The following is a 228,705-nucleotide window of genomic DNA, read 5'->3' on the forward strand; positions in this document are numbered from 1 at the left end:
TCTGCAGGTGCGGGATGCCACAGGCAAACTCGACCACGTCGATGCCGCGCTGCACGTCGCCGCGCGAATCCGCGACCACTTTTCCATGCTCGGAGGAGAGCAGCTCGGCCAGCTCGTCGATATTGGCTTCCAGCAGGCGCTTGAACTCGAACATCACGCGCGCCCGGCGCTGAGGGTTCGTCATCGACCAGGCCGGGAAAGCCGCCGCGGCATTCGCCACCGCATCGCCGAGTTCCGCATCGGTCGCCAGGGAAACACGCGCCTGCACCTCTCCGGTGTTCGGATTATAGATGTCGCCGAACCGGCCGGATGTCCCTGAAAAAGACTGTCCGCCAATGAAGTGATGCACTTCGCGCATAGATCGCTCCCTGTGATTTTAACGAAAGCCTACAGCGCGCGTAAATTCAGGTAAATGGACAATATCGCAGACAATGACTGCGAATTTGCTGGTAAAATACAATCTCCCGGGATGGCCTTCGCCTCTTGCCGGATGTCACCGAAATGGGCTGACAGGCTGGCTCTATTCGCCCTGCCCCGGCGCATTCGGGAAAGAGAGGCTCTTGTAATACTCCAGGTCATGTGGCGGCGGGGCCTCGCCCTCCGGCAGGGGCAAATCGTTGATGCTCTGCCAGTAGGCGATGGAGGCATCCCGCCACCATTGCGCCTCTTCATGCTGGATCTTCAGATAGTCCGTCACCTGGTTGAAGCGCTCGGGGTCGATCTGCCCTTTGAGGCTCGCCCATTCAGCCTGCATTTCTTCCACGGTCGCGATGCCTCTTGAGTAATGCGCCACAAGGGACTGCCAGAGTGTGCTTCCATCCCGCATCTCATAATCCCACGGCACATGGTGGAACCAGAGCAACAAATTGTCTGGCACCGTGTCCAGGCTCGCCCATTCCTGCGCAATCGGACCGGCATATTGGTCCACGGCGTCAGAGCCGTTTTCCGTGCGATCAAAGCCGATGCCGTCCCTCGTCGCCTTGTGATAATAATAGGGTGTCCAGTCGGCGCGCCCGAGATCATCCACCCACGGGGCGGGCCCATAATGGTGGCCGGTCCCCATCAAATGGGTCAGCCCCAGCGGGGTCATATAGTCGACCACCGCCTCGCGGGACTTCATCATTATGGCGGTGATCTCATTCACAATCTCCGGCTTGCGGCTGAACGTCTGCTTTACCCATTCGCGCGCAATGTCTTCTGCAGACGCGTCCGGGTTCCAGGCAAGGCGGCCAAAGGCATACCAGTTGGCCTGGTCAAAGATGGAGCCTGCCCAGTTGCGATCCGTCCCGATATTCGAAACGCCGGCCATGCCGGTATAGGCATAGTCATGCGCCTCGCCATCAACCACAGAGGCGACCGTCGTGCCCTCACCTTCGGCATGGGTATCCGCAGAGAGGACCTCCTCCCACAGCGTACCGAGATAGGCGAGATGCGTGGAAAAGCCGAGATATTCCTTGGTAATTTGCAACTCGATCATCAGCGGCGTTTCCGGCATGGCGCCGAACAGCGGATGGAAAGGCTCGCGTGGCTGAAAATCCAGCGGGCCATTCTTCACCTGCACCAGCACATTGTCAGCAAACTGACCATCCAGTGGTACGAATTCCGTATAGGCCTGCTTCACCCGGTCTTCCGGCTCCTCCGCAGAATAGACAAAGGCGCGCCACATGACGACACCCCCATGCGGAGCAACGGCCCTGGCAAGCATGTTGGCGCCTTCAGCATGGCTGCGGCCATAGTCCTGAGGGCCAGGCTGGCCTTCGGAATTAGCCTTGACGAGAAAGCCGCCAAAGTCCGGCACATAGTCATAGATCTCATCTGTCTTGGCCTGCCACCAGGCCTGAACTGCCGGATCCAGCGGGTCGGCTGTGGGGAGCCCACCCAGTTCCATCGGCGCAGAAAAGCGCGCCGTCAGATACACCTTGATACCGTAGGGCCTCAGCACATTGGCAATCGCGGCGACCTTCTCAAGATATGGAGGTGTCAGCACGGTGGCATCAGAGTTCACATTGGTCAGCGAGGTGCCATTGATACCGATAGACGCATTGGCGCGGGCATAGTCCGTATAGCGCGGATCGACATAGCCCGGCAGGCGATGCCAGTCCCAGATCGACTGACCTGAATAGCCGCGCTCGACATGGCGGTCGAGATTGTCCCAGTGATTGAGCAAGCGCAGCTTTGTCTTCGGCCGGGAAGTGACGTCTAGATCCGCGACTGCATCCCCAGACGACATCCGGCGCAGATAATCGAACACGCCATACAGGACGCCAGCATCAGACTGCGCCGCAATCAGCGTCACCGGCTTTCCATTGATGCGCGTGGACTGAAGCACATAACCTTCCGGCCCCACCTGATCTACTGTGGGCAGTGCGCCATCGGGAAGGCTTGTGCCACATGCACCACTGGCCAGGACCAGCGCGTTGCGGCTGATCTTGCCACTCTGCTTCAGCGGCTGACCAAGCATGGACGCGCTGGCACGGGAGATTTCGGAAAGCGCCGCATCCAGAGTGGGCGAGACATCAGAACAGGCAGCAACGACGCTGTGCGGCGCCGCCTTGGGAACCTGATCCAGTCTCTCATACCGGAGCCAGAGCTCATATCCGTCTTCTGCGACAGCGTGCTGGAAAAGACCGGAGACGAGCAGGCAGAATGCTGCTGCGACGCGCTTTATAAAATTTTTCAACCCGATGACCTGATAGCTAAAAGGGGGAGGATTCTGTGTCCTCCACCCTAAATGTTTGCGTTATCATTATGTAACGCCTTAGCTATCGCCTGTCACGGCCTCCGATCGAAAACGGAGATCCGATCTATTGGTTTTCGGCCATATGGGTCGACATCTCGTCAAACCGGCCTGCCACTTTCGGCTTCACATCGCGGCCAAACTTGCTGACCAGATAGGCTGCCAGACCAGACAGGAAGAAGCCCGGGATCATTGCGTAAACAATGGATTCGAGGGGCTGCGCGCCCTCTTCACCCGGAATGATCGGCACGTAGAGCCAGATCAGAACCGTTACCGCACCAACGATCATGCCGGCCAACGCGCCATCCCGCGTCAGGTGACGCCAGAACAGGCTGAGCAGAATGATCGGGCCAAAGGCAGAACCGAAGCCGGCCCACGCATTGGAGACCAGATCCAGAATGTTGCTGTTCGGGTTGAAGGCGAGTGCAATCGCCACAAGGCTGACCACAACGGTCGCAATCCGGCCAATCGTCACGAGTTCCGTCTGCGAGGCTTCGCGGCGGAAGAAGGTCTTGTACACGTCTTCGGTGATGGAGCTGGAAGAGACCAGCAGCTGAGACGAAATCGTACTCATGATTGCCGCCAGGATCGCCGCCAGAAGGAAGCCGGAAACCAGCGGATGGAAGACGACCTGCGACAGCAGAATGAAGATTGCCTCGGAATCCGTCAGGTCTGCGCCGAGATCATGCTGATTGACATAGGCCACGCCCACCGCGCCGACAAACACGGCACCGATCACGGTCACCAGCATCCAGCTCATCCCGATGATACGGGCTGTCTTGATGTCCTTCAGCGAGCGGATCGCCATGAAACGCACGATGATGTGAGGCTGGCCAAAATAGCCAAGCCCCCAGGCTAGCAGGGAGATGAGCCCCAGGAAGGTCATGCCTTCCGGCCACATATTGAAGAAGTGGTCTCGGGTTGGCCCCGCTATCTCGGTAACAGGGTCTACATAGGGCGGCGATTGCAGGATCGCCTCCTGCATGCCGCTCCAGCCACCAACCACGACGAACGCAATGACCGGCACGACAATAAGCGCCAGGAACATGATGCAGCCCTGAACGAAGTCCGTCAGGCTGACCGCGAGGAAGCCGCCGACCACGGTATAAGCAAGTACAACGCCAGCCGTCACGAACAGGCCGAGCTGATAGTTGAGCCCGAAGGCCGATTCAAACAGCTTGCCGCCCGCCACAATGCCGGAGGAGGTATAGACTGTGAAGAAAATGATGATGACCAGCGCGGAGATGGTGCGGAGTGCGTGCGACGCATCATGGAAGCGTTTCTCGAAGAAATCCGGAATGGTGATCGAGTCATCGGCCATTTCGGTATAGACCCTGAGGCGCGGCGCCACGAACCGGTAGTTCAGATAAGCGCCGATGGTCAGGCCGACAGCGATCCATGCTGCTGAGAAGCCGCTGACATAAACGGCCCCTGGAAGCCCCATCAGCATCCAGCCACTCATGTCAGAGGCACCTGCAGACAATGCCCCCACAGCCGGGTGCAGGTTACGCCCACCCAGCATGTATTCAGACACATCGCTCGTAGACTCTTTGTACGCATAGAGCCCGATGAGCATCATCAGGACAAAATACGCGCCAAGGGAAACCATTTCCGGAAGGCTGATCGTCATAGTGTTCTCGCTATCCTCGTAAATTTTATGAACGGCGCCGCTGTTACACGGCGCCTGTACCAAATTTCTCTACGGTCGCGTTTGCCCCGCCCCGTGCACTAGATATTTAAAACTCGTCAACTGCTCCAAGCCAACTGGGCCTCGGGCGTGCATTTTGCCCGTGGCGATACCAATTTCTGCCCCCATTCCGAACTCTCCGCCATCCGAAAATTGTGTGGAGGCGTTGTGCATGACCACAGCGCTATCGATGCTGGTCATGAATCGGCGTGCGGCATCCACGTCTTCGGTCAGGATCGCATCGGTGTGGCCAGAAGAGTTCTTGCTGACAAAAGCGATCGCCTCGTCCAGCCCGTCAACCAGCTTCACGGATGCGATGGCGTCGAGATACTCGGTTGACCAATCGTCATCAGAGGCCTCAGCGAGGCGCGGTTCAATCGCGCGCGCATCTGCATCCCCGCGCAGTTCGCATCCATGCATGGCGTCGACCAGTCTTGGCAACACCTCCTCGGCAATGGCGCGATCAACCACGATACTCTCGGTTGCGCCGCAAACACCAGTACGGCGCAGCTTCGCGTTCCGCACCACCTCAAGCGCCTTGTCGATGTCGGCATCGGCGTGAATGTAGGAATGGCAATTGCCGTCCAGGTGAAGCAGGGTCGGCACCTTGGCCTCGTCCCGTACCAGCTCGACCAGGCCGCGTCCGCCGCGCGGAATAACCAGGTCGACATAATCAACAGCATGGAGCAGCGCTTTCACGGCGCCGCGGTCTGTCGTCTCTACAGTCTGCACTGCTTTCTCGGGAAGGCCAGCAGCTTGCAGGCCTTTCTGCATGCATTCGACGATGACGCGGGTGGAATTGCCGCTTTCCGATCCACCACGCAGGATCACTGCGTTCCCGGATTTGAGACATAGCGCGCTGGCATCCGCGCCAACATTCGGACGGGACTCGTAAATCATACCGATCACACCAATCGGCACAGCCACGCGTTCAATCTTCAGGCCGTTGGGCCTGTCTGTCGTATGAAGCAGTCGGCCCACAGGGTCAGGCAGATCTGCAATCTGTTCAATCGCAGAGGCAATGCCCTCAATACGCTCATCGGTCAGCTTGAGACGGTCAATGAAGGAGTCCGGCCGGGAATCCCCGACGCTGGCAACATCTTCGGCATTGGCCTGCAGCAGTTCTGACTTGGCCTGTCTCAAGGCCGCCGCCGCAGCGCGCAATGCTTCATTCTTTTGATCTGTTGTGGCCGTCATCAGGGCCTTGGCAGCAGATTGTGCATCCGAGCCAAGCCCGGCGATATAGGCGGTTAAACGGGAGTCCAATGTGGTCACGTTTCTTCCTTTACTTGATTGTAGGGGCGCTCAGCGCAGCTCCACAGCGCGCTTGTAAGCAGCCTCCGTCGTTGATTTCAGGAGCTTGGTCAGAGAGCCGTCACCATTCAGCGCGTTCAGGCCCGCTTCGGTCGTGCCGTTCTTGCTGGTGACAGAGTTGCGCAGGTTTTCCGGATCGTCACCGGTTTCCAGAACCATCTGGATAGAGCCATTCAATGTGCCCATGACGAGATCGCGTGCTTGCTCGGCCGAGAAGCCAAGCTCCTGCGCAGCTTCGATATAGGCGCGCGCGATTTCAAACACATAGCCCGGGCCACTGCCTGCGACAGCCGTTACGCGGTCCAGCATGTCCTCTTCGCCAACCCAAACGGCGGTGCCAGCAGCTTCCATAAGCTCTTGAACGCCATCCTTATGCGTCTTGCCAGCGTCTTCACTGGCATAAAGACCTGCCACCCCGGCTCCGATGGCAGAAGGCAGGTTCGGCATGATGCGGACAACAGGAAAACCTGGCAGCGCTTTCTTCAGGCGCTGTACCGAACATCCTGCAGCGATAGAGGCAATCGCCCCATCTGAAGCCAAGACATTCTTGTAGGCTGGCAGGATTTCATCGATCATTTGCGGCTTGATCGCCACGATCAGCAGATCAAACTGCTCATCTCCGAGATCCTCTACTTTCTTCAGGAGGCGCGCCCCCTCAGGCTGCTGATCCAGAAACGGATCCAAAATGGTGAAGTCGGCCTCTACCGCCTTTACCCATTGCGTCAGAAGGGCACCGCCCATTTTTCCACAACCCAGAAGAAGTATCTTCATGCTCAGCCTTTCTTTGTTTTCCTGAGTCGGCACATAATAATATTTGTTTAGAATTCAAATTATATACTGCAGGCAGAGACCTGGGCGGTTAGCAAAAAGCTACCATATGTCCCGTTAATTCGGGGTATTCGTGTATATGAGCAACACCCGCGGGTATTTTGTAAGCTAACCATTTGCATCCCGTGGGAAATCTACCTATGTCCGCCCCTAAGCTACTACGGGAGCATATTTTGCCTGCTAAAAAACGCATAGTCGTGAAAATCGGATCCAGCCTTCTCGCCAATCCTGACCTTCTCACGCCTCGCTGGGCATTCATACAACGACTTCTCGAAGACATCACGAAACTTCGTAATGATGGATATGAAGTCGTTCTTTGCTCATCTGGCGCCGTGGCCCTCGGCCTGAACATGCTGGGTGAAAAACCTGAAACCGCCGGACTTCGGGATAAGCAGGCCGCTGCAGCCTGCGGCATGCCGCTTCTCCTGAACGCCTACAAGCAAGTCGCTCATGAGTTTGGCTTCGATATCGCCCAGGTTCTGGTGACCCTGCAGGACATGGAAGAGCGCAAGCGCTTCCTGAACACAAAGAACACGGTCCACCGACTGCTCCAGGGCGACATCCTGCCCATCGTGAATGAGAACGACTCCATCACGACCGAGGAAATCCGCGTTGGCGACAATGACCGCCTCGCCGCAAAAGTTGCCCAGATGATCCAGGCGGATCATCTCGTGATCCTCACCTGCATTGACGGTCTGTATGATCGCAATCCCGAAGAGGAAGGTGCGCAACTGGTTGAGGAAGTCTCAGATGTCAGCGAGTACATAGCCGTGACGGATGGCACGAGCAGTCTCGGTAGCGGCGGTATGCTCACCAAGATGCAGGCCGCAAACATGGCCCAGAATGCTGGCTGCACCACGCTGATCGCCAATGGCGAACATGAAGAGCCGGTATCATCTGTCCTCTACGGCCAGCGCAAGCACACCAAGTGCATCGCGCATACGAAACCGGCCTCTGCCTGGGCAGCCTGGCTGACAGACCGCCTGCAAGTTGCCGGCAGCCTCGTGATCCGTGACGATGTCGCTAAGAAGCTCTCAAAAGAGATCGACCACATTCGCCACGAAGACATCAAGTCCATTCAGGGCCCATATGTTAAGGGCGACGTGATCCACGTCTATGATGAGCATGGTGAAGAGATCGCCCGCGGCATGACCAATTTCTCTTCCGAGGAAACAATGGTTCTGGCACGGCACCCGGAAATGCCGCCCAAGGACCTTCTGGGTTACCAGACGGGCGGCACAGTCATCAGCCGGGAAAACCTGATCATTCTGGAAGATCGCCACCTTCTCTGGGACAGCCCCAAAGAAGAGACATTCGTGGAAGTTTCCGACACCTGATCAATCAGGCTGGGAGAGATCTCCCACCTCAAGGATCGGCGCCGCATCCAGGCTCTCCGCGTTCATCATGGCAGCAAGTCTCTGCACAGATGAAACGAGGAGAGTCTTTTCCCACATCTCCAACGCATCGAACCGCTTCAGGAAACCTTCCTGGAGCGGCTCTGGTGCGTCCGCAAGATTCTTCCGGCCACGCTCGGTAATCACCACATCGATCACACGCCGGTCATCCTGATTGCGCTTGCGCTCCACCAGCCCAGCCGCTTCCAGCCGGTCGACAATCGACGTGACAGTTGCCTGCGACAGATGAATTTGCCGCGCAATCTCGGACGGCTTGTCCCAACCGGAGCGCGCCAGGGTCTGCAGCACCAGCAATTGCGGCGCCGTCAGCCCGGATGTTTTGGCAAGGCGTTTGGAGTTAAGGTCAATGGCCCGCGTTATCTGGCGCAGGGCAATAAGCAGATCTTGATGGTCAGACATACAGGCTAATAGAAAGACAAAACCGAAAGCGTCAAATATTTTGAGCGCTGAGCCGAATACGGCGGCCCACTGACAGATGGTTCGCCGCGTTTACGATGGCGTCTGCATCAATCATGAAGTGGCGGTAGAGATCAGAGATTGTGCCGGTCTGGCCAAAATGTTCCACGCCCAACGGCACCGTGCGATGCCCCGTGACAGACCCGATCCAGGCGAGGGTGGCTGGATGCCCATCCGTGACCGTGATCAGGGTCGCTTCGCGCGGAACGTCTGCCATCAGGCGTTCGATCTGGCTCATGGCGGAGGTGTGCCCTCGGGCGCGGGCGCGGCGCGCAGCCGTCCAGCCCGAATTCAGCCTGTCCGCAGACGTGATCGCGAGAACGCCGATATCGCGGCGATCATTGCCGATCCGGCCTGCCGCCTCGACCGCCTCGGGCGCAACACAGCCCTGATAAGCAATGATGATCTCGCAATTCGGGCCCGGCTCTCTCAGCCAGTATCCGCCATCGACCACGCCGCGGCGGAACTCTTCATCATCGCGCGCCTTCACGCCCGGCTGCTCAAGAGGACGCGTCGTCAGACGCAGATAGACCGAGCCGCCAGTCTCGTCGCGCAGCCAGGTGCGCTCGTCCGGATCGCCCTCGCCGCTGCGCTGCAGATAGTCGAATGACCAGTCCATGATGATGGACAATTCGTCCAGAAAAGCCGGCTCGAATGAGACAAGCCCGTCCTGGCTCATGCCGATCAGCTGCGCTCCGATGGATTGGTGCGCGCCGCCTTCCGGGGCCAGCGTGACGCCGGACGGCGTGCCCACGATCATGAAGCGCGCATCCTGATAGCAGGCATAATTCATCGCATCCAGACCGCGCGCCACGAAGGGGTCATACACGGTTCCGATTGGAATGATCCGTTCACCGAACAGGCTGTGCGAAAGGCCCGCCGCGCCCAGCATCAGGAACAGATTCATCTCTGCAATGCCCAGCTCAATATGCTGGCCTTCCGGAGAGAACTGCCATTTCTGCGTCGAGGGGATGCGTTCTTCCCGAAACCGGTCCTCGCGCGTATCCCGCGCAAATAGGCTGCGCCGGTTTACCCAAGGGCCGAGATTGGTCGAGGCCGTTACATCGGGGGATGTGGTCAGGATACGGTCGGCCAGCTCGCTGTCGGTCTTCGCCAGCGCATCGAGGATCTTGCCAAACCCCGCCTGTGTGGAAAGTTCGCGGTCATCCAGAAAGACAGGCCCCGGGCTTTTGACGATGGGCGCCTCATAGCGGCGTGCGCCTTTTGAGAAGAACTCCGCCTTTTCCATGAAAGCCTGAAGGCTTCCAGCATCATCCACTGCGGCAAACGGCTCCCACTCCTGGCCTTCGGGAATGCCCATCCGTTTCTGGAAGTCGGCCATCTGCGCCGGGTTCATCAGGCCGGCATGATTGTCCTTGTGCCCCGCAAGCGGTGTGCCCCAGCCCTTGATCGTATAGGCCAGGAACACAGTCGGCTGGTCATCATGAATGCTGTCGAACGCCTCCATCAGCGTCTCGACGCACTGACCGCCCAGATTGTTCATCAGCGCTGCCAGCTCATCATCGGAGCGTGTCTCCAACAGCTCTGTGACATCGCCCTGATCGCCAATGTCATCCATCAGGCGTTTGCGCCATGCCTTGCCGCCCTGATAGGTCAGCGCGGAATAATCTGCATTCGGACAGGACTGGATCCACTGCTTCAGCGCCTCGCCGCCCGGCTCCTCAAAGGCCGCGCGTTGCAGCACGCCATGGCGCAACACGACGGTACGCCAGCCAAATGCCTTGAAGATCGCGTCGATCTTTTCCCACAGCCCTTCGCGGACAACCCCGTCCAGGCTTTGGCGGTTATAGTCGATGATCCACCATGTATTGCGCAGGCCATGCTTCCAGCCTTCCTGAAGGCACTCATAGACATTGCCCTCATCCAGCTCTGCATCACCAACCAGCGCGATCATCCGGCCGAGCGGCGTGTCGCCCGCCCATGTCTTGGCCTCCAGATAGTCTTGCATCAGGGAGGCAAAAGCCGTGATCGCCACGCCAAGGCCGACAGAGCCGGTGGAGAAATCTACATCATCCACATCCTTGGTGCGGCTGGGATAGGATTGCGCGCCGCCGAGGCCGCGAAAATTCTCCAGCTTCTCGCGCGTCTGATTGCCCATCATGTACTGCATCGCGTGAAAGACAGGCGAGGCGTGCGGCTTCACAGCGACACGGTCTTCCGGTTTCAGCTCATGGAAATACAGCGCCGTCATGATCGAGACCATCGAGGCGCAGGAGGCCTGGTGGCCGCCAACTTTGACGTCGCCATCGGATTTGGCACGCAAATGGTTGGCGTTATGAACAATCCAGGCAGACAGCCAAAGCAGGCGCTGCTCAATCGATTTGAGATGCTGTGTCGTATCTTGTGTCATGGCTTCCCGGTAGCAGGTTTCATGGTGAAACTACCATGAAAACCGGGTAGCGCAGACTTACCGCTTTGTCAGGCTTATTCGGGGTAAAAATGTCGCCGGAGGGAAAATACAGGGTATTTTATTTCGGTTTCTTGGGGTTATCATCCCAACAATCTCCCAGAATGCTTTCCAGGACAGGCTTCATGGTCTCCAGGAATGTGGCCCGCTCCTGCTCAGGATGTCGCAAGGCCCGCGCAGGAAGCCCGGAGAACATAGTGAAGAGAAGCTCGGTGCGCAGCTGGATGGAATCGAGTCCGGCTCGTGCCAGAATGGCGCTAAATTCCTGACGCATCACGGCGTCATGGTTCTGTAGAATGTCAGCAACAGAGGGATTTCGCTGCGCTTCGGCGAGAATTTCGAAGTTCAGAACGGTTCGGAAAGGGTCTTCCTTACGCATGATGATGTCAGAAATCGTGCTTACGATCCCTTCCTGAACCATCTGCGGCGTATCATTCTCAAACTCCCGCATGCGCTCAAGCTGGCGGGTAAGTTCGCGTTTAGTTACGGCCTCGACCAGTGACTCCTTTGAAGGAAAATAGTGATACAGATGGCCAACGCTGATGCCACAATCGCGTGCAATTCCGGAGATTCCGGCCCCATGGAACCCCTTCTCAACAAAGTTCTTTTCAGCGCAATCGAGTATGGATGCGATGCGCGTTTCGCGTTTTGCGCTCATCCTTGTTCCCAAAATCTGACCCATTAACGTTTCCCACCCATAATTTCGTGCACCTGATCCTTGACTTGCTGCGACGCACCATTAGATAGAGCGCTCATTCTATAATTTGCATAGCCTGCGGGCTGGTCAGCCGTCAAGGAACTTTCATGCGCATACCAACACAAACCCTTTCGGCGCTGGTTGTGGCCACCTCACTGCTGCTTGCGGCGTGTGGAAATGACGCCCCAGCAACCGACATGAGTCAGCAACAGGCTGCCCCTCGCGTTGAGACGATGACAGCTGAGCTGACGAGCGTGCCCAACACGATCGAGCTGTCGGGCCGCGCACGCGCCTATACTGAAGCCGAAATTCGTCCTCAGGTGACCGGCCTCATCAAGGAACGCCTTTTCAAGGAAGGCGACGTTGTTCAGAAAGGACAAGCGCTCTACCAGATCGATGCGGCCGAATACGCCGCTGCGGCACGCAGCGCAGAAGCCTCGCTGGAACGTGCCCAGGCAACCGCAGATGTGGCGCGGGAAACCGCCAATCGCTACAAGCGCCTTGCAGAGATCAACGCAGTCAGCCAGCAGGAATATGACCAGGCGGTCGCATCCGCACGTCAGGCTGAAGCTGACATTTCCATGCAAAAAGCCGCCCTTGATCGCACGCGGATTGATCTGGCTCGCACCAAGATCACCTCACCAATCACCGGCACAATCGGCCGCTCTTCTGTCACGCAGGGCGCGCTGGTCACACAGAACCAGGCCGAGCCTCTGGCGCGTGTGCTGCAACTCGATCCGGTCTATGTCGACCTGACAGTTTCAAGCTCCCGCATCCTGAACTGGCGCCAGCAGATGGCATCCGGAGAGATTGCGACCACTGAGAAACGCACCATTCCGGTCAATATCCTGCTGAGTGACAATGACACAAACGGCCTCGTGGGCGACCTCGAGTTCAGCGAAGTGAACGTTGATGAGAGCGCTGGCACCGTCGCCGTTCGCGTCGTGGTACCCAACCCTGACGGCATCATTCTGCCGGGCATGTTCGTGAGAGCCAACTTCTCCGCTGGCAACTATGAGGGCGTATTCCTTCTGCCGCAGTCTGTTGTCTCAAGATCCGCCACCGGTCAGGCAACCGTGATGATCGTGAAAGACGATGGCACGCTGGAACAGCGCGTGATCGAGATTGCCGAACAGATGGACAATTCCTGGATCGTCACATCCGGCCTGAAGCCAGGTGAGAAGATCGCTGTATCCAATCTGCAGTCCATCCGTCCCGGCATGAAAGTCACGCCTATCTCCGAAGCCAGCAAGCTGTCCGCATCCCAGGATGCCCGCGGCGGCTCGAAATAAGACCTACGGAAGTTTCAAATGGCAAAGTTCTTCATTGATCGCCCGGTATTTGCCTGGGTGATTGCAATCCTCATTATGCTTGCAGGCGGCCTGGCCCTGCGAACGCTTCCGGTTTCGCAGTATCCGGATGTTGCCCCGACGACGATCAGCATCATGGGCAACTACCCGGGGGCATCTGCCAAGGCAGTTGAAAACTCCGTCACGCAGGTTATCGAGCAACAGCTGACCGGTCTTGATGGACTCGATTACATCACGTCGACCAGCAGCTCGAACGGCTCTGCCACAATCAACCTCTCTTTCAAGCCAGGTACAGACCCGGACATTGCACAGGTACAGGTTCAGAACAAACTGTCCCTCGCGACGCCTTTCCTTCCTGAACAGGTGCAGCGGCAAGGCGTGACCGTCAGCAAGGCCAGCAATGGCTTTCTGCTGATCACCGCGCTCTATTCTCCGAACGGAACATATGACCAGACCGATCTGGGGGATTATGTCCGCTCCAATATTTACGATACCGTCAGCCGCCTAAATGGTGTCGGCCGGGTTGAGGCATTCGGCTCACGTTATGCCATGCGGGTCTGGCTGGAGCCTGAAAAGCTGGTCGAGTACAAATTGATGCCTTCTGACATCGTGAATGCGATCAAGGCACAGAACGCACAGATTTCCTCAGGCTCCCTCGGTGGTGCGCCCTCTGTGGAAGGTCAGGAAATCAACGTCACGATCACGCTGCAATCCCTTCTCTCAACGCCGGAAGAATTCCGTAACCTGTTGATCCGCACGACACCCGAAGGCGGCTCTGTCCGTCTTGAAGATGTTGCAAAGGTTGAGATGGGCGCTGAGAATTACGAGTTCATCTCGAAATATAACGGCATGCCGGCTACTGGTTTTGCTGTCTCCCTTGCGACCGGGGCTAACGCCCTGGACACAGCCGAATTGGTGAAACACACTGTCGAAGAGATGTCGAAGGACTTCCCGGAAGACATCGAGTATGCCTTCCCGGTAGACTCCACCCCCTTTATCGAGACGTCCATTCACGAAGTACAGAAGACCCTGTTTGAAGCCATCATTCTGGTCTTCCTCGTGATCCTGGTCTTCCTGCAAAGCTTCCGCGCATCCTTCATTCCGTTGATTGCTGTTCCGGTCGTGCTGCTCGGTACATTTGCCGTGCTGCTGATCATGGGGATGTCGATCAATACGCTGACCATGTTCGCCATGGTGCTCGCCATCGGCCTGCTGGTGGATGACGCGATCGTTGTTGTGGAGAACGTTGAGCGTGTGATGCATGACGAGAATCTACCACCCCGCGAGGCGACGATCCGCTCGATGGAACAGATCATTGGTGCCCTTGTCGGTATCGCCGTGGTTCTGTCTGCTGTGTTTGTCCCCATGGCCTTCTTCCCGGGCTCGGCTGGCATCATCTATCGCCAATTCTCGGTAACCATCGTCTCCGCCATGGCGCTGTCAGTGTTTATCGCAGTCGTCCTGTCCCCAGCGCTCTGCGCAAGCATCCTGAAGCCCAAGAGCGATACGAAAAGCTCTTGGCTGGGCAAGCCGGCGGAAATGTTCAATTCCGGCTTTGACAAGCTGACCATTGGCTATGAAGCGGTCGTGAACCGCATCCTCAGACGGCGCCTCATAATGCTTGGCGTCTTCGCTATCATTGTCGCCCTGACGGGCCTGGCGTTTGCGCGTATCCCCAGTTCCTTCCTTCCCGATGAGGATCAGGGCAACTACTTCACCCTTGCTCAATTGCCGGCAAACGCCAGCCTTGAGCGCACCATGTCCGTCATGGATGAAGTCGTCGACTATTATCAGACGGAAGAAGGTGACAACGTCCAAGGCATCTTCTCGCTCGCTGGCTTCAGCTTCGCAGGTCAGGGCCAGAATAACGGCATCGCCTTCGCATCTCTGAAAGACTGGTCCGAACGCCCCGGCAAGGAAAACTCTGTACAAGCCATTGTCGGCCGCGCCATGGGCGAACTCTCCAAGATTGACAAGGCCCAGGTTTTTGCAATTTCCCCGCCCGCCATTCGCGAACTGGGTAATGCCAGCGGCTTTGACCTTTTCATTCAGAACACCGGCAGCCTGTCTCATGATGAGTTTGTTGGTGCCCGTAACCAGCTGCTCGGCATGGCCTCACAGGATCCGCGCCTGGTGGGTGTGCGCCCGAATGGCGTGGAAGACGGCCCTCAGTTCAATCTGAGCCTTGATTACCAGAAGGCTCAGGCCCTGGGCGCGTCTGTCTCTGATGCAACCAGCCTGCTGTCCACAATGTTCGGCGGCCTCTACGTCAATGACTTTATTGACCGTGGTCGGATCAAGCGCGTCTATATTCAGGGCGACGCAAAAGACCGTATGCAGCCGGAAGACATCTCCAACTGGTATGTAAGAACCACTTCCGGTGAGATGGCGCCGCTTGACGAGATGGTTACCAGTGACTGGGTCATCGGCTCACCTCAGCTGCAACGCTTCAACGGCATTTCCGCCTTGAACATTCAGGGATCCGCCGCACCGGGCCAAAGCTCCGGCGGCGCCATGGATGCCATGGAAGAACTGATCGGTCAGCTGCCGCCCGGCATCTCTTATGAGTGGAGCGGCCTCAGCCGTCAGGAACGCGAGTCAGGCAACCAGGCGACGACGCTGTACATCATCTCCATCCTGTTCGTGTTCCTCTGCCTCGCTGCCCTGTATGAAAGCTGGACCATTCCGGTTTCGGTGCTGCTGGTTGCCCCTCTGGGGGTGGCAGGTGCCGTGGCAGGCGCAACGCTTGGCGGACTGGCTAATGACGTCTTCTTCCAGGTGGGCCTTCTCACCACGGTGGGCCTCGCCTCCAAGAACGCCATCCTGATCGTCGAGTTTGCCCGCAACCTTGAGAATGAAGGTAAGGAACTGGTGGAAGCAACGATCGAAGCCGTTCGTATGCGTATCAGACCGGTTCTGATGACATCCTTCGCCTTTGCCTTTGGTGTCTTGCCTCTTGCACTCAGCAGTGGCGCAGGCGCGGCAGGCCGGAATGCCATCGGCATTATCGTTCTCGGCGGCGTCATCGCAGCGATGACCTTCAGCCTGCTTTTCGCCCCGCTCTTCTATGTTCTGGTGCGTAAGCTGACATCCCGTACTCCCAAAAATGGCGACACAGCCGGAGATCCAGCATGAGTCACAAACTGAACCTTCTAGCGGCGGCCAGCCTGGTCACCCTGACGGGCTGCATGAACATGGCCCCGGAATATGAGCGCGTTGACATGCCTGTGCCGGCTGAGTTCGACTCGGCCACAGTAGACCAAGGCTATGAAGCCCCGCTCTACTGGGAAGGTGTGATCACCTCCCCGGCCCTGAGCAACCTGGTAGAACAGGCCCTGGAGAGCAATCGGGACCTGCAGGCCGCTGCGGCAAATGTCCGTGCGGCGCAGGCCAACCTCGTGACGTCTCGCTCGCAGTTGTGGCCCTATATCAGTGCGAGTGCGGCAAGCCAGGTGGGCGACACATTCGACAATGGGTCTGGCCCCAACACCCGCTTTGTCGACAGCAATTATGCCCAGGTTGGCGTCTCGGCATGGGAACTGGATTTCTTCGGACGCATCAGCAACCTGAACGCGGCCGCCTTGCAAACCTATCTCGCAACGGCGGAAGGCGAACGCGCCACAAAGATTGCGCTTGTGGCGACGGTTGCCGAAACATGGCTACAGCTCGCATCCGATCAGGAATTACTGCGTCTGGCGAACCAGACTGTGGAAAGTCAGTCTGAAAGTCTTTCTCTGACGGATGAACTATTCGAAGCTGGCACCGCAAGTGAGCTGGACGTCCGCCGGGCGTCTGCATCCGTCTCTCAAGCTCAGGCACAAGCGGCTCAATATGAAGCCGCCGTGCGCCGCGACCTGAATGCCCTGCGTTACCTGACGGGCACGGACCTTCCTGCAAACCTGGCCAGCCAGGCTTCCCTCTTCCCGGCTCCGGTCAGAGTGGACATTCCTGTCGGCCAGTCTTCTGCTGCGCTGCTGATGCGCCCCGATGTGATCTCGGCTGAGCGTCAGCTTCTGGCCGCCAATGCCAATATCGGCGCGGCCCGTGCAGCCTTCTTCCCGTCAATCTCCCTGACCGGAAATGTTGGCGTGGCCAGCAGCGACCTTGATGATCTCTTCAGTGGCGATGCGACCAGTGGCTGGACGTTTGCGCCAAGCATCAGCGTACCTATCTTTGACTTTGGCAGCCGCAAAGGCCGGCTCGATGCGGCCCGCGCCAATGCAGACGCTGCGCTCGCCAATTATGAAAGCACCATCCAGCAGGCTTTCCGCGATGTCTCTGACACTCTGGCTGTCTCGGAAACCATCGACAAACGTCTGGACGCGCTTGAACAGCTGGCAGACGATACGACCGTCACGCTCTCCCTGTCATCAGAACGCTTCAAGTCCGGCCTGGATGGCTACCTGACGGTGCTTGATGCCCAAAGGGAAGACTACAGCGCCAAGCAGCAGCTGATCATTGCCAACCTGGACCGCAGCCTGAATGCGCTCGCGCTCTACCGCGCACTCGGCACATGGGAACAGGAAGCGCCAGACGCTGGCGAAACCAACTAAGCGGCGGAAGAGCCTGTCGGCTGCAGTGTCAGACTGCCGGGCTCTTCCCGCTCTTTCCCCGGATAGACCTTTTCCAGCCAGGTACGGACTTCCTCCATGTCGGCCTTTTCGACAACCCCGACCTTCACGATCAGGTCCTCTTCGACCCCGTAGATAAGCACATAGGATGGCCTCGCTTCTCTGACGGCCACCCGATCTTCGCTTCCGGACTGTTCCAGCATCACATTTGTGGCTGACGCCGTACCCGCATCCAATGCCGTGTAAACGACTTCGCCAGCATACCAGCCGCTTACATTAGCTCCGTCCACCTGCCAGGCCGGGGATGGCTTGCGCCAGACCCAAACGCTTCCCGTTTCACTGAAGCCCAGCGCGGTTTTGCCATAGGCGTGGATGAACTGGATCGGCACCGGCACATTGGCTTCGAACTCCTCTTCCGCCTCCTGTCTCAGCGTGTCGCTGGACGTCTTGACGAAGGCTTTCAGCAAACCGATGACAGCGGACACAAAGACCAGTGCCGCAATGAAGATGATGATAGTGGTAATGCCCATGATGCCCCAGCTCGTCTCTTATGGAGACATGAATCTAGAAGCATTGGCCGCAAAGAACTACACCCCTGGGGGGTATAGAGGGCTCGCGCAGCCAGTCTCTATGTGACGGCAACCCCGTTCCTTTAGTCGCTGAACAGGTCCAGCTGCTCGTCCTCTGAGCCACGCGGGTCCACCTCAGCAAGGGCATAGCTGGTAGCGCTGACGACGCCGAAAGGCTCCTTGTCTTCCTCTGGGGTATTCTCATAGCGCACAGCCCGCGTCACCATCAGCACAGCCAATGTGGCCAGAGACACACCGGAGAACACGAACAAGCCTGGCGCACCGAGCGACCGCGTCATGACCAGACCTGCCAGCACAGGCCCCATCGCTGAACCAATGGCCCAGATGGTCAGCATTCCCGCCATCATGGACGTTACCTGCTCCGGGTTGGCCCGGTCAGCCGCATGGGCCACCGCGATGGCATAGCAGCTAAGCGAGCCCGCCCCGAAGGCCAGCGCAAAGCCGAGAATGATCACGGCAGACCCGGATCCGGCAAACATCACCATACCCGCCGACGCAGCTGCGCCGATGGTCGCCAGTACGCACAGCACAAGGCGCCTGTCCACACGGTCAGAGATCGTGCCCGCCGGCCACAGCGCCAGCATGGTGCCAATGGTCAGCGCGGCATTGAACTGCGCGGCAAACACCGTGCTGGTTTCCGGCATCACCTGAGACGCATAGACCGGATACAACTGAGCAACCGCATTGTTCACGATCCCCACGGTGAAGGCCGTATAGACCGCACCCGGCGCTTTCCGGAGAATTTGCCTCGGCCCGAACGGTGCCGCGCCAGAGAATGATGGTTGCGCCCGGTTCGTCGCTGTCACCGGCAACAGCGATGCGGCAAACAGGGCTGCCAGCACCATGAAGCCTGTCGTCAGATTGCTGATACCCGCAATCACGAACGGCCCCGCCACAGCGCCTACTTTGGAAACAAAGTAATAGAAGCCCAGCACTGCGCCGCGCTTGTCAGACGGCGCGGCATCCGCGATCCAGCTCTCGCCGGAGGTCAGCAGCCCTGCGCAGCAGATGCCCAGAAACACCTGCAACCCGGTCCAGACCAAAATGCTGATGCTGAGCGTATAGGCCAGTGCCACAATCGCCGCGATCGCGGCAAAAAAGGCGAAGGAACGGATATGCCCGATCCGTTTGATCTCGAACGGGGACAGATTGGTCCCGATCAGGAAGCCTACGGAAAAGGCCGATGCGACAAGGCCCAGCGCCGCATTGGAAATGCCCGCATTTCGCAAATTCAGTGCGATCAGAACTGACAGCGCCGACATCGCGGCTTGCAGCACGGTCAGCGCGCCGACAATCGCGAGAATGTTGCGGTAACCCGACACGACGGGCTCTGGCAGTTGGGGGGTATCTGTTTCCATCATCGCCAGACCCATAACCAGTAAATGCGCGTATTTGCACCCCAAAATGATGCTGCGCGAACTGAAAGTTTTCTAAGTTTTTGGAAGCGGACTAGATGTCGCCAAATCCCAGCGAGGCGTTCAGCGTAATGATCGCGGCGGCCAGATCGGCCTGCGTATCAATCACGGTCTCACGGCTGGCGATCAGCTGACGCTGGGAATCCAGCACGTCCAGGAAGCTCGACAGGCCTTCCCGATAGAGCGCTTCCAGCTGTCGATAGGCCGACTCGCTGGCTTCGACGGCGCGGTTCAGCTCGTCCAGACGCTGTTGCAGCGCCTCAATGCGCACCAACGCTGTCTCGACTTCCTGAAGCCCGTCCAGCACGCTTGCGCGGTAAGTTGTCAGCGCAATATCAGCCTGCGCCTTCTGGGCCTCCAGCCGTGCCTTGCGCGCGCCTGCATCAAACAGCGGCACATCCAGTATGGCGGACAGGCCAAGGGTCACCTGTTCAGCCACCGAATTGCTGGAGCCTCCACGGGCCTGGATGGTGCCCGGCAAACGCAGAGACGGATAGAGATCCGCCTTGCGCGCGCCAACAGAGGCCAGCTCTGCCACCAATTGCGCCTCAGCCGAGCGAATGTCTGGGCGTCTGCGCAGCAAGTCAGCCGGCACTCCGGCGGTCAGCGATCCCTGATAGGTCGGCAGCTCTTCCTGACGCTCACTTTTAAGCACCAGATCTTCCGGGCTGCGGCCAGCGAGAACAGACAGTGCATAATCGGCGCTTTTGCGCGTTGCTTCCAATACGCCCTTCTGCGCGCGGGTCCGGGCCAGATCAGCGGCCACACGGTCAACGTCCAGCGCCGGGGAGAGGCCTGCATTATAACGCGACTGCACAATCTCCAGCGTCTGCGTCTGCAAATCGAGAGAGGATTGCAGCAAGACAAGCCGGGCCTCTGCGCGGCGCAGTTCGATATATTGGAGAGCGGCCTGACGGGTTACCAGCCGCCGCACATCATTGACTGTGATACGCGCTGCTTCCAGGCGCGCCATCGCGGCTTGCACATCGCGTTTGTTACCGCCCGCAATGTCCACATCATAGCCAAGCGTGCCGCCCGCGGCAGCGCTGACATCGCCGTCCACGCCGCCCGTCAGCACTGAGTTCAGCTGCGTCTGCATGAAGCCATCAAAAGACGGCAGCAAGGCCGCGCCGGCAATCGTGACATCCGCCTCCCGCACACGCACATTCGAAAGCGCGATATCAATATCGAGGTTCTGTTCCAGCACGACATTCATGACCCGGGAAAACTCCGCATCATCGAAATTCTCCCACCAGTCCGCATCCATGGCCTGATCGGCTTCCGGATTGATCTCAGTGAGGTATGTGTCCGCTACGGGAATGACTGGCGGCTCGGTCGACGGGCCAACCATACAGCCCTGCAGCACAGCCAGACAGGCGATTGCCGAAATCGAATACTTCATTCTGCAGGCCCCATATGCGTCTCGGGCTTTTCGCCGTGAGCGCTCTTGAGTTCATGGTCCAGTGCCTTGCCACTGGAGGTCCGCGTGCTCGCAAATCGTGCAATGCCGAGATACAGAACCGGCGTCAGGAACAGGGTGAATACGGCGGCCAGCCCCAGCCCCCCGAACACGACCCAACCAATTGCCTGGCGTGCCTCAGCCCCTGCCCCGCTGGACAGGATGAGTGGCACAGCGCCCAGCGCCGTGGAGATCACGGTGATCAGAATAGGCCGGACACGGATGGAAGCCGCTTGCTGAACCGCTTCGCGCACAGACTTGCCCTCTCCCCTCAACTGGTCGGCAAATTCGACCAGCAGAATTCCGTTCTTCGCCATCAGGCCGATCAACAGGATCAGGCCGATTTGCGAGAAGATGTTCAGCGACGTTCCCGTCAGAACCATCGCATAGATGGCCGCCGCCAAGCCGAACGGCACGATCAGCATGATGACCAACGGGCTGGTAATGCTTTCGAACTGCGCGACAAGCGCCAGGAACACAATGATGAGGGCAAAGCCAAAGGTCAGCAGCAATTCGTGAGAGGACTCTTCAAGTGTGGCCGCCTCTCCCTGCAGAACCAAATTCATACCGCTTGGAAGCAGCTCAGCCGCAATGCCTTCAATCTCTTGAACGGCATCGGCCATGGGAACGCCTGTTGCGACATCCATTTCAAACTGGATGGCCCGGCGTTGCTCCACACGGTCAAGCTGGGCCGCAACGCCTTCTTCCACGATCTTCGTAAGGCTGGACAGCGGGATCAGCGCGCCTGTGGAGGAGCGGACATAGAGGTTGCTCAAATCCGTTGGCGACACGATGGCAGTGGCCTGGGATTCCAGGAAGATCGGAATAGTCTCATCATTCACGTTCAAATCGACCAGGTCTTCGCCTCCGACCATGGCTCTGAGGGTCAGGGAAATCTCTTCCAGCGGCACATTCAGATCCGCCGCGCGGCGACGGTCGATCTCGACGCGCAGCTGGGGCTGGGTCGGCTGATAGGAAATTTCCGGATTGAACAGGTTAGTGGATTGCGTCTCGATGCGGTTCGCCATCTCCCGCGCGACCTCATAGATCTCCTGATAGTCCGCGCCGGTGATCGCAACCTGCAGACCCGACCGGTTGCCCCAGCCAACGGCCAGGCTGCTGCGACCAAACGCAGAGACGCGCGCGCCGGGAATGTTGGACAAGGGCTGACGCAGGCTGGCGATAATATCCTGCTGGCTTTTCTCACGGTCATCCCATGGCGCCAGCTCCGCCGTTACCATCACGCGGTTCGGGTCCCACTGGCCAACAACTGTAAAGACAGACCTTATCTCGCCGCTATCGACCAGCGGCTGCAGGATTTCCTCAATCTGGTCTGCCTGGCGTTCCATATAGGAAATGCCAACGCCATCCGGCCCGGTCGCAAAGACCTGGATGCGACCCCGGTCTTCCGGTGGCACAAGCTCGCTGTTCAGATTCTTGAAGGCGAAATAGGCGCCGCCTGCCAGCGCGACGGAAATGAGTACGGTGATGATCGGGTGCGTCAGGCTGGTATTCAGCGCGCGGTCATAGCCGCCCTGCATCACGCTGCCCACAGAGGAGATGAAACCGGATTTGTGGTCTGTCTCTTCCTTGAACTTGAACTGCGCCGCAATCGCCGGTGCGATCGTCAGCGCCACAAAGGACGAGATAATCACGGCGATGGCGAGCACGAAGCCAAACTCCCGGAACAAGCGCCCGGTCATGGAAGGCAGGAAGGAGATCGGCACAAACACGGCAACCAGTACAGCGGTCGTCGCGATGACGGCGAAGAAAACCTGCTCGGTGCCCAGCACAGCTGCAGCACGGCGCTTCAGCCCTTCGGACTGACGGCGCTGAACATTCTCCAGAACGACAATCGCGTCATCCACGATCAGGCCGGTCGCGAGAACCAGGGCCAGCAGGGTCAGCAGATTGATCGAAAAGCCAAAGGCCCAGATGCCGGCCAGCGTGCCGATCAGAGCCACAGGGATCGTCACCGCCGGAATGATCGTCGCCTTGAGAGAGCCGAGTGACAGCCAGATCGTCGCGATCACGATCAGGATCGTGAACAGCAGACTGGTCACCACTTCGCTGACGGAGGTTTCGATGAAGACGGCCTCATCGGAGGTGATCAGAACCTCCACATCCGGCAGGCGCTTGTTCAGCAGCTCCACCTTCTTCTTGATATTGCTGGAAATCGCAATCGTGTTGGACTGCGCCTGTCGGACAACACCCAAGCCGATCACCGGCGCACCATTCAGACGCAACATGTTCTCTGCATCCGCCGGGGCCAGCACCACATCCGCCACATCGCCAATCCGGATCGGGTCGCGAATGATGACATCCTTCACCAATTCCGGCGTTGCGGCCGTCGCTTCGGCGCGCACCAGCAATTCCTGGTCATCCGAGCGGAAGCTGCCAACCGGCACATCAAAGGGCGCCGCCCTCAGAGCCGTTGCAACATCACTGATCGTAAAGCCAAAGCGGTTGAGGCGAAGCGGATCGATCACCACGCGCATCTGGCGCTTACGCGTGCCAAATTCCTGCAGGGTGGCGACACCTTCGACAGCCAGCAATTCCGGCGAAATATCCTTTTCGATGATCCGGGTCAGTTCATCTTCCGGTACCGTGTCGCTTACGACGGCAATCGTCATGATCGCAGACGCATCCTCATCCGCCTTGGTGACGAAGATGTTCTCGACCCGGTCCGGCAATTGGCGGTTCACGCGGCTGACAGCCTCGCGCACATCCGAAGCGGCCACGTCCAGATCCACACCGGGATTGAACTCGACACGGATACGCGCGCTGTTCTCTTCACTGGAAGAGACAATTTCCCGGATGCCGGAGACGCGTGCAACGGCGCCTTCCAGAACACTCGTCACTTCTGCATCAATGGTTTCCGGCGCCCCGCCCGGCAAGGTTGCCCGCACCATGACGATGGGCTGGTCAACATCCGGCAGCTCGCGTACTTCCGTGCCAAACAGCGCGGCGAGGCCCGCAATAATGATCAGCAGGTTCAGGACTGTTACAAAAAGGGGACGACGGACAGCAAGTTCCGCAATCCCGCCAGAGCGGCGAAAATGCATTATTCCAGGGCCCCTTGAGCCGACACCGCACCCGAGGGCACGCCCCGGCTGATTTCCTTGCGCGACTCCACAATGTTCATCACCGGCGTGCCATCACGCACCTTCTGAACCCCTTCGGCAATGATCAGATCACCTTCCTGAAGATCGGCGCGCACCAGGACGCGGCCTTCCTTGCGGGTAATGATCGTCACCGGCATGCGCTTGGCCTTGCCATCTTCGACCGCCCAGAGGTACGGGCCATCGCCGCCCCAGACGATGGAAGCTTCCGGCACTTCCGGATAGGCGTCGCCGGCCACATCAAAGCTGACGCGGAAGCTCATGCCCGGGCGCAGCACATCATCGGAATTGTCGATGGCCGCACGCACGGTGAAGGATCTCTCTTCCACATTGATACGGCTGCCGACGACCGTGACTTCTGCTTCGACCTTGGCATTGACGCTGGCGAATGGATCGACATGCAGAATGCTGCCAGCCTCTATCTGGCCGAACAGCTGTTCCGGAAGCGAGAAGTCAACAAACAGGACGTCGCGGTCATCAATGCGGGTTATCTCAGTGGACTGAGTGACGCGCGCCCCGGGATCAATATCCGTGAAACCAACATAGCCAGAGAATGGCGCCCGCACCGCGCGGTCGTCCAGCAGCTCTTTAGACACGTCCAAATCCACTTTGGCCGCCTCGACGGCCGTCTTGGCAGCATCAATCTGGCTGGTAGAGACAGCGCCGGGCACATCAATGCGCTCATAACGCTCCAACAATTGCTGGGCATCCTTCAAGGCGATCTCAGCCTTCGCCACGGCTAGGCGCTGTTGGACATTATCCAGCTGGGCCAGGACGGTGCCCTTCTTCACATATTGCCCGGAGACAAAGTTCACGGATGTCACTAGGCCCGACGTTTCCGGGAATATCGTTGCGGCGCGCTCTGCGCGGGCCGTACCGACTGCCTCCACTTTCGAGGCCTCATGTGTCAGGCGGACTGGCTGAGCGATGATGCGCACACTGCGCTCGGCATCGCGCGCAGCCGGCTGCTGCGCCTCGTTTGACCCGCCGCACGCCGTGACGAGCAGAACACCCGGCACCAAAGCAGAAACTAAAACCTTGTTAAATAACACTTTTATCACCAAACCCGATCGGCCGCCTGAAATATCTCTCGTTAAACGGCCGATACGCCAAAATCCGTCGCAGAAATCTCGTATTTTTCGCTGCCATAGACACAGGGGTTTGCGCCCACGCAACGACCAGTCAGTATCTATAACAACAGATAAATTGATATTGCTCTAAGACCAGTCATTCCGGCGCTTTTGCAAGATTAATGTACACGGCCGCTTCGTTCATATCTTTGGTTACGTTCGGCGCGGCGGAACAGATCCTCCCTCGCCGGGCTACGCCGAAAAGCCCGACGCGGACCCCATCTGAGTCGGTAGCCACCCCTGCCTGCCCCCATCCCTGCCCGGCTTTGAACCAGCCCTGCTATTTTTCCCTGACAAGGTGACGCGGAACTGTAAGTCGCGCCCCCTCAAAACGTCACACAAAATTCATCTGTACTCCAAGTTTTCATGCTCTTTGCAGACTTTTGACGACACGGTTCCACCTCAAAGCGACAAAGCGGGCTTGTGTAGTGGAATTGCCGCATATCTGTTGCAAAACCTTGATTTGAGACACCCAACGGCAGTGACTAACCAGCGCCCCGGGGCGGCCATGTTGCGCCGCACACAAAGACGGGTTGAACAATGAAACGTTACTATCTCTCCGCGACGGCGATCGCGGCAATCGGCATTTCCAGCCAAATATCTGCATACGCACAAACTGCACCAGCAGATGACTCCCGCCGCCTGGAAGTTGTCACTGTGACAACACAGAAGCAGGAACAGTCCCTCATCGATGTGCCGATCAACGTGTCGGTCACCAGCCAGGACCTGATCGACAAACTGGCCGCCGATGACCTCGAAGATCTAGGCAATTTCATCCCGGGCCTGTCTGTTCAGGCGCAAAGCCTCAACGCGCCCAGCTATTCCCTCCGCGGTGTGGTGTCCGATAGCGGCACCCCGCGCGTCGCCATGTTCCAGAACGGCGTAGCCATCGGTAATCCGGGCTTCGCCTCGAACCTCGCCATCTATGACATGGAACGCGTCGAGGTCGTCAAAGGCCCGCAGGCCACCCTGTTCGGCCAAGGCGCGCTCGTCGGCGGCATCAACTTCATCCAGAACCACGCATCCCTGAATGGCAATTCCGGATCCGTGACGCTGGAAGGCGGCGATTACAGCTTCCTGCGCGGCGAAGGCCACTATAATTATGTCGTCAGCGACACTCTTGCGGTTCGCGTTGCTGCCCAGATCAAGAATATGGATGGGTATGTTCCGAACACGGCCAACTCACCGGACCTGATGGGCCAGGACACGACAGCCCTGCGCACCGCCATCCGCTGGGCCCCGACGCCGAAACTGACTGCTGACCTCTATGTGAATTATCAGGAAGATGATTCCACCGGCACGCAGTTCACCTCCGGCTTCTTCCCGGTCAATGGCAAGGTTGACCCGTATGGCGCCACCGCCATGAACGTCAATGATGACCAGGTTCGCGGCAAACTCGGCAATGATCGTGAGCTTTTCTATGTCACCTCGAACATCGAATATGATCTGAACGATGCCTGGTCCCTCACCTCTCTGACAGACTATCGCAATCTGTTCTCGAACGAAGCCTGGGACTCTGACGGCGTAGCCCTCAACCTGCTTCAATTCTATCAGGCCCGTCAGGCCAACACGTTCAGCCAGGAACTGCGCCTCAACTATGATGCCGGTGGCAAGCTGACCGCCTTCTTCGGCGGCAACTATTTTACAATCGAGGGCAAAGACGTCCTGCGCTTCTCGACAGACGAAGCCTACGCCCAGTCCCTGTTCGCACCACGCCTCGTCAGCGCTGTTGCCCCGGCCGGCACAACCGTAGATCAGTTCGGCGCCTATCTGGCATCCCAGGGCCTGCCCGGCGGGCAAAATCTCGGCAGCTTCGATACGCCTCTGCAATACTCCATGCTGGCCTTCCTTACGGGCGGCGGCGCCCTTGCTCCACTCTATGACGAACATCTTGAGGAACAGGTTGCCACCTATGGCCGTGACACCTACGACCTCTTCGGCGATGTGACCTATGCCCTGACGGACCGCCTCGAACTGACCGCAGGTCTGCGCTACACCAAGGAAGAATTGTCGGCGAGCACCATTGCCCACGTCCTTAAATCCAACCCATATCTGGGTGGTCGCAACGGCGTGACCCTGGCCCCGACCGTCGTTTTCAGCAGTGCAACGGTGGACAATCTCGCCTCGGGCTCTGCGGACACAGATGGTGCCTTCACCTGGCGTCTGAACGCATCCTACCGCGTCTCTGATGACATCAACACCTGGATCGCTTATGGCCGCGGCCGTCGTCCGGAAGTTCTGTCCGCCTCCGGAGCGACCTATGATGTCATCGATGCCGAGACGCTGGACAATGTGGAAGTCGGCATGTTTGGCCGCTTCTTCGATGAGCGCCTCCAGATGACCAGCTCCATCTATTATGGCGAGTACAACGACTTCCAGACAACGAAGTTTGACCCGCTTCAGGGTATCTTCATTACGGAGAATTCCGGTACCGCCACCCAGTATGGCTTTGAGTTTGACGGTCAGGCGCTGGTGTCTGACAATGTCCGTCTGCTGGCGACCTATGCCTATACACACTCCAAATATGATGATGAAGATGCTGACGGCAATCCGCTTCAGTTTGCCGGTAACAGCTTCCGCATCAGCCCGGAGCACAGCTTCTCTGTGGCCGCAGACATCACCATCCCGGCGGGTGAATACGGCCAGTTCTCCATCGTCCCGACCTATATCTGGAAAGACGACCACTTCTTCGAAGACGACAATGGCTTTGACTATGTCGCCGATGGCAATGGTGGCTTCACCCGGGTTCGCGAGACATATCCGGATGGCACACCAGTCGACGAGTTCCAGGATGCCTATGGCATTGCCAATCTCCGCGTAGGCTTTGACAGTGCCAGCGAGCGTTGGGGCGCCTATGTACTCGGTGAGAACATCTTCGATGAGGAATACCTGATCGACGTGGGTAATACCGGCGGCGCCTTTGGTCTGCACACGATCATCCGCGGCAAGCCGCAAATGCTGAAAGCGGGCGTCTACTTCAAGTTCTGATCCCCCTGACCTGGCCGGAGCAAATTGATTGCTCCGGCCTTTTTCTTTCAAAGACAGGCACACACCATGAAATACCTTATCGCTGCCGCTCCTGCCGTATTGCTCGCGGCCTGCAGCCAGGCAGAAGAAGCCAAGACAGCCCCTGCTGTCGAAACTTCACAGGTTGAAACATCCACTCCGGAAGCAGTGGAAGAAACCGTAACCTTCAAGACGCTGACCGGTGAAGCTCCGATCATCATCGCCCATCGCGGCGCAAGCGGCCTCTACCCGGAACACACGATCAAGGCATATGAAACGGCCATCGAACAAGGCGCAGACTTCATTGAGCCGGACCTCGTCATGAGCTCCGATGGCGTTCTCTTCGCCAATCATGATGGCTATCTGTCCGACACGACGGACGTCGCCGATCACCCGGAATTTGCAGACCGCAAGAAAGTCCGCCAGACACCTTTTGGCGACCGCGAGGATTGGTGGTCTGATGATTTCACCTGGGAAGAACTGAAGACCCTGAAAGCGCGCCAGCGCGTCGAGGGCCGTGCCCAGGAATATAATGACCAGTTCGATCTCGTCTCGTTTGACGAAATCCTGGATCTGGTCATGGATCAGGCCAAGAAAGGCCATAAGGTCGGTCTGCACATTGAGGCCAAATGGCCCAGCCACTTCTCCGCCGTCGGCATGGACATGGTTGCCCCCATTCTGGATGCCATGGACGCCAAGGGCCTGAAGGCTGCCGGTATTCCGGTCTATATCCAGTGCTTTGAACCGCAATTCCTGGCCGATGTTGCCGAGAAAAGCGACATTCCGCTGATCCAGAATCTGATCGGCCCGCCCTATGACAAGATGCTGGGCATGGAAATCAGCCTGGATGACGTCACCACGGCGGGCGTTGGCGCGAACAAGACCATGATCCTGAATGAAGACGGCACGACCACTGACTATATTGATCGTGCCCATGACAAGGGCGTTCTGGTCCACGTCTTCACTGTGCGGGATGATGAGCCCGCCCCCGGTTTTGCAGACTCCCGCGCAGAACTGCGCGCCCTGCTCGACGCTGGCGCTGATGGCATCTGGACAGACTATCCCGGCACCGCCGTGGAAGTTCTGGAAGACTACGAAACATCAGATCAATAGGCTCAGCTGAGCCGCACCAAACCTGATGCGATCCGAAACAAAAAGGCCGCACCTTCTGACAGGTGCGGCCTTTCTTGTATGGAAGGTTCGGCCCATTCACATCGGCCTGACAGATCACAGATCTTTCGTGGTGACATCCAGATCCGTCGTCACCGGAGAATCTGCACGCCCGGAATCTTCCACAACCCGGAACTCCCCGCGGCAGGTGTCGCCAGTAAAGCTAGCGCGCAGATAGCCACGCTTCTTGCCATTCAGATAAGACACATGCGGATTGGCATCGCGTACAATTTCCATATCGCGTGCCCATGGGCAGAAAGAGGCAATCGAGCTGCCCACCAGTTCATGGCCAATCCGGCGAGATGAGGGATCGAACTGGTTTTCTCGCAGCGTTGACGCCATCGCCGTATGCCAATCGCCTGTAAGGAAGACTGGATTGGACACATCATGACGGGCCAGCACGGACGACAGGCGATCCCGCGCGGCCGGATAACCATCCCAGCTGTCCATATTCGTCACCGGCTCTTCCGGCGCCTCGGTATAGCGGTAGGATGTAAACCAGATCTGCGTCGCGATCACATTGAAATTCGCCTCGGACCGCTTCAGCTCGCGCGTTAGCCAGGCCTCCTGCTCATGCCCCAGCATGGTGCGGTTCGGGTCAAGCGCGTCTTCGCAATAGGGCTTGCGACCATCACCACACGCCTGGTCGGAGCGGAATTGGCGGGTATCCAGCAAATGCACCTGAGCCGGGCCAAAACGGTATTTATTGTAGAGCTGCAAAGCCGGCTTCATATTCTTCAGCACTGGCGGCTGCTCTATTGGCATATGCTCATAATAGGCCTTGAAAGCGGCGTACTTCCGAACCTGGAATTCCAGCGGCGTCTGTTTCTCCGGGTCCTGAGGAATGTCAGCCGCCCAATTATTGTCCACTTCATGATCATCCATCGCAACGATCCATGGCGCAGCGGCATGGGCCGCCTGCAAGTGCGGATCAGACCGATAGAGCGCATAGCGATTGCGATAGTCCCACAGCGATGTGATCTCGCCGCTATTATGCTGGCGCACGATCTCGAAAAGACGGCGCTCGCCACCGCCAACATCCATCATGCGCGCCCCCAGCGGGCTGATCCCACCCTCATAGATATAGTCACCGACATGAACCACACAGTCCGGAGACCAGTCAGCCATGTCGCGATAGGCCGCATAATTACCCGTTTCATAATGCTGGCATGAGGCAAGCGCGATCTTCGCAGACGCATCTGCCGGATTGGAAGTGCGGGTCCGCCCGACAGGGCTCTCCTCATCGCCAAAATAGAACTGGTAGAAATACTCGCGGCCTGGCTGCAACCCCTTCACCTTGACGTGTACGGAGTGCGCCTTGTCACCTGATGTTTCTACAACACCATCCTGCAGCGTCTTGCGCATGGCGGCGTCACTGCAGACCCGATATCGTACCTGGGCGATGCCTTCTGGCATACCGCCGCCCTTCAGCGGCTCCGGCGCCAAACGTGTCCAGAGAATAACGCTATCGGGATGGGGAGACCCTGAGGCCACACCCAGCGTGAAGTGCGGTTTGGTGCTTTGGGCGAGGGCCAGCTTGGGCACCCAGAGGGCAGCACCTGATGAAGCAAGAAACAGACGACGGGAAAACATGGGGCAAGACCTTTGATAAAGGGGTGAAAGGGGAAGGCCACCGGCGGGGGATATCGCCGGTGGCCAGCCGTCCAATGCGGGCGAACACCTGACCGGGCTTGCACCCGGTCAGGTCATTGGACGGTTAGAAGGAGTACTCGTACTGGATCCAGAACGAGCGCGGCTTACCGTTCCAGCCATACTGGCGATAATAGGCCGCATCGTTTGGCCCGATCTCGCCTCGAACAGCCGCCCGATCGCGCGTATAGCTTGATCCGCCTGAGGCTCGTTCAAAATAATCTTCACCCAGAAGGTTCACCCCACGGATCAGGAAGCGGTGCTGTTTCTCATCTCCCAGGAAGTACTGAACAGACCCGTTGAGTACGAAATAGTTACCGAAGTTCAGACGCTCAAAGACGCGCTCGCCCTGCGGATTGACCAGTCGGGCCACAGACGTGCCGGAATTTGCAAACTCGTCGCCCTGCCAACGCGGGTTGAGGGAGAAGACCCAGCGATCTGTCGGCTTGTAGGTAATCAGACCGGACAGCGTCCAGTCAGGGCGCTCGGAGGACTGGATCTTGCGGTCACTGCCGCGAACACCGGGAATGATATAGCCATCCGGTGACAACAGCGCGGCAGACGCTCCTCTGGCGGTCAGCGTGCCTAGCTCTGCGGCCGTATAGTTTCCGTCCAGCGTGATGGCTGTGCCCTCAAGCCGGGCGAACTGGCCAAAGGTCGCGTTCTCCTCAAGGGATTCCATCTTGGTGAAGGAGAAGTCAGCCGCCCATTTGTCGAGGTCGAAGGCCACATCGATGGTGAAGCCCTGGATTTCCTGGGTGTTCAGCGCGTTGACGGAAACCCCCTGGCTGGCGTCAAGATTGTTTGAGGCCGCATAGGAACAGAAACTGTCCGGCGGGATGATCGATTTACGATTGTTCTGGATCGCAGATGTATCATTATCCAGATCCGGATAGAGCGGATTTGCAACATCGTTTGCATACTGCAGACAGACTTGGCCAATGCTGCGGGACGAGAAGAGATTTTCAATGTCGGTATCGAAGTAACCAATCTCGATATTGTAGGTACCGCCGAAGATATCCCCGTCGATCCCCGCACCAACATTGAGGGCATCAACCTTTTGTGGCTCAAGCCCTGGATTGATGTTGGTGGTAGGACCAAAGGCACCAATTTCATCAATCTTGGGCAGGCTGTAGGATGTCCCACCTGATCCACGCGCATAGAGTCCGTAGCCGAGATTCTGACGCATGCCGACTTTCCAGACTGACTGGTCATCGAATTTGTCATTGAAATCCTGGCGGGCGGCGAAAGATCCGCTGAAACCATCCAGAACAGGCAGGCTCAGGCGCAGGTCACCATAGATGCCCGTGCTGCTGAGGGTCACATCACGGACACCGAAATCATCGTCGGAATTATCGCGGTAGCTCGTATTCTGAACCCCGGCGACCACTTCCACCATGTCGTTGATCGTATATGTCGCGCGGGCGTTGAGGCCGAAATCGGTGTAACCGGACTCTCTTTGGTCAACCGTTCCGAAGCCTTTGGTCGGGCCACCATCCCCGAAGCTGGCCGTTGACTGGATGACATAGCCAATCGGGTTGCCAATCGGGAACGGGTTGTCGAATGTTCCAAAGGGCTGGCCATAATACGGGCTGTCCGGATCATTGTTCAGCCAGAACGACCGGTCGATTCCGTCCGGCGTGTTTGCCTTATCGTCATACGCGCCACCCGCGCCGCCATAAGGGTTTGTGACACAGCCAGCGGCAAGGCCCGGAATGTCTGCGGCAAATGCCTCGAACTGCGAAGCCGTACTGAAGCTGGTGATACCCTGATCGGCCGCGAGGGCCTGAATGTCTTGCGGCAAATCCTGAACGCGCGGAATCTGACAGATGCGGGCGTCGATCTCATTGTTTTTCAGTTGCGGGTTCTGGTAATGCCCTTCGACTTCCAGCTTCAGCTTGTCATTGAAGCGGTGCTCGAAAGCGGCATTATAGATCGGGAATTCCGTGAAGTTCGGCTGGAAGACTGTCGACTGCGGGAAGGAGTCGCGAAAATCGATCGTGGAATAGGAGGCGCCCAGACGCAGGTCTGTTTCGGGGGCAATCTGCCAGAGATATTTAAAGCCCAAACTGTTATAACTGTAAGGGAACTCGTGGCGGCCACCCAGGGCCAGCACATTGTCGCCATAGGCATCTTCGGAAAACAGCTCGTGCGCGTCCGTCTCATAGGAGCGGCCATAGACCAGGAAAGAGTGCTTGCCTTCCTTGTCGAGCGGCACGGATATGTTGCCGTAGATTTCGCGTGTTTTGAAAGCGCCGGCATAGACCCCGAACTGGCCGTTTAGCGTTCCATCCGGCTCCTTTGTCTTCACACTGACGACACCCAAGCCGCCATTGGACCCGAAATACAGGCTGTTGCCACCACGATAAACTTCAACAGAGCTGATCATACGCGGATCAATCGCTGTGGCCGGCCAGAGGTCCTCCAAAGGTGAGGACCGGTCAAAATATGGTACGCCATCCACCAGCAACAGCGTGTCACGGTCTGTGCCGCCATCGATGCGGATCGTGAATTCGCCTTCGTCAGGAGAATAACCGATATTGGCGCCGCGGATCAGGCCGGAAGCCAGTTCACCGAAATTGGTGAAGCCGCCTGTTGCAATCTCCTCATCTGTGATCAGCTGCACCTGGGTGCCGTATTCAGCGAAATCTATCGCCAGGTCGCTGACCGACGCATCCACTGTCTGCCCCTCAACGCGAATTGTCTCAAGGCGCTTTGTGTCTTCCCCACCGGCGTCCGGCTCCGCCAAGGCAGCGGGAATGGCAGCTGTCGCCAGAAGGGCGCTCAAGCTGAACTTCAACATTCTGTTCATTGGAAATCTCCGTATAACCCCATCACCCACCGGCCATCGGCGGGCCGCGGCAAGGCACAGGAAATGCTGCATTGCCACACCGCCGCTCTAGAGGCCGAACGCAACACTTCGATGAAGATTAAGCAAAACTTAGATGAACTGTATTTACTTCAAATGCGATTTATAATTGAGGAATACTCAACATAGGGATTGATGATAGCTGGAGTTGAAAATGGCCCATGGCTTAGCCCCCTCCGGGGCACATGATGTTGCCGCGATTGCGCGGACCACACGCGGATACCTCATGGACTGGGATGGATGCTGCGCTATCGAGAATACAGTGTCGCCTGCTGCGGCACGCTTTCTGAAGGCCAATCAGGACTGTGTTGCAATCGTCTCGAACAATTCCACACAGACCCCTCAGGACTTTCTGAACATTCTCTCTGCTGCCGGAATTGATATACAGGCGGAGCAGATCATTCTGGCCGGTATGGAAGCCATAGATGCGGCCCGCAAATATACTGACAGCCAGGTCATGGTGATGGGAGACCCGCACATGCGGGGCATCGCCCGGAATGCCGGCTTGCAGCTGACGCAGGAAGAGGCAGACGTGATCGTCCTGTTGCGTGACACGCGCTTCACCTATCGCCGTCTGGAGCGGGCCGTGAACAGTTTGCGACAGGGGGCCAGACTGATCGTGGCCAATCCGGATCTCACGCATCCCGGCAAGAATGGCCGCATCAAACCGGAGACGGGCGCCCTGCTGGCCGCCCTGAAGGCTTGTATCGATCCGGCGTCAACCGACATTGAGATCATCGGCAAACCGGGCCCGCATCTTTTTCTTAAGGGATGCAAGGCATTGGGCCTGTCACCCGCACAAGTGGTGATGCTGGGTGATAATCCGGCAACGGACCTGGCAGGCGCCAAAGCGCTCGGCATGAAGGCCATATTGACCTCTACTGACACGCCGGAAATCTTTGAAACCCTGCTGGGTCTACGCTAAAGTCTAGAACCGCTTCAGGGACAAAACATCGAATGTTTTCTTGAGAGTATCGGTCGCCCGGTCATAGTCCGCCAGCGCCAGTGCGGCGATCAGCGCGTCCAGCACACATAGCTGTGCAATACGGCTGGTCATGGCTTCGGTGCGGAACTTTGTTTCGCGTGCCATGGTGAAGAGTTTCACATCCGCATAGGCCTGCAGGGGGCTGCTGGAAAAATTGGTCACGATGATCGTTTTCGCCCCGGCATCCTTGGCAAGTCTTGTCGCAGCAAGTGTTTCATGTGTCGCACCAGAGTGCGAAATGGTCAGCACAGCAACGTCCGGTCCGGTTCGCGAGGCGCTGATCGCCTGCACATGGCTGTCCACCACAACCCGCGCATCCAGGCCAATGCGAAGCATGCGATACTGCGCGTCTTCGGCGATCGGGGCAGACGATCCGATGCCATAAATCTCAACCCGCTTGGCCTGGCGGATGATGTCGACGGCGGCGGCCACGGCATCGGCATCCAGAATCGAGAGCGTATCCTTCAGGGCCTGAATGCCGGCATGGAATGTCTTGCGGCAAACTGTGGCTGTATCATCCTTGGGCTGCAAATCCTCATGGATGAACTGAACCGGCTGGACAACTTCCTGAGCCAGGCTCAATTTCAATTGCTGAAAGCCTGACAGGTCCAGCTGCCGGCACAGATTGATAACACTACCATCGCTGGCGCCGGTCGCTTCGGCCAGTTCGGTGACAGACATGCCGACCACCTGCCGGGGATTATCCAATATGTAGTCCGCAATGGACCGCGTGCTGGGCCCGAGGGAATCATGACGCACACGAATGCGGGTCATGACATTGTCCACAATGGGCACATCACTGCGCCGACGCGCCGGAGATTTCCGTTTGCTCTTACTCTCAGTCATGCCGCCCTCTGTATAGATATATTGAGTTATATTCAAATTATCTCAACGGTATATGAATTCCGTAACACCAATGTCACAAGCAGGTGTTATTCGCTGACCCAGTGATATCGCGGCGCACAAAAGGCGTCCGGACGATTTGCCAACAGGGGAACACGCATGCGAATTCTCTCATTTCTCATCATGGTCACCCTGTCCCTCATGCCCGTTTCGGTGGCCGCGGCGCAGGCCATTGGCAGCGCCGAAAAGCCATTACGGGTGATGCTGATCCCGGCGGATGGCGGCACCGAAGACGGCACCAAGGCAGACTTCCTGCCCCTGTTCAATGCCATCACGCGGTCCAGCGGCCTGCATTTCGAGGTCAAGACGGGCCAGAGCTATTCCTCTGTCATTGAAGGCATGTGCGCGGGCCTGGCAGACATCGCCTGGTTCGGGCCGGCCTCCTATATCGAGGCGCGCGACCGGAACTGTGCGCAGCTTCTCGCAGTGGAAGAGCGCGATGGCAGCTCCACCTATTATGCCGGCCTGTTTGTCGGCGCCAATTCGGATGTGGACTCATTAGACGACATGAAGGGCGCCTCTCTGGCGCTCGGCTCCAGCCATTCGGCCAGCAGTTTTGCCTATCCGCTGGCCATGCTCGTCAATGCCGGGATTGATCCGCTTAAGGATCTCTCGGCCATCCGCATTACCGGCAGTCACACAAACAGCCTGCTGGCCCTGCGCAATGATCTGGTCGATGCGGCGGGTGCCTCCTTCATCTCCTTTGAGCGCGCCGTCAATCAGGGCGATCTCAACGCTGCCGATTTCCGCCTTGTGGCCAAATCAGACCCGATCCCCAATCCGCCCATCGCCATGCGGCCGGGCCTGCCGGATAACATCAAGACCAGTCTGAAAGTGGCCATGTCCACCGTGCATGAAGACCCGAATGTCCGGCCGGAATCCATTCGCGGCTATGGCGGCAAGCAAGTTGACCGTTACAATACGACTGCGCCTGAAGCCCTGTTCGACAAGGTCGTCAGCACGACCGCCTTCCTGACAGATGACTATCAGGCCGCCATCCTCAGAAAGGCTGACGACTCTCAGCGCTTCTAGGCCAGAGGGAGCCCGCTTCTGTTTATGACTGATCGCCTTCCCCCCGCCCCTGCCAGCCCGGCCCTTGAGCTGACGGCCCTGACCAAATCCTATCGCAATGGGCCAACGGCGCTGGATGATATATCGCTGAAAATCGAGCAAGGCAGCTTTTGTGTCGTGCTCGGATCATCGGGCTCCGGCAAGTCCACCCTGTTGAAATGCATCACCGGTCTCGTGACGCCCTGCCGCGGAGAGATCCGCGTAAAGGGCCGCCCGATGACGCGCCGCAATCTGCGCACCATCGGCATGGTCCATCAGGATTTCGGCCTGTCCGAGCGGCTGACGTCCGCTCAGAATGTCATGGCGGGCGCAGCGGCCATAACGCCCTTGTGGCGCATCCTGCTGCAGGCCTATCCCCTGCCCGTTCAGCGCAAGGCCTGCCAGCTGCTGGCCCGTGTCGGCCTGACAGAGGCCCATGCCAATCGCCGCGTCAAGGCGCTGTCCGGCGGGCAGAAGCAGCGCGTCGGCATTGCCCGCGCCCTGATCACTGACCCCAGCCTGATCCTGGCCGACGAACCCGTGGCCAGCCTGGACCCGCGCACCTCCGCCGAGATCATGCAGCTGCTGAAAGATGCCGCGCGGGAGCGGGGCGCCGCAGTCTTGTGCTCTCTGCACCAGATTGATCTGGCGCGCGCCTATGCCGACCGGATCATCGGCCTTCAGGGCGGCCACATCATCTTTGATGGCCCGCCGGCTCAGCTGGACCGCGCGGCCCTCAGCGCGATTTTCAAGGCGGAGGACTCCGGCCCTCATCTGAAATTCGCGGTGGCCTGAGATGACTGATATGCCCGCCTCCTCCGCCGCGCAGGCATGGAAACTGAAACAGCCCTATGGCTGGCGCACGCTTCTTGTTCTGGCGGCCTTGTTTGTCTTCTCGGCCATCTCTGCCGAGCGGATGCAATTCGACCGTATGCTGAGCCAGATAGGAGATTTTGCCCTGGCTAGCGTCGGCCTGAAGCAGGAATCCCAGATCGGCAAGGGCATGGGCCGCGTGGTTCAGGACATGTTTCCCATTGCCATTGCCGAACGCCGTCCGGTTGAGCTGATCGAGCCATTCGACGAAGCGAAGCTGCCGCTCTTTTCCCATATCGAAACCGTGAGCGTCGAACAGTCCAGCCTGAACCCCGAGACGCTGCAGATGGATACGGTGAGCCTTGAGAAGGCCTATCTGGTCGAACCGGTCGGGTATCTTGTCTATGTGCTGGGAAAGATGGTCGAGACCATCGAGATCGCAGCCTGGGCCAGCCTGGTCGCCATTCTGTTCAGCCTGCCGCTGGCCTGGCTGTGCGCAGGAAATTACTCCCCTCATCCGCTGGTCTACGGTGCGGCGCGGTCTTTGGTCTCTTTCTTTCGGGCCATTCCGGAATTGATCAGTGCCCTGTTTCTGGTTCTGGCATTCGGCTTTGGCCCGGTTGCCGGCATTCTGGCGCTGACCTTCCACAGTATCGGCTTCCTGGCCAAATTCTATGCCGAGGATATTGAGGGCGCCGAGACAGCCCCACAGCAGGCCCTGAAGGCGGCGGGCGCCAGTAATTTCACCATATTGCGGCTGGCCGTTCTGCCGCAGGTTCTGCCCAGCTATACGGGCCTCTCTTTCTATATTCTTGATCGCAACATTCGCATGGCGACCGTGATTGGACTGGTCGGCGCGGGCGGGATTGGCCAGGAGCTGAAAGGCCGCTTTGACATGTTCCAGTATGACCGCGTTGGCACGATCCTGCTGGTGATCTTCCTGACGGTCATGGCCCTGGATCTGATCTCCGCGCGCTTCCGCCGGGACATTGTATGACGCGGCCAGCAGTTTTACCCGGCATGGCGGGGGCCATCCGGTAAGGGGAGCTGAGTTCGGGTTGTAAGTTCCGTGTCAGGACGTGTCTGGGGCGGGGGCGCGATAGGCTGCGCGCAGGTCTGCGATTGCAGATTCCATGAAATTGCACAGCGCGCTCAAGATGAACGGCTGGGCGTCCTCTGCAAACTCGACCGGCATATCGCTGCCCAGCGCCGGGCGTTCCCAGGCGGGCACGGCAGGCGCTTCATATTTGTAGAGATTCTTTGGTTTTGGCTTCGGGCGGTCGGACGCATATTTTAAACGGACGGAGCCATAGCGTGTGATGCGCAACAGGAAGTGCTGCCCGGTCTCTTTCTGATATTTCGCAATGGCCCAAAGTTGCAGCCACAACCACGGCCAGAAGACCGGGTGGACATAGGCAAAAGCCGGGGCAAAGCGCGGATCCGTCATGTTCCCAATATACACCGGGAACGGAGGGTGTCGGACAAGTTTATTTTTACCCCAGTGTTTGCTGCAGGTTGGGGGTGATTTTTTGTGGGATAAGCCCTGTGATGCGTCATCCCGCCCAAAGAAAAACGGCGAATGCCGGGATCAGCATTCGCCGTTTTGTCTGGTCCGGTACGCCTGATCAGGCGGCAGCGTCGATTTTCACCAGTTCGATGTCGAAGGTGAGATCCTTGCCAGCCAGCGGATGGTTTGCATCCAGCGTCACGGCATTGTCATCCACAGCGACCACGGTGACCGGAACAACTTGTCCCGTCTGGGTCTGCATCTGCAGGCGCGTACCAACTTCGGTCGGGATGTCTGCGGGGATCTGGCCGCGCGGCACTTCCTGGCGCATGTCCGGATTGACCGGGCCGTAGGCTTCGTCTGCAGGCACGTTCACGGTTTTCTTGTCGCCAATCGCCATGCCCGGAATGGCAGAGTCGAGGCCCGGAATGATCTGGCCGGAACCGACCTGGAAGGTCAGCGGCTCACGGCCTTCAGAGCTGTCAAACGTCGTGCCGTCATTCAGCGTGCCAGTGTAATGAATGTGTACCGTATCGCCGGATTTCACTTGCGTCATAAATTATCCAATCTGTCTGGAGGTGAGTTTCAAAGGCCGCGTCACGCTCGCGGGTGCTTTGCTGGGGTTCACCGCTCAAGGTAGGAATTCTGACGCAGATGTAAACCCGCCGACAGTCAAGTTACCTCACCTGCAGCAAAAGCGCTTTGCGGGAAAGATTTCAAGACTGTAGCGGGTTCAACACTATCGGAAACACAGATCAGTAGACGAACACGGCTTTCGTATTCACGAATTCCTTCATTCCGTAGCCGCCATGTTCGCGGCCATAGCCGGAATCCTTCACGCCGCCAAAGGGCATGTTGGGCGTTGCGATGCCGTAGCCATTGATCATCACCATGCCCGTATCGAAATGCTTCTGGGCCAGCTCAATCGCGCGGTCTTCATTCTTCGAGAAGATGCCGCCGCCCAGACCATACCGGCTGTCATTGGCGATGCGCATGGCGTCTTCATCATCCTTGGCGCGGATGACAGAGGCGACCGGGCCGAACAGCTCGTCATCATAGGCCGGCTGGCCCGGCGTGACGTCGGTAAGAACCGTAGACGGATAATAATAGCCCTGTCGGTCTGGCACTTCACCACCGCAGCTGATCGTGGCGCCTTTCTCGACGCTTTTCTTGACCTGATCGGCTAGCGTGTCGCGCAGGTCTTCACGGGCAATCGGGCCGAGTTGGGTGTCTTCATCAAACGGGTCGCCCAGTTTGATATCGCTCATCGCCTTGACGAAATTCTCGGTGAAGGCGTCGTAGACCTTGTCTGTCACGATAAAGCGCTTGGCGTTCACGCATGTCTCGCCATTGTTGAATAAGCGGCCCTGGACACAGGTCTTCACGGCGAGTTCCACGTCTGCGTCTTCCAGCACGAGATAGGCATCATTGGAGCCGAGTTCGAGCACGGTTTTCTTCAGCGCCTTACCGGCCTTTTCGGCAACGATGCGGCCCGCCCCATCACTGCCCGTCAGCGTGACACCGCGCACGAGTTCATGTTCGATCACAGCGTCAGACTGATCATGCGAGATCAGCAGGACGGTAAAGAGGTTTTTCGGCAGGCCCGCGGCTTCATAGATGTCACGCAGCATCAGCCCGCTGCCGGTGCAGCTTTCGGCGTGCTTCAGCAGAATGCCATTGCCGGCCATCAGGTTTGAAATGGAATAGCGGATCGCCTGATAGAGCGGGAAGTTCCAGGGCTGAATGCCGTAGACAATGCCGATCGGTGAATAGCTGACAATGCCCTTGCGGCCGGTCTGGATTTCGCGCTCTTCATCGGCGAGTTCCTTGGGACCATGCTCAGCCGTATAATCGCAGATCTGGGCACAGAGTTCGACTTCCTGCTTGCCATCCTTGTAGAGTTTGCCGACTTCCTTGGTCATCAGTTCGGCATAGTCATCGACATGCTTACGCAGCTCTTCGCCGATGGCCTTGATGACCTTGGCGCGCTCCTCAAGGCTCTGCATACGCCAGTCGAGATAGGCCTCATGACATTTGGCGATGGCGGCGTTCATGTCTGCGTCGCTCATGACCGGATAGGTCTTCAGCGTTTCACCGGTGGCGGGATTGATTGTGGTGAGTTGGTCGCTCATTCGGGAATCTCCAATTTGATATTCCCAGAAACAACGGGTGCGCCCCGGCAGGGTTCCGATAACAAAGCTGTTACCGGGGCGCGCCATGCATTTAATCCGTCTACGTTGTTATTCGTGACATCCGTCTAGCCAACAGACACTTTCGAGCCGAGGTCCAGCCAGAGGATCAGGGCCGTTGCCGCCGCCAACATCAGGACGGAGAGGGCCGCATTGATCCAGACTGCGCGGTTCGCGTTCTTCTGGTCGATCCAGGCGCGGGGCCGAATTTTCCGCAAGCGGAAAACGATGAGCGCGGCCAGCACCAGGGCCACGACATTGAGTGCCAGCAACAGGCCTGCGCGCAGGGCAAGCGTCCAGTGCCCCGACCCGGCGAACAAGCCAACAGCGGCGCCCGGCGGCAGCAAGGCCGCGGCGACCATCACGCCCACCAGGGCCGAGGCCTGTCCGCGTGTCAGCGACAAAGCCGCCGCGCCGCCCGCCGCCATGGCGAGGGCGAGGCCATCGAGGCGCACTTCTGCGCGGGACATCAATTGCTGGCTCTGAAGGTCAATCGCGAGGAAGAAGGACAGAATCCAGGAGCAGGCAAGCGCGATGCCGATACCTGCGCCGAGCGTCATGGAGGCCCGCTTCAGCAGCACGAAATCTCCAAGCGCAGCGCCCATGGAGAAGCCGAGCACAGGGCCCAGCAAGGGCGCGATCACCATGGCGCCGATCACGGCAGCCACACCATCCGAGTTCAGGCCGATGGCGGCCACCACAGTAGACAGCACGACCATGATGATGAAATCCCGATCCAGCCGCGCGCCAGTGGAGACATCGGAATAGATTTCCTCCCGCGTCGCCTGGATCTTGCGTTCGGCCTTCTGGTCTGTCGCTTCCTTCAGCTTTGGCGCGGTGGCCTCAACAGGGAAGACCGTTATGCGGTAATCATCGCAGCCTTCCAGAACCGTCTGGATATTGTCCATGAGGGCCTGACCAGTGCCTTCGCGCAGGAAGACAGAGATCAGACGGCGGTCAACCTGCTGCGTATCCTGAACATAGTAATCAATCGGCTCAGCATGCTTGACGGCCCGCATAACCGTGTCGAACCGGTCGTCGGCGGGCATATGAAGTTCCAGAAGGCGCATCGGCCGCTAGTCCCGCTTCAGGCGGGCAATAAGGCTGGATGTATCCCAACGCCGGCCGCCCATGGCCTGCACGTCAGCATAATACTGGTCGACCGTCGCAGTCAGCGGCAGGCTGGCGCCATTCTCACGCGCGGCCTCCAGCGTGATGCGCAGATCCTTGCGCATCCAGTCGACGGCAAAGCCATGATCGAACTTGCCCGCGACCATGGTTTTCCAGCGGTTCTCCATCTGCCAGCTCTGCGCGGCGCCGCCGCTGATCGCCTCGATCACCTTGGCGGCGTCCAGTCCGGCCTGTTCGGCAAAGTGCAGGCCTTCCGACAGGCCCTGAACGATGCCGGCAATGCAAATCTGGTTGACGGATTTGGCGAGCTGGCCTGCGCCGCTCTCACCGATAAGGGTCATCTTCTTGCCGAAGGCAGCCATCACGGGTTCGGCCTTGGCGAAGGCTTTCTCGTCGCCGCCGCACATGATGGTCAGCTGGCCATTGATGGCCCCGGCCTCACCACCGCTGATCGGCGCATCCAGAAAGCGCGCGCCTTTTACGCGGCAGCGCTCGTCCAGTTCGCGCGCCAGGCCTGCTGAGGCGGTTGTGTGGTCCACCACGATCATGCCCGCGCCAAGGCTCGGCTCCAGCTGGGCGAAGACTTCGCTCACATCCGGATCATCGCCGAGGCAGAGGAATACGAATTCCGCACCGAAGGCCGCGTCGCCGGGGGTCTTGGCAATATCGCCCTTGTGCTGGGCGGCCCAGCCCTTGCTCTTTGCTTCCGTGCGGTTCCAAACGGTCACCTCATGGCCCTTTGCCGCCAGATGCCCCGCCATGTGAAAGCCCATCACTCCAAGGCCTAGAAAAGCCGTCCGCGCCATAAACTATCTCTCCTGAATTGAATCCGCTTTCCATCACGCCGCTAGACGTCTCGGATTCTTGACCCCATTAGTACTAGAAGGGTGAGGGGGGAAAACAAGGATGCTGGAATTTATTACGCAGGGACCGGGTGGTTTTTGCAGCTGGCTGTCAAATCAGGGCGCGCAGTGTTCGACACCGGTATTCGCCCTGAATATCTGGAATCTTCTGTCCGGCTTTGTGCTGTTTCTGATTGGCTGGATGGTTGCTGCGTTCATCATCAGATACCGCAGCCTGCACACATTTCAGATCACCCACGGCATAACCCTGCCTCACAGATCCATGGATGATGTGAACATCATCAAGATGCATCCTTATCGTATGCGGGATCTGCTGGAAGAAAAACGGCTGGCCAAGCTGGGGCCAAAAGAGCTGACTGCCAAGCTGAACGAGAAGTACGAGAACCGCTATTTTGTGGTCATATTCCGCGAGAACAGCAAAACCGTCCTCAAGCGCGAACTCAAAATCCTGCCGGTTTGGGTAAAAACCAAGGAAAATGAAGTCCGCGCCGATGGGGAAACAGCACGCCTGCTGAAGAAGGGCAGCGCCAGCCTTAGAGATGATGATACCGATTCATCACACGGCGTGGATGGCGTTTTTGACCTGTTTGTCCGGCCCATCAGATGGTGGGATGTTCGCCATTGGCTATTCCACCCGAACCGTGAAGTAAAAGTAGGGGTTCGTGTGGCGTTTTTCATAACTGCGCTGGAATACTCCTCAGACATATGGAGAGTCATAAGGGCCGTGCTGACCGCGCCTTTTTGAGCCCGCCCTCCTGATACGGTTTCCATTGAATTTCATGGAAATCGGCACGTTTGTTTCCAACGGAGATTCACCAAGACCTGATACACAATCCCTTCCATTCAGAAGGATTGGGACGGATTATGGCGCATGCCACCACCACTATGCAGCACCATCGGGCAGGCAGAAGGCCTGCCTTGCCTGCACGGCGCCTGGGCACCTGGAAGCTGGCCTATGCCGACTTCCTGACGGCCCTTATGGCGTTCTTTCTTCTGCTCTGGCTGGTCAGTGGCGTCTCGCCAAATGCACGCGGCGAAATCGCTGATTTCTTCAATAATGGCAAAACTGCCAGCGCCAGCACCCTGGTGAACATTCGCCCGAGCGAAACCCAGCGCCTCTACAGTCTTCTGTCTTCCGATGCCGCCCTTCAGAGCGCCGGAGACAATATCGTGCTGACCCGCAAGGCCAATGGCGTGCGAATCGATCTGATCGATTCAGAGGCCCGCCCTTTGTTTGCAATGAACGAGTCCGGCTTCACCCCGGCTGGCGCACAGCTGATGGACACCGTCGGACAGCGCCTTTCCACCCTTGATATGCCCCTCACCATTGAAGGCCATACCGACGCCTTTCCGAGCACGGATTCGGGGCGTAGCAATTGGGATATCTCTTCCGAACGCGCAAATGCCGCCCGCCGCGCCCTGACTGCTGCAGGCATTACAGACAGCCGCATCCGAGCTGTCACGGGCCTGGCCGCCACACGCCCCCTTTATGCGGGGCAGCCCCACTTGCCAGCAAACCGCCGCGTGAGCATACTGTTGCAAGTTGACGGCTGACCTGACTGGTAAGCCGGGGCGCGCTGATGAACCGGAGCCACAATGTTGAGTGAACTGGCCGCAACCTGGCCCATGTGGGCGAGTCTCGCTGTCGTGTGCGCGGCAATCGCCTTTTACATGCTCGACAAATGGTCGATGGAGCTGGTCTCCGTCTGCGTGATGGCTGCGCTGCTGGTGCTGTTTACCTTCCCTGGCGCACATGGCGCGGATGGCGCACCAATCAGCGCGGCAGACTTGCTGTCCGGCTTTGGCAACCCCGCCCTGATCACGATCATGGCGCTGCTTGTGGTCGGCCAGGGCCTGTTCCAGACCGGCGCGCTCGAGGGGCCGACTAAGGCCCTGCTGGCAGGTTATGACAAGCGGCCCACCATAACGCTGGTGCTGGCCTTTCTGGCGGTCTTCGTGACCAGCGCCTTCGTGAACAATACGCCTATCGTCATCATGTTCCTGCCCGTGATGACGGCCATCGCGATGCGCATGAACACGCCGCAATCAAAGCTGATGATGCCGCTCAGCTATGCCTCTATCTTTGCCGGCATGACGACGCTGATCGGCACGTCGACCAACCTGCTGGCGGCGGAATCCTATCTGCGGATCACCGGCCAGCAACTCGGCTTTTTTGACCAGACGCCGCTGGGCCTGATCCTGGCGGGGGCCGGTTTCCTCTACCTTATCGTCTTCTCTCGCTTCCTGCTGCCGAACCGGCGCGGCATGTCGGATGACATCGTGCAGCCTTCCGGCAAGCAATTCGTGGCGCAGATTGAAGTGACCAATGGCCACTTCCTGCAAGGCAAGAAACCGATCGCCGGCATGTTCACGGACCTGCCGGACATGACGGTGCGGATGATCCAGCGCGGCGAACGCGCGATCCTGCCGCCCTATGAAGACATTGCGCTACAGGCCGGGGATCTCGTGATTATCGCGGCCACACGCTCGGCGCTGCAAAACGTGCTCGCCCGCCAGCCGGACTTCCTGCAGCAGGTCTGGCAGGCCTCCGGCGTGGATCTGGAAGAAAATGGCAAGCCGAGCACGCTGGCGCTGACCGAAGCGGTGATCGCGCCAGGCTCCCGCATGGTCGGACGCACGGTGGAGATGCTGGGCTTTCGCCGCCTGACGCGCGCGGTGACGCTGGGCATTCAGCGCCGCAGCCGCATGATCCGCACCAAGCTGGGCGAGATCCGGCTGGAATCCGGGGACACGCTGCTGCTGTGCGGCCCCGTGGAAGCCTTCCGCGAGCTGCGTTCCAGCCGCGACCTGATCATGCTGGAATGGTCCCAGACCGAAATTCCGCTGACAACGAAAGCGCTGGCGGCGCGGATAATTTCAGTCTGTCTGGTGCTTGGCGCGGCGAGTGGGATCGTCTCCATCCTGCACGCATCTGTCCTGGCGGCCGTGGCGATGCTGATCGCGGGCTGTCTCAATACGCGGCAGGCGGCGCGCTCTCTGGACCTGCGCATCTTCCTGGTGATCGGCGCAGCGCTGGCCATGGGCATGGCGCTGGAGAAAACCGGCGCGGCGGCGATGATCGCACATGCCGTTGTGAACCTGGCCTCTCCGTTCGGAACGCTGGCGGTTCTGTCTGCCATTTTCCTGGCCGTGGCCATCCTGACCAATCTGCTGTCCAATGCCGCGACGGCCATTCTGTTCTCGCCGATTGCCCTGTCAGCTGCGGCGGAATTGAACATCGACAACCCGCTGCCATTCCTTCTAGCGGTCATTTATGGGGCAAACTGCAGTTTTGCGACGCCAATTGCCTATCAGACAAACATGCTGGTGATGGGCCCTGGACACTATAAATTCAGGGACTTCATGACATTTGGCGCGCCTCTGGTATTCATATTATGGTTCGTGTTTACGCTATTCGCCCCTTGGCGGTTTGATCTGTAAGTGTATCGTCGCAATTATGAGGTTTACGGACTCCCAGATATTGCCCCCGGGGCTTGAACGGTCACTCCGCTTTTACGTGACCAGCCCGAGCCCGTGCCCCTATCTGCCGGGTCTGAAGGAACGCAAGGCCTTCACCAATCTGGCTATCGGCAGCGAAGCCGACAGCGTGCACAACTCACTCAGCCATGCAGGCTTTCGCCGCAGCCAGACGATTGCCTATCGCCCGGCCTGCCCGCGCTGCAATGCCTGCCGCAGTGTGCGCGTGAACTCACGGGAATTCGAACTCTCCCGCAATGACCGCCGGGCGCTAAAGCGGAACGAGTCTCTTGTGCGCCGCCCCGTCGAGTCAGCCCCAACACGCGAGCAATACCGCCTGCTGAAAGCCTATGTGAAGCATCGCCACGACAAGGGCGGCATGTCGGACATGAGCTATCGGGACTATAGCGCCATGGTGGGCGCCAGCCCGGTGAAAAGCCTGATCTTCGAATATCGCGAAGGCCCGGAAGACGACGCGCCGCTGGTGGCCGCGTCGATCACTGATGTCCTGCGCGACGGCCTTTCCATGGTCTACACCTTCTTTGACCCGGAGCATGAAGGCCGTGGCCTGGGCCATTACATGATCCTGGACCACATTCTTCATGCGCATGACCTGGGCCTGCCGCATGTCTATCTGGGCTATTGGGTCAAAGGCAGCCCGAAAATGGATTACAAGCGGCGCTATAAGCCGTTGGAGGTTCTCGATGGCGACACATGGCGGTTGCTGAGAGACGATGAATAAAACGTTGCGACCGCGACACGGCTGAGCGCCGGCGCAGACGCACGGGGGAGAGGATATGATCCACAGACGTAACCTGCTGGGCGCAGGGGCACTGGGCCTTGCCGGCGCGGCAGCCGCCTTTGCCAATCCGGAGAAAGCCGCTGACCTGGCCGCCCCGGCGATTGCGCGCAACCGGCGCCGCTTCAACATGGTCACCACCTGGCCAAAAGGCTTGCCGGGCCTTGGCGAAGCGGCCGAACGCGTGGCGCAGCGCATTCAGACAATGTCTGACGGCCTGATGGAAGTGAAAGTCTATGCGGCGGGCGAACTGGTGCCGCCATTTGAATGTTTCGATGCCGTCTCGAATGGCTCGGCCGACATGTATCATGGCGCGGAATATTACTGGACGGCGAAGTCCACCGGCTTTCCCTTCTTCACCGCCGTGCCCTTCGGCATGACGGCGCAGGAGATCATGGGCTGGATCGACTTTGGCGGTGGCCAGGAATTGTGGGATGAATTGTCGGGCCAGTTCGGCATCAAATCCTTTCAGGCAGCTAATACCGGCCACCAGATGGGCGGCTGGTTCCGCAAGGAGATCAACAGCCTGGATGATCTGGTCGGCCTGAAGATGCGCATTCCGGGACAGGGCGGCGACGTGCTGCGCGCGCTTGGCGGATCGGCCATCGCGCTGCCCGGCGGCGAGATTTATCAGGCCCTTCAGACCGGCTCAATCGACGCAACCGAATGGGTCGGCCCGTGGAATGACTATTATCTCGGCTTCTATCGGGAGGCGCCCTACTATTACGGCCCCGGCTTCCATGAGCCCGGCGCGAGCCTGGCCGTGGGCATGAACCGCCGCGTCTGGGATGATCTGACGCCCGGAGAGCAAGCGATCATTCAGGCCGCCTGTGAAAGCGTGAACCATACATCGCTGGGCGAGTTCACCTATCAGAACTCGGTTCATCTCGACCTGCTGGTCAACGATCATGGCGTGCAGATGCGCAGCTTTCCGGATGAGGTTGTTTCCCGCATGGCAGAGGCGGCCTGGGATATCCGCGCCGCCTCTGGCCGCGATGGCATTGAAAAGCGCATTTATGAGAGCTTTGAGAAGTCGCTGAAGCTGATGCGCGGATGGGCGGATGTGTCTGACGGCCCGTATTATGCCGCCCGCGCGGCGAACAAGTAGACGGACGCGGGGTGGGCATGTCTGCGGATGTTTTTCTGACACTGGGCGGATGGCTGAACTGGCTGGGCCTTGCCCTTTCACCCTTGCTGCTGCTGCCCCTCATCGTAACGATCTGGCCGGACCCGGTTGAAGGCCCTGCCAAATGGCTGAGCCGCAGGATCGACGCGATCTCCGGCTGGGCGTTGGGCGGGGCGATTGCCAGCGCGATCATCCTGGTGATGGCGCAGCTGATGGTGGTTTTGTTGCGCTATGCGTTCGGCATGTCCTTCACTTGGCTGAACGAGATCGTGATCTATGCCTTTGCGGCAATGTTCATGCTGGGCGCGGCCTCAGCCCTGCGTGATGATGCGCATGTCCGTGTGGACATTCTGCGCCCGCGCTTCGGGCCGAGCGGACGCAACTGGGTTGAACTGGCTGGCATCTATCTGTTCCTGTTTCCGATCTGCATCCGCCTGCTGGCGATGACGGAACAGGGGCTCGCACGCAGCTGGGCCTTGTTTGAGGGCTCACGCGAATCCGATGGGCTGCCGCTGCTGTTCCTGTTCAAGACATTGCTGCCGGTCTTTGCCGTGTTGATGCTGGTGCAGGGCCTGTCGGAAGCGCTGAAAGCGGCGCTACGCCTGACCGGCAAGCTGGAAGACACGCCGGAAGAAGACCCCCATGGAGGCATCCATGGAGCTTGAGGTGATCCTGGCGCTTTCGATGTTTGCCTGCGCCATTGCGGCGCTGCTGGCCGGCTATCAGGTGGCGCTGACCCTGGGCGGCGTGGCGTTGCTGTTCGCGCTGGCCGGGATTGGCATGGGCGTGTTCGACGAGGCCTTTCTGCGCAATCTGCCGAGCCGCATTCTTGGCGGATCGATCATGCAGAATACGACGCTGATCGCCGTGCCGCTATTCGTGCTGATGGGCGTGATCCTGGAGCGATCACGTGTAGCGGAAGACCTGTTGCACATTGCCAGCCGCCTGCTGGGCAAGGTACGCGGCGGGCTAGGCTATGCCGTGGTTCTGGTCGGCGCGTTGTTGGCGGCCTCCACCGGGATTGTTGGCGCGACGGTGATTACGATGACGCTGATCGCCCTGCCGACCATGCTGCGCCAGGGTTATGATCCGCGGCTTGCGACCGGCACCATCGCGGCCTCTGGCACGCTGGGGCAGATCATTCCGCCGTCCATCGTGCTGATCCTGCTGGCGGACGCGATTTCCAATGCGGCGAGCCAGGCCAGTCAGGCGACCGGCGCGGCGGGGTCTTTCGTGGTTTCTGTGGGCGATCTGTTTGCGGGCGCGCTGATCCCCGGCCTCTTGCTGGTGGGATTGTACCTCGCATGGATCGCCATCACAGCCATCTGGAAACCCGAACGCTGTCCGCCGGTTGAGCAGGATGACAGCCCGCCGCTGACGGCCAAGGAAATCGCCTTCGGCCTGGGCGCACCTCTGGTGCTGATCTTTGCTGTGCTTGGCGCGATCCTGGGCGGCGTCGCCCCGCCAACAGAGGCCGCCGTGATTGGCGTGGCCGGCGCGATCCTTCTGGCCGGACTGAGGCTGGCGGATGAAGATCGTGAGCGACGTGTCAGCTGGCTGTTGATGGCCGGACTGCTCAGCGTGGTGGCGATTGTGTGCCTGCGCAATCTGTTCGATCTGCGCACCGGAGTCGCCTCGATTGGCAGGGCCAATGAAGTCGGCATCCTGCTGACCGGTCTGGCCTGTCTTGTTTTCTTCGCTGCCGTGGCGGCGGGCCTGATCGTGCTGCGCCGGATGCGGCAGCTGCTGCCCGCGCTGAAGAGTGCGACGCAGATTACCAGCATGGTGTTCCTGATCCTGATCGGCGCGTCTCTGTTCAGCCTCGTCTTCCGCGGCTATGGCGGCGACGACATCATCGCAGATGTGCTGCACGCCATGCCGGGTGGCAAATGGGGCGCCCTGGCCATGACCATGATCGTGATGTTCGTGCTGGGCTTCTTCCTGGACTTTATCGAGATCGTGTTCGTCGTGGTGCCTCTGGTGGCACCGCCCCTGATCATTCTGGGGTTTGACCCGGTCTGGCTGGCCATTCTGATGGCGCTGAACCTGCAGACCAGTTTCCTGACGCCGCCCTTTGGCTTCGCCCTGTTCTATCTGCGCGGCGCGGCCCCGGCGAGCGTCAAGACGATGGATATCTGGCGCGGGGCAATGCCGTTCATTGTGTTGCAGGTGTTGCTGATCACGCTGGTTGCGGCAATTCCGGCCTTGGCAACCTGGCTGCCGGGCATTACTGCCCGGTAGTATGGGACAAGACATCGATCCATTCCGTGCGATCTCCGTCAGCAAACGGGCGCATGATCTGAAAGCCGAAGGCCGGCGTATCCTGCACATGGAATTCGGCCAGCCCTCCACACCCGCGCCGAAAGCCGCCATCGCCAAGGCGCATGACGTGCTGGACACAGACCCGATGGGGTATTGGGAAAGCCGTCCGCTCAAGGAGCGTATTGCCCAATACTACAAGCAGCATCATGGCGTGGATGTACGGCCCGGCCGCATCACGCTGACCTGTGGCGCATCGCCTGCCCTCGTGCTGGCGCTGTCGACGGCGTTCAATCCGGGCGACCGTGTGGCGCTGGCGCGGCCGGGCTATGTTGCCTATCGCAACACGCTGCGCGCGCTGAATCTGGAGCCTGTCGAAATCGCCTGTGGAGAGGAAGCGCGCTATCAGCTGTCCGCCGCTGCACTGGACGCGATCGATCCGGTCCCGGCAGGCGTGATCATTGCCAGCCCCGCCAATCCGACAGGAACGATCATTCCGGCAGATGATCTGGCCGCGCTGGCCGATGTCGCCAAGAGAAAGAACATTCGCATTATTTCGGATGAGATCTATCACGGTCTCAGCTATGGCCCGGAAATCCGCTCCATGCTGGAGTTTGATCCGGATGCGTACATTGTGAACAGCTTCTCGAAATATTTCTCGATGCCCGCCTGGCGACTTGGCTGGCTGGTGTCGCCGGAAGATGGCGCTGAGCGGACGAGCGCCTATGTCGGGAATTTGTTCCTGACGCCGCCCTCGCTGTCCCAGCACGCAGGCCTCGCCGCCATGGACTCCACTGAGGAACTGGACGGGCATGTCGACGTGTACCGCCGCAATCGCGAACTGATGCTGGAAGCGCTGCCCCGGCTGGGCCTGGAAAAGATCGCTCCGCCCGATGGCGCGTTCTATATCTATGCAGATATTTCAAAGTATACGGACGATAGCTTGTCCTTCTGCCTGAAACTGCTGGAAGAGACCGGCATCGCCACCGCGCCGGGCGTGGACTTTGACCCTGTCCTAGGGCACAAATTCATGCGCTTTTCCTTCGCGCTTTCCACCCCGCAGATCGAGGAAGCCATCAGTCTGCTGGAACCCTGGTTCGCGGCGCAGCCTCAGTCGCACGCATAATCCGCAACGGCGCCGCCGTCTGGTGTGCGTTCAAGGGTGGCGAGTGTGCAGCCCTCTGGCGCGGCAGCGCTGGCGGCTTCCAGCAACGCGTCTTCGGTGGGCGCGCTGGCGACTCCGAAGCTGCCATCCGTCTTGACCGAGAATTTCAGCTTGAACCCCTGCCCTTCAACCGGCGCGGCGAAGAAGCTGTAATTGCCGCCGGCAACCGTGCGGTCCGGTAAGCCATTCCAGGCGGCTGCGCTCCACCCGGATGAAGATGCGGCGCAAGCCGAAAGAGCAAGCGCCGCACTGAGAACGAAATATTTCATGGTCCCACCTCCTGATAGTCAGGAGATAGCTTACCCTAGAATTTGACTTCCGGCACCTGGGACAGCGCCTCGCGGCCTTCGACGCCAACATCGAAGAAGTCGCGTTCCTCGAAATTGAACATGCCGGCAATGATGGAGCCCGGGAATTGTTCGCGGGAGGTGTTGTAGTCCTGAACCGCGGAATTGTAGAAGCGGCGCGCGGCGGCCAGCTTGTCTTCAATCGTGGACAATTCTGCCTGCAGCTGCAGGAAGTTCGTATTGGCTTTCAGGTCCGGATAGGCCTCTGCCAGGGCGAACAGCTTGCCAAGGGAGGCCGTCAGCATGCCTTCAGCCTGGGACATTTCTGCCGGCGTGCTGGCGCTCTGCGCGGCGCTGCGGGCCGCGATGACGGCGTTCAGGGTTTCCTTCTCGTGAGAGGCATAGCCCTTGACCGTCTCGACAAGGTTCGGGATCAAATTCTGGCGTTGTTTCAGCTGGACATCGACATCGGCAAAGGCCTGATTGACGCGCTGCCGCTTCATCACGAGGCCGTTATAGATCAGGATGACAAAGCCGACGATCGCGACGATGGCGGCCAGAATGATGATAATGGGGCTCATAAGGCGTCCCTCCAAAAGAACCGGAATGTCAAAGGGGTATCCGGGCCCGCCGCCCAGCGCAAGAGTGCGGCGCGATTATCTGCGGCAACCAAGTGACTTGACCAGACGTGATGGATACCGCCTCCTCTCTCAGCATGCAGGAGGCCAGCCATGTCATCAAAGTACCCCTTGGGCGAACACCATTATATCCACCGGATTGGCTGGCTGCGTGCCACTGTGCTGGGCGCAAATGACGGCATCCTCTCCACGGCCAGCCTGATGATCGGGGTTGCCTCTGCCAATGCCACACCAGGCGCCATCATGACGGCAGGCCTGGCAGGCCTGGTCGCGGGGGCGATGTCGATGGCGGCGGGGGAGTATGTCTCCGTCTCCTCTCAAGCTGATACGGAAAAGGCCGATATCGAGATCGAAAAGGCCGCCCTGAGAGACCGTCCTGAAGCAGAATTGGTGGAACTGGCCAACATCTATATGAACCGCGGCGTGCACAAGGACACGGCCTATGAGGTCGCGCGGCAGCTGATGGACAAGGACGCGCTGGATGCCCATGTGCGCGACGAACTGGGCATGTCGGAGTTCGGCACGGCGCGGCCTGTGCAGGCTGCGATCAGCTCGGCGCTGAGTTTCTCTGCCGGCGCTTTGCTGCCGCTGCTGGCGGCTGTGGTGTCTCCAGAGGCGCTGGTGACGCCGGCCGTGGCGGGTGTGTCTCTGCTGGCGCTGGTGATCCTGGGTTTCCTGTCGGCCAAGGCTGGCGGGGCCAAGCGCACGAAGGCCGTCGTGCGGATCGTGTTCTGGGGCGCGGCTGCCATGCTCGTCACCGGGGCGATCGGCGCCGCGTTCGGGACGGTGGTCTGACACTTTTCCGCTGTTTCAGACCACGGCACAGCTTTACAAATCCTCTCAATTCTTTAGCTCGTTGAAGAAGGACATAGCAGACAGGATTTTGTAAAACGCGCTTATGACGGATGCAGGCCGCCTCGCGAGACATATCTCAGATGCCCGCCGGGTGATGGTTTTCACCGGCGCAGGCATCTCCACGGAAAGCGGCATCCCGGACTTTCGAAGCCCAGGCGGCGTGTGGAGCAAGATGTCTCCCATCTATTTTCAGGACTTTGTCGCCTCCCGCGATGCGCGCCGGGAATCGTGGCGCCGCGTGTTCAACCGCACCGAAGGCTGGACAGGCGCAGAGCCGAATGTCGGCCATTATGCGGTGTCGGATCTGGTAAAGCGCGGCAAGGTATCATCCGTCGTCACACAGAATGTCGACAATCTTCACCAGGCCTCCGGCGTGCCCGATGAGAAGGTGATCGAGATTCACGGCAATGCCAGCTATGCCAAATGCCTGCAGTGCGGCAAACGCTATGAGTTTGAAAGCCTGCGTGAGCGCTGGGAAAATGATGAAGACCTGACCTGCATATTCTGCACGGGCCTGTTGAAGAATGCCACCGTCTCCTTCGGCCAGGCCATGCCGGAAATTGAAATGCAGCGCGCCGGGGAAGAAGCCCTGCTGTGCGATCTGTGTCTCGTGCTCGGCTCATCCCTCGTCGTGTATCCGGCGGCGGCCATTCCCATTGAGGCCAAGCGAAATGGCGCGCGCCTGATCATCGTGAACCGAGAGCCGACAGATCAGGACCCGTTTGCAGATCTTGTCCTTCACAAGGAAATCGGCTCTCTGCTGACCGATACGATGGCCATTCTGGACAAGTAACAGGTGCATATCAGCCTGACTGATCCCTCGACACTTCTGGTGCTTCTGGCGACAGTTGTGGGGCTGGGCGTGCTTTTCCTGCCGCGCCTGAGGCAGTGGAGAGCCTGGCAGGCCACGGTGACACCGCTCGCCTCCATCATTGGTAGCGGCTTTCTGGTGCTAGGGCCGATCCTGGACGACTCCTATGGCAAATATGCGCCGCTGGTGATGGCGGGCTTGTGCCTGCTGGCCTTTGCCTTCGGCTATGCCATCCGCTTCAACATTGCACGAAGGGCAAAGGTGGGCGAGCGCAGCCGTGCCGAGGAATGGCTGGAGGAGGCCGCCTCCTGGGCGCTGGCCTTCGCCTATTGCATCTCGGTTGCCTATTATCTGAACCTGTTCGGGGCGTTCGGACTGTCGCTGTTCAATCTGGACAATCCCGCCTATCCGAAACTGCTGACCAGCGCGGTGCTCTTCTTTGTGGTCGCGTCGGGCCTGCTGGGCGGGTTCTCGGCCATGGAGAAGATGGAGCAGTTTGCCGTCAGCCTGAAGCTGGCGATCATTGCCGGCCTGCTGGTGGGGCTGGCGCTGTATTTCGGCGGCAAGGCGACGAGCCATCAGCTGGTCTTCAATGATCTGCAGCTGCACGGCTGGCCCGCTATCACGCTGGCTTTCGGCCTGATCGTGACGGTGCAGGGCTTTGAGACATCGCGTTACCTGTCAGACGAGTACACGCCGGAAATGCGCATCAGGTCCATGCGGTGGGCGCAGATCATCTCGGCGGCCATCTACATGGTCTATGTCAGCCTGCTGTCCTACCTGTTCCATCCCAGTGAGCTGGCCCTGGACGAGACGGCCATTGTGGACATGATGCAGATCGTGGCGCCCGTGCTGCCGCCGCTTCTGGTGGCCGCCGCCCTCAGCGCGCAGTTCAGCGCAGCCGTGGCGGACGCAAGCGGCGCTGGCGGGCTGGCCGAGGAAGTTTCGCGCGGGAAGATCACGCCGAAGCGTGCCTATCTGATCCTTGGCATTGTTGGCGCGCTGCTGACCTGGGGCGCGAATGTGTTCGACATTATCGCCTATGCTTCAAAGGCCTTTGCGCTCTACTATGCCATCCAGTCTGCCATCGCGATGGTCGGAGACTGGAAGACAGCCGGCGGCTTCAACTGGCGCACGCCGATCTATGCGGGCCTCAGCCTGCTCGGCATACTGATTGTCCTGTTCGGAGTGGCAGCCGAAAGCTCTTCGCACTAGCCGACGCTGACAGGCACCGTGAACTTGCCCGCGCGATAGTCTGCATAGGCGTCATAAATTTCCTGCTCGGTATTCATCACGAACGGACCATGGGAGACGATGGGCTCATTGATCGGCTCGGCATGGCCGTAGAGGATCACGGCGTCCGTGCTGGCGGCCATCTCTATGCCATCGCCCGCGCCAAGCTCTGCCAGATTGAATCCGGATACCTGCGTACCATTGATCGTGACCTCGCCTTTGGCGACATAGACGAACACATCGCGCCCCGTCAGCCCATCAAAGGCGATGCGGCTGCCGGAGGTCATGTCGAGCCAGCTCATGAAAATGCCGGTCAGGGAGTCGAAGGCGCCTGCCTGGCCGTCATGCTCACCCGATACGAGGTGCAGGGTCACGCCGTCTTTCTGGATGGCGGGGATCTTGTCGGCCTGAAGACCGGTATAGCGCGGCTGGGTCATTTTCAGCCGCGAGGGCAGATTGATCCACAATTGCAACAGCTCCATCGGTCCGCCTTCCTTCTTGAAGGCTTCCGGGGAGACTTCCTCATGGACGAGGCCACTGCCAGCCGTCATCCACTGGACACCGCCCTCATGGATGATGCTCTCATGACCTGCACTGTCGCGGTGGGCGAGTTCACCTTCCAGAATGAACGTAACCGTCTCAAAGCCGCGATGCGGGTGAGGGCCGAATGGCAGGCCGCGATTGTGCGGCGGATAGATCTGCGGGCCGTGATGGTTCAGGAACAGGAACGCCCCGATATGGCTGACGCCGCGCCCCGGCACAGGGCGGCGGGTAACAAGATCGCCAATATCATCCCGCATGGCGGGGTGGATGGCGATGACGGGTTTGAGCTGTGGCATACCGCGCTCCTCATGATCGGTTCTATACTCATGTAGGAACGCGGCACGCCGGAAAAAGTGTCAGCCGCAGTGCAGGCCTGATGCGCTAGCCGCTGAATGTGCCGCTTCTCGGGAAGCCTTTGGGCACGGCCTTGCCGGCCTGGGCGCGCTTGCCAATCCATTCTTCCCATTCCGGGAAGGCGCGGTGGCGGCCACCTGTCATGACGATCAGGCCATCTTCGGCATCGAACGTCATCAGATCTGCCAGCGTGTGCTTGCCGCTATAGGATTGCAGCTTGTTGCCCTTGCCGCGTGCCATTTCGGGCAGCTCTTCCAGCGGGAAGATCAGCAGCTTGCGGTTTGTTCCGACCACGGCCAGCATATCGCCTTCGACTTCCGGACAGACGAGCAGTTCGCCCTTGCCGGTATTGACGGCCTGCTTGCCAGCCTTGCGGTTGGATTCCAGTTCCTTTTCCTCGACCACGAAGCCATAGCCTTCGCTAGAGGCAACAACCCGTTTGCGCTCGGGCTCAAACCGGAACATGGCGATGATGTCGACGCTGTCTTCCAGGTCAATGGACAGGCGGATCGGCTCACCATGGCCACGCCCGCCGGGCAGCTTGTCTGCCAGTAGCGTGAAGGCCCGGCCATCGGACGCCATGAGGATGATCTTGTCCGTACTCATCACTTCTTCAGTGAGGTACAGCTCGTCACCTTCCTTGAACTTGGCGGATTCCGGATCGAGGCCATGGCCCTTCATGCCGCGGATCCAGCCCTGTTTGGAGAGCACGACTGTAACCGGCTCTTTCGGGCGGGTCGCTTCCAGAGCAGCCGCGAGATCCACCTCGGCCACTTCGCCAAAGGTCGCACGGCGGCGGCCAAGCTCAGAGTCCGGATCGAATGCCTCGCGGGCCTCTTTCAGCTCCTTGGAAACCTTGCTCCACTGGCGACGCTCTGAACCGATCAGCTTTTGAAGCTGTTCGCGCTCTTCGGTCAGCTTCGTGTGCTCACCGCGAATTTCCATCTCTTCCAGCTTGCGCAACGCACGCAGGCGAAGGTTGAGGATGGCTTCGGCCTGAATATCCGTCAGGCCGAATGTTTTCATCAGCACGGGCTTGGGCTCGTCCTCGTACCGAATGATGCGGATCACCTCATCAATGTTGAGATAGGCAATCAGATAGCCATCCAGCAGGTGCAGGCGCTTCTCAATCTTGTCGAGGCGGAATTCCGCCCGGCGCACAACCACTTCACGGCGATGGTCCAGATAGGCCTTCAGCACATCCTTCAGGCCCATGACCTGTGGCGCACCCTTGTGCAGCACGTTCATGTTCAGGCTGAAGCGCGTTTCAAGATCGCAGACCTTGTAGAGGCTCTCCATCAGCACTTCCGGCTCCACCGTCTTGGAGCGTGGCACCAGAACAAGGCGGACGTCTTCCGCGCTCTCATCGCGCACATCGTCCAACAGCGGCAGCTTCTTCGCCTCGATCAGTTCGCCCAGCTTCTCAAGCAGCCTGGACTTCTGAACCTGATAGGGAATCTCGGTGACGATGATCTGATAGGTGCCACGACCTGTATCCTCGACTTCCCAGCGGGCCCGCATGCGGAAGCTGCCCCGGCCCGTCTCATAGGCGTCCAGCATGGCTTCGCGGGATTCGACGATGATGCCGCCGGTCGGGAAATCCGGACCTTTGACAAAATCCATCAGCTCCTCAGTGGTCGCCTTTGGCTTTTCGATCAGCAGGCGGGCCGCATCAATCAGTTCGGCAGCATTATGTGGAGGAATGGAGGTCGCCATGCCAACCGCGATGCCGCTGGCGCCATTGGCGAGCAGATTCGGAAAGCCTGCCGGCAGTACGACCGGTTCTTCGTCATTCTCGGCATAGTTTGCGCGGAAATCGACGGCGTTCTCATTGAGACCCTCCAGCAGCAACTCGGCTGCGACGGTCATCCGCGCTTCGGTGTAACGATAGGCAGCAGCGCTGTCGCCGTCGATGTTGCCAAAGTTCCCCTGGCCATCCACCAGCGGATAGCGAACGGTGAAATCCTGCGCCAGACGCACCAGCGTGTCATAGATCGAGCTGTCGCCGTGCGGGTGGAAGTTACCCATAACGTCGCCAACAATCTTGGCGCATTTGCGAAAGCCGCCTTCAGGATCCAGCTTCAGTACGCGCATTCCATACAGGATGCGCCGCTGAACCGGCTTCAAGCCATCGCGGACATCCGGCAGGGCGCGGGACGTGATCGTCGAAAGGGCGTAAGCAAGATAGCGCTTGGACAGCGCCTCACTCATCGGCTCATTGATGATCCGGTCTTCCGGCGTGCCATCAATCGTATCGGACATTCTGGCCTCTTTGCAGTTTCGTGCCACATTCTGGTGCAGGCCCCAGCGTAGAATCATCGACTCATCAGGGCTACGTGACGTTAACACAAACGGGTTTTTGGTTAAGGAAAGGAAAAGGGCACAGCTGCCAATGCACGCACTCAAAGCATGGATTCTGTTGATAAGCGTGCCGATTTTGGTCGTCGCCGCCCTGATCTGGCTGGCGCCGCCCCGTCACAACCCCTTCGCGCCGATCGACCTGACCGAGAGGCTGGGCCTCGGCACGCACCACAAGCTGATACGGGCCCGCGACAGCCGCGAGCTGTGCTTTACCGCGCTGGATGAGGCGGGCGTGCTGTATACACCGCTGGAAGACGAGAAAATGGAAGGCCGCTGCGGCCTGTATGACGCGCTGACGCTGGACCGGACGATGACGCCCTATTCCGCCACGCTGCGGATGACCTGCGCCGAGGCCGCTGCGCTCTACACCTGGGAGCGGCATGTCGCGCGCCCGGCGGCAGTGGACATTCTCGGCTCTCCGATTGCGCGGATAGAGACCTATGGCAGCTTTTCCTGCCGTAACATCGCCGGGACAGGGCGCATGTCCCAGCACGGCCTGGGCAATGCTGTGGATATTTCAGGTTTCCGGCTGGAGGATGGCCGTCTGATCGACGTGAAGACGTATTGGAATGCGGGCGGCAAGGAAGCCAAATTCCTGCGCGCGGTGCACAAAGGCGCGTGCGAGGTATTCTCCGTCACGCTGGGCCCTGAATACAATGCCGCCCATGCCGATCATTTTCATCTCGACATGGGCGGCGGAAGAGTGTGTCGGTAAGCTTAGTTATCCAGGCACTCGAAGCCGTCTTCGGTGACTTCTTTCACGCGGCCTTCACCGCCGCACACGCGCAGCGCGGCTTCAGTGTTTTCATAGATCGCATCGCGGCCGTGTTCATCGGCATCGACGTGAATGCAGCCAGCCAGTGACAGCATGGCAATGGCGGTGACAGCAAATACAGTTTTCTTCATGGCATCAGCCCTTGGGTTTGCACGGAACGCCCCAGTCCCTCAAAAATCGAGTTATCACCGCCGGGTCTGAATGTCTCCTGAATGGATGAGACCTTGCTGCAGATTTCACAGCACGTAAGACTGCACGCAACAAAAGAGGAGAGAGCGCTTTGAAACTGTACAATTCGGTCGGACCAAACCCGCATGTCGTGCGGATGTTCATGGCAGAACGCGGCATCGACATGCCGATGGAAGACATCGACATCATGGCCGGGGAAAACCGCAAAGCCGCGTATCTGGAAAAGAACCCGGGCGGTCAGCTGCCGGCGCTGGAACTGGATGACTGCACGCTGGTGACAGAGATCACCGCGATCTGCGAATATCTGGACGAGACCCAGCCGGGCGACCGCCTGATGGGCGATACCGCTGTGGCGCGTGCGCAGAACCGCCGCTGGACCCGCTGGGTGGACCTGCAGATCATTGAACCGCTGACCACGGCCTTTCGGGGCGCAGAAGGCCTGCCCATGTTCAAGGACCGGATGCGCTGTCTGCCGGAGGCCGCCGATGGCCTGAAGGCCTGCGCGCAGGACGGCATGACCTTTCTGGACCAGCAGATGGCCGATGGCCGGGACTATATTGCCGGTGACACATTCGGCCTGGCGGACATCATGCTGTTCTGTTTTGTCGCGTTCGGCAATCAGGTGGGCCAGCCGCTCAATCCGGATCTGAAGCATGTCGGCGCCTGGTATGCCCGCATCAGCGAGCGGCCAAGCGTCAGCGCCTAGATCCGCTTCAGGATGCGGCCGGCCAGCCGCATCCGCTCTGGCGGCATGCCCCGGTTGAGGCCGCCAAACAGACGCTCTTCCATGAAATAGCCGGTCAGCTTCAACCCGTCGGCAATGTCGGCAGGCCCGACCGGCGCGGTGCTGGACACCAAAAATTGCGGCAGGCGCAACAGACGGTCGATATATTCTTCCGCCTCTGAGCCGCGCACGGCCCGGCCGGTTTTCGGCGACACATGGGTGAGGCCGTCATTCGCGCCGGACAGCGCGCACTCTTCCAGATCCAGCCCGAAGCCGAGCGCCGACAGCAGGCCAAGTTCCCAGCGCACATAGAGCGCGGGCCAGATCTCCTGCGCCTCGATCTGGTCCAGCAGCAACTCGGTGGCTTCAAACAGGGCCGAGCCTCCGGCGTCGCCTTCGTCCAGCCCGCCGCGCAAAATGGCAGTAATGGAGGAAATGGCGGCGAGGGAAGCGGCATCGTCCAGCACATGGGCGGCGCGTTCGCGGCTTGCCTCTGCCACATCGAAGCGACCGAGAGCATCTTCCAGACGCCCGGTCCAGCTGAGATGCACAGAGTTGCCCGCTTCATATTGCGCGCGGCGCTTGCGGGAGGAGCCGCCATAGACAAGGCCTGAGCGGCGGCCACGGGTACGGGTCAGAACGTCCAGGATGAGGCCACCTTCTCCAAAGCGGCGACCGCCAAGGATTATGCCGTCATCGGACCAGTTCAAACATCAAACTCCAGGCCCAGCCCCTGATAGCTTTCCCGGCGCTCCTGCCACTTTTCATCCACCTTCACAAACAGGAAGAGATGAACCTTGCGGCCCAGCATTTCAGACAGCTCCTCACGGGCCTTGCGGCCAATATCCTTAATCGCAGAACCGCCCTTGCCCAGCACCATGGATTTGTGATTGTCGCGACCGACGATTACAACCTGCTGCACACGGACAGAACCGTCCTTGCGCTCTTCCCAGCTTTCGGTTTCGACCATCAGCTGGTAAGGCAGCTCCTGGTGCAGACGCAGCATCAGCTTCTCACGTGTCACTTCAGCGGCCAGCAGGCGCATCGGCAAATCGGCCACCTGGTCCTGCGGATAGAGCGCATGCCCTTCCGGCATCTTGGCGGCAAGGGCCGCTTCCAGCACATCCACGCCATCGCCGTTTTCTGCGGAGATCATGAAGACCTCTTCATAGACGCCAGTGTCATTCAGCTCAGCGATGATTGGCAGAACCTGGTCGTGCGGGAACAGGTCAATCTTGTTCAGGGCAAGGAAGGCCTTGCTGCCGGATTGTTTCAGCTGTTCGATAACGCGGCGATCATCCTCGATCGAATTCTTCTGCGCGCCAGTCAGGGCGTTCTCGCGCTCGGCCACCCAGGCAGACGCATCGATCAGGTGCACGATGGCATCGGCATCTTCCGCGCCGCTCCAGGCTGCCTTGACCATGGCGCGGTCCAGGCGGCGCTTGGCCGCGAAGATACCGGGCGTATCGACCAGCACGATCTGGGCACCATCCCGCTGCGCCACGCCGCGCACGGGAAAGCGCGTCGTCTGCACCTTATGGGTCACAATGGCCACCTTCGCGCCAACCAGGCGGTTCGTCAGCGTCGACTTGCCGGCATTCGGCGCGCCGATGATGGCGGCAAATCCTGCATGGGTGATGGGCGTATCTGTCATGTGTCTCCGGTGAGGCTTTTCAGTAGAAGCGCGGCAGCATTACGCTCAGCATCGCGCTTTGACGAGCCCGCGGCAACAGCAGAGCCTCGATCCGTCACGCTGGCTTCGACTTCATAAGTGGGTTGGTGATCCGGTCCAGAGCGGCTGAGAACGGTGTAATCCGGCAGGGGAAGGCCCTGCCCTTGCGCCCATTCCTGTAGCAGCGTCTTGGGATCCTTGGTTTCTGACGGGGCCGCGCTGAATTGCGGGGCCCAGCCCTTTTCGATGAATTTGCGGGCCTGGCTGAGGCCTGCGTCCTGATAGATCGCGCCGATAATAGCTTCGCAGGCATCGCCCAAAGTAGACTCCCGCTCGCGGCCACCGGAAGAAATCTCGCCATCCGACAGGATGATGAAGCGTTGCAATTCGAGGTGCCGCATGGCTGTGGCGCAGGCACCTTTCTTGACCAGACTGTTCAGGCGCGGGGCAAGATCGCCCTCACTTTCCATCTTGCGCCGGTCAATCAGGCGCTCGGCGATGACAAGGTTCAGCACCCGGTCGCCCAGAAATTCCAGCCGCTGATTGGACAGGCGCACAGAGTCCGCAGATGACACGGCGCTGGGGTGCGTCACCGCGCGGATCAGCATGTCAGGCGACTTGAATCGATGCCCGATAATCTCCTGCAGCGCCTTCAGCTCATTCTCGGTGAGCGACGGCATTTCGGGCTTCGCCTTGCTGCGCAGACGGGTGCGTTTTGGACGGGCCGGCTTCATTTGCCTGCCACCGGCAGGGCTTCAATAATCACCTGGGCTTCCGCCCACGGATGGTCATCGGTGATGGTGAGATGCACGACAGCCTCATAGCCTTCGGGCACCATCTTGGCCAGACGCTCGGCCGCGCCGCCGGTCAGCTCAACCGTCGGCTTTCCGGTCGGCAGGTTCACAACGCCCATATGTTTCCAGTGCACGCCCCGGCGCGGAACACCGGTGCCCAGCGCCTTGGCGCAAGCCTCCTTGGCCGCAAACCTTTTGGCGTAGGTCTCTGCCGTGCGACGGCGCCGGCGCGCCAGTGCGATCTCGGTTTCGGTGAAGACACGATTTTCAAAACGCTCGCCAAAGCGCTCCAGCGTCTTTTCCACGCGTTCGATATTGCACAGATCATTCCCGATACCGATGATCATGCGCCCGCCCCGTCCCGGGCCTCATCCATCAGGCGGCGCATTTCCTTGATCGCGGCATCAAGGCCGATGAAGATCGCCTCGCCAATCAGGAAGTGACCGATATTGAGCTCGGCAATTTCGGGGATGGCGGCGACAGGGCCGACATTCTCGAATGTCAGGCCATGGCCGGCATGTGGCTCGATCCCGCGTTTGCGGGCCTCCTGGGCTGCGCGCTTCAGGCGCTCCAGCTCATCGGCTGCAGCCTCCTGCCCGCCTTCGATCCATAGTTCGGCATAGCGACCCGTGTGCAGTTCCACGACCGGCGCCTGCAGCACTTCCGCAACCGCAATCTGCACCGGGTCTGGCTCAATAAACAGGGAAACGCGCGCGCCCACTTCGCTGAGGCGTCGCACGACGGGCGCGATCTGATTGTGCAGACCCGCAACATCCAGGCCGCCTTCGGTCGTGCGCTCTTCACGCTTTTCCGGCACGATACAGGCCGCATGCGGACGAAACCGGCTGGCGATCACGGTCATCTCTTCGGTCGCAGCCATTTCCAGATTGATCGGCAGGCTGGACGCCGCACGTATGGCATCCAGATCCCCGTCACGGATGTGGCGGCGGTCTTCGCGCAGATGAATGGTAATGCCGTCTGCCCCGGCAGTTGCCGCAATCGCCGCTGCGCGCATGGGATCCGGATGATCCCCGCCCCGAGCATTCCGGATCGTGGCAACATGATCAATGTTCACGCCCAGGCGCAGACGGTCAGTCATCAGGCGAGACCTCGCGATCCCGGCTTGACCGCATCCATTGCGGCAAGCTCTGGCGGCAGATCATTTGCGTCATAGTCCGGGAAGTCCACCGCCGCGAGAGAGACAAGCTCACAGCCGACATCAGCGCGGCCATTGGAGCGGTCGATGATGCAGGCCCCGCCAACCACTTCGCCCGGCAGGCTCTCAAGCGCCTCAACGGTTTCGCGGAACGACAGGCCCGTCGTCACGATATCTTCGGCGATCAGGACACGCTCGCCCTCAGCGATGGAAAAGCCGCGGCGGAATTGCAGCTGGCCATCCACGCGCTCGGCAAAGATGGACCGCGCGCCCAACTGGCGCGCCAGTTCATAGCCCGGAATGATGCCGCCCACAGCCGGGCCGGCAACCACATCAATCTGGCCGAACTTCGCTTTCAGCTTCTCCGCCAGCGCTTTGCACAGCTTTTCCGAAAGGTCCGGCTGGGAGAAGACCAAGGCCTTCTGCAGGAAGACGGGGCTGCGGCGGCCGGATGACAGGATGAAGTGCCCCTCCAGCAAAGCCCCGGCTTCGCGGAACACATTCAACACATCATCATTCGTCATTTTCACTCTCCTGGTCACGCACGGCCCGGTCGACCACAGCGAGCGACCGGAGTGCGGCCAGTATCTGCGTCAAGCGCTTCAGGTCTTCAACCTCAATATCCATCAGGATTTCGGTAAAATCCTCATGCCGGTCCACGGTGTGGATGCTTGTAATGTTGCCATTGGCCTGCGCCACGGCGGCGCATAGTTTCGCCAGCACGCCGCGCTCATTGGAAGCGTTGATGCGGATACGCCCGATGGCGACGGCGCCCGTGCGGGCCAGTTCCGTCCAGCGCAGATCAATCCACAGTTCCGGCCGGTCATCAAACTCGGCCAGTTTTGCGCAGCTGGCGACGTGCACCACGATGCCCTTGCCCGGCTCATGCACACCCATGATGCGGTCACCCGGCAGCGGGCGACAGCACTCACCTAGATGCAGGGTCACGCCCGGTGACATATCCGTGCCCGACACCATCAGCGGGGCATGCTCGCCATCCACACGCATCTTGGAAGGGTCGCCAGCCAGATCCGGACGATATCCGGGGAAAGCCGCCTGGATCACATCATTGGAGCTGATCTTGCCGCGCCCAAGGGCCTCGTCCATCTCTTCGCGATCCGCAAAGCCCGCCAGGCGCGCCGTGTGGTTCATCTTCACATCGACAGGATCAATCCCCGCCCGGCGCAGCGCCATGTTGATGAGGCCTTCGCCCAGCCGGCGGAATTCCGTCGCCTCGCGGTCACGCACCAGCTTGCGCATGGCTGAGCGGGCCCGGCCGGTAATGGCCAGCGCTTCCCAACCATGGATCGCCTGGGGCACCTTGCCCCGAATGATCTCAACAACGTCGCCATTCTTCAGCGGGCGGCGCAGCGGTTTGACCTCACCATTGATCTTGGCGCCAACGCAGGTATCGCCGACAGCCGAGTGCACGGCATAGGCAAAGTCCAGCGGCATGGCCCCGGCCGGCAGGATGATCAGCTTGCCTTTGGGCGTGAACGCGAAGACGTGCTCGCGATACATTTCCAGCTTGGCGTGTTCCATGAACTCGCTGGGGTCTGCGCCGTCCTGCAACAGCTCAGCAAAGGCTTCGAGGTTCGCAGCCGGGTCGAGCCCCACCGCGCGTGCGGATTCCACGTCAAAGCCATAGGAGCGGTTCTTGTATTTCCAGTGCGCCGCCACGCCGAACTCGGCGGTGCGGTCCATCTCCTCTGTGCGGATCTGCAGTTCCACGCGGCGATTGCCGCTGGCGCGCACCGTCGTGTGCAGGCTGGCATAGCCATTCGGCTTCGGCACAGAGATGTAATCACGGAACCTGTCCGGAATGCAGGCCCACAGAGTGTGCAGTTCACCCAGCACTCGGTAGCAGTCTTCGACAGATCGCACGATGATACGGAAGGCAAACAAATCGGCCACGTCGCGGAAGGAGATCGATTTCTTCTCCAGTTTCCGCCAGACCGAGTAGGGCTGTTTGCGGCGGCCCTTGATGCGATGTTCGATGCCGGACATTTCCAGAAGCTGGATAATGTCGCCGCGAATGCGTTCCAGATCGTCGGCATTCTCCTTGGCCAGTTCTTCCTGGCGGTAGAGGATGGCGCGGCGGGCCTCCGGGTTCAGTTCCTGGAAGGCCAGATCCTCCATCTCGGCAGCAATCTGGTAGAGGCCAACCCGGCGCGCGAGCGGACCGTAAATATCCATCGTCTCCCGCGCGGTGCGCTCACGGCTGGCCGCCTTCTTGCGGAAGTGCAGCGTGCGCATATTGTGCAGGCGGTCAGCCAGCTTCACGAGCAGGACACGAATGTCGCTTGTCGTCGCCAGGATGAATTTCTGGAAGTTCTCGGCCTGGGCCTCTTCCTTGGAGCTGTACTCAATCTTGTCGAGCTTGGTGACGCCATCGACCAGCTCAGCGACATCCGCGCCGAAGCGGACTTCGATCTCTCCAATGTCGATATGGGTGTCTTCTACAACATCGTGCAGCAGGCCCGCCACGATGGTGATCTCGTCGAGATGCACGTCTGCCAGCAGGCTGGCGACCTCTACGGGGTGGGAATAGTAGGCTTCGCCGGAGTCGCGCTTCTGCTCGCCATGATGCGTCTTGGCAAAATCATAGGCCGAGCCGAGCAGCTCTGACTTCACCCGAGGGTGATAGGCGCGAACCTTGGATATGAGCTGCTCACGCGTGATGACAGCGCGTTCAGATGACTTGTCGTCAGCCGGAAGCGGTGCGCCAGCCTCGTCGCCAGCCCCTTTGTCCTTGGCGGAAAGGGCGCTGCCGTCCATCAGGCCTCCTACAGCCGGTCGTCCCGTCCGGACTCCAGCTCAGCCTGGTAAGCACGCATAACGTCTTCTTCTGTAGCGGTCGGGGCCGCTTCAAGAGCCTGACGGTCAGCTTCGCGCTCATTCTCTTCACCTGGGCGGATATCCTGCAGGTTGGAGATCAGGGCTTCCTTGACGACTTTGAGATCGACAGACTCATCAGCAATCTCGCGCAGGGAGACGACCGGGTCCTTGTCGTTGTCACGATCCACAGTGATCGGCGAACCTTCGCGAATCATGCGGGAACGGTGAGCAGCAAGCAGGACAAGCTCGAAGCGGTTTGGGACCTTTTCGATGCAGTCTTCAACGGTAACGCGGGCCATGGGCAGCAAATCTCCTTTGAACCGCCCCTTATATGCAGCGCAGCACTCTGGCGCAACCCAGCGATTACCGCTGATTGCAGGTGATTTTTACGCCCCTTGGCATAGGGCAAAACCCCGCTACGGTACAGAGGACATCAGACCCGGAGGCTGACCCCCATGCTACGCAATGCTGCCCTGACTTCTCTCGCCCTTGTTCTTGCCGCCTATGGCGCCGGATACACGCAACCAGCATCGGCCGAGGCCGCACCGTCAGAAAGCAGCACTTCCAGCAGCAGCCTGCCCCATGCGGACCCGGCACTGATCGAGATCTACAAGCAGCTTCACGCCAATCCGGAACTTTCCTTCAAGGAAGCCAAATCCTCAGCGCTGATGGCTTCGGAGCTGAAGAAACTGGGCTTTGAAGTGACCACCGGCATGGGCCAGGAATGGGTTGTCGAGAAAGCCAAGAAAGATGTTGGCGAGGTCAAGGAAGGCGTTGGCGGCTATGGCGTCGTTGGCGTTCTGCGCAATGGCGACGGCCCGACCGTTCTGATTCGCGCCGACATGGACGCCCTGCCCGTGCCGGACAATACCGGCTTCCCGTTTGCCTCGAAGGTCCAGTCCACCACCTGGACAGGCGTCGAAAGCCCGGTCATGCATGCCTGCGGGCATGACATTCACATGACCAGCTGGATCGGCACAGCCCGCGAACTGGTAGCCCACAAGGATGAATGGAGCGGCACGCTGGTCATGATCGCGCAGCCAGCCGAAGAGATAGGCCTGGGTGCGCAAGCCATGCTGGCGGACGGACTGTTCAGCCGCTTCCCCGAACCTGACTACAATCTGGCGCTTCATGTCTCCGCCGCAGCCCCGGCCGGCACCGTCGTCTACACCAAGGGCTATGCCATGGCGAATGTGGACAGCGTCGACATCAAGGTGAAAGGCGTTGGCGGCCACGGCGCCTATCCGCACACTACGCGGGACCCGATCCTGATTGGCTCTCAGATTGTTGTCGCACTGCAAAGCCTTGTCTCACGCAACACCAATCCGCAGGATTCCGCCGTCGTGACGGTGGGCTCGTTCAAGGCGGGCGCCAAGCACAACATCATTTCCGACGAGGCGACGCTGCTGCTGACCGTGCGCTCCTATGATGATGCCACGCGCAAGATGCTGCTGGACGGTATCGAGCGGATCGCAAAGGCCGAGGCGATGGCGTTTGATGCGCCGGAGCCGGAAATCACGGTAGAGAAAGACTACACCCCGTCCCTGTTCAATGATGCGGACCTGACCGACAAGGCCACCGCAGCGATTGCCAAGGCAATCGGGCCGGAGAATGTGAAAGAAGTGGCGGCCGTCATGGGCGGTGAGGATTTCAGCCAGTATGGCCGCACCGGTGAAAACATTCCGGGCCTGCTGTTCTGGGTCGGCGCGGTCGATCCGGCGAAGTATGAGGCGTCAAAAACCGGCAAACTGCCCCTGCCTTCCCTGCACTCGCCTTACTTCGCACCGGATTATGACCCGACGATTGCGACGGGCGTAGAGGCCATGACAGCCGCAGCTATCGGCCTGTTTAACGAAGGTTAAGCCAGAATTTAACGGTTTTGACTTGCCCGGAGCGGTTCCGGGCGTTAAATCCGTTTTGCTCAGAGTGCGCAAAAGCATAAAATTTTTGTCGCAACTCTACCCTGCTTCCGGACGTTTGAAGGCCGACACCCTTGAAGCGCGAAGTTTCAGGATTATATTATACTCAGATCGAGCAAAAGGTCGATCTGCTACGAAGGAGGACGACAATGGCACGTCTTATTGATTCCGGCCCTGGCTGCCCCACCCCAACTCCGCTACGCGGCGCATCTGCTGCAGAAGCGCGCGGTCTGGCCTATGACGATGCCGTCAAGGCCGAAACGGATGACCTGTACCCGCTGGTTCAGGACTTCATTACGCCTATGGAATGGCCAGCGATTGCGCCGCTTGTGGCCGCGATCAACCGCCTGAAGAAACAGAAAAATGCCGTCATCCTGGCGCACAACTACATGACGCCGGACATTTTTCGCCTGGTGGGTGACTTCCGGGGTGACAGCCTGCAGCTGGCACGCGAAGCCTCCAAGGTGGACGCCGACATCATTGTGCAGGCAGGTGTGCACTTCATGGCCGAGACCTCCAAGATCCTTGCGCCTGAGAAGACTGTCCTGATCCCGGATACGCGCGCAGGCTGTTCGCTGGCGGCCTCTATAACGGGCGCTGATGTGCGCCTGATCAAGGAGAAGTATCCGGACTATCCGGTCGTCACCTATGTGAACACGACGGCTGACGTGAAGGCCGAATGCGACATCACCTGTACCAGCTCCAATGCGGCGCAGGTCGTCGAGGCCGTCGCCAAGGAATGGAACACGGATACCGTCATTATGGTGCCGGATCAGTATCTGGCGAAAAATGTCGCCGCGCAGACCAATATCCGCATCATGACCTGGCCGGGCGCCTGTGAGGTGCACGAAATGTTCAGCGCCGACGACGTGAACCAGCTGCGCGAAGCCCATCCGGGCGTCGTGATCCTGGCTCACCCGGAATGCCCGCCGGACGTTCTGGAAGCGGCCGACTATGCCGGCTCCACGGCTGCGCTGGCCAATTATGTGTCCGAGAAGAGCCCCAACAAGGTGGTTCTGCTGACGGAGTGCTCCATGAGCGACAATGTCGCCGCTGAGAACCCAGGCGTGAACTTCATCCGTCCGTGCAATCTTTGCCCGCACATGAAGCGCATCACGCTGGAAAACATCTATGACTGTCTCGTCAATGGCGAGTACGAAGTCACGATCCCGGAAGATGTGCGCGTGCGCGCCAAAAAAGCTCTGGATGCCATGATGGCTCTACCAAAAATGGACAAGCCTCTCGACTTTGTGACCGGTCTTGAGCCTCTCGAACTCGAAATGGTCGGCTAGCAGCCAAACAGTTGTACACAACATGGGGACGGGCTTAATGTATCTTCGGGCGCAAGGAGAGGTAGGATGTTCGGAGGCATTACCCGTCTCGCTGCATTGGCAATGGCTGTCCTCATGGTCAGCACACCTGCCTATGCCGGGACCAATGGAGATGAAGACCCTGCCGATGTACTCGGCACGTGGAGCTTCCAGACAAAGCCCTATCGCAATGGGCAATGCATGATGTCTGGCACCATGTATCTGTCTCCCCACCCCAATGAGGGCGAGTATGAGTGCGAGCTAACCGCTGTTGAGGTTTGCTCCATGTGGGGACGGTCCGTCGTGCGCCAATCCTGCAAGGCCCGCCGATTTGGTAACCAGATTTCCATCCGTTCCCAGGTGGAAGAAATGCTGGAAGCCAAGATTGAGGGCCTGATTTACGTACCGGACAATTTCACCCTGACCATTCAGTCTGCGGATCGCATGTTCGGCGCACTGGTTTCAGCCGTGACGGCACCGGCGGAATTTCGCCGCGCCAATGAAGGCATTTCCTGACCCGTGACCGGCCCCATACCCCAAACACTGACAGCCCGCGGGCCAGTCCAGGATGATGTATTGATCGTAGGGGCAGGCCTCGCAGGCCTGTTCCTGGCTTTGCAGCTGGCCCCGCGCCCCTGCACAGTCATCTCCCCCGCCCCACTGGGACAGGCCGCCTCATCTGCCTGGGCACAGGGCGGACTTGCCGCAGCCCTCCACCCCAAGGACAGCCCGGCGCAGCATGCTGCAGATACCGTGGCCGCAGGCGCAGGCCTGGTTGATCCGATCATTGCCCGCCTGATTGCCGAGGAAGGCCCGGCCCGCGTGCGAGACCTGATCGCCCTTGGCGTGCCCTTTGACCGCACACCCGATGGTGCGCTTGCCCTGTCGCTCGAAGCAGCACACTCTCACCCACGTGTCGCACGCGTGGCTGGAGACCTGGCGGGCAAGGCCATCATGGACGCGCTGGTCGCAGCCGTGCACGCCGCGCCGCACATCCAGATCATTGAAGGCGTGCGCGCCACAGGTCTGCTGCAGGATGAAACCCGCCGTGTGGCCGGGGTTATCCTGCGCGACCATGACGGCACGCTCAGCACACGCACAGCCCGTGAAACCGTTCTCTGCACAGGCGGCTCTGGCGGCCTGTTCCAGGTGACGACGAACCCGCCCGAAGCGCGCGGGGATGCCGTCGCCATGGCCTGGGAGGCAGGCGCCCTGATTGCGGATCTGGAATTTGTCCAGTTCCACCCGACCGCCATTGATATTGGACGCGATCCGGCGCCGCTGGCCACCGAAGCCCTGCGCGGCGAAGGCGCAACCCTGCACAATCGTGACGGCACGGCTTTCATGGCGAGCTATCATGAGCTGGCCGAACTGGCGCCACGGGACGAAGTCGCCCGCGCGGTCCACACAGAACGCATGTCTGGTCGTGGCGCATTCCTGGATTGCCGCAAAGCCGTTGGTGCCCACTTCCCAGAACACTTCCCGACCGTCTTTGCCGCGTGCAAATCCGCAGGCATCGATCCGCGAACGGACATGATCCCGATTGCCCCGGCCGCGCATTACCATATGGGCGGCATTGTTCCGGATTTCTGGGGCCTCTCAACGCTGGACGGTCTTTCCGTCTGCGGAGAATGCACCTCAACCGGCGTACATGGCGCCAACCGCCTGGCCTCAAACTCTCTGCTGGAAGCGGTTGTTTTCTCTCACAGAATTGCCGAAAGGCTACGCGACGCGAAACTGTCCGATCCGGGCAGCGCCGAAGGCCATGTGCCCGCCGCCCTGCCCCATGCCGCGTTGCAGACATTGCGCAAGGCCATGTCCGAGAAGTGCGGCGTGGTGCGCAATGAGGCTGGCATGACAGAGGTTCTGAATCTGATCCTGGAGCTGCGCGACCAATATGGCCCGGCACGTGCGATCACCACATCACGTCTGATCGTCACCTCTGCGCTGAACCGCAAGGAAAGCCGGGGCGGCCATTACCGGTCAGATTACCCGGATACAGGCGAACCGCACAGGCAGTTCATCCTGAAAGATACCCATACTGAGGAGCCCATACCCGCATGAGCCCTGTTCCCCCGCCACTCCCAAGCATCATTCTGGACCCGATCGTGCGCCTGGCGCTCGCTGAAGACTTGGGCCGCGCCGGAGATCTGACTACAGACGCCACGATTGCGCCGGACACTCAGTTGAACGTCGTCATCGCCGCGCGCAAGCCGGGCGTGATTGCGGGCCTGGATGCGGCTGCGCATGCGCTGACCCTGGTGGACCCGTCCGTCTCGCTTGAGATTGTCCTGCAGGATGGCTCCGCCATTATGCCCGGCGATGTCGTGGCCAGACTGTCCGGCAGCGCCCGCTCCATCCTGACGGCGGAGCGCACCATGCTGAACTTCATCGGGCGTCTGTCCGCCGTTGCCACCATGACGCGCGCTTATGTCGAAAAAGTCTCCCACACGAACGCCCGGATTGTTTGCACACGCAAGACCACACCTGGCCATCGCGCGTTGGAAAAGCGCGCCGTACGCTGCGGCGGCGGCACGGCCCACCGCTATGGCCTGGATGACGCGATCCTGATCAAGGACAATCATATCGCCGCATGCGGTGGTTCCGTCGCGGTCGCCATGCAGCGCGCCAAGGCCTATGCAGGCCATCTGCGCATGATCGAAATCGAAGTCGACACGCTGGAACAATTTGAGGAGGCGCTGAAACATGCCCCTCATGCCGTGCTGCTGGATAATATGGATACAGCGACGTTGCGGCGCGCCGTTGCGATGAATGAAGGCCGGGTCACACTGGAGGCGTCCGGCGGCGTTACGCTGGAAACTGTGGCCGCAATCGCCGAGACGGGGGTCGATTTCATCTCAGTTGGCGCACTGACCCATTCCGCCCCCAATCTTGACGTGGGCATGGATGTGGCCTGACACTGACTGAAAGGGCATGAGTCCCTGACAGCAGGAAGGAATCGCCCATGTCACATTCAGGTGGCCGAAAAAGTATTTTCATTACAGGTGCCGCCTCAGGCATTGGCGCAGAAACGGCCCGGCTTTTCGCCAAGCGCGGCTGGTTTTGCGGCCTCTACGACGTCAACATGGACGCATTGAACGCCGTTCAGGAAGAGATTGGCGAAAACAACTGCATCATGGCCGGACTCAATGTCTGCTCTCGCAATGACTGGCGCGCCGCCGTGAAGGATTTTGGTGAGGCCACCGAAGGCGCCATGAACGTGCTGTTCAATAATGCCGGCATCGGGCGTCATGGCTGGTTCGAGGATGTTTCCGGCGAAGACAATGATGCCATCATCGATGTGAATGTGAAGGGCGTGATCAATGGCGTTCAGGCCAGCCTGCCGCTGCTGAAGGCCACCTCTGGTGCGCGCATCGTCAATACGGCCTCCACCGCTGGCATTGTCGGTTCGCCACAGCTGGCCGTTTACTCGGCATCGAAATTTGCCGTGCGGGGCCTGACAGAAGCGCTTGATGCAGAATTCCGCGACCTGGATATCCGCGTGACAAGCCTGATGCCCTGGTTTGTCGAGACCCCTATTTTGGAAATGGGCGACCGGGAAGGCTCCAACCACAAAATGTCTGACCAGCTGCGCGAGGCTGGCATGAATGTCTATCCGGTCTCCATGGCCGCCGAACGCGCCTGGGATGCCGCGCATGGCAAGGACATCCACTATATGGTCGGCAAGGATGCAGAGCGGGCAAAATTCATGACCCGCTGGCTGCCCGGGGGCATCCGCAAGCGGGTGCGGGATGGTGTGCCACCGCGCGACTAGATTTCCCATTCCGGGACGGGAAAACAAAAAGGCCGCCGATGACAGTCATCGGCGGCCTTTTTTGAGGCTCGCGGCGCGGCGCGAAGCTAGTTCATGCCGCCATAAGCACTAGAGCCCGGAGACAGGGCAGCCTTCTCGGCCTGGGCAGCAGTATAGGCCGCAACAGAATCCTTAGGCGGCAGCTTTTCAGACACCGGCACATCAGACGTAGCATTCGCGGACGCGCGAACAGTCGTCAGGCGCGGCGCACCATTGGTGATGGTGCGGGTCGAGGTCGTGACCGTCGCCGGGGCAATTGTCGCGGCATCTACGCCGGCAATCTTGGTGTCTTGCTTGTCTGCAGAGACCGTGCGGATGACAGACGTAGCCGCCGCATTCTTGTCTTCTGCGGCCATGATGACCTGTTCGCGTTTGTTATTGTAGTTGCGGCGCACTTTCGCCCACTCAGATCCCCGTGGGAAGCGATAGAAGACGTGCAGGCCGATCTTGTCGGTCTTGATCAGGCCAGCGCTCCAGATCGGGTCCACATAAGTCGCGTGATAGTGGGTGGCCCCACCTGTACGCTGCTCATTGAGGTTCATCATGACGTGCGCGGCAACCTTCTGGGCGCTTTCCCAGTTGCGGCCACGTGGCTGACGATTCAGCGCGCCATCGCAGGTAAAAGTGAACTGACAGCCGGTTGTGCGCGTTGCCCCCTGGAAGACAACATCACAGACGCTGTCAGGATAGCGATGATCACGCACACGATTCTTGATGACTTCGGCAACCGCCAGCTGGCCTTCGAGAGATTCGGTGCCAGCCTCATAATAAACGGCCTTGGCCAGGCAATCGGCCTCGGTATTGATCTTTTCGGCGCGCTTGATGTGCTCCGGACGGAAAGACACCAGAGAAGACAGCGCGGCGCCATCACGGTCGCGCATGGCGTAACGGCTCATGGAGGAGTCCGTGTCGCGCTTCAGCGTGTATTCCACCGTGCGGATCCACGGGGAATCAAGCAGGCGCGGGGTGTGCGGGTCCGTACGGACCGTGACACCGCCGTCTTCGATTGAGGCAAGACGCATCGCTTCGGCCCGGAAATCCGCCTCAGCCCGCTTTTCGAGCTGAACGTCGCCCAGAACCGGCAAGGTTACAGTCGCGGCGACGGCGCAGACCGCAATGGTCGCACCCCGCACGATTATATCTCGCTGCTCTTCGTTCGTCATAGCCATCCACCAACGCTTGAGCTGCCCTTGGAGCCCACGCATTGACGACAGCGTCGCCCTTCGTGGTTGAAGAACCCTTAACATCACCGCTCCCCAATCCCCCGGCAGACGATATATTCCGTCACTTTGACCCGGGTGTTTTTGGTTTGACTTGTTAATTTATGGGATGATTTTTTCATCCCGTTCTGACTGGGGATATGCACCCCATTCGCTAAGTAGCAAGAAGCTCGCCAGTTCGGGGAGTGACATTTCTGTCAGAATGGCATTACGCGAATTTCATAAATAAAGGCGCCATCTCATGAGATGGCGCCCAAACTATTGTATTTTAGAGGAATATTTCCTCAATTTTCACGAATTTTGACGCGGTGCAAAAACACCCCTGTGGTCAAAATACAACACCCAAATGATGCCGATTCGAGCGCCAAGCTACCTATTTGTGCGACTCCTTGAGGGCCGCATGTGCCGCTGCGAGACGCGCAATCGGCACCCGGTACGGCGAACAGGACACATAATCGAGGCCTGTGAGGTGGCAAAAATTAATGGATGCCGGATCGCCGCCATGCTCCCCGCAAATGCCCAGCTTGATGCCCGGACGGGTGCTGCGGCCGCGCTCAGCAGCGGTGCGAACCAGCTCACCCACGCCCACCTGATCCAGCGTGACGAAGGGGTCTTTTTCGTAGATTCCCTTGTCCTCATAGACCTTCAGGAAGCGCCCGGCATCATCGCGGGAGATGCCCAGCGTGGTCTGGGTGAGGTCGTTTGTCCCGAAGGAGAAGAACTCGGCTGACTTTGCAATCTCACCAGCCTGCAGTGCGGCGCGGGGCAGCTCGATCATCGTGCCGACCATATAGTCCAGCGTCACGCCCGTCTCTTCGAAGACAGACTTGGCCACATCATCTACCACAGCCTTCAGAATGGCGAGTTCCTTATGGGTCGCCACCAGCGGGATCATAACTTCCGGGATCGGCTTGCGGCCTGTCTCTCCGGCCACCTTCACAGCGGCTTCAAAGATGGCACGGGCCTGCATCTCGTAGATTTCAGGATAGGTGATGCCCAGGCGGCAGCCACGGTGGCCAAGCATCGGGTTGCTCTCGTGAAGCTCCCCGGCGCGCTGGCGCAGCACGTCAACGCTGACACCGGAGGCCTTGGCCACGTCTTCCATGTCCTCATCGGTGTGAGGCAGGAATTCGTGAAGCGGCGGATCCAGAAGGCGGATCGTGGCCGGGCGGTCTTCCAGAATGCGGAAGATCTCCTCAAAGTCGCTGCGCTGCATCGGCAGCAACTTGTTCAGCGCGGCGCGGCGACCAGATTCGTTCTCCGCCAGGATCATGGCGCGCACTTCCGGGATGCGCTCTGCATCGAAGAACATATGCTCCGTGCGGCAGAGGCCGACGCCTTCAGCGCCGAATTCAACCGCGGTGCGGGTGTCGAGCGGGGTTTCCGCGTTGGCACGAACTTTCAGCTTCCGGGCCTTGTCAGCCCATTCCATCAGCAGGCCGAAATCGCCGGAGAGGTCTGGCTGAACCATCTCTACAGCGCCGAGCATGACCTGGCCGGTCGCGCCGTCCACGGTGATGATCTCACCCTTTTTCACTTCACGGCCCATGACGCGGAACACGCCATTCTTGCTGTCGATCTGAAGGCCACCGGCACCACAGACGCAAGGACGGCCCATGCCGCGCGCAACAACGGCGGCGTGGCTGGTCATGCCGCCGCGCGCCGTAACGATGGCGCGGGAAGCGTGCATGCCCTTGATGTCTTCCGGGCTGGTCTCGATCCGCACGAGAATGACGTCTTCGCCTTTCTCGGCCAGATCCCAGGCCTCATCGGATTCGAATACAACCTTGCCGACGGCTGCGCCGGGGCTGGCTGGCAGACCGGTGATGATCACATCACGAGCAGCCTCTTCGGAAATGGTCGGGTGCAGCAGCTGGTCCAGCTGAGACGGCTCCAGGCGCAGCACGGCCTCCTCTTCCGTCACCAGGCCTTCGCGGGCCATGTCGACGGCGATCTTGAGCGCGGCAGCCGCCGTCCGTTTGCCGTTACGGGTCTGCAGCATGTAGAGGCGGCCATCTTCGACCGTGAACTCCAGATCCTGCATATCCTTGTAGTGTTGCTCCAGCGTGTTCGCGACATCGCGCAGCTGGGTGTAGACTTCCGGCATCGCCTCTTCGAGCGGCGCATCTTCAGAGCCGAGCTTGTCAGCCCGTTCACGGGAGATCGGCGCTGGCGTGCGGATACCCGCCACAACGTCTTCGCCCTGCGCATTGATCAGATATTCGCCATAGAAGACCGGGTCGCCATTGGACGGGTCACGTGTAAAGGCCACGCCGGTAGCGGAGGTTTCGCCCAGATTGCCGAACACCATGGCCTGAACGTTCACAGCCGTGCCCCATTCCTCCGGAATGTCGTTCAGCTTGCGATAAGTGATCGCGCGGTCATTCATCCATGAGCCGAAGACGGCGGTGATGGCGCCCCACAGCTGTTCCTTCGGATCATCCGGGAACGGGCGGCCAAGATTGTGCTGAACCGCGGATTTGTAGAGCGTGATGATCTTCTTCCAGTCATCGGCTGTCATCTCGGTGTCGAGATCATAGCCCTGACGGTCTTTATAATCGTCCAGAATGTGCTCGAACTCGTCATGGCTGATGTTCAGCACGACGTTTGAGTACATCTGGATGAAGCGGCGATAGGAATCATAGGCGAACCGATCGCCGGCCTTTTTGGCAAGGCCTGCGGCGGCCGTCTCATTCAGGCCGAGGTTCAGGACCGTATCCATCATGCCCGGCATGGAGGCGCGGGCGCCAGAACGCACGGAGACGAGCAGCGGGTTTTCCGGATCGCCAAAGCCCTTGCCGGTTTCTTTCTCGATAGCTTCCAGCGCGATATCCACCTGCGCTTCCAGCGTGTCCGGATACTTCCGGTCAAGCTCGTAATATGCCGTGCACACAGCCGTGGTGATCGTGAACCCGGGTGGAACCGGCAGGCCAAGCTTCGCCATTTCCGCGAGGTTTGCGCCCTTGCCACCCAGCAAGTTCTTCATTGAAGCGTCGCCATCTGCGCTGCCGCCACCAAAAGCATACACCCAGGTTTCGTCTGCGGTCTTAAGTGCTGCTTCACCCATGAATTCTGCCTTCCGATACATGTCAGTGTCCCCTGAGATTACCCCGGGGTGATTTGCAATTCCTATGCTGCATTGCAGCGCCATTGGCCAGTGTCCGAAAGGGCACTGGTGGTGTGACAACGTTGTTTGTGACACATTGGCGCTATTGCGGGCAAAAGCGCCGTTCCACAGTGGGACAGCACCGACACGGGCTTAACCCAGATCAGCCGTCAATCCTGGAGAAATCCGCCACGCGGTGCAGCGTGTCGCGGATCTGTGTGAGCAGAGCCAGACGATTCGCCCGCACGGCGGCATCGTCATCATTCACCATCACGGCCTCAAAGAAGGCATCGACCGGACCGCGCAGTCTGGCCAGCTCGGCCATGGCGCCGGTGAAGTCTTCTGCTTCAAGCGGGCCTTCGATGGCGGCCTGAACCTCGGTCAGCGCTTTGGCGAGGGCCTGCTCCTCAGCCGGGCCCTTGGCGATCAGGCCCGCATTGACGGAGAGGTCTTCAGGCAGCTCGCCCTTCTTCTCTTCCGCGCGCAGGATGTTCGCCGCGCGCTTGTAGCCTGCGAGCAGGTTTGCGCCGTCTTCGGTATCAAGGAACGCGCCCAATGCTTCGACGCGGCGGGTGATCAGCACCAGATCATCCTCACCGAGCGCGAACACGGCATCGATCAGATCATGCCGCTGCCCCTGGTCGCGGAGGTATTGCTTCAGGCGGTCAGCGAAGAAGGAGAGGAGGTCTTCGTGAACGAATTCAACTTGCGAAAACCAGTCATTTTCGGCCACCGGGTACTTCACCGCCAATGGGCCTGATACCTCATAAAATGTCCGCTCGGATATCTGGCCATCGCGATAGAGCGATAGCAACTCCCGATGGGCTTCGATATAAGCTTTGCGCTCGGTTTCACGTGACAAAAGATAATTCGTAATAGAGGCAGCCCTAAGAAAGTCTGATCGGAGTGGCAACCTCACCGCATTTTCCAAAAGGATTCGTACCACACCAAGCGCCGCGCGGCGCAAGGCGAACGGGTCTTTCGAACCGGTCGGTTTCTCATCAATCGCCCAGAAGCCGACCAGCGTGTCTAGCTTATCGGCGAGGGCGACAGCGATGCCCACCGAATTGGTCGGCACGGAGTCGCTTGGGCCCTGCGGCTTGTAGTGGTCACGGATCGCGTCAGCGACGGCAGCCGGTTCACCCGCTTCCAGCGCATAATAGCGGCCCATCATGCCCTGCAGTTCCGGAAACTCGCCAACCATTTCTGACACGAGGTCTGCCTTGGCAAGGCGCGCAGCGCGTTCGGCCAAGTCCGGATCAGCACCGACTTTCGGGGCGAGTTCGCGGGCCAGCGCCGCGACCCGTTCCACCTTGTCGCGCACACTGCCGAGGTTCTTGAAGGCAATCGTGGACAGCTTTTCGGCCATCTCTTCCAGCGGCTTCGCCTTGTCGAGATCCCAGAAGAAACGCGCATCATCGAGACGGGCGGAGAGGACGCGGGAGTTCCCCTCGGCCAGCTTCTTGCCGCCATCGGCCGCGTCAATGTTCGCCACGACGATGAAGTTCGGTGCAAGCTTGCCGGTCTTCTTGTCGTTCACGGCGAAGTATTTCTGGTGCGTGCGCATGGACAGCTGGATCACTTCCGGTGGCAGGGCCAGGAAATCCGGGTCCATATTGCCGAGCACAACGACCGGCCATTCGGCGAGGCCGACGACCTCTTCCAGAAGGCCCTTGTCTTCGATCCATTCGAGGCCTGCCTCAGCACAGACTTTTTCGATGCCCTCCAGGATCACCTGACGGCGCTCATCGCGCGTCAGCTTCACATGGCCTGCACCGCCCAGCTGGGCTTCATAATCCTTGCGACTGGTAACCGTGTAGGGCCCACGGCCATGCACGCGATGGCCTTCCGTCTCATTACCGCTGGCAAGGCCATCGACATCGAACGGCACGATCTGCCCGTCCAGAACGCAGGTGATGCGCTGTAACGGACGCACCCAGCGTAGCTCTCCCTTGCCCCAGCGCATGGATTTCGGCCAATGGAAACCGCGAATGATGGCCGGCACAGCCTCTGCGATGATGTCTTTCGCGTCGCGGCCCGGCGTCTCGATCACGGCGACATAGAAATCGCCTTTCTTGGGATCGGAGCGCACTTCGGCCTGGCTGATGTCGCTAAGGCCTGCGCTGCGCAGGAAGCCTTCAATCGCCTTGTCCGGTGCGCCGACCTTTGGGCCCTTGCGCTCTTCCTTTACATCGGCGGAGCGTTCCGTCAGGCCGTCAACGAACACGGTCAGGCGGCGCGGCCCGGAGGCCGTCTCCAGCGCAGACCAGCTGAGGCCCGCCTCGCCCAGCGCCTTTTCCAGCGCTGCGCCGAGATCACTCTCGGCCTTCGCCTGCATGCGCGCGGGGATTTCCTCGGAGAAGATTTCAAGAAGCAGCTCAGCCATTATGGGGTCCAGCCTGAGAATTCGGTGTTCGGATCATGGGGTGAAGTATGAGGGTCAAGCGCCCGCCCGGGCCTCTTCCTGTTCGGCCCATTGGGCGGCAGCGCCACGGGCCAGGTCTCGCACGCGGGCGATATAGGCCTGACGCTCGGTCGGGCTGATGGCGCCGCGCGCGTCGATCAGGTTGAAGGTGTGGGAGGCTTTGAGGGCGTAGTCATAGGCTGGCAGCGGCTTGCCGGCTTCGCGCAGCGCGTTGGACTGGTTTTCGCAATCGGCAAACCAGCGCTTCAGCATCTCGACATCGGAATGTTCGAAATTGAAGGCCGATTGCTGTTTCTCGTTTTCAAGGAACACATCGCCATAGGTCAGCGGCACGTCGCTGCCCGGATCGTTGAATGGCAAATCGTAGACATTGTCGACGCCGAACACATACATGGCGAGGCGTTCGAGACCATAGGTCAGCTCGCCGGACACCGGGAATACATCCAGGCCGCCAACTTGCTGGAAATAAGTGTACTGGCTGACTTCCATCCCGTCGCACCAGACTTCCCAGCCAAGGCCCCATGCGCCAACGGTAGGGTTCTCCCAATCGTCTTCCACGAAGCGAATGTCGTGAACGGTCGGGTCGATGCCGATCTCATAGAGGCTCTCAAGGTAGAGGTCCTGCAAATTGGCCGGGTTCGGTTTCAGGATCACCTGATACTGATAATAGTGGCCAAGACGGTTCGGGTTTTCGCCATAGCGCGCATCTTTCGGGCGGCGGGACGGCTGCACATAGGCGGCGCGCCATTCCTTTGGGCCAAGCGCGCGAAGCACGGTAGCCGGGTGAAGCGTGCCGGCGCCGACTTCCATGTCATAGGGCTGAAGGATCGCGCAGCCCTGCTTGGCCCAGTAATTCTGCAGCCTCAGAATGATGTCCTGAAAGGATTTTGGTTTGGATTTCGCTTCGGGTGCGGTCATGGCTCTGATCCGGAAAGATGGTTCCGTGCGGGGTTACAGCTGGCCGCGGAGTGACGCAAGCGCGGCAATGCGATCAGAACATACCGCAGGATTCCTGATGATCATTTGATCCGGTGTCGCGCCCGGTCACAGCCTTGTAAAAACCGGCATGGCCCAGGGCGGCAACAATGACGCCACAGATCAGAAAGGCCCAGAACAAGAGACCGAACATGGCCACCTCCTTTACAAGCGCCCTACCCTCAGAGGCTTAAGGATACGCGCAAACGGCCATGGGCCCAAGACAATTCGCTACCAGGCGATTGGCAGACCGCGCCGAATATCGTCCAACGCCTTACTTGCAGTGCCATCTTCCTGGTGCGTGACCAGCGGTGCAAGCAGCCTGACCGGTCCGCGCTTGAGGCCCTTTCGGCCCCGCACAAGCACGCGCCTTGCCTCCTCACCGTGCTTGGATGCAACGGGCAGAACCGTAATGTCGCCGGTCTGACGCTCAAAAACCGACAGGATGCGCGCCAGCTCAGCCGCGCGGTGGATCATGACCAGAGGTGCACGCGGCTTCGCGGCAAAGGCCATCGCCTTGATCCAGCTCTCCAGGCTGAGCGATTCCAGATAGGCGGCCTGTTTGCCCTCGCCCGGCGCGGTGATGCGTCCCGGCTGGAAATAGGGAGGATTGGAGAAGACAAGCTCAAAACGGTTTTCCTTGCCCCGCACCCAGAGGCCGGCATCGCCCGTTTCGACGCTTACGCGGTTTGTAAAACTGTTGGCCTCAGCCGCCAGTCTGGCGAGAGAGGCCATGCCGTCATCAATATCTATTCCGGTGAAGCTTACCCCCGGCATACGGAAAGCGGCCGTCATCAGCGCGCCGCCACAGCCACAGCCAATCTCCAGGGCGTGCCCTTTCGGCTTTTCCGGCAAGGCCGCGGCCAGCATCAGCGAATCGGTCCCCGCGCGGAACCCTTTCTCTGGCTGGAACAGCTTCACCCGCCCTTGATAGACTGTGTCTTGGGTAATGCCGCTCACTAGCCGCGCTCAACCTCTGCCAACGCGGCCTCGGCCTGAAGCTTCAGTTCTTCCGGCACCATCACCCGGCGCGGAAACGCCCCGATATTGCCTTCGATTGCCGAAATATGCTGGTCCGCGATGAAATATCGAATGCCGGCTTCCTGAAGCAGATGTTCAATATAGCTCAGCTTGACCAGGTCATTGGTCCGGAAAACCTCTTCCATTATTGCATCGCACTTCGAAGATTGATCTCGACCGAGCGGGCATCATAGGCATTCGGGCTATCCGGCTTTTCGCCAACGCCCGTTACAATTTCCAGCACTTCAGTAACTGTGCCGCCTGAACTGCCGCCGAGCGGAAGGCCGATCCCGACGCCTACGCCGACGCTGCTGCTACGGCCATAGGACCCTGTGCCGCCACCAATGGAGACAGAAGACCGGCTGCGCGGCTCCTGCGCCATATCAGTATAGCCGCTAACAATCTCGAACCAGTCACCGCCTTCAAGCAGGGTCAGCTCGGCAGCCCGCAGCAATGCATAGTCCCGCGCGCGCTGCGGATCGCTGTCAGTATAGGCGATCTGGAAGCGATTTTTCTCAATCTGTTGCGTTGTGTATCCATCCGCGCCCGTCTTGGCTGCAGGGCCATAAGGCGTGGTCGTCGTACATGCTGCCAATAGCAGGGCGGCGGACAGGCCAATCAGAATTCTCATACGTTTCACTCCCAAGGCTCATTTGCTTTAACTGTCGCACAGGCGAGGCTGTCCTGCCATAACAGATATAGGTCACCTGCGGCCCGCTGCCACGTCGAGCTTGAAGCCTGGCGCGCCTAAGTATATTTCCGGAAACACGGCATTCAGGACAGGAGCCTTCAAACGTGACCCTTTCGCCCAAGCCAAAAGGCAAAGCGGCCATCGGCTCCATCGTCGAGCGGATGCAAACGCTCGTGTCCGAAGACCTTACGGCTGTCGAGACGCTGCTGGCCCAACGGGCAGCAAGCCCGGTGGCCATCATTCCTGACCTGTCCGGTTATATCGTCTCTGCAGGCGGCAAGCGGTTGCGCCCGCTGATTACGCTGATCGCCGCCCATGCGGTGGGCAAGGCAAACCCGGCGACACATGCCCTGGCCGCTGCGGTGGAGTTCATCCACACAGCCACCCTTCTGCATGACGATGTCGTCGACGAAAGCGATCTGCGCCGCGGCAAGCCGGCCGCAAAAGCCATTTGGGGCAACAAGGCCTCCATTCTGGTGGGGGACTTCCTGTTCGCCCGCGCCTTCAATTTGCTGGTCGAGGCCAACAGCCTGGACATCCTGAACCGGCTGGCCACAGCCTCTACCATCATCGCCGAGGGTGAAGTCCGCCAGCTTGCCGCCATGCAGGCAGGCGACCTGCCCACCGAGGATTATCTGGCCATTGTCGAAGCCAAGACTGGCGCCCTGTTTGAAGCAGCGGCCGAAACCGGCGCGATGTCAGCGGGTGGCGACAAGTACGCGAATGCGTTGGCGACCTATGGCAAGAATCTCGGTCTCGCCTTCCAGATCATTGATGACGTGCTGGACTATGGCGGCACGACATCCGTTATCGGCAAGTCCGTCGGTGATGACTTCCGCGAATGCAAGATCACCCTGCCGGTGATCATCGCCAAGCGCCGGGGCTCTGATGAGGACCGGGAGTTCTGGGACAAGGCCATGAAACCGGAGACGCAGGAAGAATCAGATCTGGCGCATGCTGTTCATCTGATCCGCGCAACCGGTGCAGCCGAAGCCACGGTTCAGGAAGCCGAAGCCTATGCAGGCTTGGCAAAAAGCGCGCTGCGCACCCTGCCGGAAACCCCGTATCGCGAAGCACTGGTCGACCTTGCAGATTTCTGCGTCAGCCGCGCTTACTGATCCGCCGGGACCGCTCCCACAGCCAAAGCCCAGCCCCCAGCACGGCAAGCCCTGCCAGAGCGACACCCTGCATTACGGGTAGCTTGCCTGCGGGTTTGATGTCGAAGAAAAGTGCGGCGGTTGCCGCCACGATGCACAGCGCCGTCATGCCCCACCAGACCAGAGCCGCCGTGACATGTCCCCAGCCTCTGGCCTTCAGGCGCTGATAGGCATGGTCGGTATGGGCCACCAGCAGATTGCGGCCTTTCATTGTCCGCCATACCAGGGTCAGCAGCACATCGATCAGGAATGGCAGGCAGAGCGTCAGGGCAAACAAGACTGCACGCAGCCCATCCAGAGTGGCTGAAACGTAATACAGCGTCATCAGTCCGATCAGGCCGCCAGACCCGAGCGACCCGGTATCCCCGGCATAAAGTACGCCGCGCATGTTCCAGAACAGAAACCCGGTGACGGATCCGAAGAAAGCAAACTGCGCCAGCAAGCCCAGTCCGCCGACGGGGTCTGGTCCGCAGCCATTGTCGCACATCATCATGACCGCATAGAGCGGAAACAGGCCAATCACGATAAGGCCGGCAGAGCCGATTGCCAGACCATTTGAGCCATCCATGAAGTTCACGGCATTGGTAATCACCACCAGCCAGCCAATCGCAAAAAGTCCGATGACAAATCCCGCCAGCGTGCCGGACAGCAAAAACGGGCTCGCCCCCGCAATGGCCCAAGCCAGCAGAAGACAGAGCTTGGTCAGGGCGCGAAGACCAAGCCAGTCATCCGCAAATCCGATCAGAAAGGGCGTGATGACCAGGGCGAACACGCCCACGACCTTCCAGGGAGCCACGCTTGTCCCGTCAAACAGGCCAAGAGACACAGCGCCAATCGCCACGACGATAGAGAGACTCAAAAATATGCCGAGCCCGCCGGTCCGTGGAACTGGCGCAGCCTGCTGCTTGCGTCCGCCATCCGGCGCGTCGAGCAAGGGCAGATACTTCGCCAACCCGCACAGTAGAAAGGAGAGGACGGTGGCACCTGCGAATAGAGACAGCGCATTGTTCATCGCCCGTCCCCCAGCATGGTCGCCCGCACCCACCAGTCCGGCTGGCTCTGCTGCAGCCAGGTTTCCGCCCGCCGGGCGACATCCTCTGTCTCGAACAGGGCAAAGCATGTCGCGCCCGATCCGCTCATGCGCACGAGACGCGCGCCTTCAAGGCCGGAAAGCGTTTCCAGAACGTCCGCTATGGCGGGCACATTTGAAATGGCTGACGCCTGAAGGTCATTTCTTTGATGCTGAAGCCAGTCGATAAGGCCTGGCGCATCCGCAAACTCTGGCAGGCTTGAGATTTCCTGAAAGCCGGCACCACCGCCCGCCTCATCATAGGCCCTGAAAATCGGCCCGGTGGGGCAGTCCAGCCCCGGGTTTACCAGGATGGCGGGCAATTTCGGCAAACCGCTGACAGGTCTGACCCGTTCACCTTCGCCTTGCATCAGCGCGGTGCACCCAATCAGCGCGACCGGTACATCCCCGCCCAGACGCGGTGCAATTTCCTGCACCAGAGCGGCATCGACTTGCCACAGCTCCGTCAGCAGGCGCAGCGCAGCGCCAGCGTCTGCTGACCCGCCGCCAATTCCTGCAGCGACAGGCAGATGTTTTTCCAGATTAAGGCGCGCACCATGTTGCGTTCCGCCTGCTGCATTCAGCGCTTCGGCGGCCCGAAGAACCAGATTTCTGGCGTCAGCCTCAAGCTCCTCGCCGCGCGGACCGGATACGATAAGAGACAGGTCTTCAGCCGCCTCCGCCGTCACAAGATCAGCCGCTTCCGAGCCTGCAAAGACAACCAGAGAATCCAAAGGGTGCCGCCCATTCGGTTGAACGGGACCAACATGCAAATAGAGGTTCACCTTGGCGGGCGCGCGCGATGTCAGCATGCCGTGATGACCGCCTCTATGGCTGTTGTGGGATCGGCAAGCCATTGCTGCCGGATTCTGCACGCTGGATGGCGGGCATTTCAGGCCCGCTGACCAGCTTCACTTCGATCCGCTCTCGATCCGAAACGGACGGATCAAGACTCAGCGAGCGTTGCCACTGGAAACGCGCCTCCAGCTTGCGGCCCGTCTGCCAATAGGCGTCCCCCAAATGATCGTTCAGCACGGCATCACCGGGTTCCAACTCAACAGCACGCTCAAGATAGCGCACCGCCATCTCATAGCGGCCCAAACGATAGTGCGCCCAGCCGAGGCTATCCAGGATGAATCCGGAATCAGGTTCAATCTCGGCAGCCTTGCGGATCATGTCGATCGCCGCGTCAAGATTCCTGCCACGGTCGACATAGGCATAGCCCAATGAATTCAGCAGGGAGGCATCGTTCGGGTTGATCGCCAGCGCCTCGGTCATGTCCATCTCGGCTTCCGGCCAGCGGCCCATTTCCTCTCTCGCCAAGCCTCTTGCAAACAGCAAACGCCAGTCCTGCCGGCCAGCCTTGGCATCTTCTTCAATGATCTGAGTGAGGATGCTGTCTGCCTCGCCATAGCGGTCCAGCGAGCGGTAAAGATCTGCCAGTTGCACCTTCAGGGCGCGGTCTGGCTCATGCTGCAGGGCTTCAGCCGCCACAGACAGTGCTGCCTGATTGCGTCCGCTATGGCGCAGGGCCCAGGCGATCTGGCCACGCGATGTTGCATAGAAAGCCGACTTTTCAGGCACCCTGGCCAAGACGGCAATCGCCTCTTCATGGCGGCCGGCATTGTCCAGCGTCTGTCCCCAGAGAGAGCGGGCGACATGCAAATCGGGGTCGAGCGCCAGGGCCAGTACGAAATAGACCGCCGAGACATCATCCTCGGTCTGCGTCATCAGCGCTGCCGCCGGGATGTAGATGGCCAGCGCGGCCCCCTGCGACGGCTTCAAGCGTCTGATCTTGATTGTATCGCCCACCTCAATGGCAGTTTGCAGCCGGTCGAGCGAAGCATTCGTGCCCACTTCAGAGCGAAAAGTGCTGAGCAGACCGAGCGCCTCGGCCCTACGCCCCCGATTGGCCAGCAAGCGGGCATGCGCCTCCACCCCAACCGCCAGTCGGGCGCCGGATTGCCAAAGCGTGTCAAAGGTTGCGAGTGCGGCGTCATCCTGCCCGGCAGACAATTGCACCAGCCCCATCATGTAAAGCGTTGCGCTATCCAGCCTCGGATCACCGGTCAGACCGTCATTGAGATAGCGGACTGCCGCGGCAGGCCCCTTCGTATCCACGACACGCCAGGCAGAGAGCCCCCGCGCAACAACGCGGTTGAAGGGCCCGAAGCGGGTTTCATCCAGCATTTCCTGTGCGGTCGAATCCTTGCCTCTGCGCATGGCATCAACACCAAGGGTCAGCCGGACAAGCGCGGCGTCACTGCCAAGTTCATCGGCGCGTCGGGCCAGCTTTACGCCTTCATCATAATTGCCTGACAGCAGCGACGCGAACAGCGCCCGGTCCGCAATGCCGGACTTTTCCGGTGCGCTATCAATGGCGGCGGCATAGTGCGCCGCAGCAATCTGTGGATCATTCGTCATGGCCGCATAGCGGGCAATCAGGAAGTCACTATAGGCTTTGGCATTATCCGGCCTGCCGGACTGGATCAGATGGCGATCCAGTACGCTTAAGCCCTCAGGCGCGCTCGCACAGGAACTCGCCAGCGCCAGGCAGACCGGAAAAATCAGGAAACGTAATGACATCATCAGGTCCAGCTTCTCAGCAACCGGCTGCTACGGCAAGGGAATTCAAAGGGCTCACCCCTGCCCTGCCAGCAGGACATCCTGCTTGTCAAAGAACCGGTCTATGCCCCGCTTGACCGCCGTCATGCTCTTGTCCATCGCCTTGTCAGACTGCAGCCGTTTGACATCTTCGCGATTGGTAACAAACCCCATTTCCAGCAGAACGGCTGGCACATCCGGCGCGAGCAGGACATAGAAACCGGCATTGCGGTGTGTATTGCGCAGAACGGGACCGGACTTCTCCAACTCCGGCAACAGCATCTCGGCAAACTCGGCTGAGCGCGTCTTGGTTTCCCGCTTCACGAGATCTTTCAGAATTCCACTCAACTGCTCGGGAGCACCATCCTCAATCGGGATGCGCCAATTGTTCTTGTTGGCTTCCTTGTCGATGCGGCGCTCTCCATTGGCCGAGATCGTATAGACAGAAGCCCCAGATGTTTTGGGGGACATGGCTGCGTCAGCATGAAGAGAAATGAACAGGTCAGCGCCCCAGTCGCGCGCCATGGTCACACGGTCTTCATGCTCGATATAGATATCTGTGTCGCGTGTCAGTCGTACGGAGTAGCGCGGATCATTCTCCAGACGCTTCTTGAGCGCCAGTGCCGCTCGAAGGGTGATGTCTTTCTCCTTGCCGCCTGTGATAGCAAGGGCCCCCGGATCTTTCCCGCCATGGCCCGCATCAATCACGACGACATATTTCTGGCCTGAGGCACGCTTGGACCGAACAACCGGCGCATCCGGACGCAGAGAGGCCATTTCGAGGTTCATGGCCGCCTTCTGCTCCTCAGCACGCAGCGCGCCGAGCTTGCGCATGTCACGCTTGGCGACACTGCTGAAGCGCGCGGCCGAAACGGTCTGCAAATCGATGATCACCCGGTAAAGCGGCTCATTTCCCGCAGGGGGCAGGCTGAGCACACGCGCCACCATCAGCGGCTTGTCGAGGGCAAAGCTGAGCGTGTCATCGGACAGTGCCCAAGTCTCCACACCGCCCATACCATCGCCAGACCGGGGGGCAATCACGCCAGTCAGAGGCAGGATCAAGCTGCGCGCACCATCAGATTCCGCAAGAAATGCCCGGGCATCCTGGGCTGTATCGCTCCATATGGTTATCCGTGTGGGCTCTCCATTGCCCACAACCTGCACACGGCGCACCTCTGCAGAGGCGGCCAATCCCGTGCAGAGACAGGCGATCCAAAGGAAAATCAAACGCAAACAGGGCATCAGGCGATCACTCAAACCGGATTGAAGTGACTTCCTAACAGACCGAATATTAACCCAGCATTGACTACAGGAAACGTAATACAGCTGTCACTGCTCCCATTTTGGTCTTTTCTTGAGAGACAAAATTGGGCAGTATCAGACGGTAGCCGACAGATTGGCCTACCAAACAAGTTTCCCATAGTCGCGACAGCGATCCTGGCTTCACCGAAAAGGCAAGCGGGCGCCGCGCTCCGGAAAGCAAAGAAGATGTATACGGGTGCCGTAGTCAAAACCAACGAACCTGAGCTGCCATTGCTGCAGTCGGGCCGGTATGACGCCACCCTCCCCTTAAATTTACAGACCGGCCCTGAGGCTGGCTTGAGGTGCTCAAAGGCACCCTATGCCGCCCTGCCGGCTCAAAAGGTTCTCATACATGAGCAAACTCATGCTAATCGACGCCGCCCACCCGGAAGAGACCCGTGTGGCGATCGTCAACAATGGTCAGGTCGACGACTTCGACTTCGAAACAACTGGTAACGAACAACTCCGCGGAAACATCTACCTGGCAAAGGTGACGCGCGTTGAGCCGTCCCTTCAGGCGGCCTTCGTTGAGTATGGCGGCAATCGCCATGGCTTCCTTGCCTTCAGCGAAATCCACCCGGATTATTACCAGCTTCCCGCCGAAGACCGCGAAGCCCTGCTCCGCGAGGCCGCAGAGGAAGCCGCCGCTGCCATCGAAGACGATGACGAAGATGATGATGACGACACCGCCGAGAATGGGGATGACGAGGCAGACGACGCCTCTGCATCAGATGATTCCGACAGCGATGATGACAGCGACGAGGCGGATGAAAACGGCGAAGCCAAGCCTGAAAAGGCGCGCAAGCCCAAGAAATCCAGCCGCACCTCTATCTCCAAGCGCTACAAGATCCAGGAAGTCATCCGCCGCCGTCAGGTGATGCTGGTGCAGGTCGTGAAGGAAGAGCGCGGCAACAAGGGCGCCGCCCTGACCACCTATCTCTCTCTGGCTGGACGGTACTCCGTGCTGATGCCGAACACGCCGCGCGGCGGAGGCATCTCCCGCAAGATCGTGAATGGCGCAGACCGTCGCCGGCTCAAATCCATCGTTTCCGAACTGGACGTGCCGGACGGCATGGGTCTTATCGTGCGGACGGCTGGCGCAAAGCGCACCAAGGCCGAGATCAAGCGCGACTATGATTACCTCTCAAAACTCTGGGAAACCATTGTCGAGAAGACGCTGTCTTCCGAAGCCCCGATGTTGATTAATGCCGAAGGCGGGCTGGTCCATCGTGCGATGCGGGACATGTTCGACAAGGAGATCGAGGAAGTCCTTGTCCAGGGCGAGGACGCCTATCGCGAGGCAAAGGATCTGGCCAAGCTGATCATGCCGAGCCAGGCCAAGAAGGTTCAGCACTGGAAGGATGAAGACCCGCTCTTCGTTGCCGAAGCAGTCGAGCAGCAGCTTGATTCCATCTACTCTCCGGTCGTTCAGTTGAAATCCGGTGGCTATCTGGTGATCAACCAGACCGAAGCGCTGGTCGCAATTGACGTGAACTCCGGTAAATCCACGCGCGAACGCAACATTGAGCAGACCGCCGTGCGCACCAATCTGGAAGCGGCCGAAGAGGCCTGCCGCCAGATGCGTCTACGGGATCTGGCCGGCCTCATCGTGATCGACTTCATCGACATGGATGAGAACAAGAACAACCGCGCCGTCGAGAAGAAGCTGAAAGAGCACCTCAAGGTCGATCGCGCGCGCGTTCAGCATGGCCGCATTTCCCAGTTCGGCCTGATGGAAATCTCGCGCCAGCGCCGCCGCCAGGGCGTGCTGCAGGCAACATCTGATCCGTGCGAGGCCTGTAACGGCACCGGGCGCCGCCGCTCCATCCCGTCTGCTGCGCTGCAGCTGATCCGGGCGATTGAGGCGCGCGCCTCCATGGGCGGCCTCAAGGCGATCTCTGTGAAGGCGCCGACAGATGTCGCGCTGTACCTGTTGAATAACAAGCGGGAAGCGCTGGTGGAAGTTGAGCGCATGGCCGGCTTTGCCGTCTCCATCCATTCTTCCGAAGACATGCTGCCGGGCGATTTTGTGATCGACGCAGAGCGCGACCCGAACGGCAAGCCGAAAAAACGCAAACCCCCGCGCTCTCTCGCCAAGCCTTCCAAGCAGGAAGTGATTGAAGACGAGGCAGACGAGGACGAAGACGACACCACTGCCGACTCCTCCGAACAGGAAGAGGAAAACACGGGCGGCCGCCGCAAGCGCCGTCGCCGGCGTGGCGGACGTGGCCGCAAATCCGAAACGGCCGAGACAAATGACGACCAGTCCTCAGACGACAATGAGGACGATGACAGCGATGACGACGAGGCGGAAAACTCTTCGGAAAGCGACACAAACGAGGATGGTTCGCCTCGCAAGCGCCGCCGCCGAGGCCGTCGCGGAGGCCGTCGGCGGCGCAAGTCCAACGAAAACCGCATCGACACAGGCGACGAAGCCCCCACAGATGGCGGCGCCTATCTGGACGGCCTGTCTGCGAGTGCTGCGGAAATGCTCGACGCTGTTCCGGCGAGCGAAGTAAAAGCCGCTGAAGAGGCTGAAGCCGCCAAGACCGCTGAAGCTGAACGGGCCGCCGCCAAAGCAGAGGCAGACGCTGCCAAGGCTGAGGCGAAAGCCGCTGAGAACAGCGACACCAAGACCGAGACGGCGGACGAAACCAAGTCTGACGAAAAATCGCCAGAGGAAAAACCGAAGCGCGCGCGCCGCTCTCGCAAAAAGCCCGCCAAGGCTGAGGCAGACGAGGCCCCGGCCGCTGCAGAGGAAACGCCTGCCAAGGAAGAAAAGGCCCAAGAGCAGATTTCTGAAAAGACGGAACCTGCGGCTGAGCCGGTTGAAGCGCCTGTTGCGGAGAAGTCAGAACCTGCTCCCGCGCCGGAAGCTGAAGCCAAACCTGAGCCAGAGCCTGTAGCAACGACCGAAAAGGTCGACGCAGAGCCCGCCCTGGCCGAGGCCGCTGAAACCAAACCCGCGGAGAGCGCCGAACCTGCGAAAAAGGATACGCGTCCCAAACGCACCGGCTGGTGGGCCCGCGCCAAGCGCGACTAGGGCCTCCCGGCACACCAGAAACAAAAAGGCCGGAGCAATTTTGCTCCGGCCTTTTTCATCTTATATAAAAGGCACCTATCACTCCGATGCCTCACCTGCAGGAAACTGTTGAAGGTCCATCTGGTAAACGTCTGGAAGATAGGGGCCTGCAGGAATGCCCTGCCCAGCCGTTCCAGCTGCGAGCGCGTTCGCCTGCCGTGCCAGTGGCATGTAATTCGGCGCTCCTTTTTCGATGGCAGCTATGATCGCTTGGGCGATCAGATCTGCCAAAGGATTTCCAGAACTACTTGCTTGCGGAGAATAAGATAATTGCTGGGTATGAGCCCACAGGCTCTCTCCTGACTTGCAGCTTCGAAGCTCATATTTAAAAGTAACATTGGTAGACGTGGCAATCACAACATACTGAGATTCCCAACGCTCAATGGTCAGATACAGAGCCGTGTCGCACCCAAAAATAGGAGCCAGGCGCCTAGTATCTGCCGAGTAAAGAAGTGCCGGGTCAGACATCCCCTCGTCTTCAAGAAGAGACTTCACCATATTTGCAGGAAAGACGTAATATCCACGCTGAGCGAAGGGCTGTGAGACTGTAGACAGGAAAAATTCTGGGGCTTCTACAGCGCCAGAATTGTTGAGGACAGGTAAAACAAGAATCGACTTCGGGTTTTCAGCACGAAAATCAGAGTAGTCCTTGGGCTGAGGACCAGCTGCCACACAACCTGCCAAAACAGTAGAGAGCGCGACAAGCGATGCCACACACTTAAGCGAACCGATTTTATATAGAAAACTCATCAGACATCAGCCCCTTCTGCTGAACGCATCCCATCTATTGCATTCTCCGAAACCTTGACATCGTTCGATTCAGTCTCTTCTTCCTCTATAACGCCTTCACTTTCCTGACGAGTTAAGCGAGTTACAACTCCTGACATGAACACTTCAGATTCAGGGAAGGCTTGTGCTTCCTTGCGAAACAAATCAACTGCCCCTGCTTGGTCACCTTGACTCAACTTCAGATATCCTAGTTCGGCATACATACCCGGTGCCAAACGGTCTGTTTCTTCACCTTTTTCAATAGCCTTCTGCAGAGCCGCTTCGAATTTATCCGCCATTTCCGGCTTCTTGTAGTACGCATATAGAGCAGGCTCGTAACTCCCGTACTCAAAGCGCGGTGCTGCCACACATCCAGCAAGCACAGCCGAAGTCGCGCACAATAACAAAATATTTTTCTTAATCATTTTCCTGCCTTAGCGAATAATCTTCAGTGCACTGTCACGATCAACATAGATTTTCTTGTCATAAAGAAGCATCGATCCATCAGTAATTTGAACGGTATGGCTACCGGGGCTTACACTCAACGTTCGCTCTTTTCCGTCGAAATCCGCAACAGCTCCCATTGGCACTCCATCAAGGATAATTTGCGCGTTTTCAGGGAACGCTTCAAAATACACGGCGCCTGAACTTCCTCCTTGTACGATATTTTTTGTAGGATAAGCACACCCAGAAAAGGTCGTCAGACAAATCAGAGCGCCGCCAGACACAATTATATATTTCAATGACATTACTTCGCCTCCCGCACAACGAGTGGCTCAGATGCATCTTGCAGGTTTCCAGAAACAATTTTCGCAATCGCTCCTTCAGAATATTCAGTTTCACCAAAGAAAGAGACAACTTCAATTTCGGCAACGGTTTCGCCTGGCAGTGTAATTGGTAGTCCGGACTGTCCGCTCGTAAGCGTTTCGCCCAAGGTTTCGACCCTGAATCTATCGCCTTTGTTCAAACCTTGCCGCTCGCCACCGCTGATGAAAACACGATCACCTTCGATCTTCAGAATATCTGTGCTCCAGGGGCGATCTTCCAGATTGCCGATAATTTCTGACACCAGATTGGAAACGGCTGCAGAGATTGCCTCATCGTTTAAAGAAGCATCGTAAGCAGCCCGCGAGCCAAATCCCGCAACCTCTCCCGACTCTGTAGATACTTCCCCGCGGCCTGCCGCGCTGAAGAATGCCAATGCCGTTCTTGGATCAACCAGCCGCGCCTCAACTGCAGCCTCGACGGTCTGCTTTTTTGTTGAACTTAAAAAGCCTACTTGCCCTTCCGTCTTCCGACCGAACTCGGTGACAGAGCCGACTATAACTGCATCAACGCCGACAAGGTCGATACCTCTGCTGTCCCCGACCAGAGACTTCTCAAATGCAAGACCATCAAGATTATCCCTCTCGAAAACTAAGAAGCCTTCAGTTTCGACCAAACGCTTGACAAGCATATCCCGCGCTTGATCCGCGAGTGGATCATTCTCCCCGTCGTAGAGAAGGCCTTTACCGTAGCGCGTGCTATTCGAAAAACGAACAACCGCAATTTTGCGCTTCAGCGTAGGTTTCGAGACAACCGGAACGGATTGGAGCGCGACAGATTCTGTCGCAGGTCCAGAAACACGCTCCGGCGGGTTCTGAACCGTAGCGCAAGCCGTTAGTGCCACGCCCCCCACGACCGCAAGCAATAAGTTTCTCAATGTGTTTCTCCCCGATAGCCCCTATGGATACTAAGATCAGATAGCACAGCATTCCCGCTTTGATTGCCATGGTCAAGAATTAAAAAGGCCGATCGCGAAATAGTCGCAATCGGCCACAAGTATTCCACTAAGCACCTGAAATACAGAAATACGTATTCTTACGCAGCCACTTTCTCTGCTTTTCCGGCAGGGGGGAAGCGGTCATAGAAGCCTTCGCCTTTCTCTGCCATTTCGCGGAGAAGCGCTGGCGGCTCGAAGCGTTCGCCATACTTCTTGGCGAGACGGTCTGCTTCGGCGACAAACTCCTTGATGCCCCAGATGAGGTCCACATAGGAACAGCAGCCGCCCGTGTACGGGGCAAAGCCCCAGGCAAGGATAGAGCCGATGTCTGCGTCGCGTGCATCGGTGATGACGCCCTCGTCAAAGCAGCGAGCCACTTCGATGGCCTGACGTACCAGGAAGCGGTTCTTCAGCTCCTGCTTCAGTTCCGGCGGACATTCATCCACTTTTACTTCAAGCTGGGTGTTCAGGTCAGGCCAGAGCTGGTCCGGACGGCCCTTCTCATTGTAATCGTAGAAGCCTTTGCCAGCCTTGCGGCCAACGCGGCCCTGGTCTTCGACCAGCCAGGCCAGGAACTGAGTGCGGTCATCCGTCTGCAGATCGACACCTGCCGCTTCAGCGGTCGCCCGCGTGACTTTCAGAGCCGTATCAAGACCGACCGAGTCAGACACTTCGAGCGGGCCCATCGGCATGCCGGACTGACGGCCAACATTCTCGATGATGGCCGGCTTGATGCCTTCCGCCAGCATTTCCATGCCTTCACGAGTATAGGTGCCGAAGCAGCGGGAGGTATAGAAGCCACGGCTGTCATTGACAGCAATCGGCGTCTTGCGAATGGCCAGCACATAGTCGACCGCCTTGGCGAGCGTCTCTTCGCTGGTCTTCTCACCACTGATGATTTCCACCAACCCCATCCGCTCAACCGGGGAGAAGAAGTGAATGCCAATGAAATTCTCAGGGCGCTTGGAGGCTTTCGCCAGCCCCGTGATCGGCAGCGTGGAGGTGTTGGAACCGAACACCCCTGTCTCGTCCAGAACGGCCTCGGCCATCCCGGTGATCTTGGCCTTCAGCTCTTCATTCTCGAACACAGCCTCGATGACCAGGTCAGCACCTTTGACATCATCATAATTGTCCGTGGTCGTGATCAGATCGAGCAGCTTGTTGCCCTTCTCCTGAGTGGACTTGCCACGGGAGACATCCTTTTCGACGAGACGGCGGGAGTAATCCTTACCCTTCTCTGCATTCTCCTTGGAGACATCAACCAGCACGGTCGGGATACCGGCCTTTGCCTGAACATAGGCAATGCCTGCGCCCATGAGACCTGCACCGATGACGGCGATCTTTTTGAACTCCGTCTTCGGATAACCTGCCGGGCGGTTGCCGCCTTTGGAGAGTTCCTGCATCGACAGGAAGAGAGAGCGGATCATGGCTTTCGCTTCAGGGCGCTGCTGTGTGTTGATGAAGTAACGTGTCTCGATCCGCAGGGCGGCATCGATCGGCACCTGGATACCCTCATAGACACAGGACAGAATATTCTTTTGGGCCGGATAATTGCCATAGGTCTTGGCAGCCAGCATGGCATTCGCCATGGTCTGGACCTGACCGGCGCCAGGGCTTCTGTGGGGTACGCCGCCAGGAACCTTGAAGCCTTTGACATCCCAAGGCGCCTTCGCCGTCGGGTTTGCTTTGACCCAGGCCTTGGCCTTGTCGACCGTCTCGGAAGACGGTGCGAGTTCTTGCACCACTCCCATGGAGAGTGCTTTCTCGGCATTGAAGCTTTGGCCCTGAAGGATCAGGGGCAGAGCGGCCTGCACGCCGACGAGACGCGGCAGACGCTGTGTGCCACCGGCACCCGGCAGGAGACCGATCTTGGCTTCCGGCAGCCCGAATTGCAGCTTCGGATTGTCGTTCGCGGCAACGCGGTAATGGCACGCAAGCGCCACTTCCAGACCACCGCCAAGCGCAAGGCCGTTCAGTGCAATCGCCACTGGCTTTCCGCAGGTTTCCAGCTTGCGCAGGGTACCGTTCAGAGCAAAGCCCTGATCGAATTGCTGCTTCTTGAGCTCCGCTTCGGAGAGGTCTTTCTTCTCACCGCTGCCAGCGCGGTCGCCCATTTCGCCCAAGTCCGCCCCGGCGCAGAAGCCGCTCGGCTTGCCGGATGAGATGACCAGGCCCTTGATGGCATCATTGGAGGCGACTTCCTGGGAGATCGCGATGATGTCTGCGATAGCTTTCGCTGTCAGCGTGTTCATGCTGCGGCCGGGCACGTCAAAGACTGCGTGCGCAATGCCGTCACCATCGACGTCCCAACCGAATGTTTCGAGTTCCATATCGTGTATTCCGTTCGTCTGTATCTTGATTAAACGCGTTCGATGATCGTGGCGGTGCCCATACCGGCGCCGACGCACAGCGTGATCAGAGCGGTTTCCTTGCCCGAGCGCTCAAGCTCGTCGACCATCGTGCCGAGGATCATGCCGCCGGTTGCGCCGAGCGGGTGACCCATGGCGATCGCGCCGCCATTCACATTCATCTTGTCATGCGGGATGTTGAGGTTCTGCATCATCAGAAGTACGACCGAAGCGAAGGCTTCGTTCAGTTCATAAAGATCGATGTCTTCCGGGTTCATGCCAGCTTTCTTCAGAACCTTTTGCGACACATAGGTCGGGCCGGTCAGCATGATGCCCGGCTCGGAGCCGATGGATGCCATAGCCTTGATGCGTGCGCGCGGTTTGAGGCCAAACTTCTCGCCCATCTCCTTGGACCCGAAGAGGACAGCAGACGCGCCATCCACGATGCCGGACGAGTTGCCCGCATGGTGGACGTGATTGATCTTCTCGACTTCCGGATAGCGCTGCTTGATGACTTCATCAAAGCCCATTGCGCCCATGCCGGCAAAAGACGGGTTGAGGCCAGCAAGAGACTGCATGTCAGCGTCGGGGCGCATATGTTCGTCATGATCGAGACGGATGCCGCCCATCTGATCCTTGACCGGAACAATGGATTTGGCAAAGCGGCCTTCTTTCCATGCCGCCGCGGCGCGCTTCTGGCTTTCAACCGCGAAGGCGTCAACATCATCGCGGGAGAAGCCGTATTTGGTGGCAATCGTGTCAGCACCGATCCCCTGCGGCGCAAAATAGGTCTTCAGGGCAACCTGCGGATCCGTAGACCAGGCACCCCCGGAAGCGCCCATCGGCACGCGGCTCATACTTTCGACACCGCCGCCGATGGCCATATCGGCTTCGCCGGTCATGACCTTGGAAGCGGCCATGTTGCAGGCTTCCAGGCCAGAGGCGCAGAAGCGATCCACCTGCACACCAGCCGTGGTTTCTGCGTACTCCGCATTGAGAACGGCGACGCGGGCAATGTCTGCGCCCTGCTCGCCCACCGGGCTGACACATCCAAGTACGACATCGTCCACATTGGAGGTGTCGATCTCGTTCCGGTCACGGATCGCTTGCAGAACCTGGGTTGCCAGGCTGAGCGATGTGATTTCGTGAAGCGCGCCGGAGGATTTGCCCTTGCCGCGGGGCGTGCGCACCGCGTCATAGATATATGCTTCAGTCATTGGAGAGGCTCCTTCTAGAACTGGTAATCATTTGGCCGGTTTCAGCACCGGATTTAGGGTCAAACTCGCGGAAGAGCGGGCAGCTTCCTTGCCGCGGGAATCATAAAGCTCTGCTTCAGCAAACAGCATGGCGCGGCCCACATTTCGAAGGCGCGCAACAACTTCAATAGCGCCCTTGCGAACCGGGCGCAGGAAGTGCGTGTGCAGATCTACCGTCGAGGGCAGCTTGGACTTGCCAGCTTTCATGCCGGCCAACATGCCGATTGTATCATCCATCATGGCGACAAGATAGCCGCCCTGGATCACACCTGCGGGATTGCAGAATTCCGGCCTGCCTTCAAACCGCACCCGCGTTGTCAACTCCTTCATGTCCAGGGCCAACAACTCAAAGCCAAGAGACGTCGAGCTGGGGCTTGGCGTGGGAAAGACATCACGGATAAGATCTTTGTCAGGCATCGGAACTTAAAGCGTCCTCGCGATCAGCATTTTCATCACTTCATTCGCACCGCCATAGATGCGCTGGACGCGGGCGTCGGCATACATCTGGGCAATAGGATATTCGTCCATATAGCCGAAGCCGCCATGAAGTTGCAGGCATTCGTCGATGATCTTGCACTGCAGATCAGAGATCCAGTATTTGGACATGGACGCAGTTGCCGCATCCAGTTCCTCCTTCAGGAGGCGCTCCGTGCAATGATCAGCAAAAACTTTAGCGACGGTTGCTTCCGTCTTGCATTCGGCCAGTGTGAACTGGGTGTTTTGGAAGTCGAAGATCGTACCGCCGAAGGCCTTGCGGCCCTTCACATATTCCACGGTCTCGTGGATGGCGCGCTCGATCATGCCGACGCCCTGCAGGCCGATGATGTGGCGCTCCTGAGGTAGTTTCTGCATCAGCTGGATAAAGCCTTTGCCTTCCACTTCGCCCAGCAGGTTGGAGGCGGGCACCCGCACATCGTCAAAGAACAGCTCGGACGTATCGGCAGCATGCTGGCCAACTTTTTCCAGATTACGGCCGCGGCGGAAACCTTCCACCTTGTCGGTTTCAACGCCGATAATGGAAATGCCCTTGGCGCCTTGAGTCGGGTCGGTCTTCACGCAGAGCAGGATCAGATTGGCGGACTGGCCATTAGAAATGAAGGTCTTGGAGCCATTGATGACGTACTCATCGCCGTCGCGCTTGGCCGTCGTCTTCATCCCCTGAAGGTCAGAGCCTGCGCCCGGCTCGGTCATCGCAATGGCGGTGACAATCTCGCCAGTGCATATGCCGGGCAGCCAGAGGCGCTTCTGCTCTTCGGTACCATAGGCTGTGATGTAGGGTGCGATGATAGCGTTGTGCAGCGTGATGCCGAAGCCGTCGACGCCTTTCCATTGCTGCTGCTCGATGATGATCGCCTCATGGCGGAAATCACCGCCTGCGCCGCCATATTCTTCCGGCACGGACGCACCGAGCAGGCCCATCTCGCCAGCCTTTTTCCAAATTTCCAGCGGGACGACACCGTCCTTGCGCCATTGCTGGACATGCGGCACACATTCTTTCTCAAAGAACTGGCCCACTGCATCGGAGAATATGTCGAGTTCCTCTTCCTGACGCCAGGCTGGCTTCGGGACATCCAATGGGCTCTCGTGCATATTTTCCTCCAGTATTTATTCGGCTCAAGCTTGCCGCTTACGTTCACGTAAAGATGTAGCGACTGGTCAGGCCTTTTCCAGCCCTCCCCTTGCGTCAAAACGGCTGGAATTACATGAAATTTTTGTGTGGTGGCGAACCCGGCACATGCCAGGTCCGCCGCCATGACTGGAAGTCTATCAGAAAACGTCTGCCGGTAGCGCCATCATGGAGCTCGCGCCCGTTTTCACCTTAGCCAGGTGAGCGGCCGCGTCTGGCAGCATCCGGTCGAGGAAGTAGCGTCCGGTCGCCAGCTTCTCTTCATAATACGGATCGCCAGATCCCTTATTCTCAACCGCGACCTGAGCCATGCGGGCCCACATATAGGCCAGCGCCGTAATACCGAAGAGGTGCAGATAGTCGTGGCTGGACGCGCCGGCATTGTTGAAGTCCGTCATGCCATTCTGCATCAGCCAGGTTGTGGCTTCCTGCAGCTGGTCTTTCGCCTGTGACAGACCTTCGGCAAACGGCTTCAGCTCTTCATTGCCCTCTATGTCGCTGGCAAAGTCGTCCAGCTCGGCAAAGAAGCTGAATACTGCGCGGCCACCATTCGCAGCCAGTTTACGCCCCACCAGATCCAGCGCCTGAATGCCATTCGTGCCTTCATAGATCAGCGTGATGCGGCAATCGCGGACGATCTGCTCCAGGCCCCATTCGCGGGTAAAGCCGGAGCCGCCATGCAGCTGCAGCCCCTGATTGGCGGTCTCAAACCCCTTATGGGTGAGGTAGGCTTTCACGACTGGTGTCAGCAGCGCCATATAGTCGCCTGCCTTCTCCCGCACTTTCTCGTCCGGAGACTTGTGCTGCAGGTCGCCCTGGAATGCCGTCCAGTAGGTGAAGGCACGGGCGCCTTCGATAAAGGCTTTCTGGTCCATCAACATACGACGCACATCAGGGTGCACGATGATCGGGTCTGCAGGCTTTTCCGGATCTTTCGCGCCGGTCAGGGAGCGACCCTGAAGACGGTCTTTCGCGAAGTCCACAGCGTTCTGATACGCGATCGAAGCTTGGGCCAGGCCCTGCAGGCCAACACCGAGGCGCGCCTCGTTCATCATGACGAACATGGTGCGCATGCCTTTATGTTCTTCACCGACGAGCCAGCCCGTCGCACCATCATAGTTCATGACGCAGGTGGCATTGCCGTGAATGCCCATTTTCTCTTCCAGGCCACCACAGGAGCAGGCATTGCGCTCGCCCAGTGAGCCATCTTCGCCCACCATGTATTTCGGAACGAGGAACAGGGAGATACCCTTGATGCCTTCCGGGGCGCCTTCAATACGCGCCAGCACAAGGTGGATGATATTCTCCGTCAAATCCTGCTCACCGCCGGAAATCCAGATCTTCTGACCGGTCAGCTTGTAGGTGCCGTCAGACTGCGGGATGGCTTTGGTCTTGATCAGGCCGAGGTCAGTACCGCATTGCGGCTCGGTCAAATTCATTGTGCCGGCCCATTCGGCAGATGCCATTTTAGGCCCATATTTCTGCTTCAGCTCGTCAGAGCCGCCAGCCATCAGCGCCTGAAACGCGCCATGGGTGAGGCCCGGATACATGCCGAAGGCCATGTTCGAAGAGGACACCATCTCGGTCCACGCAATGTTCACGACATGCGGCAGCCCCTGCCCGCCCATTTCGGGATCAGTGGACAGCAGCGGCCAACCACCTTCAACCAATTGGCGGTAAGCGTCCGGAAAGCCGTCAGGTGTCTTCACGCTGGCATCATCACTACGCTTGCAGCCCTGATGGTCTCCCACAGCGTTCAGCGGGAACAGAACCTCTTTGGCAAACTTGCCACCCTCTTCCAGAATGGCATTGACCAAATCCGGCGTTGCTTCTTCAAAGCCCGGCAGATTTGAGTAGTTCTGGATCTGCAGCATCTCCTGCAGGATGAACTTCATATCGCGGACGGGAGCATCATAACGGGGCATGAAAATTTTCCTGTTAAGTATGGAATGAATGGCTACGCTGAATAGCGCGCCATTCTGGAAAAGTCGTTCTAGAGACCACTGCTTCCCGCTAACGGAAAGCAGTCAAGGCCCTAAACCTCGTCAAGCTGCCTGCGGGCAATCTCGTCATAAGCGGCCAACTGCCGCTTGTTCTCATCCGACGGGCCGGTATTCGCAATTTGTGTTTCCAGCCAGGCGATACCCTTGCGCAGCTCGGTAAGAGCGGTGTCGATATCGCTGCGCTGGATTTCCAGTTCCTTGGCCTGCTTGCGGAATTTCTCCAGCGACATGCGCATCTGCGCCCGCTGGCCGTCATCCAGTACATAAAGGTCAAGGATTTCGCGGATATCCGCGAGCGGCAGGCCGAGCCGTTTCAGCCTGACGATGATGGTGAGCCGGGCCCGGTCCCTGTTCGAATAGACGCGTGTCATGCCATCCCGCGCCGGGTGGAGCATGTCCTTGTCTTCGTAGAACCGTAGCGCCCTGGGCGTTACGCCGAACTCGCGAGCAAGCTCGGAAATTGTGTAGGTGCGAGAATCCGCTGCGGAGATTTTGGAGAGCTTGTTGGTCATGGCGCAAATCTAGATCAGCCCTTACGCGAACGTCAACGTAAACTTTTATTTGCTCTGAACTGGCCGCCTCATATCCGCACCAATATTACCAATTTCTCTGATTTTCTTTACGTTTAACCCAGTTTTAACACGGCGCCTGTCATCAAGAGTTAAATGTGAACGAATCTGCCCGATCGGTTAATCCCGATGGGCGATTCAGCCTGTTTAGGAGATGGGGATGAGCCAGACAGGGCCCTGGAGCGTTAAAGGGATCGACCAGCGCGCAAGAGATGCCGCGCGGGAGGCCGCCAGTGCGGAAGGCCTGACGCTGGGAGAATATCTAAATCGCCTTCTGATGTCTGCGGAAGCGCCCCGACCGAACGAAGTGTCCGCGCCGTATGAGAGCCGCCGCCTGAGACCTGACGCGGCCTCCAGCACCATCGACAAGCTGACCAAGCGTATTGAAGCGACAGAGGCGCGTTCGACCCTTGCCATCACCGGCATGGATCACACGATCCTTGGGCTCGTCGCCCGGCTTGAGGACTCCGAGCACAATACGGCCTCCATGACAGGCCATGTCGAAAGCCTGCTGGACGAGCTGCGCGAAACGCATGAGGCGCTGCAGGCCAAGGTCCGCCGAATGGAGCAGGACAATTCTGCCCGTGAGAATCTTGAAGCGCTGAAATCTCTGGAAGAGGCCCTCGGCAAACTCGCCAGCCATGTCTTCGAGGAAAACGAACTCGCCCAGAACGAAGCCCAAGCCATCAAGGGCCGGGTGGAGGCGGGCTTCTCCAACCTGAACGAACGTGTGGAAGGCGTGGAGACGCGCGTTGAGGACACACTTTCCAAAGCTGCCGCCCGAGTGGAAAAGGCCGTCGAGCAGGCTGAGCTACGCGCCGAAGGGACTGCGCGTCAGCTTTCCGAACGCCTCACCGCTCTGGAAGGCCAGGTCAATGAGAGCATGTCGACCTCCGGGACGGAAGCGCCAGATCTGGAGGCTATGAACGCCAGGATCAGTGAGGCGGTCAACTCCATGGATTCCAAGATGGAAGGCATCCAGAACCGTCTCAACCGCGCCGAAGCCGCCACAGACACCGCCCTGCAGAGCCTGGAATCGACCTACAGTCAGCTGGACGAGAAAATCGGCACTCTGTCTGAGAGCGTCGATCCGGACATCGCCCAAAAGCTGCGCGAAGAATTCAATGCGCGCTTTGAGGATATCACGCGCTCCGTACGCGAAACGGTCGACAAGGCACGCCAGGACCTGGTGGAAGAGATTTCACGCGCAGCGTCTGCGGATTCCTCCGAAGCCGTTGACGAGCTCCGCTCTCAACTCGGCACGGTGGAAGAGCGCATCAGTTCCAGCGAAGAGCGTCAGAACCGCGCCATTGAAGATGTCTCCGGCAAGGTCGGCGACCTGTCGTCCAGCTTGGACCAGCGCCTGCAGGACATTGAAAGCCGCGATGATGCCCTGACGAGCGATACCATACGCCAAGAGATCAGCCAGTTTGGCGATATGGTCAGTGAGCGTATGGATGATATGGCAGGCCATGTCGATAAACGCGTCAAGGAAAGCGAACAACGCAGCGCTGATGCCATATCCCAGATTGGTGATCAGGTGGCCAAGGTCGCCACGCGCCTGCAAGTGCGCCAAGACAAGGCCTTGCAGACACTCGCCACACAAATCGATGAAAATCGCAAGGATTCAGACAACCGGCTGTCGGATGCCCTGTCAAATGTGTCTGAACGCCTAGAGCAAATTCAGACACAGACAACAAATTCCCTCTCGCCGCTTCAGAAGGCTATCACCTCTCTGGCGACACGCCTTGAAAGCCTGGAAGACGTGACCGCCCCGGCCTATGGCACACCCTTGATGGACACCCCTTCGGCAGGTGCCGATTTGACAGGTGGCGCATCCAGTTTCGACGAACCCCGTACCGAAGAAATTGAAACATCCGAATTTGAAGCTGATTTCGAACCTGGAATTCCGGACACGGACTTCCCTGAACCGGAACAGCCTGCGCAAAACGACGAATGGGGCCTGACCGATCATCTTGCTCAAAAGCGCTCCCCTTATGAGGAGGATATAGAGGAAGACGGCGCCCCCTTCATGGAGCTTGAGGACGAGAACGAGGACGATGATGAACTCGGCCTGTTCTTCGAAACGGCATCCGACTTTGACACGACTGGAAACATACAAGCTACGGAAGGACATGACAGCGAAGGCGACCCTCTTTTTGCATTGATTGATCCCGACGACAGCCATACCGAAGCCCGCGATTCAGACATCTTCGACTCAGAAGCCTTTGAAGATGGTATCGACACGCAGGACTTCATGGACGAAGCCGAAGAGCACGAAACGACAGAAGCAGAGACAGAAGCCCCGTCTGAAGCTCACCCTGAAGAGGCCGAGAATTATATCGCAATGGCGCGCCGCGCAGCGATTGCCGCCTCGACCGGCGCGCCCTCTGCACGTAGGGACAAGACGGTCCCCGCCAAGGCAAACCGCTCCAACAGCAAGATGCCGCTTTATGCGGCCGCGTCTGCCGTTGTGATCACCGGCGCCGCTGTTGGGGGATATTTGTACCTGCGGGGCACTCAGGACGCGCCACAAGTATCAACTGCCGCAACACCCCAGGACACGCCTTCTGCAATCCCCGCTTCTGAAGATATTGCTCCGGAGACGGAAGATGTGTCTTTCGGAGCAGACTTGCCCCAGGCTGCAGAAACAGAGGCTGAGACGCCATCTCCTGCGACTGGCGACATGGATGACATACTCTTTGACCGTGAAGCAGAGGCCGCGCCTGTTACAGAAACCAGCCCGGAAACGGCTATTAGCCCTGACGCCGCTGCAAACCCGTCAATCATGTCCGCCACGATTGTTCAGAAGGCTCCCACCTATGAGCCGATCCCGGAGACGGATACGCTGGAAGGCGCCGCCTCAGCAGGCAACCCCGTCGCGCGCTTTACGCTCGCGCAACAATACCTCTCTGAAGGACAGCTTCAGGAAGGCGCGGACCTCATGCAGGAGGCGGCGGCCAGCGGCCTAGCTATAGCGCAATACAGGCTTTCGAAACTGCATGAAAAAGGCACGGGCGTTCCGAAGGATCTCGCCCTTGCACGCCAATGGACCGAGCGCGCTGCCGTTAATGGTAACGTCAATGCGATGCATGACCTTGCCGTCTTCATGGCGCAAGGCGATGGCGGACCGCAAAGCTATGCCGGCGCGGTCGAATGGTTTCGTCAGGCTGCGGAATATGGCATCGTGGATAGCCAGTACAATCTCGGTATCCTCTATGAGGAAGGCCTGGGCATCAGCCCGAACCTGAGCGAGGCACTCTACTGGTTCAGCGTGGCCGCCCAAAATGGAGATGCCGCCGCCCCGGCGAAAGTACGTGAACTAAGCGCCAAGCTTTCACCGCAAGCCGCAGCGACTGTCCAGAACCGTGCTGAATTGTGGAATGCCGCCCCGTCCAACAATATGGTGAATGGCCATTTTGCCCTTCAGTCCTGGCAACTCGGCAACCCTCAACAAGTCAGAGCCATTCAAACCGCCCTGAACACACTGGGTTATAATGCGGGCACGCCGGATGGCATTCTTGGGGCATCCACCGCCACAGCGATCCGCGAGTATCAGTCCGACAGCGGATTGAAAACAAGCGGCCGCGTGACAGAAGAACTGATTGAGCAGCTCAACGCAGGTGCCTGACGCGACCCGCGTTGAGCCATTGATCATCAGGGCTTGTGATACGCCATCGGGCGCTCACTTTCATCAAGATTGAGATACCGGTCCCGCAGGCGCGTCTGACGGGATTCGAGAGACTGCGTTTCCCCATCAATGATGACGGCGACCGGGCCGGAAGTAACTTCCAGCGGGTCCCCATCCCAGGCGACAACATCTGCGTGCGCGCCTGGTGCAAGCGTTCCGTATCCGGTCATGTTGAATATCTCGGCCGGTGTGACGGTCAGTGCGGCCAGCGCATCATCAAAGTCCAGCCCATTGGCCACCGCATTGCCGGCAATCTGGCTCGCCAGACGTGCCTGCTCGACAGAATCCCCGACATTTGCAATCGCAAAAGTGACGCCTGCATCGGCCAGTCGGCTGGCATTCTCTGACGTCGCCGCCAGATGCTCGAAGCTGGAGGGCAGATTGGAGAACGCGTCCACGATAACCGGAATATCAAGCTGGGCCAGGCGCGGCGCAACACGCCAGGCCTCATCTGCGCCCACAATCACAAATTTCAGATTAGGTTGTTCTTCCGCCAGATCCATCACCGCGTTCAGGTCGCTCGCGCGGTTAGCCCGCACCATAATCAGCTGCTGACCCCGTGCGGCCGGGCTGAAGGCCTGGGCATCCAAACGCTTGAGTGCGTCGCCTTCGCTATTGGCTATGTAACGCGTCGGATAGGACCGGCCATCGTCCAGAGCGGCCTTGAGTGTTGCCATGGCAGACGCGCGCGAACCACCTGTCAGGCCTGCGCCGGCCTCGCCAAGTGCGATGACGGTGAACGCTTTCTCCTCAAGCGGCGTGTCGAGATCGCCGCTCGTATCCGCGATGAAGCCCTGTCCGCCGAACATTGTATTGCCTGTCTGCGGCGCAACGACCAGACGCGTAAAGCCTTCGATACGGGTCACATCAATCGCCGTCGCGTCAGGATTGAACCCGTCTGCGGCATTGAGTGAGATGGAATATACGGATGCCCCCGCCCGGGCGTCATTGGTCGGGTCTTCGGCCCCGACCTCAACCAGTCCTGTCTGCGAATAGGCAGAGATCAGTCCGGGGGTTACCCATTTCGCGGATATCTCGGAGGCCCCATCCGGCACAGATGTGCTGGCGCCGCCAACGGCCGTAATACGGTCATCTTCGATCACCACAACGCCGTTCTTGATGGTGCCCTGGCTTGTGCCAGTCCATACATTCTCTCCACGGATGACATATGTGTCTGCCAGTGCGGGCGCGGTCAGGCAGGTAAAGGCCGCGAGGGCTGTTGCAAGACTCTTCCTCATTTGCGGTCTCCTTCACCAGGTTGGCCAATTTCAAAATCCATCACCGGATCAGCGTCTGGATTGTCACGGTCATACATCAAGGCCCCGTCGATGAAGACCTGGTCTGCCTTTGTGTAGACGCTGAACGGATCGCCCGACCAGATCACCACATCGGCCATCTTGCCTGGTTTCAGGCTGCCGGTGCGGTCGTCAATGCCGAGAGACTTTGCAGGGTTGAGGGACAGCCATGTCCAGGCCTCTTCCTCCGGAATATCGATGCCGATCTTGCGGCCATCCGACCACGCCTTGGCGGCCTCCTGGTTCAGGCGCTGGATGCCGACATCGCTATCGGAGTGCACGATAGCACACGCACCTGCCTTGTGGACCAGCGGAATATTCTCGCGAATGCCGTCATAGGCTTCCATCTTGAAGCCCCACCAGTCCGCCCACATGGAAGAACACGCGCCATACTCGGCCAGCTTGTCGGCAATCTTGTAGCTCTCGACCGCGTGGTGGAAGGAAGAGACCTTGTAGCCAAACTCCTTCGACATATCCATGATCTGGGCCATCTCGTCGGCGCGGTAGCAGTGCATATGCACCAGAATGTCGCCATTCAGTACGCCCGCCAGCGTATCCAGCTCCAGGTCGCGGGCCGGCGGCTCGCCGCCCTCTTTCTCATACTTGTCCCATTTGCGCTTGTATTCCGTCGCGCGGATCCAGGCCGTGCGATAGCCAGCCATATTACCCATGCGGGAATAGGGTGCGCCGCCGGGAAAGGATCCATTACCATAGCCGTAGACGCGCTTCGGGTTTTCGCCGCAGGCCATTTTCAGCGTGTAGGGCGCATCCGGAAATTTCATGCCTTGTACGGTACGGCTTGGCACGTTCTTGACGATCACGCCGCGCCCACCGATCAGGTTCGCACTGCCTGGCAATATCTGCAGGGAGGTAATGCCCCCGGCCAGCGCGCGGGTGAAGCCCGGGTCCTGCGGCCAGACGCCATGCTCGGACCAGACCTCAGCCGTTACAGGCCCGGAAATCTCATTACCATCGCCATGGGCGCTGACGCCGGGCGAGGGATACACGCCCAGATGGCTGTGATTGTCGATAATGCCTGGCGTCACCCAACGACCTGACGCATCAATCGTCGTGGCGCCTTCCGGCGCTTCCAGGTCACTGCCAATGGCGGAAATCTTGCCATCTTCCAGCAAGAGGCTGCCATTCTCGATCAGCGCGCCTTCGCCATCCATGATGGTGGCGTTGGTGATCAGAACCGGCGCATTTGGATAGGGTGAATATGTGGAGGGATATGGGTTTTTGTCGAACGCTACCTCCGCTTCCTTCTTGTCGGCAGGTTTGTCCTCACCGCCACCGCAAGCCGACAGCACAAAAGCTGCCGCCACGCCGGCGACCAGTCGGTGTGATATTCTCATTTCATCTGAGCCCCATATTACCGCAATCTTGTGGCTATAGTGCTTACATTTGGAACTATCGCAAGTGTCACAGCGGCCTGGCTCTGCATCAGGCGGCAGAATGGACGCGCCGGTGAGAAATCAGACACTATTTGCCGTCGGGGCGGACATCTCTCTTCTCACGACCGAAGACCAGCCGCATCAGCCAGTTTGGGGCGAAGCGCTCCACGCGCGGATGGCGGCTGAGCACACCTTCCATCCAGCGGCGTCCCCACATGGCATTCCGCCCCAGCAGAACAACGCCAAGGATCGCGATGGGCAGGCCAACCGGAATCACCGGTGTCAGAAAGGCAATAGGTATGGCCACGGCAATCATGATCAGGCCCAGCAGAGCCAATAGCTGGCGAAAGGCTATATGCACCCCGTTGCGCAGGGGGCTGACCGGTTTGACTGCGGCTGTAGTCTGCTGATTATCCAAGGAAGTCTCGTCGTCCACCATTCTGGAAATATGATACTCGTAACAGGCCGCGCCACATAAAACAGCAGGTTGCCTTCAAACTCTGGCGTGGACGTTACCTGATTGCTACACCAGAGCGAACTCCCAAGTGGAGAGGTAGTTGCGTGAGGCCCCTGATGAAGCTGCAGTCCATACAGGTATTGAGAGGTCTGGCTGCCCTTCTCGTCGTTCTCTACCATATTCGGTCTCTGGAAAGCCTCAGTATCCAAGCCAATGGCCTGACCGAACATGGCATTATCAGCGGCATGTTCTCCAATGGCTATGCCGGCGTGGACCTGTTCTTCGTCATCTCCGGTTTCATCATGGTCTATGTGACCGATGACCTGAAAGCAGGTGTAAAAAGTGCCGCCGACTTCCTGTTTGCGCGGATTACCCGCATCTATCCGGTCTGGTGGCTGTTTGCCGGTATGATGACCGTGTACATGGTGTGGATGCATGGCCTCTCTGGCCATGGCCAGGGCTGGCAGGCCATCTCTCGCAGTGAGCCGCTGATCCCATACCTGCTGAAGTCCTTCGCACTGGTGCCACAACAGGAACACCCGATCCTAGGTGTCGGCTGGACCTTGGTGCATGAAGTCTACTTCTACTTCGTCTTCGCCCTGATGCTGCTGCTGCCGCGGCGATGGCTGCCTGCTCTGCTGCTGATCTGGGGTGGCTGGGTGATAGGCGGTTCACTGTTGGGGCTGTCGGGCCCGCTGGCTGTCGATCTGCCTGCCCTGTTCTTCTACCCGATGACGATGGAGTTCATCCTTGGCGCAGCTGTTGGCCTGATCATCATGTCCGGCCTGCATTGGCGTGCGGGTGCGGTGACGTTGCTGGCCACGCTGTGGCTGATGGCGGCGCTGTGTTACCAGGGTCTGGAAACGACGCATACGCTCGAATGGGGCCGGGTCATGTGGTTTGGCCTGCCCAGCGCAGCGCTGATCTACGGCCTGGCCATGCTGGACCTGCAGCAGCGTCTTGCCTGGCTCGTACCCGCCGCAGTCGGCATTATCGCCTGCACGGTGATTTACCAACTCTACGGCCTGGATGACAAAAGCGCTGACGGCCTGCGGCAGAGCGCAACCCTATTGGCTATCCTTGTCGGCGCGGTGGCCATGATGGTGACGATCTGGATCGGCTGGCTCGGCGGGCAATCCATGCCGGAACGGATGCTGGCCCTGAGGGCACCGCTCAACAAGGCATTAGGCGCCTTTGTGCGTCTCGGCGACTGGTCCTTCTCGCTCTATCTCTGCCACATGATCGTGCTCAGCCTGCTTCGCCATGTGTTTGAAATACTCGGCAAGACCGGGCCTCTGGCACCGATGTTCCAGCTGGGGCATCCAGGCCCGCTGGACAATATCACCTTCGCGGTGATTGGCCTTGCCATCAGCATTGCCTCAGCCGGTCTCGTCTACAAATTCTATGAGAAACCGTGCATCATTCTGTTCGGACGGCTTCGCAAGAAGATGTTTGGCCGTGACAAGCGCGAACTCGCTGAGCCTGCCACGGCCTGATATCTATTCCGCTGCTACGCTGTCCGCGTTCGGCTCCACCCATTTCAGAACGGGTTTCCGGGCGGCTTTGGTCTCGTCCAGACGCCGCATCGGGGCCAGATATGGCGCGCCTTTCAGCGTTTCGTCGCCTTGGGCTGCACGACGGGCGATAGACTCCAGCGAGTCGCAGAAGCGATCCAACTCGGCCTTCGATTCCGATTCCGTCGGCTCGATCAGCATCGCGCCATGTACCACCAGCGGGAAGTACATCGTCATCGGGTGATAGCCCTCATCAATCAGGGATTTCGCGATGTCGATGGTTTCGATGCCCTCAGCCGTGAACGCGTCAGAGAACAGCGCCTCGTGCATGCAATAGCCATCAAAGGCGGGCGTCATGACCGATTTCAGGCGCGACTGGATGTAGTTGGCATTCAGCACAGCATCTTCTGACGCCTGCTTCAGACCATCTGCACCATGGCTGAGAATGTAGGTCAGCGCGCGCACGAACATGCCCATCTGGCCATGGAAGGCCACCATGCGGCCAAAGCTTTCGCTCGCATCGCCTTCCATATCCTCGACCAGACGGAAGACGCCGTCTTCATCCTTCACCACGAACGGTACCGGCGCATAAGGCGCCAGCGCTTCAGACAGCACTGTCGGGCCAGAGCCCGGGCCGCCGCCGCCATGCGGGGTGGAGAAGGTCTTGTGCAGATTGATGTGCATCGCATCAACGCCAAGATCCCCCGGGCGCACCCGGCCGACAATCGCGTTGAAGTTTGCGCCGTCGCAATAGAAATAGCCGCCTGCCTCGTGGATCAGGTCGGCAATCTCGCGGATGTCACTTTCGAACAGGCCGCACGTGTTCGGATTGGTCAGCATGATGCCGGCAATGTCGTCGGAGGTCTGCAGCTTCTCGCGCAGCTGCTCCATGTTCACACGGCCGATTTCATTGGCCTTGATCTCATCCACGACAAAGCCGCACTGCACAGCCGTCGCCGGGTTTGTTCCGTGGGCGGAGGCCGGCACCAGGACACGCTTGCGGGTTTCGCCCTCACCGCGCGCGATAAGCGCTTGGCGGATCGCCATCATGCCGCAGAACTCGCCATGCGCGCCAGCCTTCGGGCTCATCGCCACAGCGGGCATGCCGGTCAGCGTTTTCAGCCAGGCGGCCAGTTCGTCGATCAGCTCCAGCGCGCCCTGCACCGTGGCTTGCGGCTGCAGCGGGTGAATGTCGGCAAAGCCCGGCAGGCGAGCCAGCTTCTCATTAAGGCGCGGATTGTGCTTCATCGTGCAGCTGCCCAGCGGGAACAGGCCAAGATCGATGGCATAATTCTTCTGGCTGAGGCGCATGTAGTGACGTACCGCCTGCGGCTCCGACAGGCCCGGCAGGCCGGTGCCTTTCTTACGCGCAACACCGCCTAGGCGCCCGGTACGGTTCTTTGGCTTGGGCAGGTCCACGCCGGTCGTGTCAGGCGTGCCGACCTCGAAGATCAGGCCTTCGGCCTGAAGCAATCCGCGAGAGCCGGAAACAGTGTCGAGGTTCCGGTCAGACGGAACATGATCAGGAGATGTTGGGCGGCCGTGATTGTTCATGGTCATCAGATGATCTCCTTCAGCGCTGCGGCATAAGCGGCGATGTCTTCGGGCGTTGTACATTCGGTGGCGGCGCAGAGGATCACGTCGCCCATATGGCCGTCCGGGAACAGACGGCTGGCGCGGACCCCGCCGACCACGCCGGCTTCGTCCAGCATGGCGAGCACGGCTTCCGCGTCCATCGGGGTGCGGAAGGCAAACTCGTTGAAGAAACGCGGCGTCAGGATCTCGACCCCGTCAATCGCGTCCAGCGCATCGGCCAGGTCACAGGCGGCTTCATGGTTCAGCAGAGCCATCTGCTCCAGGCCCTTGCCGCCCAGCAGTGTCATGTGCGCCGTAAAGGCCAGCGCACACAGGCCGGAATTGGTACAGATATTGGACGTCGCCTTGTCGCGGCGGATATGCTGTTCCCGCGTCGACAGCGTCAGCACAAAGCCACGCTTGCCGTCGGCATCTTCCGTCTCGCCACACAGGCGGCCCGGCATCTGGCGGACCAGTTTCTGCGTGCAGGCAAACAGGCCGACATAGGGCCCGCCAAAGTTCAGGCCGTTGCCAATGGACTGGCCTTCGCCAACCGCAATGTCTGCGCCCATTTCGCCCGGAGGCGTCACGAGGCCCAGCGAGACCGCTTCGGTGAAGACGGACACCAGCAGAGCGCCTTTGTCATGCGCGGCTTCGGCAGACTTGGAAAGATCCGTCACCGTGCCGAACACGTTCGGACTCTGACCAATCACACAGGCCGTCGCATCATCGACCGCATCGGCCAGCGCGTTTTCATCATCTATGGCTGCCGGCAGCTGAACCACTTCAAAGCCCTGTGCCTCGCACACCATCTTGGTGGCGGCGGCATAGTGCGGGTGCAGGCCGCCAGACAGGATCACTTTTTTACGGCGCGTCACGCGGGTCGCCATGATGGCGGCCTCGGCGCAGGCGGTGGAGCCGTCATACATGGAGGCGTTGGCCACATCCATCGCCGTCATGGCCGCAACTTGCGTCTGGAACTCGAACAGGGTCTGCAATGTGCCCTGCGCGATTTCCGGCTGGTAAGGTGTATAGGTCGTCAGGAATTCCGAACGCTGAATGATCATGTCGACCGTTGCCGGCACGTGGTGCTGATACGCACCAGCGCCGACGAAGAACGGGCCGGAAGAGGCAGAGCGGTTCTTCGCCGCCAGCTTCGACAGATGACGCTCAACGGCCAGCTCCCCCTGATAGTTCGGCAGGCCTTCGATGGTGCCTTTCAGGCGGGCGGCCTCCGGCACATCAGCGTAGAACTCATCAACGGATTTCGCGCCGATGACGTCCAGCATCTCGGCACGGTCTTCCGGGCTCAGGGGGAGGTATCTCATAATCGTTACTCCGTCAGAGTGACAGGGGCCTTACAGGCCTTCGCAGAATGCCTTGTAGGCTTCTTCATCCATCAGTTTGGCGATTTCTGCGCCATCCTTGATTTCCAGGACACAGAACCAGCCTTTTTCGCGAGGGGATTCATTCACCGTCTCCGGCTTGTCAGCCAGCACCGGGTTCACTTCGACCACTTTGCCAGCGATCGGTGCGTACACGTCAGATGCGGCCTTCACGCTCTCGACGACGGCCATGTCATCACCGGTCGAGAATTCAGCGCCAACGTCCGGCAGTTCGACAAATACAATGTCACCCAGTTGGTTCTCGGCGTAATGGGTGATGCCGACCGTTGCGAGGTCGTTATGAACGGTCACCCATTCATGTTCCTTGGTGTAGAAAGTGGTGGGCTGAGTATAGCGGGTCATGAGGGACGCTCCTATCGCTTGTAATTATGTGGAACAAATGGAAGCGAAACCACTTCCGCCGGGCGGGCCTTGCCCCGCACCATGAGATCAATCTTCGTGCCGGGCTCAGCCAGATCGCTGCGCACATAGCCCATGGCGACCGGGTGATCGACGCTAGGGCCAAAGCCGCCGGAGGTGACGATACCAACTGGCTCGCCGCCAACTTCGATCATCGTGCCTTCGCGGGCCGGGGCGCGCTCCAGTGGGCGAATGCCCACGCGCTTCTCGGCCGGGCCTTCAGCGCGGGCCTTCAGAATACGATCCGCCCCCGGAAAGTCTGCGCGTTCACGGCGCACTTTCTGGATAACCCAAGCAAGGTCAGCTTCGACCGGGTCGCGAGTTGGGTCCATGTCATGACCGTACAGGCACAATCCAGCCTCCAGACGCAGGGAGTCCCGCGCGCCCAGACCAATCGGCTGCACGCGCTCATCGGTCAGCATTTCCTTCACCAGAGGCAGCCCTGCTTCCGGCTTCACAAGCACTTCAAACCCGTCTTCGCCAGTATAGCCACAGCGGGACACGATGCAGCTGGTGCCGTTCAGTTCGAACGGCATGTGGTGCATGAATTTCAGATCTTCACAGCCGGGGAAGAAGTCGCTCATCACGTCGACAGCCTTCGGCCCCTGCAGGGCGAACAGGATGCGGTCATCGGCGCGCGTCAGCACGGCCTTGCCCTGAAAGCTCCGCTCAAAGAGCGCCCAGTCGGCATCCTTCACGGCACCATTCACGACAATGTAGAGAGAGCCCTGGGCCGCTTCGCCAATCGGACGGGTGATAATCAGATCATCCAGAATGCCGCCATCCTCGTTCAGCAGAACGGTCAGGCGGGCCTGACCTTCCTTCAGGCCGGCAATGTCAGACGGCACCAGCGTTTCGACCAGCGCTGCGATCTTCGCATGCGCCTCGTCTCCGCCGCCAATCCCGTCCTCCAGAGACAGGAAACACGGGCCCATGTGAGACACATCAAACAGACCGGCTTTTTCGCGGGTCCACAGATGCTCGTCCTTCACGCCCATCGGGTATTGCACAGGCATCTCATAGCCTGCGAACGGCACGAGCTTTGCGCCATGTTCCACATGCACATCGTATAGCGGTGTGCGCTTCAGATTCTCTGTCGTCTGGTCAGACATGACGCCCTTTCATAGGTGACGGAGCAGCCCCGTGGCTGCGCTTCGTCGCCCCCGCTGTCTTGGGCGCCTGAGAGATTCCGCCCGGCATGCGGGCTTGCTCCTTCGGCGAGACGGCACAATCAGCCCGTCTCTTTCCAGCGTGTTTCCTTCTCTCCCGGCCCTTTTGCCTGAGCGTTTCCGGGGCGGTTGCGCCTTCGGCGGCGGGACTTGATACCCGCTCTCTCCCGGGAGGAAGCTTGTTCTGCGCTCCGGTTAGCGCGGATTCCTGACATCAGCAAGCGCGTCTTGATCAAATACCTGTCGTAAAATGCCGCCTGCCAACCCAATGGGCATTATTGCGTGCTGACGGGCGCTGCGGCCTCCTCGCGGTGGCGCAATTTGAGGATCACGGGCTGGTGGTCTGTGTATTCAAACCCAAGATCCAGCCCCTCTGCCGACACGATCTCCACATTCGGGGAAACAACCAGCCCGTCGATATTGGTCGTGTAGTTCACGCCGGGCGTATAGGGCTGCTCATTGGTGCGTACGCTCGGCACACGCGTGTCGACCGCAATCTGCCAGCCTTCATCCAGTTCATCTCGCGGGAAGTCATGAATCCAGAACTGCGCGGAATCATCTGCGGTATAGGCATAATCTGTCGGCGCCAGGCGCATGTTCCAGTCGCCGCCCACAGCCACCGCCTTGCCCGCCGCGTAATAGGACCGCGCCAGATTGAGCACCGCCGTCAGCTGCTGCATCCGCGTATTCGCCCCCTCGTCGAAGGCAGAGAGGTGCACATTGATCAGCGCCCAGTCCTGACCGTCAGCGGTCAGCTCCGTCACCTGCACATGATAGCGGCGGCGGATGATGCCCATCATCGCTTCGGGCTCTTCCGGAATGCGCTCGATTTGGGTGCCATCATTGGCGACTTTCAGGAACGTTCCCAGCCCATGCTTCAGCGACAGCGGCCCTGGAAACAGGCGCGTGCGAATGTCTGAGGAGAAGAACATGGAATAGTCCGGCAGCGCCTTCTCGACACCGCCGACCACATTCACGCCGCGCGTCAGGAAACCAGGCCCGGCCAGTTCCTGCATCAGAACGACATCCGGCTGCTGCTCGCGCAGGACGCCTTGGATGCCCTCCAGATTCTTGCGGACAATCGCCTTGCTCGGCGGGCGCAGCATGGAGCCGCCATCGGCCTTGAAGTCAGATTCCTTGCCGAGGCCTGAATAGCCGATATTCCACGTCATGATCGTCAGCGGCTCGCTGGCAGGCTTCAGCGCTGCCGCAGGGCTCGCCTGCTCAACGGGAATGGATTTGTCGGTCAAGGTCACACACCCCGCTAGCGCCAGATAAACAATGGCTAAGCCAATCACGATGATCGGTATATAAAGTTTCCGCATCATGCTTCCGCCGGCTCATGGGCATGTGCCGGGCTCTCCTCCTGCTCGGGACGATTGAACTGTTCCACAATCCACTGTGTCACACCCAGGACGGCGGCAACACCACCCCATTCATTGCTGATCCGAGTCACAAAGCCCAACAAGGCCTTCTGATCGATCATCTCGACATAGATATCGGAATACCTCTCCAGGGCGTCTGGATTGGCCGTCACGATAAAGGGGCGAAACTCCGCCAGCGCAGCCAGATAGTCATTTATGAAGGAGGAGTAATAGCCGATATAGGTCCACGCCCCGACCACCAGTACGGCAATCACGCCAATGATAGTCGTCACGATGGTCAACAGCACGGCATTGTTGATGAACAGGCTGCGCAGTGGGGTCAGGCGGATCGCCAGATTGATCGTGAAGATGCCCGCCATGAACACGAAGACCGGCGACATGCTGTCCTCGGCTTTGGACAACAGCAATTGCGTATCGAGATAAGACAGCTCCAGCCCGCGCTGCAGCGCATCGGTGTCCGCTGCGCCGGACATGGGCAGCTCCGCAATGGCCGCCTCAGACAGTTGGGAAAAATTGCTCGCATCGGCCAGCGCCTGCGTCACGACCAACGCGATCAGGGCAAGACCGCCCGCAAAGAAGACCGTGCTGAACACGCCATAGATCGAATAGGTAAAGCCAAGGCGTCCGCGCTCCCCCACGTCGGCGGCCATGGCCGTGCGGATGCCATGCACATACACCACCAGCCCCACAAGGATCAGCGCGCCAAGCGAGACCATAGGCCAGGCCATGACCAACTCGTCCACCGTCGTGCTCGGGCTCGACTGATCGATCAGGTAGACCAGCATCGCGCCGAATGTGACCAGCGCGATCTCGCCATACATGCCGCTACACCGGCGTAGCGTATGGCCCACACGGAAGCGCAGCGAATGCCGCTTCACCCAGATCGGCCCGGCGATGACATATCCGATCGCCACGGTAATCACCGCAATTGCCCAGCCTACAAGCAGGATCATCCCGCGCCCCTCCTCTACAGGTCCACCAATCCCATCTGACTTTTTGCCAAGGAAAACAGCATCAGGCAATCCGAATACGAACAGGGCGTTCGCCTGTCGTCAGGCGCTCGATGGCTTGCGCCCGAACCAGCTCTGCACCAGTGACCAGGCATTGCGAGAGCCGGACATCGTTCGTTCCGCCGCCCAGGCTGCGCGAGAGGTCAGCCCGCCGCAGGCCTTCAGCAGATCGGTCGCGACCGAACCGGATTCGCGTTTCACCCGCTCCAGCGCCTCAGCAGAGATCGACCGCGCCTGACGCGCAGACCAGCCCTTGAAGGCCCGGCAGCGGCGCTTGGCCAGATAGCCGAGCTTCAGTGTCAGCATGGCGTTCACGGCGCCGTCCATCACCGGGCCCGCGATCAGCCCGCCCATGCGGCCCAGCAATCCACCGATCACGTCCCCTGTCATGTCAGTCACGTCTTCCAGCGCGCGGCTGATCACGACGATGGCCATCACATCGCGCAGGATCAGCAAGGTGCCGCCCAGATGCGGCCGTCCGAAATAGATCTGCGAGATCTTCGCCACGAGATTCACATTGCGCCATAGCACGATGAACGCATCCACCGTACCATTCATGGAGAATGCCGTGGCGACGCCCACACCCACGGCTTCGGAATGGATCAGCTTGTCGACGCGCGCATCCAGCTTGCGCAGATGCCCCTCGATATGCGCCTGCTGGAAAGCTTCCAGCGCCATGGCCAGTTCTGCCGCCTCGCTCAGCTGCGCCTTGCCCATGCGCGCCAACAGGGCTCGCCCCTCGATCAGGCCAGCCTGCATGGCCGGCAATTCTTCCTTCAGCAGCGGATTGCGCTTCAGCATGTTCAGATATTTGAGGTCATATTTCAGACGGTCCGACAGGACCAGAATGTCCGGATCCTCAATATCGAACAGAGTGTGCGGCGGCTTGGCCGCAACCGGCATCGACAAAAAAGAGGCAATCGGCCGGCCCACCAGCATGATCAGCAACCCGGCCAACAGCAGGATGAAGCCATAGCCCAGCAAAGGGTGCACGTCGTCGAACATGCGGTAGAACAGAAAGCCCTGTCCGATCACGGTCAGGAAGGCCAGCGCCAGCAGGGCAAAGCCGGACCATTTGATCACGCGCCAGGCCTTCGCCCATTGCGAGGCAAACTCCCAGTCCGGTGCGGGGCGCGCGGCTGCGTCTGGAACCTTGGGGACCTGCGTGGCCATGTCTGAACTCCTCCATGGGCTGTTTCAGATAACAGCTTAGAGGGATCAGGCGGGATCGAACATCCCGCCGCTGACAGGCCTTCGCATTACAGTCTACATGCGTTCCGGAATCTTGATGCCCAGAATGCCGAGGCCCGCTTCCAGCTGGTTTAGCACGGCGGCCGACAGGGACAGGCGGCTTGCGCGCAGGGCGGGGTCGGTTTCAGACGCAATCGGCACCGCCGCATAGAATGCGCTGAAGGCCTGCGCCAGATTGTAGACATGCTCGCACAGGATATGCGGCATCCGCTTCTCGCGGGCCTGCAGCAGCGCCAGCGCGAAGCCGTCCAGCTGCAGCACCAGCGCGCGCTCGGCGTCATGGCCGATCACGATCTCGCCCTGCTCCAGCCCTTCTTCCTGCGCCCGGCGCAGCAGGGATTTCACCCGCACAGCCGCGTAAAGCAGGTAAGGCCCGGTCTTGCCTTCAAAGCTGGTGAAGCGATCCAGATCGAACACGTAATTGCCGGTCCGCGTATTCTGCAAGTCAGAGAAGCGCAGCGCCGCCAGTGCCACTTTCTTCGCCACATCCAGGCGCTCGTCTTCCGGCATGTCGTCCGGCAGTTTGCCTGCCTCGGTGATCTTCCTCTGTGCTTCTTCCAGCGCCATCGCGTTCAGATCAGCCAGTCGCAGCATGCCGCCTTCGCGCGTCTTGAAGGGCTTGCCGTCCGGTCCGTTCACCGTGCCGAAGCCGATATGTTCAAGGTGGCCTTCATCAATCAGGCCCAGCTTTTCAGCCGCGCGGAAGACCTGCGTGAAGTGCAGCGCCTGACGCTGGTCAACGACATACAGCATCAGTTCCGGCGTCGGCTCCAGATTTTCCATCCGGTCTTCAATCGTCGCCAGATCGGTCGTGTGATAGCCCGTCCCGCCGCGGCTGTTGACCAGCATGATTGGCGGCATCGGGTTCTTGAGATTGACCTTGCCATCCTTCTCGACCGGCACATTCTCGCCCTCGCGGGCAATATCCACGATCCATGCGCCATCATCTTCACGCGCCAGGTCTGCCGCCTTGAACTTCTCGATCAGGCCGGGGATCAGATGGTCGACATCGCTTTCGCCCTTCCACAGGTCGAAATGCACGTTCAGGAATTCATAATCGACCTTCAGCGCAGCGACCGACACGTCGATGAAATGCTTCAGCAGCGCGCGGTAGCCCGGGCGTCCGGCCTGCAGCTCTGCGACAGCTTTCTGGCTGCGTTCCAGCCGTGCGGGGTCTTCCTTCGCTTTTGCGCTGGCGGCAGGATACATCCGGGCCAGATCTTCAATCGTGACCGGCGGCTCTTCGGGATACGGGCCTTCATAGCTCGCATCGAAATAGATCAGATCCGGCTGCTCGTCATACAGCTCCGTTACGAGGTGGCCCATCTGCAGGCCCCAATCGCCCAGATGCGTATCGCCGGTGACATGATCGCCCAGAAAGCGCAGCAGGCGCACTAGCGTATCGCCGATCACGGCAGAGCGCAGATGGCCGACATGCATCGGCTTGGCCACGTTCGGGCCGCCAAAGTCGATCACCGTCACCTTCGGGTCTGCCGCAGGCTCGCCGCCCGCCAGCTCGCTGGTCAGCACATTGATCGCGCGCTCTGCCAGGGCCTCGTCAGACACGCGGATATTGATAAAGCCCGGCCCGGCCACTTCCGCAGACAGGACGAACGGATAGGCCTTCAGCGTAGCGGCCACGTCGCCCGCAACTTCGCGCGGGTTCTTGCCGGCGGATTTCGCCGCGCCCATCGCGCCATTGCACTGGAAGTCCGCAAATTCGGGCTTGTCGGACCGGCGAACATCACCCCACCGCGCTTCAAAGCCCAATGCTTCAAAGGCGGCACTTGCGGCCGCCGTCAGGTCTTTCGTCAGGCTGGCCATGATTACTTACCGGCATCCAGGCGGAAGCGGTTGCCCGCGCGGTTGAACTCCAGCTGCTCCGGCGTCAGGTCAAACCCGACGATGACTTCGAAGTTCGATCCGGAGATTGATTCGTCGACCCGCGGGATCTTGATCTTGTTGACCACCTCGGTCTTGCCATCCAGCTTGCCGCCATTGAAATCCGCAGTGACGCTGAAATACTTCTTCGCCAGAACTTTGCCGTTCCGGCGGGTCACAGCCACATAATACGGATAAACATGGCCATCAGAGGTCGCTGTCGGGCCCTTGCCGAAGGCGAAATCCACCTCGACTTCGGCTTCCAGCGGGTTATCGCCGACATAGCGGCAATACAGGCGTGCGCCGATGATTTCCCCTGTATATTCAATGTCGCTGTAAAGTTTTGAGTCGCCATCAAACTCGACATAACGTGCAGAATCATACAGCGCAGCGACCGAAGGGCACGGGCCTGCATTCTGGCGTGTATCAAGGCTGTCAGCGATTTTGCTGGTACAACCTGTCGTAAGAATGGCCGCGGCGAGAAGTGGGGCATATTTGATCATGCGTCGGCGAGTCCTTCTTGGCCTTGTGCAATGGCGTGTCCATGTGTTGGTGGAGATGTGTTAAAGGCCCAATCGCCTCGGCGCAACGCCTGCAGGCAGGAGACTGGATGAAATGACCGACCGCCGCCCTCTTACCATACGCCTGGCCGCCCCGCGGGGATTCTGCGCAGGCGTCGACCGCGCGATCCAGATTGTCGAGGAAGCGCTCGGCAAATGGGGCGCGCCCGTCTATGTGCGCCACGAGATTGTCCACAATGCCCATGTCGTCTCCCGGCTGGAGGAAATGGGCGCCGTATTTGTCGAAGAGCTGGATGAATGCCCGGAAGACCGCCCGGTCATCTTTTCTGCCCATGGCGTGCCGAAATCCGTTCCGGCCGAGGCCCAGCGCCGCAACATGATCTTTGTCGACGCCACCTGCCCGCTGGTCTCCAAGGTACATGTCGAGGCAGAGCGCCATCATCGTGAGGGCCGCGAGATCGTCCTGATCGGCCATGCCGGACACCCTGAAGTCATCGGCACGATGGGCCAGCTGCCGAATGACACGATCACCCTTATCGAAACCGTGGAAGATGTCGCAAAGTTTGAGCCGAAAGACGCGGCCAATGTCGCCTTCGTCACACAGACCACGCTGTCTGTAGACGATACAGCAGACATCGTCGCCGCCCTTCAGGCGCGCTTCCCCGGCATTGCCAGCCCTCACAAGGAAGACATCTGCTACGCCACCACCAATCGCCAGGATGCGGTCAAAGTGATCGGCCAGGGCGCAGACCTCGTTCTGGTGATCGGCGCAGAGACCAGCTCCAATTCCAAGCGCCTGGTCGAGGTGGCCGTACGCGCCGGGGCCAAGCGCTCCGAACTGATCGCCAGCGCCGAAAATATCGACTGGGATTGGTTTGACGGCGTGAACCTACTGGGCCTGACCGCCGGGGCCAGCGCGCCGGAAGATCTGGTTCAGGGCGTCATCAATGCCTGCCGCGAGCGCTTCGACGTCACCCTGGACAGCGTCGAGACCGCCCGCGAAACCGTCACCTTCAAGCTGCCGCGCGTCCTGTCAGAGCCTGAACAGGCCTGATCCGAGCCAGAATGCGAGTGCCTGCCAGAAGGCGCGCCCTGCACCCCTCATGTTCAAATTCGCCCTATAATCTGCCATAAGTACCGCCATGACCTACACGATTGCCGCCTTCTACAAATTCTTTTCCTTTCCGGACTTTGAGTCCCATCGCGCCCGGCTGGCGGACACGCTGGACGCGGCCGGCGTCAAGGGCACGGTCCTGATTGCAGCTGAGGGCGTGAACGGCACGATCGCCGGCACCGCCGAGGGCATCGAGACCGCGCTGGCAACGCTGCGCGCCCTGCCCGGCGCGGAGACACTGGAAGCGAAATTCTCCGAGGCTGACGAGATGCCTTTCCTGCGCCTGAAAGTGCGCCTGAAGAAAGAGATCGTCACCATGGGCATCCCGGGCACAGACCCGAACGCCCTGGTCGGCACCTATCTGGACCCCAACGCCTGGAACGAGCTGATCGCCGATCCCGACACCGTTCTGATCGATACCCGCAACGACTATGAATACGCCATCGGCACATTCGAAGGCGCGATCGACCCACGCACCAAAACCTTCCGGGAATTTCCGGACTGGTTCCGTGACTTCCGCGAAAAACTGGAAGCCGAAGGCCGCAAGCCGAAGATCGCCATGTTCTGCACCGGCGGCATCCGCTGTGAGAAGGCGACCAGCTTTGTGAAGGCCGAAGGCATTGATGATGTCTATCACCTCAATGGCGGCATCCTGAAATACCTCGAAACCGTCCCGGAAGAGAAAAGCCTGTGGCGCGGCGAATGCTTCGTCTTCGACGAGCGCGTCTCGGTAAAGCATGACCTGACCCCTGGCAGCTATGACATGTGCCATGCCTGCAAGCGCCCGATCACCGAGGAAGACAAACAGGCCGCATCCTATGTGCCCGGCGTCTCTTGCCCGCACTGTATCGACGAAATGACCGCCGAACAGAAACGCCGCTTTGCCGAGCGCCAGAAGCAGATCGACCTCTCCCGCAAGCGCGGCGAAGCGCATATGGGCCCGGACGCGGCCGCCATTGCCGCCCAGCGCAGAGAAGAGGCGCTTGCGGCCAAGGAAGCCGCTGGAGCTGAAGATGCTTGAGGGCAGCTGCCTGTGCGGCGTCGTCCGCTATGAAGTGAACACCGCCGCAGGCCCGATTGTACATTGTCATTGCCAGACCTGCCGCAAGGCACATGGCGCGGCATTTTCTTCCGTCATGCCTGTGCCGCGGGATGCCTTCCGCTGGACCGCCGGCGAGGAAGCGCTGAACCGGTTTGAATCCAGCGCAGGCAAGTTCCGGAACTTCTGCGGCAAATGCGGATCGCACATCATGGCGGATCGCCCCAATCAGCCTGTTATTCTGTTGCGGCTCGGCTGTCTCGACACCGAAATCGAAGGCAATTCGCTGGGCCATATCTGGCGGTCGGATTGCGCCAGCTGGTATGATCCGAAACAGCAGCTTCCGGAATTTCCGGAAGGCTTCCCCGCGAAATGATGCCGGACGCCGCCGCCGCTCATACCCTCTACAGTTTCCGCCGCTGTCCCTATGCCATGCGCGCCCGGATGGGCCTGTCCATGGCCGGAATTGCCGTGCGTGTCCGCGAAATTGTCCTGAGGGACAAGCCCGCCGAGATGCTGGAAGCCAGCCCGAAAGGCACGGTGCCGGTTCTCGTCACCCTGTCCGGAACGGTTGTCGATGAAAGCCTGGACGTGATGCGCTGGGCCCTCGCCCAGAACGACCCCGAAGGCTGGATGACCGCAGACCCGCAGGCGACCGCGGAACTGATCAGCCGCAATGATGGCCGCTTCAAGCAGGCGCTGGACCGCTACAAATATCCGAACCGCTATGAGGCGGAGAGCCTTGTGCCGGGCGCCGCGCGCTCGGAAGGGCTGGAAGTGCTCGCCGATCTCGACTCGCGCATCGCCGCGAATGGCGGGCAGCTCGTCCGCAAGGAGCGCAGCCTCGCCGATATCGCGATCTTCCCCTTCGTGCGCCAGTTCGCCCATACCGATATGGACTGGTTCAATGACCAGCCCCTGCCCTATGTCCAGTCCTGGCTGGAAGGCCACAAGCAGAGCCATCTCTTCAAGGGCGTCATGACAAAGTATGAGCCCTGGAGCCCCGGCGCAGACGAGCCGCTGCTGCCTGTTGTCGGCTGAGGCAACGAAACTCAGATTGCCCCCTTGCAAAATCTGCCGCGCGGCGTAAACAGCCCGTTCTTCGGCACGGAGTGTAGCTCAGCCTGGTAGAGCACTGTCTTCGGGAGGCAGGGGCCGGAGGTTCGAATCCTCTCACTCCGACCATTCTCAAATGGTGACGCGCAGCGACAGAAATCGATCCAATGGATCGATTTCAGTTTGAGAATGCCTGAAGCGCAAGCGAGAGCTTACCCATCCCCAATTGACAGCCCCCTCGCCCTGGCCTATTGGCCCTGCGCAAGGTTCTGAACACCTGCCGCCTGCAGACATATGTCCCGGTGAAGTTCAGTCACAAGACGATCTCCCCTCCCTCACCCTCGAAGCATTTCGGCGGTGGGCAATGCAGGCCCCCATCATGGTCGGAATGCGCTCTTGAGGAGTGAGTGATGTCTTTGCGACCATCGCCCGAAAATAAATTTCTGTATCAATCGCCGCTGCGTGTCTTTCTGGCGAACGCCCTGCCCATGATGCTGATCATGCTGATGAACGGTCTGCTCAATATTATTGATGCAGCCTTTCTGGGCCACTTCGTCGGCGCAGACGCGATGACGGCCATTGGCCTCGCCTTTCCGGTCATCATGGTTCTGATTGCCATCTCCACACTTGTCAGCGGCGGCATGTCCAGCCTTCTGGCTCGGCAGCTGGGCGCGGGGGATATGGACGCGGCATGCGCGACGTTCGCGCGGGCGCACGGGCTGGCCCTCGTCCTGTCAGCCATCACCATACTGATATTCGCCTGCTTCAGCCCCATTTTGATGGAACAGCTTGCGGCCTCAGACGACCGGATCGCGCAGATGGCGCTCGTCTATCTCGGCATCAGTGTCGCCGGCACGCCGCTTCAGTTTGCCCTCGGCCTGCATGCGGACACATGGCGCAATGAAGGCCGCGCTGGACTGGTGGCTATGCTCTCTGTCGGGGTGACATTTGCCAACATCATCCTGAACTACGTTCTGATCAGACAGCTGAACATGGGCGTTGCGGGTTCAGCCTGGGGCACAGTTCTGGCGCAGGGCGCAGGTCTCGGACTGCTTCTGTTACTTCGCGCGCGCGGGCTTGGCACACTTCCCTTGAGCAGCCTGCTTCGCAACCGCTGGCGAGGCGACTGGCCCCGCATCCTTGCGCTGGGGGCGCCGCTCAGCCTCAGCTTCATCGGCATGGCGCTCGTCTCCTTTTGTGTCATCCTTGCCCTGCGGCTGACTGCGGCCGAAGCCTATGCCGAGACGATTGCCGCCTATGGCATCGTCACCCGCGTGATGGGCTTTGCCTTCCTGCCCAACATGGCCTTTGCCCTGGCCTTGCAAAGTGTCGCTGGAAATAATTGGGGCGCGGGTTACATCAATCGTGCACAGAGCGCTTTGAAAGCGGCCATGCTGACAGGGTTTGTCTATTGCATAGGCATGGAATTGCTGTTCCAGTTTGCCGGGCATTCCATAGCGCAACTGTTCATACAGGATGCCCAGGTTACGGCTCAGGTCGCCACCATTCTCCGATACATGGCGGCATTCTATTTCCTGACCGGCCCCATTCTGGTGATCGCCCTTTATTGTCAGGCCATTGGGCGCCCCATAAAGGCGGCGCTGCTAACCCTGACCAAAGCCTTCCTGCTATTGCCCGCGCTGATCGCAACCCTGGCAGTCGCCGCAGGGGCGCCGGCTGTCTGGTATGCCTTCCCGGTGTCAGACCTGATCATAGCCTGTCTGGCGATCCCGGTGTTGCTCTCCCTGCTCAGGGTCACACCCGGAAAGGCGGGCAAGCTCATCTAAAGCGGCGCGCCAGTAGCAGAGTCTGCTGAGGAAAAGACCGGCTTGGTTTCCCCTCAGCAGACGGCTACACCCGGCCCATGGAACATCGCGCCCTCTGGTATAGAAAGTTCGGCCCACCGGAAGACTGCCTGTCTCTGGAAAGCGCGCCGCTTGGCCCGCGCCCAGAGGGGGCGTTGCGGGTGGAGATGCGGCTGGCGCCCGTCAATCCGTCAGACCTGATCCCGATGACCGGCGCCTATCGCCACCGGGTGCAACCGCCACTGGTGGCTGGCTATGAAGGCGTTGGCCAGGTGGTCGAGGCACCGGCGGCGTATCAGCATCTGATCGGCCAGCGCGTTCTGCCTCTGCGCGGGGATGGCACCTGGCAAACACATATCGATGCTGACCCGACGCTTGCCATTCCGGTGCCGGAGGATATCCCGGATGCACTGGCCGCGCGCGCCTATATTAATCCGATGGCGGCGCATCTGATGCTGAAGACGTGGCCCGTCAAAGATCGCCATGTCTTACTGACCGGGGCTGGCTCCACCTGCGCCAGCCTGCTGGCTCAATGGGCCTGGCAGCAAGGCGCGCGCAGCGTCACCGGCATCTACAGATCCGAAAGCCGCAAGGCAGAGCTGGCGGCCATGGGCGTTGAGTCAGTTTCGCTCGCCGATGCCGCTCGGATTAGAGAGGCCGCAAAAAATGCGGGGATCACCTTAGACGCTCTCGGCGGTGAGGTCGGCTCGCTGATCCTCAACACCATGCCCCTTGGCGGCGCCTTTGTCAGCTATGGTCTCCTGTCTGGCAGGCCGGTCATGGCTGAGGCCCATGCGCGCGAAACGCACACACGTTTCCACATGCGCGAAAGCCTGGGCCCCATGACACATCAAGCCTGGCAGTCTCTGTTTCAGGAAGTGTGGCCAAAGCTGCGCGCAGCTGATATGCTGGATACGGACCTCTACAACCTGGAAGACTGGCAAGCTGCACTTGCCGCCTACGCCAAACCTGGCAGCCGCAAACCCTTGTTAAACCTGCAGGCATAACCCCCTAGCGCGACTGGCGCACCTTGCTGTCGCCTGATTCTTCCGTACCGATATCTTCCAGATTGTACGGCGTCGTCTGGTACATCTGATTAATCCAGTTCCCGAACAGCAGGAAGGCATGAGACCGCCAGCGATTCTTCGGGGTTCGCGTCGGATCATCATCCTGAAAGTAATTCGCCGGCACGGAAATTTCTTTGCCCGCCGCAACATCGCGCCGATACTCCGCCTCAAGAGACGTAGAATCATATTCAATATGATTGAAGATATAGAGCCGGTTGCCCTGATTCTCCTGCAACAGGCATAGCCCCGTCTCGTCACTCTCCATCAGCACATCCAGCGTGCCATCCTTTGGCAGATCCTCGCGACGCACTTCCGTCCAGCGCGAGACGGAGATGGAGAAATCATCCGAGAACCCCATAAGAAACGGAGATTCCGGTTTGCGATTATGGTGCCGGTAAACGCCAAAAGCCTTCTGCTCTAACAGATGCTTCGGTACACCGTGGAAATAACTGACGGCCGCCATAGCGCCCCAGCAAATAAAAAAGCTGGAATGCACATGCGTCTTCGTCCACTCGAAAATCTCCGTCAGCTCATCCCAATAGGAAACCTCTTCGTAGGGAAGTTTCTCAATCGGCGCGCCGGTAATGATGAAGCCGTCAAACTTGCGATCCTTCACCTCTTCCCAGGTGTGATAGAATGAGATCAGATGCTCCTCAGACGTATTGCGCGCCACATGGCTGCCGATGCGGACCAGCGTCAGCTCCACCTGCAGCGGTGTCGCCCCAACCAGCCGCGCAATCTGCGTTTCCGTCTCGATCTTGTTCGGCATCAAATTCAGCAGGCCGATCTGCATGGGCCGGATATCCTGACGCGTCGCGATGGATTCATCCAGCACCTGAACCCCTTCACGCACGAGCGCATCACGTGCAGGTAAACCGTCAGGAATTCGAATGGGCATAAGCGAGACTCCACGAACATTTCGGGCCGACATTCAGCTTGCCAACAGGGTGTTCGGAGTAACCGCGCAGCCTTTTAGCAAGTTATTTAACGTGGCTGCAAGCCGACCGACCAAATCACCACGGGGCCCTTACATAAGCGCCCCGTGGCTCAAGTCAATCGCCAGCGTCTACCAAGCCAATACCTGGCACACAGACCCGCATGCCTTAGAAGCGCGCCTTTTCCAGCTCACACCGCAGCGTGATCACCTCAAACGGCATGCCCTGCTCATCTGCTTCACTGCACCCCACTTCTTCAAAACCGATGGCTTTGTAGAAGCGCCTTGCCTGACCATTCAGCGCATAGACCCCCAGTGTCAGGAATGCACGCGTCTCAAAGGCATGTGCCAGCAAGCGCCTGCCAATACCCTGCCCCTGCCACTCCGGATCCACGAAAAATCCGCCGACATAGGTATCGCGCAGGCCAATGAAGCCCACGGGTTTGCCATCCTGCACAGCAACATGGGTTTCCCCATCAGGCAGATACATACTAGCCACCAGCGCCTGCTGCGCCAACAGATGTTCATCCGGTAAAAAGTCATGCGCAAGGCGGGAAGCCCGCAGCCATATGTCGCTCAAAATATCGTTATCTTCTGCCCTGTAAGGACGAATCTCTATTTGGGTGGTCTTCACCGAACCCTCCAATTGAATAAAAAAAATGTACACGCATGAAAAAGCACACCCCATGACGGGCGTGTCGTTCCGCCTGGGCGGCCCTCATCTTTCCCTGCGCATAAACCTCCTTCGTTCAATCGCAGCGCGGTTGACGCGCCTTACCCCTTGATCAGGGCCCGAACAGCATCTAGAGCCTCATCGGCCTTGTCCGTATCCGGACCGCCAGCCTGAGCCATATCTGGACGGCCGCCGCCGCCCTTGCCGCCCAGCGCTTCGCTGGCCGCTTTCACCAGATCCACGGCGGAGAATCTGTCGGTCAGGTCTTTTGTAACCCCTACGGCCGCGCCCGCCTTGCCATCTGCAACGCCGACAAAGGCCACGATACCGGAGCCGATCTGCGCCTTGGCCTCATCGACCAGCGTGCGCAGCTCCTTGCCACCAACACCTTCGGCCACACGGGCCAACAGCTTGATGCCGTTGATCTCTTCCGGGCCGGCAGGCGCAGATCCGCCGCCACCCATGGCCAGCTTGCGCTTGGCCTCGGCGAGTTCCTTCTCTAGGCTACGGCGCTCATCCCCCAACGCGGCAACGCGGCGCGGAACATCCTTCAGCGGAACTTTCAGCTGGTCGGCAAGGTCAGCCGCGATTTGCGCGCGTCCTTTCAGATACGCCAGTGCCTCTGCGCCTGTAGCTGCCTCGATACGCCGAACGCCAGCGGAGACACCGCTCTCGGACGTGATCACAAATACCGCGATATCGCCGGAACGCTCGACATGCGTGCCACCGCAGAGCTCAACCGAGTAACGCCTGTCACCGCCCGTCCCCATGGACAGCACACGAACTTCATCGCCATATTTCTCGCCAAACAGCGCCAGCGCACCCGCCTCAATGGCTTTTTCCGGTGTTGTCACCTGAATACTTGTTTCAAGGTTCGCGCGGATCTGGGCATTGACCTCATCCTCCACGGCCTCGATCTCGGCTGCGGTGAGCGGGCCATTGTGGGAGAAGTCAAAACGGAAACGATCGGCTTCCACGAGAGAGCCTTTCTGCGTGACATGATCGCCCAGAACCTTGCGAAGTGCAGCGTGCATCAAGTGCGTGGCGGAGTGATTGGCCATAATCGCTTTGCGCCGCACGGCATCAACATGAAGGGAGGCTGTCTCGCCAACCTTCACGTCACCGGAGACCAGTTCACCGATATGAACATTCAGATCACCCGCACGCTTCTGGACATCACGCACGATAAACCGCGCGCCGCCCTCAAACACAATCTCACCATGGTCAGCAGACTGACCACCGGATTCCGCATAGAAGGGCGTTTCATTAAAGACGAGTTCTGCGGCGCCGGTCTGAAGTGTGTCCGTCAGCTGGCCACCCACCGCGATGGCAAGCAGTTTGCCCTTGCCTTCCGTTCCGGAATAGCCTCCGAACGTCGTCTTGCCCGCCTCATCCCGCACGCGGAACCAGATTTCTTCCGTCGCCTGATCACCAGAAGAGAAGCCGCCGACACGGCTGCCGGCGCGCTGCTCCTCCAGCGCGGCCTCAAAGCCTTCGACGTCAACCGTCATGTCGCGGCTGCGCAGAATGTCCTGCGTCAGGTCCAGTGGGAAGCCATACGTATCTGACAGCTTGAATGCGACCTGGCCCGGCAGGGAATCCCCTGCGGACATATTCTCCGTTTCCTTTTCCAGAAGGGACAAGCCATTGCCCAGCGTGCGCTGAAAACGGGCCTCTTCCTGTTCAAGGGCGGATTCGATAGCGGCCTTAGCGCGGCCAAGCTCCGGATAGGCCTTGCCCATTTCGCCTATCAGGGCGGGGGTCAGTTTGTACATCAGCGGCTCACGCGCACCGAGCAGATGGCCGTGACGCATGGCGCGGCGCATGATCCGGCGCAGCACATAGCCTCGGCCCTCATTGGACGGCAGCACGCCATCGGAAATCAGGAAAGCCGCTGTGCGGAGGTGGTCCGCAATCACACGGAAGGAGGCGAGCTTGTCGCCGTCGGCCTTCTCGCCATAAAGGTCTTCTTCCGCAGCGATCAGTGAGCGGAACAGGTCAATATCGTAATTGTTGTGCACGCCCTGCAGAACGGCCGCAATCCGCTCCAGGCCCATACCCGTATCGATGGAGGGCTTGGGCAGGTTCTCGCGGGTGCCGTTTGCCTGCTGGTTGAACTGCATGAAGACCAGGTTCCAGATCTCGATGAACCGGTCGCCATCCTCATCCGGGCTGCCCGGAGGGCCGCCGGCAATGTCTTCGCCATGGTCGAAGAAAATTTCCGAACAGGGGCCGCACGGGCCAGTGTCGCCCATGGACCAGAAATTGTCAGACGTGCTGATCCGGATGATTTTGGAATCATTGAAGCCCGCCACTTTCTTCCAGATATTGGCCGCCTCATCATCTTCGGCATAGACCGTCGCCAGAAGGCGCGACGGATCCAGGCCGAATTCCTTTGTGCACAGCTCCCACGCAAAGGCGATGGCTTCATCCTTGAAATAGTCCCCGAAGGAAAAATTGCCGAGCATTTCGAAGAAGGTGTGGTGGCGCGCAGTGTAGCCGACATTGTCGAGGTCATTGTGCTTGCCACCGGCGCGGACACATTTCTGGGAAGTCGTGGCGCGCGGGGCTGGCGGGGTTTCGGCGCCGGTGAAGATATTCTTGAAGGGTACCATGCCCGCATTCACGAACAACAGGGTCGGATCATTCTGCGGAATGAGGGGGGCAGAGGGTCGGCGCGCATGCCCCTTTTTCTCAAAAAAGGAGAGATAGCCTTCGCGAATATCGTTAACGCTCGTCATGTGCAGCTCTCAAATCCTTACAATCCAGTGTGCTGATACCGAGTCACCCGGCACCTATATTACAATGGCGATATAAAGGCCCCTTTGCGACACGCCAAGGAGGCGGGACCACAAAGGGGCAGTTTGCAGGTGAGAGAGTGGGTATGACGCCGGGCAAAACCATGCCGCCCGGCGCAAAATAAAGGTCTTGCCGAGATCAGGCTTCCGCAGCGTCCGGCGTATCGCCTTCCTCGGCTTCCATACCGGCATTCAACAGTTCATCTGCCAGAAGGCCCGCATTGCGGCGCACGGCATCTTCGATCTCATCGGCGATCGCCGGATTTTCCTTCAGGAAGTTTCGCGTTTTTTCACGCCCCTGGCCGATCCGCTCACCATTATAGGAGTACCAGGAACCGGATTTCTCGATGACGTCCGCCTTAACGCCTAGGTCGATCAGCTCGCCCGTCTTGGAAATGCCCTCACCATAGAGGATATCGAACTCGACCTGCCGGAAAGGCGGGGCAACCTTGTTCTTCACCACTTTCACGCGCGTCTGGTTGCCAATCACTTCGTCACGATCCTTGATCGCGCCGATACGGCGGATGTCCAAACGGACAGACGCGTAGAATTTCAAGGCATTCCCACCGGTCGTCGTCTCCGGGCTGCCAAACATGACCCCGATTTTCATCCGGATCTGGTTGATGAAGATCACCATGCATTTGGACTTGGAAATCGAGCCTGTCAGCTTGCGCAAAGCCTGGCTCATCAGACGTGCCTGCAGGCCGGGCAGTGAATCGCCCATCTCGCCTTCAAGTTCCGCGCGCGGCGTCAGTGCCGCCACGGAGTCGATAACCAGAAGATCCACCGCGCCGGAACGCACAAGCGTGTCAGCAATCTCCAGCGCCTGCTCACCTGTATCAGGCTGCGATATCAAGAGGTCGTCCAGATCAACGCCCAGCTTGCCCGCATAGACCGGGTCCAGCGCGTGCTCGGCATCGATGAAGGCACATACACCGCCATTCTTCTGGGCCTCTGCCACACTGTGCAGCGAGAGCGTTGTCTTGCCGGAGCTTTCCGGGCCGTAGATCTCAATGATCCGCCCCTTGGGAAGACCGCCAATGCCGAGGGCGATATCGAGCCCCAGTGATCCGGTTGAGACAGCCTCAACATCCATCACCTTCTTGTCGCCAAGGCGCATGACTGAGCCCTTGCCGAAAGAACGTTCGATGTTGCCCAGCGCTGTCTCGAGAGCTTTCTGCTTATCCACGCCTGAATCCTTGTCCACGAGTTGTAGCGCCGCTTTGGCCATGAGTCGTCTCCTTAGGTCTACCATGAGGGCTGGGTTGGCAAAGCCCCTGATTGCCATTACTGAGTCGTATGTACCATATTTGTTCCTGAGAACAAAGCGGAAACTTTCTGTTCGCGGCATCTTTTCATCATGTGCGCAATCAGGCATGATGGAGAGATGCTGACACGTTCCTCCTCCCCAAGCGGCGAAGCGCGCCTTCGCTATCTCGATGCCGACGTCGAAGTTATCACGCCGGGCGATTATGTCGTTTGCGCGGTGACCGGCCGGAAAATTCCGATCCGCGCGCTGCGCTATTGGAGCGTTGACCTTCAGGAAGCCTATTGGGATGCGGAAGCTGCAAATTCCCGCATGGTGAAGGCGAAGGATTGATGCGTCGCGCGCTCCTGTTCGCGCTGGCGGCCATGGGTGCAGCCTGCGCCACGGCAGAAACGCCAGCCGAAAACCAAACTGCCCAGATGCCCGCGCCCGATTGTGGCGGCGCGCTGACCCAGGGCGGACTGGTCATCTGCCACGGCCCGGCGGGCACCGCGTTCACCGTGGCGGGCGTGGAACTTACCACCGACGATAGCGGTACGGCCCAGTTCGGCCTCTCGACGAATGCGCCGGCTGTGATCGGCTGGTCGCATGAGAGCGGCGCCTATGGCGACCTCAAGATTGCCGAGCGCCACGATGAGTATCGCGAGATCAGCGGCTTTGACTGTGACAAGGTGGACGCCCGCTCGGAAGAGCAGAAGGCCCATGCCGGTCGCAGCTGGGTGAAAAAGCAGGACGCCTTTGCCAGCTTCAATTCCGGCCCGGGCGCGATGACCGGATTCATCAAACCCTCTGACGCCCCGACCTCATCTCCGTTCGGGCCGACGCGGAAATATATAGGCGTCTCCAAAGTAACCGGAAAAGCCTGCGAGAAAGTCTCCGTCCATCGCGGCTATGACATGGCCGCGCCGGTGGGCACGGAGGTGGTCGCCCCCGCTGCGGGCACCGTGATCCTGGCTGATCCGGACCTGTATTATGAAGGCGGCACCGTTTTTCTGGATCATGGCCATGGGCTGGTGTCTGTCTTCATGCACCTGTCTGAAGTGGACGTGAAACCCGGTGACACGGTTCAGCGCGGAGACCTGCTGGCCAAGACCGGCAATACCGGCCGCACGACCGGGCCGCACCTGCACTGGGCCGTGAAGTGGCGCAACCCGGAAAACGACAGCCGCGACGGGGATTTCTATATCGACCCGGCCCTGCTGCTGGACCTGCCGGTGAGCGACTGACACCGCGCAAGCATGGTTAGCCCTGGCTGAACCCGCCCCTATAAAACAGACCGTTTTTGCTCACGCAGTCTTCACACGAGGGGCGCATTCTGCGCCTCAACAGGGAAGAAACACAGAGGCCTGAAGGGCGGCGCGCAGTTCCCGCTTTTGCCCGCCCAACGCCGCCCGCCCCGCGCTCCATCAGAAAAGGCGGGGTGGGCGGTTTTCTTATTTTTACAAGCAGGGCGCAGATTGCCTAGCCACTCGCTGGCCGGGGCGGAGGCTTGTAAGCATCCAGGTCCGCCCAGTGACAGAAACACCAGGCATCATAAAGTTTGCGCTGCAACGGATCCTTCCGCCTGAGCCGCCGGCAATATCCGGGCGGTCGCCCGACGCGCAGCGGATGAAGTCGGCAAGGCTTTTCCCGTATGACCTTCAACCGCCGGGCCTGCCACATGGCCATACGGCGCGCGGCCTTTTCCGGATCTTCGCAGGATGCCTCCAGCCGGGCGAGCCGACGGGCGAGACTGCCTGCCTCCACCTCCTCCAGCACATCGGGAGCCTCAGGCTCTGGCGCGCGGGGCGTGCCAAACAGCCAGATGGAGGGCCGGGCGGTGTAATCAATCGAGCTGCGCTGACCCGGCAGATAGAGCCGCAGCGTATCGGCCGTGGCGAGCTGTCCCGGCCCTTTCCGTGCGCCTGGCGCTTGGGACGGCACAGCTTTCTGCCCGTGCGGCGCCTGCCCGGTGGACGGCTTTGGCGGGGTCCAGGTCACGTCAATTTCCATGGCGCGCAGATAGATCATGCGCCGCACCAGCGATTCCAGAATACGCAGTTTGCGCCGCGCGCCATAGTACACGGTATACGGAACGAGCCCGCTGCCATCACCCAGACTGGCGCGTAGCTGCGCGAGCAGCCCGGCCACAAAGGGCCAGGCTTTCTCAAGCCATCTGCGCGTTACCGGATGCATCTCGAACATGGGCCCAGCATAGACTCAAGATGCGTGGGGTAGGATAAGTTTATGATATCCGCCGGAGAGCCCAGCCCCGGCACTCATTTGAAAGGCCCCTATGCCCGGCATGGCAGCCCCTTTGAGCGCCTTTGTGGACGCCGCCCTCGCGCGGGCGGGCGGCACGCCACCAATCCTGTTTGTGTCGGGCGCGCAGGGCATCGGCAAGTCCACGGCGCTAAGCCGTGTGATTGAAACGTCGCCGCACCGCCTTGTCGGCATGAGCCTGGATGATTTTTACCTGACCCGCGCCGAGCGCGCGCAATTGTCGGAAAGCGTGCACCCTCTCAGTGAGACTCGCGGCCCGCCGGGCACGCATGATGTGGCGCTGCTGACGGAAACGTTGAGCGATTTGCAACAGGGCAATGCCCCCGTGCGCGTGCCGATATTTGACAAGCGCAGCGATGACCGTCTGCCCACAGAAGACTGGCGCGCTCTGCCCTCGCGGCCGGATGCGATCCTCCTTGAAGGCTGGATGATGGGCGTGCTGCCGGATTTTACCTCTCTGGAGACACCGCCGCTGAACGCGGTGGAGGCCGCGCCGGGCGCGCTCGCCTGGCGGCGCTGGCAGGAGGAACAGCTGGCCGGCCCCTATGCGGCGCTATGGGACAGGGCGGATGCGTTCTGTCATTTCGACGCGCCGGGTTTTGACTGCGTGCTGCGCTGGCGCACGCAGCAGGAAGCGCAAAATCAGGGCGTAGCGCTGGCCGACCTGCCCGAGGCGCGCAAGGACTGGGTACGAAACTTCATCGCCCACTATGAGCGCCTCACCCGCCGCATGCTAAGCGGCACGCGCCGGGAGGGCGTTGTCGTGAAGGTGGGCGCGAATAGAGACGTGGCTTGAGGATGAAGCGAGAAAAGTATGCCTGTACAATATATGATAACCACCTAAGGCTGTAACGCAGCCAAGAAATCAGGAGGAACAGAGCCAATGGATGAAAATTCTGATATTAACTTGGAGGTAAGTGGCAAAGGTTTCAAACTCGAATTCAGAACCGAAGATGATTTGAAGGAATATCTTTCCGCGCACCAAAACTTCTGCTCTCAATTTGATTTGAAAAAGATCCAAAAAGTGGAATACGGACGCGCGATTAATCAGAAAGTGGACCGTGCCAAGAGCATAGTTACACGGGTTAGCAGTTATATGAATTCGGCCGACGCAAAGAATCTGATTGAAAAAGAATTTTCTGAAAACTTCCCTCCATACACGACCCCAGTGGCTCAGCATCTGCATGACATATATGAGCAAGACGGCCCACATCGTTTTGCTGGCGCTCTTATGGCGTACACAAATTATAATTACACACCAAACTTTTCTGCCCCAGACCTTTTAAAAGGCTTTGTAAAACTTTGCTTATACGAAGAAAGTATAGACCAAGTATCAGCAGCGGCTTCCAGGAAGAGCTTGGAAGAGATACGACGTCTCTACCAAAGACGCCTAAATTCTGACGGAAAAAAATATGAAAAAGCGCTAACCGACATAAGCGAGACTCATCAACAGCTATCGACGTCTATCGAAAATAGCTCTTTCGCTTGGAATCATAATTTCTCTAAGTTTCAATCTCAAGCACGAGCAAAGCTTCAGGATACGACTTCAAGCTTTCTCGACTTTCAGAAATCATATGAAGATTCTCTACGTCTTAGCCGCCCTAGGAAGTATTGGTCCAAAAAGGCAACCGACCATAATAAGGCTGCACGTAGGTACCGCCTCTCAGCATTGGGGTGGCTAGTAATTGCTGGCGCTCTCACCGTATTTGGCCTTTGGGAACTGTTTCTATACGCAAAAGAAAATTTTGCGGTCTCTGAAGATCAGACTCCACTTCCAATATCTCTACTTATCACCTTGGGCGCGATGGGACTGGTTGGAACGAGCGTCTTCTTTTGGGTGGGCCGCCTGTTAGTTCGGCTCTGGCTGAGCGAACTACATTTGGCGATGGATGCAAGCGAAAGGGTAACAATGATTGAATCATTCTTGGCATTGAGAGCGTCGGGAACAGTTTCTGACGAAGAACGGCAATTAGTTTTGGCGGCACTATTCAGGCCGACCCAAGATGGTATCGTCAAAGACGATGCATCCGCCGACCCGTTAATAACGGCATTAGCTTCTCGAATATTAAGGTAGAGCCCCCGCCCTACGGGATGAGGACCGTCGCGCCGGTTGTTTTGCCGCTTTCTATCGCTTCATGGGCCTTGGCGGCGTCTGTTAGCGGGAAGCGCTGGCCGATGTCGGCTTTGATGGTGCCGAGCTTCAGGGCACTGAAGAGCAGGCTGGCGCCGCGGACGAGGCTTTCCGGAGTCTGAATGAAGCTGAACAGGACGGGCCGCGTCATGACCAGCGAGCCGCCCTGTGCGAGCCGGCCCGGCGGGATCGGGTCGACCGGCCCGGAGGCATTGCCATAGGTGACGAACCAGCCCGCCGTGCGCAGGCTGGACAGGCTTTCTTCCGCACTGATCTTGCCGACACTGTCATAGGCGACATCCACGCCGCGCCCATCCGTCAGGTCACGCACTTTTCGCGAGACGCCTTCATAGCCGACGATCACATCTGACGCGCCGAGCGCCCTGGCCTTTTCGGCTTTCTCCTCCGTCGAGGTGACGGCGATGACGCGCGCGCCAAGGCTGGCCGCCCATGGCACAAGAAGGCTGCCGACGCCGCCGACAGGCGCCCAGACCAATGCCGTGTCGCCCGCCTGAATTGCGCGCACTTCAAACAGCAGGCACCAGGCCGTCAGGCCTTTCAGCAGTACGGCGGCGGCCTCTTGCGGCGGCACTTCGGCCGGAAGGGCCAGCATGCGCTCTACCGGGCCGGTGAAGTGGCTGGCATAGGTGCCCGCGCCGAGATAAGCGACCGCATCGCCGGGCTTCAGGCTGGTCACGCCCTCGCCCACTTCCTGCACGATGCCCGCACCTTCCTGGCCGGGCGTGAACGGCATGCGCACGGGGTACAGCCCGGTGCGGTGATAGGTGTCGATGAAATTGAGGCCGGAGGCGCTCTGGCGGACAAGGACTTCGCCTTCGCCTGGCTTGCGGGGCTCAAACTGTTCAACCTTCAGGACTTCCGGCCCGCCGGTCTCATGCATCTGGATGCGATATGGATGTGTCATGCCTGCAGTTGAAGCGCGGAGCGCGCTGGAGCGCAAGAGCGACTCGCGTTTCTGTGGCGGAATGAACGGTAGTTTGCTTCTTGTGGCGGGCGTCGATGAGGCGGGCCGCGGCCCCTGGGCCGGGCCGGTGACGGCGGGCGCAGTGATTCTGGACCCGGCGCGGCCGATTGAAGGCCTGACCGATTCCAAGAAGCTGAGCGAGAAACGCCGCGAGGCGCTGGCCCCGATCATCCGCGAGCGGGCGGCGGCCTGGAGTGTCGCCCATGCGAGCCCGGAAGAGATCGACCGGATGAACATTCGCGAGGCGACCTTCCTGGCGATGAGTCGCGCGATTGAAGGCCTCGGCATGGCGCCGGAAGAAATCCTAATCGATGGCAACGCCCTGCCGAAAGGCCTGCCCTGCCCGGCCACGGCGATTGTGAAGGGCGACCTGACAGAGCCCGCCATCTCTGCGGCCTCAATCCTGGCGAAGACAGTGCGCGACGCCCTGATGCGGGAAATGGACGCCGCCTTCCCGGCCTATGGCTTTGCCGGCCACAAGGGATATGGCACGGCGGCGCATGCTGCAGCCCTGACCGAGCACGGCCCCTGCCCGCACCACCGGATGAGCTTTGCGCCGGTCAAACGCGCCCTGCAAAACGCCTGAAGCTCGCCCGGGCGCTTAACATATTGGGCGAATTTGTAAGGAATTGGCCCAAGCAAGGCCCGCAAACAGCCACATTTTAACGCCTGATTAACCAAGGCGGTAGAGCTTCCCGCACATCTGGAGGGCACGCACGATGTGGATTCTTTTTGGCTGGCATACCTGGTGGGGTGAATCCGGGCGGCCGTATCGGTTCAAGATTACGCTGACGAAAAAGGGCCTGCCCGAAGGCGGCGGCATCTATGTGTTCGTGCGGCGCCGTTTCGTGTTCTTTCTGTTCCCGCTCTATATCGGCAAGGCGACGAACTTTAAATCGCGTCTGATCGGCCATGAGCGCTGGTGGGAAGCCTGGTGGAAGCGCGGCGCGACTGAGCGCCATGTGCTGGTTATCAAGAAGCCGGGGGACCGGGCCCGCGTGGAAGAGGATCTGATCCGCAATTATCAGCCACGCATGAATGACATCCTGATCCCGCGCGGCGCCAATGACGGCCCGAATAATGTCCGCCTGCGCCGCTGGTGGAAGATCAAACGCTGGTTCCGTATCCCGTTCTTTGGCTAGGCCCTGGGGCAGGCCCTGAGCCTGCGGAGCCCGGTTTTTCTGACATTTCAAGCTGTTGGCAGGCTTTTGACGTGGCACTGGCGGGGCCCTGACACAGAGCTGGCGTGGTGCGTGAGGGGTTTTTCCGCTGTCTGGATGGGGTAAGTTTCACCCCGTGCCGGAGACAAACAGATGCAATTTCAGGCCGACGCCAACAAGATCAAACGCTGGAGAGAAGAGCGCCACTGGTCGCAGGAGCACCTTGCCGACCTCGCCGGCATCGGCCTGAGGACGGTGCAGCGCATCGAACGGGGCGACAAGGCATCCGGCGAGTCCCTCAAGGCGCTGGCGGCGGCGTTCAATGTCGACGTCATGGCGCTGACACTGGACGCAAAGACAGAGGCCGAGGCGCTGATCCGCCAGAAACAGGCCAAGGTGACCGCCGGCATGCGGCTGGCCTTCTTCATACATATGGGCAGCTATCTGTTCGGCATGCTGCTGTTCGCAGGCATCAGCCTGGGCATTGGCGGCAAACATTATGTGATGTTGTGGCCAACCATCTGGTGGACCGTGGGCTTTGCCGCGCACGCGCTGACCGTGGCCATCGTGGAACTTACCTATCGTTATGAGCGCGAGGTTGGCACAGGGCGGTGAAGCGGGCGCCGTTTCTGCGCCGGGGTCTTCCCGTTTTCGGCATCTCGTGAGATAGGGCGGGCATGGCAGATGATGCGTCCTCTTTCTCCAAGGCCCCGCCCCTGTTTGCGGATGCGCCCGGCGGTGTCAGCTTCAAGAAGCTGCGCAAGCGGCTGGTGCGCGGCGCGCTGAAGGCGATCGACGACTACAAGATGGTCGACCGGCGCGCGGTGGATGCCGGAGAGGCCAAACGCCCGAAATGGCTGGTCTGCCTGTCAGGCGGCAAGGACTCTTATGGCCTGCTGGCCGTTTTGCTGGACCTGCAATGGCAGGGCGCTCTGCCGGTGGACCTGGTCGCGTGCAATCTGGACCAGGGCCAGCCGGGCTTTCCGAAACATGTGCTACCGGAATGGCTGGACAAGGTGGGCGTGAAGTACCGGATCGAGACGCAGGACACCTATTCCATCGTCACCGAAAAAGTGCCGGAGGGGCGCACATTCTGCGCAATGTGTTCGCGCCTGCGACGGGGCATTCTCTACCGAATGGCACGTGAAGAAGGCTGTGACGCCATCGTGCTGGGCCACCACCGCGACGATGCGCTGGAAACCTTCATGATGAATTTCGTGCATGGCGGACGGCTCGCCGCGATGCCGCCGAAATTGTTGAATGATGAGGGCGATTGCTTTGTCCTGCGCCCGCTGATCACGGCGGCGGAAGACGACCTCGCCAAGTTTGCCGAGGCAATGGAGTTCCCGATCATCCCGTGCAATCTGTGCGGCAGTCAGGACGGCCTGCAGCGCGTCGCGATGAAGCAGATGCTGGATGAGTGGGAACGCAAGAAACCAGGCGTGCGCCAGGTGATGGCCCACGCGCTGGCGACAGTCCGGCCGAGCCATCTGCACGATGCGCGCGTGTTTGACTTTGCAGGGCTGGCGATCGGCGATACGGGCGAAGACGACCCGAACGTGCCATTCTAAAAACCGCCCTCCCTGCAAAAAGGGAGAGCGGCAGATGATTTCAGACCAAACAGCAACGCCTTGGCTTCACCACCGGGCCTGTTGAGCAATTCCGGAGCGGATCAATCCCACTGAATGCCGCTTTCCGGCTTGTGCGTCGGATACTCCGCATCGCGATACTTCCGGAACTCATTGCGTGCGATTGACCGCAGATGCACTTCATCCGGACCATCAGCCAGGCGCAGCGTGCGGATCTTGGCATAGCTTTCCGCGAGGCCGAAATCACTGGTCACTCCGCCGCCGCCATGGGCCTGAATGGCGTCATCAATGATCTTCAGCGCCATGCGCGGCGCAGCGACCTTGATCATGGCGATCTCGTTCTTGGCAACCTTGTTGCCGACCGTATCCATCATATAGGCGGCTTTCAGCGTCAGCAGACGGCACATCTCGATCTCGACCCGGGCCTCGCCAAGGCGCTGTTCCCAGATCGAATGGTCTGCCACGTTTTTACCAAAGGCCTGACGGGTCAGCAGGCGTTTTGCCATTTTCTCAAGTGCGACCTCTGCCGCGCCGATCGTGCGCATGCAGTGGTGAATGCGGCCCGGCCCGAGACGGCCTTGCGCAATTTCAAACCCGCGGCCCTCACCGAGAATAAGGTTGGAGGCTGGCACGCGAACGTTCTCCAGAACGACTTCGGCATGGCCATGCGGGCTGTCATCATATCCAAAGACGGGCAGCATACGCACGATTTTCAGGCCCGGCGCATCCATGGGCACCAGGATCTGGCTCTGCTGCTTGTGACGCTCTGCATCCGGGTCTGTCTTGCCCATCACAATGGCGACCTTGCACCGCGGATCGCCCACGCCAGACGACCACCATTTGCGGCCATTGATGACATATTCGTCGCCATCGCGCACAATTGAGGTCTCGATATTTGTCGCATCAGACGAAGCGACCAGCGGCTCTGTCATCAGGAAGGCCGAGCGGATGTCGCCCGCCATCAGAGGACGCAGCCATTCTTCTTTCTGCGCGTCACTGCCATAACGGTGCAGCACTTCCATATTACCGGTGTCAGGCGCAGAGCAGTTGAAGACTTCGGAGCCAAAGCTGACGCGGCCCATGATTTCAGATAGAGGCGCATATTCCGCATTGCTGAGGCCTGCGCCACGATACTCTTCCGTATCATGCTCCGCATTCGGAGGGAGGAAGAGATTCCACAGCCCCTCTGCCTTGGCCTTCGCTTTCAGCTCTTCCAGGATAGGCATAACACCCCAGCGATCCTTGGCGTGCTGCTCTTCGTAAACCGGAATGGCCGGATAGACATGTTTGTCCATGAAGGCCTGAACGCGGTCGATATATTCCTGCGTCTTGTCACTAAAATCAAAATGCATGTGAAGCTCCCTTACTGTGCGCCGAGCGAGAATATTGCTCCCTGAACGGCGCTTTTGATACGCGTTGATTTGTCAGGATCAGACTATGCCAGACATACGCGGTGCACCCTAGGGGTTTCCCCGTATATTTCTGATATTTCACCTTGTTTTTACAAGAAAAAGGGCGACCCAAAGATCGCCCTCTTCCGTACTCAGATTTTAAACTGGACTCTATTTCCGCCAGACGGAGGCAAGAGACGGATCTTCTTCCCCGCCTTCATATTTGCGGATCTCGTGACGGCCGACCACCATGTGGTGCACTTCATCCGGACCGTCAGCCAGGCGCAATGTACGCTGGTTGGCATACATGCGGGCAAGCGGTGTCCATTGGGAGACACCAGTTGCGCCGTGCATCTGGATGGCCTGGTCGATGATCTGGCAAACGCGCTCCGGCACCATGGCCTTGACCATGGAAATCCAGACGCGGGCTTCCTTGTTGCCCAGCACGTCCATGGCCTTGGCGGCTTTCAAAACCATCATGCGCATGGCTTCGATCTCGATCCGTGCACGGGAGATGATTTCCGTGTTACCGCCAAGCTTGACCAGCGGGCGACCAAAGGCCGAGCGCGTCGTGCCGCGGCGGACCATCAGGTCGAGTGCCTTCTCTGCAGCGCCCAGCGAGCGCATGCAGTGGTGGATACGGCCCGGCCCGAGACGGAGCTGTGAGATTTCGAACCCGCGGCCCTCACCCAGCAGCATGTTTTCCTTCGGAACACGGACATTCTCGAACTTGATGTGCATGTGGCCATGCGGCGCGTCCGGATCGCCGAAGACGTGCATCGGCCCCATGATCGTGACACCCGGATGCGGCAGCGGCACCAGAATCTGGCTCTGCTGCTTGTTCGGCTCTGCGTCTGGGCTGGTTTTCACCATGGTGATCATGATGCGGCAGCGCGGATCGCCGGCCCCGGAGATATAGTACTTCTCACCATTGAGGACCCATTCATCCCCTTCGAGCACAGCGCTCATGGAGACGTTCTTGGCATCGGATGATGGCAGGCCAGGCTCGGTCATGGCGAAGGCGGAGCGGATTTCACCGTTCAGCAGCGGCTTCAGCCACTTCTCTTTCTGCTCCGGAGTGCCGACGCGCTCCAGAACTTCCATATTGCCGGTGTCCGGCGCAGAGCAGTTCATGGTTTCAGACGCGAGCGAGTTCTTGCCAAGCTCTGCCGCGATGTAGGCATAGTCGAGGTTCTTCAGGCCTTCGCCTGTGTCGGCATCCGGCAGGAAGAAGTTCCACAGGCCTTGTTTCTTGGCTTCGTCCTTGGCCGCTTCCAGCGCTTCCAGTTGGCCGGGCGCGTAAGACCAGATATCGGTCTTGCCTTCGCCAAGGCGATGGAATTCCTCGCTCATCGGCTCCACGACATCGCGGATGAAGGCTTTGACGTGCTCATAGAGCGGACGGGCTTCGTCCGACATGCGCAAATCATTGAGTTCGTTCTGGGCGTCGATTGACGTTTCAGTGTCCGCCATCTTTCGGGTCTCCTCTTAGACTTTCTTGTTTGTATCCATTGGTAAGCCTTGCGGCGCAGTCACCGCAAATTGTTTCTCTGCAATCTTTTGTGTCTGCCCATGCAGATGGAACCGCCGGGCAAATGGCGCTAAGGAGCGCGAATGGGTCCAGTTGCTGCCGCCATTATTCTCGTCACGGCGCTCATCACGAGCTTCATATCGGGCATATTCGGCATGGCGGGCGGCGTTATCTTCATGGGCGTTCTGGCGACGCTGGTGCCGGTTCCCATGGCCATGATGATCCACGGCTCCATACAGATGTTCTCGAACAGCTATCGCGCCTTCCTGTGGCGGCGCCATATCAAGTGGACGATCTTCAGGCGCTACGCGATTGGCTCTGTGGCTGCGGTCGCGCTTCTCTTCGCGCTCAGCTGGCGGCCGGACAAGCAGATGATTTACCTGATGCTGGGCCTTGTCACGCTGCTGGTCTGGTTGCCCAAGCGCGTGGCCGATCTGGATATCCAGAAGCGGTTCCAGGCCGAAGGCGCGGGCTTTGTCGTGCAGGCGCTGAACACGGTGGCCGGTGTGGCCGGGCCGCTGCTGGACCAGTTCTTCGTACGCACCGACCTGACGCGCCATGAGATTGTTGCCACCAAGGCGGTGACTCAGGTGCTGGCGCACTTCGTGAAGATCATCTTCTGGAGTGTGCCGGTGCTGATGGCTTCTGGCGTGGAGGCGCTGCCCCCGGCATGGCTGATTCTGCTGGCTGCGCCGCTGACCATGCTGGGCACGACGCTGGGCGGGAAGGTGCTGGACCGGCTGAGCGATGTGAACTTCAAGCGTGGCATGAAGTATCTGGTGACGGCGGTCGGCATCGTGATGTTCATGAAGGCCGCCGGCTGGCTTTAGGCCAGCCGCTGTCAGGACGCCGTCCGTGTCAGGCCTCACTTCGGTGTGCATTGCAACTCCACTCATCTGGCCTCCTTCTAGCGCAGGCTAGACTATTCGTGAACTTTATTGCATGAAGCGCAAACATCACTGACAGTGATGTATTGGAGCGCGTGGATGAACCTGAGATCGCTGGACCTGAACCTGTTGCCCGTATTGGAAGCGGTCTATGCCGAGCGCAGCCTGACGCGGGCCAGCGAGACGCTGCACATCACCCAGCCCGCCGTCAGCAATGCGCTGGCGAGATTGCGCGCGCATTTCGAGGATCCGCTCTTCGTGCGGGAGGGGCGTGGGGTGAAGCCAACCGCCATGGCCGAGGCCCTGATGCCGACGGTGCGCGACGCGCTGGACCGGCTACGCGCCGGGCTGGAGCCGCGCTCTGCATTTGAGGCCTCGCGCTCTACCCGCGTCTTCAACATCTCCGCCCGCGATGCTGGCGCGTACATGATTGCGCCAAGTCTTGCGCACTATCTGCAGCATGAAGCGCCGGGCGTGCGCATTGCCTGGAGCCAGTTGAACCGGGGCGCAATTTCGGGCGAGCTCGCCTCGGGTCGCCTGGATCTGGCGGTGGATGTGCCGGGCATTCGCGGCACCGACCTGGAGCGCGAACCGCTGATGACGACTCCCTACGTCTGTGTTGTGGCAGACAATCACCCGCTGGCCAGACGTGAGCTGGCGATGGAAGACTTTGTCGGCCTGCGCCATATCGTGGTCTCCAGCCGCCGCGAAGGCCGATCCTATGTCGAGGAAGTCGCCCGCAGCCAGGGGCATCGCATCACCCCGATCATGCGCCTGCCGCATTACATGCCGGCGCTGGAAATCGTACGCCAGACCGATCTGGCCCTGACCGTTCCAGCATCTCTCGTCCCAACGCACGGCCTCATTCGGCTTGACCTGCCGGATGTATTTCCAGCCCTCGACAGTGAGCTTTACTGGCGGCGGGAGAATTCCGAGGACCCGGCCCTTACCTGGCTACGTGGCCTGATCCGCAAGATCGTCACCGAAATCGATCCTGGCTTGCAAAGCTGAAACGATCCCTCTAGGAGGGGCCGTCACTTGGGGAGTAGCCAGCCGGTCGGGAGATCGGGCCTCCGCGTCAACATACTCGGTCAGCAGACCGTGGCGCGAAGGGAGCGGGCAACCGTTCGGGCGAGACCAATGACACCGCATTCCTGCTCATGGCCGGGCACGGGATGGAGGTGTCATTGCGTCAAGAATTGCCCGGCCAGGAGACCTGTTCTTATGGAAGCCTTTCTTACCTCCACCGCTGTGGTTACGCTCGCCGAAATTGGCGACAAGACGCAATTGCTGGCCATCGTTCTGGCGACGCAATTCCGCAGGCCGGTTCCGATCATTCTTGGCATCTTTGCCGCGACCGTGGCCAACCACTTCCTTGCGGCGCTTGTCGGGTCTCAGGTTGCATCCATCCTTGATGGGCAATGGTTCCGCTACATCGTGGCAATCTCATTCATCGCCATGGCGGCCTGGACACTGATCCCGGACAAGCTGGACGATGACATGGAGAGCAAACCGGCCCGGTTCGGCGCGTTCCTGACAACCACAATTGCGTTCTTCCTGGTCGAGATGGGCGACAAGACACAAATTGCGACCGTGGCGCTGGGCGCGCAGTTCGAGAATATCTTCTACGTCACACTGGGCACAACGCTGGGCATGATGCTGGCCAATGTGCCGGCCGTATTCCTGGGCCACGAGCTAATCAAGCGCGTGCCGCTGAATGTGGTGCGCATGATTGCGGCGCTGCTGTTCCTGGCCATCGGCCTGTGGCTGCTTGTGCAGACGGCTGGCTGGTTCGGATAAGCCTCAGGTCGCGGCGCGGCGATATTCCTCGTCGCGCTCAGCCGCAAGGCGATCGCGCACAGTTTCCTCATCATAGCCAAACTGATGCAGCGTCCGCCCCGCCATTTGCAGGCCGGACTCGATGGCATCCGGGATCACGTCCCGTGCGCCAGCCTCTTGCAGGCGTGCGGCGTGTTCCCGGTCCCGCGCACGGGCAATGATCGGCACTTCCGGGCGAAGCTGGTGGAAGGCTCTCACCATCGCTTCGGCATCATTGACGTCATCCACTGTCACGACGAACAGGCTGGCCCCTTCGGCCCCGGCGCTGTGCAGGATTTCAGGCCGGGCAGCATCGCCCAGGAAAGCGCGCCAACCTGCATCCCGGGCCCGCGCGACATTGTAGGCGCTGCGCTCCAGCGCGACAATTTCCGCCTCTTCCGCTCCAATGATGCGAGCGACCGCCTGCCCGACCCGACCAAAGCCCGCAATGATGACGTGGCCCTCAAGCTCCGAGAAATCCTCTTCCAGCACATGCGCAGGCTCCTCGCCGCGCATCCGTGCCGCAATCAGCGTGCCGAGCTTGCCCAGCACTGGGATCAATAACATGGAGAGGCCCGCAATTGCGGCCATCAGGCCCGCAGGCTCAGCCGGCAGTGCGCCGATGGCGGTGGCCGCCGCGATGACGACAAAGGCAAACTCCCCGGCGGGCGCCAGCAGAAATGCCGCTTCGATCGACATCGGCGTCGGGCCGGCAAAGAAACGCAGGGCGACAAAACCGATCACCAGCTTGGCCAGGAGCAGCGCAGCCAAACCGCCCAGAATGACCAGAGGTTGGGACAGGATGGAGGGCAGATCCAGGCTCATTCCGACAGTCATGAAGAACAGGCCGAGCAGGATGCCCTTGAAGGGTTCGAGGTCCACTTCGGTCTGATGCTTGAACTCTGTTTCGCCCAGCAGCAGGCCAGCCAGGAAGGCCCCCAGCGCGAGCGATAACCCGGCCGTCGCGGTGATCGCCGCCGCGCCGACCACGGTCAGCAGCGTCAGCGCCATCAGAAAGTCTCGCCCACCCGCCGCGGCCGCAAGACGGAACATGCGGCGCAGTCCAAAGCGTCCGATCACCAGAATGACCAGAATCGCCACAACGCCATTGAACAGGGCTTCCAGAAGGACCGCCGTGATGTTGGCGCCAGCCTCAAGATTTACGAAGCCGACAAAGATCAGGATCGGCGCGACGAGAATATCCTGAAACAGCAAGACGCTGAGCGCCGCACGGCCAACGGGCTGGGCTGCCTGTTTCTGCTCGATCAGAAGCTGCATCACGATGGCGGTGGACGACAAGGCCAGCGCCAAGCCGCAAATGATCGCGGCAGCCGGCGACAGACCAATCAGCCAGGCTGCGCCGCCAATCGCCAGCGCACTGATGCCAGCCTGCAGGCCGCCTGCCCCGAAGACGGCGCGCCTCAATCCCCAGAGTTTTTCAAATGAGAATTCCAGGCCCAGCAGGAAAAGAAGGAACAGTACGCCGAGTTCCGCAAAGGGCGCGGCGGCGGCAGGTTCGGATATCGATACATATTCCAGCCAGTGATACTGCCCTGTCAGAGAGCCCAGCGCGAAAGGCCCAAGCGCAATGCCGGCAATCATGAAGCCGACCACGGCGGGCAGCTTCAGATATCGGAAAACCGGCACGACAACGCCCGCCGCAAACAGGAAAACCAGCGTATCCTTGATCAGTATGTCGTGTCCCGGCTCCGCCATGTGCCCCTTTCAGCATGTTCTCTGATGCCCGCCCTGTGCGAGGGCAGAACGGGTTTCGTGACTCTCAGGCGCGGCGCGCCTTGAAGAAATCCTTCAACAGCGTGCTGGCGGTCTCGCCTGTAGCTTCGTCCTGCACGACTTCCGGCCGCCAGTGACAGGTCGGCTGCTCGAAGAATCGCGCCCCATGGATTACCGCGCCGCCTTTCGGATCACAGGCAGCAAAGACGAGCTTGCCGATACGCGCAAGGCTGATCGCACCTGCGCACATGGCGCACGGCTCAAGTGTCACATAAAGATGCAGGCCCGTGAGGCGGTAATTGCCAAGACGTTCTGCCGCGCGGCGCAGGGCGACAATCTCTGCATGGGCGGTCGGGTCATGCCCGGCTATTGGCTGGTTGAAGCCTTCCGCCACAATCGCACCGCTCTCCGGATCGACAATCACAGCACCAACAGGCACCTCGCCCGCCTCGGCAGCCTGCCGGGCAAGATCGAGCGCGCGCTCCATCGGATCAGCGAGAATTGTCATGGAGAGTGGATCGCCTTACACGGGCGGAAAGTAAAGGGATTGGTTTGCCACATGCGTATCATTGCGGGAGAGCACAAGGGCCGCGCCATTGCCGCGCCGAAGGGTCAAGGGACACGGCCGACGGGAGACCGCGTGCGGGAATCCATATTCAACATGCTGGCCCATGCCGACTGGGCACCGGAGATTAACGGCGCGCGGGTGATCGACCTGTTCGCAGGCTCTGGTGCGCTGGGCCTGGAAGCGATAAGCCGGGGCGCGGCGTTCTGCCTGTTCGTGGAAACAGACCATGGCGCGCGCGGCGCGATCCGCGACAATATCGAAACGCTGGGCCTTTACGGAAACACACGCCTGCACCGGCGCAGCGCGACAGATTTGGGTGAGAAACCGGCCGGCGTCGGCCAGCCATTCACGCTGGCTTTCCTGGATCCGCCCTATCACAAGGATCTGGCCGAGCCTGCGCTCGCCTGCCTTGTTACCGGCAACTGGCTGACCGAGGATGCCCTGGCCATTGTGGAAACAGGGTCTGATGAGATGATCGCACCGGATGGCTGGACGATTGTCGAGACCCGAGACTATGGCGCAGCCCGCATCTGGTTTCTGAAACGGGCCTAGCCGTCCAGGAATTCCTTGCGTAGATCCACATTGGACGTTTTCTGCCCGACATGGTGGGAACCTTCCTTAATCCACTGGTCTGCCGCCGCACGCCCCAGATCACGCAGCTGTGTCAGGAAGGTCCAGCTGGTGTCGTATTTTGTGCGTAGGCTGAAATCCAGAAGATCCTGACCGCCGCGTATCGCATGGATGTTCAGACGGCGGTATTTCTTCATCATGGATTCCTTCAACATTCCCCCATCAATCAGGTGCTGGACGAAGGCAATGGCGCGCAGCTCTCCGATCAGGGAAGCGTTGAAGCTGATCTCGTTGATGCGATCCTGAATCTCCCCGGCATGCTTGGGCACGCCTTCCCGCGCAATCGGGTTCAGCATGACCAGCAGCACATCCCGCGGCGCACCGGAGTAGATCAGCGGGAACAGGCTGGGATTGCCCATATAGCCGCCATCCCAGAAAGCGTCCCCGTCAATCTCCACCGCCTGGAAGGTCTGCGGCAAGCAGGCCGAGGCGAGGACAGCCTCAAGAGAAATGTCTCCGTCGCTGAAGACTTTCGCGCGGCCCTTCTCCACATTTGTTGCGGAGAGAAACAACTGGATGCCCGACGCGTCCACATTCGAGAAATCGATGTTGCGGGCCAGCACCTCTTTCAAGGGGTTCAGATTGAAGGGGTTTAGGTCATACGGGCTCGCCAGGCTCTGCATGGCACTGGCATAGGCAAAGATGACAGGGCTGAGCGCGCCGAAAGGCATGAGATTTCCGCTGGTACGGGAGACATCCTCCCACAGCGCTGCCAACCTGTCTTTCGCGCCCTGAACGCCGTCACGCGCGAAGCCATCGGCTAAGGCCACGGCATTGATCGCGCCCGCAGACGTGGCAGAAATCGCTGATATTTCAATGTCTTCATCATCAAGGAGGCGATCCAGAACGCCCCAGGTATAGGCCCCGTGAGCGCCGCCGCCCTGCAAAGCCAGACTGATATGCTTGCGCTTCTGCTTTGCCATGGTGAAATCCCTGTTACTGTGCCGCCAAACCAATCTTGCAAGCGCCGTCTTAATGAGACCTCACCACGCGCATATGACACACGTATCAACAGGCCCGCATTACGAAGAGCAGATATGGCTCTTTCGCCCTGATTTTGAACGAAATTGGCACAGGGCTTGCGGTAACAGCCACGTGATCATGCAGAATGAACAGGGCAAACACCGTGTCTAACGCGCCATCTTCCACGCCGACCATCTCGGTCATCATGGCGAATTACAATTGCGAAGCCTATCTGAAGGGCGCCATCCGGTCTGTCCTGAACCAGACCCTGGCCAATATTGAACTGATCCTGGTGGATGATGGCTCCAGCGATGGCAGTGTGGCGCTGGCGGAAGAGATCGCGCAGCAGGACCCACGGCTGCGCGTCTTCAGCGGCACTCGCTTTGGCGGCCCCGCCCCGGTTCGCAATCATGCGCTGGACCAGGCACGCGGCGAGTGGATTGCGATTGTCGACAGCGATGACTTGATCGCGCCGCAGAGGCTGGAGCACATGCTGGAAGCAGCGATCAGCACGAAGGCAGACATCATGATCGATGATCTGGCCATCTTCCAGAATGAGGGCGAGCCTGACATCACCACGATGCTGGACGGCGATTTGAAAGATCGCCCAGGGCGCATCATGGAAAGTGAGTATATCAAGGCAAACATGATGTATGGCCGGGGCAGTCAGCTTGGCTATGCCAAGCCTCTGATCCGCCGTAGCAGTCTCGACACGAACAATATCCGATATAATGAAAGTATGCGCATCGGAGAGGATTACGACCTGATCGTACGCCTTCTGTCTGCCGGGGCGCGGATGATGTCTCTGCCCGAAGCCATGTATTTCTACCGCAAGCACAATCGTTCGATTTCACACAGACTGGATGCAAACTCCCTGGATGCCCTGCGCGCCGCTGCCGAAGCGGCGATGTGCCAGCCTACTCCGCATGCAGAAGTGACGGCCGCGCACGCTGCGCGCCTGAAATCCATTCGCCGCGCGATTGTGTTTGACGGGGTCATTGAGGCGCTCAAACAGAAAAACATTGTCAGGACCCTGATGCTGTTCCGGCAGGATCCCACCGTTTTACCCCTGCTGCGCCTGCCCTTGCTGGGCAAGCTACAGAAGGTGACGGGCAATCCTTTCGCCCGCTCAGATGAAGACCTGACAGCCGAGCTGCAACAGCTGCGCCAGCAGTGTGAAGCCTGATGGGGTTTGGACGCGAAGCCCGGGAAGCTGTTCCCGCTGTCGGTACAGTTTGCTTCAAGGGCAATGACGTCCTGCTGATCCAGAGAGGCACAAAACCGCTAAAGGGTGACTGGTCCCTGCCGGGCGGGCGGATCGAACCCGGCGAACGCGCCGCAGAGGCCGCGCTGCGGGAGCTTCACGAGGAAACCTGCGTCGAAGCCAGAATTGTCGGGCTGGTCGATGTTGTGGACGGTATATTCCATTCCCGCACCTCCGGTGATGTAACCCGGCATTATGTCTTGTTCGACTTTGCCGCCGTATGGACAGCCGGAGAGCCTTGCGCGGGCGATGATGCCGCCCATGCCGAATGGATCAGCCCGGAAAGACTGGCCAACCTGCCCCTATGGGATGAGACACGGCGTATCATAGATGCGGCGCGGCAAATCATTCTGGATTCGGCTGGGGCTTGACCGCCCTTACGTCATACCTCTGAAGTGCGTCCAAACCAAAAACGACAATCTGAGGAGACCCATATGACCTACGCCCCCTTCAATCTGACAGGCAAAGTCTGCGTCGTAACCGGCGGCAATAAAGGCATTGGCCTAGGCATGGCCGAAGCGCTTGCCGCATCGAATGCAGACCTCATCATCTGGGGCCGTAAGGCAGAGGACAATGCCGAAGCAGTCAAGAAACTGGAAGGCCTGGGCAGCGGACGCGCCAAGGCCTGGCAGGTCGACGTGGCCGATGAGGACGCTGTCATCAAGGCGATGGCAGAAGGCGAAGAAGAATTCGGTCGAATCGATACCTGTATCGCCAATGCGGGCGTTGGCCAGGGCGCGTCTTCCTTTGAAGAAATGTCGCTCGACACCTGGCGCTTCAATCAGCGCATCAACTCCGAAGGGGCCTTCCTGACTTTGCGCGAAGCTGCCAAATCCATGGTCAAGCGCGCCAAGGCGGGCGACCCGGGCGGCAGCCTGATCGGCACGGCCTCTCTGGCGGCCCTTTCAGGTGCGGCGCGTAATCAAGCCTACGGACACACGAAGGGCGGCCTGATTGCCATGATGAACGCTATCGCCGTTGAGTATGGCCGTTACAAGATCCGCGCGAACTCTGTTCTGCCGGGCTGGATCGCGACCGACATGACCGAAGGCGGCCAAGGCAGCGATGTATTCAACAGCAAGGTCATCTCGCGCGTGCCGATTCGGCGCTGGGGTGAGCCGGAGGATTTCGGTGGCATTGCGGTTTATCTCGCCTCGGACGCCTCAAAATTCCATTCCGGCGACACGCTGCTGATCGATGGGGCGTATTCCAAATTCTGATTCTGCAGACCCAGACTAAATGCCAAACAAAAAGGGCTGCCCCGCGGGGCAGCCCTTTCAGTATCCGGCAGTAACGCCAGGCTTATTCCGGCTCACCGTCGGTGGCGTCGTCATAAGCTTCTTCAGCATCATCAGCCGCATCATCCATAGCGTCGGCTGCATCGTCAGCAGCTTCGTCCAGTTCGTCTGCAGCTGCGTCCATGTCATCTTGAGCTTCGTCCAAAGCCTCATCCATGGCTTCCGTAGCGTCGTCAGCAGAGTCTTCAACGGTTTCGGTTACGGTGACGTCTTCTTCTGCAGGTGCCTTGTCTTCAGCGCTGCAAGCAGCGAGCACAAGGGCAGCGGCACCCATGATCAGGAATTGTTTCATAGTGTAGTTCCCCTACTTGAGGTCAAAAATGACCAAGCAGATCAATATCATCTGCCGACCATGACGAAAAGATAATTTAAATTTGACGCAATCTGCACCAGATTTCGCCTAAATCCTTAAGGCAAAAAGTGATTTCGCGTTCTCAACAGGCAATTTTGCGCGCGTCAGAATACTTATTCGGCATCATCGGGCGAGGATGTCTCATCAATTTCCGATTCGGAATATCTTGCTTCCTCGACTTCTGTTTCCTGCCGATCAGCATCCAGAATCTCGAATTCTTTGCCTGTTTCATCCTCCGTCAGCACAGCCGTTTCTACAGACACCGCCTGGCTGATCTCCTCGACCGACATCTTTGCCAGGCCATCATGGACTTCCTGTGATAGCGCATCATCAGAAGACGCGGTCTGAGCCTCTTCATGTGCCATGGCAGGCGAAACGAGAACGGAAATAAGCGCCGCGATTGCGAGCGTTTTCTTCATGTGGACCTCCCTTGTATTTTTCTGTCGGCCACATTCGACAGTATGCATTTCTATACTTCTGCATGAAGGCTGGAATGCGGCATGATACGTATCAAACTGTTCTTCCAAAACCTATTGCGTTGACGCGAGGGCGGCTAATTATCGTACCTGAAAACAAATAATTATAGTGAGGAGACACCCGACATGGCCCTACAAACCGCCCTGACCAGAATGTTGAATATCGACCACCCGATCATGCTGGCTGGCATGGGCGGAGTGTCCTATGCGGAAGTCTGCGCCGCGATGTGCAATGCTGGCGGCTATGGCGTGCTGGGCATGGCCGGTACGACTCCGGACTTCATCGAAGGCCAGATGAAGCGTGTCCGTGAACTGACGGACCGCCCCTTCGGCGTGGACCTGCTGGCGGCCAGCCCGGAGAGCCTTGAAGAGAGTGTGGACGTCATCATCAACAATGGCGCGGATAGCTTTGTGGCAGGCCTGGGCGTACCTATGCCGATCATGGAGCGCCTGAAAAAGGCCAATGTGAAGGTCATGGTTGTTGGCGGCGCGGTGAAACATGCCATCAAGGCCGAACAGGCTGGCTGTGATGCCGTGATCCTGCAAGGCGGCGAAGGCGGTGGCCATACCGGCCTCGTCGGCACAATGCCGCTGGTGGCGCAGGCTGTGGAAGCGGTGAAAATTCCCGTCATCGCAGCAGGCGGCATCTATGATGGACGCGGACTTGCGGCCGCCCTCTCTCTTGGCGCGTGTGGCGTGTGGGTGGGAACACGCTTTATCGCCTCCACTGAGGCCCATGCTGCGCAGATGTACAAGGATACAGTGGTCGGTGCGGGTGACACGGACACAACCCGTACACGGTGCTATTCTGGAAAGCCCATGCGCTGCCGCACGAACGAATATATCCAGGATTGGGAAAGCCGCCCTGAAGACATTCAGCCTTTCCCGCAACAGGCCATCCACTCCACCCAGACCGGCGTTATCGGCGGCATTGGAGGCATTACAGACGAGTCAAAACTGGATGAAGACAAGTCTTGCTTTGCGATGGGCCAGTCTGCCGGCGGCGTGAAAGAAGTGAAGCCGGTCGCGGACATCGTGGCTGACATCATGCGCGATGCCGAAGCCACGATTGACCGCGTTTCCAGCCTGAAAGTCTCCGCTAACACCTGACCGAAGCAGATGGCGCCGCCTTACGCCCCGGGTGTAAGGCGGACAAGGCGCCCACCGTCTTCATCCTCCAGCACATAGAGCGCGCCATCCGGCCCCTGCTCTACCTCGCGGATGCGCTCGCCCCATTCATAGCGTTCTGCTTCAGAGGCAACAGGTTCGGTCTGGGAGGGTTTCGGCGGCTGACCGAGATTGTCGGTTTTCTCTGTATCAAAACTGACGCGGATCAGCGCCTTTGAAGACAGGCCGCCGATGAAGGCATCGCCCTGCCAATCAGGGAACATTTCACCATCATAGAAGATCAGACCTGCAGGACTGATGACCGGATTCCAGGCGATGGCCGGGTTTTCGTAAATCGGATTGCTCTCATGGCTTGCGATAGGCTTGCCGCTATAATGATCGCCTTCGGACACATGCGGATAGCCATAATTCTCTGAACGGACGATCCGGTTCAACTCGTCGCCGCCTTTCGGCCCCATCTCTACAACCCATAGCTGGTCATCGCCATCAAACGCGACGCCAAGCGGGTTACGGTGTCCGAGGGACCAAACCTGATCCGCCGCAGCGCCGTTTCCATAAAACGGGTTATCCTCCGGCACGCTGCCATCCTGGTTGATCCGGATGACCTTGCCGAGGTTCATGGCCATGTTCTGGGCAGGCGTGAATTTCTGGCGCTCACCAGACGTAATGAACAAATGCCCGTCCGGGGCGATGACCAGGCGGTGACCATAATGTCCATTGCCCTTAACTTTGGGAGACTGGCGCCAGATGACGTCACGATCCGACAGGCTGCCGCCATCTTCTGTCAGGGTCAGCTTGGCACGCTCAACCGCCGCACCGCTGAGTTCATCATTGTTGGCGTCGCGCTCCACATAGGAGATGAAGACAATGCCATTGGTGGCAAAGTCCGGGTGCACAATGATATCGCCGAGGCCGCCTTGGCCCCTGGGGGTAACAGTCGGCACATTGGATATCTTGCCAGCTTTCGCGCCGGTCTTGTCCAATAGCCAAAGATCACCATCCTGCTCCGTCACGAGTGCGCGGCCATCTGGCAGGAAAGCCATGGCCCAAGCCCCGTCGAATGTCTCAAGCGGCTCTGCGGTTAGAACCGTGCCTTCTGTTCCTGTAACAGAGATGGGCTTGGCATCGGCCTCTGCGGCCTGATTTTGCGCCGATGCGCAGGCGGCGATGGCAAAGGCTGATCCACCAACAAGCAGCGCGCGTACCATGAGTGAAGACATGGGCTGTTCCTCCGATAGTTTGATTGGTTACCGAAAGAATGGCTGGAATGGGCGGAAGTTCCGCCTTAACCGTTCTCGAACACTTCTGGATCGACAAGGTTTTTCATTGGCTTGCCGTGCAGATAGCGTTCGAGATTGTCGAGAAAAGTTTCATCGGCCCTGTGATCCGTACCCGGAGTCATGGAGCTGTCGTGCGGGGTAATCGCGATTTTCGGATGATGCCATAGCGCGCTTTCCTGCGGCAATGGCTCTTCCACGGTCACATCCAGGGCCGCAAAGGCTGGGCGGCCCGCATCCAGCGCATCGATCAGGGCGTCTTCCTTCACCAGCCCGCCACGGCCCAGATTCATGAACAACGCATCCTCCTTCATGGCCGCGAAGAAGTCGGCATCCGCCATGCCTTCGGTATCCTCCGTCAGAGGAATGCTCAGCAGCACAATATCCGCCTTGCCGAGTTCCTCATGGACGAGGGCTGGCGGCACGATATGATCTGCTCCATCTGCCGGACCGGGCGAACGGCGCACGCCCATGACATGGCCGCCCAGCGCCTGAACGCGGCGGCCCACAGCCTCCCCGATCGAGCCAAAGCCGATGATCAGCCAGTTGGAGCCCATGATCTCCCGCTTCATATGGCGTTCCCAGAGCCTCTCTTCCTGCTGCGCACGATAGGCTGGGCCGCACTTCAGGAAGTCCAGCCCTTGCCAGAGCGCCCACTCCGCCATGGCTTCGGCCTGGCGGTGATTGGTGGTGTAAAGGCGCGAGATCTTTCCCACGGAAATCAGCGCCGCATTGTCGAGTCCGGCTGCAGAAGACTGAAACCAGTCGATCTTTCCGGTTTTCAGCACGGTCAGCATGAAGTCCCGCACATGCGCGCCAAACCACACATCTGTATTCGCGAAAACGATGTCGGGCTTGGGATCATGCACCACGACGCGGTTGCCTGCATGGTAGAACAGGCCGTCCTCATCCATGACAATCACATCAAGCTTGTGCTCTAGGCTCTTGAGCCGTTCCGAAATGCGGGCGAAAGTCTTCGCATGAAGCAAACAGGTTTTCATGCTCTTGTGCTTAGCGCGCTCCTATTCTGTGGCGCAAGCGCTGCGCAATCCGATATCCCGATGCGGGGGCCGGATTACTTCCGCGATGCGGCGGATATGGCCAGTACATTAGGCGCGGCCCACGCCATTCGCGTGCGCTGTAATGGCCGGGAAGACCAGTATTGGCGGCGGTACATGTCTGACATGCTGAGCTATGAGGCGCCCAATCGTGGCAATCTGCGCTCCAGTCTGGTGGATGCCTTCAACTCCGCCTTCAAGAATGCAAGCCGCCTTTACCAAACCTGCGACAACGCAGCCATTCAGGCCGAATCTGATTTTGCCGTTCGAGGCCAGGAAATCGCAATCCGCATGGCCACGCATTATTTCCCGAAAGACTCAGACCTGCCCCCGGCCTCTAATCGGCCCTGACCTGGCTGACATTGTCCAGCACAAAGCGCGGCCCGGTGCCGAGGCCTCGCGCGCGGTCCTCCGGATTGTAGAGCTGGCATTTTTTCAGAGACAGGCAGCCACATCCGATACAACCATCCAGTCTGTCCCGTGTCCGCTCCATCAAGGCGATACGCTCATCCAGCATGCGGCGGAACGCGCCGCTGATGCGTGACCAGTCTGCCTTGGTTGGCGTTCGGCGCTCCGGCAGCGAGGCGAACAGGTCCGAGATTTCCTCAATTGTCAGGCCGATCTGCTGGGCAATCATGATGAAAGAGAGCCGCCTGATATCAGAACGCAGGAACACGCGCTGACCGCCTGAACTGCGCTCGGGATGCACCAGCCCCCGCCCTTCATAAAAGCGAATGGCCGAGACTGACAGCCCTGTCCGTGCGGCCACATCGCCGATGGAAAGCCCTTTTTGTGCCGCCATGGAAAATCTCCTCAAACACGCTTGACCTAAACTTAAGTTGAGGAATTACAACCGTCAAATCAATCACCTGAGCAAGCACAAATGGAGTTGAAATCATGAGCACCGCGATATTCGAACACGTGAATGTCACTGTCGCAGACCCGAAGAAAACAGCCGCCATGCTGGTGAAACTCTTCGACTGGAAGATACGCTGGGAAGGCCCATCCAAATATGATGGCTACACGGTCCATGTGGGTACGGATGATGCCTACATTGCCGTCTATACCCTGCCCGACAGCGCCCAGGCCGATGCGGAAAGCTATTACCGGATCGGCTCCATCAATCATTTCGGCATCTTGGTGGATGATCTGAAAGCCGCCGAGGAGAAGATCCTGGAAGCAGGTTACAAGACCCATAGTCACCAGACCTATGATCCCGGCAGCCGCTTTTACTTCCATGACGATGACGAAATCGAATGGGAGGTCGTCAGCTATGCTTGAAGGATTGATACAGGCCTATCTGGACGGCTTTGGTCGCGCATGGTGCCCACGGGATACCTATGTTCTTCCCAATGGAGACTCGATTATCGGACGCAACACGCTAAGCTCCCCTGCAAACAGGAGAGGTGAGGCAGATGAATTCAGTCCGCATGATCGTCGCATTCGCTCTGGCGCCGGGGTTTAGCGCCTGCGCCAGCACAGAGCCGGCACCGGAAACCGAAATGGAGGCCACGGCACAGGTCAACCAGACCAGCGTGGTATCTATCGAAATTGAAGAACAAGACATCGAGGCCACACCGCCCGGGCCGGGCGACCGGATGCCAACAGGGCGCAATCTGGGTGTTCGATCCGCCGTTGTGGCCCCGAATGGCGCGGCCGCGACCGCCCACCCGCTGGCCACGCAGACCGCGCTTGATGTGCTGAAGTCCGGCGGCTCTGCCGTCGACGCCGCGATTGCTGCCAATGCGATGCTTGGCCTGGTCGAGCCCACCGGCAATGGCATTGGCGGCGACTTGTTCGCGATTGTCTGGGACCCTAAAACCCGGCAACTCTATGGCTATAATGGCTCAGGCCGCAGCGCGAAGGGCGCAACACTTGCCGAGATGCAGGCCAAAGCGGACGAATTCATGGAGGGCGAGGAAATCCCGCCTTTCGGCGCAGCGCCCGTCACCGTGCCAGGTACAGTGGATGGCTGGTTTGCCCTGCATGAGCGGTTCGGAAAGCTGCCCATTGCCGACGATCTGAAGCCCGCAATCACCTATGCCCGCAAGGGTGCGCCGATCCCGGAAGTGATTTCCTATTACTGGAGCTTCGGCCCGAAACGCTTTGAGCCCGCCTACGAAAGCGGCATGCTGGAAGAATATGAGAATGCGAAGAAGACCTATTTCTCGCCAGCCCCCCATGAAGGCACAATCTTCCGCAATCCGGACCTGGCCGACACGCTGAGCCAGATCGCTGAAGGTGGGCGTGACGAATTCTATAAGGGCAGCCTCGCCCACCGGATGGGCGACTATTTCGAGCGCATCGGAGGCTTCCTGCGTTATGACGATTTCGCCACCCATACGGGCGAATGGGTCGAGCCCATCTGCGTCACCTATCGCGCGGACTACAAGGTCTGCGAACTGCCGCCGAATACGCAGGGCATTGCGGCGCTGCAGATGCTGCAAATGCTGGAACGGTTCGACCTGCGTAGCATGGGCTATGGCTCAGCCGACAGCATCATGGCGCAGGTGGAGGCAAAGCGGCTGGCCTTTGCGGATCGGGCGCGCGGGTATGCGGATCCGGAGTTCAGCAAGATTAGTCCTGAGTTCCTTGTGCGCCCAGACTATGCTGCTGCCCGCGCGGCGCAAATCAGTCTTGATCAAGCCATGGACGACCCGGGAATTACGGCTCTCCAGCCTTCAGGAGATGGAAACGTAATCTATACGCTGGGCGACTCCATGATGATCGCTCCAGGCAACGGTTCAAATTTGGAGAACATCATATCGGATGCGAATGAGAGACTGCGGGAAGCCGACCTCACACTTGAGGACGGCGACACCACCTATCTCACCGTCACCGACAAGGACGGCATGATGGTCTCCCTGATCCAGTCGAACTATCGCGGCATGGGTTCGGGCCTCGTCGCGGACGGGCTCGGCTTCATGTTCCAGGATCGCGGACAGCTGTTTAGCTTGGACCCTGAACACCCGAACGTGTGGGAACCCGGCAAGCGCCCCTTCCACACGATTATCCCGGCCTTCGCATTCAAGAAAGACATGCCGGGGTGTCAGGTCCGCGCCATGCCGATCGAGCAGGCCTGCCCGTTCGAGCCGTGGCTCAGCTTCGGCCTGATGGGCGGCGGCATGCAGCCCCAGGGCCATGTGCAGGTGATCCTGAACCTCGTCGATTTCGACATGGGTCTGCAGGAGGCGGGGGATGCCGCCCGCTGGGAACATACGGGCGGATGTGAGCCGACGGACGACCTCAACGGCGACGCGTGCGAAACCGATATGGGCGTCGTGCATCTGGAAAGCGGCATCCCACCGGAAACCCGCGCGGAACTGGAAGCGCGCGGTCATGTTGTCGATTGCTGCAAGGCCAATGCTGGCGGTTATCAGGCCATCATGCGTGACTTCGACACCGGCGCCTGGATCGCCGCCACCGAAATGCGCAAGGATGGCAGCGCGGATGGGTACTAGGCAGTGAAAGCGACGCCGGTTAGGGAGGGCATATGACGAATATGATCCCTCCCGAAGCGCCCGCTGATTGTCCGCTCTGCCCACGCCTTGTCGCGTATCGCGAAGAAGTGGCGGAGAAGCATCCGGACTGGTTCAATGGCGCGGTGCCAAGCTTCGGTCCGGAAACAGCGGAGCTTTTGATTATTGGCCTCGCACCGGGCGTGACCGGAGCGAACCGCACAGGCCGCCCCTTCACGGGCGACTGGGCTGGCGACCTGCTCTATGCGACAATTGACAAGTTCGGGTTTTCCACGGGCAAGTTCGACGCGCGGCCGGATGATGGCCTGAAACTGAAACGCGCGATGATCACCAATGCGGTGCGCTGTGTGCCGCCGCAGAACAAGCCTGTCGGCGCCGAGATCAATCAATGCCGCCAGTTCCTGACTGCACGTATCGATGCTCTGCCGAATCTGAAGGCCATGGTCTGCCTTGGCAAGATATCCCATGATTCAACTGTGCGGACGCTCGGCCTGAAACTGAAGGATCATCCATTCGGGCACGGAACACATTATGATGTAGAGGCAGGTGGCCGGAAAGTGGCGCTGCTCTCATCCTATCATTGCAGCCGCTACAACACGAACACTGGTCGCCTGACGGCAGAAATGTTCGAAGACGTCTTTGCGATGGCGAAAAAGATAACGGGGTAAGCACGTGAAGATTTCCAGGGGCTCTCTTTTTGTCGCAGCCATTCTTGGCGCCCTTGCCTGTCTTGGCACGCAAGCTCAGGAAGTCCCGTCTACTGACATGATGTGCGATGGCGTGTTCATGTCGGAAGAGACGGGAGACGAAGAGATCTACGTGCCCCGCTTCGCCGTGACCCTGTCAGACGGAATTGTCGAGATCAGCGGCGCGCAGATGTTTGACGGCCTGTATGAAATCTATGATGCCTCGCCCAGCGAGTATGTCTTCTCGCGTCCTGGCCAATTGCCTGAAGACGAAGAATTCATCAGCGGGTCCGTAAACAGGCTGGACGGCACGATCAGCCTGGTTCGACTATACAATGCCAGCCAGATCTGGACCCACAGAATTGACGCGCAGTGCCAACCCATGCAGCAGCTGTTCTAGACGCGCCTAGCTTTCCTTCAGGATCCGCGCTTTCTGGCGCTGCCAGTCGCGTTTCGCTTCCACATCGCGCTTGTCATGGCTCTTGCGCCCCGTCGCGAGGCCGATGAGAAGTTTCGCGAGGCCACGTTCATTGAAGTAGAGCTTCAGAGGCACAATCGTACGACCGGCGCGATCAACCCCTTGGGTCAACTTGGCGAGTTCCCGCTTGGAAACAAGCAGCTTCCGCTTGCGCTTGGGCTCATGGTTGAAGCGGTTCGCCGCATTATAGATCGGAATATCCGCATTGATCAGATAGAGACCCCCATCCTCCGGGCTGACATAGGCCTCAGCAATGTTGGCCTTGCCCTCACGCAGGGACTTCACCTCTGAGCCGACCAGCATGATGCCAGCCTCCAGCGTATCCTCAACCGCATAATCGCGGCGGGATCGGCGGTTTTCCGCGACCAGCCCGTCCGAGCGGCCTTTTGCCTGGTTCTTCTTTGACATAGGCCTGATTTAGGCCTTGATGCCTGCAAGTGCCATAGCCGTCTCAATTTTCTGAACAGCTTGAGCGTCTGGCTGCGTTATCGGCAGCCGAACATCAGGCTCGCACAGACCCAGGCGCGACAGAACATATTTTGCCGGTCCCGGTGACGGAGAACAGAACATTGCCTTGTGCAGCGCGATAAGGCGCCGTTCAATCGCCTGCGCGCCCGCAATGTCGCCCTCGTGAAATGCCTTATGCATTTCAGCACAGGACTCGGGCATCACATTCGCCGTAACCGAAATGCAGCCCATCCCACCCATGGCGAGGAAACCGAGCGCGCTCGGGTCATCGCCTGACAATTGGACGAACTGTGTGCCTTCCGGAATGGCGGCGGCATGCTGGCTGACCCGGGCGAGATCGCCAGACGCATCCTTGATGCCGACAATGTTCGGCAATTGCGCCAATTGGGCCACAGCAGCAGGCTGAAGGTCTACAACTGTGCGACCCGGCACATTGTAGAGCAGAATCGGCAGGGCAACTGCATCATTGATCGCCTTGAAATGGGCGATCAGCCCGTCCTGATTAGGATTATTGTAGTAGGGGCAAACAACAAGCACTGCATCAGCGCCAACCGTCTTGGCATGCTCGACCAGCTCGATCGCCTCATCTGTGGCGTTGGCCCCGGCCCCGGCGATGACGGGCACGCGGCCTTTGGTAATTTCAACACAAAGCGTTACGACATCTTTATGCTCTTGGGTGGACAATGTGGACGTCTCGCCTGTGGTTCCGACAGGGACGAGCGCACTGGAACCGCCCGCAATCTGGCGCTCTACCAGCGCTGCGAACGCGTCCCGGTCAACGGCCCCATTTCTGAAAGGAGTGACGAGAGCTGGGATTGAGCCATGAAACATCGTAAATTTGCCGCGATTCAGGTGTTGTTTGTTTTGTTCGAATATAAACCGCCAAAGCCTTCTCACGCTTTGGCCAAGAAATAAACTCCGCTGAGCTGTAACATGATGCGACCCCTTGCCATTCTTGCTTCTATTGCCGTGCTCGCGCAGGGCGCTGCTGCTGCAGGTGTCCCAGAGACACCTAGCCTGAAGCCTGCGCGCACCTTCCAATCCCAGGTCACAGACGCCAAAAATGCGGAAATCCTGCACAAAGCGCTGAAAGCGGCAGGCAGCTATGACTGGCCCACAGTGGCCCGTTTGCAGTCCCAAGCCTCCGATCCGGATGTGCGAAACCTCATCATGTGGGTCCGCGCCAGCCAGGGCGTGCCTGGCATGAATTTCTCGGAAATCTCGTTTGCGCTGGAAAAACTGAATGATTGGCCGCGTACTTCTGCCATGCAACGCCGCGCGGAAGAGATTATCGGCGAGTCCAATTACAGCCACAAAGAGCGCATCGACTGGCTGACAAAATCAGGCCCGATAACCGGTGCCGGCAAGGTTGCGCTGGCGGAAAGCTGGAAAGCCATCGGAGAGCCCGGCAAGGCATTCGAAGCAATCCGCGATGCCTGGCAAAACAATTCGATGGACCGCGATACGGAACGCAAGGTTCTTGCAGATTATGGCAATCAGCTGACCCAGGAAGACCACCGGGCACGCGTTGAATTTCTGCTCTGGACCAATCAGCGCACATCCGCCTCGAAGCTGAAATACCTGCTCACCGCTGATTACCAGAAACTGGTGGATGCCCGCATCGGCCTGGCCGCCCGCTCACGCAATGTGGACGCGCTGGTCAACGCCGTGCCCGCACACCTGCAGGACAATCCCGGCCTTCTGTACGAGCGCGCCAAATGGCGGCGCCAGAAGCTGCGCAATCAGGATCTTGCAACGCCGCTTCTCACCGGGATTGACGGCAATGACGTGCCCGAAGCCGGGCGCTCACGCCTCTGGGACGAACGCAATATTGCCATCCGGACCGACCTGAAGGACGGCAACTGGACACGCGCCTATCAACTGGCAGCGCCTCACGGCATGGAATCCGGCGCAGATTTTGCTGAGGCCGAGTGGGTCTCCGGCTGGATCGCACTGCGCCTGACCAATGATGCCAGCCGCAGCCTGCAGCATTTCGAAACCATGTCTGACGGCGTCTCGACGCCGATCAGCCTGGCCCGCGGCAAGTATTGGACAGGCCGCGCCAAGGACGCCTTGGGCGACACGGAGAACGCCCGGACGAGCTATAGCGCTGCGGCAGAACACAAATTCACCTATTATGGACAGCTGGCGGCCGAGCGACTCGGCGACAAGAAACTGGACTTCGTGAAGTCAGTCGACCCAACGCCGGAACAAATCGAGGCTTTTGAAAGCCGCCCCATGGTGAGGGCCCTCCGCCTTCTGGGAGAGGCAGGGGAAGACCGCCTGTTCCGTCAGTTTGCCTATCATCTGGATGACCATCTGACGAGTGAATCCGATTACCTGCTGCTTGCCCGTCTGGCGACAGAATATCAGGTGCCGGATGTTGGCGTGCGCGGCGCCAAGGCCGGGCTTGCCAAGGGCATCGTCGCGACAGATGCGGCCTATCCTGTGGTTGCCTATCCGCTGCTGAAGGAGCCGCAAGTGGAACGTCCGCTGATGCTGGCCCTGTCGCGGCAGGAAAGCGAAATGAACCCGAACGCGATCAGCCATGTCGGCGCCCGCGGCCTGATGCAGTTCATGCCTGCCACCGCTTCACGCGAGGCAAGGATGAGCGGCCTGCCCTATCGCAAATCCTGGCTGACGGATGACCCCGGCTACAACATGACGCTTGGCGGCCAGCATCTCGACACGTTGCTGTCGCGTTTCAATGGCAGCTACATCATGACAGCGGCGGCCTATAATGCGGGGCCATCCCGCCCGCGCAAATGGATCCAGGATTATGGTGATCCACGCAGTGGCCAGGTCGATCCGATTGACTGGGTGGAGTTCATCCCGTTCAGCGAAACGCGCAATTATGTGCAACGGGTGCTGGAGAATACGCAGGTCTATCGCCAGCGCCTTCTGGGCGAGCCAGTTGAAATCCAGATCGAGGAAGATCTTGAGCGTGGGCGGGAATAACCCGCCCCGCCAGACTTACCGAGCCGGGACGTGCGCTGCGATCAGCTGAGGCCCATCTGCCGCGAAAGCGCGCTCCAGCGCCGTATCAAACTCTTCAGCATTGGTCGCGTTCACAGCCGGAACGCCCTGCGCTTCTGACAGTTTGACCCAGTCAATCTCAGGATGACCAAGACCAAGCAGGTCCTGCGCCACAGGGCCCGGATTGCCTGCGCCGGTACGCGCGAGCTCAATATTCAAGATACGGTAGGAGTGGTTGACGAAGATGACGTTGACCACATTCGCGCTTTCCCGCGCCATGCTCCACAGCGCCTGATTGGTATACATGCCTGCGCCATCGCCGGAGATGCAAAGCGTCTTGCGGTCCGGCGCAGCGAGTGACGCACCAAGGGCAAGCGGCATTCCCTGCCCGATGGCACCACCAGTCAGCATCATCCAGTCATGTGGCCGTGCACGCTGGGTCATCAGGAAGCTGGGCAAGCCATTGGACACACCATCATCTGAGACAAACGCCCCCTCCGGCATATGGCGCGAAATGGAGGCACCGACCGTCATGGCATTGAGATCCCCGGACGGCATGCCGGGCGTTTCCAGAGGCGCGACATCTGTGACCTCCTTCTTCACGCCAAGCGCATCAGCCAGGGCTTCCAGAAGTGCGGCGCTGTCGGTTTCCGGGCCGCCAAGCACCATGGGCGTGCAGCCTTCCGGCAGCAGAAGGCTGGGCTTTCCCGGATAGGCGAAGAAAGCGACCGGCACTTGTGTGCCAGCGATCAGCATGAGGTCTGCCCCTCCAAGATCAGACATCGCACCTTCAGCAAAATATTGCATCCTGTCCGGAATGAAGCGGCCTGCCCCGCGCGCCTGGCGCGGGAAGAATGTATCCGTCAGCACACGCACACCCGCCGCTTTCACGCGCGCAGCCTGCGCAAGGCCTGCTTCGGTGAGGGCTGTACCATTGATAATGATCACAGGCTTGCTGGCGGATTTCACGGCTTTCGCGGCCGCGTCTATGCGGGCGTCATCAGGCTTGCGCAGCGAAGGGCGTGTGCGCGCCTTGCCCGGCCTACCGCCCTCCAGCCAAGCCGTATCTGCCGGCAGCACCAGGGACACAGGCCCCGGCACAGGGCCGAAGCTTGCCTCCCAAGCCTCCGCTGCCAGTTCGCCCGCTGTGCTGACCTTGTCAGCGGATTTGATCCAGTTGGAATTCGGCCCGGCCATGCCGGTAATGTCAGAGGTCAGTGGCGCATCATAGCGCTGGTGCGGCACGGCATGGTCGCCGATCACATTGATCATCGGCGTCCAGGCACGCCGCGCATTGTGGATGTTCGCGCCGCCATTCAGATACCCTGCGCCAAGGTGCAGCAGCGTCATGGCCGGGTCGCCCGTCACGCGGGCATGGCCATCTGCTGCACCGGTCGCCACACCTTCGAAAAGGCAGAGCACAGACTTGATGCGCGGTTCATGATCCAGCGCAGTGACAAGATGCATTTCCGAAGTGCCGGGATTGGCAAAGCAGGCTTTCACGCCATGATCGGCCAGTGTGGAAACGAGCGCCTCGGCCCCTGTCATTGTCTGAACTGTCTCGTCGGTCATCCGGTTTCCCTCTTAAGTATCCAAGTCTATTTTTGCCGTCGCCTAAAGGATCAGGAGCGTATCCTGTTCTGCGGCGTTTTCTGAGTAAAGAAGTTCAACCTGATCCTGCCGCAGGGCCTGCGTGCGAGACTGGTTGATATAGCCCTTCTCGGTAATCTCCCCATCATCTGCGCGGGGCTGTTCGGCCTGCAGCAGGATGCGCGCAATCCGCGCTGACGGGTTCGGGTGATGCTTGTTATGCGCCTCCAGCCCCTCGCGGATCTTCGCAATCACGCCGGGATGCCGGATCAACTCGCCGAGCGGTATGTCCTCGCCGACCAGACGCTTGCACCAGGCTTCATTCACAAAGCCCAACAGCCGCACATCATTCTTGTTCAGCCCACAGACGACAGCATCTGACAGGGCCCCGCCCGTCGCGGCAACGGCCTGCACGCGTACAGTGCCTGCTGACACCCATGTGCCATTCGCCAGCTTGAACTCTTCAGCCGTCCTACCGTCAAAAGCCAGACCGCGCTCCGGCGTGTCCGGGTCCACGAACTTCACGGCATCGCCCAGCTTGTAGAAGCCTTCCTCGTCAAAGGCCTCCGCCGTCTTTTCGGCATTGCGAAAATAGCCCGGCGTGACGTTCACGCCTTTGACGCGCAGCTCCATCTTCTCGGCATTGGGCACCATCTTGAATGTGTTGCCCGGCAGCGGCAGGCCAATCAGCCCCATCCGGTCATTTGGCCAGTGCACGTTCGATGCGGTTGGCGCTGTCTCAGTGGCGCCATAGCCCGCAGACAGCGAGATCCGCTCGCCTGTAATGCGCACGGCAACATTCTGGATACGCTCATAAATGTCCTGCCCCATGGACGCGCCGCCATAGGCCATGCAGATAAGCCGGGAGAAGAATGTCTCCGCAAGCTCATCATCACGTTCCAGCTCTGTGGCGAGCGCAGACCAGGCCGCCGGCACTGTGGTGTGCTGTGTTGTGGCGACATCCTTCAGGTTCCGCAGCATCTCTGGCAGACGCGCAGGTGTCGGCGCGCCTTGGTCGATATAGAGCGTGCCGCCCCAGTCGAGCATGTTGTGCAGAATGGAGTGAGCGCCATAGGTATGGCTCCATGGCAGGAAATTGCACATCACCTGCGGGCCACCCGTCATCTCGTCGAGTCGATCCTCATCCCACACAGAGCGTATCATCCGCGCATTGGAGGCAACCATACCCTGCAAATTGATCACGGCTTTCGGCTCACCGGTGGAGCCGGACGTCATCATGTATTTGGCAACGGTTTCCGGCGTCAGCCTGTCATAGGCGGCGTCCACTGCATCGGTCGGGGCGCGCATGAATTGTTCAAACCGCACGGCTTCACACCGCTCCGGCGCACGGCCGCTATAGATTACGAGGCGACCTTCAAGGTCCATCCCATCCAGCGCACGCTGATAGTCCACGCCATCTTCGACATAGATGAACTTTGGCTGGGTCAGGCCATCGATATATTTGAGGCGTCCCAGATCTTCACTGAGCAGCGCATAGGCCGGGGTCACCGGCACAGCCGGGCTGCCGGCCCACATGGCGGCGTACATGATCAGGGCATTGGAGATAGAATTCTTCGACAGGATCATCAGCGGCGCATCCTGTCCGGCCCCTGCATCCAGAAAACCTTGTGCCAGCCTGCGCACGGCAGACAGGCCCGCTTCATAGGTGACCGTATTCCAGCCTTCGGCAGCGGAATTTTCCGGGTCGCGCTCTGCCAACCAGACCGTATCCGGCCGCTGTGCCGCCCATTTCACCAGCGGGGCCAGCATATGCGGCGGACATGCCTTCAGGGGCTGTCCATTGTTCAGATATATTGTCCCATCCGGCCGGCGGTCGACCTCCAGCTTCAAGGGCAGATAGGGTACTTCCCGAAAAGGTATGTCCGACGTGTCAGCCATGATGTGAGCGTTTCTTCCCAGATTTTTTAATCTTCTCGCGTCAGTCAAAACCGCGCGTCGGAATATGGATCACTTCTCCGCAATGCTTGCAATGGATTGCGTCGCGTTCGTGCAAGGTCAGACCGCATTCCTCACACTCATGTTCCACCTTGTCACGAGGGTCCACAATCGCGCGAAGCAATTGCAGAAACAGGGTCAGCCCCAGCCCCATGATCAGGATGGACAGAACACGGCCCAGCGTTCCAACCATCAGCACATCGCCATAACCGGTCGTCGTCAGGCTAGTCACGGTAAAATAGAGCGCGTCGATATAGGTATGAATGTCATCATTCACGCCAACCTGCGTGGAGTAGACCACAGCCGCCATGATGAAGACGAAGACGATGAGATTCGTCACCTTGTCGATCACGCGCTCATGGCGCTGGAAGAAGGGCGTCAGCACCTTGATACGGCGCACAAAAGTAAAAGCCCGTATGGCGCGCACCGCCCGCAAGATGCGGAGGAAGGCGAAATTGGAAACCAGCAGGGGCGCGAACATTGTGAAGACGACGATGACGTCCGCAATGTTGATCGGCCGAACGACAAAATTCCAGCGATGGCGAGCGATGTAAAATCTGGCGAGCCAGTCCAGGGCAATGATCGAACCGATCACATAGTCAAAGGCCACATGGGTGCGATCACGATGCTCGAATGGGGCCCACAGGAAATATCCGATGCTTAGGAAATCGAAGATCAGCATCGCCCAGCGGAAAATGAAAGGCCATTTTCCGTGACCTTCGTACAGCCAGAACAGCTGCCGGTTCAGCCCCTTGCGTTCGTGTTTCATCACCCCAACTCCAGCGCCCGGATTGCGCGTTCAAGATTCGCGCGGCCTGCTCTGTCCCACTCTGCATGGGCTGAATACGTCAAGTAAAGCCTGCCACGGCCTGGTCAGGTCGCCCTGACTTCATTCCGCCATCTCGAGAGTCTCGTTGAAGCGAACAGCCTTACCGCCGCCCTTATTAACGATCTCTCCATCGCGCATGACAAAACCGCCGCGGATGATCGTCGCCATGGGCCAGCCGGTGGCTTCAAAACCATCATATTGCGTCCAACCGCATTTGGATTTGGACCAGTCTTCCGTAATCGTCTCCTGCCGCTTCAGGTCCACAACCGTGAAGTCGGCATGATAGCCCTCGGCAATGCGGCCCTTGTCGGCGAGGCCGAACACGCGCTGCGGCCCGGCGCTGGTCAGTTCGACAAAGCGCTGCAGGCTCAGCTTGCCATTGTTCACATGGGTCAACATCACCGGCACCAGGGTCTGTACGCCCGGCATGCCGGAGGGGCTGGCCGGATAGGGCCGCTCTTTCTCTTCGCGTGTGTGCGGCGCATGATCTGTTGCCAGCACATCGACAATGCCCGCATTCACCGCGCGCCAAAGCGCATCCTGATGGCGCTGCTCGCGAACCGGCGGGTTCTGCTGTGCAAAGCCCTTGAGGCGCTCATAGCAATCCGGCGCCGTGAGGGTTAGATGGTTCGGCAGAACTTCCACGCTCGCCACATCTTTCGCGTCGCGCAGCAATTCCATTTCTTCGGCCGTCGAGATGTGCAGCACATGGATGCGCTTTCCGGTCTTGCGGGCAAGGCGCAGCAAGCGGCGGGTGGAGCTGACGGCGGCCTCGACATCGCGCACGACAATATGGCTCTGCCAGTCGCCTGTGACGGCCAGTTTGCGGCGCTCTTCCAGTCGGTACTCGTCTTCAGAGTGGAATGCGGCGCGGCGCTTGATGGCGCGCAAAACGGCCTCGACGCCTTCGTCATCCTTGATCAGCAAATCGCCCGTGGATGCGCCCATGAAAACTTTCACACCGCAGCAACCGAGCATCTTCTCCATTTCTGGCAAGAGGTGGATGTTCTCGTGCGTCGCCCCAGCATAGAAGGCGTGGTCCACATCCATACGGCCCTTGGCGCGGTTCAGCTTGTCCTGCAGCATCTCAGGCGTCGTCGTTGTGGGGTTGGTGTTCGGCATCTCGAACACAGCGACCACACCGCCTAGCGCCGCAGAGCGCGCCTCGGTTTCAAGGTCTGCCTTGTACTCCATCCCTGGTTCGCGGAAGTGTACCTGACTGTCGATCACGCCGGGCAGAATGTGCAGGCCGGTCGCATCATAGACCTCTCCTGCCTCTGCGCCGGAAAGGTCTCCGATAAAGGCAATTCGCTCGCCACGCACACCGATATCTGTCTCGGCTGTGCCGCCCGGCGTCACAACCGTGCCGCCTTTCAGGATCATGTCATAGGTCATGAGGATGGGGTGAAACCGTCAGGGTGTTTAGTCAAGGCCGTTTTCTGCGCCTTGCCGCTGGAGAGGCGCCCTTGAGACAGGCTGCAACCCTACCTACAACAAGTAGATGAAACGTATTCTTCCCAATCGCGCCATCATTCGACTGACCGGACCGGACATGCTGCACCTTCTCGGTCGCACAGTGACGCATTCTGTCGACAACTGGAACACTGGCGAGATGCGCTATGGCGCTCTGCTGACGCCGCAAGGCAAGGTGATCGCTGATTATCTGGCCATGTTGTCGCTGGAGAACATCTATATCGACGTCCATGCGGATGCGGCCGATGATCTCGAAAAGCGCCTGAAGATGTTCAGGATGCGCAATGACGTGGCCATTGACCGGCTGGAAGATGATGTCGTGACCGAAGGCAGCTGGGTGGATGTGCGTTCTCCAGCCTTGCCTCACCGGGCCATCACGCCGACCGGCATGGCGGCTGAGCCGATGACCGAAGAGGACTGGAACGCAGCGCGCATCGCCGCGGGCGTGCCGGAATGGGGCGCGGACTATCGCGGCGCGGAAGTTTTCCCGACCGACATCAACATGGATATGATGAACGGTATCGACTACAAGAAAGGTTGCTTTGTCGGACAAGAAGTCGCCAGCCGCATGAAGCGCAAGGGCAAGATCCGCAAGCGCACAGTGAAAATCTCCGGCAGCAAGTTGGAGGCTGGCGCTGATATACTGGCCGACGCGCCTGTTGGCAGCATCACGAGTGTCTCCGGCAATATCGGTCTCGCCCTGATCCGCACAGATCGCCTGGCCAAGGCCGAACAGGATGGCAAAACCTTCACCTGCAATGATGCGCCGGTGACCTTTGACCTGACAGACTGGCAACGCGCTGAAGTCGACGCCCACCTGACAGAGGCTTCCGATGAGTGAAACATTCCCATGCGCCTGGGCACCCCTGACGGATGAGCTGTATCGCAACTATCACGATACCGAGTGGGGCGTGCCGGAATATGATGGCCGGGCCCTCTGGGAAAAACTGCAGCTGGACGGCATGCAGGCCGGGCTCTCCTGGATCACAATCCTGCGCAAGCGCGAGTCGATCCGCGAGGAATTCGACTGGTTCGACGCAGAAAAGTTGGCACGCTGGACACCAAAGCGTGTGGAAAAGGCGCTGAAGAATCCCGGCATCATCCGCAGCCCCAAGAAGATCGAAGCCCTTATCGGCAACGCACAGGCCTATCTGGCCATGGAAGAGGCCGGCGAGAGTTTCTCAGACTATTGCTGGAGCTTTGTTGACGGCAGCCCCATCGTGAACAAGTGGAAGCATTTCAGGGACGCGCCGACGCAAACGGACTGGTCTGCGGCCATGTCAAAGGACCTGAAAAAGCGCGGCTTCAAATTTGTCGGTCCCACTATTGTCTACGCCTGGGCTCAAGCTGTTGGTATGGTCAACGATCATGATGTATCATGTCCCAGACACAAAGCTGTTCAGGACATGACCAAATGAAGCGCACGCTCTTTCTCGCCGCCCTGATTTCCGCCCCTCTGCTGGTTCAGGCCTGCGCCTCCGCCGATCAGACGCGCCGTACCGAAGCCTGGAGCCGATGCAGCAAGGCCCCGAATCCTGACATACGCGACCGCTGTATCCAGACCGAGATGGCCCTTATCGAAGACCGCGAACGCCAGGAATTGGAGTCCAGGGAAGCGGCAGAGCGGCGGGCTGAGGAACGGCAAGCTCAGCTGGAAGCCCATGGCGTGCCATCTGACGAAGCTCGCCAGACAGTTGAATCCGGCCTGAAAATTCCCGACTGACCCCGTCCCCAAGGCAGCACCTCTCTGTGTGCAGCAGCCTCGACCTATCCTTAAACCCGCGCTAATCCCTAAGAATCAATTCAAGAACGCCCGGAAACAGCGGGCGCCAATATGAGGGTCTAGGATGAAAACCCCGGTAATTTCGGCGACAGGCCTATGGACACCGCCGCACTCCATCTCGAACGCAGAACTGGTCGAAAGCTACAACCAGTGGGCGGATAACTGGAATCTGGAGCGCGAAGCAGATATCGCCTCTGGCGCGATCGAGCCGAAGACTCACTCCTCAGTCGAGTTCATCGAAAAGGCCTCTGGCATCAAATCCCGCTATGTCATCAACAAGAGCGGCGTGCTGGACCCGGACATCATGGCACCTCGCATTGCCGAGCGCCCGAATGACAAGATCTCTGTCCTGGCGGAAATCGCTGTGAATGCGGCGCGTCAGGCTCTGGACCGCGCTGGCCGCAAACCCGAAGATATCGACGCCGTCATTTGCGCCGCCTCCAACATGCAGCGCGCCTATCCGGCGATGGCCATCGAAGTCCAGGAAGCCCTCGGCTGCAGCGGCTTTGCCTTTGACATGAACGTCGCCTGTTCTTCCGCTACTTTTGGCATCCAGACTGCGGCAGACTTCGTCCGCTCCGGCAGCGCCCGCTCTGTTCTGATGGTGAACCCGGAAATCTGTTCCGGCCATTTGAACTTCACTGACCGCGACAGCCACTTCATCTTTGGAGATGTGGCGACTGCCGTGCTGGTGGAAGACAAGGATTTCGCACCGGCAGAGCACTGGAACATCCTCGGCACAAAGCTCAAAACATCCTTCTCCAACAATATCCGGAACAATTTCGGCTTCCTCAACCGCGCCGCACCGGAAGGCATCGATGCCCCGGACAAGCTGTTCAAGCAGGAAGGCCGCAAGGTGTTCAAGGAAGTCGTTCCCATGGTGGCGGAGATGATCAACACGCACATGGATGAACTGGGACTGGATAAGGACGGCCTGCGCCGCATGTGGCTGCACCAGGCCAATGCCAATATGAACCGGCTGATTTCTTCCCGGGTTCTGGGTCGCGAAGCGTCAGATGATGAAAGCCCTACAGTGCTGGATACGTATGCGAATACTTCGTCGGCCGGATCGATCATCGCGTTCCACAAGCATTCGGACGACTTCAAGGCCGGTGACAAAGGCCTCATCTGCTCCTTCGGAGCAGGCTATTCAGCCGGCACTGTTTTTGTCGAAAAGTCTGCCTGAGGCAGTGCGCCTTTAAAGGCGGCAGACGGTCTGGATTAATCGTCCAGATCGTCCATGAACATGTCGCCCCAAAGCACTTCACGGCTTGAGCGAACAGCCTCAACCACGACGATGCCACAGCCCATCAGCAATACGCCAAAAGCAATTGCCTGGGTCGAAAAAGCAGTCGTCAATGATTCAAGCATGGTCACCTCTACTTTGTGCCGGAAACGCCAGTTGGACGTGTCCTGAAATTGATGTGACCTTTCTGCCCTGAAGGCCTTAACAGCAGCTTTTTTAATTGGGGCGGAAAAGCGATGACTTCGTAACCGGAAGGGCGTTTTTTGTTTACCCTTATGTCTATCGTATGCGGAACAATTAACGAGCATCTCGCAACACGATGATTTAAAAGGTATTTTTTATGAACACAGAAAGCTGTGAATTTCGTCCGTCCACATGTCCTTTTCTTAAATATGGTTCATGCTTCCAAACCATCGCCCTTGCCTAAGCTTGTTTACGAATCCCCTGCCCCACTGATTGTGGCACACACCCCCTCTTTCATCTGGCAAGACGCATGATTTCATCCCGACTGCACACAGCGCTGAAACCAAAGGATTTACCCTTTTGCCACTCTGCCTCCAATGCCGTAAAGAGGAGGCAAGATGAGCACGCGTGTGAAGCAATCCGCAAAGACACCCAGGGTTTGGCAGCGCATGCTGTCCGGCCGACGGCTGGACCTTGCCCACCCCTCGCCAATGGATGTGGAAATCGAGGACATTGCCCATGGCCTGGCCCGTGTGGCCCGCTGGAACGGGCAGACAACAGGCGAGCATGCATTTTCCGTGGCCGAACATTCTGTTCTTGTGGAGCAGATATGCCGCAAGCTGGACCCTAAACTCTCGGCCAGGCACAGTCTGACCGCCCTGCTGCATGACGCCCCGGAATATGTGATCGGAGACATGATCTCTCCCTTCAAGGCGCTGCTGGGTGACAGCTACAAATCCATTGAGAGCCGTCTGCAGGAAGCCATTCACATCCGCTTTGGCCTGGCCCCTGTAACGCCGGTGAAGCTAAAACGGCTGATAAAGAAGGCTGACCTGATCTGCGCCTGGCATGAGGCCGTACAATTGGCAGGCTTCTCCGAGACAGAATCAAATCGCCTGTTTGGGAAGCCGCCGGAAGAAACCCGGCTTAAGTTGAAACCCAGCGCCATTCCCGAAGCGCAGGAAGCCTTCCTGAAGCGCTATGACCAGATCAACAAGAAGATTGGGCCCGCCACATGATCTCATCTGTCCCACTGCTGATTGGCCTGTCCGCCGTCATGGTGGCCACGGAAGGAGACATGCCGCTGGTTCTGGTTACACAGCGCGAGACAGGAGAAGACGCCCTGCCCTTTGGTGTCTTCAATCCCGAACGTCATCGTACCTTTGACCTCTCCCTGCGCGGCTGGGTGAGAGAGCAGACCGGGTTTGAACTTGGCTATGTCGAGCAGCTCTACACATTTGGCGACAAGGACCGGGAAACGCCTGAGGCCACACTGGCCGGCGCGCCGCCCAATGCCCGCGTGATTTCCGTCGGATATCTGGCGCTGACACCGGACGCTCGCCCGGCAGGTGCTTCCTTCGAGGCCAAATGGCATTCCTGGTACAGATATTTTCCGTGGGAAGATCATCGCAATGGCCGCCCTGGTCTGATTGACGATCTGATTGCTCCACGCCTCATGACCTGGGCCCTGGGCAATGACCAGAGGCTTGAGCGCGCGCGCCTTGCCTTTGCGCTGGAGGGCGAGCGTTGGGTAGAGGAACGTGTGCTCGACAGATACGAATTGCTGTATGAAGCAGGCCTCGTGGCCGAATGCGCCCGCGATGCCGGCCTGCCCAAGCCGGATGTGCGCCTTGGAGAGGTAATGGCCTCAGACCACCGCCGCATTCTGGCGACCGCCATTTCCCGCCTGCGCGGCAAGCTGAAATATCGCCCGATCGTTTTTGAATTGATGCCAGACCGCTTCACCCTGAGCGCCCTGCAGCGCACCGTCGAAGCTATCCTGGGCATGCCGCTGCACACCCAGAATTTCCGCCGCGCGCTGGACAAGACAGGTTTTGTCACCGGAACGGGGGCGATGGAAACCGGTACGGGTGGGCGCCCGGCAGAACTCTATCGATTCTGCCGGGACAAGAGTGCAGGCTTGGCCACGTCTGGTCTTTCGGCCCCGCGAAAGACTGCGGACTAGCCTCTATTCCAGGCCTTCCGGCTCACCGACCACGATAAAGCTGAACCGCTCCGGCGCGAGATACTCGGCCGCAACCGCATTCACATCATCGAGTGTTACAGCTTCCACCATCGCATTGCGACGGTCAAAATAGTCCACGCCCAACTCATCCTGGCGCACAGACATCATCTGCCCTGCAATCTTCGCATTGGAATCAAAGGCCAGCGGATAGGAGCCCATCAGGTAAGCCTTGGCATCGGCCAGTTCTTCTTCGGTGACGCCGCCTTCAGAGATCTTGCTCATCTCGTCCTTCAGGCCTGCAATGAAATCGCCAGCACTTTCATTCTTGGTCTGACCACCGCCATTCCAGGATTGGAATTTCTCGCCAAAGCTCAGCGATGTGTAGACGCCATAGGTCAGCCCCTGTTGGACACGCAGCGTGTCCATGAGGCGGCTTTTGAAGCCACCGCCGCCGAACGTGTAGTTCAGCACATAGGCCGGAAAGAATTCCGGGTCCTTGCGCTCAACGCCGGGCGCAACAAACTGCACCAGGCTTTGCGGCTGCGGCAGGGGCACCACAAACGTACCGAAAGTGTCTGCAGCCGTGTAGTCGATTGCGGGAATGTCAGGCAGATCGCTGGTCTCGGGCAGGTTTGCCGCGATTTCATCGATCATCGGCGCCAGCTCTTCTGGCGTGACGGCCCCAACTGCGGTTACCAGCAACCGGTCCTTCACCATCAGCTTGCGCATGTGCGCCTTGGCCAATTCAGGGGTCAGAGACGCAACGCTCTCTGCAGAGGTTTCCCGCGCTAAGGGATGATCCGGATACAGCGCCTGAGCCTGCGCCCGCCAGGCAAGATAGCCCGGATTGGTCTCACGTGTGTTCAGCGAGACCTGCTGCTCACGCAGGAAACGTTGGAACGGACCTTCATCGAAGCGCGGATCTTCAAAGGCTTCAGAGATAAGGTCCATGGCCTCGCCCGCATTGTCGGTCAGCATCGACGCGGAACAGGAGGTCCAGAGATTGGACGCGCCGCAGCTGAAACTCATGTTCAGCTCTTCCATACGCGTCTGGAAGCCAAGCGAGTCGAGGTCCCCGGCGCCTTCATTCATGTGATAGACGACAGCGTCGGCCAAGCCTTCCATGCCTTCGGGATCAGACGCCTCACCACCTTCCCATGCCATTTGCAATGACAGGATCGGAATGGAAGGCTCAGACACCAGCCACACAGAAACGCCGCCCGGCGTCGTGAATTGCTGGATCTGGGCGAAATCGCCTTCATGCGTCATGACGTCGAGCCCGGCCTCTTCTTCGACCAGCTCGGCGGTAACTTCTTCAGTCACTTCGGTTGGGGTGACAGGCTCTGCCGTGGTGCACGCAGCCAGCGTGAAGGCCAGGGCAGCCCCGGCCATGAGGTCAATGCGTTTCATCTCAGGAATCTCCCTCAGCAGGCAGCAAGTGCGCCTCGATATAGTGGCGGTCAGGCCCGAACACCTTGCGGACAGCGGCCAGCGCTTCTTCCGTGGTGACGCCCCGAATATTATCAGGATAGTCCAGCACATCATCCACCGTCCCACCGAGCGCCAGTGTGGAGCCAAACACATTGGCCATGTTGCTCTGGCTGTCACGGGCATAGATCGCGCTCGCGGCCAGCTTGTTGCGGGCGCGCTCGACTTCCTCATCGGTGAAGCCTTCGGCCAGCACCTCTTCAAGATCCGCCATCACGGCTGTTTCAAGTTCTTCAAGCGAGACGCCAGGTGCGGGGCTGGCACTGATAACGGCCGGGCCTTCATCGTGCAGCGTCGTCCACGCCACCGTGTTCACATTGATTGCAACATTCTGCTCTTCCACGAGAGACTGGTAGAGGCGGCTCGTCATGCCACCGCCAAGAACCTCCAGGCCGACATCCAGCGCGTAGGAGAAGTCACGGTCGCGGCTTTCGGAGGTGCCATTGTAATAGCGGCTCCAGCTAGGCTGTCGTATTTTCGGATCGGAGTATTCCAGCTCCTTGGTTTCCGTCAGCAGCGGCACGGATTCCCATTTGCGATTGCCATGGGCGGTGCCGGTCGGTTTGATACGGCCATAATGCTCTTCCGCCATGACGCGGACTTCTTCCGGCGTCACATCTCCGGCCACGACCAGAATGGCATTCTCCGGGCTGTAGTATTCCTTGTAAAAGGCCATGCCGTCTTCCGGCGTCAGCGCGGCGACCTCGTCCATCTTGCCGATGACCGTGATCTCATAGGGGTGATCCTTCCAGAGTTCGGACAGAACCATTTCCTGAAGGATAGCACCGGGATTATTGTCGATCCGCTGACGGCGTTCTTCCTTCACGACATCGCGCTCTGAAATGAACGGGCCTTCCGGGTCGTCATTGATGATCAGGTCCGTCATGCGCTCAGCTTCCAGCGCCATCATCGTGCCGAGATGCTGCTTGGCCACACGCTCGTAATAGGCTGTGTAGTCCCAGCTGGTGAACGCGTTGTTCACACCGCCATTGCGGGAGACAATGTCATCGAACTCACCAGGCCCAAGATCATCGGTCTCCTTGAACATGATATGCTCAAACAGGTGCGCGAGGCCCGATTTGCCCGGCACTTCGTCAACGGCGCCAACCTTGTACCACACCATGTGCGTGACGACTGGCGCGCGATGATCGGGCACGACCACCACTTCCATGCCATTGTCCAGGCTGAACGTGGTAGGGGCCCAGTCCGTATCATCCGCACTGGCGGTAGACAGGACAGCCGAGAGCGCAAAAAGCCCCCCGGTAAGTATCCGTTTCATGGGCTTTCTTCCTCTCAGATGTCGAGATTATGCATGAGTGTCAGGCGTCTCAGGTTCCTGGCAGCTTGATGCGGGCTTTTTCATTCGTCCGCTCGATAATGACTTCTTCGCCGCCGGTTGCGCTGTCGCTTTCCAAGCCGGCAATCGTCTCTTCATCATCACTACGCCAGAAGAGAATACGGTCCGCAATGCTCTTGGGCTTGCGAAGCGTTTTGGTCTCTTCGTAATCAACTTCGGTGCGGATGATCGGGTCAACCGCATTGGCATTCGCTGCGGCGACGAGTGCACGTTCTGAAGCGCTGGCATCCCGGCCGATCGTCGCTCCGAAGGCAGTCGCCGTCTCATTGCGGGAGCCGTCCAGTTCAGGCGGCAGAGAGCTGCCAGCCGATGGCGGACGCAGCTTGTAGTTTGGTGGAACCGTCAGCGGCGCCATGGTGACGACGCGAAACTCATCCGGTGTGCGCGCGCCGCCGCCCGAGGACGTGCAGGCCGTTGACGCAGCAACCGCTACGCCTGCAGCTAGAAGGAAAATCTGTTTCTTCATATCAGGGCGTCCTCGCCTTCACATTAACTATTACTCAGGCTGTTTACCGGCCTGCTTACGGCCCGACAGTACGAACTGGTCAACAAACAGCAAGACCGCACCAACACTAATTGCAGCATCGGCCACGTTAAAGACCCATGGGAAATGTAGCGCGCCAGCATTGATGAAGTCCACAACAGCGCCAAACCGCACGCGATCTATCAGATTTCCGAATGCCCCGCCGACAACCAGCGCCAGCGACAACCGGAGCAGCCAGCCCTCTGCATGGCGTACCAGCCAGTACAGGAAGCCAATGGCGATCACCAGCATCAGGATCGCCAGGATCCACCGGCCAATGCCTTCGGACTGGAACATGCCGTAGCTCATGCCCCGGTTCCAGACCATGGTCACGTCAATTGGCCCGGCGACAGGGATGTGGCCGCAGCGTGTCAGGCCCTCCAGACAGGAGAGCGCGTTGAGGCGTGGCTCATTCAGGATGAGCCATTTCGACCACTGGTCCACCACAACGACAAGCGGAATGAGCGCCAGCGCCCAGATATAGCCGGGTTTCAACTTCATGCCCGGCAGATTGCAGCTTCAGGCGATCCAATCAAGCGATTCTGAGCACTTTGCCCACAGCTCATCCTGCCACCTTATCCCAGGCCTTTACGGCCAGGGCATCACGCCGCGTAATATCCGGGAAATCCGGGTCTGCGGTTGCCGGGTCAAAATACTTCCAACTGCGGCGGCATTTGATGCCGTCTGCCTTCTCCGGATACACGACCACGCCGCTCGTATCGTCCAGCGTGAACCCGCCGCCTTCTGCGCTCGCCGAGTGAATCAGCTTTGCGCCAGACGTGATGAACAGGTCTGCCGGGTCTTCGCCCTTGAACGCATCGATCAGCGCCTTGTCTGCGATGTAGACTTTCGGAGCTGCCTCCAGCGATGCGCCAATACGCTTCTCCCGGCGCTCCACTTCCAGCGCGCCTGTCACAACGCGGCGGACCGTGAATATCTTGGCCCAGCGGGCAGCAAGATCTGTATTCAGCCAGCCTTCCGGTGTTTTCGGAAATTGAAGAAGGTGCACGGATTCCGCGCTGGACTTCAGATGGCTTTCCAGGAAGGCCTCTTCCATCGTGAACGGCATGACCGGCGCAAGCCAGGTCAGCAGGCGTTCCAGAACGGCCGCCATCACCGTGCGGGCAGCGCGGCGGCGATTGCCGTAGCGGGCTGTCTTGTCATCCCAGGCAGAGAGGGTCTCAAAGCGCGGGTCGCAATAGAGGCTGTCTTTGCGGATATCGAAATAGACCGCCGACAGGTCCACGCCGCAGAAATTGATCAGCAGCGACATGATGCGCTTGAAGTCATACACGGTGTAGGCCGCACGAATTTGCTGATCGAGTTCGGCAAGGCGATGCAGCACCCAGCGCTCTAGGCTTGGCATGTCTTCCTTGGGAAGGGCCTCTTCTTCGGTCCAGCCATCCAGCGCGCCCAGCATGTAACGCACCGTGTTGCGCAGCTTGCGATAGGTCTCGACAGAGCCCTTGATGATCTCGTCAGAGATGCGCAGATCTTCGGTATAGTCGCCGGACGCCGTCCAGATGCGGAGGATCTCGATGCCATACTGTTTCTGGATCTGCTCCGGTTCGATCGTGTTGCCGATCGATTTCGACATTTTCTTGCCGTCGGCATCGACGATGAAACCGTGCGTCAGCACCTGTTTGTAAGGCGCCATGCCGCGCGTGGCGCAGCATTCCAGCAGGGATGACTGGAACCAGCCTCGGTGCTGGTCAGAGCCTTCCATGTAGAGGTCCGCCTGCCCGGTTTCCGGATCGATGATGCCGCGCTCGCGTAGCGCGAAGGCGTGCGTGGTTCCCGAGTCGAACCAGACGTCGAGCACGTCCGTTACCTTGTCCCATTCATTGGCCGACAGGCCGAGGGGGCTCAGGAAATCTTCCGCCGGTGTATCGAACCAGGCTTCGACGCCGCCCTTGGAAATCGCGGTCTTGATGGCGTCGTTCAGCGCGTCGGCCTGCTCTTTCGGCAGCGCAGCGGTGTGCGGCTGGCCAGACTTGTTGACGAAGATGGTGATCGGCACGCCCCAGTTGCGCTGGCGAGAGATCAGCCAGTCCGGGCGGCCTTCGACCATGGAGCGCAGGCGGTTGCGGCCGACGGCCGGGAAGAACTCGGTCTCGTCGATGGCCTTCAGCGCGTTCTCGCGGAGCGTCTTGCCGTTCGGGCCCGGCTTGTCCATCGAGATGAACCATTGCGGCGTCGCCCGGCGGATGACCGGCGCCTTGGAGCGCCAGGAGTGCGCATCGCGGATCGTCGTCATGCCGCGCGCGAGCAGATTGCCGCTCTCGGCCAGCGCCTTGATGACTTCCGGGTTCGCCTTGCCCGGCTCACCGCGCTTCTTGCCGCTGGTGCGGATGATATCCATGCCGCCAAAGCGCGGCACGTCCGGCGTGTAGCAGCCGTCCGCGTCAACGATCTGGCGGATCTCCTGCGTCGTGCGGCCGGACTCGACCCAGACATTGAAGTCGTCCTCACCATGCGCGGGCGCGGTGTGCACAAAGCCCGTACCCGCATCGTCGGTGACATGTTCGCCAGCGAGGAGCGGGATGTCATGGGCGAAAAACGGGTCCATCGCGTGAAGCGGGTGAAGGAGCTGATCGAACGAAGTTGTCGTGCCAAACTTCACCCCATCCAGACGCTTCCACTTACTCACCTTTGCAGCATCAAAGACGCTGTCGGCGAGCTTGTCTGCGATGACCAGTCTTTCTCCGACTACCGCGTATGGTTTGAATCCCAACTCCTCCTCGGAAGCCACCTCTTGGACTTCGTAGATTCCGTAATCAATGTCGGAATTGAAGCTGACAGCTTGGTTGGCCGGGATGGTCCATGGAGTGGTTGTCCAAATCACAACCGCGTCGGCATTTGGTGCAAAGGGGTCGTCCATCTGAGCAATTGGAAACTTCACCCAGATCACCGGCACTTTGCGGTCTTGGTATTCGACTTCCGCTTCGGCGAGCGCTGTGCGTTCCACCGGGCTCCACATGATCGGCTTCGCGCCGCGCACGAGAGAGCCAGTCATCGCCATGCGCAGGAATTCGCCGACGATGGAGGCTTCGCTCTCGAACTTCATGGTGAGGTAGGGATTGTCCCACTCACCCTCGATGCCGAGTGCCCGGAATTCGGCCTTCTGGATGTCGACCCATTTTTCGGCATAGGCGCGACAGGCGGCGCGGAACTCTCCGGGCGGCACGTCGTCTTTCGTCTTGCCTTTGGAGCGGAACTCTTCTTCCACCTTCCATTCGATGGGCAGGCCATGGCAGTCCCAGCCCGGCAGATAGGCGGCATCGAAGCCTGCCATCTGGTGGCTGCGGACGATGATGTCCTTGACGATCTTGTTCATCGCCGTGCCGAGGTGAATGTGCCCATTCGCATAGGGCGGGCCATCATGAAGGATCCACTGCTCAGCCCCGCGCGCCTTCGCATCGGCACGCATCTTTTCGTACAGTTTCAGATCATCCCAGCGTTTGATCCAGTCGGGCTCGCGCTTGGGCAGGCCGCCTCGCATCGGAAACTCGGTGGAAGGCAGGAACAGCGTATCGCGGTAATCGCGGGCAGTCAGGGAATCGGTCATTTCGGGCCTATGGCAGTTTTGGCGTGTTTTACGGAAATGCCGGGCAATGGCCACGGCTTTTTTCATGTTTGCAGAGCATGACTTCCCGGCTTCGCGGCCCCGTCGAACGGGTCAGCGCGCAGCCGGGCGGCTAATTCGTATGCAGCAAATCCGTGCCATGCCGCTTGCCTAGCAGCACAGACTTAAGAAGTCACTATTGCGGCGCATCTTCGGAAATCGCCATCAACCGGTCGGAAACCTTGCCGCACAGCAGATGGAAAACATTGGCATTCTCTATCAGATTTGCCCAGGTGACCCCGTTGTCCAGGATGACATAGCGCGACACATGCACCGTATTGTCGTCCGCCTTGTAGAGAGATACCGCCGCATAATCCCGGTCAATGTCCATAACATCGGCCACACTGACCCGCGAAGAATATACGGCCATGAACTCAATGCCCCGGCAATCCGTCCCGCCAGCCCCGGCACAGACCGTATAGGCGCCGAAGGTCATTCCATCCGGCATCTGCCCGAAAACAAAGGGTGCACCCTCGGCATTCTTGCCGGCGGCCATGAAAGACGCGCCCAGATCATCCAGCATCAGCTTCAGATCATCCACAGTCACGGAATGAACGAGGAAATAAGGGGAGCGCTTCGGTTCAGTGGAGACATCAGCGCCCGCTGGCGCACACATCGCCAGTACAATCCCTGCACTCATCACCAGCTTGAACACGCCCGCACCTCTGCCTTCTCTACCCCAAAGCTTACGAAGTGAATGCGGCAGCGATTTGGCGAAATTGGTGGCTTATATGGCCTTCAACCGGGATTTCGCCTCGATCACGTCCCGGCCCATCTGGTCAATCATCAGGTCGACCGTGTCGAATTTCAGCTCAGGTCGAAGATAGGAAACCATCTCCACCTCCAGCCAGGCGCCATAAATATCGCTGTCAAAATCAAAGATATGCGTTTCAAGCAGCGGATCGCGCAGACCTGTGGTGGGCGTGCGGCCAAAATTGGCAACGCCATGAAGCCAGTCTCCCGCGCGGTCGACCCGCGCACGCACGGCATAGACGCCATGCTTGGGATGCACCAGTTCACCCATCTGCATGTTCGCCGTCGGGAAACCAAATTTCCGGCCATTGCGCTCGCCCGACACAACCGGGCCATCGGCGATCCAGTTATAACCAAGTATGTCCGCCGCGACTTCCGGCTCCCCAGCTCTCAGGGCTTCGCGGATCGCGGTGGAAGATGCCTTGGCCTCATGCTCCTGCACTTCCTCGACAATGGTCACCCCAAAGCCGAGCGCGCGTCCAAGACTGGAGAGTCTTTGCGCATGCCCCATTCGGCCGCGGCCAAAGCGAAAGTCAAAGCCTACCGCGACATGGCTGATGCCCAGCCCCTCGACCAGAACCTGGCGGACGAACTCCTCATCCGTCTTGGCAGCCATTTCGCCATTGAACGGCAGCTCGAAGACCGAGTCCGCGCCAAGCGCCAGAATGGCGGCGTCGCGGCGCTCTGGTCGCAAAATCCGGAAGGGCGGATCGCCGGGACGGAAATAGGCGCGTGGAGGTGGCTCAAACGTCGCCACCGAGAACTTCCCGCCGCCAGCCTTCTCTGCCGCCGCAATGACGGCGCGGTGGCCAATGTGCAGACCATCAAAATTGCCCAGCGCGATGGACGCCCCACGCGCGATTCCCGGCAATCCGCGATAGTCTGCATAGATCGTCATTATGCGTCCCGGCGGGGCGCGACGACTTCGGCTTCGCCGGTGATCACCCGCTTGCCGTCGACCGTGCACTCAACTTTCAGAGTGACGCGATTGCCGCGATCTTTCTTCTCGGCCACTTCGGCACGCACCGTCACTTCGTCACCAATGTGAACGGGGCGTTTGAAGCGCATGGACAGTCCGATGAAGATGGCGCCCGGGCCCGGCAGAATATTGCCCAGAATACCCGAAATGTAGCTGGCGGTCAGCGCACCATGGGCGATACGTTTGCCAAAGACAGTCTTCGCCGCGAACTCGTCGGACATGTGAAGCGGGTTGAAATCCCCAGACACTTCAGCAAAGCGCTGAATGTCATTTTCGGTGATGGTATGCACGGTCTCATGGGCCATGCCGATCTCAAGATCTTCGTACTTATATCCGGTGAATGCGCTCATCCGACTCGGGCTCCTGATTGTTTTCCGGCAATTTCGTTACACGCTGCAACGCAGCGCGTCACCATCTGAGGCCAGTCATCGCGTAAGTCGCGGTCTCCCCATAGTCTGCCAGCAGGTCAGTTACCTCGGCTTTGAAGTCTTCGCCATGCTCCTTCAAACCTGTTCCGACATATAGCCGGTCGAGGCCCTGCTGACGCGCGCCGCGCATGTCTGTCGCCGGGCTATCTCCGATGCAAAGAATACGTGACGTATCCTCTGCAGCATCGCCCAGACGTTCCAGGCAAAGCTGATAAATCGCGCTATGCGGCTTTCCGGGATAGATGACCTCTCCGCCAAGATCCTCATAAATCTCTGCCAGAGCGCCTGCGCACCAGAGCAACTTGCCGCCGACGCGGACCTGCTTGTCAGGATTGGCACAGATCATCGGCAGTCCCCTGTCCACGCCCGGCTGCAACTCGTCGCGATACTGAGACGGGTGATCGCGCAGCTGGTCCCGCAGGCCGATGCAGAGCAGCATGTCGGCCTCATCCGGTTCGCCAAAGGTCAGGTCCAGGCCTTCATAAAGGAACTTGTCGCGCTCCCAGCCGGAATCTGCCCCCATACGCCAGATTGTCTTGTCGCGGTGGCGCACCAGAACGTTACGTGTTGCATCGCCGGAAGACACGCAATCATCATAGACACTGCGTGGCACCCCCAAGGGCTCGAACAGGTCCACAACCTGCGCCTTTGGAACCGGCGCATTGGTTATCAGGCAGACCTTGCCGCCAGCCTTGCGGAAATTGGTCAGCGCATCGCAAGCCTCATCAAAGGCCTGGCGTCCATTGTGGATAACGCCCCAGACGTCGCACAGGATGGCGTCATAATGGCCTGCGATCTCGGACAGTCCGCCCGGAAACTTCAAATCAGTCATCTCTGCGAGGTAGGCTCAGCTGCGTTACGGGTCAATCGCCGATACCGCAGGCCTGAGCCGGTAAAGGGTTCAGCCGCCAGTGCACCGCCGTCGGGATCGCAATATTGTGCGCATAGAAGCAGCCCTTCAGGCGCGTCAGATGCCCGAAGCCGTCAGCAGAGATCAGATCGGGCCTGTAATTGCAGGACAGCAAATTCGCAGCGTGTTCATCGGGATCCCCCAGCCGGACTTCCAGCAGCATGTGGTTGGACCCTGTTTTGACCATAACAGTCTCGGCTTCCACAGCGCCGAACTCACAGCCTTCAAGTGTGCCCCAGCTGCCATCGGCGAGTTTGATGCCGGGGTCCATGTCCGAAACAATGTTGAGGTCCAGCAGGACAATGCCTTCTTCCAGGGTCTGAAGCGCTTCGGGTGCCTCAAACTCCACTGGTCCCGGCAAGTCTGCGGTGATCGCCTGCACGCCGGGTGCTTCGGCCGCTGCGAAACCACAAAGCCCCGTCACGAGGGCAATCGGAATAAGTCGCATAATGTCCACCTCCACGTCAGGTGGCAGGAGACATCAGGAATGGGGCAAATTCAGGGAGCTATAAAGTCTCAGCCGAAACTGGACAGGCGCTGGACCATTTCCTGCGGCGGCGCGGTTTCTTCCATCAGGGAAGTCTTGATCGGACGCGGCGCGCCGAAGACATGGCCCTGCCCGTAAGGAATATCGTATTCGAGAATCTCGACCACGCTGGCCTCGTCTTCCATCTTCTCCGCGACCATCGTGATGCCATAGCGCGAGAAAACAGCGCTGACTTCATCGCCTTCAAGACGGCGATTGATGGACGAAACAGGACGAGGGCCGGAAGGGTCACGCAGCTGATCGATCAACGATGCACCATTCATTTTCACAAAGCGCACGCCAGCTGACTGCAGGCGCGGCAGGTCCAATTCCAGATTGTCGGCATGGTCGATGGAAAAGCGGAAGCCAAGTGCCGTCAGCTTGTCCATGTTATCGCGCATAGTGCGGGACCGCATTTCGAAGCGGTCTGCGCGGATCTCGAAAATCACGGCGCCGGAGAGATCGCGATTCTCGGTCATGAATTCCAGGAACATCGGGAAGAATGTCGCGTCTTCCAGCGAGGAGGCTGCGATGTTGCAAAATACGCCAACGCGGCGATCACGCTCTGCCAGGCGACGGACGATCTGCACACAGCGGAACAAGGTGAGATTATCAATGATGCCCATCAGCTTGGCCCGACGGGCTGCATCCAGAAACTCGGCCGGCAGCAAAAGAGAGCCATTTGGACGGCGCAGGCGCGTGAAGCCCTCATAGAAGGAGACGCGACGCTGCGGCAGCGACACGATGGGCTGAAGGTGCAAATCCACCCGGCCATCCTTCAGGGCGTCGCGCACATCGCGCAGGACAGCATCCTCTTCCGGAGCCACAGCAGCCTGTGTACTGGTTTCGGCCAGCTTGTTCTCAAAGCTGCGCGACAGGCGATCAATCAGCCCCTCCAGCTGCTTCATCTCTGAAACCAGCGCGTCGCGGCGCTCTGTAAGCTCATGCTTGATGGTAGTTTCGACAGCTTCGGTACGGGCTTCCACCACATCCATGCGCTCATAATTGTCGCGAACACTCTTCTCGACGCGGCCCATGCGATCATCCAGCTCTTTCGTGGAGTTGGAGGATTTCATCAGAATATGAATTTGGCCCAGCAAAGCTGTGATGACTGCCCCGCCGACAATCGAAAGCGGCAGGCCTACATCCGTCAGCGTGAAGATGCCGTAACCCGCGGCGCCCCCAATGGCTGCGTACAGAAGGAACAGGACAAAAGTCATATGGTCAGCACCCAATACAATCCATCAACGTTAACAGATAGGCCCAATTGGTTAACGAATTGCATGGAAATGAAGGAATTCGCCGAATGCGGCAATCCTGTCACATCACCGTTGCCAACCTGTCACACGCCATATGAAGCTCAGCATGGCAGTCACAGCGCACATGGACAAGCCGCGAGCTGAGCGATACCAGTGGATAGATAAGGCCTGGAACCACCGGTCTGTGGCCATCTGATTGGCCAGAGCGGGGGCATCCCGGGGGAGACTGGGGTTCTGTGGAAACGCAGAACCCCGTCGTTTTTCTGGCAAAATTTAATCCTGAATCACAAATTTTGGCGTTTTCAGCGGCCATCCCGATTCGCAATTCAGAATCACATCGGCATCTCCGGCGAATTCTTCGGCCTGATTCGCGCCGCACGGCTCCAGCACAACACGGTGGCCTTCATAGTCCACCCAATACCCAGCCCGGCTGGATCGTGATTCGATCCTGGTAACCTGCAAATCCCCCGTATTGAAGACAATTGCGTGCGCTTCATCTTCTCCGGGCAAGAGGGCCAGCAGCGCCGCATCAAATCCGCCCGCCGGACGGTCTTCCACAAAGGTCAGCGCGTCGGAAACCTCATAGGCCAGGTTCAGGGCGCCGATGAACGCGCCCGTGCCGGAAGGGCCGCTGACAAGCAGGCTGCCCTCATGCCCTGCCCGCCAACTCGCATTGCGAATCTCGTCGAGGCCTTCGCTACCTTCCGATCTCAGCGAGAACAGCATGACGGCATCCATGTTGCGCAAATCCTCGCGGCTGAGCGTATGACGGATGCCGCCCGGCGCGCCGAACAGAACACGTTTGCCCCCGGCCATAACCATGGCGCACGGGGCAGTCTCTTCCAGACCTTTGCAGGGAAGAATGGCAAAGTCGGTGGACTTGACCTGAGGCTCCGCGACGGTTTGCGCCGTAGGTTCATCGCCTAGTCTGGCAGACTGACCACAGCCCACGCACACACTGGCCATTGCAACCAGCAGAAGATCTTTCCCCCACATGAAAAATGCCTCCGCCTTATCCGATGATGGTCTCGCCCGGTTCCCTTACGATTTCGTTCTCGATGATACCGACACCGTCAATCTCACACCGCACTCTGTCGCCAGCCTTCAGCCATTTTGGCGGCGTGTGGCCAGCGCCAACGCCAGAGGGTGTTCCGGTAAAGATCAGATCGCCCGGCTCCAGCGTGAAGGCCGCCGTCAAATGCGCGATCTGGGCCGGGATATCGTGGATCATGTCACGCACCTGCCCCGTCTGACGCAGCTCATCATTCACAAAGCAGCGTAACTTTACCGATGCCAGGTCGCTGATCTCATCCGGTGTCACAATGGCCGGGCCAAAAGGCGCGTGCGTATCAAACCCCTTGCCCATGATCATTGTCTGACTGGCCTTTTGCCAATCGCGAACAGAAAAATCGCAGCCGACACAAAAGCCGGCAATAATTTCCATGGCCCGCTCTCTCGGAACATGCCGGCCCCGCTTGCCGATGACGGCGACCAGCTCAACTTCATAGTCCAGCTGATCAGAAACTTTCGGTAGATGCACCTGGCCATTCGGGGCGTTGATGGCGGTCGCCTGCTTGTTGAACCATTTCTGCACCTGCGGGCTTTTGGTATCTATAAAACTCACGCTCTCGGCAGCGTGGGCCGCGTAATTGACCCCAATACCCAGAATTTTCCGGGGCCGCTCGACAGGCGTCAGCAGCTCAACCTCTGAGAGCGGGATAGCCGCCTCGTCGGATGCTGTAGCGGTCAAAGCACCTTGCAGTGTCCGCGCAGTTGTCGGGCGAACCACATCGCCCTCCAGCAACCCATACCGGGGACCGTCAAGCCCCTCATATCTGACCAGTCTCATACCGTTACCCTCCTGTCACACTTTTTCCTCAAACCCATTGCAAAGCGTTCTTGAGCCGTTGTGATGACACTTGGCAAGGGCTAGGCAGAAAGCTTGTAGAGGGGAAGCCAGAATGGATCTCGGCGTACGCGCTCAGGAGAGCTCGCTCAGAAATATTTTTGGTCCCAGTGACCAGCTGTGCATGCCGCCATACCAGCGCAGCTATTCTTGGGGAGAGCGCGAAGCAGGAGAACTGCTGAATGATCTTCTGGATGCGGCAGACAGCGAGAAGCCGCACTTCATTGGTGCCGTTGTGCTGAACAAGGGCACCGAGGAAGGCATCCTGGAAATCGTGGATGGACAGCAGCGGCTGACCACTCTGACCATCCTTCTGGCGGTTCTGCGAGACCTTGAAGAAGACAAGACACGCAACGCGGACCTTCACTCCCTGATTGCAAACGAGGCGCGTCCCATGCTGGGCGAGCCTGCCGGATGGCGACTGACACTGAACCATATGGACGGCCCCTTTTTCCGGCACGCCATCCAGACACCAGGCGCGACACTGACGATTGAATCCGAACCGGGCGAAAGCGAAAGCCAGCAGCGGATGGTGCAGAATGTCAAAGTCTTCCTGAAGCGCCTGCGCGCCTTGTCAAAAGACAAGCGGCATGAATTGTCAGAGGTCGTCATGAATGGATGCGCATTGGTAAGAGTGGTGGTGGCCGACAAGGATCAAGGCTTCACGGTATTCCGTGTTCTGAATACACGCGGGAAGGAGCCGGATGCGCATGATATCATCAAGACCGAGCTGTTCCAGCGCGCCAAGTTTGATGTGAAAGATGCCGCCTTCTATTCAGAGCGCTGGTCGGAACACGAAGCCATTCTTGGCGGTGTAGCTTTTGACGATCTGCTGCGTCAGATCCGCTCCATCTATGACAAGTCTTCCAAGGGCGAATTGATCTCGGCCTTCCTCAAAAACGTCATCCCGAAAGTGACCCCGCACAAGTTTCTTGATGACATTCTTCCCCGCTATGTCGAAGCATATCAATTGGTCACGACAGCGAAACTGCCGAATGGGGAGCATGCGGCACATATCAGCGATAAGTTGAATCAGATGCGTGCGCTGGATCAGGCGAGTTGGCGCGCGCCTGCGCTGAAATTCCTCGTCGAGCGCGGCGTGGATGATCCGGACGCACCGGACTTCTTCAACAAGCTGGAACGCCTGGCCTATGTCATCATGCTGATCCTGCCTGACAGGGACCAGCGTAACAAACGGTTCAACAAGGTCAGCGAGAACATTACCAACAAGCGCGTATTGAATGGCCGCAACAGCCCCTTCATCATCAGCAAGGATGAAGCCCGCCGCGCCTTTGAACGTCTGCATGGCCGCTTCGCTACCTTCGGTCAGCGCCGCGCCATGGCCCTGCGTCTTAATGCTGCGCTTGATGGGGGTTTCACCATCGCGCCTGAATCAGATGCCACTGTGGAACACGTCCTGCCACGCAATGTGCATGAGGACAGCCACTGGATGATCACCTGGCCAGACCCCGCCAAGCGCCGCGAACAGTGTGACACATTGGGCAATTTCGTCCTCCTGACCAACAAGGTGAACCAGAAGGCAGACCGCCTGGACTATCGCGCCAAGAAGGAAGTTTACTTCAATGGCGGAGGCGGCGACGCCTTTGCCCTGACGCGCGATCTGATCGATCAGGATGCCTGGACATCTGAAGTCGTGCGCAAGCGGACCGAAAGGCTGGCAGAAATCCTGATGCAGGAATGGGCTTTGCAGCAATACCTCTAGACAGGTTTCCCTAGGGAGCCCCCTAGCCGAATATCGCCCGGACGCTTAGCCTGCGGGCAATAATCGGCAAAGGGAGTTACACATGAGCCTGTTTGACCTGACTGGAAAAACCGCAATCATTACCGGGTCCTCCCGCGGCATCGGCAAGGCCATCGCAGAGCAGATGGCCGAGCAGGGCGCGAAAGTCGTCATCTCCTCCCGCAAGCCCGGCCCATGCCAGGAGGTCGCCGCAGCCCTGAATGAAAAGCATGGCGACGGCACCGCGATTTCGATCCCCGCCAATATCTCTTCCAAAGAGGAGCTGACCCATCTGGTGGAAGAGACCCGCAAGGCCTTTGGCCAGATCGACATTCTGGTCTGCAACGCCGCATCGAACCCTTATTACGGCCCGCTGGAAGAGATTGATGATGAATCTTTTCAGAAGATTCTGAACAACAATATCATCTCCAATCACTGGCTGATCCAGCTCGTCGCGCCGGAGATGAAAGAGCGCAAGGATGGCGCGATTGTTATCATTTCCTCCGTAGGCGGCCTGAAAGGCTCCAACACGATTGGCGCGTATAACATCTCCAAGGCGGCCGATTTCCAGCTTGCCCGGAATTATGCCATTGAACTCGGCCCGCACAATATCCGCGTCAACTGCGTTGCGCCGGGCCTGATCAAGACAGATTTCGCCCGTGCCCTCTGGGAAAATCCTGATCTCGTTGCCCGCATTGAGAAAGGCACGCCGATGCGCCGGATTGGTGACCCGGAAGACATTGCCGGGGCGGCGGTTTTCCTGTCCTCAAAGGCTGGCGCCTATATGGCGGGTCAGATGATTGTTGTGGATGGCGGAACGGTGATTGTTTAAATCATGCATTTGACAGACAGACCTGAAAACAGCCCTGCCGAAGAAATCAGCTTTGATACCTTTCGGCAGGTAGACATTCGCATCGGCACAATCCTGGAGGCGGCTCCGCTGGAAGGCGCGCGCAAGCCAGCAATCCGCTTGCAGATTGATTTTGGGCCGGGCGTCGGCGTGAAAAAATCCTCAGCACAGATTACGGTGCATTATGACTGTGACGCCCTGGTCGGAAAACAGGTTGCGGCAGTCGTCAACTTCCCGCCCCGCCAGATCGGCAAGTTCATGTCCGAAGTGTTGACCCTGGGCTTTCCGGACTCCTCTGAAGACATCGTTCTCTTTTCACCTGACCAGCCTGTCCCAAACGGAGCCCGTCTCGCATGACCGAGCGTACACTTTCCAAACAAGCCAAGTCCTTTCTGAGCAATCTACAAGATGGCACATGGCAGCCGCCGGTCGGCCTGCGCAATCTCGGCATCCGACCAGATCTGTGGCTGAAAGAATTCTCCTATGGCTACACACGTTACGAATGGCCCAACACCGGTGACCGCGACATTGGGGATAATCGCGTCTTTGGAGGCTGGATTGCGGGCTTTTCAGATCACATTGTCTCAATCACCATGGCCAGCGCCCTGGAGGATCAGGAATGGTTCACGACCATGGAACTGCAAACGCGTATCCTCCGGCCCGTTCGCCACGGCCTGATTACGATTGAAGGACGTCTAGTCAGCCGGGGACGGACGACAGGCCTGGTTGAGGCGGACTGGAAAGACGAGTCGGGCCGCCTTCTGGCGCGCATCACGGCAGCAAAAGCGATCCGATCCATGGAAGAGCTCCGTCCGGATACCACCGCAAAGTAACAAGGCCACAGGCAGAGCCCCAATCTGACAAAAGCCCTCATGCCACGGCTTGGGGGCTTTTCTTATGGCAACAGCAGGCAGGCATCACCATAGGAATAGAAGCGATATTCATTCTCTATGGCATGTGCATAGGCGGCCTGCATGATGTCCGTTCCCATCAGGGCGCAGACCAGCATGAATAGGCTGGATCCGGGCAAATGGAAGTTCGTCATCAAGGCATCCGTGGCCCGAACTGCATCGCCCGGCTTCAGGAAGATGTCGGTTGGGCCTGTGGCAGCATGCAGGACACCCTCCGTGTCCACACAGCTTTCAAGGGTCCGCATCGCTGTCGTGCCGACTGGCACAACGCGGTGTCCATCCCGCCGTGTCTGGTTCAGAAGGCTCGCCGTTTCATGGGTCAGCCGGCGCCATTCTTCATGAAGGCGATTTTCCTGCAAATGCTTTTCTTCAAGCGGCTTGAACGTTCCAAGGCCGACATGCAGCCGCACGGTCTGGCGTGAGAGCCCCGCAGCATCAATCTCTGCCAGCAAACGCGGCGTGAAGTGCAGACCAGCCGTCGGCGCCGCGACAGAGGCCGCGTCTTCGCCAGCAAACTTCGTTTGATAGGTTTCCCGGTCTTTGGCGTCCGCAGGGCGGCGGCGCGCAATATAAGGCGGCAGGGGCATCGCGCCATACGCGTCGAGCGCAGCAGTCAGGGCGTCTCCTGAAAGGGAAAACCGCAATTCGATTTCGCCTCCTTCCATACGGTTGACGATGGCTGCAGAAAACCCATCCGCAAACTGAATGACATCGCCTTCCTTAAGCCGCCTGCCCGGCCGCGCCAGCGCGCGCCAGGTTTCCGCATCAATACGCTCGGTAAGGTTCACATCGCAGACGACATCCTGCCCCGTCTCATCCCTTGCTGGCCGAATGCCTTTCAACGCCGCGGGCAGAACGCGCGTATCGTTGAAAACCAGCACATCCCCAGAAGACAGGTATTTCGGCAGATCACGGACGCATGCATCTTCAAGACGCCCATTCCCATGCACAACCAGAAGGCGCGCAGAATCCTGCGGCTCAACAGGCCGCAAGGCGATCAGCCGCTCGGGCAGATCAAACTGGAAAGCTGAAATATCCATGTGCCTTGCCCCGGGGCAGATGCAGGGCCTAGTTCTCGACGACAGCCGGAACCGCCGGAAGGTCACAGACATGAGGCATGTCGCCTTCCTTGACGTCGAGCATCTTGGCGAAGTCCTCAGTGTCGGTCCGCATCACCCAGGCCTTCGGGCGGTCGGCCGCCGGCATATCAGCCGCCACGCTGGCTGAGTTCAGGATATCGGGATCCGTCACCAGGCCGTCTCGCGCATCCGGGCCCTTTTTCAGGGACATGACTACATCCTGGCCAGAGATCACCCGGCCCCATGCCGTGTAATTCTTGTCCAGATGGTCCGCATAGCCGCGCATCAGGAAGAATTGGGAATTGCCGGAATTCACATTGTCCCCAAGACGGGCCGTGGAAACGACGCTTTTGCAATGCGGTATCCAGCTCTCAACCGTCTCATTGCCAAAATCCTGCGCAATCCAGAGCGGACGCGTAGCAATCGGGAACCCCTTGATATAGCCGCCCTCAGCATCTTCCGGATAGCCGATGGAGTATTCCAGCGGCATTTCTTCCGGTTTGCGCTGGAAAGTGAACTCCGCCTCGATATTTGGCAGGCCGGAGCCTTCGCCATTGATCGCCCGAATGTCGCCGCCTTGCGCCATGAAACCTTCGATCACACGGTGGAATTTCGTGCCGGAATACATGCCGGAGCGAATGATCGTCGAAAACTGCTTGTAGTGTTTCGGAGCAATTTCCGGGAAAGCCTCAATAACGACACGGCCCTTGGTCGTGTTGAAAATGAACAAATTCTCGGGGTCCACGGCGCGCCAGTGCGCCGGGTCCGCCTTGGCTTCGGCCACAGTATATTGCGGGGCTGCCTCGCTCGCCGCGCTTGCATCTTCCGTTGTATCTGCCGCAGCTGTCAGGGCGAGGGCGGAGGCGGCAAGCGCGATGGCAACCAGTTTCATTTTCCGTATTTCTCCAAGAGAGCCTTTTTGATTTCAGGCGTTACAAAAGGCGTTATGTCGCCGCCAAGACTCGCGATTTCCTTCACGAGCCGGGAGGCAACCGCCTGATGTCTAACATCGGCCATCAGAAACACGGTTTCAATCTCGGGATTCAGTTGCTCGTTCATGGCAGTCATCTGGAATTCGTATTCGAAGTCCTGAACGGCCCGCAGGCCCCGCACGATAATCTGCGCGCCACTGGCCTCGGCAAATTTCATGAGCAGGCCATGCATCGGCATGACCTTGATCTCAGCCAGCCCTGGCCCATCCAGTTTCTCACATTCGGATTGAACCATCTTGACCCGCTCTTCCAGCGAGAAAAGAGGCTTTTTGGCTTCGTTGACGGCAACGCCGATAATGAGCGTATCTACCAGTTTGCGGGCCCGACCGATAATATCGACATGCCCGTTCGTCGGAGGATCAAAAGTTCCTGGATAAAGTCCGACACGATGCAATGGCCTGTCCTCCCAACCTTATGGTGTTTATGGAGGCGCGGGCTTATTCGCCCGCGCCGTCTTCTGTATCATCCATAGCGGTTTCAGCGTCTTCCACAAGACGCGCAACCGAAACGACGCGCTCGCCTTCGGCGGTTCTGAGCACCCAGACACCGCCTGTCGAGCGTCCGGCAATGCGGATCTGCTCCACCGGCGTGCGGATCAACTGCCCCGCATCCGTGACCAGCATGACCTGATCGCCATCGCCGACCGTGAAGGACTGAGCCACTTTCTTCACCGGGCCCTTCTTCTTGTCGCGGCCCCAGATATTCTGCGCCACAAGGCCTTTGCCGCCCCGTCCGGTAACACGATAATCATAGGCAGACGAGCGTTTGCCCATACCATCATCGGCGATTGTGAGAATGAATTCCTCTGCGGCGCCAAGCTGAGCGATGCGTTCAGCGCTCAGCGCGGCCTCTTCGATGCCCTCTTCGCCCTCATCATCAGACACCTCTTCCTCTTCGCCAGTTGCGGCCCGGCGCATGGCAGAGGCGTGCTTCAGATAAGCTCTCGCCTCTTCGGAGGTGATCTCGATATGGCGCAGGATCCCCATGGAGATGACTTCATCGCCATCCCCAAGACGGATGCCCCGGACACCAGTCGAATTCCGGCCGGCAAACACGCGCACATCCGTCGCAGCAAAGCGGATACATTGACCCAGCGCAGTCGTGAGAAGGATATCATCATTTTCGGTACAAATCTTCACCGAAACAATGCCATCGTCTTCGTCCAGCTTCATGGCGATCTTGCCATTCCGGTTCACGCGGATGAAGTCTGACAGCTTGTTGCGGCGCACGGTGCCTGTCTTGGTCGCGAACATGACGTCTAGCTCGTTGCGGGACTCGTCGTCCTCCGGCAGCGGCATGACGCTCTCGATGCGCTCGTCTGCAGCCAACGGGAATATGTTGACCAGCGCCTTGCCGCGCGAGTTCGGCCCGCCCATTGGCAGACGCCAGACCTTCTCCTTGTAGACCATGCCCGCAGAGGAGAAGAACAGTACTTCGGTATGTGTAGTCGCCGAGAACACGTTCACGACGAAATCCTCGTCCTTCATGCTCATGCCGGAGCGGCCCTTGCCGCCGCGATGCTGAGTCCGGTACGTCGAAAGCGGCGTGCGCTTGACGTAGCCGCCATGCGTCACGGTCACGATCATGTCCTCGACCTCGATGAGGTCTTCGTCTTCCATGTCGACACCGCCAAAGGCAAATTCGGACCGGCGCGGCACAGCGAACTTGTCTTTCACCTCGTTCAGTTCGGCACGGATGATGTCCAGAACGCGCGGACGTGACCGCAGGATGTCCAGATAGTCGGCAATCTTGTCAGACAGCCCTTTGGCCTCATTGCCGATTTCGTCACGGCCGAGGCCGGTCAGGCGGGAGAGCTGCAGCGCCAGGATAGCGCGGGCCTGCTCATCAGACAGATAGATCGTGTCGCCCTCGCCCTTGCGGGTCCGGCGGTCAGCGATCAGGTCCAGCAGCGGGCCCATATCCATAATCGGCCAAGCCTTCTCAAGCAGGGCCTCGCGGGCGGAGTTCGGATCCGGCGAATAGCGGATGATGCGGATCACTTCATCAATGTTTGCCACAGCCATGGCCAGGCCGACCAAGACGTGGGCGCGGTCGCGGGCCTTGTTCAGCTCGTGCTTGGTCCGGCGAACAACCACTTCCTGACGGAATGCGATGAAGCAGTCGAGCACCTTGCGAAGGTTCATCAGCTCAGGCCGGCCACCATTCAGGGCCAGCATGTTCACGCCAAAGCTCGTCTGCATCTGGCTGAAGCGATATAGCTGGTTCAGCACAACGTCGGCGCTGGCATCCTTTTTCAGCTCGACCACGACACGGATACCATTCCGGTCAGACTCGTCGCGCAGGTCAGCGATGCCTTCGATACGCTTCTCGCGCACCAGCTCCGCGATCTTGGTGATCATCGCGGCCTTGTTCACCTGATACGGAATCTCGGTGACAATGATGGCCTCGCGGCCATTCTTGGCCTCCTCAATGTCGGTCTTGGAGCGCATGATGACGCTGCCCCGGCCTGTCGTCAGCGCCTTGCGGCTGCCGGACATGCCCATGATCAGGCCACCAGTCGGGAAGTCCGGTCCCGGCACGATTTCCAGCAGGGCCTCATCATCCAGCGTCGGGTCGTCGATCAGGGCCAGGGTCGCGTCCACGACCTCACCCAGATTGTGCGGCGGAATGTTCGTCGCCATGCCGACGGCAATACCGCCAGCGCCATTGACGAGCAGATTGGGGAACTGCGCCGGCAGGACAATCGGCTCCAGCTTGGAGTCGTCGTAAGTGCTCTGGAAGTCGACCGTATCTTTCTCGATATCTGCGAGAAGGTAGGTGGCCTCACGGGTCATCCGGCTTTCGGTATAACGCATGGCGGCCGGAGGATCATTGTCGATCGACCCGAAATTGCCCTGTCCATCGACCAGCGTCACACCCATGGAGAAGGGCTGCGCCATCCGGACAAGGGCGTCATAAATCGCGGAGTCACCATGTGGGTGGTAATTACCCATCACGGCCCCGACGATGTTTGCCGATTTCTTGTAGGGCTTGCCGGGCGTATTGCCGCCTTCGTTCATGGCATACAGGATGCGGCGGTGAACGGGCTTGAGACCGTCACGCACATCCGGCAGGGCCCGGCTGACGATCACGCTCATCGCGTAATCGAGATAGGAACTTTTCAGTTCGGATTCGATGGAAATCGGCTCAATGCCGTCCGGCAGGATCGCGCCACCTTCGCCACCATTTTCGGGGGTTTCCGGGTCGTCCGGCGTGGTCGTGTCGTCGCTCATGGAGAAGTCGTCCTGGCTACGGTGAATTCAAACGGGAATCACCTGTTCCGTTACAGGAATATGTCTAGCATCCCGGACACGGGGAAACAAATGCCAGCGGGGCTAAAAAGGCAGTAAATACGGGGCGAAACGACAGATTTAGCGGGCTTTTTCGCCTATTCCAGCGCGCCCACTGCGATAAGCCCCTCATGCACCACGGTCTTGCGCTTTTCGAGCGCGGGATTGGCTGCATCCATGTCCATATTCATGGCGAAAACATATGTCCCCGGTGCGGGGCCGTCTGTTTGCTCCAGCCAGCCGACATACCAGCCAATATCGGTTTCGCCCTCCACATGCTTCCACCCCGTCTTGGCGTAGAGCGTCCAACCTTCTCCCTGGTCTGCCTGCATCATGGGAATGGCAAGCTCATACGTGCGCGCAGACAGCGGCAGCGTATGCGCTGACAGCCTAGCGAGGAACGCCACCTGCTCTCGCGCAGAGATCGCGAGTGGCCCCTTCAGCCAGTAAGTCTGAATATCAGACTTACTTCCCACATCGGCATTCCCATAATCGAACCGTTCGAGCCAGTCATGCAGGACTGCGCTGCCAATGCGCGGCGTTACGGCCTGGTAGATCCATACCGTTGAGCGCTGGAATGCCGTGGCAAAGCTCTGGCTTTCATTCCAGCCCGGCGAGAACCGTGTCTCGCCATCCCATTCGAACCACTCGTCCGGGCCAGTCACAGCGCCGGTTTCAAGCGCGATCAATGTGTGAGGGATTTTTGAGGTAGAGGCAGCGACAAACCGGCTCTCCGGCCGGTCGCCGCTCGTCTCCCAGGTGTCACCATCTTCAAGACGATAGATCACAAGGGCTGCCGTCTCAGGTGTCAGCCCCTGTGCCACCAATACATCATCCAGCGTCTCCGGGCGCTCAGGCATGGCCTGACAGGCGCTCATTAGCGCTGTCAGGCCCAATGCAAAGCCGACGACATGCCGGATCATGAGCCGCTCCTAGAACGGAATCTCGTCGTCGAGATCCTGGCTGAAGCTCTCTTGCGGGCCGCTCATCTGACGCGGGCCGCTATTGCCGCCTCCGCCCTGATAGCCGCCGAAATCATTGCCGGCAGACCGGCCGCCGCCTTCACCGCGCGCATCCAGCATGGTCAGCGTGGAGTTGAAGCCGCGCAGCACAACTTCGGTCGTGTAGCGATCCTGGCCGTCCTTGTCCTGCCATTTGCGGGTTTCAAGCTGGCCTTCGATATAGAGCTTTGAGCCCTTCTTAATGTAGTTCTGGACAACCCGTACGAGGCCTTCGCTGAACACGGAAATGCGGTGCCACTCGGTGCGCTCCTTGCGCTCGCCAGTGTTCTTGTCTTTCCAGGTTTCCGAGGTCGCGAGCGAAAAGCTGGCCACCTGGCCGCCATTCTGGAACTGGCGGACTTCCGGATCCTGCCCGACATTGCCGACAAGAATAACCTTGTTCACTGATCCTGCCATAATTCCATCTCCGATCCAGATCTGTTTCGCTATCGATTCGACTTCGCTTTTAACGCGGGATGGCCTGCCTGTCGCGTAAACTATGAATTTGTCCACAGACGTTTGCACCCGCCTCGTTCATCACGAAGGCCAGAATGTTCACCTTATATTCTAATCCGGGTGACTTTCCAGACGCAAGCCCACTCATATCATTAAGGCGGCCCTTTAATAAGATTCTCCACCTTTGCCCTAAGCGATGCTCTCTCTCTTCACTTGGGGGCAAAGACTGGATCCCTATAAGACTTCACGCAATCCAAGAAACTTCAGACGCCCTGACCACTACGCTCCCGCCCTGATCATACGATATTTTAAGACTGTTCATTCAAGGGGGTAGGCAAGGAGTTTCCATGTCAGGCACATCTCTTCACCGCAAGCGACTGATGGCTTTGCGCCTTGGCCTCGCGCCGGACCGCGCTTGGTTCCTGACCCCCATTTTACTCTTCATTACAGCCTGGTGGGTCATTGCGGGGCTTTTTTACATTGCCATTCCCGGCTCAGCAGAAACGCAGTCAGACCTTGCCCAAACCTATATCGGATGGGTGACAGAGCGCGGCATCGGCTTTGCCTGCTGCCTTCTGGTCGTCGGTCTGCTGCACATGCTGAAGGAAAGTGAGGAGGGGTCGCTGGTCAAACAGATCCCCGCCTATTGGCAGCGTCATCGCGCCAGCATCCTCCATGCGGCAGCCATGCTGACCCTCGCAATGTTGGCCTTTGCCAGCTTCATGGTTGCCTATACGACTATAAAAGTGCGCATACCGGAAATTGTCCCCTTCGTTTGGGATGACACCTTCGCTGCGATGGACGAGGCGCTGTTTCTGGGTGTTGCGCCCTGGCGCTTATTTGAATGGGTCTATCATGTCCCTTACCTTCTGCGCGGGCTGGACCTGATCTATGATTTCTGGATGGCCGCACTGGTGGGCAGCTGGGCATTCTGTTTTATCTATCGCGGCGGCGACACTGCGCGCCAGTTGCGCTATTGTCTCGCCTTGATGCTCACCTGGTTTGTGGGCGGAAACGTTCTGGCCATCGCTTTGTCATCTGCCGGTCCGTGTTATTTTGATCATGTCAGCCTCGCCCAGCCGGACTATTACGCCCCCCAGATGACGCGCTTGATGGAGGCTGGCCACATCAACGCGCTGCAGACACAGGACATGCTCTGGCAAAGTTATCGGGGGGGCTCGTTAGGCGTCGGCGGCATTTCCGCCATGCCCAGCATGCATTGCGCCACCTCATTCCTGTTCGCTCTCATGTTCGGCCGCACCACGCTGACACGCTGGCTGACTGGCATCTATTTCCTCATCATCTTGTTCACATCCGTTATCCTGGCCTGGCACTATCTGGTGGATGGCCTGCTCGGCGCGGCAATTGCCTGGGCATGCTGGTGGGCATGCGGACGCCTTCCCATGATTACCAAGGCAGTGTTTCCCGCCAAATCCTGATCTTTCTTGCTTCAGCTTATGCCCAGACGGACTGAAAACCGGCCTGATCTGCAGCAATCGCAGCCATTTGCGCAGCGAATCCGATAGTTCCGTTTTTGTTCTTGTGGCGGAATACGATTTCCGGCACACATGATGTGAACAGCCAACAGACCCCCATTTTCGAGAGAGCCCTTCAATGGCCGAGTCTCCCTTCATTCGCGTTCGCGGCGCCAAGGAACACAACCTCAAAAATGTCGACGTGGATATTCCGCGCGGCGAGTTGGTTGTGATGACAGGCTTGTCCGGCTCCGGCAAATCCTCACTCGCCTTCGACACGATCTATGCCGAGGGCCAGCGCCGCTATGTCGAGTCGCTGTCCGCTTATGCGCGCCAGTTCCTGGAACTGATGCAGAAGCCCGATGTCGAGAGCATTGAGGGCCTGTCGCCCGCCATTTCGATTGAGCAGAAAACGACCAGCCGCAACCCGCGCTCCACCGTCGGTACGGTGACAGAGATCTACGACTATATGCGCTTGCTGTGGGCGCGCGTCGGCGTTCCGTATTCTCCAGCCACCGGCCTGCCCATCGAAAGCCAGACCGTCAGCCAGATGGTGGACCGCACGATGGACCTGCCGGAAGGCACGCGCCTCTATTTGCTTGCGCCCATCGTGCGCGGCCGGAAGGGGGAGTACCGCAAGGAATTCGCCGAGCTTCTGAAGAATGGCTATCAGCGCGTGAAAGTGGATGGAGAGTTCCACGAACTCGAAAACCCGCCCAAGCTCGACAAGAAATTCAAGCACGACATTGATGTGGTCGTTGACCGGATCGTCGTGCGCGAAGGCATGGAACAGCGCCTTGCCGAGAGTTTCGAAACCGCCCTTGGGCTCGCAGACGGCATCGCGATTGGTGAGTATGCCGACCTGGAAGAGGGCGAGACAGAGCCAAAGCGCATCACTTACAGCGCCAATTTCGCCTGCCCGGTCTCCGGTTTCACCATTCCGGAGATCGAGCCGCGCCTGTTCTCGTTCAACAATCCCTTTGGCGCCTGCCCGACTTGTGACGGCCTCGGCGAGCAACTGAAAGTCGATGCTGGCCTTGTTGTCCCGGACAAGGATCTGGACCTGCTGAACGGCGCCATTGCCCCTTGGGCCAAGTCGACATCGCCCTACCAGACCCAGACACTGCAGGCCCTGTCGGCGCATTACCGCTTTGACCTGAAGAAGCCCTGGAACCAGCTGTCAGAGGAAGTCCATAACATCATCCTGTTCGGCACGGGCAAGGATGAGGTAAACTTCGTCTATGATGACGGTATGCGCCGCTATGAGGTGAAGAAGACGTTTGAAGGCGTCATCCCGAACCTTGAGCGCCGCTACCGTGAGACAGACAGCCAGTGGGTGCGCGACGAGATCGCCAAATTCCAGGCTGCCGCGCCGTGCCCGGCCTGTGGTGGCAAGCGCCTGAAGCCGGAAGCCCTGGCCGTAAAGATCGACACGCTCGACATTTCAGACGCCGGCGCGTTCTCCATCAAGCAGGCCCATGAATGGTTTGCCCAAGTCCATAAATCGCTTACCAAGCAGCAGAACGAAATCGCCAGCCGCATTCTGAAAGAGATCAATGACCGTCTCGACTTCCTGAATGATGTCGGCCTGGAATATCTGACGCTCAGCCGCGCCTCCGGCACGCTGTCGGGCGGAGAAAGCCAGCGTATCCGACTGGCCAGCCAGATTGGCTCCGGCCTGACAGGCGTACTCTACGTGCTGGACGAGCCGAGCATCGGTCTGCACCAGCGCGATAATGATCGCCTGCTGGAAACGCTGAAACGCCTGCGCGATCTCGGCAACTCCGTCATCGTTGTGGAACATGACGAAGATGCGATCCTGACCGCCGATCATGTGATCGACATGGGCCCGGCGGCCGGCGTTCATGGCGGACAGATCATCGCCGAGGGAACGCCGGAAGAGGTGATGGCCAATCCGAAAAGCCTGACAGCTGATTATTTGAACGGCACCAAGGAAATCCCGATTCCGAAGCGTCGCCCGGTCGAGAAAGCCAAGCGCAAAGTCACCCTGAAAGGCGCAACCGGTAACAATCTGAAGAATGTGACCGCTACGATTCCGCTCGGCAGCTTCACCTGCATCACGGGCGTGTCTGGCGGCGGCAAGTCCACGCTGATCATCGAGACGCTCTATAAGGCGCTCGCCCGCAAACTGAACGGGGCCTCCGCACCGCCGCAGCCCTATCAAAGCATCGAGGGCCTGCAGCATCTCGACAAGGTGATCGACATCGACCAGAGCCCGATCGGCCGGACCCCAAGGTCGAACCCGGCCACCTATACCGGCGCGTTCGGTCCGATCCGCGACTGGTTTGCCGGTCTGCCGGAAGCCAAGGCACGCGGCTATGCGCCGGGACGCTTCAGCTTCAATGTGAAGGGGGGCCGGTGCGAGGCCTGTCAGGGCGACGGGGTCATCAAGATCGAGATGCACTTCCTGCCGGATGTCTATGTCACCTGCGAGACCTGCAAGGGCAAACGCTACAATCGCGAGACACTCGAAGTCCTCTTCAAGGGCAAGTCCATTGCAGACGTGCTGGACATGACGGTCGAGGATGCGGCGAAATTCTTCTCTGCCGTGCCCGCCATCGCGACCAAGCTCGACACGCTGAATGAAGTCGGCCTCGGCTATGTGAAAGTTGGCCAGCAGGCGACGACGTTGTCCGGCGGTGAGGCGCAGCGCGTGAAGCTCGCCAAGGAATTGTCGAAACGCGCCACTGGCAAGACGCTTTACATTCTGGACGAGCCGACCACCGGCCTTCATTTCGAAGACGTACGCAAGCTGCTCGAAGTGCTCCACTCTCTGGTCGACACTGGCAATACGGTTGTGGTGATCGAGCACAATCTGGATGTCGTGAAGACGGCAGACTGGGTTCTGGATCTGGGCCCTGAAGGCGGGGATGGCGGGGGCCAACTGGTAGCGGCCGGAACGCCGGAAGACATTGCCGCTTGCGAGGAGAGCTGGACAGGCAAGCATCTGGCCGAGACCTTCCGCCGTCAGGATGAGCGCCGCGCGGCCCGTAACAAACGGGTGAGAGCGGCAGAGTCCGCCAAGACCAAAGCAAAGCCCAAAGCTGAGACCAAACCGGCGTCAAAACCTAAAGCCGCGCCAAAACCCAAGGCGAAAGCCAGGGCCAAGGCTGAGACCAAGACGACGTCCACAAAGAAACCGGCCAAAAGCCCGGCTAAGAAAGCCCCCGCCAAAACCAAAACGCGTAGCAAGAGCACCGCCAAATAGAGGCGCTCTTGCCTCGCGCGGCGACGGTCTCTCTGGTCAGCTGAAGGTCTTGTCCATTTCCGGATTGTTGACCCAGTTCGGATCTGCCCTGGCAGCAAGCGCCGCCGGGCCGCCAAAGATGTGCATCAGCGCGGCAGTGATGAACATGTAAAGTGCTCCGAAAATGATCAGGGGCAGAATGAACTGAGGCGACATCATTCCTGACAATACGGCTTCGGGATCACCATTCCCTTGCAGGGCCGGCAAAAGCGAAACGAGGGCAAATGCCCCGAACGCAATATAAAGCACTACGAGCACCACCGTGCTGATCAGCATGAGCACAATCCAACTGCCGACAATGGTCCACGCCTTGCCCTTGCTGACGCGCCAGGCTTCCCCAAACTGAATGGTCTTGTCCCGGATGGTCATCGCCGCAGCCGGCGAGAAGCGCGCGCAGAACCAAAGCGCGAAAACCATATAGGCGAGTATAAAGACAAGCATCAGCAAAACAGCAAAAGCCGTTCCGCCATCGCTGCCCGAGGACGCGGTAAATGCCAGCACTCCCATAGGAACGAGCATGACAATGAACAGCCCGATATAAAGCGCCAGAAAGATCCCGATCCAGATCAGGCCGATCAGCAGAATTCGTCCTTCATCCGCGCCAAATCTGAGACTGAAGCCCTCGCCGCGCATATAGCGCCGCTGGCTGGCCGCTTCAAAAACCGTCCATAGTGCGATCCCGCCAACCAGCGAGATCGCATAGCCAATCATGATCCGCCCGAAATTCTGCAGCATCGCATCATTCAAGGCATCGGGATTACCCATCATCGCCGGATTGAACATGGCGGCATAGTAAGAGCCCATGAAAAAGGCGCTCGCCGCCTGCACCAGCAGGGAACACACTCCATAGGCCAGGGCAAATTTCCACAAAAAGCCCTTCGGGCCGCCCGTACGTGAGAAATGGTTCAGCGCATTGCCGAATGAAAATTGCAACTGTGTCATTGGAGATTCCTAGTTAAACGCATCCATCGCGATTTCATCGTCTACGCTGCCCCTTGGATCATGACGCGCCGCAAAGGCTGCGGGCCCCGCCACAGCATGCATCAGCAAGCCTGCCGTAAACATGCGCAGAAACGAATAGATGAAAAGCGGAATCAGAAAGCTGGCGCTCATGACCAGGGCAACCAATTCCTCACCTGTTTGAAGTCTCTCAAGCCGCGGCATGACCGACATGCCGATGGGCATCTGGAGGATCTGATCAATCACCGATACAGCCATCCCGCCACCTATGGCCCAGATCAGATAGGCCCCCAATATGGGCCAGAAACGGCCGCGTGACACGTTCCATGCATCAAAGAAGCTGATGCGTCTTTCCTTGATAGTCAGCGCAAAACAGGGCGCCAGCCGCGTCGCGAAGAAGACATAGGCAATGAACAGGATGAGCCACACGAAGCCACCCAGTAGCATGGTCGTCATAACCCGGCCGACAAGACGGGGGTCATCCTCCTGAGACAGGGCCAAGTCGACGACATCAAGCATGCCGCCAAAGAAGATAATGATTGGGATGATGGTGAAGACCAGCTGCAAACCGCCCCAGAGCAGGCTGACAACCATCATGCGCAATTCATCTCCGCCAAAACGCAGGCTAAAGCGCTCATCCCGCACATAGCGACGTTGGCTGGCGGCCTGAAAGACAGACCAGATCACCCAGGCGCCGAAGGACCCCAGCGCAATCCACGGAAAGAGCGGCGCAAAGGACCCAATGATCATTCGGAAGACCGTGAAAGGGTCCGCCCCATCAACATCCATCTTGTCGATCTTCTCAATCGTATCCGCGATTGAGAGAATGCCATCCTTGCCCAGAAACAGCAGGAGCATAAAGCCAACGCTCGTCAGCGCAGCATAGCTGGCAGCGAAGAGCCAGGGGAATGAGTTCGCATGCGCCGCCCTGAACGGGCTGGAAAGCGCTCCGTCAAATGTAAATCGCTTCAGCACTCAAAGCCCCCTTGATCACTCTTTCATCCCGTCGCCACGATAGAGCGTTTTGGGATGTGAGGGCAATCACCCGGTGGGGTCTTGTTCCGGTTGCAGGCGACGCAAGGCCGCCACGGCCAGTCCATGGCCTGCCAGCAGAAACGGCACCAGCAACAACATGCCGACGAAACCGGACAGGAATGCCCCAACACCACTCTGTCCCCAAACCCCATGCAGCCCCCAATTGATCAGAACCGCCACCGCAAACGGCGCAAGATGTGTCGCCAGTGCGGCCAGGGAGAGCGAAATGACATGGCCCTTTGTCCACCCCCATGTGCGAAACACCATGGTCCGGCGCAGGCTGATTGTGGCCGCACCGATCAGAAGCAGGCGGATCGCCATATAGCAAAGCGCCAGCGCGCCAGCGACACAGGCCACAATCAAAATGGCGCCATATGCGCTGGGCAGCATGTCCACCAGAGCCTGCTGCACCACATCCGGCGGCGTATCGGCGTTGAGGTCCGTGCGACCTGACGCTTTCAGCAAAATACCGGGCAAGGTCAGCAGGAAAAATCCGATAAAGACGCCCACGAAAAGGAAGGCGACATAAACAGACAAATTGGCATGGACCAGGCGCAGCCGGTCGCCATGCCTTGTGCCCAGCATCACGCGATATGTGACAAGCGAAAACTCGATACCGACCACGAATACGACCAGCGCCGCGATGGCTGGCGCCGCATCTCCCAATGCAGATCCGGGGCCCACGGCAAAGGTGTAGACACCGCCCGCGACAAGCAAGGCCAACATGACAAAAAGAGATGGACGCAGCGCCTTGAACGCCAGCATCCACGCATCTCTCACAAGGTCCAGAACGGGCAATTTCTGAGTCATGAAGCCCTCCATACACACCTGATCCTGCTCTTGCCACGGTCAATGACGGCATAGGCCATCTTGACGCGACCGCACTTGCCCCGCACATCCGCGGCATGAGCATCAAACCTGTACATATAATCGGCGGCGGCATGGCCGGTTCCGAAGCTGCCTGGCAAGCCGCAAATGCGGGCGTACCCGTCATCCTGCACGAAATGCGTGGCGTTCGGGGCACGGATGCCCACCAGACAGACAATCTGGCTGAGCTTGTCTGCTCCAATTCCTTCCGATCAGATGACCATGAGTCCAACGCGGTCGGTGTGCTTCACGAGGAAATGCGCCGCGCCAATGGCCTGATCATTCAGACGGCCGATGCCCATCAGGTGCCTGCCGGCAGCGCACTGGCCGTGGACCGCGAAGGCTTTGCCGAAGCTGTCACCGCGAAGCTGGAAGCGCATCCGAACGTCACTATCGTGCGTGAGGAAATTGACGGCATCCCTCCAGAAGACTGGGACAGCGTCATTATCGCCACCGGCCCGTTGACCTCCATCAAGCTGGCGGAAGCTATCCACGCCCATACCGGTGAAGACGATCTGGCCTTCTTCGATGCCATCGCACCGATCGTCTATTTCGACTCCATCGACATGACGAAAGCCTGGCGACAGAGCCGTTATGACAAGCCGGGGCCGGGCGGCGACACGGCGGCTTACATCAACTGCCCGCTGGATGAAGACCAGTATAACGCTTTTCTCGATGCCCTGATCGAGGCGCCGAAGACAGAGTTCAAGGACTGGGAAAAGGACACGCCTTACTTTGAAGGCTGCCTGCCGATTGAGGTCATGGCAGAGCGGGGCCGCGAGACCCTGCGGTTCGGCCCCATGAAGCCCGTTGGCCTGACCAATCCGCACCAGCCGGACATCAAGGCCCACGCCATCGTCCAGCTGCGCCAGGATAATGCCCTCGGCACGCTGTGGAACATGGTCGGCTTCCAGACCAAGCTGAAATATGGCGCGCAGACAGACATCTTCCGTATGATCCCGGGCCTGGAAAAGGCAGAATTCGCACGTCTGGGCGGCATCCACCGCAACACCTTCCTGAACTCTCCCAAGCTGCTGGATGACCAGCTGCGCATGAAGAGCCTGCCGCGCCTGCGCTTTGCAGGTCAGGTGACGGGCGTCGAAGGTTATGTGGAAAGCGCCGGCATGGGCCTGCTCGCTGGCCGCTTTGCCGCGGCAGAGCGCCTTGGCAAACCACTGGCACCTCCGCCGGAAACGACCGCGCTCGGCTCCCTCGTCCGCCACATCACTGGCGGTCACCTTGAGGGCAAGGCCAGCTTCCAGCCGATGAACGTCAATTTCGGCCTTTTCCCGGACATCGCGGATTTCCCGAAACATGGGCCTGACGGCAAACGCCTGCGCGGCAAGGACAAGGGCCGCGCCAAGAAACGTGCACAGGCTGTGCGGGCGCTGGAGGATTTTGACGCCTGGCTGAAGGCCGAAGCCGTGGTTCCGGCGGAATAGTCATGCGCCTCGCCGTAACAGACCCCGGCGTGCCTGAAATCTTTCACTCGCTGCAGGGTGAGGGCGTCTCTGCCGGAAAGCCAAGCGTGTTTGTCCGGCTGTCACAATGCAATCTCCACTGCGTCTGGTGTGACACGGCCTATACCTGGAATTTCCAGGATACGGAGTTCCAGCACCGGGACGACGCCCCCAGCGCGCCGCGCAAATATGACCGGGCCCAGGAAACGGTCGACCGCACGGTAGAAGAACTGACCGCACATCTGCTCGCCCTACCATGCCGTCGCATCATCTTCACGGGCGGTGAACCTCTGCTGCAGCAGCGCGAACTGGGAGAGCTGATCCAACGCCTGAAAGAGGTGGACCCAAGCTTCTACATCGAAATTGAAACCAATGGCACGATCAAGCCTCTCGGTCTTGCCGCAGAGCTGATCGACCAGTTCAATGTGTCGCCCAAACTCGCTCATTCGGGCAATGACCTCGCCATCCGCTTCAAGCTGGAAACGCTCCGTTTCTACGCGAATGATGCGCGCGCGAATTTCAAGATTGTGATCGAGACCCCATCAGACCTTGAAGAGGTAAAAGCCCTCGTGGCTGAGGCGGGCATGCCGGCCTCGCGCGTCTGGCTGATGCCGGAAGGCCGCACGCCGCAGGAGCTGCACCAACGCGAACACTGGCTCGCCGAGGCCTGCCTGAAGGCGGGCTACAACTTTACCGGCCGTCTGCACATCCACCTCTATGGCGACACGCGCGGCACTTGAGAGAAACGCCCCATCACCGATCAGGTGACAGGGCGCCTCAGGATCAGAAGTCCACATTCACCGAAACCCACAGCCGCCGAGGCTCTTGGTTGATGGCATAGAGATTGGTGTAGGAAATCTCGTTCGTGCTCGTATTGCTGACATAGGGCTCGTACTTCACGAAGTCCTTGTCGAGCAGATTGTAGATCGTGGCATTGAACGACACGGCTTCGCTTACGGCATATGATCCGCCCATATGGAACACTTCATAGGCCTTGTAGTCGCCATAGGCGTCTCTCGCCGAATTGTTCCCGCGCCGGTCAGGACTGCGGAACCGTGAGCTGCGATACTCGCCCCGCAGCCAGAGGGAGAGCTTGTCCGTCGCATTCCAGCGCAGGTTTCCATTCAGCATATGCTCTGGTGTGTCGCTGAGCGGCAACCCTTTCTGGCTTCCGCTTTTCTGCTCACTATCCGTATAGGTATAGTTTCCGCGCAGAGACCAGTCCTCCAGGAAGGCCCAACGGAAGCTTGCTTCCACGCCCTGCGTCACGGCCTCGTCCACATTTACCGTCTGGGCATAGCTTTCCACAGCCGGCCAGTATCCATAATCAGCGCAATCCGGAAATGCGGTCTGGCCGGCCTCATACTCATCTTCCGTCAGGCCGAAGGAACAATTGTCCAAGGGTCTACCGGTGGCGATCTTGTCTTCGAATTTGTTGTGGAAGACCGTGACATCAGCCCGGAAATTATCGCGATTATCATAGAAGACTGCGACTTCCGTACTTGTGCTGGTTTCCGGTTTCAGGGATGGCGTACCGATGACCGGGCGCGTGCCCTGGCCGGTAAAGCCCGTAATACCTTCGGCGATCTGGTCGAGACGCGGGGTCTTGAAGCCCTGGCTGACACCGCCTTTCACAGTCCAGCGATCAGAGACGTTCCAGACGCCATAAACACGAGGGCTCAAATGGTCTCCGAACTGACTATGGTCATCAAAGCGTGCGCCATAGGTCAGATTGAAAGTCGGTACGATCTGCCAGGTATCTTCCGCAAAGAGGGCCCATTGCTCATGCGTGTAGGGTTCGGGCGCGACGCCGTCCACCATCTCTGCATCCCAATACTGGCCACCCAGCGCGAAGGTGTGATTGCCCCATTGAGAGAAGAACTTTGTGTCGAACACAGTATTGGTCGACACCAGTTCGCGCGGGTCTCCGGCAACCCGGTCCGTGCCCGGCACATCACTGGGCAGGATGCGCCCAACAGTCTCGCGTTCACCGCGTGAAAGCGTGCTTTGCAACTCGCCGAAGGAGAGGCGCCAATTGTGCGCCAGAACCAGCTCTTCCTGATTGAACTCCAGCTCTTCGGCATAGCCACGCGTACCAATTGTCCCGAGCTGGGCCTGGGAGTTGTCATACCATTGTTCGGTCACATCATAGTCGATCATGATGTCATGGTTGGCATTCGGCGTGATGCTGAGGCGCCCACCGAGAGACCAGATCTCATTTTCGACCGGGCTGGGGCCGCGCTTGCTGATCTCGATGGGATCACCGTTTTCATCCCTATAGCTAAGATCAGACGCTTCGCGCGTCTGATAGCGGCCTCGCACGGCCAGGCCGACCAAGTCTTTCACCAAGGGGCCATTTGCGTAGAGGTTCGTGCCATAGATGTTGCCGAAATCATCATCAGACTGAAGCGTCGCATCGGCAGAGACAGAGCCGCCCCATTTGGTGCCAACCTTGCGCGTGATGACATTGACGACACCGCCCATGGCATCTGACCCGTAAAGCGTGGAGACGGGCCCGCGAACCACCTCGATCCGCTCAATCGCCGACATCGGCGGAATGAAGCTGGAGGAAGTAGAGCCAAAGCCGTTTGGCGTGATGGACCCTGCTGCATTCTGTCGCCGGCCATCCACCAGCACCAGCGTATAGTCGCTCGGCATTCCGCGAATCGAGATTTCCAGTCCGCCGGTCTTGCCAACAGAACTTCCGACGTCGACCCCTTCGACATTGGAAATGGCTTCCGCCAGGCTTTGATAGCGGCCTTCTTCCAGCTCCTCACGCGACATCATGGAGATGGATGCCGGTGCCTGCTGGATCAGCTGTTCAAAGCCGGCCGCTGTGACGACCACATCGCGCAGGCGCATTTCCTCTTCGGATTCGTCGCCCTGTGCCGCCGGAGCATCAATCTGTTCCTGTGCCCAGGCCGGAGAGCCAAATGCGGCACTTGTGAAGATCACGCCTGCCAATGCGGTTTGCCCCATAAATGATCTCATTCCCGAACCTTCCATTTTGCGAATGATTTTCAGTCTCGCTATTGAGACTGCTCGCAAAGGTCAACCGGTAATGAAACTCATTTGCAATTTGGTCGCACCTGTCTGCTCTATTTCACAAGCATCCAGATCGCCATCGCCACCATCATGATATTCTCGGTCAGCGATACGAAGCCGAGGGGTACATTGCTGTCGCCCCCGACACAGGCGCATTTCAGGTCCCGCTTCTCGATGTAGACGGCGCGATAGACAGACACAGCGCCTATCCCCCCGATCACCAGCGCAACCGGCGCAGCAAGATAGATCAGTGCACCCGCGATCATCAGAACGCCCGCCAGCAATTCAGCGAAGGGATAGATATAGGCGTAGCGCACCCATTTCCGCGCCAGCAGGTCATAGCCGAGGAAACTGTTCGTGAAGCTCTCCAGGTCGCGCAGTTTCTGAATGGCCAACACACACATGCTGATCGCGATGAACCATTCCGCCGCGCGCACAGTTAGCAGGCTGCCATAGGCGGCCCAACTTGTAGCCAGCGCCATCAGCGCAGCCGACGCAAAGATCGCAATGACAGGCGTGTAGGTCTTCTCGTCCTTGTCCTTTGTCTTCCTGCCGAAATGGGCCTGCAGATCGTCATACCCGCCGATGCGCTTGCCATCGATGAAAGTCTGCGGCGTTGTTTTGACGTCATGCTCTTGCTTGAAGGCATCTGTTTCCTCGCGCGAGGTGAGGAGATGGTCATCGACCTCATAGCCCTCCCGCCGAAGGAGCGCGCGGCTCTTCAGCCCGAATGGACAGATATGGGAGGGCATTTTCATCCGGTAGAGATGAGCAATCGGTTTGGTCGTGGACATGGGAAACTCCAATTGTGGACGTCTGACCTTGTCTATATAACCCCCGTACCATGGTACGGTTGCAAGACGATCTTCAGATTCCCATTGGAAAGCTGGCCGAAGCTGGCGGCGTTGGTGTGGAAACCGTCCGCTACTATCAGCGTCAGGGCCTGATGCCGCTGCCGGAACGCCCGCAAGGCAGTGGCACGTCAGGCGGCATCCGCCAGTATGGCCGCGCAGATGTGGAGCGCCTTCGGTTCATACGGTCGGCGCAGGCCGCCGGGTTCACGTTGAAGCAAATCGCCCGCCTGATCGAACTCGACGCCATGACAGACCGCACCGAAGCCAGACAAATGGCAACAGAGCGCCTCAAGGCGCTGGATGCCCAGATCAAGGAATTGCAGCGGGCCCGGGCATCCTTGAAGCGGCTTGCGGAAGAATGCGCCCAGGAGGATGGCGGCGCATGCCCCATCCTGAAGGCGTTCGAGGCCTAGACCTTGCCGGTGCGAATGGCCTGCAACACGGACAGGCGCTTTTGCACCGGGTTCGGATTGCGCCCTTCGATGTAGTGCTTGCGCAGGCGGAAATGCGCGATCGCCGGACGGATCGGTTTCGGGGCCGGGGGCATGATCGGGCCATAGGCCTTTGAGTCCGACCGGCGAGACGCCGCAAAGAACGGCGCGACTTCCCGAATCTCTTCGCCCCAATCATGTATCGGCGCCAGCACATTGGCCGCCGTCAGGGCCAGCCAGGCTTCTGGTTCCTTGTCGCGGTCGTCTTCCTCAAACGCGGTCTGGTAGCCATCGACCAGGTTTTGCAGGGCGCGCGTCTTCAACCGCCCCGCCATGACCTCCTCCATCAGCGCGCGGGCGACATCATGCTCGCGCACCTTCCCGGCCTCGATCTCGGAAATGGCATCCCGCCACCATTGGAAACGGATCAGGCCCAAGCCTTCTTCCGACACGACAAGCCGCACCCGCGCCAGCTCATAGGCCAGAGCATAGAGCGCGACCAGTGTGTTGCGGAACTCGGCAGGCGCATAGCGACTGGAAATCCAGCGATCCTCGTCCGCACGCAGGATCCGCTTGTCGATGGCGTCCCATTGAGATTTCGAAAGGGGGGTAGTCTTGTTGGACATGCAACCCATATGTGGGAAGACGCGTTATTAGACTAGACACTTTGCTGCAAGAAAGGACGCCCAAATGGCTTTTTCCCTCCCTGATCTCCCATATGCCCGCGATGGCCTCGCTCCGCATATCTCCGAAGAGACCTTGAACTTTCACCACGGCAAGCACCACGCCGCTTACGTCAACAACCTGAACGGCCTGATCGAAGGCACCGACATGGCCGACGATTCGCTGGAAACGATCGTGAAGAAAGCCGCCGCTGACAGCTCCAAGGCCGGCCTCTTCAACAATGCGGCCCAGGTCTGGAACCACACCTTCTATTGGCACTCCATGAAACCGGGCGGTGGCGGCAAGCCGCACGGCAAGGTGGCTGAGCTGATCGACCGCGATCTCGGCGGTTATGACGAATTCGTCAAAGCCTTCAAAGGCGCTGGTGGCGGACAGTTCGGCTCCGGCTGGGCATGGCTGGTCTACAAGGATGGCAAGCTGTCCATCGCGAAGACTCCAAACGCCGAAACCCCGCTGACCGATGACGCGGCCACCCCGATCCTGACTATGGATGTCTGGGAGCACGCCTATTATCTGGACTATCAGAATAGCCGTCCGAACTATATGGACGCCTTCCTGAATAACCTTGTGAACTGGGATTTTGCCAACCAGAATCTCGCTGACGCAGGCGCCTGATTTCAAAATAGCCCCCTCATCCTGGCGATGAGGGGGCTTTTTTACGCTCCAAAGCAAATACGTTTCCAGCAGCCGGATATAAGCGGCTGGACCAACGCTTCCCCACCCTACCTTGTCCGCGCGCTCAGCAACGAGCGCTGACAAACCGGCGGTATCCGAAAAGCTGAACCGCCCCCCTTCCATTTATCCACAGTTTGGCTTATGTGCAGCGCAACACGACGCTCCGGGCAATGGAATCGCCCGGCCTGCTGAATGCGCACTGAGGCGCTGAATGCAGGAATTGCGGCCAGAGGGGCCGCTCGGGTTTAAAAAAGATACCATTCCGGGAACGATAGATTTGACCGAGATTACATTCGCAGACCTTGGCCTAGGGCCAAACGTACTGAAAGCCGTCACTGAGGCTGGCTACACACACCCCACTCCAATTCAGGCAGAAGCCATTCCGCACGTCATTGCGGGCGGGGATGTCACGGGCGTAGCCCAGACCGGCACCGGCAAGACGGCCGCCTTTGTGCTGCCAATGATCCACCGCCTGGCCCGTGGTCGTGCCCGCGCACGCATGCCGCGCTGCCTGATCCTCTGCCCGACGCGCGAACTCGCTGCTCAGGTGGCGGAACAATTCGAGAAATACGGCAAGTATCTGAAGCTCACCATGGCGCTGCTGATCGGCGGCGTAAGCTTCAAGGAACAGGAAGTTCTGCTGCAACGCGGCGTAGACGTTCTGATCGCAACCCCCGGCCGCCTGATGGACCAGTTCGAGCGCGGCAAGCTGCTGCTCATGGGCGTCGACTATCTCATCATTGATGAGGCCGACCGCATGCTGGACATGGGCTTCATCCCGGATATCGAAAAGATCTGCAGCCTGCTGCCGCCGCGCCGCCAGACCCTGCTCTTCTCGGCCACCATGCCGCCGGAAATCGCGAACCTCGCCAAGAAGTTCCAGAACAGCCCGAAGAAGATCGAAGTGTCCCGTCCGGCGCAAACTGCCGAGACGATCACACAACACGTTGTCAAACTGCCGAACAACAGCGCCAAGGCAAAACGCACGGCCCTGCGCCGCGTGATCGAAGCCTGCGATGTTCAGAACGGCATTGTCTTCTGTAACCGGAAGGTAGAAGTCGACATCGTCGCCGCCTCGCTGTCCAAGCACGGCCATGACGCCGCCGCCATCCATGGCGACCTGCCCCAGGCTGTCCGCAGCGAAGTGCTGCAGAAATTCCGCGATGGTGACCTGACCCTGCTGGTTGGCTCTGATGTTGCCGCCCGCGGTCTCGACATTCCCGAAGTGTCCCACGTCTTCAACTATGCGCCTCCGCCAAAGGATGAAGACTATGTGCACCGCATCGGCCGCACAGGCCGCGCAGGCCGCAAGGGCGAAGCCTACACACTCGTCTCGCCAGATGATGAAAAGTCCTGGGGTTTTGTCCTCAAGATGATCCAGCAGGATGTGGAAGAGTTCATGCCGGAAGGCCTGCTCGAAGAGATCGAAAATCTGCCCCCGGAAGAAAGCCGCAGCCGTGGCCGCCGGGGTTCGCGCAGCAATGATCGCAGCGAGCGCTCCTCGCGCGGCAGCCGCTCGCGCACGCGTCGCACGGAAGAAAGCGACGCTGCCACCGAAGCCGAGACCGCTAACGCACCAGACGAAAAAGAGGCCAAGGCCGAAAAGCCTGCCAAGGAAGACAAGCCCGCCAAGGCCAAGAAAGCCGACAAGCCAGCGAAGTCTGACGAGGCCAGTTCAGAAAAGCCAAAGCGTGAGCGTAAGCCGAAGCGCGAAAAAGATCGCAAGCGCAAGGATGATGATCTGGTGCTGGATCCGGCCCCGGACAATGTCAAAGGTTTTGGCGACGACATCCCGGCCTTCCTGCGCCGCTAGTCCGTCTTCGGAAAAATCAGTTCAACAACAAGGCCTGGCGCAGTGTCCTTAAGGGACAATTCTGCGTCATGGCGGGCGGCGATGCTGCGCACCAGGCTGAGCCCAAGTCCACTTCCCCGGGTGCTGCGGCTTGTGTCCATCCGCCGGAAGGGTTTCAGCATGTCCGCCTGGTTGGCCCTTGGTATGCCGGGCCCGTTATCGGATACGCCGCATACCGCTGCATCGGCCTCTCTCCGCAGGAACACTTCAATCTCGGCGCCCGCTCCGGCATGGCGCACAGCATTCTCCAGAAGGTTCGAAAAAAGCTGCACCAGCAGGTTTTGATCGCCGGAGACCGTCACGCCGGGCGTGATATCAGCAGACATGACCTGCCCGGCCTCTTCGGCCACGGGCGCATAGGTTTCGGCCAAAGTCTCCAGAAGCTTGCTTAAATCTACCCGGTCAGCGCGTACTTCCGCACTGCCGGATTCGAGCTCCCCGATCCTCAGCAGAGCTGAGAAAGTGGAAAGGATATTATCCAGCTCTGCAATCGCCTTCTCGCACTTTTCCCGCGCTGCGGCTCCGGACTGTTGCGCTGCGAGGCTTTCCAGCGTCTGGCGCAAATGCCCCAGCGGCGTGCGCAAATCATGCGCGATGCTCGCTGAGTTGTGGCGGACATCATCCAGCAGGATTTCAATCTGCTCCAGCATCCGGTTCACTGTGTCTGCCAGAGGCCTCAGATCCTCGCCCATTCCTTCTGTTGGCATGCGAACAGACAGGTCGCCCTCACCTACACGCGCAGCAAAAGTATTAAAGCGCTTGAGACGCGCTAGGAACCGCTGGCTGATCAGCAGACCGGCCACGGAGCTGAGCAGCACAATCCCGGCAATCGCCAGAGCCAGAAAGTGCCGGAAAGCGCGGGAAAATTCATACTGACCACGGGCCTCCGCCCCAACCCCCAGCCAATAGTCATCTTCCAGTCTGACCGTGTTCAGAATGATGTCCGGTCGGCTGTCCCGTGTCAGGCGGCTCCAGCCAGCCTGCTTTGGCAGCTCAATGCGGTCGAAGATGCGCCGCCCGTTTGGTGCCTCGACCACATACAGCATGCGTGGGCTCGGGGTGCGCTCCACACGTTCGCGTATGTCGTGCACCAATTCGTCAATGCCCTGGTCCTGATAGTCCCCCATAAGGTGGCTTGTCTCTGTCCGAATATACTCCTTCAGCTGACGCTCCATGCCATCGCGCACACCATAATACAGGAATGCGCCCATGATGGACGACAGCAGCGCAAACAACAGCGCCGCGCCAAGCGCGTAACGAAACTGCGCGGTTCTAAGAAGCCGGGGCGTCTGCATCTGCAATCATGTACCCTGCGCCACGTATGGTCTGGATCAATTCTCTGCCGAACGGCTTGTCCACTTTGCTCCGTAAGCGGCTGATATGTGTTTCCACGATATTCGTCTTTGGGTCAAAATGGAAATCCCATACATTCTCCAGCAGCATCGTACGCGTCACCACCTGCCCCTTGGAACGCATCAGATATTCCAGCAGGCGAAACTCTGTCGGCTGCAGGCCTATCTCTTCTCCATCGCGCTTTACACGGCGCCCCAGCAAATCCATTTCAAGATCCGCCACCTTCAGGGCTGTCTCTTGCGCCTCTCGCGCCGGCCGCCGCGCGACGGCGCCGATACGCGCCTTCAGCTCTGAGAAGGCAAATGGCTTCACCAGATAATCATCAGCAATCTCAAGGCCTTCAACGCGACTCTCGATGCTGGAAACTGCCGTCAGAAAAATGGCCGGCGTTGTATCACCGCCCGCTCTCAGCATTGTCAGCAATTTGTAACCGTCGAGGCCTGGCAACATGCGATCAATAATCAGGATGTCATACCCGGCATCCGTCGCCATCATCAGGCCGTCCTGCCCGGTGGCGGCATGGTCTGCCATCCAGCCGCTCTCTTTCAGGCCGCGCAGAACATAGTCCGCCGTTTCGGCATCATCTTCGATCAGCAAGATACGCACAGTCCAGCCCTCAGACAGCAGCCCCCGCTGGCACAAGGCCAGCAGGAACTGTAATGACATCAATCATCCAGATCTTCGCGGGACCCGATGACGTCTCCAGTCTCGGCGTTTACCCGCACATCATAGACTTTACCATCTGCCAGAATGTTCACTTCATACTCCGGCGTGAAGCTGTCATCCTCGATCTGGGCTTCGAAGGCCTTGCCGCCCTGATGTGTTTCCGCAGCCTGGATCGCCTCAATCAATGTGATCTTGGCCGCTTCCATGGCGCGGGCATCTTCGCGGTCAGCATGGGCAAATCCGGTTGCGGCTCCGCCCAGAACGACAGCGGCAGCAAGTGTTTTCTTCATATGTTCCATAACGGTATCTCCTTCTTTGCAGGCCACGTCTGCGTGGCATGAATATAGGAATACACACCCCCACCTTGGAGTGATGTGACCAGAACTATACGAAATCCCAATGTTTCGGTTCCGCGCATGAAAAGACCCGCCAGGTATGCTGACGGGTCTTTGACGTTCTAGCTGACGATACCTAGCGCTTGACGCGCCCCTTCACCTGCTTGCGGAACTTGTCCGTATAGGGCGGGCGCATCATGGCCAGCATCTCGCTACCCGTTTGCGTATAGACCGATTTTCTGTGGCTGAACTCATAGAAGCCTTCACGGCCATGATAGCTGCCCATACCCGAAGGGCCGACACCGCCAAAGGGCAAATCTTCCTGCGCAACATGGAAGATCACATCATTCACCGTCACGCCGCCTGACGTCGTATTGTTCAACACGAAGTCTTTCTCAGCGGCATCTTCACCAAAATAGTAAAGCCCCAGCGGGCGGGGATGGCCGTTGATATATGCCACCGCATCCTTTGTTTCCCCATAGGATTTGATCGGCAGGATCGGTCCGAAGATTTCATCCTGCATCACTTTCAGATCATCGCTAGGGTCCACAATAATGTGCGGCGGGATCTTGTGATGCGGCTGCTGAGAGAAATTCTCGCCCGTCGGGTTCAGCTCGATCACCTCGGTGCCCTTGTCGCGGGCTTCCTCAATATAGCTCATGATCCTGTCATAATGGCGCTGGTTCACGACAGACGTATAATCGGCATTGTCTTTCAGACCGGTCGGGAACATCGCCTCCACCGCCTTGGTCGCCGCGCCGACAAACTCCGCCTTCTTTTCCTGCGGAACGAAGGCATAGTCCGGGGCCAGACAGATCTGTCCGGCATTCAGCGTCTTGCCCGCCATGATGCGGTTGGCGGCTTTCTGCATGTCGGCAGACCGGCCCAGCACAACCGGGCTCTTCCCGCCAAGCTCCAGTGTCAGTGGCACCAGATTGTCCGCTGCCGCACGCATGACATGGTGCGCAATCGAGGTCGCGCCCGTGAAGATCATGTGATCGAAGGCCAGCTTCGAAAACTCGGCGCCAATTTCAGGCCCGCCCGTAACGACCGCGACTTCTTCTTCATCATAATATTGCGCGAGTAGCTTCTTCATCAGCTCGGATGTCGCCTCGGTAAATTCCGATGGCTTGATCATGGTGCGGTTGCCCGCCGCGAAGACACCGGCCAGCGGTGCAAAGGTCAGATTTACCGGGAAATTCCAGGGGCTGATCACGCCGATCACGCCTTTGGGCTGGTACCGGATTTCCGATTTGGAACCGAGAAGGCCCAGCGGGAACTCCGCCTTGCGCTTCTCGGGGCGCATCCATTTGGCGACATTCTTTTTGGCAAACTTCAGCGCACCGATGGATCCGGCGATATCCGTGAAGGCGGACTGGTCCATAGAGCGGTGACCGAAATCCTCGCTCATCGCTTCGCTCAGCGCATCGCCATGCGTCACCAAAAGGTCGATGGACCGGTCCAGCCACTCGATCCGCTTGGCTGCAGAGGGGATCCCATCCCGAATATGGGCTGCCTTCTGCTTTGCCAGTATTTCGCTCATTCCCGGGCTAGACGCGTTGTCCAGAGCCATTGTTTCTCTCCCTTATCGTGTTCCTCAAGGATGAAGGTAACGCGTAATGAGCGGTGAACAAAATAAAAAACATTTCCGCTGGGTCAGGCGTTCACAAGGCCGCGCAAGTGAATAAGGTGGCCGCATAAACACATTAGAGGGAGCCGCGCCGCATGGCCTACGAGAAGATTTCCTATGAACTGAAGGGCGATATCGCCATCATCAAGTTCAATGACCCGAAAACACTGAATGCCTGCGGTGTGGATACGGCCCAGGAAATGCTGCATGCCTTCGAGGTCGCTGCGGATGAAGCCCGCTGCACCATCCTGACCGGTGAAGGCCGCGGCTTCTGCTCCGGTGCCAATCTTGGCCCGGGCGGCCTGACGACCAAGCTGAGCCATGAAGGGTCCAAGCCGGATGCCGGCCGCGCCCTGACCACACATTACAATCCGCTGGTTCAGGCCATTCGGGAACATCCGCACCCCGTGATTACCGCCGTGAACGGGGCCGCTGCCGGTGTCGGCTGCTCCCTCGCTCTGATCGGGGATATCGTTCTGTGCGGCAAGAGCGCCTATTTCCTTCAGGCTTTCCGCCGTATCGGCCTGGTGCCCGATGGTGGCTCCACCTGGCTTCTTGCCCGTACGATTGGCCGTGTACGCGCAATGGAGATGGCCCTGTTCGGAGACAAGGTGCCCGCTGAAACCGCTATGGAATGGGGCATGGTCAACCGCATCGTGGAAGATGACCAACTCATGGAAACCGCCATGGAAATGGCGGACAAGCTGGCCAAGGGCCCGACGGTGGCCCTCTCCATGGCACGCAGCCTGATCTGGAGCGCCTGCGAGAATGATTTCGATGAGGCGATCTATGATGAGCGTCTTGCTCAGCGTACGGCAGGCCGCACGGAAGACTTCAAGGAAGGCGTCAGCGCGTTCCTTCAGAAACGGCCCGCCGAGTTTAAGGGAAAGTAAACTTTAAGTATATTTTCTACCACCCTGTTTCCCTTAAGAATTGAGTAATGCCTTTGATTTATTCCCTCCAAAACTGGAGTGGGGATAACTCGTGATAAATACAGATTACCGCTTGATTCATTTCAATTGCGCCCGCCCATTCGGCGAGTTCAATTTCGAAAATGAATTCGTGCGCGTATTCATGGCGATCCTGCCCCGTATTTTCGCCGATGCCGAGCAATTCGAAGGCTTGCGCTGGCACGCTCATGGCGTGCGTCGACCGGACGGAGAATGGCGCGGCATGACGAATGCGCTGCCGCACCCTGAAGGCATGGGTATGCCTGAGATCTGCACCATGGCGGTATGGACCGGCATAGAGGCGCTGAAGGAATTCAGCTATTCCGGCCGCACGCATCCGCCCGGAATGCGCCGCCTCGCGACCCAGCTGGACCGTAGCCATGGCGCCAGCTTTGTCCTTTGGTGGGCGCCGCGCAGTCAGTCCTTTACGCTTGAGGATGGCTGGAACAAGCTGATGCACCTGCGCAAGCACGGTCCGACCGACGAAGCCTTCACGTTGGACCACCTCAAAGCCCAGCCGGCAGCGGCATGATGCTGACACGCCGCCAGACATTTGCCGCCATCGCTGCCAGCCTGATGCTTGCCGCCTGCGCGTCTACCCCGCCGCCGGTCACCAACACGATCTATCTGGTACGCCACGCCGAGAAGCAATCGGGCGACGACCCGGCTCTCACCCTGATTGGCCGTACGCGCGCAGACATCCTGGCGCAGGAATTGTCAGACGCGAACCTCACCGCCATCTATTCCACAGCTTACAAGCGCACCCGCCAGACCGCCGCCCCAACGGCGCGCGCACAGAATCTGGATGTGTTCGAATATGATCCGCGCAATCTGGAAAGCTTTGCAGCCCAGCTGCGCGCCACGCCGGGTAACATCCTGGTTGTCGGCCACTCAAATACGACGCCTGAACTGGTAAAGCTGCTGGGCGGCAAGCCCGGTGCGCCAATTGATGAGGCGGCCGAATATGACCGGCTATATGTTCTGACGGCGGACGGACGCAAGTTCCGGACAGAGCTGCGCCGCTACGGAAACTGACGCCTAGTTCTTCTTGGCGGCCCGCGCGACGGCCAAAGCCCGCCTGCCCCAGTCACTCGCCAAATCGGGATCATCCAGCGCCGCATCCGGTATGCGAACATAGCCCATATCGACCTGCTTGCCATCGCCGGGCCGGGTCCAGATGAAAGGCACGCCGCCCTCATCTTCAAGGGCAGCGCGCAAGTCAGGATCGGTTTTCAGATAGATTGTTTCATCATCCAGCAGGGCGAACATCACCCCCTCCAGGAACACGCCTGCCCCGCCAAACATGCGCCGCACGCGTACAGGCCCCATGGGCCCGAACACTTCCGCGACAAACTCATGAAAGGGATCGGGCGGCTTGGGCATGGCTCACACGGCAGGCCGGCCCAGCCGGTAAACGCCTTTGAAAACATCAGGGTCCTCCACCGGCTTGCCTTTGCGATAGATCAGAACGATCCCTGCCTTGTGCAGGCGGATCGCCTCCGCGCGGACATCTTTCAGCACACGTTGGAAGTTCTTCTCACTGACGGCGCGGGCCGCCTGCTCCGCGCTGATCGACTTTCCGGGACCAGCGGCCTCGGTCAGCTCCAAAATCGCCTCGCGGACGGGGTTTGTGGATGGCTCGCTCATACGCGGGGCGCCTCTTTCAGATAATCAACAAGATCGGCGAAGTTCTCCGGAAATACCGGGTCCGGCAAGGCACGAATGTCAGCAGGCGAAAGCCAGGCGGTCTCCGCGATCATCTCCTGCTCGACCGGCTCCCAGCGGGACCGGTCGATTTCAGCGCCTTCCGTGCGCAGGCAGAAATAGCGCTCGTCTGCCTCCACCCGGTTGCCGGAGGGGCCGGTGAAGATGGTATGGCGGCGGAGCACCTCGGCCGAAAGGTCGCCGGTCAGACCCGTTTCCTCAAGCAGTTCGCGGCGCGCGGCCTGCTCGAAGGTCTCGCCCTCGTCCACCGCGCCGCCGGGCGTTGCCCAGAAGGTGCGGTCCGGAAAGCGGAAACGGAACAGCAGCGCCCGGCCCGCCGCATCAAGAATGACAAGGCGGGCGCTGGGCCTTTGTTGCGGCGGGGGGACATCAGGCAACGTCATGATGGGGCGCCCGATAAAGTCCTGATACAACGCCCCGGCGGGGGAGTACACATGCTTGAAGCTGGCCCAGGACTGCGCCTGCGCCGAACCTGCTGCGAGAAGCGCAAGGAAGACTACAGCAAAAGAAAGCCTGACACGGATCACCAGTCCACTGCCGCATAGACCAGCTGCTGCAGTTGCGGCCGGATCGGATAGGTGCCGGACGGGATCATCTGGGTCGCCTGAATGGCAATCATCTCTTCCACCGGATCAATCCAGAAGAAAGTGGAGGCAAGCCCGCCCCAGCTGAAATTGCCCTGGCTGGAAGGCTGCATGGACGCGACCGGGTCCACCAGCACAGAGCCGCCAAGGCCAAAGCCATTGCCTTCCATCCGCGCTTCAGAGAACGTCTTGTCGCCCATATCCTTGATCGTCCGGCCATCGGGCAGATGGTTCTGGCGCATGAACTCCCATGTCTTGGGGCTGATGATGCGGGCATCATCCAGCGTGCCGCCGCGCATCAGCATCAGGCAGAAGCGGTGATAGTCGCGAACCGTGGACACCAGACCGCCGCCGGCATTCAGCAGCGTCGGCCGCTTGCTGTACAGTTTTGACGCGGCGCCCGCTCCGTCAGACTCCGTCACCTCTCCGGTGATGGGATGCTTGCTGTAACAAGCCATCAGCCGGTCGATCTTGTCTTCCGGCACCCAGAAGTCGGTATCTTCCATGCCCAGCGGGCCAAAGATACGTTCCCGGAAGAACTCATCCAGAGGCTGTCCTGACACGATCTCCACAATAGCGCCCAGCACATCAATGGAGTGACCATAGCACCAGCGCTCTCCCGGAGAGAATGCCAGCGGCAGGCCCGCAATCCGCTTGCTCATCTCCAGCAGGGTTTCCCGGGTTTCGGAGATCTTGTGCTTGCGATAAATCGCGTCTGTCTCGTCCTGCATCAGGAAGCCATACGGAATGCCGGATGTGTGCGTGAACAGGTCCAGCACGGTCATCTCACGGTCAGGCTTGCGCGTCGTATAGTCTTCGCGGTTGCCGCTATTGAACACCTGCGTGTCGGCAAACTCCGGAATGTAGCGGCTCACCTCATGGTCCAGGCGCAGCTTGCCTTCCTCGAACAGCATCATTGCCGCCAACGACGTGACAGGCTTGGTCATGGAATAGATACGGAAGATCGTGTCCGGACCAATTGGCTTGTCACCGCCCAGTTCCGTCGCACCGGAATAGTCTTCCAGCGCCACTTCGCCGCCACGGGATACAAGCGTCGCCACACAGGGCAGCTTGCCGGTGTCGAGATAGTTCTCCTGGAAATATTCCGGAATGGCATCCAGACGGTCGGCATTCAGGCCCACATCATGCGGGTCCGTCAAATCGTGTTCGAACATTAGTGCGCGTTTCCTATTATACCAGATATATGTGTTATGACTTCAGCGGGCGTGAGGGTGAAGATACCTGCTTCTCCAGCATCGACCGCGTTCTTCCAAGTCGTGTAGCCGCCAGTATAGTCAGGCGCCAGAGAGGCACCTGACGATTCCAGCTCCAGCAGCGCCGGGCGCAATGCCGCTTCGCTGAAAGGAAGATGGTGAATGACTTGGCCATAGCCAGTCGGCGGCAAACCGATAATGGAAACACTCACTGCCGTGAGGCCGTCCGGACCGACCGGTCCGAATGGTTCTACATCGCCGATGATAATACGCGCGGTGTCTGCCGGCGCATCGGCAAAGGTCCAGACTTGGCCACGTTCCAGCACGACAGGGTCGGCATCCGCAACACCGGCGCCGAACATTTCAAAGAGAACCAACAGCAAGCGTTTCATTAGCCCTTACAGCTTTCCTGCTTTCGCCGCGCGGGCCAGTTCCCGCGCGATGATGATTTGCTGGATCTGGCTGGTGCCTTCATAGAGGCGGAAGATGCGGACGTCGCGGTAGAAGCGCTCAATGCCATAGTCGGAGACGTACCCCGCCCCGCCAAATACCTGCACCGCGCGATCCGCCACGCGGCCACACGCCTCTGTCGCGAACAGTTTCGTGGCTGAGGCGAGCATGGTGACATCTTCGCCTGCATCGCGGCGGCGGGCGGCATCCAGGATCATGCATTCGGCGGCATAGGTTTCCGCCTGGCTGTCGGCGATCATCGCCTGGATCATCTGGTGGTTCATGATCGCCGTGCCGAACTGTTTACGCTCCAGCGCATAATTCACCATCTCGCGGATCAGGCGCTTGGAGACACCGGTCGCCACAGCAGAGATGTGCAGGCGGCCCTTGTCCAGCACGCTCATCGCCACCTTGAAGCCTTCGCCTTCCTTGCCAATCATGTTCTCGGCCGGCACGCGGGCGTCCTCGAAGATCACGTCACAAATGTGCGCACCCTGCTGACCCATCTTCTTTTCCGGCACACCGACCGTCACTCCAGGCGTATCGCGTTCAACCACGAAGGCCGAGACGCCTTTTGCGCCGGGTGTATCCGGATCGGTCCGCGCCATCACGGTGAAGAGGTCCGCCTTGTTGGCATTGGTGATGTAGCGCTTGGTGCCGTTCAGCACATAATGGTCGCCATCGCGGATTGCCTTGGTGGTCAGGCTGCCGGCATCGGATCCTGCCTCCGGCTCGGTCAGCGCGAAGCTGGCGATCAGATCCCCGCTGGCAATGCCGGGCAGCCACTTTTCCTTCTGCGCGTCCGTACCGAACAGAACCAGCGCCTGGCTGCCGATCCCGATATTCGTGCCCGCCACGCTGCGGAAGGCCGGAGAGGTCTGGCCCAGCTCCATCGCCACCAGCGCCTCGGTCTCCATGTCCAGCGCCAGGCCGCCATATTCTTCCGGCACGGCAATGCCGAACAGGCCGAGATTCTTCATCTCATCGACCACATCCTGCGGCACTTCATCCTCATCGCCGACCTTGGCCTCGATAGGCACGCATTTCTCGGTTACGAACCGGCGCACCTGCTCGATTAGCGCCGCGCGGATCTCGGCATCAAAAGCCATGTAATTTCCTCCGGTAATGTCTTATCGCGTCCAATCTATGCCCCTAGGGCACGCTTGTCGAAGGGTGACTGTGCGATATCGTGTGACAAAATCTGCAAGGAGGGCCCATGACCACTGAAATCGTGAAGGAAGGGGAGTTTGCCGGCTGGCAAACCTGGCCAAATGAGCCATTCGAATATGATTCAGCTGGTCCGTTCTATTTCAGAACTGACGAGAAAGGCCCGGTCGCCGCTTTCCGCGCCCAACGCAAGCACATGAATGCTGGCGGCGTCATGCATGGTGGCTGCCTGATGACCTTCGCGGACTACTCCCTCT

Annotated in this window: 208 protein-coding genes, 1 tRNA gene and 3 riboswitches (1 of these 212 only partly in view); of the genes, 83 read left to right on the forward strand and 126 right to left on the reverse strand. The window is 59.2% G+C overall.

Annotation, left to right across the window (positions count from 1 at the left end; genetic code table 11):
• From HY29_RS06770 to proC, 5 genes are all read right to left on the reverse strand, one after another.
• Positions 1 to 358, reverse strand: a 358-nt coding sequence (locus HY29_RS06770; RefSeq protein WP_034794594.1) for an aldehyde dehydrogenase family protein, incomplete at its 3' end; no start/stop codon positions are given.
• Positions 359 to 520: 162 nt separating this feature from the next.
• Positions 521 to 2,680, reverse strand: coding sequence for an alpha-glucuronidase family glycosyl hydrolase (locus tag HY29_RS06775; RefSeq protein ID WP_241765156.1), 2,160 nt, complete (start codon positions 2,678 to 2,680; stop codon positions 521 to 523).
• A gap of 124 nt (positions 2,681 to 2,804) precedes the next feature.
• Positions 2,805 to 4,367 (reverse strand): sodium/proline symporter PutP, encoded by a 1,563-nt coding sequence (putP, locus tag HY29_RS06780; RefSeq protein WP_034794596.1) that lies wholly within the window; start codon positions 4,365 to 4,367, stop codon positions 2,805 to 2,807.
• Positions 4,368 to 4,436: 69 nt separating this feature from the next.
• Positions 4,437 to 5,690, reverse strand: coding sequence for a glutamate-5-semialdehyde dehydrogenase (locus HY29_RS06785; RefSeq protein ID WP_155838249.1), 1,254 nt, complete (start codon positions 5,688 to 5,690; stop codon positions 4,437 to 4,439).
• Between the two features lie 39 nt (positions 5,691 to 5,729).
• Positions 5,730 to 6,509: a pyrroline-5-carboxylate reductase gene (gene proC, locus HY29_RS06790; RefSeq protein WP_034794602.1), complete on the reverse strand. Its 780-nt coding sequence runs from the start codon at positions 6,507 to 6,509 to the stop codon at positions 5,730 to 5,732.
• Between the two features lie 230 nt (positions 6,510 to 6,739).
• On the opposite strand from proC, the gene proB reads away from it, so the two are divergent.
• On the forward strand, positions 6,740 to 7,903 hold the full coding sequence (gene proB, locus HY29_RS06795) for a glutamate 5-kinase (RefSeq protein WP_199285823.1): 1,164 nt from the start codon (positions 6,740 to 6,742) through the stop codon (positions 7,901 to 7,903).
• Here proB and HY29_RS06800 read toward each other — a convergent pair whose 3' ends face one another.
• From HY29_RS06800 to HY29_RS06810, 3 genes are all read right to left on the reverse strand, one after another.
• The gene (locus HY29_RS06800; protein WP_034794605.1) at positions 7,904 to 8,380 is read right to left on the reverse strand and encodes a MarR family winged helix-turn-helix transcriptional regulator; all 477 of its coding nucleotides are present in this window, start codon (positions 8,378 to 8,380) and stop codon (positions 7,904 to 7,906) included.
• 31 nt (positions 8,381 to 8,411) lie between these two features.
• Positions 8,412 to 10,808 (reverse strand): transketolase, encoded by a 2,397-nt coding sequence (locus HY29_RS06805; RefSeq protein WP_034794608.1) that lies wholly within the window; start codon positions 10,806 to 10,808, stop codon positions 8,412 to 8,414.
• A 118-nt stretch (positions 10,809 to 10,926) separates the two neighbouring features.
• Positions 10,927 to 11,523 carry a TetR/AcrR family transcriptional regulator gene (locus tag HY29_RS06810; RefSeq protein ID WP_034794611.1) on the reverse strand — a complete coding sequence of 199 codons (597 nt, stop codon included), beginning with the start codon at positions 11,521 to 11,523 and terminating at the stop codon, positions 10,927 to 10,929.
• Between the two features lie 146 nt (positions 11,524 to 11,669).
• Here HY29_RS06810 and HY29_RS06815 point away from each other — a divergent pair, with 146 nt between their 5' ends.
• Genes HY29_RS06815 through HY29_RS06825 form a run of 3 tightly spaced genes read left to right on the forward strand, consistent with a single transcriptional unit; the run spans position 11,670 to position 17,425 of the window.
• On the forward strand, positions 11,670 to 12,854 hold the full coding sequence (locus HY29_RS06815; protein WP_034794614.1) for an efflux RND transporter periplasmic adaptor subunit: 1,185 nt from the start codon (positions 11,670 to 11,672) through the stop codon (positions 12,852 to 12,854).
• Between the two features lie 18 nt (positions 12,855 to 12,872).
• Positions 12,873 to 16,007: an efflux RND transporter permease subunit gene (locus HY29_RS06820; RefSeq protein WP_034794617.1), complete on the forward strand. Its 3,135-nt coding sequence runs from the start codon at positions 12,873 to 12,875 to the stop codon at positions 16,005 to 16,007.
• Positions 16,004 to 17,425, forward strand: coding sequence for an efflux transporter outer membrane subunit (locus HY29_RS06825; protein ID WP_034794620.1), 1,422 nt, complete (start codon positions 16,004 to 16,006; stop codon positions 17,423 to 17,425). Before HY29_RS06820 ends, HY29_RS06825 begins: the two co-directional genes overlap by 4 nt.
• On the opposite strand, the gene HY29_RS06830 is transcribed toward HY29_RS06825, so the two are convergent.
• The 5 genes from HY29_RS06830 to HY29_RS06850 form a co-directional block, all read right to left on the reverse strand.
• Positions 17,422 to 17,973 (reverse strand): hypothetical protein, encoded by a 552-nt coding sequence (locus tag HY29_RS06830; RefSeq protein ID WP_034794622.1) that lies wholly within the window; start codon positions 17,971 to 17,973, stop codon positions 17,422 to 17,424. The genes HY29_RS06825 and HY29_RS06830 overlap by 4 nt on opposite strands.
• Positions 17,974 to 18,095: 122 nt before the next feature.
• On the reverse strand, positions 18,096 to 19,394 hold the full coding sequence (locus tag HY29_RS06835; protein WP_241765157.1) for an MFS transporter: 1,299 nt from the start codon (positions 19,392 to 19,394) through the stop codon (positions 18,096 to 18,098).
• An 88-nt stretch (positions 19,395 to 19,482) separates the two neighbouring features.
• Entirely contained in the window at positions 19,483 to 20,850 is a 1,368-nt protein-coding gene (locus HY29_RS06840; protein WP_051601223.1) for an efflux transporter outer membrane subunit, read from the reverse strand.
• Positions 20,847 to 23,972, reverse strand: a complete 3,126-nt coding sequence (locus HY29_RS06845) for an efflux RND transporter permease subunit (protein ID WP_034794625.1) — start codon at positions 23,970 to 23,972, stop codon at positions 20,847 to 20,849. Before HY29_RS06845 ends, HY29_RS06840 begins: the two co-directional genes overlap by 4 nt.
• On the reverse strand, positions 23,972 to 25,048 hold the full coding sequence (locus HY29_RS06850; protein WP_162176682.1) for an efflux RND transporter periplasmic adaptor subunit: 1,077 nt from the start codon (positions 25,046 to 25,048) through the stop codon (positions 23,972 to 23,974). Before HY29_RS06850 ends, HY29_RS06845 begins: the two co-directional genes overlap by 1 nt.
• Positions 25,049 to 25,699: 651 nt before the next feature.
• Here HY29_RS06850 and HY29_RS06855 point away from each other — a divergent pair.
• Together HY29_RS06855 and HY29_RS06860 are read left to right on the forward strand one after the other, a co-directional pair.
• Positions 25,700 to 28,147 carry a TonB-dependent receptor gene (locus HY29_RS06855; RefSeq protein ID WP_034794629.1) on the forward strand — a complete coding sequence of 816 codons (2,448 nt, stop codon included), beginning with the start codon at positions 25,700 to 25,702 and terminating at the stop codon, positions 28,145 to 28,147.
• Positions 28,148 to 28,213: 66 nt separating this feature from the next.
• Positions 28,214 to 29,278, forward strand: a complete 1,065-nt coding sequence (locus tag HY29_RS06860) for a glycerophosphodiester phosphodiesterase family protein (protein ID WP_034794632.1) — start codon at positions 28,214 to 28,216, stop codon at positions 29,276 to 29,278.
• Positions 29,279 to 29,392: 114 nt separating this feature from the next.
• On the opposite strand, the gene HY29_RS06865 is transcribed toward HY29_RS06860, so the two are convergent.
• Positions 29,393 to 30,928, reverse strand: coding sequence for an alkaline phosphatase D family protein (locus HY29_RS06865; protein WP_034794636.1), 1,536 nt, complete (start codon positions 30,926 to 30,928; stop codon positions 29,393 to 29,395).
• Between the two features lie 124 nt (positions 30,929 to 31,052).
• A complete protein-coding gene (locus HY29_RS06870; protein WP_034794638.1) occupies positions 31,053 to 33,797 on the reverse strand; it encodes a TonB-dependent receptor plug domain-containing protein in 2,745 nt (914 codons plus the stop codon).
• 211 nt (positions 33,798 to 34,008) lie between these two features.
• Between HY29_RS06870 and HY29_RS06875 the strand changes: the two genes are divergently transcribed.
• A complete protein-coding gene (locus HY29_RS06875) occupies positions 34,009 to 34,779 on the forward strand; it encodes an HAD-IIA family hydrolase (protein WP_051601225.1) in 771 nt (256 codons plus the stop codon).
• A gap of 3 nt (positions 34,780 to 34,782) precedes the next feature.
• Here HY29_RS06875 and HY29_RS06880 read toward each other — a convergent pair whose 3' ends face one another.
• The gene (locus tag HY29_RS06880; protein ID WP_034794641.1) at positions 34,783 to 35,685 is read right to left on the reverse strand and encodes a MurR/RpiR family transcriptional regulator; all 903 of its coding nucleotides are present in this window, start codon (positions 35,683 to 35,685) and stop codon (positions 34,783 to 34,785) included.
• 156 nt (positions 35,686 to 35,841) lie between these two features.
• Here HY29_RS06880 and HY29_RS06885 point away from each other — a divergent pair, with 156 nt between their 5' ends.
• Genes HY29_RS06885 through phnE form a run of 3 tightly spaced genes read left to right on the forward strand, consistent with a single transcriptional unit; the run spans position 35,842 to position 38,602 of the window.
• Positions 35,842 to 36,774 (forward strand): phosphate/phosphite/phosphonate ABC transporter substrate-binding protein, encoded by a 933-nt coding sequence (locus tag HY29_RS06885; protein ID WP_034794644.1) that lies wholly within the window; start codon positions 35,842 to 35,844, stop codon positions 36,772 to 36,774.
• 24 nt (positions 36,775 to 36,798) lie between these two features.
• Positions 36,799 to 37,587 (forward strand): phosphonate ABC transporter ATP-binding protein, encoded by a 789-nt coding sequence (locus tag HY29_RS06890; RefSeq protein WP_051601226.1) that lies wholly within the window; start codon positions 36,799 to 36,801, stop codon positions 37,585 to 37,587.
• Between the two features lies 1 nt (position 37,588).
• Positions 37,589 to 38,602 carry a phosphonate ABC transporter, permease protein PhnE gene (gene phnE, locus HY29_RS06895; RefSeq protein WP_155838235.1) on the forward strand — a complete coding sequence of 338 codons (1,014 nt, stop codon included), beginning with the start codon at positions 37,589 to 37,591 and terminating at the stop codon, positions 38,600 to 38,602.
• 75 nt (positions 38,603 to 38,677) lie between these two features.
• On the opposite strand, the gene HY29_RS06900 is transcribed toward phnE, so the two are convergent.
• The 5 genes from HY29_RS06900 to HY29_RS06920 form a co-directional block, all read right to left on the reverse strand.
• On the reverse strand, positions 38,678 to 39,052 hold the full coding sequence (locus HY29_RS06900) for a hypothetical protein (protein ID WP_155838236.1): 375 nt from the start codon (positions 39,050 to 39,052) through the stop codon (positions 38,678 to 38,680).
• A 178-nt stretch (positions 39,053 to 39,230) separates the two neighbouring features.
• Positions 39,231 to 39,668: an FKBP-type peptidyl-prolyl cis-trans isomerase gene (locus HY29_RS06905; protein WP_034794652.1), complete on the reverse strand. Its 438-nt coding sequence runs from the start codon at positions 39,666 to 39,668 to the stop codon at positions 39,231 to 39,233.
• 199 nt (positions 39,669 to 39,867) lie between these two features.
• Complete coding sequence (locus HY29_RS06910; protein ID WP_034795116.1) at positions 39,868 to 41,244, reverse strand: NAD-dependent succinate-semialdehyde dehydrogenase; 1,377 nt, start codon at positions 41,242 to 41,244, stop codon at positions 39,868 to 39,870.
• Positions 41,245 to 41,369: 125 nt separating this feature from the next.
• The gene (locus tag HY29_RS06915; protein ID WP_241765158.1) at positions 41,370 to 42,350 is read right to left on the reverse strand and encodes a TIGR00341 family protein; all 981 of its coding nucleotides are present in this window, start codon (positions 42,348 to 42,350) and stop codon (positions 41,370 to 41,372) included.
• Between the two features lie 27 nt (positions 42,351 to 42,377).
• The gene (locus HY29_RS06920) at positions 42,378 to 43,238 is read right to left on the reverse strand and encodes an NAD(P)-dependent oxidoreductase (protein ID WP_034794665.1); all 861 of its coding nucleotides are present in this window, start codon (positions 43,236 to 43,238) and stop codon (positions 42,378 to 42,380) included.
• Between the two features lie 217 nt (positions 43,239 to 43,455).
• Here HY29_RS06920 and HY29_RS06925 point away from each other — a divergent pair, with 217 nt between their 5' ends.
• From HY29_RS06925 to HY29_RS06960, 8 genes are all read left to right on the forward strand, one after another.
• Positions 43,456 to 44,040, forward strand: a complete 585-nt coding sequence (locus HY29_RS06925) for a hypothetical protein (protein ID WP_155838237.1) — start codon at positions 43,456 to 43,458, stop codon at positions 44,038 to 44,040.
• A gap of 173 nt (positions 44,041 to 44,213) precedes the next feature.
• Positions 44,214 to 44,849 carry an OmpA family protein gene (locus HY29_RS06930; RefSeq protein WP_034794672.1) on the forward strand — a complete coding sequence of 212 codons (636 nt, stop codon included), beginning with the start codon at positions 44,214 to 44,216 and terminating at the stop codon, positions 44,847 to 44,849.
• 42 nt (positions 44,850 to 44,891) lie between these two features.
• Positions 44,892 to 46,736, forward strand: coding sequence for an SLC13 family permease (locus tag HY29_RS06935; RefSeq protein WP_034794675.1), 1,845 nt, complete (start codon positions 44,892 to 44,894; stop codon positions 46,734 to 46,736).
• 16 nt (positions 46,737 to 46,752) lie between these two features.
• A complete protein-coding gene (locus HY29_RS06940) occupies positions 46,753 to 47,514 on the forward strand; it encodes an arginyltransferase (RefSeq protein ID WP_051601227.1) in 762 nt (253 codons plus the stop codon).
• 55 nt (positions 47,515 to 47,569) lie between these two features.
• Positions 47,570 to 48,679, forward strand: coding sequence for a TRAP transporter substrate-binding protein (locus HY29_RS06945; RefSeq protein ID WP_081811270.1), 1,110 nt, complete (start codon positions 47,570 to 47,572; stop codon positions 48,677 to 48,679).
• A 17-nt stretch (positions 48,680 to 48,696) separates the two neighbouring features.
• Positions 48,697 to 49,362, forward strand: a complete 666-nt coding sequence (locus tag HY29_RS06950) for a TRAP transporter small permease subunit (RefSeq protein WP_034794680.1) — start codon at positions 48,697 to 48,699, stop codon at positions 49,360 to 49,362.
• Positions 49,352 to 50,938: a TRAP transporter large permease subunit gene (locus HY29_RS06955; RefSeq protein ID WP_034795125.1), complete on the forward strand. Its 1,587-nt coding sequence runs from the start codon at positions 49,352 to 49,354 to the stop codon at positions 50,936 to 50,938. The genes HY29_RS06950 and HY29_RS06955 overlap by 11 nt, the downstream gene beginning before the upstream one ends.
• Before the next feature lies 1 nt (position 50,939).
• Positions 50,940 to 52,082 carry a pyridoxal phosphate-dependent aminotransferase gene (locus HY29_RS06960; RefSeq protein ID WP_034794683.1) on the forward strand — a complete coding sequence of 381 codons (1,143 nt, stop codon included), beginning with the start codon at positions 50,940 to 50,942 and terminating at the stop codon, positions 52,080 to 52,082.
• Here HY29_RS06960 and HY29_RS06965 read toward each other — a convergent pair.
• Positions 52,067 to 52,390 (reverse strand): hypothetical protein, encoded by a 324-nt coding sequence (locus HY29_RS06965; protein WP_034794686.1) that lies wholly within the window; start codon positions 52,388 to 52,390, stop codon positions 52,067 to 52,069. The genes HY29_RS06960 and HY29_RS06965 overlap by 16 nt on opposite strands.
• 35 nt (positions 52,391 to 52,425) lie before the next feature.
• A complete protein-coding gene (locus HY29_RS06970) occupies positions 52,426 to 52,989 on the reverse strand; it encodes a LemA family protein (RefSeq protein WP_034794688.1) in 564 nt (187 codons plus the stop codon).
• Between the two features lie 150 nt (positions 52,990 to 53,139).
• On the opposite strand from HY29_RS06970, the gene HY29_RS06975 reads away from it, so the two are divergent.
• The 3 genes from HY29_RS06975 (at position 53,140) to HY29_RS06985 (ending at position 55,927) form a co-directional block, all read left to right on the forward strand.
• A complete protein-coding gene (locus tag HY29_RS06975) occupies positions 53,140 to 53,841 on the forward strand; it encodes a VIT1/CCC1 transporter family protein (RefSeq protein WP_034794690.1) in 702 nt (233 codons plus the stop codon).
• 103 nt (positions 53,842 to 53,944) lie between these two features.
• A complete protein-coding gene (locus HY29_RS06980) occupies positions 53,945 to 54,694 on the forward strand; it encodes an SIR2 family NAD-dependent protein deacylase (RefSeq protein ID WP_034794692.1) in 750 nt (249 codons plus the stop codon).
• Positions 54,695 to 54,697: 3 nt separating this feature from the next.
• Positions 54,698 to 55,927, forward strand: a complete 1,230-nt coding sequence (locus HY29_RS06985) for an APC family permease (RefSeq protein WP_206741935.1) — start codon at positions 54,698 to 54,700, stop codon at positions 55,925 to 55,927.
• Here the strand turns inward: HY29_RS06985 and HY29_RS06990 are convergent.
• Both HY29_RS06990 and parC read right to left on the reverse strand, forming a co-directional pair.
• Entirely contained in the window at positions 55,924 to 56,784 is an 861-nt protein-coding gene (locus HY29_RS06990) for a pirin family protein (RefSeq protein WP_034794694.1), read from the reverse strand. The genes HY29_RS06985 and HY29_RS06990 overlap by 4 nt on opposite strands.
• 85 nt (positions 56,785 to 56,869) lie before the next feature.
• Positions 56,870 to 59,104, reverse strand: a complete 2,235-nt coding sequence (gene parC, locus HY29_RS06995) for a DNA topoisomerase IV subunit A (RefSeq protein ID WP_034794696.1) — start codon at positions 59,102 to 59,104, stop codon at positions 56,870 to 56,872.
• Positions 59,105 to 59,234: 130 nt separating this feature from the next.
• On the opposite strand from parC, the gene HY29_RS07000 reads away from it, so the two are divergent.
• Entirely contained in the window at positions 59,235 to 59,918 is a 684-nt protein-coding gene (locus HY29_RS07000; RefSeq protein ID WP_034794698.1) for an extensin-like domain-containing protein, read from the forward strand.
• Positions 59,919 to 59,920: 2 nt separating this feature from the next.
• Here the strand turns inward: HY29_RS07000 and HY29_RS07005 are convergent, their stop codons facing one another.
• Positions 59,921 to 60,109: a hypothetical protein gene (locus HY29_RS07005; protein WP_034794700.1), complete on the reverse strand. Its 189-nt coding sequence runs from the start codon at positions 60,107 to 60,109 to the stop codon at positions 59,921 to 59,923.
• 149 nt (positions 60,110 to 60,258) lie between these two features.
• Between HY29_RS07005 and HY29_RS07010 the strand changes: the two genes are divergently transcribed.
• Positions 60,259 to 60,873 (forward strand): glutathione S-transferase family protein, encoded by a 615-nt coding sequence (locus tag HY29_RS07010; protein WP_034794702.1) that lies wholly within the window; start codon positions 60,259 to 60,261, stop codon positions 60,871 to 60,873.
• On the opposite strand, the gene recO is transcribed toward HY29_RS07010, so the two are convergent.
• Genes recO through rpoZ form a run of 8 tightly spaced genes read right to left on the reverse strand, consistent with a single transcriptional unit; the run spans position 60,870 to position 67,650 of the window.
• A complete protein-coding gene (gene recO / locus HY29_RS07015) occupies positions 60,870 to 61,601 on the reverse strand; it encodes a DNA repair protein RecO (protein WP_034794705.1) in 732 nt (243 codons plus the stop codon). The genes HY29_RS07010 and recO overlap by 4 nt on opposite strands.
• Positions 61,598 to 62,545, reverse strand: coding sequence for a GTPase Era (gene era, locus HY29_RS07020; RefSeq protein ID WP_034794707.1), 948 nt, complete (start codon positions 62,543 to 62,545; stop codon positions 61,598 to 61,600). The genes recO and era overlap by 4 nt, the downstream gene beginning before the upstream one ends.
• On the reverse strand, positions 62,542 to 63,297 hold the full coding sequence (gene rnc, locus HY29_RS07025; protein WP_051601228.1) for a ribonuclease III: 756 nt from the start codon (positions 63,295 to 63,297) through the stop codon (positions 62,542 to 62,544). Before rnc ends, era begins: the two co-directional genes overlap by 4 nt.
• Positions 63,294 to 63,704 carry a holo-ACP synthase gene (gene acpS / locus HY29_RS07030; protein ID WP_034794709.1) on the reverse strand — a complete coding sequence of 137 codons (411 nt, stop codon included), beginning with the start codon at positions 63,702 to 63,704 and terminating at the stop codon, positions 63,294 to 63,296. The genes rnc and acpS overlap by 4 nt, the downstream gene beginning before the upstream one ends.
• Positions 63,701 to 64,456, reverse strand: a complete 756-nt coding sequence (locus tag HY29_RS07035; protein ID WP_034794711.1) for a pyridoxine 5'-phosphate synthase — start codon at positions 64,454 to 64,456, stop codon at positions 63,701 to 63,703. The genes acpS and HY29_RS07035 overlap by 4 nt, the downstream gene beginning before the upstream one ends.
• Positions 64,456 to 65,037 carry an orotate phosphoribosyltransferase gene (pyrE, locus tag HY29_RS07040; RefSeq protein WP_034794714.1) on the reverse strand — a complete coding sequence of 194 codons (582 nt, stop codon included), beginning with the start codon at positions 65,035 to 65,037 and terminating at the stop codon, positions 64,456 to 64,458. The genes HY29_RS07035 and pyrE overlap by 1 nt, the downstream gene beginning before the upstream one ends.
• A complete protein-coding gene (locus HY29_RS07045) occupies positions 65,027 to 67,291 on the reverse strand; it encodes a RelA/SpoT family protein (RefSeq protein WP_034794716.1) in 2,265 nt (754 codons plus the stop codon). Before HY29_RS07045 ends, pyrE begins: the two co-directional genes overlap by 11 nt.
• Before the next feature lie 8 nt (positions 67,292 to 67,299).
• Positions 67,300 to 67,650, reverse strand: coding sequence for a DNA-directed RNA polymerase subunit omega (gene rpoZ / locus HY29_RS07050; RefSeq protein ID WP_034794718.1), 351 nt, complete (start codon positions 67,648 to 67,650; stop codon positions 67,300 to 67,302).
• A gap of 156 nt (positions 67,651 to 67,806) precedes the next feature.
• Here rpoZ and HY29_RS07055 point away from each other — a divergent pair, with 156 nt between their 5' ends.
• From HY29_RS07055 to HY29_RS07080, 6 genes are all read left to right on the forward strand, one after another.
• The gene (locus HY29_RS07055; RefSeq protein ID WP_034794721.1) at positions 67,807 to 69,213 is read left to right on the forward strand and encodes an amidohydrolase; all 1,407 of its coding nucleotides are present in this window, start codon (positions 67,807 to 67,809) and stop codon (positions 69,211 to 69,213) included.
• Between the two features lie 206 nt (positions 69,214 to 69,419).
• Positions 69,420 to 70,562 (forward strand): quinolinate synthase NadA, encoded by a 1,143-nt coding sequence (nadA, locus tag HY29_RS07060; protein WP_034794725.1) that lies wholly within the window; start codon positions 69,420 to 69,422, stop codon positions 70,560 to 70,562.
• Between the two features lie 66 nt (positions 70,563 to 70,628).
• Positions 70,629 to 71,096: a hypothetical protein gene (locus tag HY29_RS07065; protein ID WP_034794729.1), complete on the forward strand. Its 468-nt coding sequence runs from the start codon at positions 70,629 to 70,631 to the stop codon at positions 71,094 to 71,096.
• Positions 71,097 to 71,111: 15 nt separating this feature from the next.
• Complete coding sequence (locus tag HY29_RS07070) at positions 71,112 to 72,644, forward strand: L-aspartate oxidase (protein WP_034795136.1); 1,533 nt, start codon at positions 71,112 to 71,114, stop codon at positions 72,642 to 72,644.
• Positions 72,641 to 73,498 (forward strand): carboxylating nicotinate-nucleotide diphosphorylase, encoded by an 858-nt coding sequence (gene nadC, locus HY29_RS07075; protein ID WP_034794732.1) that lies wholly within the window; start codon positions 72,641 to 72,643, stop codon positions 73,496 to 73,498. The genes HY29_RS07070 and nadC overlap by 4 nt, the downstream gene beginning before the upstream one ends.
• 47 nt (positions 73,499 to 73,545) lie before the next feature.
• Positions 73,546 to 74,355, forward strand: coding sequence for an SDR family oxidoreductase (locus HY29_RS07080; RefSeq protein ID WP_034794734.1), 810 nt, complete (start codon positions 73,546 to 73,548; stop codon positions 74,353 to 74,355).
• Positions 74,356 to 74,441: 86 nt separating this feature from the next.
• Here HY29_RS07080 and HY29_RS07085 read toward each other — a convergent pair whose 3' ends face one another.
• The 8 genes from HY29_RS07085 to HY29_RS07115 form a co-directional block, all read right to left on the reverse strand.
• Complete coding sequence (locus HY29_RS07085; protein ID WP_051601229.1) at positions 74,442 to 75,563, reverse strand: cell wall hydrolase; 1,122 nt, start codon at positions 75,561 to 75,563, stop codon at positions 74,442 to 74,444.
• Positions 75,564 to 75,987: 424 nt separating this feature from the next.
• Positions 75,988 to 78,681 (reverse strand): pyruvate, phosphate dikinase, encoded by a 2,694-nt coding sequence (gene ppdK / locus HY29_RS07090; RefSeq protein WP_034795143.1) that lies wholly within the window; start codon positions 78,679 to 78,681, stop codon positions 75,988 to 75,990.
• 202 nt (positions 78,682 to 78,883) lie between these two features.
• Positions 78,884 to 81,106, reverse strand: coding sequence for a glycine--tRNA ligase subunit beta (gene glyS, locus HY29_RS07095; protein WP_034794737.1), 2,223 nt, complete (start codon positions 81,104 to 81,106; stop codon positions 78,884 to 78,886).
• A gap of 54 nt (positions 81,107 to 81,160) precedes the next feature.
• Entirely contained in the window at positions 81,161 to 82,063 is a 903-nt protein-coding gene (locus HY29_RS07100; protein ID WP_034794740.1) for a glycine--tRNA ligase subunit alpha, read from the reverse strand.
• Positions 82,064 to 82,136: 73 nt separating this feature from the next.
• Positions 82,137 to 82,274: a hypothetical protein gene (locus tag HY29_RS19170; RefSeq protein ID WP_155838238.1), complete on the reverse strand. Its 138-nt coding sequence runs from the start codon at positions 82,272 to 82,274 to the stop codon at positions 82,137 to 82,139.
• Positions 82,275 to 82,351: 77 nt separating this feature from the next.
• Complete coding sequence (locus HY29_RS07105; RefSeq protein ID WP_051601230.1) at positions 82,352 to 83,080, reverse strand: tRNA1(Val) (adenine(37)-N6)-methyltransferase; 729 nt, start codon at positions 83,078 to 83,080, stop codon at positions 82,352 to 82,354.
• Complete coding sequence (locus HY29_RS07110) at positions 83,080 to 83,286, reverse strand: putative signal transducing protein (protein WP_034794742.1); 207 nt, start codon at positions 83,284 to 83,286, stop codon at positions 83,080 to 83,082. The genes HY29_RS07105 and HY29_RS07110 overlap by 1 nt, the downstream gene beginning before the upstream one ends.
• Positions 83,286 to 83,771 carry a CC0125/CC1285 family lipoprotein gene (locus HY29_RS07115; RefSeq protein ID WP_051601231.1) on the reverse strand — a complete coding sequence of 162 codons (486 nt, stop codon included), beginning with the start codon at positions 83,769 to 83,771 and terminating at the stop codon, positions 83,286 to 83,288. The genes HY29_RS07110 and HY29_RS07115 overlap by 1 nt, the downstream gene beginning before the upstream one ends.
• A 221-nt stretch (positions 83,772 to 83,992) precedes the next feature.
• Between HY29_RS07115 and HY29_RS07120 the strand changes: the two genes are divergently transcribed.
• Positions 83,993 to 84,949: a polyprenyl synthetase family protein gene (locus tag HY29_RS07120; RefSeq protein ID WP_081811285.1), complete on the forward strand. Its 957-nt coding sequence runs from the start codon at positions 83,993 to 83,995 to the stop codon at positions 84,947 to 84,949.
• Here the strand turns inward: HY29_RS07120 and HY29_RS07125 are convergent.
• The 4 genes from HY29_RS07125 to HY29_RS18350 are packed head-to-tail and all read right to left on the reverse strand — an operon-like array spanning position 84,933 to position 89,894.
• Positions 84,933 to 86,000, reverse strand: a complete 1,068-nt coding sequence (locus HY29_RS07125; protein ID WP_034794748.1) for an MraY family glycosyltransferase — start codon at positions 85,998 to 86,000, stop codon at positions 84,933 to 84,935. The two genes, HY29_RS07120 and HY29_RS07125, sit on opposite strands and share 17 nt — an antisense overlap.
• Positions 85,997 to 86,869: a 4-(cytidine 5'-diphospho)-2-C-methyl-D-erythritol kinase gene (locus tag HY29_RS07130; protein ID WP_034794750.1), complete on the reverse strand. Its 873-nt coding sequence runs from the start codon at positions 86,867 to 86,869 to the stop codon at positions 85,997 to 85,999. Before HY29_RS07130 ends, HY29_RS07125 begins: the two co-directional genes overlap by 4 nt.
• 16 nt (positions 86,870 to 86,885) lie before the next feature.
• Complete coding sequence (locus HY29_RS07135) at positions 86,886 to 88,646, reverse strand: tetratricopeptide repeat protein (protein WP_034794754.1); 1,761 nt, start codon at positions 88,644 to 88,646, stop codon at positions 86,886 to 86,888.
• Between the two features lie 51 nt (positions 88,647 to 88,697).
• On the reverse strand, positions 88,698 to 89,894 hold the full coding sequence (locus HY29_RS18350) for an N-acetylmuramoyl-L-alanine amidase family protein (RefSeq protein WP_162176684.1): 1,197 nt from the start codon (positions 89,892 to 89,894) through the stop codon (positions 88,698 to 88,700).
• A gap of 421 nt (positions 89,895 to 90,315) precedes the next feature.
• Between HY29_RS18350 and HY29_RS07145 the strand changes: the two genes are divergently transcribed.
• Entirely contained in the window at positions 90,316 to 93,006 is a 2,691-nt protein-coding gene (locus HY29_RS07145; RefSeq protein ID WP_034794757.1) for an Rne/Rng family ribonuclease, read from the forward strand.
• 78 nt (positions 93,007 to 93,084) lie between these two features.
• On the opposite strand, the gene HY29_RS07150 is transcribed toward HY29_RS07145, so the two are convergent.
• The 10 genes from HY29_RS07150 to HY29_RS07195 all read right to left on the reverse strand — a co-directional run bounded on the left by HY29_RS07150 (position 93,085) and on the right by HY29_RS07195 (position 103,321).
• Positions 93,085 to 93,795 carry a DUF799 domain-containing protein gene (locus tag HY29_RS07150; protein ID WP_034794761.1) on the reverse strand — a complete coding sequence of 237 codons (711 nt, stop codon included), beginning with the start codon at positions 93,793 to 93,795 and terminating at the stop codon, positions 93,085 to 93,087.
• Positions 93,795 to 94,238 (reverse strand): DUF4810 domain-containing protein, encoded by a 444-nt coding sequence (locus HY29_RS07155; RefSeq protein ID WP_051601233.1) that lies wholly within the window; start codon positions 94,236 to 94,238, stop codon positions 93,795 to 93,797. Before HY29_RS07155 ends, HY29_RS07150 begins: the two co-directional genes overlap by 1 nt.
• Positions 94,239 to 94,247: 9 nt before the next feature.
• Complete coding sequence (locus HY29_RS07160; protein WP_034794764.1) at positions 94,248 to 94,562, reverse strand: hypothetical protein; 315 nt, start codon at positions 94,560 to 94,562, stop codon at positions 94,248 to 94,250.
• Complete coding sequence (locus tag HY29_RS07165; RefSeq protein WP_034794767.1) at positions 94,562 to 95,515, reverse strand: CsgG/HfaB family protein; 954 nt, start codon at positions 95,513 to 95,515, stop codon at positions 94,562 to 94,564. The genes HY29_RS07160 and HY29_RS07165 overlap by 1 nt, the downstream gene beginning before the upstream one ends.
• A gap of 158 nt (positions 95,516 to 95,673) precedes the next feature.
• Positions 95,674 to 97,905 carry a 3-hydroxyacyl-CoA dehydrogenase NAD-binding domain-containing protein gene (locus HY29_RS07170; RefSeq protein ID WP_034794771.1) on the reverse strand — a complete coding sequence of 744 codons (2,232 nt, stop codon included), beginning with the start codon at positions 97,903 to 97,905 and terminating at the stop codon, positions 95,674 to 95,676.
• Positions 97,906 to 97,934: 29 nt separating this feature from the next.
• Positions 97,935 to 99,140 carry an acetyl-CoA C-acetyltransferase gene (locus HY29_RS07175; RefSeq protein ID WP_034794774.1) on the reverse strand — a complete coding sequence of 402 codons (1,206 nt, stop codon included), beginning with the start codon at positions 99,138 to 99,140 and terminating at the stop codon, positions 97,935 to 97,937.
• Positions 99,141 to 99,167: 27 nt separating this feature from the next.
• Entirely contained in the window at positions 99,168 to 99,596 is a 429-nt protein-coding gene (locus HY29_RS07180; protein ID WP_034794777.1) for a PaaI family thioesterase, read from the reverse strand.
• Positions 99,597 to 99,602: 6 nt separating this feature from the next.
• Positions 99,603 to 100,769, reverse strand: a complete 1,167-nt coding sequence (locus HY29_RS07185; protein ID WP_034794780.1) for an acyl-CoA dehydrogenase family protein — start codon at positions 100,767 to 100,769, stop codon at positions 99,603 to 99,605.
• Positions 100,770 to 100,946: 177 nt separating this feature from the next.
• Complete coding sequence (locus HY29_RS07190; protein WP_034794783.1) at positions 100,947 to 102,731, reverse strand: acyl-CoA dehydrogenase C-terminal domain-containing protein; 1,785 nt, start codon at positions 102,729 to 102,731, stop codon at positions 100,947 to 100,949.
• Between the two features lie 110 nt (positions 102,732 to 102,841).
• Complete coding sequence (locus HY29_RS07195; RefSeq protein WP_051601235.1) at positions 102,842 to 103,321, reverse strand: MerR family transcriptional regulator; 480 nt, start codon at positions 103,319 to 103,321, stop codon at positions 102,842 to 102,844.
• Between the two features lie 217 nt (positions 103,322 to 103,538).
• Between HY29_RS07195 and HY29_RS07200 the strand changes: the two genes are divergently transcribed.
• Complete coding sequence (locus HY29_RS07200; protein WP_034794787.1) at positions 103,539 to 107,009, forward strand: peptidoglycan-binding protein; 3,471 nt, start codon at positions 103,539 to 103,541, stop codon at positions 107,007 to 107,009.
• A 26-nt stretch (positions 107,010 to 107,035) separates the two neighbouring features.
• On the opposite strand, the gene HY29_RS07205 is transcribed toward HY29_RS07200, so the two are convergent.
• The 3 genes from HY29_RS07205 to HY29_RS07215 form a co-directional block, all read right to left on the reverse strand.
• Positions 107,036 to 108,307 (reverse strand): amidohydrolase family protein, encoded by a 1,272-nt coding sequence (locus tag HY29_RS07205; RefSeq protein WP_034794789.1) that lies wholly within the window; start codon positions 108,305 to 108,307, stop codon positions 107,036 to 107,038.
• Positions 108,304 to 109,719 carry an amidohydrolase gene (locus HY29_RS07210; RefSeq protein ID WP_034794792.1) on the reverse strand — a complete coding sequence of 472 codons (1,416 nt, stop codon included), beginning with the start codon at positions 109,717 to 109,719 and terminating at the stop codon, positions 108,304 to 108,306. Before HY29_RS07210 ends, HY29_RS07205 begins: the two co-directional genes overlap by 4 nt.
• Before the next feature lie 127 nt (positions 109,720 to 109,846).
• Positions 109,847 to 110,176, reverse strand: a complete 330-nt coding sequence (locus tag HY29_RS07215; protein WP_034795163.1) for a hypothetical protein — start codon at positions 110,174 to 110,176, stop codon at positions 109,847 to 109,849.
• A 155-nt stretch (positions 110,177 to 110,331) separates the two neighbouring features.
• Here HY29_RS07215 and HY29_RS07220 point away from each other — a divergent pair, with 155 nt between their 5' ends.
• The gene (locus HY29_RS07220) at positions 110,332 to 111,711 is read left to right on the forward strand and encodes an acyltransferase family protein (RefSeq protein ID WP_034794795.1); all 1,380 of its coding nucleotides are present in this window, start codon (positions 110,332 to 110,334) and stop codon (positions 111,709 to 111,711) included.
• Between the two features lie 3 nt (positions 111,712 to 111,714).
• Here HY29_RS07220 and gcvPB read toward each other — a convergent pair whose 3' ends face one another.
• The 9 genes from gcvPB to HY29_RS07265 all read right to left on the reverse strand — a co-directional run bounded on the left by gcvPB (position 111,715) and on the right by HY29_RS07265 (position 122,308).
• Positions 111,715 to 113,289 carry an aminomethyl-transferring glycine dehydrogenase subunit GcvPB gene (gene gcvPB, locus HY29_RS07225; RefSeq protein WP_034794798.1) on the reverse strand — a complete coding sequence of 525 codons (1,575 nt, stop codon included), beginning with the start codon at positions 113,287 to 113,289 and terminating at the stop codon, positions 111,715 to 111,717.
• The gene (gcvPA, locus tag HY29_RS07230; RefSeq protein WP_034794815.1) at positions 113,289 to 114,632 is read right to left on the reverse strand and encodes an aminomethyl-transferring glycine dehydrogenase subunit GcvPA; all 1,344 of its coding nucleotides are present in this window, start codon (positions 114,630 to 114,632) and stop codon (positions 113,289 to 113,291) included. Before gcvPA ends, gcvPB begins: the two co-directional genes overlap by 1 nt.
• A 30-nt stretch (positions 114,633 to 114,662) precedes the next feature.
• Positions 114,663 to 115,052 (reverse strand): glycine cleavage system protein GcvH, encoded by a 390-nt coding sequence (gene gcvH / locus HY29_RS07235; protein WP_034794818.1) that lies wholly within the window; start codon positions 115,050 to 115,052, stop codon positions 114,663 to 114,665.
• An 11-nt stretch (positions 115,053 to 115,063) separates the two neighbouring features.
• Complete coding sequence (gene gcvT / locus HY29_RS07240) at positions 115,064 to 116,221, reverse strand: glycine cleavage system aminomethyltransferase GcvT (RefSeq protein WP_034794821.1); 1,158 nt, start codon at positions 116,219 to 116,221, stop codon at positions 115,064 to 115,066.
• 145 nt (positions 116,222 to 116,366) lie between these two features.
• Positions 116,367 to 116,458, reverse strand: a riboswitch (glycine riboswitch).
• Positions 116,459 to 116,553: 95 nt separating this feature from the next.
• Entirely contained in the window at positions 116,554 to 117,606 is a 1,053-nt protein-coding gene (locus HY29_RS07245; protein WP_034794826.1) for an endonuclease/exonuclease/phosphatase family protein, read from the reverse strand.
• Positions 117,603 to 118,616: a hypothetical protein gene (locus HY29_RS07250; RefSeq protein ID WP_034794837.1), complete on the reverse strand. Its 1,014-nt coding sequence runs from the start codon at positions 118,614 to 118,616 to the stop codon at positions 117,603 to 117,605. The genes HY29_RS07245 and HY29_RS07250 overlap by 4 nt, the downstream gene beginning before the upstream one ends.
• 99 nt (positions 118,617 to 118,715) lie before the next feature.
• Entirely contained in the window at positions 118,716 to 119,846 is a 1,131-nt protein-coding gene (locus HY29_RS07255) for a DUF697 domain-containing protein (protein ID WP_034794839.1), read from the reverse strand.
• 93 nt (positions 119,847 to 119,939) lie between these two features.
• The gene (argS, locus tag HY29_RS07260; RefSeq protein ID WP_034794842.1) at positions 119,940 to 121,748 is read right to left on the reverse strand and encodes an arginine--tRNA ligase; all 1,809 of its coding nucleotides are present in this window, start codon (positions 121,746 to 121,748) and stop codon (positions 119,940 to 119,942) included.
• 2 nt (positions 121,749 to 121,750) lie between these two features.
• A complete protein-coding gene (locus HY29_RS07265) occupies positions 121,751 to 122,308 on the reverse strand; it encodes a hypothetical protein (protein WP_241765162.1) in 558 nt (185 codons plus the stop codon).
• Between the two features lie 112 nt (positions 122,309 to 122,420).
• On the opposite strand from HY29_RS07265, the gene ispH reads away from it, so the two are divergent.
• The 7 genes from ispH to HY29_RS07300 all read left to right on the forward strand — a co-directional run bounded on the left by ispH (position 122,421) and on the right by HY29_RS07300 (position 128,347).
• Complete coding sequence (ispH, locus tag HY29_RS07270) at positions 122,421 to 123,380, forward strand: 4-hydroxy-3-methylbut-2-enyl diphosphate reductase (protein ID WP_155838240.1); 960 nt, start codon at positions 122,421 to 122,423, stop codon at positions 123,378 to 123,380.
• A gap of 88 nt (positions 123,381 to 123,468) precedes the next feature.
• Positions 123,469 to 124,461: an oxygen-dependent tRNA uridine(34) hydroxylase TrhO gene (gene trhO, locus HY29_RS07275; RefSeq protein WP_051601238.1), complete on the forward strand. Its 993-nt coding sequence runs from the start codon at positions 123,469 to 123,471 to the stop codon at positions 124,459 to 124,461.
• Positions 124,454 to 124,855, forward strand: a complete 402-nt coding sequence (locus HY29_RS07280; protein WP_034794848.1) for a GFA family protein — start codon at positions 124,454 to 124,456, stop codon at positions 124,853 to 124,855. The genes trhO and HY29_RS07280 overlap by 8 nt, the downstream gene beginning before the upstream one ends.
• Positions 124,852 to 125,520, forward strand: coding sequence for a glutathione S-transferase (locus HY29_RS07285; RefSeq protein ID WP_241765163.1), 669 nt, complete (start codon positions 124,852 to 124,854; stop codon positions 125,518 to 125,520). Before HY29_RS07280 ends, HY29_RS07285 begins: the two co-directional genes overlap by 4 nt.
• Before the next feature lie 67 nt (positions 125,521 to 125,587).
• A tRNA-Pro gene (locus tag HY29_RS07290) sits at positions 125,588 to 125,664 on the forward strand.
• Positions 125,665 to 125,945: 281 nt separating this feature from the next.
• A complete protein-coding gene (locus tag HY29_RS07295) occupies positions 125,946 to 127,322 on the forward strand; it encodes an MATE family efflux transporter (RefSeq protein WP_034794851.1) in 1,377 nt (458 codons plus the stop codon).
• Between the two features lie 77 nt (positions 127,323 to 127,399).
• Positions 127,400 to 128,347, forward strand: a complete 948-nt coding sequence (locus HY29_RS07300) for a zinc-dependent alcohol dehydrogenase family protein (RefSeq protein WP_034794853.1) — start codon at positions 127,400 to 127,402, stop codon at positions 128,345 to 128,347.
• Positions 128,348 to 128,351: 4 nt separating this feature from the next.
• On the opposite strand, the gene metA is transcribed toward HY29_RS07300, so the two are convergent.
• The 4 genes from metA to recA form a co-directional block, all read right to left on the reverse strand.
• Positions 128,352 to 129,305, reverse strand: coding sequence for a homoserine O-acetyltransferase MetA (gene metA / locus HY29_RS07305; protein ID WP_034794856.1), 954 nt, complete (start codon positions 129,303 to 129,305; stop codon positions 128,352 to 128,354).
• Positions 129,306 to 129,359: 54 nt separating this feature from the next.
• Positions 129,360 to 129,437, reverse strand: a riboswitch (SAM riboswitch).
• A gap of 73 nt (positions 129,438 to 129,510) precedes the next feature.
• On the reverse strand, positions 129,511 to 130,029 hold the full coding sequence (locus HY29_RS07310) for a GNAT family N-acetyltransferase (protein ID WP_081811275.1): 519 nt from the start codon (positions 130,027 to 130,029) through the stop codon (positions 129,511 to 129,513).
• Positions 130,030 to 130,115: 86 nt separating this feature from the next.
• Complete coding sequence (gene alaS, locus HY29_RS07315; protein ID WP_034794860.1) at positions 130,116 to 132,755, reverse strand: alanine--tRNA ligase; 2,640 nt, start codon at positions 132,753 to 132,755, stop codon at positions 130,116 to 130,118.
• 196 nt (positions 132,756 to 132,951) lie between these two features.
• Positions 132,952 to 134,043: a recombinase RecA gene (recA, locus tag HY29_RS07320; RefSeq protein ID WP_034794863.1), complete on the reverse strand. Its 1,092-nt coding sequence runs from the start codon at positions 134,041 to 134,043 to the stop codon at positions 132,952 to 132,954.
• A 156-nt stretch (positions 134,044 to 134,199) separates the two neighbouring features.
• Here recA and HY29_RS07325 point away from each other — a divergent pair, with 156 nt between their 5' ends.
• Positions 134,200 to 134,412 carry a DUF2093 domain-containing protein gene (locus tag HY29_RS07325; protein ID WP_034794866.1) on the forward strand — a complete coding sequence of 71 codons (213 nt, stop codon included), beginning with the start codon at positions 134,200 to 134,202 and terminating at the stop codon, positions 134,410 to 134,412.
• Positions 134,412 to 135,305 (forward strand): M23 family metallopeptidase, encoded by an 894-nt coding sequence (locus tag HY29_RS18355; protein ID WP_051601240.1) that lies wholly within the window; start codon positions 134,412 to 134,414, stop codon positions 135,303 to 135,305. Before HY29_RS07325 ends, HY29_RS18355 begins: the two co-directional genes overlap by 1 nt.
• Positions 135,306 to 135,540: 235 nt before the next feature.
• Here the strand turns inward: HY29_RS18355 and HY29_RS07335 are convergent, their stop codons facing one another.
• Positions 135,541 to 136,263, reverse strand: a complete 723-nt coding sequence (locus HY29_RS07335; RefSeq protein WP_034794870.1) for a hypothetical protein — start codon at positions 136,261 to 136,263, stop codon at positions 135,541 to 135,543.
• A gap of 100 nt (positions 136,264 to 136,363) precedes the next feature.
• On the opposite strand from HY29_RS07335, the gene HY29_RS07340 reads away from it, so the two are divergent.
• Both HY29_RS07340 and HY29_RS18360 read left to right on the forward strand, forming a co-directional pair.
• Complete coding sequence (locus HY29_RS07340; protein WP_034795178.1) at positions 136,364 to 137,137, forward strand: hypothetical protein; 774 nt, start codon at positions 136,364 to 136,366, stop codon at positions 137,135 to 137,137.
• Positions 137,138 to 137,224: 87 nt separating this feature from the next.
• Positions 137,225 to 138,415: a DUF6161 domain-containing protein gene (locus tag HY29_RS18360; RefSeq protein WP_051601244.1), complete on the forward strand. Its 1,191-nt coding sequence runs from the start codon at positions 137,225 to 137,227 to the stop codon at positions 138,413 to 138,415.
• Positions 138,416 to 138,425: 10 nt separating this feature from the next.
• Here HY29_RS18360 and HY29_RS07350 read toward each other — a convergent pair whose 3' ends face one another.
• Positions 138,426 to 139,397: a quinone oxidoreductase family protein gene (locus HY29_RS07350; protein WP_034794874.1), complete on the reverse strand. Its 972-nt coding sequence runs from the start codon at positions 139,395 to 139,397 to the stop codon at positions 138,426 to 138,428.
• Positions 139,398 to 139,458: 61 nt separating this feature from the next.
• On the opposite strand from HY29_RS07350, the gene rnhB reads away from it, so the two are divergent.
• The 4 genes from rnhB (at position 139,459) to ttcA (ending at position 142,188) form a co-directional block, all read left to right on the forward strand.
• Positions 139,459 to 140,043, forward strand: coding sequence for a ribonuclease HII (rnhB, locus tag HY29_RS07355; RefSeq protein ID WP_034795185.1), 585 nt, complete (start codon positions 139,459 to 139,461; stop codon positions 140,041 to 140,043).
• Positions 140,044 to 140,176: 133 nt separating this feature from the next.
• A complete protein-coding gene (locus HY29_RS07360; RefSeq protein ID WP_034794877.1) occupies positions 140,177 to 140,599 on the forward strand; it encodes a GIY-YIG nuclease family protein in 423 nt (140 codons plus the stop codon).
• 171 nt (positions 140,600 to 140,770) lie between these two features.
• Positions 140,771 to 141,232, forward strand: a complete 462-nt coding sequence (locus HY29_RS07365; protein ID WP_034794880.1) for an XRE family transcriptional regulator — start codon at positions 140,771 to 140,773, stop codon at positions 141,230 to 141,232.
• Positions 141,233 to 141,294: 62 nt separating this feature from the next.
• Positions 141,295 to 142,188, forward strand: coding sequence for a tRNA 2-thiocytidine(32) synthetase TtcA (gene ttcA, locus HY29_RS07370; RefSeq protein WP_034794883.1), 894 nt, complete (start codon positions 141,295 to 141,297; stop codon positions 142,186 to 142,188).
• A 101-nt stretch (positions 142,189 to 142,289) separates the two neighbouring features.
• Here ttcA and HY29_RS07375 read toward each other — a convergent pair whose 3' ends face one another.
• Together HY29_RS07375 and HY29_RS07380 are read right to left on the reverse strand one after the other, a co-directional pair.
• On the reverse strand, positions 142,290 to 143,558 hold the full coding sequence (locus tag HY29_RS07375; protein WP_034794887.1) for an acyl-CoA dehydrogenase family protein: 1,269 nt from the start codon (positions 143,556 to 143,558) through the stop codon (positions 142,290 to 142,292).
• Between the two features lie 210 nt (positions 143,559 to 143,768).
• Entirely contained in the window at positions 143,769 to 145,070 is a 1,302-nt protein-coding gene (locus HY29_RS07380; RefSeq protein WP_034794891.1) for an acyl-CoA dehydrogenase family protein, read from the reverse strand.
• A gap of 141 nt (positions 145,071 to 145,211) precedes the next feature.
• On the opposite strand from HY29_RS07380, the gene HY29_RS07385 reads away from it, so the two are divergent.
• The 3 genes from HY29_RS07385 (at position 145,212) to HY29_RS07395 (ending at position 147,815) form a co-directional block, all read left to right on the forward strand.
• Positions 145,212 to 145,958, forward strand: a complete 747-nt coding sequence (locus tag HY29_RS07385; RefSeq protein ID WP_034794894.1) for a sulfite exporter TauE/SafE family protein — start codon at positions 145,212 to 145,214, stop codon at positions 145,956 to 145,958.
• A gap of 156 nt (positions 145,959 to 146,114) precedes the next feature.
• Positions 146,115 to 147,026 (forward strand): LysR family transcriptional regulator, encoded by a 912-nt coding sequence (locus HY29_RS07390; RefSeq protein ID WP_034795188.1) that lies wholly within the window; start codon positions 146,115 to 146,117, stop codon positions 147,024 to 147,026.
• A gap of 7 nt (positions 147,027 to 147,033) precedes the next feature.
• Positions 147,034 to 147,224, forward strand: a riboswitch (yybP-ykoY riboswitch).
• A gap of 15 nt (positions 147,225 to 147,239) precedes the next feature.
• The gene (locus HY29_RS07395; protein ID WP_034794897.1) at positions 147,240 to 147,815 is read left to right on the forward strand and encodes a TMEM165/GDT1 family protein; all 576 of its coding nucleotides are present in this window, start codon (positions 147,240 to 147,242) and stop codon (positions 147,813 to 147,815) included.
• 3 nt (positions 147,816 to 147,818) lie between these two features.
• On the opposite strand, the gene HY29_RS07400 is transcribed toward HY29_RS07395, so the two are convergent.
• Positions 147,819 to 149,549, reverse strand: coding sequence for a cation:proton antiporter domain-containing protein (locus tag HY29_RS07400; protein WP_034794902.1), 1,731 nt, complete (start codon positions 149,547 to 149,549; stop codon positions 147,819 to 147,821).
• 64 nt (positions 149,550 to 149,613) lie between these two features.
• Complete coding sequence (gene tadA / locus HY29_RS07405; RefSeq protein WP_034794904.1) at positions 149,614 to 150,075, reverse strand: tRNA adenosine(34) deaminase TadA; 462 nt, start codon at positions 150,073 to 150,075, stop codon at positions 149,614 to 149,616.
• Between the two features lie 51 nt (positions 150,076 to 150,126).
• On the opposite strand from tadA, the gene rsmD reads away from it, so the two are divergent.
• On the forward strand, positions 150,127 to 150,687 hold the full coding sequence (gene rsmD, locus HY29_RS07410) for a 16S rRNA (guanine(966)-N(2))-methyltransferase RsmD (protein ID WP_034794907.1): 561 nt from the start codon (positions 150,127 to 150,129) through the stop codon (positions 150,685 to 150,687).
• Here rsmD and HY29_RS07415 read toward each other — a convergent pair.
• Positions 150,684 to 151,688, reverse strand: a complete 1,005-nt coding sequence (locus tag HY29_RS07415) for a patatin-like phospholipase family protein (RefSeq protein ID WP_034794909.1) — start codon at positions 151,686 to 151,688, stop codon at positions 150,684 to 150,686. The genes rsmD and HY29_RS07415 overlap by 4 nt on opposite strands.
• Positions 151,689 to 151,891: 203 nt before the next feature.
• Between HY29_RS07415 and HY29_RS07420 the strand changes: the two genes are divergently transcribed.
• The 3 genes from HY29_RS07420 (at position 151,892) to HY29_RS07430 (ending at position 154,212) form a co-directional block, all read left to right on the forward strand.
• Positions 151,892 to 152,914 carry a glycosyltransferase family 2 protein gene (locus tag HY29_RS07420; RefSeq protein WP_162176686.1) on the forward strand — a complete coding sequence of 341 codons (1,023 nt, stop codon included), beginning with the start codon at positions 151,892 to 151,894 and terminating at the stop codon, positions 152,912 to 152,914.
• Positions 152,914 to 153,363, forward strand: coding sequence for an NUDIX hydrolase (locus HY29_RS07425; RefSeq protein WP_034794911.1), 450 nt, complete (start codon positions 152,914 to 152,916; stop codon positions 153,361 to 153,363). Before HY29_RS07420 ends, HY29_RS07425 begins: the two co-directional genes overlap by 1 nt.
• 63 nt (positions 153,364 to 153,426) lie before the next feature.
• Entirely contained in the window at positions 153,427 to 154,212 is a 786-nt protein-coding gene (locus HY29_RS07430) for an SDR family NAD(P)-dependent oxidoreductase (RefSeq protein ID WP_034794915.1), read from the forward strand.
• Between the two features lie 82 nt (positions 154,213 to 154,294).
• Here HY29_RS07430 and HY29_RS07435 read toward each other — a convergent pair whose 3' ends face one another.
• Both HY29_RS07435 and HY29_RS07440 read right to left on the reverse strand, forming a co-directional pair.
• Complete coding sequence (locus HY29_RS07435) at positions 154,295 to 154,582, reverse strand: hypothetical protein (RefSeq protein ID WP_051601251.1); 288 nt, start codon at positions 154,580 to 154,582, stop codon at positions 154,295 to 154,297.
• 173 nt (positions 154,583 to 154,755) lie between these two features.
• On the reverse strand, positions 154,756 to 155,061 hold the full coding sequence (locus HY29_RS07440; protein ID WP_034794919.1) for a hypothetical protein: 306 nt from the start codon (positions 155,059 to 155,061) through the stop codon (positions 154,756 to 154,758).
• 183 nt (positions 155,062 to 155,244) lie between these two features.
• Here HY29_RS07440 and HY29_RS07445 point away from each other — a divergent pair, with 183 nt between their 5' ends.
• On the forward strand, positions 155,245 to 156,228 hold the full coding sequence (locus HY29_RS07445; RefSeq protein ID WP_034794921.1) for an NAD(P)H-dependent flavin oxidoreductase: 984 nt from the start codon (positions 155,245 to 155,247) through the stop codon (positions 156,226 to 156,228).
• A gap of 20 nt (positions 156,229 to 156,248) precedes the next feature.
• Here the strand turns inward: HY29_RS07445 and HY29_RS07450 are convergent, their stop codons facing one another.
• The gene (locus HY29_RS07450; RefSeq protein ID WP_034794923.1) at positions 156,249 to 157,466 is read right to left on the reverse strand and encodes a PQQ-dependent sugar dehydrogenase; all 1,218 of its coding nucleotides are present in this window, start codon (positions 157,464 to 157,466) and stop codon (positions 156,249 to 156,251) included.
• Between the two features lie 65 nt (positions 157,467 to 157,531).
• Entirely contained in the window at positions 157,532 to 158,524 is a 993-nt protein-coding gene (locus HY29_RS18365) for a D-2-hydroxyacid dehydrogenase (protein ID WP_051601253.1), read from the reverse strand.
• A gap of 60 nt (positions 158,525 to 158,584) precedes the next feature.
• Here HY29_RS18365 and HY29_RS07460 point away from each other — a divergent pair, with 60 nt between their 5' ends.
• Complete coding sequence (locus HY29_RS07460; protein WP_034794925.1) at positions 158,585 to 158,932, forward strand: TIGR02301 family protein; 348 nt, start codon at positions 158,585 to 158,587, stop codon at positions 158,930 to 158,932.
• Here HY29_RS07460 and soxR read toward each other — a convergent pair.
• Positions 158,919 to 159,383, reverse strand: a complete 465-nt coding sequence (soxR, locus tag HY29_RS07465; protein ID WP_034794927.1) for a redox-sensitive transcriptional activator SoxR — start codon at positions 159,381 to 159,383, stop codon at positions 158,919 to 158,921. The genes HY29_RS07460 and soxR overlap by 14 nt on opposite strands.
• A gap of 95 nt (positions 159,384 to 159,478) precedes the next feature.
• On the opposite strand from soxR, the gene HY29_RS07470 reads away from it, so the two are divergent.
• From HY29_RS07470 to HY29_RS07485, 4 genes are all read left to right on the forward strand, one after another.
• Complete coding sequence (locus HY29_RS07470) at positions 159,479 to 159,862, forward strand: VOC family protein (protein WP_034794929.1); 384 nt, start codon at positions 159,479 to 159,481, stop codon at positions 159,860 to 159,862.
• Between the two features lie 317 nt (positions 159,863 to 160,179).
• On the forward strand, positions 160,180 to 162,042 hold the full coding sequence (locus HY29_RS07475) for a gamma-glutamyltransferase family protein (protein WP_081811287.1): 1,863 nt from the start codon (positions 160,180 to 160,182) through the stop codon (positions 162,040 to 162,042).
• Positions 162,043 to 162,074: 32 nt separating this feature from the next.
• Positions 162,075 to 162,728, forward strand: a complete 654-nt coding sequence (locus tag HY29_RS07480; RefSeq protein ID WP_034794931.1) for a uracil-DNA glycosylase — start codon at positions 162,075 to 162,077, stop codon at positions 162,726 to 162,728.
• A gap of 4 nt (positions 162,729 to 162,732) precedes the next feature.
• Positions 162,733 to 163,146, forward strand: coding sequence for a hypothetical protein (locus HY29_RS07485; protein ID WP_155838242.1), 414 nt, complete (start codon positions 162,733 to 162,735; stop codon positions 163,144 to 163,146).
• A 6-nt stretch (positions 163,147 to 163,152) separates the two neighbouring features.
• On the opposite strand, the gene smpB is transcribed toward HY29_RS07485, so the two are convergent.
• Together smpB and dapA are read right to left on the reverse strand one after the other, a co-directional pair.
• Entirely contained in the window at positions 163,153 to 163,632 is a 480-nt protein-coding gene (gene smpB / locus HY29_RS07490) for an SsrA-binding protein SmpB (RefSeq protein ID WP_034794938.1), read from the reverse strand.
• 9 nt (positions 163,633 to 163,641) lie between these two features.
• Positions 163,642 to 164,523 carry a 4-hydroxy-tetrahydrodipicolinate synthase gene (gene dapA / locus HY29_RS07495; RefSeq protein ID WP_034794941.1) on the reverse strand — a complete coding sequence of 294 codons (882 nt, stop codon included), beginning with the start codon at positions 164,521 to 164,523 and terminating at the stop codon, positions 163,642 to 163,644.
• 102 nt (positions 164,524 to 164,625) lie between these two features.
• Between dapA and HY29_RS07500 the strand changes: the two genes are divergently transcribed.
• Positions 164,626 to 166,650: a lytic transglycosylase domain-containing protein gene (locus HY29_RS07500; protein ID WP_051601255.1), complete on the forward strand. Its 2,025-nt coding sequence runs from the start codon at positions 164,626 to 164,628 to the stop codon at positions 166,648 to 166,650.
• Positions 166,651 to 166,665: 15 nt separating this feature from the next.
• Here HY29_RS07500 and HY29_RS07505 read toward each other — a convergent pair whose 3' ends face one another.
• The 4 genes from HY29_RS07505 to HY29_RS07520 form a co-directional block, all read right to left on the reverse strand.
• Positions 166,666 to 168,216 carry an acetolactate synthase large subunit gene (locus HY29_RS07505; RefSeq protein WP_034795198.1) on the reverse strand — a complete coding sequence of 517 codons (1,551 nt, stop codon included), beginning with the start codon at positions 168,214 to 168,216 and terminating at the stop codon, positions 166,666 to 166,668.
• A 66-nt stretch (positions 168,217 to 168,282) separates the two neighbouring features.
• Positions 168,283 to 170,157, reverse strand: a complete 1,875-nt coding sequence (locus HY29_RS07510; RefSeq protein WP_034794945.1) for a feruloyl-CoA synthase — start codon at positions 170,155 to 170,157, stop codon at positions 168,283 to 168,285.
• A gap of 40 nt (positions 170,158 to 170,197) precedes the next feature.
• Positions 170,198 to 170,983: an ion channel gene (locus tag HY29_RS07515; RefSeq protein WP_034794948.1), complete on the reverse strand. Its 786-nt coding sequence runs from the start codon at positions 170,981 to 170,983 to the stop codon at positions 170,198 to 170,200.
• Between the two features lie 120 nt (positions 170,984 to 171,103).
• Positions 171,104 to 172,438, reverse strand: coding sequence for a dihydroorotase (locus HY29_RS07520; RefSeq protein WP_034794951.1), 1,335 nt, complete (start codon positions 172,436 to 172,438; stop codon positions 171,104 to 171,106).
• Positions 172,439 to 172,544: 106 nt separating this feature from the next.
• Between HY29_RS07520 and ygfZ the strand changes: the two genes are divergently transcribed.
• The 4 genes from ygfZ to HY29_RS07540 all read left to right on the forward strand — a co-directional run bounded on the left by ygfZ (position 172,545) and on the right by HY29_RS07540 (position 175,485).
• Positions 172,545 to 173,357 (forward strand): CAF17-like 4Fe-4S cluster assembly/insertion protein YgfZ, encoded by an 813-nt coding sequence (ygfZ, locus tag HY29_RS07525; RefSeq protein ID WP_051601258.1) that lies wholly within the window; start codon positions 172,545 to 172,547, stop codon positions 173,355 to 173,357.
• Complete coding sequence (locus HY29_RS07530) at positions 173,350 to 173,934, forward strand: DNA-3-methyladenine glycosylase I (protein ID WP_034794954.1); 585 nt, start codon at positions 173,350 to 173,352, stop codon at positions 173,932 to 173,934. The genes ygfZ and HY29_RS07530 overlap by 8 nt, the downstream gene beginning before the upstream one ends.
• A complete protein-coding gene (locus tag HY29_RS07535; protein ID WP_034794957.1) occupies positions 173,931 to 174,239 on the forward strand; it encodes a hypothetical protein in 309 nt (102 codons plus the stop codon). Before HY29_RS07530 ends, HY29_RS07535 begins: the two co-directional genes overlap by 4 nt.
• A gap of 124 nt (positions 174,240 to 174,363) precedes the next feature.
• On the forward strand, positions 174,364 to 175,485 hold the full coding sequence (locus HY29_RS07540; protein WP_034794960.1) for a beta-ketoacyl-ACP synthase III: 1,122 nt from the start codon (positions 174,364 to 174,366) through the stop codon (positions 175,483 to 175,485).
• Between the two features lie 35 nt (positions 175,486 to 175,520).
• On the opposite strand, the gene HY29_RS19175 is transcribed toward HY29_RS07540, so the two are convergent.
• Positions 175,521 to 175,670 (reverse strand): hypothetical protein, encoded by a 150-nt coding sequence (locus tag HY29_RS19175; protein WP_155836564.1) that lies wholly within the window; start codon positions 175,668 to 175,670, stop codon positions 175,521 to 175,523.
• 456 nt (positions 175,671 to 176,126) lie between these two features.
• Here HY29_RS19175 and HY29_RS07545 point away from each other — a divergent pair, with 456 nt between their 5' ends.
• Together HY29_RS07545 and HY29_RS07550 are read left to right on the forward strand one after the other, a co-directional pair.
• A complete protein-coding gene (locus HY29_RS07545; RefSeq protein ID WP_034794963.1) occupies positions 176,127 to 176,747 on the forward strand; it encodes a YfbR-like 5'-deoxynucleotidase in 621 nt (206 codons plus the stop codon).
• Complete coding sequence (locus tag HY29_RS07550) at positions 176,744 to 177,694, forward strand: NUDIX hydrolase (RefSeq protein ID WP_034794965.1); 951 nt, start codon at positions 176,744 to 176,746, stop codon at positions 177,692 to 177,694. Before HY29_RS07545 ends, HY29_RS07550 begins: the two co-directional genes overlap by 4 nt.
• 3 nt (positions 177,695 to 177,697) lie before the next feature.
• On the opposite strand, the gene HY29_RS07555 is transcribed toward HY29_RS07550, so the two are convergent.
• The 13 genes from HY29_RS07555 to HY29_RS07615 all read right to left on the reverse strand — a co-directional run bounded on the left by HY29_RS07555 (position 177,698) and on the right by HY29_RS07615 (position 191,391).
• A complete protein-coding gene (locus HY29_RS07555) occupies positions 177,698 to 179,104 on the reverse strand; it encodes a M16 family metallopeptidase (RefSeq protein WP_034794967.1) in 1,407 nt (468 codons plus the stop codon).
• A 1-nt stretch (position 179,105) separates the two neighbouring features.
• Positions 179,106 to 180,461: a M16 family metallopeptidase gene (locus HY29_RS07560; RefSeq protein ID WP_034794969.1), complete on the reverse strand. Its 1,356-nt coding sequence runs from the start codon at positions 180,459 to 180,461 to the stop codon at positions 179,106 to 179,108.
• Positions 180,462 to 180,510: 49 nt separating this feature from the next.
• Positions 180,511 to 181,005, reverse strand: a complete 495-nt coding sequence (locus tag HY29_RS07565; RefSeq protein WP_034794971.1) for a DUF3035 domain-containing protein — start codon at positions 181,003 to 181,005, stop codon at positions 180,511 to 180,513.
• Between the two features lie 30 nt (positions 181,006 to 181,035).
• On the reverse strand, positions 181,036 to 181,563 hold the full coding sequence (lspA, locus tag HY29_RS07570) for a signal peptidase II (RefSeq protein WP_034794973.1): 528 nt from the start codon (positions 181,561 to 181,563) through the stop codon (positions 181,036 to 181,038).
• Positions 181,564 to 181,624: 61 nt separating this feature from the next.
• Positions 181,625 to 184,630, reverse strand: a complete 3,006-nt coding sequence (gene ileS, locus HY29_RS07575; RefSeq protein WP_034795203.1) for an isoleucine--tRNA ligase — start codon at positions 184,628 to 184,630, stop codon at positions 181,625 to 181,627.
• 193 nt (positions 184,631 to 184,823) lie between these two features.
• Complete coding sequence (locus HY29_RS07580) at positions 184,824 to 185,342, reverse strand: type III secretion system chaperone family protein (protein ID WP_034794975.1); 519 nt, start codon at positions 185,340 to 185,342, stop codon at positions 184,824 to 184,826.
• A 72-nt stretch (positions 185,343 to 185,414) separates the two neighbouring features.
• The gene (ribF, locus tag HY29_RS07585; RefSeq protein WP_034794976.1) at positions 185,415 to 186,338 is read right to left on the reverse strand and encodes a riboflavin biosynthesis protein RibF; all 924 of its coding nucleotides are present in this window, start codon (positions 186,336 to 186,338) and stop codon (positions 185,415 to 185,417) included.
• The gene (locus HY29_RS07590) at positions 186,338 to 186,769 is read right to left on the reverse strand and encodes a MaoC family dehydratase (RefSeq protein WP_034794977.1); all 432 of its coding nucleotides are present in this window, start codon (positions 186,767 to 186,769) and stop codon (positions 186,338 to 186,340) included. The genes ribF and HY29_RS07590 overlap by 1 nt, the downstream gene beginning before the upstream one ends.
• Positions 186,770 to 186,827: 58 nt before the next feature.
• Entirely contained in the window at positions 186,828 to 187,679 is an 852-nt protein-coding gene (locus tag HY29_RS07595) for a TIGR01459 family HAD-type hydrolase (RefSeq protein ID WP_034794978.1), read from the reverse strand.
• A gap of 31 nt (positions 187,680 to 187,710) precedes the next feature.
• On the reverse strand, positions 187,711 to 188,205 hold the full coding sequence (locus tag HY29_RS07600) for a hypothetical protein (RefSeq protein ID WP_034794979.1): 495 nt from the start codon (positions 188,203 to 188,205) through the stop codon (positions 187,711 to 187,713).
• Between the two features lie 68 nt (positions 188,206 to 188,273).
• Positions 188,274 to 189,503: an EAL domain-containing protein gene (locus tag HY29_RS07605; protein WP_034794980.1), complete on the reverse strand. Its 1,230-nt coding sequence runs from the start codon at positions 189,501 to 189,503 to the stop codon at positions 188,274 to 188,276.
• Positions 189,504 to 189,815: 312 nt separating this feature from the next.
• Complete coding sequence (locus tag HY29_RS07610) at positions 189,816 to 190,538, reverse strand: MBL fold metallo-hydrolase (protein ID WP_034794981.1); 723 nt, start codon at positions 190,536 to 190,538, stop codon at positions 189,816 to 189,818.
• A gap of 16 nt (positions 190,539 to 190,554) precedes the next feature.
• A complete protein-coding gene (locus HY29_RS07615) occupies positions 190,555 to 191,391 on the reverse strand; it encodes a fumarylacetoacetate hydrolase family protein (protein WP_034794982.1) in 837 nt (278 codons plus the stop codon).
• Positions 191,392 to 191,503: 112 nt separating this feature from the next.
• Here HY29_RS07615 and HY29_RS07620 point away from each other — a divergent pair, with 112 nt between their 5' ends.
• The 4 genes from HY29_RS07620 to HY29_RS07635 all read left to right on the forward strand — a co-directional run bounded on the left by HY29_RS07620 (position 191,504) and on the right by HY29_RS07635 (position 194,872).
• Positions 191,504 to 193,171, forward strand: coding sequence for a DUF262 domain-containing protein (locus HY29_RS07620; RefSeq protein ID WP_034794985.1), 1,668 nt, complete (start codon positions 191,504 to 191,506; stop codon positions 193,169 to 193,171).
• Positions 193,172 to 193,253: 82 nt separating this feature from the next.
• Positions 193,254 to 194,021, forward strand: a complete 768-nt coding sequence (locus HY29_RS07625) for an SDR family NAD(P)-dependent oxidoreductase (RefSeq protein ID WP_034794988.1) — start codon at positions 193,254 to 193,256, stop codon at positions 194,019 to 194,021.
• Between the two features lie 3 nt (positions 194,022 to 194,024).
• Complete coding sequence (locus tag HY29_RS07630) at positions 194,025 to 194,396, forward strand: tRNA-binding protein (protein ID WP_034794991.1); 372 nt, start codon at positions 194,025 to 194,027, stop codon at positions 194,394 to 194,396.
• Positions 194,393 to 194,872, forward strand: a complete 480-nt coding sequence (locus tag HY29_RS07635) for a PaaI family thioesterase (protein WP_034794994.1) — start codon at positions 194,393 to 194,395, stop codon at positions 194,870 to 194,872. Before HY29_RS07630 ends, HY29_RS07635 begins: the two co-directional genes overlap by 4 nt.
• A 62-nt stretch (positions 194,873 to 194,934) precedes the next feature.
• On the opposite strand, the gene queA is transcribed toward HY29_RS07635, so the two are convergent.
• The 6 genes from queA to ssb all read right to left on the reverse strand — a co-directional run bounded on the left by queA (position 194,935) and on the right by ssb (position 201,729).
• On the reverse strand, positions 194,935 to 195,990 hold the full coding sequence (queA, locus tag HY29_RS07640; RefSeq protein WP_034794997.1) for a tRNA preQ1(34) S-adenosylmethionine ribosyltransferase-isomerase QueA: 1,056 nt from the start codon (positions 195,988 to 195,990) through the stop codon (positions 194,935 to 194,937).
• 28 nt (positions 195,991 to 196,018) lie between these two features.
• Positions 196,019 to 196,921, reverse strand: coding sequence for a peptidylprolyl isomerase (locus HY29_RS07645; RefSeq protein WP_034794999.1), 903 nt, complete (start codon positions 196,919 to 196,921; stop codon positions 196,019 to 196,021).
• Complete coding sequence (gene coaD / locus HY29_RS07650; RefSeq protein ID WP_034795002.1) at positions 196,918 to 197,415, reverse strand: pantetheine-phosphate adenylyltransferase; 498 nt, start codon at positions 197,413 to 197,415, stop codon at positions 196,918 to 196,920. Before coaD ends, HY29_RS07645 begins: the two co-directional genes overlap by 4 nt.
• 43 nt (positions 197,416 to 197,458) lie before the next feature.
• Positions 197,459 to 200,254, reverse strand: a complete 2,796-nt coding sequence (gene gyrA, locus HY29_RS07655) for a DNA gyrase subunit A (protein WP_034795005.1) — start codon at positions 200,252 to 200,254, stop codon at positions 197,459 to 197,461.
• A 155-nt stretch (positions 200,255 to 200,409) separates the two neighbouring features.
• On the reverse strand, positions 200,410 to 201,234 hold the full coding sequence (locus HY29_RS07660) for a carbapenem-hydrolyzing class D beta-lactamase OXA-1090 (RefSeq protein WP_051601260.1): 825 nt from the start codon (positions 201,232 to 201,234) through the stop codon (positions 200,410 to 200,412).
• A gap of 9 nt (positions 201,235 to 201,243) precedes the next feature.
• Positions 201,244 to 201,729, reverse strand: a complete 486-nt coding sequence (gene ssb, locus HY29_RS07665) for a single-stranded DNA-binding protein (RefSeq protein ID WP_034795008.1) — start codon at positions 201,727 to 201,729, stop codon at positions 201,244 to 201,246.
• A gap of 386 nt (positions 201,730 to 202,115) precedes the next feature.
• Here ssb and HY29_RS18370 point away from each other — a divergent pair, with 386 nt between their 5' ends.
• Together HY29_RS18370 and uvrA are read left to right on the forward strand one after the other, a co-directional pair.
• Positions 202,116 to 203,207 carry a phosphatase PAP2 family protein gene (locus tag HY29_RS18370; RefSeq protein WP_051601263.1) on the forward strand — a complete coding sequence of 364 codons (1,092 nt, stop codon included), beginning with the start codon at positions 202,116 to 202,118 and terminating at the stop codon, positions 203,205 to 203,207.
• A gap of 175 nt (positions 203,208 to 203,382) precedes the next feature.
• On the forward strand, positions 203,383 to 206,472 hold the full coding sequence (gene uvrA / locus HY29_RS07675) for an excinuclease ABC subunit UvrA (RefSeq protein ID WP_034795011.1): 3,090 nt from the start codon (positions 203,383 to 203,385) through the stop codon (positions 206,470 to 206,472).
• Between the two features lie 36 nt (positions 206,473 to 206,508).
• Here the strand turns inward: uvrA and HY29_RS07680 are convergent, their stop codons facing one another.
• The 3 genes from HY29_RS07680 to HY29_RS07690 all read right to left on the reverse strand — a co-directional run bounded on the left by HY29_RS07680 (position 206,509) and on the right by HY29_RS07690 (position 209,316).
• A complete protein-coding gene (locus tag HY29_RS07680) occupies positions 206,509 to 207,453 on the reverse strand; it encodes a hypothetical protein (RefSeq protein WP_034795014.1) in 945 nt (314 codons plus the stop codon).
• A 9-nt stretch (positions 207,454 to 207,462) separates the two neighbouring features.
• Entirely contained in the window at positions 207,463 to 208,446 is a 984-nt protein-coding gene (locus HY29_RS07685; RefSeq protein WP_034795018.1) for a hypothetical protein, read from the reverse strand.
• 66 nt (positions 208,447 to 208,512) lie between these two features.
• The gene (locus tag HY29_RS07690; RefSeq protein ID WP_155838244.1) at positions 208,513 to 209,316 is read right to left on the reverse strand and encodes a hypothetical protein; all 804 of its coding nucleotides are present in this window, start codon (positions 209,314 to 209,316) and stop codon (positions 208,513 to 208,515) included.
• Positions 209,317 to 209,411: 95 nt separating this feature from the next.
• Here HY29_RS07690 and trmFO point away from each other — a divergent pair, with 95 nt between their 5' ends.
• Both trmFO and HY29_RS07700 read left to right on the forward strand, forming a co-directional pair.
• The gene (trmFO, locus tag HY29_RS07695; RefSeq protein WP_034795023.1) at positions 209,412 to 210,815 is read left to right on the forward strand and encodes a methylenetetrahydrofolate--tRNA-(uracil(54)-C(5))-methyltransferase (FADH(2)-oxidizing) TrmFO; all 1,404 of its coding nucleotides are present in this window, start codon (positions 209,412 to 209,414) and stop codon (positions 210,813 to 210,815) included.
• A 2-nt stretch (positions 210,816 to 210,817) separates the two neighbouring features.
• The gene (locus HY29_RS07700) at positions 210,818 to 211,573 is read left to right on the forward strand and encodes a 7-carboxy-7-deazaguanine synthase QueE (protein WP_051601264.1); all 756 of its coding nucleotides are present in this window, start codon (positions 210,818 to 210,820) and stop codon (positions 211,571 to 211,573) included.
• Positions 211,574 to 211,616: 43 nt separating this feature from the next.
• Here the strand turns inward: HY29_RS07700 and HY29_RS07705 are convergent, their stop codons facing one another.
• Positions 211,617 to 213,824 (reverse strand): TonB-dependent receptor domain-containing protein, encoded by a 2,208-nt coding sequence (locus HY29_RS07705; protein WP_081811278.1) that lies wholly within the window; start codon positions 213,822 to 213,824, stop codon positions 211,617 to 211,619.
• Between the two features lie 107 nt (positions 213,825 to 213,931).
• A complete protein-coding gene (locus HY29_RS07710; RefSeq protein WP_034795029.1) occupies positions 213,932 to 214,672 on the reverse strand; it encodes a glutaredoxin family protein in 741 nt (246 codons plus the stop codon).
• Between the two features lie 50 nt (positions 214,673 to 214,722).
• Between HY29_RS07710 and HY29_RS07715 the strand changes: the two genes are divergently transcribed.
• The gene (locus HY29_RS07715) at positions 214,723 to 215,145 is read left to right on the forward strand and encodes a MerR family transcriptional regulator (protein ID WP_034795032.1); all 423 of its coding nucleotides are present in this window, start codon (positions 214,723 to 214,725) and stop codon (positions 215,143 to 215,145) included.
• Here HY29_RS07715 and HY29_RS18375 read toward each other — a convergent pair.
• Positions 215,142 to 215,789, reverse strand: a complete 648-nt coding sequence (locus tag HY29_RS18375; RefSeq protein WP_051601268.1) for a squalene/phytoene synthase family protein — start codon at positions 215,787 to 215,789, stop codon at positions 215,142 to 215,144. The genes HY29_RS07715 and HY29_RS18375 overlap by 4 nt on opposite strands.
• A 64-nt stretch (positions 215,790 to 215,853) precedes the next feature.
• On the opposite strand from HY29_RS18375, the gene HY29_RS07725 reads away from it, so the two are divergent.
• Together HY29_RS07725 and HY29_RS07730 are read left to right on the forward strand one after the other, a co-directional pair.
• Positions 215,854 to 216,462: a superoxide dismutase gene (locus HY29_RS07725; protein ID WP_034795033.1), complete on the forward strand. Its 609-nt coding sequence runs from the start codon at positions 215,854 to 215,856 to the stop codon at positions 216,460 to 216,462.
• Between the two features lie 337 nt (positions 216,463 to 216,799).
• A complete protein-coding gene (locus HY29_RS07730; RefSeq protein WP_034795214.1) occupies positions 216,800 to 218,335 on the forward strand; it encodes a DEAD/DEAH box helicase in 1,536 nt (511 codons plus the stop codon).
• Here HY29_RS07730 and HY29_RS07735 read toward each other — a convergent pair.
• From HY29_RS07735 to HY29_RS07750, 4 genes are all read right to left on the reverse strand, one after another.
• Entirely contained in the window at positions 218,332 to 219,669 is a 1,338-nt protein-coding gene (locus HY29_RS07735) for a sensor histidine kinase (protein ID WP_034795035.1), read from the reverse strand. The genes HY29_RS07730 and HY29_RS07735 overlap by 4 nt on opposite strands.
• Positions 219,647 to 220,333 (reverse strand): winged helix-turn-helix domain-containing protein, encoded by a 687-nt coding sequence (locus HY29_RS07740; protein WP_155838254.1) that lies wholly within the window; start codon positions 220,331 to 220,333, stop codon positions 219,647 to 219,649. Before HY29_RS07740 ends, HY29_RS07735 begins: the two co-directional genes overlap by 23 nt.
• Before the next feature lie 59 nt (positions 220,334 to 220,392).
• A complete protein-coding gene (locus HY29_RS07745) occupies positions 220,393 to 220,692 on the reverse strand; it encodes a PepSY domain-containing protein (RefSeq protein WP_034795047.1) in 300 nt (99 codons plus the stop codon).
• Between the two features lie 172 nt (positions 220,693 to 220,864).
• Positions 220,865 to 222,301: a coniferyl aldehyde dehydrogenase gene (locus HY29_RS07750; protein ID WP_034795049.1), complete on the reverse strand. Its 1,437-nt coding sequence runs from the start codon at positions 222,299 to 222,301 to the stop codon at positions 220,865 to 220,867.
• Positions 222,302 to 222,453: 152 nt separating this feature from the next.
• Between HY29_RS07750 and HY29_RS07755 the strand changes: the two genes are divergently transcribed.
• The 3 genes from HY29_RS07755 to HY29_RS07765 all read left to right on the forward strand — a co-directional run bounded on the left by HY29_RS07755 (position 222,454) and on the right by HY29_RS07765 (position 224,343).
• Positions 222,454 to 223,251: an enoyl-CoA hydratase/isomerase gene (locus HY29_RS07755; RefSeq protein WP_034795051.1), complete on the forward strand. Its 798-nt coding sequence runs from the start codon at positions 222,454 to 222,456 to the stop codon at positions 223,249 to 223,251.
• 91 nt (positions 223,252 to 223,342) lie between these two features.
• Complete coding sequence (locus HY29_RS18380; protein ID WP_081811280.1) at positions 223,343 to 223,840, forward strand: DUF3291 domain-containing protein; 498 nt, start codon at positions 223,343 to 223,345, stop codon at positions 223,838 to 223,840.
• Entirely contained in the window at positions 223,837 to 224,343 is a 507-nt protein-coding gene (locus HY29_RS07765; protein WP_034795053.1) for a phosphoglycerate mutase family protein, read from the forward strand. The genes HY29_RS18380 and HY29_RS07765 overlap by 4 nt, the downstream gene beginning before the upstream one ends.
• Before the next feature lie 3 nt (positions 224,344 to 224,346).
• Here the strand turns inward: HY29_RS07765 and HY29_RS07770 are convergent, their stop codons facing one another.
• The 6 genes from HY29_RS07770 to HY29_RS07795 form a co-directional block, all read right to left on the reverse strand.
• Complete coding sequence (locus HY29_RS07770) at positions 224,347 to 224,691, reverse strand: TfoX/Sxy family protein (protein WP_034795055.1); 345 nt, start codon at positions 224,689 to 224,691, stop codon at positions 224,347 to 224,349.
• Between the two features lie 3 nt (positions 224,692 to 224,694).
• A complete protein-coding gene (locus HY29_RS07775; RefSeq protein WP_034795058.1) occupies positions 224,695 to 224,955 on the reverse strand; it encodes a DUF3253 domain-containing protein in 261 nt (86 codons plus the stop codon).
• Positions 224,952 to 225,416, reverse strand: coding sequence for an NUDIX hydrolase (locus tag HY29_RS07780; protein WP_034795224.1), 465 nt, complete (start codon positions 225,414 to 225,416; stop codon positions 224,952 to 224,954). The genes HY29_RS07775 and HY29_RS07780 overlap by 4 nt, the downstream gene beginning before the upstream one ends.
• 140 nt (positions 225,417 to 225,556) lie before the next feature.
• Complete coding sequence (locus HY29_RS07785; protein WP_034795062.1) at positions 225,557 to 226,792, reverse strand: serine hydrolase domain-containing protein; 1,236 nt, start codon at positions 226,790 to 226,792, stop codon at positions 225,557 to 225,559.
• The gene (locus HY29_RS07790) at positions 226,792 to 227,223 is read right to left on the reverse strand and encodes a hypothetical protein (RefSeq protein ID WP_034795065.1); all 432 of its coding nucleotides are present in this window, start codon (positions 227,221 to 227,223) and stop codon (positions 226,792 to 226,794) included. The genes HY29_RS07785 and HY29_RS07790 overlap by 1 nt, the downstream gene beginning before the upstream one ends.
• 6 nt (positions 227,224 to 227,229) lie before the next feature.
• On the reverse strand, positions 227,230 to 228,390 hold the full coding sequence (locus tag HY29_RS07795) for an acyl-CoA dehydrogenase family protein (protein ID WP_034795068.1): 1,161 nt from the start codon (positions 228,388 to 228,390) through the stop codon (positions 227,230 to 227,232).
• A 107-nt stretch (positions 228,391 to 228,497) separates the two neighbouring features.
• Between HY29_RS07795 and HY29_RS07800 the strand changes: the two genes are divergently transcribed.
• A protein-coding gene (locus tag HY29_RS07800) for a PaaI family thioesterase (protein WP_034795072.1) crosses the window boundary here: on the forward strand, positions 228,498 to 228,705 show its start. 224 nt of this gene lie beyond the right edge of the window; only the first 208 of its 432 coding nucleotides appear in the window; it begins with the start codon at positions 228,498 to 228,500; its stop codon lies beyond the right edge, outside the window.

The sequence above is a fragment of the Hyphomonas beringensis genome, assembly GCF_000682755.1.
GTDB lineage: Bacteria > Pseudomonadota > Alphaproteobacteria > Caulobacterales > Hyphomonadaceae > Hyphomonas > Hyphomonas beringensis.

What these genes read in the sequence shown, in the direction of transcription:
- HY29_RS07645 (WP_034794999.1), bottom strand. Translation starts at nt 196,921, where the DNA reads ATGAAACTGGTTGCCATCGCGCTTGCCGCCTCCGCCCTCGCCCTGACA.
- HY29_RS06830 (WP_034794622.1), bottom strand. Translation starts at nt 17,973, where the DNA reads ATGGGCATTACCACTATCATCATCTTCATTGCGGCACTGGTCTTTGTG.
- queA (WP_034794997.1), bottom strand. Translation starts at nt 195,990, where the DNA reads ATGGATATTTCAGCTTTCCAGTTTGATCTGCCCGAGCGGCTGATCGCC.
- HY29_RS07425 (WP_034794911.1), top strand. Translation starts at nt 152,914, where the DNA reads ATGGGGTTTGGACGCGAAGCCCGGGAAGCTGTTCCCGCTGTCGGTACA.
- HY29_RS07335 (WP_034794870.1), bottom strand. Translation starts at nt 136,263, where the DNA reads ATGTTCGAGATGCATCCGGTAACGCGCAGATGGCTTGAGAAAGCCTGG.
- ispH (WP_155838240.1), top strand. Translation starts at nt 122,421, where the DNA reads ATGACCGACCGCCGCCCTCTTACCATACGCCTGGCCGCCCCGCGGGGA.
- HY29_RS07255 (WP_034794839.1), bottom strand. Translation starts at nt 119,846, where the DNA reads ATGGCCACGCAGGTCCCCAAGGTTCCAGACGCAGCCGCGCGCCCCGCA.
- HY29_RS07130 (WP_034794750.1), bottom strand. Translation starts at nt 86,869, where the DNA reads ATGCTGACATCGCGCGCGCCCGCCAAGGTGAACCTCTATTTGCATGTT.
- pyrE (WP_034794714.1), bottom strand. Translation starts at nt 65,037, where the DNA reads ATGACGAATGATGATGTGTTGAATGTGTTCCGCGAAGCCGGGGCTTTG.
- HY29_RS07605 (WP_034794980.1), bottom strand. Translation starts at nt 189,503, where the DNA reads ATGACTTTTGTCCTGTTCCTTCTGTACGCAGCCATTGGGGGCGCCGCG.
- nadA (WP_034794725.1), top strand. Translation starts at nt 69,420, where the DNA reads ATGGCACGTCTTATTGATTCCGGCCCTGGCTGCCCCACCCCAACTCCG.
- era (WP_034794707.1), bottom strand. Translation starts at nt 62,545, where the DNA reads ATGACAGATACGCCCATCACCCATGCAGGATTTGCCGCCATCATCGGC.
- HY29_RS07775 (WP_034795058.1), bottom strand. Translation starts at nt 224,955, where the DNA reads ATGAGCGAGCCATCCACAAACCCCGTCCGCGAGGCGATTTTGGAGCTG.
- HY29_RS07505 (WP_034795198.1), bottom strand. Translation starts at nt 168,216, where the DNA reads ATGACAGGGGCCGAGGCGCTCGTTTCCACACTGGCCGATCATGGCGTG.
- rnhB (WP_034795185.1), top strand. Translation starts at nt 139,459, where the DNA reads ATGAACGGTAGTTTGCTTCTTGTGGCGGGCGTCGATGAGGCGGGCCGC.
- HY29_RS07110 (WP_034794742.1), bottom strand. Translation starts at nt 83,286, where the DNA reads ATGGAAGAGGTTTTCCGGACCAATGACCTGGTCAAGCTGAGCTATATT.
- HY29_RS07625 (WP_034794988.1), top strand. Translation starts at nt 193,254, where the DNA reads ATGAGCCTGTTTGACCTGACTGGAAAAACCGCAATCATTACCGGGTCC.
- gcvPB (WP_034794798.1), bottom strand. Translation starts at nt 113,289, where the DNA reads ATGACCATGAACAATCACGGCCGCCCAACATCTCCTGATCATGTTCCG.
- HY29_RS07500 (WP_051601255.1), top strand. Translation starts at nt 164,626, where the DNA reads ATGATGCGACCCCTTGCCATTCTTGCTTCTATTGCCGTGCTCGCGCAG.
- phnE (WP_155838235.1), top strand. Translation starts at nt 37,589, where the DNA reads ATGACTGATATGCCCGCCTCCTCCGCCGCGCAGGCATGGAAACTGAAA.
- HY29_RS18355 (WP_051601240.1), top strand. Translation starts at nt 134,412, where the DNA reads ATGCGTCGCGCGCTCCTGTTCGCGCTGGCGGCCATGGGTGCAGCCTGC.
- soxR (WP_034794927.1), bottom strand. Translation starts at nt 159,383, where the DNA reads ATGGCGGCACAAAAAGGGCTTTCCATCGGCGATGTGGCCGCACGGACA.
- HY29_RS07450 (WP_034794923.1), bottom strand. Translation starts at nt 157,466, where the DNA reads ATGTCTTCACTCATGGTACGCGCGCTGCTTGTTGGTGGATCAGCCTTT.
- HY29_RS06820 (WP_034794617.1), top strand. Translation starts at nt 12,873, where the DNA reads ATGGCAAAGTTCTTCATTGATCGCCCGGTATTTGCCTGGGTGATTGCA.
- HY29_RS07080 (WP_034794734.1), top strand. Translation starts at nt 73,546, where the DNA reads ATGTCACATTCAGGTGGCCGAAAAAGTATTTTCATTACAGGTGCCGCC.
- HY29_RS07550 (WP_034794965.1), top strand. Translation starts at nt 176,744, where the DNA reads ATGATCTCATCTGTCCCACTGCTGATTGGCCTGTCCGCCGTCATGGTG.
- gcvH (WP_034794818.1), bottom strand. Translation starts at nt 115,052, where the DNA reads ATGACCCGCTATACTCAGCCCACCACTTTCTACACCAAGGAACATGAA.
- HY29_RS07515 (WP_034794948.1), bottom strand. Translation starts at nt 170,983, where the DNA reads ATGAAACACGAACGCAAGGGGCTGAACCGGCAGCTGTTCTGGCTGTAC.
- HY29_RS07250 (WP_034794837.1), bottom strand. Translation starts at nt 118,616, where the DNA reads ATGATCCTGCTTGTAGGCTGGGCAATTGCGGTGATTACCGTGGCGATC.
- HY29_RS07295 (WP_034794851.1), top strand. Translation starts at nt 125,946, where the DNA reads ATGTCTTTGCGACCATCGCCCGAAAATAAATTTCTGTATCAATCGCCG.
- HY29_RS07055 (WP_034794721.1), top strand. Translation starts at nt 67,807, where the DNA reads ATGCTACGCAATGCTGCCCTGACTTCTCTCGCCCTTGTTCTTGCCGCC.
- HY29_RS07565 (WP_034794971.1), bottom strand. Translation starts at nt 181,005, where the DNA reads ATGAAGAAACAGATTTTCCTTCTAGCTGCAGGCGTAGCGGTTGCTGCG.
- proC (WP_034794602.1), bottom strand. Translation starts at nt 6,509, where the DNA reads ATGAAGATACTTCTTCTGGGTTGTGGAAAAATGGGCGGTGCCCTTCTG.
- HY29_RS07735 (WP_034795035.1), bottom strand. Translation starts at nt 219,669, where the DNA reads ATGCAGACGCCCCGGCTTCTTAGAACCGCGCAGTTTCGTTACGCGCTT.
- gyrA (WP_034795005.1), bottom strand. Translation starts at nt 200,254, where the DNA reads ATGAGCGACGACACGACCACGCCGGACGACCCGGAAACCCCCGAAAAT.
- HY29_RS07785 (WP_034795062.1), bottom strand. Translation starts at nt 226,792, where the DNA reads ATGTTCGAACACGATTTGACGGACCCGCATGATGTGGGCCTGAATGCC.
- HY29_RS06920 (WP_034794665.1), bottom strand. Translation starts at nt 43,238, where the DNA reads ATGGCGCGGACGGCTTTTCTAGGCCTTGGAGTGATGGGCTTTCACATG.
- ttcA (WP_034794883.1), top strand. Translation starts at nt 141,295, where the DNA reads ATGGCAGATGATGCGTCCTCTTTCTCCAAGGCCCCGCCCCTGTTTGCG.
- parC (WP_034794696.1), bottom strand. Translation starts at nt 59,104, where the DNA reads ATGTCCGATACGATTGATGGCACGCCGGAAGACCGGATCATCAATGAG.
- HY29_RS07265 (WP_241765162.1), bottom strand. Translation starts at nt 122,308, where the DNA reads ATGATCAAATATGCCCCACTTCTCGCCGCGGCCATTCTTACGACAGGT.
- HY29_RS07395 (WP_034794897.1), top strand. Translation starts at nt 147,240, where the DNA reads ATGGAAGCCTTTCTTACCTCCACCGCTGTGGTTACGCTCGCCGAAATT.
- HY29_RS07100 (WP_034794740.1), bottom strand. Translation starts at nt 82,063, where the DNA reads ATGACCGCACCCGAAGCGAAATCCAAACCAAAATCCTTTCAGGACATC.
- HY29_RS06810 (WP_034794611.1), bottom strand. Translation starts at nt 11,523, where the DNA reads ATGAGCGCAAAACGCGAAACGCGCATCGCATCCATACTCGATTGCGCT.
- HY29_RS07125 (WP_034794748.1), bottom strand. Translation starts at nt 86,000, where the DNA reads ATGAACAATGCGCTGTCTCTATTCGCAGGTGCCACCGTCCTCTCCTTT.
- HY29_RS07430 (WP_034794915.1), top strand. Translation starts at nt 153,427, where the DNA reads ATGACCTACGCCCCCTTCAATCTGACAGGCAAAGTCTGCGTCGTAACC.
- HY29_RS06905 (WP_034794652.1), bottom strand. Translation starts at nt 39,668, where the DNA reads ATGACGCAAGTGAAATCCGGCGATACGGTACACATTCATTACACTGGC.
- HY29_RS06840 (WP_051601223.1), bottom strand. Translation starts at nt 20,850, where the DNA reads ATGAAGTATTCGATTTCGGCAATCGCCTGTCTGGCTGTGCTGCAGGGC.
- tadA (WP_034794904.1), bottom strand. Translation starts at nt 150,075, where the DNA reads ATGACAATTCTCGCTGATCCGATGGAGCGCGCGCTCGATCTTGCCCGG.
- acpS (WP_034794709.1), bottom strand. Translation starts at nt 63,704, where the DNA reads ATGATCATCGGTATCGGGAATGATCTGTGCAATATCGAACGCGTGGAA.
- HY29_RS07660 (WP_051601260.1), bottom strand. Translation starts at nt 201,234, where the DNA reads ATGATCCGGCATGTCGTCGGCTTTGCATTGGGCCTGACAGCGCTAATG.
- HY29_RS06940 (WP_051601227.1), top strand. Translation starts at nt 46,753, where the DNA reads ATGAGGTTTACGGACTCCCAGATATTGCCCCCGGGGCTTGAACGGTCA.
- HY29_RS07190 (WP_034794783.1), bottom strand. Translation starts at nt 102,731, where the DNA reads ATGCCCCGTTATGATGCTCCCGTCCGCGATATGAAGTTCATCCTGCAG.
- HY29_RS07035 (WP_034794711.1), bottom strand. Translation starts at nt 64,456, where the DNA reads ATGACTGACCGTCTGCGCCTGGGCGTGAACATTGATCATGTTGCCACG.
- HY29_RS07595 (WP_034794978.1), bottom strand. Translation starts at nt 187,679, where the DNA reads ATGACTGATTTGAAGTTTCCGGGCGGACTGTCCGAGATCGCAGGCCAT.
- HY29_RS07375 (WP_034794887.1), bottom strand. Translation starts at nt 143,558, where the DNA reads ATGCATTTTGATTTTAGTGACAAGACGCAGGAATATATCGACCGCGTT.
- HY29_RS07045 (WP_034794716.1), bottom strand. Translation starts at nt 67,291, where the DNA reads ATGGACGGCAGCGCCCTTTCCGCCAAGGACAAAGGGGCTGGCGACGAG.
- HY29_RS07460 (WP_034794925.1), top strand. Translation starts at nt 158,585, where the DNA reads ATGCGGGGGCCGGATTACTTCCGCGATGCGGCGGATATGGCCAGTACA.
- HY29_RS06825 (WP_034794620.1), top strand. Translation starts at nt 16,004, where the DNA reads ATGAGTCACAAACTGAACCTTCTAGCGGCGGCCAGCCTGGTCACCCTG.
- alaS (WP_034794860.1), bottom strand. Translation starts at nt 132,755, where the DNA reads ATGACGAGCGTTAACGATATTCGCGAAGGCTATCTCTCCTTTTTTGAG.
- HY29_RS06980 (WP_034794692.1), top strand. Translation starts at nt 53,945, where the DNA reads ATGACGGATGCAGGCCGCCTCGCGAGACATATCTCAGATGCCCGCCGG.
- ribF (WP_034794976.1), bottom strand. Translation starts at nt 186,338, where the DNA reads ATGACGATCTATGCAGACTATCGCGGATTGCCGGGAATCGCGCGTGGG.
- HY29_RS07750 (WP_034795049.1), bottom strand. Translation starts at nt 222,301, where the DNA reads ATGGCTCTGGACAACGCGTCTAGCCCGGGAATGAGCGAAATACTGGCA.
- HY29_RS06955 (WP_034795125.1), top strand. Translation starts at nt 49,352, where the DNA reads ATGGAGCTTGAGGTGATCCTGGCGCTTTCGATGTTTGCCTGCGCCATT.
- HY29_RS07630 (WP_034794991.1), top strand. Translation starts at nt 194,025, where the DNA reads ATGCATTTGACAGACAGACCTGAAAACAGCCCTGCCGAAGAAATCAGC.
- nadC (WP_034794732.1), top strand. Translation starts at nt 72,641, where the DNA reads ATGAGCCCTGTTCCCCCGCCACTCCCAAGCATCATTCTGGACCCGATC.
- HY29_RS07150 (WP_034794761.1), bottom strand. Translation starts at nt 93,795, where the DNA reads ATGAGTTTTCTATATAAAATCGGTTCGCTTAAGTGTGTGGCATCGCTT.
- HY29_RS07510 (WP_034794945.1), bottom strand. Translation starts at nt 170,157, where the DNA reads ATGGCTGACACGTCGGACATACCTTTTCGGGAAGTACCCTATCTGCCC.
- HY29_RS07725 (WP_034795033.1), top strand. Translation starts at nt 215,854, where the DNA reads ATGGCTTTTTCCCTCCCTGATCTCCCATATGCCCGCGATGGCCTCGCT.
- HY29_RS07170 (WP_034794771.1), bottom strand. Translation starts at nt 97,905, where the DNA reads ATGGAACTCGAAACATTCGGTTGGGACGTCGATGGTGACGGCATTGCG.
- HY29_RS07680 (WP_034795014.1), bottom strand. Translation starts at nt 207,453, where the DNA reads ATGACACAGTTGCAATTTTCATTCGGCAATGCGCTGAACCATTTCTCA.
- HY29_RS07145 (WP_034794757.1), top strand. Translation starts at nt 90,316, where the DNA reads ATGAGCAAACTCATGCTAATCGACGCCGCCCACCCGGAAGAGACCCGT.
- argS (WP_034794842.1), bottom strand. Translation starts at nt 121,748, where the DNA reads ATGGCCAGCCTGACGAAAGACCTGACGGCGGCCGCAAGTGCCGCCTTT.
- HY29_RS07115 (WP_051601231.1), bottom strand. Translation starts at nt 83,771, where the DNA reads ATGAGAATTCTGATTGGCCTGTCCGCCGCCCTGCTATTGGCAGCATGT.
- HY29_RS06870 (WP_034794638.1), bottom strand. Translation starts at nt 33,797, where the DNA reads ATGAACAGAATGTTGAAGTTCAGCTTGAGCGCCCTTCTGGCGACAGCT.
- HY29_RS07285 (WP_241765163.1), top strand. Translation starts at nt 124,852, where the DNA reads ATGATGCCGGACGCCGCCGCCGCTCATACCCTCTACAGTTTCCGCCGC.
- HY29_RS06865 (WP_034794636.1), bottom strand. Translation starts at nt 30,928, where the DNA reads ATGTTTTCCCGTCGTCTGTTTCTTGCTTCATCAGGTGCTGCCCTCTGG.
- HY29_RS07180 (WP_034794777.1), bottom strand. Translation starts at nt 99,596, where the DNA reads ATGCCTGACAAAGATCTTATCCGTGATGTCTTTCCCACGCCAAGCCCC.
- HY29_RS07445 (WP_034794921.1), top strand. Translation starts at nt 155,245, where the DNA reads ATGGCCCTACAAACCGCCCTGACCAGAATGTTGAATATCGACCACCCG.
- HY29_RS07245 (WP_034794826.1), bottom strand. Translation starts at nt 117,606, where the DNA reads ATGATGCGGAAACTTTATATACCGATCATCGTGATTGGCTTAGCCATT.
- HY29_RS07195 (WP_051601235.1), bottom strand. Translation starts at nt 103,321, where the DNA reads ATGACCAACAAGCTCTCCAAAATCTCCGCAGCGGATTCTCGCACCTAC.
- HY29_RS07380 (WP_034794891.1), bottom strand. Translation starts at nt 145,070, where the DNA reads ATGGCGGACACTGAAACGTCAATCGACGCCCAGAACGAACTCAATGAT.
- HY29_RS07300 (WP_034794853.1), top strand. Translation starts at nt 127,400, where the DNA reads ATGGAACATCGCGCCCTCTGGTATAGAAAGTTCGGCCCACCGGAAGAC.
- HY29_RS07615 (WP_034794982.1), bottom strand. Translation starts at nt 191,391, where the DNA reads ATGAGACTGGTCAGATATGAGGGGCTTGACGGTCCCCGGTATGGGTTG.
- HY29_RS07795 (WP_034795068.1), bottom strand. Translation starts at nt 228,390, where the DNA reads ATGGCTTTTGATGCCGAGATCCGCGCGGCGCTAATCGAGCAGGTGCGC.
- HY29_RS06880 (WP_034794641.1), bottom strand. Translation starts at nt 35,685, where the DNA reads ATGACTGAGAGTAAGAGCAAACGGAAATCTCCGGCGCGTCGGCGCAGT.
- HY29_RS07185 (WP_034794780.1), bottom strand. Translation starts at nt 100,769, where the DNA reads ATGCACGAGAGCCCATTGGATGTCCCGAAGCCAGCCTGGCGTCAGGAA.
- HY29_RS07280 (WP_034794848.1), top strand. Translation starts at nt 124,454, where the DNA reads ATGCTTGAGGGCAGCTGCCTGTGCGGCGTCGTCCGCTATGAAGTGAAC.
- HY29_RS06845 (WP_034794625.1), bottom strand. Translation starts at nt 23,972, where the DNA reads ATGCATTTTCGCCGCTCTGGCGGGATTGCGGAACTTGCTGTCCGTCGT.
- HY29_RS06890 (WP_051601226.1), top strand. Translation starts at nt 36,799, where the DNA reads ATGACTGATCGCCTTCCCCCCGCCCCTGCCAGCCCGGCCCTTGAGCTG.
- putP (WP_034794596.1), bottom strand. Translation starts at nt 4,367, where the DNA reads ATGACGATCAGCCTTCCGGAAATGGTTTCCCTTGGCGCGTATTTTGTC.
- rsmD (WP_034794907.1), top strand. Translation starts at nt 150,127, where the DNA reads ATGCGTATCATTGCGGGAGAGCACAAGGGCCGCGCCATTGCCGCGCCG.
- rpoZ (WP_034794718.1), bottom strand. Translation starts at nt 67,650, where the DNA reads ATGGCCCGCGTTACCGTTGAAGACTGCATCGAAAAGGTCCCAAACCGC.
- HY29_RS07765 (WP_034795053.1), top strand. Translation starts at nt 223,837, where the DNA reads ATGATGCTGACACGCCGCCAGACATTTGCCGCCATCGCTGCCAGCCTG.
- uvrA (WP_034795011.1), top strand. Translation starts at nt 203,383, where the DNA reads ATGGCCGAGTCTCCCTTCATTCGCGTTCGCGGCGCCAAGGAACACAAC.
- HY29_RS06835 (WP_241765157.1), bottom strand. Translation starts at nt 19,394, where the DNA reads ATGATGGAAACAGATACCCCCCAACTGCCAGAGCCCGTCGTGTCGGGT.
- trmFO (WP_034795023.1), top strand. Translation starts at nt 209,412, where the DNA reads ATGAGCATCAAACCTGTACATATAATCGGCGGCGGCATGGCCGGTTCC.
- HY29_RS07635 (WP_034794994.1), top strand. Translation starts at nt 194,393, where the DNA reads ATGACCGAGCGTACACTTTCCAAACAAGCCAAGTCCTTTCTGAGCAAT.
- HY29_RS18360 (WP_051601244.1), top strand. Translation starts at nt 137,225, where the DNA reads ATGGATGAAAATTCTGATATTAACTTGGAGGTAAGTGGCAAAGGTTTC.
- HY29_RS07350 (WP_034794874.1), bottom strand. Translation starts at nt 139,397, where the DNA reads ATGACACATCCATATCGCATCCAGATGCATGAGACCGGCGGGCCGGAA.
- HY29_RS07690 (WP_155838244.1), bottom strand. Translation starts at nt 209,316, where the DNA reads ATGACTCAGAAATTGCCCGTTCTGGACCTTGTGAGAGATGCGTGGATG.
- HY29_RS06915 (WP_241765158.1), bottom strand. Translation starts at nt 42,350, where the DNA reads ATGCCCGCCGACGACCGGTTCGACACGGTTATGCGGGCCGTCAAGCAT.
- HY29_RS07545 (WP_034794963.1), top strand. Translation starts at nt 176,127, where the DNA reads ATGAGCACGCGTGTGAAGCAATCCGCAAAGACACCCAGGGTTTGGCAG.
- HY29_RS07360 (WP_034794877.1), top strand. Translation starts at nt 140,177, where the DNA reads ATGTGGATTCTTTTTGGCTGGCATACCTGGTGGGGTGAATCCGGGCGG.
- HY29_RS19175 (WP_155836564.1), bottom strand. Translation starts at nt 175,670, where the DNA reads ATGCTTGAATCATTGACGACTGCTTTTTCGACCCAGGCAATTGCTTTT.
- HY29_RS06875 (WP_051601225.1), top strand. Translation starts at nt 34,009, where the DNA reads ATGGCCCATGGCTTAGCCCCCTCCGGGGCACATGATGTTGCCGCGATT.
- HY29_RS07160 (WP_034794764.1), bottom strand. Translation starts at nt 94,562, where the DNA reads ATGTCATTGAAATATATAATTGTGTCTGGCGGCGCTCTGATTTGTCTG.
- HY29_RS19170 (WP_155838238.1), bottom strand. Translation starts at nt 82,274, where the DNA reads ATGTTCGGTCTCTTGTTCTGGGCCTTTCTGATCTGTGGCGTCATTGTT.
- HY29_RS06990 (WP_034794694.1), bottom strand. Translation starts at nt 56,784, where the DNA reads ATGCCACAGCTCAAACCCGTCATCGCCATCCACCCCGCCATGCGGGAT.
- HY29_RS07135 (WP_034794754.1), bottom strand. Translation starts at nt 88,646, where the DNA reads ATGATGTCATTACGTTTCCTGATTTTTCCGGTCTGCCTGGCGCTGGCG.
- HY29_RS07560 (WP_034794969.1), bottom strand. Translation starts at nt 180,461, where the DNA reads ATGAAACGGATACTTACCGGGGGGCTTTTTGCGCTCTCGGCTGTCCTG.
- HY29_RS18365 (WP_051601253.1), bottom strand. Translation starts at nt 158,524, where the DNA reads ATGAAAACCTGTTTGCTTCATGCGAAGACTTTCGCCCGCATTTCGGAA.
- HY29_RS06945 (WP_081811270.1), top strand. Translation starts at nt 47,570, where the DNA reads ATGATCCACAGACGTAACCTGCTGGGCGCAGGGGCACTGGGCCTTGCC.
- HY29_RS07205 (WP_034794789.1), bottom strand. Translation starts at nt 108,307, where the DNA reads ATGAGGAAGAGTCTTGCAACAGCCCTCGCGGCCTTTACCTGCCTGACC.
- HY29_RS07400 (WP_034794902.1), bottom strand. Translation starts at nt 149,549, where the DNA reads ATGGCGGAGCCGGGACACGACATACTGATCAAGGATACGCTGGTTTTC.
- HY29_RS07620 (WP_034794985.1), top strand. Translation starts at nt 191,504, where the DNA reads ATGGATCTCGGCGTACGCGCTCAGGAGAGCTCGCTCAGAAATATTTTT.
- HY29_RS07440 (WP_034794919.1), bottom strand. Translation starts at nt 155,061, where the DNA reads ATGAAGAAAACGCTCGCAATCGCGGCGCTTATTTCCGTTCTCGTTTCG.
- HY29_RS06900 (WP_155838236.1), bottom strand. Translation starts at nt 39,052, where the DNA reads ATGACGGATCCGCGCTTTGCCCCGGCTTTTGCCTATGTCCACCCGGTC.
- HY29_RS06950 (WP_034794680.1), top strand. Translation starts at nt 48,697, where the DNA reads ATGTCTGCGGATGTTTTTCTGACACTGGGCGGATGGCTGAACTGGCTG.
- HY29_RS07000 (WP_034794698.1), top strand. Translation starts at nt 59,235, where the DNA reads ATGCACGCACTCAAAGCATGGATTCTGTTGATAAGCGTGCCGATTTTG.
- HY29_RS07435 (WP_051601251.1), bottom strand. Translation starts at nt 154,582, where the DNA reads ATGAAACAATTCCTGATCATGGGTGCCGCTGCCCTTGTGCTCGCTGCT.
- recA (WP_034794863.1), bottom strand. Translation starts at nt 134,043, where the DNA reads ATGGCCAAAGCGGCGCTACAACTCGTGGACAAGGATTCAGGCGTGGAT.
- HY29_RS06860 (WP_034794632.1), top strand. Translation starts at nt 28,214, where the DNA reads ATGAAATACCTTATCGCTGCCGCTCCTGCCGTATTGCTCGCGGCCTGC.
- lspA (WP_034794973.1), bottom strand. Translation starts at nt 181,563, where the DNA reads ATGAAGTTGAAACCCGGCTATATCTGGGCGCTGGCGCTCATTCCGCTT.
- HY29_RS06805 (WP_034794608.1), bottom strand. Translation starts at nt 10,808, where the DNA reads ATGACACAAGATACGACACAGCATCTCAAATCGATTGAGCAGCGCCTG.
- HY29_RS07175 (WP_034794774.1), bottom strand. Translation starts at nt 99,140, where the DNA reads ATGACTGAAGCATATATCTATGACGCGGTGCGCACGCCCCGCGGCAAG.
- dapA (WP_034794941.1), bottom strand. Translation starts at nt 164,523, where the DNA reads ATGTTTCATGGCTCAATCCCAGCTCTCGTCACTCCTTTCAGAAATGGG.
- HY29_RS07745 (WP_034795047.1), bottom strand. Translation starts at nt 220,692, where the DNA reads ATGGAACATATGAAGAAAACACTTGCTGCCGCTGTCGTTCTGGGCGGA.
- ileS (WP_034795203.1), bottom strand. Translation starts at nt 184,630, where the DNA reads ATGACCGATTCCCTGACTGCCCGCGATTACCGCGATACGCTGTTCCTG.
- HY29_RS07770 (WP_034795055.1), bottom strand. Translation starts at nt 224,691, where the DNA reads ATGCCCAAGCCGCCCGATCCCTTTCATGAGTTTGTCGCGGAAGTGTTC.
- HY29_RS07475 (WP_081811287.1), top strand. Translation starts at nt 160,180, where the DNA reads ATGCCAACAGGGCGCAATCTGGGTGTTCGATCCGCCGTTGTGGCCCCG.
- HY29_RS07155 (WP_051601233.1), bottom strand. Translation starts at nt 94,238, where the DNA reads ATGATTAAGAAAAATATTTTGTTATTGTGCGCGACTTCGGCTGTGCTT.
- metA (WP_034794856.1), bottom strand. Translation starts at nt 129,305, where the DNA reads ATGCCCATTCGAATTCCTGACGGTTTACCTGCACGTGATGCGCTCGTG.
- HY29_RS07555 (WP_034794967.1), bottom strand. Translation starts at nt 179,104, where the DNA reads ATGAAACGCATTGACCTCATGGCCGGGGCTGCCCTGGCCTTCACGCTG.
- gcvT (WP_034794821.1), bottom strand. Translation starts at nt 116,221, where the DNA reads ATGTCTGACCAGACGACAGAGAATCTGAAGCGCACACCGCTATACGAT.
- HY29_RS06855 (WP_034794629.1), top strand. Translation starts at nt 25,700, where the DNA reads ATGAAACGTTACTATCTCTCCGCGACGGCGATCGCGGCAATCGGCATT.
- ygfZ (WP_051601258.1), top strand. Translation starts at nt 172,545, where the DNA reads ATGAAACGTATTCTTCCCAATCGCGCCATCATTCGACTGACCGGACCG.
- HY29_RS07600 (WP_034794979.1), bottom strand. Translation starts at nt 188,205, where the DNA reads ATGCGACTTATTCCGATTGCCCTCGTGACGGGGCTTTGTGGTTTCGCA.
- ssb (WP_034795008.1), bottom strand. Translation starts at nt 201,729, where the DNA reads ATGGCAGGATCAGTGAACAAGGTTATTCTTGTCGGCAATGTCGGGCAG.
- HY29_RS07200 (WP_034794787.1), top strand. Translation starts at nt 103,539, where the DNA reads ATGAGCCAGACAGGGCCCTGGAGCGTTAAAGGGATCGACCAGCGCGCA.
- gcvPA (WP_034794815.1), bottom strand. Translation starts at nt 114,632, where the DNA reads ATGAGATACCTCCCCCTGAGCCCGGAAGACCGTGCCGAGATGCTGGAC.
- HY29_RS07540 (WP_034794960.1), top strand. Translation starts at nt 174,364, where the DNA reads ATGAAAACCCCGGTAATTTCGGCGACAGGCCTATGGACACCGCCGCAC.
- glyS (WP_034794737.1), bottom strand. Translation starts at nt 81,106, where the DNA reads ATGGCTGAGCTGCTTCTTGAAATCTTCTCCGAGGAAATCCCCGCGCGC.
- HY29_RS06800 (WP_034794605.1), bottom strand. Translation starts at nt 8,380, where the DNA reads ATGTCTGACCATCAAGATCTGCTTATTGCCCTGCGCCAGATAACGCGG.
- HY29_RS18370 (WP_051601263.1), top strand. Translation starts at nt 202,116, where the DNA reads ATGTCAGGCACATCTCTTCACCGCAAGCGACTGATGGCTTTGCGCCTT.
- HY29_RS06885 (WP_034794644.1), top strand. Translation starts at nt 35,842, where the DNA reads ATGCGAATTCTCTCATTTCTCATCATGGTCACCCTGTCCCTCATGCCC.
- rnc (WP_051601228.1), bottom strand. Translation starts at nt 63,297, where the DNA reads ATGAAGCCGGCCCGTCCAAAACGCACCCGTCTGCGCAGCAAGGCGAAG.
- HY29_RS07325 (WP_034794866.1), top strand. Translation starts at nt 134,200, where the DNA reads ATGCTGACACGTTCCTCCTCCCCAAGCGGCGAAGCGCGCCTTCGCTAT.
- trhO (WP_051601238.1), top strand. Translation starts at nt 123,469, where the DNA reads ATGACCTACACGATTGCCGCCTTCTACAAATTCTTTTCCTTTCCGGAC.
- HY29_RS07120 (WP_081811285.1), top strand. Translation starts at nt 83,993, where the DNA reads ATGCAAACGCTCGTGTCCGAAGACCTTACGGCTGTCGAGACGCTGCTG.
- HY29_RS07220 (WP_034794795.1), top strand. Translation starts at nt 110,332, where the DNA reads ATGAAGCTGCAGTCCATACAGGTATTGAGAGGTCTGGCTGCCCTTCTC.
- HY29_RS07790 (WP_034795065.1), bottom strand. Translation starts at nt 227,223, where the DNA reads ATGAAACGCTTGCTGTTGGTTCTCTTTGAAATGTTCGGCGCCGGTGTT.
- HY29_RS07590 (WP_034794977.1), bottom strand. Translation starts at nt 186,769, where the DNA reads ATGAGCGCATTCACCGGATATAAGTACGAAGATCTTGAGATCGGCATG.
- HY29_RS07085 (WP_051601229.1), bottom strand. Translation starts at nt 75,563, where the DNA reads ATGGCTATGACGAACGAAGAGCAGCGAGATATAATCGTGCGGGGTGCG.
- HY29_RS07610 (WP_034794981.1), bottom strand. Translation starts at nt 190,538, where the DNA reads ATGTGGGGGAAAGATCTTCTGCTGGTTGCAATGGCCAGTGTGTGCGTG.
- HY29_RS06815 (WP_034794614.1), top strand. Translation starts at nt 11,670, where the DNA reads ATGCGCATACCAACACAAACCCTTTCGGCGCTGGTTGTGGCCACCTCA.
- HY29_RS07700 (WP_051601264.1), top strand. Translation starts at nt 210,818, where the DNA reads ATGCGCCTCGCCGTAACAGACCCCGGCGTGCCTGAAATCTTTCACTCG.
- HY29_RS07210 (WP_034794792.1), bottom strand. Translation starts at nt 109,719, where the DNA reads ATGAGAATATCACACCGACTGGTCGCCGGCGTGGCGGCAGCTTTTGTG.
- HY29_RS07340 (WP_034795178.1), top strand. Translation starts at nt 136,364, where the DNA reads ATGGCAGCCCCTTTGAGCGCCTTTGTGGACGCCGCCCTCGCGCGGGCG.
- HY29_RS07520 (WP_034794951.1), bottom strand. Translation starts at nt 172,438, where the DNA reads ATGACCTATGACATGATCCTGAAAGGCGGCACGGTTGTGACGCCGGGC.
- HY29_RS07390 (WP_034795188.1), top strand. Translation starts at nt 146,115, where the DNA reads ATGAACCTGAGATCGCTGGACCTGAACCTGTTGCCCGTATTGGAAGCG.
- HY29_RS07715 (WP_034795032.1), top strand. Translation starts at nt 214,723, where the DNA reads ATGGTACGGTTGCAAGACGATCTTCAGATTCCCATTGGAAAGCTGGCC.
- HY29_RS07780 (WP_034795224.1), bottom strand. Translation starts at nt 225,416, where the DNA reads ATGACGTTGCCTGATGTCCCCCCGCCGCAACAAAGGCCCAGCGCCCGC.
- HY29_RS07755 (WP_034795051.1), top strand. Translation starts at nt 222,454, where the DNA reads ATGGCCTACGAGAAGATTTCCTATGAACTGAAGGGCGATATCGCCATC.
- HY29_RS07005 (WP_034794700.1), bottom strand. Translation starts at nt 60,109, where the DNA reads ATGAAGAAAACTGTATTTGCTGTCACCGCCATTGCCATGCTGTCACTG.
- smpB (WP_034794938.1), bottom strand. Translation starts at nt 163,632, where the DNA reads ATGTCAAAGAAGAACCAGGCAAAAGGCCGCTCGGACGGGCTGGTCGCG.
- HY29_RS07710 (WP_034795029.1), bottom strand. Translation starts at nt 214,672, where the DNA reads ATGTCCACGACCAAACCGATTGCTCATCTCTACCGGATGAAAATGCCC.
- HY29_RS07065 (WP_034794729.1), top strand. Translation starts at nt 70,629, where the DNA reads ATGTTCGGAGGCATTACCCGTCTCGCTGCATTGGCAATGGCTGTCCTC.
- HY29_RS07310 (WP_081811275.1), bottom strand. Translation starts at nt 130,029, where the DNA reads ATGGGGTGTGCTTTTTCATGCGTGTACATTTTTTTTATTCAATTGGAG.
- HY29_RS07415 (WP_034794909.1), bottom strand. Translation starts at nt 151,688, where the DNA reads ATGGCAAAGCAGAAGCGCAAGCATATCAGTCTGGCTTTGCAGGGCGGC.
- HY29_RS07385 (WP_034794894.1), top strand. Translation starts at nt 145,212, where the DNA reads ATGGGTCCAGTTGCTGCCGCCATTATTCTCGTCACGGCGCTCATCACG.
- HY29_RS07470 (WP_034794929.1), top strand. Translation starts at nt 159,479, where the DNA reads ATGAGCACCGCGATATTCGAACACGTGAATGTCACTGTCGCAGACCCG.
- HY29_RS06965 (WP_034794686.1), bottom strand. Translation starts at nt 52,390, where the DNA reads ATGAAATATTTCGTTCTCAGTGCGGCGCTTGCTCTTTCGGCTTGCGCC.
- HY29_RS07535 (WP_034794957.1), top strand. Translation starts at nt 173,931, where the DNA reads ATGAAGCGCACGCTCTTTCTCGCCGCCCTGATTTCCGCCCCTCTGCTG.
- HY29_RS07705 (WP_081811278.1), bottom strand. Translation starts at nt 213,824, where the DNA reads ATGAGATCATTTATGGGGCAAACCGCATTGGCAGGCGTGATCTTCACA.
- HY29_RS18375 (WP_051601268.1), bottom strand. Translation starts at nt 215,789, where the DNA reads ATGTCCAACAAGACTACCCCCCTTTCGAAATCTCAATGGGACGCCATC.
- HY29_RS06975 (WP_034794690.1), top strand. Translation starts at nt 53,140, where the DNA reads ATGTCATCAAAGTACCCCTTGGGCGAACACCATTATATCCACCGGATT.
- ppdK (WP_034795143.1), bottom strand. Translation starts at nt 78,681, where the DNA reads ATGGGTGAAGCAGCACTTAAGACCGCAGACGAAACCTGGGTGTATGCT.
- HY29_RS06935 (WP_034794675.1), top strand. Translation starts at nt 44,892, where the DNA reads ATGTTGAGTGAACTGGCCGCAACCTGGCCCATGTGGGCGAGTCTCGCT.
- HY29_RS07480 (WP_034794931.1), top strand. Translation starts at nt 162,075, where the DNA reads ATGACGAATATGATCCCTCCCGAAGCGCCCGCTGATTGTCCGCTCTGC.
- HY29_RS06910 (WP_034795116.1), bottom strand. Translation starts at nt 41,244, where the DNA reads ATGAGCGACCAACTCACCACAATCAATCCCGCCACCGGTGAAACGCTG.
- HY29_RS06970 (WP_034794688.1), bottom strand. Translation starts at nt 52,989, where the DNA reads ATGAGCCCCATTATCATCATTCTGGCCGCCATCGTCGCGATCGTCGGC.
- HY29_RS07530 (WP_034794954.1), top strand. Translation starts at nt 173,350, where the DNA reads ATGAGTGAAACATTCCCATGCGCCTGGGCACCCCTGACGGATGAGCTG.
- HY29_RS06960 (WP_034794683.1), top strand. Translation starts at nt 50,940, where the DNA reads ATGGGACAAGACATCGATCCATTCCGTGCGATCTCCGTCAGCAAACGG.
- HY29_RS07365 (WP_034794880.1), top strand. Translation starts at nt 140,771, where the DNA reads ATGCAATTTCAGGCCGACGCCAACAAGATCAAACGCTGGAGAGAAGAG.